Source organism: Campylobacter rectus, from assembly GCF_004803795.1.
Classification (GTDB): Bacteria; Campylobacterota; Campylobacteria; order Campylobacterales; family Campylobacteraceae; genus Campylobacter_A; species Campylobacter_A rectus.
In genome coordinates this window covers 1,380,586-1,609,236 of record NZ_CP012543.1, presented here as the reverse complement: position 1 = coordinate 1,609,236, position 228,651 = coordinate 1,380,586, and the positions used below count along the sequence as shown (strand labels likewise).

Annotated in this window: 236 protein-coding genes, 4 tRNA genes, 1 other RNA gene and 4 pseudogenes (1 of these 245 only partly in view); 158 read left to right on the top strand and 87 right to left on the bottom strand. The window is 44.1% G+C overall.

Features of this window, described 5'->3' with window-relative positions; genetic code table 11:
* From rpsP to CRECT_RS07545, 15 genes and pseudogenes are all read left to right on the top strand, one after another.
* Positions 1-106 carry the final stretch of a 30S ribosomal protein S16 gene (gene rpsP, locus CRECT_RS07610; protein WP_002951203.1) on the top strand. 125 nt of this gene lie to the left of the window's left edge, so 106 of the gene's 231 nt are visible here — the last part of the coding sequence; its start codon lies beyond the left edge, outside the window; it ends in the stop codon at positions 104-106.
* A 5-nt stretch (positions 107-111) separates the two neighbouring features.
* Complete coding sequence (locus CRECT_RS07605) at positions 112-354, top strand: KH domain-containing protein (protein WP_004319043.1); 243 nt, start codon at positions 112-114, stop codon at positions 352-354.
* Positions 347-874 (top strand): ribosome maturation factor RimM, encoded by a 528-nt coding sequence (gene rimM / locus CRECT_RS07600; protein WP_004319126.1) that lies wholly within the window; start codon positions 347-349, stop codon positions 872-874. Before CRECT_RS07605 ends, rimM begins: the two co-directional genes overlap by 8 nt.
* Positions 874-1,593: a tRNA (guanosine(37)-N1)-methyltransferase TrmD gene (gene trmD / locus CRECT_RS07595; RefSeq protein WP_004318896.1), complete on the top strand. Its 720-nt coding sequence runs from the start codon at positions 874-876 to the stop codon at positions 1,591-1,593. The genes rimM and trmD overlap by 1 nt, the downstream gene beginning before the upstream one ends.
* Complete coding sequence (rplS, locus tag CRECT_RS07590) at positions 1,574-1,930, top strand: 50S ribosomal protein L19 (protein WP_004318923.1); 357 nt, start codon at positions 1,574-1,576, stop codon at positions 1,928-1,930. Before trmD ends, rplS begins: the two co-directional genes overlap by 20 nt.
* Positions 1,931-3,166: 1,236 nt before the next feature.
* Positions 3,167-4,567: an aspartate ammonia-lyase gene (locus CRECT_RS07580; protein ID WP_004319094.1), complete on the top strand. Its 1,401-nt coding sequence runs from the start codon at positions 3,167-3,169 to the stop codon at positions 4,565-4,567.
* Positions 4,568-4,654: 87 nt separating this feature from the next.
* Positions 4,655-5,998 carry an anaerobic C4-dicarboxylate transporter gene (locus CRECT_RS07575; RefSeq protein ID WP_004319027.1) on the top strand — a complete coding sequence of 448 codons (1,344 nt, stop codon included), beginning with the start codon at positions 4,655-4,657 and terminating at the stop codon, positions 5,996-5,998.
* 62 nt (positions 5,999-6,060) lie between these two features.
* On the top strand, positions 6,061-6,744 hold the full coding sequence (gene cuyB, locus CRECT_RS07570) for a cysteate racemase (RefSeq protein ID WP_004319110.1): 684 nt from the start codon (positions 6,061-6,063) through the stop codon (positions 6,742-6,744).
* Between the two features lie 84 nt (positions 6,745-6,828).
* Positions 6,829-7,584 carry a hypothetical protein gene (locus tag CRECT_RS07565; RefSeq protein WP_004318992.1) on the top strand — a complete coding sequence of 252 codons (756 nt, stop codon included), beginning with the start codon at positions 6,829-6,831 and terminating at the stop codon, positions 7,582-7,584.
* Positions 7,585-8,499: 915 nt separating this feature from the next.
* Positions 8,500-10,872 (top strand): tetratricopeptide repeat protein, encoded by a 2,373-nt coding sequence (locus CRECT_RS07560; RefSeq protein WP_004318893.1) that lies wholly within the window; start codon positions 8,500-8,502, stop codon positions 10,870-10,872.
* 750 nt (positions 10,873-11,622) lie between these two features.
* Complete coding sequence (locus tag CRECT_RS12660) at positions 11,623-11,841, top strand: hypothetical protein (protein ID WP_227932243.1); 219 nt, start codon at positions 11,623-11,625, stop codon at positions 11,839-11,841.
* A 5-nt stretch (positions 11,842-11,846) separates the two neighbouring features.
* A complete protein-coding gene (locus CRECT_RS12655; protein ID WP_232501102.1) occupies positions 11,847-12,179 on the top strand; it encodes an MATE family efflux transporter in 333 nt (110 codons plus the stop codon).
* A gap of 257 nt (positions 12,180-12,436) precedes the next feature.
* Positions 12,437-12,907 (top strand): annotated as a pseudogene (locus CRECT_RS12650) (MATE family efflux transporter); the annotation flags it as partial.
* A 130-nt stretch (positions 12,908-13,037) separates the two neighbouring features.
* Complete coding sequence (locus tag CRECT_RS07550; RefSeq protein WP_004318900.1) at positions 13,038-13,805, top strand: hypothetical protein; 768 nt, start codon at positions 13,038-13,040, stop codon at positions 13,803-13,805.
* A 41-nt stretch (positions 13,806-13,846) separates the two neighbouring features.
* Entirely contained in the window at positions 13,847-15,835 is a 1,989-nt protein-coding gene (locus CRECT_RS07545) for a hypothetical protein (RefSeq protein ID WP_004319022.1), read from the top strand.
* Here the strand turns inward: CRECT_RS07545 and CRECT_RS07540 are convergent.
* The 4 genes from CRECT_RS07540 to alaS all read right to left on the bottom strand — a co-directional run bounded on the left by CRECT_RS07540 (position 15,825) and on the right by alaS (position 21,889).
* A complete protein-coding gene (locus CRECT_RS07540) occupies positions 15,825-17,750 on the bottom strand; it encodes a transglycosylase domain-containing protein (RefSeq protein WP_004319051.1) in 1,926 nt (641 codons plus the stop codon). The two genes, CRECT_RS07545 and CRECT_RS07540, sit on opposite strands and share 11 nt — an antisense overlap.
* Positions 17,747-18,292 carry a septum formation inhibitor Maf gene (gene maf, locus CRECT_RS07535; RefSeq protein WP_004319003.1) on the bottom strand — a complete coding sequence of 182 codons (546 nt, stop codon included), beginning with the start codon at positions 18,290-18,292 and terminating at the stop codon, positions 17,747-17,749. The genes CRECT_RS07540 and maf overlap by 4 nt, the downstream gene beginning before the upstream one ends.
* Entirely contained in the window at positions 18,292-18,786 is a 495-nt protein-coding gene (locus CRECT_RS07530; RefSeq protein ID WP_004319080.1) for a hypothetical protein, read from the bottom strand. Before CRECT_RS07530 ends, maf begins: the two co-directional genes overlap by 1 nt.
* A 553-nt stretch (positions 18,787-19,339) precedes the next feature.
* Entirely contained in the window at positions 19,340-21,889 is a 2,550-nt protein-coding gene (alaS, locus tag CRECT_RS07525) for an alanine--tRNA ligase (protein WP_004318919.1), read from the bottom strand.
* Between the two features lie 182 nt (positions 21,890-22,071).
* Here alaS and CRECT_RS07520 point away from each other — a divergent pair, with 182 nt between their 5' ends.
* From CRECT_RS07520 to CRECT_RS07510, 3 genes are read left to right on the top strand one after another with little or no spacing between them, the layout of a single operon-like run.
* Entirely contained in the window at positions 22,072-22,932 is an 861-nt protein-coding gene (locus tag CRECT_RS07520) for a Gfo/Idh/MocA family oxidoreductase (protein WP_004318892.1), read from the top strand.
* Entirely contained in the window at positions 22,929-23,861 is a 933-nt protein-coding gene (gene hemH, locus CRECT_RS07515) for a ferrochelatase (protein ID WP_039888025.1), read from the top strand. The genes CRECT_RS07520 and hemH overlap by 4 nt, the downstream gene beginning before the upstream one ends.
* A 43-nt stretch (positions 23,862-23,904) precedes the next feature.
* The gene (locus CRECT_RS07510; protein ID WP_004319045.1) at positions 23,905-24,360 is read left to right on the top strand and encodes a hypothetical protein; all 456 of its coding nucleotides are present in this window, start codon (positions 23,905-23,907) and stop codon (positions 24,358-24,360) included.
* A 425-nt stretch (positions 24,361-24,785) separates the two neighbouring features.
* On the opposite strand, the gene CRECT_RS07505 is transcribed toward CRECT_RS07510, so the two are convergent.
* Positions 24,786-25,190 carry a hypothetical protein gene (locus CRECT_RS07505; RefSeq protein ID WP_004318952.1) on the bottom strand — a complete coding sequence of 135 codons (405 nt, stop codon included), beginning with the start codon at positions 25,188-25,190 and terminating at the stop codon, positions 24,786-24,788.
* Entirely contained in the window at positions 25,190-25,369 is a 180-nt protein-coding gene (locus CRECT_RS07500) for a hypothetical protein (protein ID WP_004319075.1), read from the bottom strand. Before CRECT_RS07500 ends, CRECT_RS07505 begins: the two co-directional genes overlap by 1 nt.
* A 430-nt stretch (positions 25,370-25,799) precedes the next feature.
* Between CRECT_RS07500 and CRECT_RS07495 the strand changes: the two genes are divergently transcribed.
* Positions 25,800-25,982, top strand: coding sequence for a hypothetical protein (locus CRECT_RS07495; protein WP_157752374.1), 183 nt, complete (start codon positions 25,800-25,802; stop codon positions 25,980-25,982).
* Positions 25,983-26,303: 321 nt separating this feature from the next.
* Here the strand turns inward: CRECT_RS07495 and CRECT_RS07490 are convergent, their stop codons facing one another.
* The 4 genes from CRECT_RS07490 to CRECT_RS07475 form a co-directional block, all read right to left on the bottom strand.
* Complete coding sequence (locus CRECT_RS07490) at positions 26,304-27,038, bottom strand: amino acid ABC transporter ATP-binding protein (protein WP_004318888.1); 735 nt, start codon at positions 27,036-27,038, stop codon at positions 26,304-26,306.
* A gap of 8 nt (positions 27,039-27,046) precedes the next feature.
* Complete coding sequence (locus CRECT_RS07485) at positions 27,047-27,721, bottom strand: amino acid ABC transporter permease (RefSeq protein ID WP_004319087.1); 675 nt, start codon at positions 27,719-27,721, stop codon at positions 27,047-27,049.
* On the bottom strand, positions 27,708-28,361 hold the full coding sequence (locus tag CRECT_RS07480) for an amino acid ABC transporter permease (RefSeq protein WP_004318914.1): 654 nt from the start codon (positions 28,359-28,361) through the stop codon (positions 27,708-27,710). The genes CRECT_RS07485 and CRECT_RS07480 overlap by 14 nt, the downstream gene beginning before the upstream one ends.
* Before the next feature lie 101 nt (positions 28,362-28,462).
* Complete coding sequence (locus CRECT_RS07475; RefSeq protein WP_004319071.1) at positions 28,463-29,455, bottom strand: c-type cytochrome; 993 nt, start codon at positions 29,453-29,455, stop codon at positions 28,463-28,465.
* Positions 29,456-29,569: 114 nt separating this feature from the next.
* Here CRECT_RS07475 and CRECT_RS07470 point away from each other — a divergent pair, with 114 nt between their 5' ends.
* The 7 genes from CRECT_RS07470 to CRECT_RS07440 all read left to right on the top strand — a co-directional run bounded on the left by CRECT_RS07470 (position 29,570) and on the right by CRECT_RS07440 (position 39,322).
* Positions 29,570-30,703, top strand: coding sequence for an agmatine deiminase family protein (locus CRECT_RS07470; protein ID WP_004318918.1), 1,134 nt, complete (start codon positions 29,570-29,572; stop codon positions 30,701-30,703).
* A gap of 12 nt (positions 30,704-30,715) precedes the next feature.
* Complete coding sequence (locus CRECT_RS07465) at positions 30,716-31,654, top strand: cation diffusion facilitator family transporter (RefSeq protein WP_004319104.1); 939 nt, start codon at positions 30,716-30,718, stop codon at positions 31,652-31,654.
* Positions 31,655-31,867: 213 nt separating this feature from the next.
* Entirely contained in the window at positions 31,868-32,335 is a 468-nt protein-coding gene (locus CRECT_RS07460) for a low molecular weight protein-tyrosine-phosphatase (protein ID WP_004319034.1), read from the top strand.
* A gap of 101 nt (positions 32,336-32,436) precedes the next feature.
* On the top strand, positions 32,437-33,309 hold the full coding sequence (locus CRECT_RS07455; RefSeq protein WP_004319042.1) for a carbon-nitrogen hydrolase: 873 nt from the start codon (positions 32,437-32,439) through the stop codon (positions 33,307-33,309).
* Positions 33,310-33,725: 416 nt separating this feature from the next.
* Positions 33,726-33,920: a hypothetical protein gene (locus tag CRECT_RS07450; protein ID WP_004319039.1), complete on the top strand. Its 195-nt coding sequence runs from the start codon at positions 33,726-33,728 to the stop codon at positions 33,918-33,920.
* 1,803 nt (positions 33,921-35,723) lie between these two features.
* On the top strand, positions 35,724-36,662 hold the full coding sequence (locus CRECT_RS07445) for a TAXI family TRAP transporter solute-binding subunit (RefSeq protein ID WP_002945646.1): 939 nt from the start codon (positions 35,724-35,726) through the stop codon (positions 36,660-36,662).
* A gap of 572 nt (positions 36,663-37,234) precedes the next feature.
* The gene (locus CRECT_RS07440; protein ID WP_002945619.1) at positions 37,235-39,322 is read left to right on the top strand and encodes a TRAP transporter permease; all 2,088 of its coding nucleotides are present in this window, start codon (positions 37,235-37,237) and stop codon (positions 39,320-39,322) included.
* 806 nt (positions 39,323-40,128) lie between these two features.
* Here the strand turns inward: CRECT_RS07440 and CRECT_RS07435 are convergent.
* Genes CRECT_RS07435 through CRECT_RS07425 form a run of 3 tightly spaced genes read right to left on the bottom strand, consistent with a single transcriptional unit; the run spans position 40,129 to position 42,774 of the window.
* Entirely contained in the window at positions 40,129-40,611 is a 483-nt protein-coding gene (locus tag CRECT_RS07435; RefSeq protein ID WP_002945660.1) for a tetratricopeptide repeat protein, read from the bottom strand.
* 46 nt (positions 40,612-40,657) lie between these two features.
* A complete protein-coding gene (locus CRECT_RS07430) occupies positions 40,658-41,479 on the bottom strand; it encodes a M48 family metallopeptidase (RefSeq protein ID WP_002945647.1) in 822 nt (273 codons plus the stop codon).
* Entirely contained in the window at positions 41,455-42,774 is a 1,320-nt protein-coding gene (locus CRECT_RS07425; protein ID WP_002945651.1) for an MATE family efflux transporter, read from the bottom strand. The genes CRECT_RS07430 and CRECT_RS07425 overlap by 25 nt, the downstream gene beginning before the upstream one ends.
* A 726-nt stretch (positions 42,775-43,500) precedes the next feature.
* Here CRECT_RS07425 and CRECT_RS07420 point away from each other — a divergent pair.
* From CRECT_RS07420 to CRECT_RS07405, 4 genes are all read left to right on the top strand, one after another.
* Positions 43,501-44,814, top strand: coding sequence for a sodium-dependent transporter (locus tag CRECT_RS07420; RefSeq protein ID WP_002945639.1), 1,314 nt, complete (start codon positions 43,501-43,503; stop codon positions 44,812-44,814).
* Positions 44,815-44,823: 9 nt separating this feature from the next.
* On the top strand, positions 44,824-46,764 hold the full coding sequence (abc-f, locus tag CRECT_RS07415) for a ribosomal protection-like ABC-F family protein (protein WP_002945626.1): 1,941 nt from the start codon (positions 44,824-44,826) through the stop codon (positions 46,762-46,764).
* A complete protein-coding gene (locus CRECT_RS07410) occupies positions 46,761-47,207 on the top strand; it encodes a hypothetical protein (RefSeq protein WP_002945644.1) in 447 nt (148 codons plus the stop codon). The genes abc-f and CRECT_RS07410 overlap by 4 nt, the downstream gene beginning before the upstream one ends.
* Positions 47,208-47,683: 476 nt before the next feature.
* The gene (locus CRECT_RS07405; RefSeq protein ID WP_002945624.1) at positions 47,684-49,234 is read left to right on the top strand and encodes a DKNYY domain-containing protein; all 1,551 of its coding nucleotides are present in this window, start codon (positions 47,684-47,686) and stop codon (positions 49,232-49,234) included.
* Positions 49,235-50,400: 1,166 nt separating this feature from the next.
* Here the strand turns inward: CRECT_RS07405 and CRECT_RS07400 are convergent.
* Complete coding sequence (locus CRECT_RS07400; protein WP_039888559.1) at positions 50,401-50,757, bottom strand: hypothetical protein; 357 nt, start codon at positions 50,755-50,757, stop codon at positions 50,401-50,403.
* A gap of 162 nt (positions 50,758-50,919) precedes the next feature.
* Between CRECT_RS07400 and CRECT_RS07395 the strand changes: the two genes are divergently transcribed.
* The 4 genes from CRECT_RS07395 (at position 50,920) to CRECT_RS07380 (ending at position 56,908) form a co-directional block, all read left to right on the top strand.
* Positions 50,920-52,389, top strand: a complete 1,470-nt coding sequence (locus CRECT_RS07395) for an NAD(P)/FAD-dependent oxidoreductase (protein ID WP_002945654.1) — start codon at positions 50,920-50,922, stop codon at positions 52,387-52,389.
* A gap of 27 nt (positions 52,390-52,416) precedes the next feature.
* Positions 52,417-53,622, top strand: coding sequence for a rhodanese-like domain-containing protein (locus CRECT_RS07390; RefSeq protein WP_002945657.1), 1,206 nt, complete (start codon positions 52,417-52,419; stop codon positions 53,620-53,622).
* 189 nt (positions 53,623-53,811) lie between these two features.
* The gene (locus CRECT_RS07385) at positions 53,812-55,749 is read left to right on the top strand and encodes a BCCT family transporter (RefSeq protein ID WP_002945642.1); all 1,938 of its coding nucleotides are present in this window, start codon (positions 53,812-53,814) and stop codon (positions 55,747-55,749) included.
* Between the two features lie 400 nt (positions 55,750-56,149).
* On the top strand, positions 56,150-56,908 hold the full coding sequence (locus CRECT_RS07380) for a flagellin (protein WP_002945637.1): 759 nt from the start codon (positions 56,150-56,152) through the stop codon (positions 56,906-56,908).
* A 92-nt stretch (positions 56,909-57,000) separates the two neighbouring features.
* Here CRECT_RS07380 and CRECT_RS07375 read toward each other — a convergent pair whose 3' ends face one another.
* Positions 57,001-61,287 (bottom strand): beta strand repeat-containing protein, encoded by a 4,287-nt coding sequence (locus CRECT_RS07375; protein WP_171992703.1) that lies wholly within the window; start codon positions 61,285-61,287, stop codon positions 57,001-57,003.
* A gap of 2,024 nt (positions 61,288-63,311) precedes the next feature.
* On the opposite strand from CRECT_RS07375, the gene CRECT_RS07370 reads away from it, so the two are divergent.
* Positions 63,312-63,929 (top strand): tetratricopeptide repeat protein, encoded by a 618-nt coding sequence (locus CRECT_RS07370; RefSeq protein WP_002945245.1) that lies wholly within the window; start codon positions 63,312-63,314, stop codon positions 63,927-63,929.
* 876 nt (positions 63,930-64,805) lie between these two features.
* On the opposite strand, the gene CRECT_RS07365 is transcribed toward CRECT_RS07370, so the two are convergent.
* Positions 64,806-66,350, bottom strand: a complete 1,545-nt coding sequence (locus CRECT_RS07365; RefSeq protein WP_002945237.1) for an inorganic phosphate transporter — start codon at positions 66,348-66,350, stop codon at positions 64,806-64,808.
* A gap of 128 nt (positions 66,351-66,478) precedes the next feature.
* Here CRECT_RS07365 and CRECT_RS07360 point away from each other — a divergent pair, with 128 nt between their 5' ends.
* The gene (locus tag CRECT_RS07360; protein WP_002945259.1) at positions 66,479-66,916 is read left to right on the top strand and encodes a GatB/YqeY domain-containing protein; all 438 of its coding nucleotides are present in this window, start codon (positions 66,479-66,481) and stop codon (positions 66,914-66,916) included.
* A gap of 1,081 nt (positions 66,917-67,997) precedes the next feature.
* Here CRECT_RS07360 and CRECT_RS07355 read toward each other — a convergent pair.
* The 17 genes and pseudogenes from CRECT_RS07355 to CRECT_RS07280 all read right to left on the bottom strand — a co-directional run bounded on the left by CRECT_RS07355 (position 67,998) and on the right by CRECT_RS07280 (position 84,509).
* A pseudogene (locus tag CRECT_RS07355) lies at positions 67,998-68,800 on the bottom strand (IS1595 family transposase).
* A 482-nt stretch (positions 68,801-69,282) separates the two neighbouring features.
* Positions 69,283-70,545 carry a methyl-accepting chemotaxis protein gene (locus CRECT_RS13055; protein WP_002945234.1) on the bottom strand — a complete coding sequence of 421 codons (1,263 nt, stop codon included), beginning with the start codon at positions 70,543-70,545 and terminating at the stop codon, positions 69,283-69,285.
* Positions 70,546-70,557: 12 nt separating this feature from the next.
* Positions 70,558-71,061, bottom strand: coding sequence for a PAS domain-containing protein (locus CRECT_RS07345; protein WP_002945218.1), 504 nt, complete (start codon positions 71,059-71,061; stop codon positions 70,558-70,560).
* 20 nt (positions 71,062-71,081) lie between these two features.
* Positions 71,082-72,332: a type II secretion system F family protein gene (locus tag CRECT_RS07340; RefSeq protein WP_002945232.1), complete on the bottom strand. Its 1,251-nt coding sequence runs from the start codon at positions 72,330-72,332 to the stop codon at positions 71,082-71,084.
* Entirely contained in the window at positions 72,329-74,086 is a 1,758-nt protein-coding gene (locus tag CRECT_RS07335) for a GspE/PulE family protein (RefSeq protein WP_002945226.1), read from the bottom strand. Before CRECT_RS07335 ends, CRECT_RS07340 begins: the two co-directional genes overlap by 4 nt.
* A gap of 98 nt (positions 74,087-74,184) precedes the next feature.
* Positions 74,185-75,084, bottom strand: coding sequence for a hypothetical protein (locus CRECT_RS07330; protein WP_002945206.1), 900 nt, complete (start codon positions 75,082-75,084; stop codon positions 74,185-74,187).
* Complete coding sequence (locus CRECT_RS07325) at positions 75,077-75,898, bottom strand: ATP-binding protein (protein WP_002945219.1); 822 nt, start codon at positions 75,896-75,898, stop codon at positions 75,077-75,079. The genes CRECT_RS07330 and CRECT_RS07325 overlap by 8 nt, the downstream gene beginning before the upstream one ends.
* Positions 75,888-77,429, bottom strand: coding sequence for a pilus (MSHA type) biogenesis protein MshL (gene mshL / locus CRECT_RS07320; RefSeq protein WP_171992702.1), 1,542 nt, complete (start codon positions 77,427-77,429; stop codon positions 75,888-75,890). The genes CRECT_RS07325 and mshL overlap by 11 nt, the downstream gene beginning before the upstream one ends.
* Complete coding sequence (locus CRECT_RS07315; RefSeq protein WP_100067277.1) at positions 77,407-77,829, bottom strand: hypothetical protein; 423 nt, start codon at positions 77,827-77,829, stop codon at positions 77,407-77,409. Before CRECT_RS07315 ends, mshL begins: the two co-directional genes overlap by 23 nt.
* Entirely contained in the window at positions 77,808-78,470 is a 663-nt protein-coding gene (pilO, locus tag CRECT_RS07310; RefSeq protein WP_002945200.1) for a type 4a pilus biogenesis protein PilO, read from the bottom strand. The genes CRECT_RS07315 and pilO overlap by 22 nt, the downstream gene beginning before the upstream one ends.
* Positions 78,470-79,183, bottom strand: coding sequence for a hypothetical protein (locus CRECT_RS12640; RefSeq protein WP_227932238.1), 714 nt, complete (start codon positions 79,181-79,183; stop codon positions 78,470-78,472). The genes pilO and CRECT_RS12640 overlap by 1 nt, the downstream gene beginning before the upstream one ends.
* A 35-nt stretch (positions 79,184-79,218) precedes the next feature.
* Positions 79,219-79,983: a hypothetical protein gene (locus tag CRECT_RS12635; RefSeq protein ID WP_227932237.1), complete on the bottom strand. Its 765-nt coding sequence runs from the start codon at positions 79,981-79,983 to the stop codon at positions 79,219-79,221.
* A gap of 100 nt (positions 79,984-80,083) precedes the next feature.
* Entirely contained in the window at positions 80,084-80,965 is an 882-nt protein-coding gene (era, locus tag CRECT_RS07300; protein ID WP_002945222.1) for a GTPase Era, read from the bottom strand.
* A complete protein-coding gene (hslU, locus tag CRECT_RS07295) occupies positions 80,962-82,284 on the bottom strand; it encodes an ATP-dependent protease ATPase subunit HslU (RefSeq protein WP_002945203.1) in 1,323 nt (440 codons plus the stop codon). The genes era and hslU overlap by 4 nt, the downstream gene beginning before the upstream one ends.
* Positions 82,285-82,291: 7 nt before the next feature.
* Positions 82,292-82,825, bottom strand: a complete 534-nt coding sequence (gene hslV, locus CRECT_RS07290) for an ATP-dependent protease subunit HslV (RefSeq protein WP_002945207.1) — start codon at positions 82,823-82,825, stop codon at positions 82,292-82,294.
* Entirely contained in the window at positions 82,826-83,272 is a 447-nt protein-coding gene (gene rplI, locus CRECT_RS07285; protein ID WP_002945216.1) for a 50S ribosomal protein L9, read from the bottom strand.
* Positions 83,273-83,285: 13 nt separating this feature from the next.
* Positions 83,286-84,509 (bottom strand): argininosuccinate synthase, encoded by a 1,224-nt coding sequence (locus CRECT_RS07280; protein ID WP_002945181.1) that lies wholly within the window; start codon positions 84,507-84,509, stop codon positions 83,286-83,288.
* A gap of 166 nt (positions 84,510-84,675) precedes the next feature.
* Here CRECT_RS07280 and CRECT_RS07275 point away from each other — a divergent pair, with 166 nt between their 5' ends.
* From CRECT_RS07275 to CRECT_RS07260, 4 genes are read left to right on the top strand one after another with little or no spacing between them, the layout of a single operon-like run.
* On the top strand, positions 84,676-84,921 hold the full coding sequence (locus tag CRECT_RS07275; protein WP_039888435.1) for a S4 domain-containing protein: 246 nt from the start codon (positions 84,676-84,678) through the stop codon (positions 84,919-84,921).
* Entirely contained in the window at positions 84,918-85,319 is a 402-nt protein-coding gene (gene tsaE, locus CRECT_RS07270) for a tRNA (adenosine(37)-N6)-threonylcarbamoyltransferase complex ATPase subunit type 1 TsaE (protein WP_002945212.1), read from the top strand. Before CRECT_RS07275 ends, tsaE begins: the two co-directional genes overlap by 4 nt.
* Positions 85,312-86,040 (top strand): LPS export ABC transporter ATP-binding protein, encoded by a 729-nt coding sequence (gene lptB / locus CRECT_RS07265; protein ID WP_002945224.1) that lies wholly within the window; start codon positions 85,312-85,314, stop codon positions 86,038-86,040. The genes tsaE and lptB overlap by 8 nt, the downstream gene beginning before the upstream one ends.
* Positions 86,040-87,302: an RNA polymerase factor sigma-54 gene (locus CRECT_RS07260; RefSeq protein ID WP_002945192.1), complete on the top strand. Its 1,263-nt coding sequence runs from the start codon at positions 86,040-86,042 to the stop codon at positions 87,300-87,302. The genes lptB and CRECT_RS07260 overlap by 1 nt, the downstream gene beginning before the upstream one ends.
* Positions 87,303-87,398: 96 nt before the next feature.
* On the opposite strand, the gene CRECT_RS07255 is transcribed toward CRECT_RS07260, so the two are convergent.
* From CRECT_RS07255 to CRECT_RS07235, 5 genes are all read right to left on the bottom strand, one after another.
* Positions 87,399-87,848 carry a hypothetical protein gene (locus CRECT_RS07255; protein WP_216657914.1) on the bottom strand — a complete coding sequence of 150 codons (450 nt, stop codon included), beginning with the start codon at positions 87,846-87,848 and terminating at the stop codon, positions 87,399-87,401.
* A 267-nt stretch (positions 87,849-88,115) separates the two neighbouring features.
* On the bottom strand, positions 88,116-88,931 hold the full coding sequence (locus CRECT_RS07250; protein ID WP_002945210.1) for an adenylosuccinate lyase: 816 nt from the start codon (positions 88,929-88,931) through the stop codon (positions 88,116-88,118).
* Positions 88,932-88,966: 35 nt separating this feature from the next.
* Positions 88,967-89,689 carry an arginyltransferase gene (locus tag CRECT_RS07245; protein WP_227932235.1) on the bottom strand — a complete coding sequence of 241 codons (723 nt, stop codon included), beginning with the start codon at positions 89,687-89,689 and terminating at the stop codon, positions 88,967-88,969.
* The gene (locus tag CRECT_RS07240) at positions 89,683-89,904 is read right to left on the bottom strand and encodes a hypothetical protein (protein ID WP_002945178.1); all 222 of its coding nucleotides are present in this window, start codon (positions 89,902-89,904) and stop codon (positions 89,683-89,685) included. The genes CRECT_RS07245 and CRECT_RS07240 overlap by 7 nt, the downstream gene beginning before the upstream one ends.
* Positions 89,897-91,360 carry an acetyl-CoA carboxylase subunit A gene (locus CRECT_RS07235; RefSeq protein ID WP_002945183.1) on the bottom strand — a complete coding sequence of 488 codons (1,464 nt, stop codon included), beginning with the start codon at positions 91,358-91,360 and terminating at the stop codon, positions 89,897-89,899. The genes CRECT_RS07240 and CRECT_RS07235 overlap by 8 nt, the downstream gene beginning before the upstream one ends.
* A gap of 453 nt (positions 91,361-91,813) precedes the next feature.
* On the opposite strand from CRECT_RS07235, the gene CRECT_RS07230 reads away from it, so the two are divergent.
* A complete protein-coding gene (locus tag CRECT_RS07230) occupies positions 91,814-92,215 on the top strand; it encodes a DUF4156 domain-containing protein (RefSeq protein ID WP_002945213.1) in 402 nt (133 codons plus the stop codon).
* 13 nt (positions 92,216-92,228) lie between these two features.
* A complete protein-coding gene (locus CRECT_RS07225) occupies positions 92,229-93,044 on the top strand; it encodes an SEL1-like repeat protein (RefSeq protein ID WP_002945201.1) in 816 nt (271 codons plus the stop codon).
* 15 nt (positions 93,045-93,059) lie between these two features.
* Here the strand turns inward: CRECT_RS07225 and CRECT_RS07220 are convergent, their stop codons facing one another.
* The 5 genes from CRECT_RS07220 to rpsO all read right to left on the bottom strand — a co-directional run bounded on the left by CRECT_RS07220 (position 93,060) and on the right by rpsO (position 97,604).
* Positions 93,060-93,491, bottom strand: coding sequence for a hypothetical protein (locus tag CRECT_RS07220; RefSeq protein WP_002945227.1), 432 nt, complete (start codon positions 93,489-93,491; stop codon positions 93,060-93,062).
* A 296-nt stretch (positions 93,492-93,787) separates the two neighbouring features.
* Entirely contained in the window at positions 93,788-95,665 is a 1,878-nt protein-coding gene (gene dnaK / locus CRECT_RS07215) for a molecular chaperone DnaK (RefSeq protein WP_002945235.1), read from the bottom strand.
* 34 nt (positions 95,666-95,699) lie between these two features.
* Positions 95,700-96,227, bottom strand: a complete 528-nt coding sequence (grpE, locus tag CRECT_RS07210) for a nucleotide exchange factor GrpE (RefSeq protein ID WP_002945199.1) — start codon at positions 96,225-96,227, stop codon at positions 95,700-95,702.
* Positions 96,224-97,003: an HrcA family transcriptional regulator gene (locus CRECT_RS07205; protein WP_002945208.1), complete on the bottom strand. Its 780-nt coding sequence runs from the start codon at positions 97,001-97,003 to the stop codon at positions 96,224-96,226. The genes grpE and CRECT_RS07205 overlap by 4 nt, the downstream gene beginning before the upstream one ends.
* Positions 97,004-97,331: 328 nt before the next feature.
* A complete protein-coding gene (rpsO, locus tag CRECT_RS07200) occupies positions 97,332-97,604 on the bottom strand; it encodes a 30S ribosomal protein S15 (RefSeq protein ID WP_002952011.1) in 273 nt (90 codons plus the stop codon).
* Between the two features lie 144 nt (positions 97,605-97,748).
* Here rpsO and CRECT_RS07195 point away from each other — a divergent pair, with 144 nt between their 5' ends.
* Genes CRECT_RS07195 through CRECT_RS07165 form a run of 7 tightly spaced genes read left to right on the top strand, consistent with a single transcriptional unit; the run spans position 97,749 to position 103,306 of the window.
* Positions 97,749-98,153, top strand: coding sequence for an RrF2 family transcriptional regulator (locus CRECT_RS07195; RefSeq protein ID WP_002945214.1), 405 nt, complete (start codon positions 97,749-97,751; stop codon positions 98,151-98,153).
* A gap of 3 nt (positions 98,154-98,156) precedes the next feature.
* The gene (gene flhA / locus CRECT_RS07190) at positions 98,157-100,319 is read left to right on the top strand and encodes a flagellar biosynthesis protein FlhA (protein ID WP_171992701.1); all 2,163 of its coding nucleotides are present in this window, start codon (positions 98,157-98,159) and stop codon (positions 100,317-100,319) included.
* 8 nt (positions 100,320-100,327) lie between these two features.
* A complete protein-coding gene (locus tag CRECT_RS07185) occupies positions 100,328-101,446 on the top strand; it encodes a DHH family phosphoesterase (RefSeq protein ID WP_002945046.1) in 1,119 nt (372 codons plus the stop codon).
* Positions 101,447-101,449: 3 nt separating this feature from the next.
* Complete coding sequence (locus CRECT_RS07180) at positions 101,450-101,677, top strand: hypothetical protein (RefSeq protein WP_002945055.1); 228 nt, start codon at positions 101,450-101,452, stop codon at positions 101,675-101,677.
* Complete coding sequence (locus CRECT_RS07175) at positions 101,674-101,853, top strand: hypothetical protein (protein ID WP_002945008.1); 180 nt, start codon at positions 101,674-101,676, stop codon at positions 101,851-101,853. Before CRECT_RS07180 ends, CRECT_RS07175 begins: the two co-directional genes overlap by 4 nt.
* Positions 101,853-102,758 carry a tRNA 5-methoxyuridine(34)/uridine 5-oxyacetic acid(34) synthase CmoB gene (cmoB, locus tag CRECT_RS07170; protein WP_002945052.1) on the top strand — a complete coding sequence of 302 codons (906 nt, stop codon included), beginning with the start codon at positions 101,853-101,855 and terminating at the stop codon, positions 102,756-102,758. The genes CRECT_RS07175 and cmoB overlap by 1 nt, the downstream gene beginning before the upstream one ends.
* An 11-nt stretch (positions 102,759-102,769) precedes the next feature.
* Entirely contained in the window at positions 102,770-103,306 is a 537-nt protein-coding gene (locus tag CRECT_RS07165; RefSeq protein ID WP_002945009.1) for a hypothetical protein, read from the top strand.
* Positions 103,307-104,054: 748 nt separating this feature from the next.
* Here CRECT_RS07165 and hydF read toward each other — a convergent pair.
* The 7 genes from hydF to CRECT_RS07130 form a co-directional block, all read right to left on the bottom strand.
* Positions 104,055-105,239, bottom strand: a complete 1,185-nt coding sequence (hydF, locus tag CRECT_RS07160; protein WP_002945087.1) for a [FeFe] hydrogenase H-cluster maturation GTPase HydF — start codon at positions 105,237-105,239, stop codon at positions 104,055-104,057.
* Complete coding sequence (hydE, locus tag CRECT_RS07155) at positions 105,236-106,288, bottom strand: [FeFe] hydrogenase H-cluster radical SAM maturase HydE (protein WP_002945036.1); 1,053 nt, start codon at positions 106,286-106,288, stop codon at positions 105,236-105,238. Before hydE ends, hydF begins: the two co-directional genes overlap by 4 nt.
* A complete protein-coding gene (hydG, locus tag CRECT_RS07150) occupies positions 106,276-107,745 on the bottom strand; it encodes a [FeFe] hydrogenase H-cluster radical SAM maturase HydG (RefSeq protein WP_002945010.1) in 1,470 nt (489 codons plus the stop codon). The genes hydE and hydG overlap by 13 nt, the downstream gene beginning before the upstream one ends.
* 9 nt (positions 107,746-107,754) lie before the next feature.
* Entirely contained in the window at positions 107,755-108,432 is a 678-nt protein-coding gene (locus tag CRECT_RS07145; RefSeq protein ID WP_002945057.1) for a cytochrome b/b6 domain-containing protein, read from the bottom strand.
* Entirely contained in the window at positions 108,425-108,772 is a 348-nt protein-coding gene (locus CRECT_RS07140) for an iron hydrogenase small subunit (protein ID WP_039888390.1), read from the bottom strand. The genes CRECT_RS07145 and CRECT_RS07140 overlap by 8 nt, the downstream gene beginning before the upstream one ends.
* Before the next feature lie 11 nt (positions 108,773-108,783).
* Positions 108,784-110,136: a [Fe-Fe] hydrogenase large subunit C-terminal domain-containing protein gene (locus CRECT_RS07135; protein WP_002945014.1), complete on the bottom strand. Its 1,353-nt coding sequence runs from the start codon at positions 110,134-110,136 to the stop codon at positions 108,784-108,786.
* Between the two features lie 760 nt (positions 110,137-110,896).
* Positions 110,897-111,508, bottom strand: a complete 612-nt coding sequence (locus CRECT_RS07130; RefSeq protein ID WP_002945095.1) for an MBL fold metallo-hydrolase — start codon at positions 111,506-111,508, stop codon at positions 110,897-110,899.
* A gap of 119 nt (positions 111,509-111,627) precedes the next feature.
* Between CRECT_RS07130 and CRECT_RS07125 the strand changes: the two genes are divergently transcribed.
* The 8 genes from CRECT_RS07125 (at position 111,628) to CRECT_RS07090 (ending at position 118,154) form a co-directional block, all read left to right on the top strand.
* On the top strand, positions 111,628-112,377 hold the full coding sequence (locus tag CRECT_RS07125; protein WP_039888407.1) for an NAD+ synthase: 750 nt from the start codon (positions 111,628-111,630) through the stop codon (positions 112,375-112,377).
* A gap of 543 nt (positions 112,378-112,920) precedes the next feature.
* A complete protein-coding gene (locus CRECT_RS07120) occupies positions 112,921-114,057 on the top strand; it encodes a DegT/DnrJ/EryC1/StrS family aminotransferase (RefSeq protein ID WP_002945069.1) in 1,137 nt (378 codons plus the stop codon).
* A complete protein-coding gene (locus CRECT_RS07115) occupies positions 114,050-114,964 on the top strand; it encodes a tetraacyldisaccharide 4'-kinase (protein ID WP_002945045.1) in 915 nt (304 codons plus the stop codon). The genes CRECT_RS07120 and CRECT_RS07115 overlap by 8 nt, the downstream gene beginning before the upstream one ends.
* A gap of 27 nt (positions 114,965-114,991) precedes the next feature.
* On the top strand, positions 114,992-115,294 hold the full coding sequence (gene cutA, locus CRECT_RS07110) for a divalent-cation tolerance protein CutA (protein WP_002945059.1): 303 nt from the start codon (positions 114,992-114,994) through the stop codon (positions 115,292-115,294).
* Positions 115,291-116,751 carry a threonine synthase gene (thrC, locus tag CRECT_RS07105; RefSeq protein ID WP_002945060.1) on the top strand — a complete coding sequence of 487 codons (1,461 nt, stop codon included), beginning with the start codon at positions 115,291-115,293 and terminating at the stop codon, positions 116,749-116,751. Before cutA ends, thrC begins: the two co-directional genes overlap by 4 nt.
* The gene (kdsB, locus tag CRECT_RS07100; RefSeq protein WP_002945088.1) at positions 116,748-117,467 is read left to right on the top strand and encodes a 3-deoxy-manno-octulosonate cytidylyltransferase; all 720 of its coding nucleotides are present in this window, start codon (positions 116,748-116,750) and stop codon (positions 117,465-117,467) included. The genes thrC and kdsB overlap by 4 nt, the downstream gene beginning before the upstream one ends.
* Before the next feature lie 46 nt (positions 117,468-117,513).
* Positions 117,514-117,879: a nitrous oxide-stimulated promoter family protein gene (locus tag CRECT_RS07095; protein WP_002945083.1), complete on the top strand. Its 366-nt coding sequence runs from the start codon at positions 117,514-117,516 to the stop codon at positions 117,877-117,879.
* Positions 117,880-117,932: 53 nt separating this feature from the next.
* Complete coding sequence (locus tag CRECT_RS07090; protein WP_002945051.1) at positions 117,933-118,154, top strand: hypothetical protein; 222 nt, start codon at positions 117,933-117,935, stop codon at positions 118,152-118,154.
* Between the two features lie 561 nt (positions 118,155-118,715).
* Here the strand turns inward: CRECT_RS07090 and CRECT_RS07085 are convergent.
* Both CRECT_RS07085 and dsbD read right to left on the bottom strand, forming a co-directional pair.
* A tRNA-Gln gene (locus tag CRECT_RS07085) sits at positions 118,716-118,789 on the bottom strand.
* A gap of 344 nt (positions 118,790-119,133) precedes the next feature.
* A complete protein-coding gene (gene dsbD, locus CRECT_RS07080; protein WP_039888396.1) occupies positions 119,134-121,017 on the bottom strand; it encodes a protein-disulfide reductase DsbD in 1,884 nt (627 codons plus the stop codon).
* 173 nt (positions 121,018-121,190) lie between these two features.
* Between dsbD and CRECT_RS07075 the strand changes: the two genes are divergently transcribed.
* Together CRECT_RS07075 and ppk2 are read left to right on the top strand one after the other, a co-directional pair.
* Positions 121,191-123,200 carry a DUF4214 domain-containing protein gene (locus CRECT_RS07075; protein WP_002945013.1) on the top strand — a complete coding sequence of 670 codons (2,010 nt, stop codon included), beginning with the start codon at positions 121,191-121,193 and terminating at the stop codon, positions 123,198-123,200.
* 8 nt (positions 123,201-123,208) lie between these two features.
* The gene (ppk2, locus tag CRECT_RS07070; RefSeq protein ID WP_002945054.1) at positions 123,209-124,018 is read left to right on the top strand and encodes a polyphosphate kinase 2; all 810 of its coding nucleotides are present in this window, start codon (positions 123,209-123,211) and stop codon (positions 124,016-124,018) included.
* Positions 124,019-124,545: 527 nt separating this feature from the next.
* On the opposite strand, the gene CRECT_RS07065 is transcribed toward ppk2, so the two are convergent.
* The 3 genes from CRECT_RS07065 to CRECT_RS07055 all read right to left on the bottom strand — a co-directional run bounded on the left by CRECT_RS07065 (position 124,546) and on the right by CRECT_RS07055 (position 127,674).
* On the bottom strand, positions 124,546-125,154 hold the full coding sequence (locus CRECT_RS07065; protein WP_002945028.1) for a hypothetical protein: 609 nt from the start codon (positions 125,152-125,154) through the stop codon (positions 124,546-124,548).
* A 218-nt stretch (positions 125,155-125,372) separates the two neighbouring features.
* Complete coding sequence (locus CRECT_RS07060; RefSeq protein WP_002945061.1) at positions 125,373-125,954, bottom strand: hypothetical protein; 582 nt, start codon at positions 125,952-125,954, stop codon at positions 125,373-125,375.
* A 1-nt stretch (position 125,955) separates the two neighbouring features.
* The gene (locus CRECT_RS07055) at positions 125,956-127,674 is read right to left on the bottom strand and encodes a hypothetical protein (RefSeq protein ID WP_157752394.1); all 1,719 of its coding nucleotides are present in this window, start codon (positions 127,672-127,674) and stop codon (positions 125,956-125,958) included.
* 751 nt (positions 127,675-128,425) lie between these two features.
* Here CRECT_RS07055 and rnpB point away from each other — a divergent pair.
* Positions 128,426-128,751: RNase P RNA component class A (rnpB, locus tag CRECT_RS07050), an RNA gene on the top strand.
* A gap of 108 nt (positions 128,752-128,859) precedes the next feature.
* On the opposite strand, the gene CRECT_RS07045 is transcribed toward rnpB, so the two are convergent.
* From CRECT_RS07045 to CRECT_RS07025, 5 genes are all read right to left on the bottom strand, one after another.
* Entirely contained in the window at positions 128,860-129,069 is a 210-nt protein-coding gene (locus tag CRECT_RS07045) for a hypothetical protein (RefSeq protein WP_002945042.1), read from the bottom strand.
* Between the two features lie 904 nt (positions 129,070-129,973).
* Positions 129,974-130,207, bottom strand: coding sequence for a hypothetical protein (locus tag CRECT_RS07040; protein WP_002945039.1), 234 nt, complete (start codon positions 130,205-130,207; stop codon positions 129,974-129,976).
* On the bottom strand, positions 130,179-130,571 hold the full coding sequence (fliS, locus tag CRECT_RS07035; RefSeq protein ID WP_002945067.1) for a flagellar export chaperone FliS: 393 nt from the start codon (positions 130,569-130,571) through the stop codon (positions 130,179-130,181). The genes CRECT_RS07040 and fliS overlap by 29 nt, the downstream gene beginning before the upstream one ends.
* An 11-nt stretch (positions 130,572-130,582) precedes the next feature.
* Positions 130,583-132,316 (bottom strand): flagellar filament capping protein FliD, encoded by a 1,734-nt coding sequence (gene fliD, locus CRECT_RS07030; protein ID WP_002945084.1) that lies wholly within the window; start codon positions 132,314-132,316, stop codon positions 130,583-130,585.
* Position 132,317: 1 nt separating this feature from the next.
* Positions 132,318-132,689 carry a flagella length regulator FlaG gene (locus CRECT_RS07025; RefSeq protein WP_002945080.1) on the bottom strand — a complete coding sequence of 124 codons (372 nt, stop codon included), beginning with the start codon at positions 132,687-132,689 and terminating at the stop codon, positions 132,318-132,320.
* 143 nt (positions 132,690-132,832) lie between these two features.
* Between CRECT_RS07025 and CRECT_RS07020 the strand changes: the two genes are divergently transcribed.
* The 17 genes and pseudogenes from CRECT_RS07020 to CRECT_RS06945 all read left to right on the top strand — a co-directional run bounded on the left by CRECT_RS07020 (position 132,833) and on the right by CRECT_RS06945 (position 150,216).
* The gene (locus tag CRECT_RS07020) at positions 132,833-133,210 is read left to right on the top strand and encodes a hypothetical protein (protein ID WP_002945011.1); all 378 of its coding nucleotides are present in this window, start codon (positions 132,833-132,835) and stop codon (positions 133,208-133,210) included.
* Positions 133,207-133,773 (top strand): 16S rRNA (guanine(966)-N(2))-methyltransferase RsmD, encoded by a 567-nt coding sequence (gene rsmD / locus CRECT_RS07015; protein ID WP_002945076.1) that lies wholly within the window; start codon positions 133,207-133,209, stop codon positions 133,771-133,773. Before CRECT_RS07020 ends, rsmD begins: the two co-directional genes overlap by 4 nt.
* 70 nt (positions 133,774-133,843) lie before the next feature.
* Positions 133,844-134,896, top strand: a complete 1,053-nt coding sequence (locus CRECT_RS07010; RefSeq protein WP_002945091.1) for a flagellar basal body P-ring protein FlgI — start codon at positions 133,844-133,846, stop codon at positions 134,894-134,896.
* Positions 134,896-135,207 carry a rod-binding protein gene (locus CRECT_RS07005; protein ID WP_002945089.1) on the top strand — a complete coding sequence of 104 codons (312 nt, stop codon included), beginning with the start codon at positions 134,896-134,898 and terminating at the stop codon, positions 135,205-135,207. The genes CRECT_RS07010 and CRECT_RS07005 overlap by 1 nt, the downstream gene beginning before the upstream one ends.
* Positions 135,208-135,260: 53 nt before the next feature.
* On the top strand, positions 135,261-135,464 hold the full coding sequence (locus CRECT_RS07000; RefSeq protein WP_002945050.1) for a flagellar biosynthesis anti-sigma factor FlgM: 204 nt from the start codon (positions 135,261-135,263) through the stop codon (positions 135,462-135,464).
* Positions 135,465-135,499: 35 nt separating this feature from the next.
* The gene (gene flgN, locus CRECT_RS06995; RefSeq protein ID WP_002945048.1) at positions 135,500-135,931 is read left to right on the top strand and encodes a flagellar export chaperone FlgN; all 432 of its coding nucleotides are present in this window, start codon (positions 135,500-135,502) and stop codon (positions 135,929-135,931) included.
* Between the two features lie 3 nt (positions 135,932-135,934).
* Positions 135,935-137,788: a flagellar hook-associated protein FlgK gene (flgK, locus tag CRECT_RS06990; RefSeq protein WP_002945032.1), complete on the top strand. Its 1,854-nt coding sequence runs from the start codon at positions 135,935-135,937 to the stop codon at positions 137,786-137,788.
* Positions 137,789-137,843: 55 nt separating this feature from the next.
* Positions 137,844-138,605 (top strand): TIGR02757 family protein, encoded by a 762-nt coding sequence (locus CRECT_RS06985; RefSeq protein WP_039888401.1) that lies wholly within the window; start codon positions 137,844-137,846, stop codon positions 138,603-138,605.
* 207 nt (positions 138,606-138,812) lie between these two features.
* Positions 138,813-139,520 (top strand): annotated as a pseudogene (locus tag CRECT_RS06980) (IS1595 family transposase).
* Between the two features lie 350 nt (positions 139,521-139,870).
* Positions 139,871-140,419: a superoxide dismutase family protein gene (locus tag CRECT_RS06975; protein ID WP_002944572.1), complete on the top strand. Its 549-nt coding sequence runs from the start codon at positions 139,871-139,873 to the stop codon at positions 140,417-140,419.
* A gap of 830 nt (positions 140,420-141,249) precedes the next feature.
* Positions 141,250-142,017 carry a TSUP family transporter gene (locus CRECT_RS06970; protein ID WP_039888146.1) on the top strand — a complete coding sequence of 256 codons (768 nt, stop codon included), beginning with the start codon at positions 141,250-141,252 and terminating at the stop codon, positions 142,015-142,017.
* A gap of 147 nt (positions 142,018-142,164) precedes the next feature.
* A complete protein-coding gene (locus CRECT_RS06965) occupies positions 142,165-142,872 on the top strand; it encodes a F0F1 ATP synthase subunit A (protein WP_002944719.1) in 708 nt (235 codons plus the stop codon).
* Positions 142,873-142,999: 127 nt separating this feature from the next.
* Complete coding sequence (gatB, locus tag CRECT_RS06960; protein ID WP_002944623.1) at positions 143,000-144,421, top strand: Asp-tRNA(Asn)/Glu-tRNA(Gln) amidotransferase subunit GatB; 1,422 nt, start codon at positions 143,000-143,002, stop codon at positions 144,419-144,421.
* 568 nt (positions 144,422-144,989) lie between these two features.
* Positions 144,990-145,880, top strand: coding sequence for an NAD(P)H-dependent glycerol-3-phosphate dehydrogenase (locus tag CRECT_RS06955; RefSeq protein WP_002944715.1), 891 nt, complete (start codon positions 144,990-144,992; stop codon positions 145,878-145,880).
* Between the two features lie 995 nt (positions 145,881-146,875).
* Positions 146,876-147,070, top strand: a pseudogene (locus CRECT_RS12630) (hypothetical protein); the annotation flags it as partial.
* Positions 147,071-147,202: 132 nt separating this feature from the next.
* Entirely contained in the window at positions 147,203-148,294 is a 1,092-nt protein-coding gene (locus tag CRECT_RS06950; protein WP_002944666.1) for a glycoside hydrolase family 3 N-terminal domain-containing protein, read from the top strand.
* Between the two features lie 602 nt (positions 148,295-148,896).
* Positions 148,897-150,216, top strand: coding sequence for an amidohydrolase (locus CRECT_RS06945; protein WP_002944651.1), 1,320 nt, complete (start codon positions 148,897-148,899; stop codon positions 150,214-150,216).
* Between the two features lie 517 nt (positions 150,217-150,733).
* Here CRECT_RS06945 and CRECT_RS06940 read toward each other — a convergent pair.
* The 3 genes from CRECT_RS06940 to CRECT_RS06930 form a co-directional block, all read right to left on the bottom strand.
* Positions 150,734-151,093: a hypothetical protein gene (locus CRECT_RS06940; RefSeq protein WP_002944564.1), complete on the bottom strand. Its 360-nt coding sequence runs from the start codon at positions 151,091-151,093 to the stop codon at positions 150,734-150,736.
* A gap of 611 nt (positions 151,094-151,704) precedes the next feature.
* On the bottom strand, positions 151,705-152,622 hold the full coding sequence (locus CRECT_RS06935) for a phage late control D family protein (RefSeq protein WP_002944624.1): 918 nt from the start codon (positions 152,620-152,622) through the stop codon (positions 151,705-151,707).
* Between the two features lie 119 nt (positions 152,623-152,741).
* Entirely contained in the window at positions 152,742-152,951 is a 210-nt protein-coding gene (locus CRECT_RS06930; protein WP_002944697.1) for a hypothetical protein, read from the bottom strand.
* 293 nt (positions 152,952-153,244) lie between these two features.
* On the opposite strand from CRECT_RS06930, the gene CRECT_RS12970 reads away from it, so the two are divergent.
* Genes CRECT_RS12970 through CRECT_RS06920 form a run of 3 tightly spaced genes read left to right on the top strand, consistent with a single transcriptional unit; the run spans position 153,245 to position 154,081 of the window.
* Positions 153,245-153,367 carry a hypothetical protein gene (locus tag CRECT_RS12970; protein ID WP_002944636.1) on the top strand — a complete coding sequence of 41 codons (123 nt, stop codon included), beginning with the start codon at positions 153,245-153,247 and terminating at the stop codon, positions 153,365-153,367.
* Positions 153,355-153,882 carry a Rha family transcriptional regulator gene (locus CRECT_RS06925; protein WP_002944714.1) on the top strand — a complete coding sequence of 176 codons (528 nt, stop codon included), beginning with the start codon at positions 153,355-153,357 and terminating at the stop codon, positions 153,880-153,882. The genes CRECT_RS12970 and CRECT_RS06925 overlap by 13 nt, the downstream gene beginning before the upstream one ends.
* Before the next feature lie 10 nt (positions 153,883-153,892).
* Positions 153,893-154,081: a hypothetical protein gene (locus tag CRECT_RS06920; RefSeq protein WP_002944652.1), complete on the top strand. Its 189-nt coding sequence runs from the start codon at positions 153,893-153,895 to the stop codon at positions 154,079-154,081.
* On the opposite strand, the gene CRECT_RS06915 is transcribed toward CRECT_RS06920, so the two are convergent.
* The 3 genes from CRECT_RS06915 to CRECT_RS06905 form a co-directional block, all read right to left on the bottom strand.
* Positions 154,062-154,265 carry a tail protein X gene (locus tag CRECT_RS06915; protein ID WP_002944677.1) on the bottom strand — a complete coding sequence of 68 codons (204 nt, stop codon included), beginning with the start codon at positions 154,263-154,265 and terminating at the stop codon, positions 154,062-154,064. The genes CRECT_RS06920 and CRECT_RS06915 overlap by 20 nt on opposite strands.
* Positions 154,262-154,564 (bottom strand): hypothetical protein, encoded by a 303-nt coding sequence (locus CRECT_RS06910; RefSeq protein WP_157752381.1) that lies wholly within the window; start codon positions 154,562-154,564, stop codon positions 154,262-154,264. Before CRECT_RS06910 ends, CRECT_RS06915 begins: the two co-directional genes overlap by 4 nt.
* 272 nt (positions 154,565-154,836) lie before the next feature.
* Complete coding sequence (locus CRECT_RS06905; RefSeq protein WP_002944562.1) at positions 154,837-155,217, bottom strand: hypothetical protein; 381 nt, start codon at positions 155,215-155,217, stop codon at positions 154,837-154,839.
* A 600-nt stretch (positions 155,218-155,817) separates the two neighbouring features.
* Here CRECT_RS06905 and CRECT_RS06900 point away from each other — a divergent pair.
* Genes CRECT_RS06900 through CRECT_RS06890 form a run of 3 tightly spaced genes read left to right on the top strand, consistent with a single transcriptional unit; the run spans position 155,818 to position 158,265 of the window.
* Positions 155,818-157,518, top strand: a complete 1,701-nt coding sequence (locus tag CRECT_RS06900) for a phage terminase large subunit family protein (protein ID WP_171992700.1) — start codon at positions 155,818-155,820, stop codon at positions 157,516-157,518.
* Positions 157,515-157,781, top strand: a complete 267-nt coding sequence (locus CRECT_RS06895) for a hypothetical protein (RefSeq protein ID WP_002944571.1) — start codon at positions 157,515-157,517, stop codon at positions 157,779-157,781. The genes CRECT_RS06900 and CRECT_RS06895 overlap by 4 nt, the downstream gene beginning before the upstream one ends.
* Positions 157,782-157,818: 37 nt before the next feature.
* On the top strand, positions 157,819-158,265 hold the full coding sequence (locus CRECT_RS06890; RefSeq protein ID WP_002944574.1) for a DUF1441 family protein: 447 nt from the start codon (positions 157,819-157,821) through the stop codon (positions 158,263-158,265).
* A 2-nt stretch (positions 158,266-158,267) separates the two neighbouring features.
* Here the strand turns inward: CRECT_RS06890 and CRECT_RS06885 are convergent, their stop codons facing one another.
* Positions 158,268-158,630: a type II toxin-antitoxin system HicB family antitoxin gene (locus CRECT_RS06885; protein ID WP_002944673.1), complete on the bottom strand. Its 363-nt coding sequence runs from the start codon at positions 158,628-158,630 to the stop codon at positions 158,268-158,270.
* 1 nt (position 158,631) lies between these two features.
* A complete protein-coding gene (locus tag CRECT_RS06880; RefSeq protein WP_002944650.1) occupies positions 158,632-158,856 on the bottom strand; it encodes a type II toxin-antitoxin system HicA family toxin in 225 nt (74 codons plus the stop codon).
* 435 nt (positions 158,857-159,291) lie between these two features.
* Here CRECT_RS06880 and CRECT_RS06875 point away from each other — a divergent pair, with 435 nt between their 5' ends.
* The 21 genes from CRECT_RS06875 to CRECT_RS06775 all read left to right on the top strand — a co-directional run bounded on the left by CRECT_RS06875 (position 159,292) and on the right by CRECT_RS06775 (position 172,039).
* Entirely contained in the window at positions 159,292-160,713 is a 1,422-nt protein-coding gene (locus CRECT_RS06875) for a phage portal protein (protein ID WP_002944649.1), read from the top strand.
* A complete protein-coding gene (locus CRECT_RS06870) occupies positions 160,706-162,448 on the top strand; it encodes a phage major capsid protein (protein WP_002944548.1) in 1,743 nt (580 codons plus the stop codon). Before CRECT_RS06875 ends, CRECT_RS06870 begins: the two co-directional genes overlap by 8 nt.
* Before the next feature lie 55 nt (positions 162,449-162,503).
* Positions 162,504-162,806, top strand: coding sequence for a hypothetical protein (locus CRECT_RS06865; RefSeq protein WP_002944720.1), 303 nt, complete (start codon positions 162,504-162,506; stop codon positions 162,804-162,806).
* Complete coding sequence (locus CRECT_RS06860; protein ID WP_002944531.1) at positions 162,799-163,095, top strand: hypothetical protein; 297 nt, start codon at positions 162,799-162,801, stop codon at positions 163,093-163,095. The genes CRECT_RS06865 and CRECT_RS06860 overlap by 8 nt, the downstream gene beginning before the upstream one ends.
* Positions 163,095-163,550 carry a hypothetical protein gene (locus tag CRECT_RS06855; protein ID WP_002944552.1) on the top strand — a complete coding sequence of 152 codons (456 nt, stop codon included), beginning with the start codon at positions 163,095-163,097 and terminating at the stop codon, positions 163,548-163,550. The genes CRECT_RS06860 and CRECT_RS06855 overlap by 1 nt, the downstream gene beginning before the upstream one ends.
* The gene (locus tag CRECT_RS06850; protein ID WP_157752380.1) at positions 163,550-164,014 is read left to right on the top strand and encodes a phage baseplate assembly protein V; all 465 of its coding nucleotides are present in this window, start codon (positions 163,550-163,552) and stop codon (positions 164,012-164,014) included. Before CRECT_RS06855 ends, CRECT_RS06850 begins: the two co-directional genes overlap by 1 nt.
* Before the next feature lie 213 nt (positions 164,015-164,227).
* Positions 164,228-164,518, top strand: coding sequence for a GPW/gp25 family protein (locus CRECT_RS06845; RefSeq protein WP_002944638.1), 291 nt, complete (start codon positions 164,228-164,230; stop codon positions 164,516-164,518).
* Positions 164,515-165,558: a baseplate J/gp47 family protein gene (locus CRECT_RS06840; protein WP_002944708.1), complete on the top strand. Its 1,044-nt coding sequence runs from the start codon at positions 164,515-164,517 to the stop codon at positions 165,556-165,558. Before CRECT_RS06845 ends, CRECT_RS06840 begins: the two co-directional genes overlap by 4 nt.
* Positions 165,559-165,678: 120 nt before the next feature.
* Positions 165,679-166,269 carry a phage tail protein gene (locus CRECT_RS06835; RefSeq protein ID WP_002944590.1) on the top strand — a complete coding sequence of 197 codons (591 nt, stop codon included), beginning with the start codon at positions 165,679-165,681 and terminating at the stop codon, positions 166,267-166,269.
* A 27-nt stretch (positions 166,270-166,296) separates the two neighbouring features.
* Positions 166,297-167,127 carry a phage tail protein gene (locus CRECT_RS06830; protein ID WP_002944601.1) on the top strand — a complete coding sequence of 277 codons (831 nt, stop codon included), beginning with the start codon at positions 166,297-166,299 and terminating at the stop codon, positions 167,125-167,127.
* A 10-nt stretch (positions 167,128-167,137) separates the two neighbouring features.
* Positions 167,138-167,494, top strand: coding sequence for a hypothetical protein (locus CRECT_RS06825; protein ID WP_002944563.1), 357 nt, complete (start codon positions 167,138-167,140; stop codon positions 167,492-167,494).
* Positions 167,487-167,708 carry a hypothetical protein gene (locus CRECT_RS06820; RefSeq protein ID WP_039888133.1) on the top strand — a complete coding sequence of 74 codons (222 nt, stop codon included), beginning with the start codon at positions 167,487-167,489 and terminating at the stop codon, positions 167,706-167,708. Before CRECT_RS06825 ends, CRECT_RS06820 begins: the two co-directional genes overlap by 8 nt.
* A gap of 3 nt (positions 167,709-167,711) precedes the next feature.
* Complete coding sequence (locus CRECT_RS06815; RefSeq protein WP_002944608.1) at positions 167,712-168,248, top strand: DUF4376 domain-containing protein; 537 nt, start codon at positions 167,712-167,714, stop codon at positions 168,246-168,248.
* A gap of 4 nt (positions 168,249-168,252) precedes the next feature.
* Entirely contained in the window at positions 168,253-168,621 is a 369-nt protein-coding gene (locus tag CRECT_RS06810; protein ID WP_002944594.1) for a DUF1353 domain-containing protein, read from the top strand.
* On the top strand, positions 168,618-169,013 hold the full coding sequence (locus tag CRECT_RS06805) for a hypothetical protein (protein WP_002944578.1): 396 nt from the start codon (positions 168,618-168,620) through the stop codon (positions 169,011-169,013). Before CRECT_RS06810 ends, CRECT_RS06805 begins: the two co-directional genes overlap by 4 nt.
* Positions 168,997-169,281 carry a hypothetical protein gene (locus CRECT_RS06800; protein WP_002944602.1) on the top strand — a complete coding sequence of 95 codons (285 nt, stop codon included), beginning with the start codon at positions 168,997-168,999 and terminating at the stop codon, positions 169,279-169,281. The genes CRECT_RS06805 and CRECT_RS06800 overlap by 17 nt, the downstream gene beginning before the upstream one ends.
* A gap of 102 nt (positions 169,282-169,383) precedes the next feature.
* Positions 169,384-169,740 carry a hypothetical protein gene (locus CRECT_RS06795; RefSeq protein ID WP_050771490.1) on the top strand — a complete coding sequence of 119 codons (357 nt, stop codon included), beginning with the start codon at positions 169,384-169,386 and terminating at the stop codon, positions 169,738-169,740.
* Positions 169,737-170,147, top strand: a complete 411-nt coding sequence (locus CRECT_RS06790; protein ID WP_002944674.1) for a DUF5675 family protein — start codon at positions 169,737-169,739, stop codon at positions 170,145-170,147. Before CRECT_RS06795 ends, CRECT_RS06790 begins: the two co-directional genes overlap by 4 nt.
* Before the next feature lie 16 nt (positions 170,148-170,163).
* Entirely contained in the window at positions 170,164-171,273 is a 1,110-nt protein-coding gene (locus CRECT_RS06785; RefSeq protein ID WP_002944713.1) for a phage tail sheath protein, read from the top strand.
* A 1-nt stretch (position 171,274) separates the two neighbouring features.
* Positions 171,275-171,766: a phage major tail tube protein gene (locus CRECT_RS06780; protein ID WP_002944684.1), complete on the top strand. Its 492-nt coding sequence runs from the start codon at positions 171,275-171,277 to the stop codon at positions 171,764-171,766.
* A 9-nt stretch (positions 171,767-171,775) separates the two neighbouring features.
* Positions 171,776-172,039, top strand: coding sequence for a hypothetical protein (locus tag CRECT_RS06775; RefSeq protein ID WP_002944565.1), 264 nt, complete (start codon positions 171,776-171,778; stop codon positions 172,037-172,039).
* A gap of 118 nt (positions 172,040-172,157) precedes the next feature.
* Here the strand turns inward: CRECT_RS06775 and CRECT_RS06770 are convergent, their stop codons facing one another.
* Positions 172,158-172,331 (bottom strand): hypothetical protein, encoded by a 174-nt coding sequence (locus CRECT_RS06770; RefSeq protein ID WP_002944698.1) that lies wholly within the window; start codon positions 172,329-172,331, stop codon positions 172,158-172,160.
* 69 nt (positions 172,332-172,400) lie between these two features.
* Between CRECT_RS06770 and CRECT_RS06765 the strand changes: the two genes are divergently transcribed.
* Entirely contained in the window at positions 172,401-174,896 is a 2,496-nt protein-coding gene (locus CRECT_RS06765) for a phage tail tape measure protein (RefSeq protein ID WP_002944584.1), read from the top strand.
* 20 nt (positions 174,897-174,916) lie between these two features.
* On the opposite strand, the gene CRECT_RS06760 is transcribed toward CRECT_RS06765, so the two are convergent.
* From CRECT_RS06760 to CRECT_RS06725, 8 genes are all read right to left on the bottom strand, one after another.
* Positions 174,917-175,129, bottom strand: a complete 213-nt coding sequence (locus CRECT_RS06760) for a hypothetical protein (protein WP_002944711.1) — start codon at positions 175,127-175,129, stop codon at positions 174,917-174,919.
* Between the two features lie 60 nt (positions 175,130-175,189).
* On the bottom strand, positions 175,190-175,753 hold the full coding sequence (locus tag CRECT_RS06755) for a hypothetical protein (RefSeq protein WP_039888130.1): 564 nt from the start codon (positions 175,751-175,753) through the stop codon (positions 175,190-175,192).
* A gap of 10 nt (positions 175,754-175,763) precedes the next feature.
* Positions 175,764-176,060, bottom strand: a complete 297-nt coding sequence (locus CRECT_RS06750; RefSeq protein WP_002944585.1) for a thermonuclease family protein — start codon at positions 176,058-176,060, stop codon at positions 175,764-175,766.
* Between the two features lie 80 nt (positions 176,061-176,140).
* A complete protein-coding gene (locus CRECT_RS06745; RefSeq protein ID WP_002944577.1) occupies positions 176,141-176,608 on the bottom strand; it encodes a hypothetical protein in 468 nt (155 codons plus the stop codon).
* A complete protein-coding gene (locus tag CRECT_RS06740) occupies positions 176,608-176,808 on the bottom strand; it encodes an excalibur calcium-binding domain-containing protein (protein WP_002944627.1) in 201 nt (66 codons plus the stop codon). Before CRECT_RS06740 ends, CRECT_RS06745 begins: the two co-directional genes overlap by 1 nt.
* Positions 176,805-176,945: a hypothetical protein gene (locus CRECT_RS06735; RefSeq protein WP_002944550.1), complete on the bottom strand. Its 141-nt coding sequence runs from the start codon at positions 176,943-176,945 to the stop codon at positions 176,805-176,807. The genes CRECT_RS06740 and CRECT_RS06735 overlap by 4 nt, the downstream gene beginning before the upstream one ends.
* Positions 176,938-177,531, bottom strand: coding sequence for a helix-turn-helix domain-containing protein (locus tag CRECT_RS06730; protein ID WP_002944695.1), 594 nt, complete (start codon positions 177,529-177,531; stop codon positions 176,938-176,940). Before CRECT_RS06730 ends, CRECT_RS06735 begins: the two co-directional genes overlap by 8 nt.
* Positions 177,528-177,920 carry a helix-turn-helix domain-containing protein gene (locus tag CRECT_RS06725; RefSeq protein ID WP_171992699.1) on the bottom strand — a complete coding sequence of 131 codons (393 nt, stop codon included), beginning with the start codon at positions 177,918-177,920 and terminating at the stop codon, positions 177,528-177,530. Before CRECT_RS06725 ends, CRECT_RS06730 begins: the two co-directional genes overlap by 4 nt.
* Positions 177,921-178,026: 106 nt before the next feature.
* Here CRECT_RS06725 and CRECT_RS06720 point away from each other — a divergent pair, with 106 nt between their 5' ends.
* Together CRECT_RS06720 and CRECT_RS06715 are read left to right on the top strand one after the other, a co-directional pair.
* Positions 178,027-178,266 (top strand): hypothetical protein, encoded by a 240-nt coding sequence (locus tag CRECT_RS06720; protein WP_002944671.1) that lies wholly within the window; start codon positions 178,027-178,029, stop codon positions 178,264-178,266.
* A gap of 24 nt (positions 178,267-178,290) precedes the next feature.
* Positions 178,291-178,467: a hypothetical protein gene (locus CRECT_RS06715; protein WP_002944575.1), complete on the top strand. Its 177-nt coding sequence runs from the start codon at positions 178,291-178,293 to the stop codon at positions 178,465-178,467.
* Positions 178,468-178,809: 342 nt separating this feature from the next.
* Here the strand turns inward: CRECT_RS06715 and CRECT_RS06710 are convergent, their stop codons facing one another.
* The gene (locus CRECT_RS06710; RefSeq protein ID WP_002944560.1) at positions 178,810-179,031 is read right to left on the bottom strand and encodes a hypothetical protein; all 222 of its coding nucleotides are present in this window, start codon (positions 179,029-179,031) and stop codon (positions 178,810-178,812) included.
* An 85-nt stretch (positions 179,032-179,116) separates the two neighbouring features.
* Between CRECT_RS06710 and CRECT_RS06705 the strand changes: the two genes are divergently transcribed.
* The 20 genes from CRECT_RS06705 (at position 179,117) to CRECT_RS06610 (ending at position 188,076) form a co-directional block, all read left to right on the top strand.
* The gene (locus CRECT_RS06705; protein WP_002944710.1) at positions 179,117-179,323 is read left to right on the top strand and encodes a hypothetical protein; all 207 of its coding nucleotides are present in this window, start codon (positions 179,117-179,119) and stop codon (positions 179,321-179,323) included.
* A gap of 21 nt (positions 179,324-179,344) precedes the next feature.
* On the top strand, positions 179,345-179,578 hold the full coding sequence (locus CRECT_RS06700) for a hypothetical protein (protein WP_002944596.1): 234 nt from the start codon (positions 179,345-179,347) through the stop codon (positions 179,576-179,578).
* A gap of 3 nt (positions 179,579-179,581) precedes the next feature.
* The gene (locus CRECT_RS06695) at positions 179,582-179,770 is read left to right on the top strand and encodes a hypothetical protein (RefSeq protein WP_002944587.1); all 189 of its coding nucleotides are present in this window, start codon (positions 179,582-179,584) and stop codon (positions 179,768-179,770) included.
* Positions 179,721-179,912, top strand: a complete 192-nt coding sequence (locus CRECT_RS06690) for a hypothetical protein (RefSeq protein ID WP_002944581.1) — start codon at positions 179,721-179,723, stop codon at positions 179,910-179,912. Before CRECT_RS06695 ends, CRECT_RS06690 begins: the two co-directional genes overlap by 50 nt.
* Positions 179,906-180,124 (top strand): hypothetical protein, encoded by a 219-nt coding sequence (locus tag CRECT_RS06685; RefSeq protein ID WP_002944576.1) that lies wholly within the window; start codon positions 179,906-179,908, stop codon positions 180,122-180,124. Before CRECT_RS06690 ends, CRECT_RS06685 begins: the two co-directional genes overlap by 7 nt.
* The gene (locus CRECT_RS06680; RefSeq protein ID WP_002944703.1) at positions 180,117-180,311 is read left to right on the top strand and encodes a hypothetical protein; all 195 of its coding nucleotides are present in this window, start codon (positions 180,117-180,119) and stop codon (positions 180,309-180,311) included. Before CRECT_RS06685 ends, CRECT_RS06680 begins: the two co-directional genes overlap by 8 nt.
* Positions 180,312-181,217 (top strand): hypothetical protein, encoded by a 906-nt coding sequence (locus CRECT_RS06675; RefSeq protein WP_002944640.1) that lies wholly within the window; start codon positions 180,312-180,314, stop codon positions 181,215-181,217.
* A gap of 10 nt (positions 181,218-181,227) precedes the next feature.
* Positions 181,228-181,395, top strand: a complete 168-nt coding sequence (locus tag CRECT_RS06670; protein ID WP_002944658.1) for a hypothetical protein — start codon at positions 181,228-181,230, stop codon at positions 181,393-181,395.
* A gap of 102 nt (positions 181,396-181,497) precedes the next feature.
* Positions 181,498-181,680 (top strand): helix-turn-helix transcriptional regulator, encoded by a 183-nt coding sequence (locus CRECT_RS06665; protein ID WP_002944582.1) that lies wholly within the window; start codon positions 181,498-181,500, stop codon positions 181,678-181,680.
* Positions 181,677-182,612 carry a DNA-methyltransferase gene (locus CRECT_RS06660; protein ID WP_002944604.1) on the top strand — a complete coding sequence of 312 codons (936 nt, stop codon included), beginning with the start codon at positions 181,677-181,679 and terminating at the stop codon, positions 182,610-182,612. The genes CRECT_RS06665 and CRECT_RS06660 overlap by 4 nt, the downstream gene beginning before the upstream one ends.
* A gap of 9 nt (positions 182,613-182,621) precedes the next feature.
* Entirely contained in the window at positions 182,622-182,909 is a 288-nt protein-coding gene (locus tag CRECT_RS06655) for a hypothetical protein (RefSeq protein WP_002944573.1), read from the top strand.
* A gap of 91 nt (positions 182,910-183,000) precedes the next feature.
* Positions 183,001-184,392, top strand: a complete 1,392-nt coding sequence (locus tag CRECT_RS06650) for a DEAD/DEAH box helicase family protein (protein WP_002944543.1) — start codon at positions 183,001-183,003, stop codon at positions 184,390-184,392.
* A 30-nt stretch (positions 184,393-184,422) separates the two neighbouring features.
* Positions 184,423-184,620, top strand: coding sequence for a hypothetical protein (locus CRECT_RS06645; RefSeq protein ID WP_002944567.1), 198 nt, complete (start codon positions 184,423-184,425; stop codon positions 184,618-184,620).
* A gap of 4 nt (positions 184,621-184,624) precedes the next feature.
* Entirely contained in the window at positions 184,625-185,032 is a 408-nt protein-coding gene (locus tag CRECT_RS06640; RefSeq protein WP_002944551.1) for a YopX family phage-derived protein, read from the top strand.
* Between the two features lie 13 nt (positions 185,033-185,045).
* Complete coding sequence (locus tag CRECT_RS06635) at positions 185,046-185,819, top strand: phage antirepressor KilAC domain-containing protein (RefSeq protein ID WP_002944546.1); 774 nt, start codon at positions 185,046-185,048, stop codon at positions 185,817-185,819.
* Positions 185,820-185,859: 40 nt separating this feature from the next.
* Entirely contained in the window at positions 185,860-186,105 is a 246-nt protein-coding gene (locus CRECT_RS06630; RefSeq protein ID WP_002944589.1) for a hypothetical protein, read from the top strand.
* Entirely contained in the window at positions 186,102-186,344 is a 243-nt protein-coding gene (locus tag CRECT_RS06625; protein WP_002944606.1) for a hypothetical protein, read from the top strand. The genes CRECT_RS06630 and CRECT_RS06625 overlap by 4 nt, the downstream gene beginning before the upstream one ends.
* Positions 186,341-186,589, top strand: coding sequence for a hypothetical protein (locus tag CRECT_RS06620; RefSeq protein ID WP_002944682.1), 249 nt, complete (start codon positions 186,341-186,343; stop codon positions 186,587-186,589). Before CRECT_RS06625 ends, CRECT_RS06620 begins: the two co-directional genes overlap by 4 nt.
* A complete protein-coding gene (locus tag CRECT_RS12625; protein ID WP_002944600.1) occupies positions 186,579-187,277 on the top strand; it encodes a helix-turn-helix domain-containing protein in 699 nt (232 codons plus the stop codon). Before CRECT_RS06620 ends, CRECT_RS12625 begins: the two co-directional genes overlap by 11 nt.
* A 148-nt stretch (positions 187,278-187,425) precedes the next feature.
* Positions 187,426-188,076, top strand: coding sequence for a hypothetical protein (locus CRECT_RS06610; protein ID WP_002944664.1), 651 nt, complete (start codon positions 187,426-187,428; stop codon positions 188,074-188,076).
* Here the strand turns inward: CRECT_RS06610 and CRECT_RS06605 are convergent.
* The 4 genes from CRECT_RS06605 to CRECT_RS06590 all read right to left on the bottom strand — a co-directional run bounded on the left by CRECT_RS06605 (position 188,073) and on the right by CRECT_RS06590 (position 190,785).
* Positions 188,073-189,260, bottom strand: coding sequence for a tyrosine-type recombinase/integrase (locus CRECT_RS06605; protein ID WP_002944669.1), 1,188 nt, complete (start codon positions 189,258-189,260; stop codon positions 188,073-188,075). The genes CRECT_RS06610 and CRECT_RS06605 overlap by 4 nt on opposite strands.
* 189 nt (positions 189,261-189,449) lie before the next feature.
* A tRNA-Leu gene (locus CRECT_RS06600) sits at positions 189,450-189,536 on the bottom strand.
* A gap of 88 nt (positions 189,537-189,624) precedes the next feature.
* A complete protein-coding gene (locus CRECT_RS06595) occupies positions 189,625-189,927 on the bottom strand; it encodes an HU family DNA-binding protein (protein WP_002944598.1) in 303 nt (100 codons plus the stop codon).
* A gap of 120 nt (positions 189,928-190,047) precedes the next feature.
* The gene (locus CRECT_RS06590; protein WP_002944625.1) at positions 190,048-190,785 is read right to left on the bottom strand and encodes a YaaA family protein; all 738 of its coding nucleotides are present in this window, start codon (positions 190,783-190,785) and stop codon (positions 190,048-190,050) included.
* Between the two features lie 119 nt (positions 190,786-190,904).
* On the opposite strand from CRECT_RS06590, the gene CRECT_RS06585 reads away from it, so the two are divergent.
* From CRECT_RS06585 to CRECT_RS06570, 4 genes are all read left to right on the top strand, one after another.
* Positions 190,905-193,160 carry a flagellin N-terminal helical domain-containing protein gene (locus CRECT_RS06585; protein ID WP_039888128.1) on the top strand — a complete coding sequence of 752 codons (2,256 nt, stop codon included), beginning with the start codon at positions 190,905-190,907 and terminating at the stop codon, positions 193,158-193,160.
* Positions 193,161-193,338: 178 nt separating this feature from the next.
* Complete coding sequence (locus CRECT_RS06580) at positions 193,339-195,447, top strand: FtsK/SpoIIIE family DNA translocase (protein ID WP_171992698.1); 2,109 nt, start codon at positions 193,339-193,341, stop codon at positions 195,445-195,447.
* Between the two features lie 30 nt (positions 195,448-195,477).
* Positions 195,478-195,675, top strand: a complete 198-nt coding sequence (locus CRECT_RS06575) for a hypothetical protein (protein ID WP_002944621.1) — start codon at positions 195,478-195,480, stop codon at positions 195,673-195,675.
* Positions 195,676-195,699: 24 nt separating this feature from the next.
* Positions 195,700-196,035: a hypothetical protein gene (locus CRECT_RS06570; RefSeq protein ID WP_002944646.1), complete on the top strand. Its 336-nt coding sequence runs from the start codon at positions 195,700-195,702 to the stop codon at positions 196,033-196,035.
* Between the two features lie 829 nt (positions 196,036-196,864).
* Here the strand turns inward: CRECT_RS06570 and CRECT_RS06565 are convergent.
* The 5 genes from CRECT_RS06565 to rarD form a co-directional block, all read right to left on the bottom strand.
* Complete coding sequence (locus CRECT_RS06565) at positions 196,865-197,527, bottom strand: hypothetical protein (protein WP_002944648.1); 663 nt, start codon at positions 197,525-197,527, stop codon at positions 196,865-196,867.
* 19 nt (positions 197,528-197,546) lie between these two features.
* Positions 197,547-198,827: a dihydroorotase gene (locus CRECT_RS06560; RefSeq protein ID WP_002944709.1), complete on the bottom strand. Its 1,281-nt coding sequence runs from the start codon at positions 198,825-198,827 to the stop codon at positions 197,547-197,549.
* Positions 198,824-199,756, bottom strand: a complete 933-nt coding sequence (locus CRECT_RS06555) for an aspartate carbamoyltransferase catalytic subunit (protein ID WP_002944690.1) — start codon at positions 199,754-199,756, stop codon at positions 198,824-198,826. Before CRECT_RS06555 ends, CRECT_RS06560 begins: the two co-directional genes overlap by 4 nt.
* A 66-nt stretch (positions 199,757-199,822) precedes the next feature.
* Positions 199,823-200,281 carry a hypothetical protein gene (locus CRECT_RS06550; RefSeq protein ID WP_002944696.1) on the bottom strand — a complete coding sequence of 153 codons (459 nt, stop codon included), beginning with the start codon at positions 200,279-200,281 and terminating at the stop codon, positions 199,823-199,825.
* A gap of 30 nt (positions 200,282-200,311) precedes the next feature.
* Complete coding sequence (rarD, locus tag CRECT_RS06545; protein ID WP_002944655.1) at positions 200,312-201,202, bottom strand: EamA family transporter RarD; 891 nt, start codon at positions 201,200-201,202, stop codon at positions 200,312-200,314.
* A 163-nt stretch (positions 201,203-201,365) separates the two neighbouring features.
* Here rarD and CRECT_RS06540 point away from each other — a divergent pair, with 163 nt between their 5' ends.
* The 27 genes from CRECT_RS06540 (at position 201,366) to CRECT_RS06410 (ending at position 228,469) form a co-directional block, all read left to right on the top strand.
* Entirely contained in the window at positions 201,366-202,703 is a 1,338-nt protein-coding gene (locus CRECT_RS06540; protein WP_039888151.1) for a class II 3-deoxy-7-phosphoheptulonate synthase, read from the top strand.
* Between the two features lie 444 nt (positions 202,704-203,147).
* Positions 203,148-204,098 (top strand): NAD(P)-binding domain-containing protein, encoded by a 951-nt coding sequence (locus tag CRECT_RS06535; RefSeq protein WP_002944659.1) that lies wholly within the window; start codon positions 203,148-203,150, stop codon positions 204,096-204,098.
* Between the two features lie 2 nt (positions 204,099-204,100).
* Complete coding sequence (locus tag CRECT_RS06530; protein WP_002944555.1) at positions 204,101-206,065, top strand: coiled-coil domain-containing protein; 1,965 nt, start codon at positions 204,101-204,103, stop codon at positions 206,063-206,065.
* Complete coding sequence (locus CRECT_RS06525) at positions 206,062-206,757, top strand: tRNA1(Val) (adenine(37)-N6)-methyltransferase (RefSeq protein ID WP_002944619.1); 696 nt, start codon at positions 206,062-206,064, stop codon at positions 206,755-206,757. The genes CRECT_RS06530 and CRECT_RS06525 overlap by 4 nt, the downstream gene beginning before the upstream one ends.
* Positions 206,754-207,131 carry a YkgJ family cysteine cluster protein gene (locus CRECT_RS06520; RefSeq protein ID WP_002944533.1) on the top strand — a complete coding sequence of 126 codons (378 nt, stop codon included), beginning with the start codon at positions 206,754-206,756 and terminating at the stop codon, positions 207,129-207,131. Before CRECT_RS06525 ends, CRECT_RS06520 begins: the two co-directional genes overlap by 4 nt.
* Positions 207,107-208,372, top strand: coding sequence for a tetratricopeptide repeat protein (locus CRECT_RS06515; protein WP_002944688.1), 1,266 nt, complete (start codon positions 207,107-207,109; stop codon positions 208,370-208,372). Before CRECT_RS06520 ends, CRECT_RS06515 begins: the two co-directional genes overlap by 25 nt.
* On the top strand, positions 208,369-209,154 hold the full coding sequence (trpC, locus tag CRECT_RS06510) for an indole-3-glycerol phosphate synthase TrpC (protein ID WP_002944717.1): 786 nt from the start codon (positions 208,369-208,371) through the stop codon (positions 209,152-209,154). Before CRECT_RS06515 ends, trpC begins: the two co-directional genes overlap by 4 nt.
* Before the next feature lies 1 nt (position 209,155).
* Positions 209,156-209,653, top strand: coding sequence for an HIT family protein (locus CRECT_RS06505; RefSeq protein ID WP_002944706.1), 498 nt, complete (start codon positions 209,156-209,158; stop codon positions 209,651-209,653).
* A gap of 63 nt (positions 209,654-209,716) precedes the next feature.
* A complete protein-coding gene (locus tag CRECT_RS06500) occupies positions 209,717-210,928 on the top strand; it encodes an ankyrin repeat domain-containing protein (RefSeq protein WP_002944712.1) in 1,212 nt (403 codons plus the stop codon).
* Between the two features lie 9 nt (positions 210,929-210,937).
* A complete protein-coding gene (locus CRECT_RS06495) occupies positions 210,938-211,684 on the top strand; it encodes an SDR family NAD(P)-dependent oxidoreductase (RefSeq protein WP_171992697.1) in 747 nt (248 codons plus the stop codon).
* A gap of 1,108 nt (positions 211,685-212,792) precedes the next feature.
* The gene (locus CRECT_RS06485; protein ID WP_227932232.1) at positions 212,793-213,245 is read left to right on the top strand and encodes a hypothetical protein; all 453 of its coding nucleotides are present in this window, start codon (positions 212,793-212,795) and stop codon (positions 213,243-213,245) included.
* A gap of 290 nt (positions 213,246-213,535) precedes the next feature.
* The gene (locus tag CRECT_RS06480; protein ID WP_171992696.1) at positions 213,536-215,230 is read left to right on the top strand and encodes a Na+/H+ antiporter NhaC family protein; all 1,695 of its coding nucleotides are present in this window, start codon (positions 213,536-213,538) and stop codon (positions 215,228-215,230) included.
* Positions 215,231-215,232: 2 nt separating this feature from the next.
* Complete coding sequence (gene trmA / locus CRECT_RS06475) at positions 215,233-216,357, top strand: tRNA (uridine(54)-C5)-methyltransferase TrmA (protein ID WP_002945879.1); 1,125 nt, start codon at positions 215,233-215,235, stop codon at positions 216,355-216,357.
* A complete protein-coding gene (locus CRECT_RS06470; RefSeq protein ID WP_002945843.1) occupies positions 216,347-216,751 on the top strand; it encodes a CoA-binding protein in 405 nt (134 codons plus the stop codon). The genes trmA and CRECT_RS06470 overlap by 11 nt, the downstream gene beginning before the upstream one ends.
* A complete protein-coding gene (locus CRECT_RS06465) occupies positions 216,718-216,894 on the top strand; it encodes a hypothetical protein (protein WP_002945873.1) in 177 nt (58 codons plus the stop codon). The genes CRECT_RS06470 and CRECT_RS06465 overlap by 34 nt, the downstream gene beginning before the upstream one ends.
* Before the next feature lie 568 nt (positions 216,895-217,462).
* The gene (ilvA, locus tag CRECT_RS06460; RefSeq protein ID WP_002945862.1) at positions 217,463-218,674 is read left to right on the top strand and encodes a threonine ammonia-lyase; all 1,212 of its coding nucleotides are present in this window, start codon (positions 217,463-217,465) and stop codon (positions 218,672-218,674) included.
* 322 nt (positions 218,675-218,996) lie between these two features.
* Positions 218,997-219,683, top strand: coding sequence for a DUF4230 domain-containing protein (locus CRECT_RS06455; protein ID WP_002945844.1), 687 nt, complete (start codon positions 218,997-218,999; stop codon positions 219,681-219,683).
* Between the two features lie 191 nt (positions 219,684-219,874).
* A complete protein-coding gene (locus CRECT_RS12620; protein ID WP_232501129.1) occupies positions 219,875-220,042 on the top strand; it encodes an MOSC domain-containing protein in 168 nt (55 codons plus the stop codon).
* Between the two features lie 160 nt (positions 220,043-220,202).
* Positions 220,203-220,358: a 3-alpha domain-containing protein gene (locus tag CRECT_RS12615; protein WP_233437564.1), complete on the top strand. Its 156-nt coding sequence runs from the start codon at positions 220,203-220,205 to the stop codon at positions 220,356-220,358.
* A 75-nt stretch (positions 220,359-220,433) separates the two neighbouring features.
* A tRNA-Gln gene (locus CRECT_RS06445) sits at positions 220,434-220,508 on the top strand.
* 12 nt (positions 220,509-220,520) lie between these two features.
* Positions 220,521-220,595, top strand: a tRNA-Met gene (locus CRECT_RS06440).
* Between the two features lie 63 nt (positions 220,596-220,658).
* On the top strand, positions 220,659-221,120 hold the full coding sequence (locus CRECT_RS06435; protein WP_039888624.1) for a hypothetical protein: 462 nt from the start codon (positions 220,659-220,661) through the stop codon (positions 221,118-221,120).
* Between the two features lie 1,080 nt (positions 221,121-222,200).
* On the top strand, positions 222,201-223,223 hold the full coding sequence (locus CRECT_RS06430; protein WP_002945847.1) for a bifunctional 3,4-dihydroxy-2-butanone 4-phosphate synthase/GTP cyclohydrolase II: 1,023 nt from the start codon (positions 222,201-222,203) through the stop codon (positions 223,221-223,223).
* Positions 223,213-224,292 carry an ATP-binding protein gene (locus tag CRECT_RS06425; protein ID WP_002945868.1) on the top strand — a complete coding sequence of 360 codons (1,080 nt, stop codon included), beginning with the start codon at positions 223,213-223,215 and terminating at the stop codon, positions 224,290-224,292. The genes CRECT_RS06430 and CRECT_RS06425 overlap by 11 nt, the downstream gene beginning before the upstream one ends.
* Positions 224,293-224,390: 98 nt before the next feature.
* Entirely contained in the window at positions 224,391-225,122 is a 732-nt protein-coding gene (locus tag CRECT_RS06420; RefSeq protein WP_002945869.1) for a response regulator transcription factor, read from the top strand.
* A 99-nt stretch (positions 225,123-225,221) separates the two neighbouring features.
* Complete coding sequence (locus CRECT_RS06415) at positions 225,222-225,800, top strand: hypothetical protein (protein ID WP_002945877.1); 579 nt, start codon at positions 225,222-225,224, stop codon at positions 225,798-225,800.
* 113 nt (positions 225,801-225,913) lie between these two features.
* A complete protein-coding gene (locus tag CRECT_RS06410) occupies positions 225,914-228,469 on the top strand; it encodes a molybdopterin-dependent oxidoreductase (protein WP_002945860.1) in 2,556 nt (851 codons plus the stop codon).
* The last annotated feature ends 182 nt before the right edge of the window (positions 228,470-228,651 follow it).

The following is a 228,651-nucleotide window of genomic DNA, read 5'->3' as shown; positions in this document are numbered from 1 at the left end:
GATGGTTGAGCCTGAGGTAGTAAAATTTGACGCTGAGCGTTTGGCTTATTGGAAGGGCGTCGGTGCGAAACTTAGCGATAGGGTTGCAAAAATAACTAGCAAATAATAAAAATGGTAGAAAATTTTTTACTTGAGTATGCTAAGCTCATCGCCGATTTTCCTGAAAAAGTAAAACTCGAGCGAGTCGAGCTTGGCGAAAATTTTGCCGAACTGATAATATATGCCGATAAGGTCGATACCGGAAAGCTAATCGGTAAAGACGGCAGGATGATAAATGCGATAAAAACCGTCATAGTAGGCTACAAAGCAAAAGACGCAACTTCATACCGCGTTACGGTAAAGCCTCTTGAGTGAGCTCGTAGAAGTCGCACTGCTTGGCAAAACGGTAGGATTAAAAGGATTTGTCAGGCTTCATAACAGAGGCGACTTTCCTAATCAATTTAAAAAAAATGCTATTTTTTACGACGGAGACGGCAATGAGCTCGTCGTAAAAAACTATAATAGCGCAAACGATACTATTGTTTTTTGCGGTTTTGAAGATATAGATAGCGCAAAAACTCTTACAAATAAAACAATCTACACTACAAAAGAAGAAACTAGAAAAAACTGCAAACTAAAAAAGGGCGAATTTTTTTATTTTGATGTCATCGGCTGTGAAATTTACGAAAACAACCAAAGGCTCGGCGAAGTAGAGGATATAGACGAGGTCGGCGCAAATCATCTATTTCTGATAAAAACGGATGGAAATTTGATCGCCAAAGGGTTGGAAAAAAGTTTTTACATTCCGTATATTGATGTTTATGTAGAAAAAGTCGATGTGGAAAATAAAAAAATTTATACCAAAAACGCTATCTTGATTTTAGAAAATTCCTGATGAAATTTACTTTCGTTACGCTTTTTAAAAACCTCGTTAAACCGTATTTTGAAGATAGTATTTTAGGCCGCGCTGTAAAAGAAAAGCTCGTCTGCGTCGATTTTTTAAATCCTAGGGATTTTAGCGCAGATAAACATAAAAAGGTTGATGATTATATGGTTGGGGGCGGTGCAGGATTGCTGATGGCGTGCCAGCCTCTTGATGATACTTTTAAATTTTTACTAAAAAACGAACCGAAAGCTCATATCGTTTTTCTTGCGCCTGCAGGAAAGAAATTTAACCAAAATGACGCCAAACGCCTAGCGAAAAAAGAGCATATTTGTTTAGTTTGCGGCAGATACGAGGGGATAGATGAGCGTATAGTAGAAAAATACGCTGACGAAATTTTTTGTATCGGCGATTTTATAATGACGGGCGGAGAGCTTGCGGCGCTTTGTGTCGCCGATGCGATTTCGCGCAATATTAAGGGTGTTTTAGGAAATAATCAAAGCCTTGAAATCGAGAGTTTTGAGGGTGATTTGCTCGAAGCTCCGTCTTTTACAAAACCAAACGATTATAAAGGCCTCGGTGTGGTTTCAGCGTTTTTAAAGGGAGACCATGCTAAAATCGAAGCTTTGAAAAATAACATGGCGTTCTTAAAAACTAGGTTTTTTCGTCCGGATTTACACCGAAAATTTGAGCCGCCGACTAAGGAAAAAAATGAGAAACAAGTATATTGAGGCATTTGAACAGGCTCAAATCGCTCAAAAGTCTGTGCCTAATTTTCGTGCGGGAGATACTTTACGTATAGCCATCCGTATCAAAGAGGGCGATAAATCGAGAATTCAAAATTTCGAAGGTATCTGTATAGCAAGACGCGGAAGCGGCGTCGGCGAGACTTTTATCATTAGAAAGATCGGTGCAAATAGCGTCGGCGTAGAGAGAATTTTCCCTATTTATAGCGAGAGCCTGGAGAGCATAACAGTGCTAAGACAAGGTCGCGTTCGCCGCGCTAAGTTGTTTTATCTACGCGATAGACGCGGTAAAGCCGCTCGTATTAAAGAGCTTAAAAAATAATTTCACTTCTCGCAAAGGCCTGATTTTGGCCTTTTGCTTTCTTTCATTTTATCTAATATCAAAAAATATTTAATTAAAATCAACGGCTTTATTTAAATTTCTACTTACAATCCGGTTATTATTTTATAAACAAAAGTTTAGATACGGAAAAACCATATGGTAAAACGGCGCTTTTAACGGCGTTGCGGCAATGAAGCTTTTTGGCGATTTGCACAACAAAAAGCGCATAAATTTGACGAAAGAAGTCAAATAAATAAAATCTCGCGCTTTATAATGGCGCAGGGTTTAAATGGTAAGATAAATTTTGGTATCGGCGACTATAATGTTATCTTGAGTGCACTTGATATGGTTACGCTTGAGCCAAACGTTTTGTGCGCGCTGGCGTTTTGAAAAACGGCATTTCAAGGCTTGGTTTGAGTAAAACGATGACGTCGGTCCGTTTTTTAGAGTCCTAAAATCTTAATTTTTCTATTTTTGGGTTGTATTTTAGCAAACTTCTTATTTGCAAAACTCATATCAAAAACTATCAAATTTAATTGATAATCTTTTGTATTTACATTCAAAATAAAATAAATTTATACTTAAAAAGAATCGAACATAGGGGCGTTTTTGTTTAGTTTTTTAGGCAAATTTATCTATCCGAAATATAGCTTGGGCGCTTTAGTACTGTAGTTAGCGTCTCGCGTAGAGCGTTTTAAGACCCAAGCTAAATTTATAAAATATATCTAAATTTTAAATACGAGTAATCGTATTTGACGCAAATGAACTAAAGTTTAGAATCGAAATTTCCGCTCAAACTAAAATTTAGGCAAACATAAGTATCGATAAGGATAGTAAAAAGCCAAATTTAAAAAATTTCTAAATTTTTATAGTCGTATTAAGATTATTAAAAATTTAAGATTTAGGTTTTACAGGCTCTTAAATAAAAATTAATATAACAATTTAAGTTTAATGTTGCTTTTTAAATACAAATAATAAAACAAAAAGCAAATAGCTTAGAAATTTTCAGTATCATTCCGCTCGTTTTTTCGCCCACTTTTTAAAAATCGCACATTACCATAAAGTATTAAAAATAGCGTTATATTGGTTATTTAAAGCATATATAGAAATTATACTTGCGAGAAAAAAGAACAAAATAGTAATAAAAAAATAAATAAAAAATTAAAATTTTAATTTAAATATCAGTTTAATTGCGCTATAGTTTCACTATTCAATTTCATTATAAAGGAGACCATTATGGGAACCAGAAGAGAACACGACTTCATAGGTGAGCTAGAGATAGCTGATGATGTTTATTACGGCGTGCAGACGTTTAGGGCGCTTGATAATTTCCATATGAGCGGACGACCGCTTAAGGATTATCCGTATTTCGTAAAAGCATTTGCCCAGATCAAAAAAGCCGCAGCTCTAGCAAACAAAGAAGTAGGCGTTCTAGACGCGCAAAAAGCCGACGCAATCGCAAAAGCGTGCGACGAGCTAATCGCGGGTAAATATTTAGATCAATTCGTAGTAGATATGATCCAAGGCGGTGCCGGAACAAGCACCAATATGAACGCAAACGAGGTTATTACAAACGTCGCGCTCGAAAGCCTAGGCCACAAAAAAGGCGAGTATCAGTATCTGCATCCAAACGATCACACAAATTTGGGTCAAAGCACCAACGACACTTATCCAAGCTCGATTAAGGTCGCGGCTTACGCGAAATTAACCGACCTTTTAAAGGCTATGGAACTACTTAAAAACGAGCTGGAAGCTAAAGCAAAAGACTTCAAAGATATCATCAAAATGGGCAGAACCGAGCTTGAGGATGCCGTTCCTACTACGCTTGGCAACACTTTCCACGCATTTGCAAGCTATATCAAGAGTGATATCGAAAAAATCACCGCAGCAAGAGAGTCTATGGCTGTGCTAAATATGGGCGCGACCGCGATTGGAACGGGCATTAACTGCCATCCTGATTACAAAGCGGCCGTTCATAAAATTTTAAGCCAAATCACGGGCGTAAATTTCAAACCTGCCGATGATTTTATCGCAGCTACTCAAGACACTGCAGATTTCGTTCACGTTAGCGGCGCGCTAAAAACGGCTGCCGTTCGCCTAAGCAAGATAGCAAACGACCTAAGACTAATGAACTCAGGCCCAAGATGCGGTCTTGGCGAGATAAATTTACCTCAGATGCAGCCCGGCAGCTCTATCATGCCGGGTAAAGTAAATCCGGTCATCGCAGAGGTCGTAGGCGAAGCATGCTACGAAGTAATCGGCAACGACGTAACCATCATGCTTTGCAGCGAGAGAGGCGAATTCGAACTAAACGCGTTTGAGCCGGGCATCGCTTACGCGCTATTTAACTCGATCTTTATCCTTGAAAACGCGATGAAAACCTTAGCCGAAAAAGCGATCAGAAAACTAACCGCAAATCCTGAGGCTTGCCTAAAATCAGTGCTAGGTTCGGTCGGTATCGTAACTGCGTTTAACCCATACATCGGCTACGAAAAATCTGCAAGCATCGCTAAAGAAGCGTTGCAAACGGGTAAAGCCGTAGGCGACATCTGCTTAGAGAGAGGATATTTGAAAAAAGAGGAAATCGATAAAATTTTAGAGCCTAAAAATATGCTAAACCCTCATATGGGCAAATAAATTTGAGTTAAAGTCGAGGTGCGCCGAAGCGAATTCGGCGCATTTTAAATTTGTAAGTTAAAAAATTTAAATATAAGGAGTTTTCCTATGGATATAATGCTGATTTTACAGATTATAGTCCTACTTGGAGGTATCTACCTGGGCGTTAGGCTGGGAGGTATGGGTGTCGGCTACGCCGGCGGTCTTGGCGTAGTCGTTTTGGCGATACTCGGTATGAAAGTGGATATGAAAGATATCCCGATGGACGTTATCCTCATCATCGCGTCCGTTATTTCTGCCATCACTGCGATGCAAGTCGCGGGCGGACTTGATTATTTAGTTCAGGTCGCATCTAAAATTTTGCGTAAAAATCCAAAACAAATCAACTATCTAGCGCCTATCGTTACGTATATGCTTACGATACTAGCGGGCACGGGTCACACTGCGTTTTCTATGATTCCGGTTATCGTCGAGGTTGCTAAGACGCAAAATATCAAACCTAGCGCGCCTCTTGCGCTCTCGGTCGTTTCGTCTCAGGTGGCCATCACCGCCAGCCCGATATCTGCGGCTTTCGTTGCGATGACGGGCGTTTGCGAGCCTCTTGGCGTTAGCTATCCGATGTTACTTTTTGTCTGCATATCTACTACTTTCGTAGCTATGCTAGTTACGGCTTTTATCGTAAATAAATTTTACGATCTAGACCTCTCAAAAGACCCTATCTACCAAGACAGACTTGCTAGAGGCGCGGTCGCAGAGATAAAAGAGGTAGAGTATCAGGAGCTTAAACCTTACGCGAAAAGATCGGTCGCGATATTTGCCGTCGGCGTTTTGATTGTCGTTTGCTATGCGCTTATTATTTCAAAGAGCCTAGGCATCGTGGCAAAACCTATCCTTTCCAGAGATGCCGCGATCATCAGCTTTATGCTTACTATCGGCTTTCTTATCGCCACGCTTTGTAAGGTTGATACTAGCAAATTGCTTTCTACCAGCACTTTCCAAAGCGGTATGAATGCGTGCATCTGCGTCATCGGTATCGCATGGCTGGGCACTACTTTTGTAAACGGCCACATCGACGGTATCAAAGAGGTAGCCAAAAACGTCGTTACGCAGTATCCGTTCGTGTTAGCTATCGCGTTATATTTCTTAAGCTGCTTGCTATACTCTCAAGCCGCAACCACTCGCGTTATGATGCCTGCGGTCGCTGCTGCGCTGGGTATGACGTCTCCTGAAAACTCAGGTCAAATTTGGATCCTAGTCGCTTCATTTGCCGCCGTTTCAGGACTTTTCGTGCTTCCTACGTATCCGACCACTTTGGGCGCTATCGCTATGGACGATACGGGCACAACAAGAGTCGGTAAATTCGTATTTAACCACTCGTTCTTCGTGCCGGGCACCATAATGGTCGCTCTTTCGGTCGCGTTTGCATTCCTCATAGCTCCTGTTCTTATCTAAGGATTTCGAGCTAAATTTAGCCGAGACTTCGCTCTCGGCTTTTTAAATTTAAGGACTTTTTCATGAAACGAATCGGAATTTTAGGCGGTATGGGGCCGTTAGCCACTATCGACTTGTATGCCAAGATCGTAGAACTCACAAACGCCGCAAAAGATCAAGACAACATCCATATCGTCATCGACAACTACCCGCAGATACCTGACCGCACGGCGTATATCCTGCACGGAGGCGAGGATCCGTTTCCTTTTATGAAAGAGTCCGCGATAAGGCTCAAAAACGCGGGTTGCGAGGCTATCTGCATAGCTTGCAATACGGCTCATTATTTTGCCAAGCGCCTAACGCAGGAGTGCGGCGTAAATATCCTGCACATCGCTAAAATCGCGACTGCGTCGATAAAGTCGAATTTCCCTCACGCTAAAAAGATCGCCGTCATCGCCACTACCGGCACGACCGCGGCTAAAATTTACGAAAACGAGCTGATCGCCGCAGATCTTACGTGCGTAAAAATTCCTGAAAATTTGATGACCGACATCATGGACTGCATCTACAAGGGCGCAAAAGCAAATAAGCTAAAGGAGTACGTGGGTCTCTTTAACGACACGATCGCGGCTATCGAGGCCGACGCATATATCGCGGCTTGCACGGAGATACCGCTATTTTTGCCGTATGCGACGAAAAAAGATAAATTCGTAGATGCCACTCTCGAGCTTGCTAAAGCAGCCGTTAAATTCGGCCTGGAAAAATAACCGAATTTGCGTCTAATCGGCGCAAATTTACCCCCTCTTAAAACAAATTTTTATAAAATCCAAGCTAAATTTAAAGGATAAACGATGAAATTCGGCGAATTTAAAAATGCAAAAACTTTAAGCCTGGCAAGCCTGCTCTGCGAGCAAAATCCGCAGCTAGCGGAGCGGATAAAACAAAACGAGTTTTTATATATTTCTTGCTTTGAGGATAAAATTCTAGGCGCCAGCAATCTCATCCGCTGCGAGATCGGATCGGCTAGTTACGTGTTAGCGTTGCTTTGCAAATACTCGCTTGACGCGGCTAAATTTGACGAGCAAACGCGCGAATATTTTGAGGGGCTTGACGAAGGGTACCTAAGCGGCGAGTGTAACGTCGGCGAGGAGGAGTTTGAGCAGATCGCAGAGTTTTTAGAGGGGTGCGAAAATATCGTGATCGATAGCTCCTTTTTGGCGCATGCGGACGCGAAAAATATATTCGAGTTTTTGCAAATGCTCGGTAAAAACGTCGTTTTGGCTGACGGCGAGCAGGGCGAGTTTAAAACGGACGGCGAGCTAGCGCCGCTAAAAGAGCCCGAGAGCTTTGACGGCAGCGTCGTGTTTTTTATGGATGAGGCGGACGGCTCAAATTTAGATGGCGAGGTAAAGGAGCTAATCGGCTCGGCGTCGTTTGCCGCGGCCGCAAAGGTAAAAGACGGCGATATGGTGAGCGTGCAGGCTAAGGGCGCCGAAGCGAAGGCTAAATTTAAGCTAGAGCCGCAGATGAAGGGCACGGTTGCGCTTTGCAGGGCGAAATTTAGCGGATACGCCTTTAAGCTCGTTAAGATCTCAAAAGAGGCGTAGCGGCATACGGTTAGATTTAAATACTCGGCAAAATTTGACGGATAAAATTTGAAACGGGAGAGCCGAAAGTTAAAGCAAAATTTGATCGTATGATCAAGCCTTGCAAGCTAAAATTTAACTGCAAAAAGGCGGTTTCGCAAACATTGATATAAAATGGCGGAGCGATCGGATGCGGCAAAACAAACTCCAAGGACGGCTAAGATACTAAAAATTCAAATTTTACTATTTCGCCGAATTTCACAATCGCAAATTTAGCCCCCTCAAAAAAGGCAATGTTTTAGAAAATTGAGCGCTAAAAATCCGAAAATAAAATTATTTTCACGCAAAAGCGTTTAGCGCAAAATTTGACGGTGCGGTATTGGCGGGTTTAGCAAAGCAGCATTTAAAAAGCTTCAAAATCAAAATTCGGCTCCGGGCCGGGTCTTTTTAAACATCGTAAAATTTGGCGCGGTCAAACACGTTGCGTAAATTTGCGGCATCGGCGAATTATATTTTAAATTTGGCAAAAATTTGACGCCGTAGCCTAAATTCGGCAGAAAGCTTGCCCAAATTTAGCTGCCGCCCGCTAATTTGCCAAACAAAATAACGCCCGTGCTTTATGGCGGCTCATCCGCAAATATATTTTTTCGGCTCGGTGTAATCGGCCGCCGTAGCCAAGCTCGGTTGCAAAAGCCGTAAAAAGAGGGCCGTTTAATAAACGGCTTCGCCAACGACAAAACCGCGACTAAAAGGCCCTACGTGAAGCAAGGCTTAAAAATCACGTCCGTAAAAATAAAATCCTCTGCTTTACCGAAATTAAATTTAAGCTAAATAAAATTTTATCCAAATGCACGAAATTCGGTAAAAAAATCGCCCCAAAAGCACGCAAAATTCGCTTTTATAACGATTTTAAACGAAAAAGGGTATAATCGCCGTATGAAAAAATATCTTTTGTTTTTTTTACCTATTTTAGCGTTTTCTTTTAGCCTTAGCGTAAATTCGGGCGCAGAGGACGGCAAGACCTACAGCGTGCTAAATTTGCTGGACGAAAAGGAATTTGCGTGCAAAGAGGAGATCCTAGCCTACGACCGAAAGCTATACTACTGCGACATCCCGGGCGGTGCACTGCCAAAAGTGAGCGATAAAATTTTATCTCTCGTTGAGGTGAGGTTTCGCGAGGAGAAAGGCGGTATGAGGATATACGTCGTGCCGCGTGCAAATTCGCGCCTCATTTCATCTAGCGATCTTCTTTACGGCGAGTCCGTCGTGCCCTTTAGCAAAAACGGCGGGCTTGCCAAGCGCCACACGATCGTGATAGATCAAAATTTAAGCGAATTTAAAAAGCAAACAAACGCGGGGGTAAATTTCGCTCCGATATTTGAACGGATGATATCCCCTAGCGTCGGGCCGCTCGATCTAAACAAAGCTCCGATCGAAAATAGCGACAGCAACGATATAAATATGTATCTGGACGTGAAAAAAAGCTACGACGCCAAGCGCTACGACGACGCGATAGCTACTAGCCAAACGGCGTTAAGGCGCTATGCAAACAGCATCTTTGCCAGCGAGTTTTTGCTCTATAGACTGCGCGCTTTGGATAAAATTTTAGACTCGCAAAACAGCTTCGAGGGCTCTGACGCGGCGGATATCGCATCCGAGGGGCGCGCGTGGATGAGACGCTTTGTCTCGGACGAAAACTACCCCGAGGTGCTATATCTCGTGACCAAGGCCTACCTCAAGCAAGAGCTCGTCAGTGACGCAAACTACACGCTAGATATCCTTATAAACGAGCATCCAAACTCAAATTTTACAAAGCTGGCCATACTCGAGTTTGCCGACAGGCTCTACGTCACGGGCAGACAGGACGAGGCCGTGAGGATGTATGAGAACGTGCTCTATTCGGCGCAGACGCTCGATGTCGCCAGCCGCGCGGCTCTGAGCCTCGTGCAGGGCAGTATCGACAAAGCCAAATTCGACCGCGCCAAAGAATATATGCTAAAAATCCTAGATAGAAATCACGAGTATCTACTAAACGACACCTCGAAGCTAACAGCTCTGGCGGGGATATTTCACGAAAAAAAGATCGACGACATCGCTGCGAGAATTTATGAAATTTTACTCGCTCGTCTAAATAAAAACGACGATGATTACGAAACCGTGCTAAAAAATCTAGGCATCGCGCTAATGGGCACGCCCAATACGCAAAAAGCCTACGACTATCTAAAAAGATATCAAAGCGAGTTTGCGGACGGGCAGTACGCCGCTGTCGTGCAAAATGCGCTCGATAGGCTATTTTTCGCCAGAAACGACGAGAGTAACGCGACTAAGCTGCACGAGCGCTACGACGCCCTCATCGAAAAATACGGCAAAACGGACGTCGGAGCTAAGGCGCTAAAAGAGCAGGTTGCTCTCTATCTAAAAGAGCGTAAATTTGAGGATGTTCTGCGCTATACCCAGGCTGTGCGCGATCTAAACGATACGGACGCTAGCGCCGTCTTGGCTCAGGCCGCGCTAAATTTAACGAGTGAAGCCATCCGTCAAAACGACTGCGCTATGGCTGTAAATTTGACCGAAAACTACGGCATAGGCGAGAAAATCGGGGCTAAATTTAAGCTCTTTGACTGCTATATGCGCCTATCGCGCTTCGCCGCCGCGCACGAGCTAGCCTCGCAAAATATCCTTGCGCCCGATATGCTCGACCGCGTGGAGTGGCTCATCAAGCTAGCCTCCGTTTTGATAAAGACGCAGAAGTATAACGACGCCTTGCGCGTGGCCGACGAAGCCCTGGCTGTCGCGTCCAGGCAGGAGTACGCCGACGTCTCGCCCGTGCTTTTTTATAGATTTGAGGCGTTGATGGGGCTTGGCAAGTTCGCCGACGCCGCCGCGACGATAACGGCCGTCGAGACGCTGCGCAGAAACGACTTTAAGGTCATCGAGCTCTACGACCGTATGGCCGAGGCGACATACGGCGCGAACGATTTTTTAAACGCGTCGGTTTACGCTAAAAAGGCGATCGACCTACAAAAACGCCTACATATCGACACTTTTAGCCCGAAAATCGACTTTGAGTACATCGGCTCGCTAAGTAAGCTGGATAGACTAGGCGAGGCTCTGGACGTTGCGCGAGAACTCGTAGATACGCGCTTAGATCCGGAAAACAGACTGCGAGCACTAGCTCAGATCTCGGAAATCTACATCAAGCTAAAACGCGAAAGCGAAGCAAAGCCGTATCTGCAGGAGTGCGTCGGCTCAAATTTACAAAGCTCGTGGAAGGCCATCTGCGCCGAGCAGATGAAGCTCGTGGAGTAAATTTTGAGCTTTTGCTTTTTACGTTAAATTCGGCCAAAATTCGACTGAAAAACCCGCTCAAATTTAGCTTTAAATTTGATAAATTTTACTCGACGCAAATTTGGGCTAAATTTTGCACCGCCTGCTTTTTACTTGCCTAAATTTAACTCAAAAGCCTGGATCAAATTTGAGCTACTTTTCTAAAAAACCAGTTTAAACTTTGCCTTGCGTTCGCCTTTTAACCAGTCTAAAATTGCTATAAACTAAACTAAAATTTGATTTATTTGGCTTAAAATTTTGAGATATTCAAATTTTGCGCGGCAAAACCCGAGCCCTTTTAGTGTTTTGTGGGTTTTATGCGAGGTTTTATCTGTGGTAGATAAATTTAAGTCGTCAAAATCCGCCGCGTCAAATTTTGAAATTTAAAAAATTCGCGTCAAAAAGATGCGAGTTAAATTTGCCGTCAAATTTTAGTAAAATCTTAAAATTCAGCACCGAATTTGGACGAACAAAAACGCGGTCAAATTTCGCTGTGCTCATCCGCCGCAAACAAAAAATCCCGAAAAAAATAAAATTTGCAGGATTAGGCAATGATTTTGCAGGACCAGGCTAACGCAAATTTTAAAATTTGAATATAATTGCGTCAAAACAGTGCGGGCGCCGAAAGCAAATCTGCCCGCCGCCAAAAAGAGCCGCCGTGTCAAAATCCGCCTCAAACGAGAAGTTAGAGCCGCAGAGATTTTTCTCGAACGCCGATTTGGCAAAGCTATTTTGCTCATCGCTATTGAGCAATTTTCGGAGTATTCGGTAGGGCTTGCAGGCTCGATAATGGCCGCAAACATCGGCAAAAGCGCGGTCTCAGCAGTCTCGCTCGTAGAGTTTGTGATGGCGCTTTTTATCAGCGTTTTTGCCGAGGTCGCGACGGGCGGAGCAGTCATCGCCGGCAGTATCTGGGCTCAAAGCAAGCCGGCAACGCCCGAAACGCCGTAAATCAATTGCTTTGGTTTAGCCTCATCATCTCACTCGTCGTCACGGCGCTCATCTTGGCTGGCAAGGATTTTATATTCGGCGCGGTTTTTGGCGACATATCGCCCGAGGTCAGGCGCGACGTGGACGCGTATCTCACGATCGTCGCATTTTCGCTATCGTTTTTGGCAGCGTATTCGGCGGGTGCGGCGATATTTCGCACGATGGGCAACGCCAAGCTACCGATGTATATCATGCTCGCAATGAACGTGCTAAACGTCGTTCTTACCGCGGTCGCGATCCATACTTTTAGGCTGGGTTCACCGGCATCGCCGTCCCGACGCTGGTCGCTAGAGTCCTAGCCGCCGCGATAGTCGTCTATCTGCTGCTTGATGTTAGGCTTAAGCTACACATAAGAAAAACTCTAAAATACGACTTCGACTACGCGATGATAAAGCGAATTTTAAGCATCGGCGTGCCATACGGCTTTGAAAACGGTAGTTTTTCCTCGGGCGCATCGTGGTGCTCAGCCTCGTGACGATGTTCGCGCCGCCGCGATCGCCGCAAACGCCATGGGCAGCACGATAGCGATGTTTCAGGTGTTGCCCGGTATGGCTATGGGCATGGGCTCACCGTCGTGATATCGCGCTGCGTCGGGGCGGGCGACTTCGAGCAGGCCAAATTTTACGCCAAAAAAGTCTTGATTGCCGTCTATATCGCGCAGCTAGTCAGCACGGCTTTGGTACTCCTACTTTTGGAGCCCGTTTTGCGGCTTTATTCGCTCTCGCCTGAGGCCGCGGCGATGACGACGCAGATCGTCTGGTGGCACGGCGTCATGATGGCGCTCATCTGGCCGCTAACCTACACTTTGCCCGTGGTTTTTCGCGCCGCCGCCGCGAGGTATCCGATGTGGGTCAGCGTTTCGTATATGTTCGCGTGCCGCATCGCGCTGGCGTATTTTTTCAGTCTCGCGCTGGGGCTTGGGATGCTGGGGACTTGGTACGCGATGTTTGCGGACTTGGCGGTCAAGCCCATGCTTTTCACGCGCAGATACCTTAACGGCAAATCGACTAAATTTAAAGCGATTTGAGTAGATTATTAAAGCAAAAATATTTATGCAAATATAAAATTTACAATTTATATTTTATTTGCGGCAAATTATGCTTATATTGCCGCATTTATGATATCATATATCAAATTATAAAAACAAGGAAACTGTTTTGAAAGATAAATTAAATCACTTCATTTGGTTTCTTTGGGGGACCAAGACCAAAAAAACACTATCGTTATTAGCTATTTCATCTATCGTGCTTTGTGCTGTTTTTATCCGCACTATTCCAAATTATACTACCCAACTTGGATTTGAATTAGTTTGGTTGTCTGACTACCTCAAATACCAAAGTGGATACTGTATAAATGAAGATAGAATTTTAGATAAGGAGGAAATTTACAAAAAAGCCATAGGGCAATATTTGGATAAAAAGCTAATTTTAACTTGCAAGATAGATGAATATAGAGTTTATTATTATGGTAGCTTTTGGAGAAGTAAATATCAGATAGGATATTATGAGCTGGAAAATATAAATTTGCAAAACTGGATGCAAACTCTAGAAAAATATTATAGAGATGGTAAAACTACGGAAGAAATATTTATAAATGAATTAAAAGCAAAAAAAACAGATCCAAAAAAATACATTAAGATAAATTTAAAAGATATGAGTGCTGGGTTTGATAGGCCAATAATTTTTGGCGATTACGCTTTTGATCTGATGCTTGACTACGGTTTTGTTTTACATCAAAATTTTTTTGGAATCAATCATGGTATTCTTGAAACTGAAAATATAAATATTATGAAAGAAAGGGAAAGGGTCTATTATCTAAATAAAAAAAATAGCTCACTATATACTATTAAATTTGATAACTGTGGCAACATAGATTTTGATATGTATGAAAAATTTTTACAAGCTAGGGAGGCACAAGGTGGCTAATAAGCCTAGAAAATAAATTAACAGCATAAAAAGGATAAAACATGGCGACATATGATCTTAATCTAAATAATGATTATGCAAAGGAAGTGTTAAGCTATTATATATGGGGTCAAGATACGCAACCACCTATCAATAAAATAGCTGATAGCAGATGGATAGACAGAAAAGGGACGGTTACTCTAAAGATAGATGCTAATCAATTTTTTGATAAAGCGCGCAATATCGTTAATGCTAAGGATTTTAAGTTGTTTGAGGTATTTTTTAGTGGGAAGACGAAAAATAAGAATGAATTGGATAAGAATGATTTGAACAAATTTAAAATAATAGATATAAACAACGAATATCATCTTACACAAGAGCAGTTCGCTTTTATTTTTTATAAAGATAGTGATAAATACAATATAGCTCTTGAACCCAAAAAATACCCTGCTTCCATATATCTTTACAATAGAGGATTGTATAATCCTGACTTTGCAAAACTAGCCTTTGTTTTTGGGAGCTTAAAGGTGGGATTAGACACTAAAGATATAAAATACGTACTAGATAAAGACTTAAATCCATTGAGAGTAGAAAATGTATCTTTTGCATTTGAGAGATATGATGACTTTGATCTTACTGGGGGAAAGGGGAGCGAAGCTGTAAATCACATACTAAAACAAGTGGCTGATCCGTCTGGTATCGGTAAAAAAGTCATTCTTGACTTTGGCGATAACGCTACAATTAAGATTGGGGTAATAGATAAGGATTCTTTTGATAGCTTGCCGAGATTAGACGCTAGCGATCTTGATTGGAAAGATTTTTTAAAAGGAGCATATTTTGTAATTTTTAAGAAGTATGGACTCAAAGCGATTACAATGCTTTTATTTTTTGAAGAATATAAGCGCATAAGAGAAACGGGAGTGATTGATTTTTTAGATGAGAGTGGCAGAGTAGTAATATTTGGTAATAGTGAAGATTATGTATTTTATAAAACCAAAACTCAAAATTTTGAATTATCCAGCAATGTAGATATAGACTATAAAATTTTGGGAATAGATGTTGTCCCCGATTTTATTATTGCTTACGTAGAAGATCTTAATCATTATAAAAAGCATTTGGATAAAGGTATAGTTTATGTCGGTGGTAAAGGGTATAATGTTTATAATATTGATGAGAAAAGTGTAATTTTGGACTATAGCGGCAATGGTGAGGTAATTTTCACAGGTATAAAATTGACTGGTGGAAAATTTAATACAAATAAAAACTCATATATAGGATTGAGCAATGAAGAATATGTGCTTGAAAAACCGAATTTGGCTGTATCTAATTTAAAGATAATAACTAAAGATAAAAAAGAATTAGTAATCAGAGATTTTAATGATCGCATCAATAAATTTCTTGGGATAAAATTAAAGAAACTAAGACGGGCATCATTTAAGAAGTTGTTTTATTTTCGTTATAGTTTGATATTGCTTACATCAGAAAAGTATTGGCCTGAAAGACAATATCAACACTCGTTGGAACTTAAAATAATATACCAACATTCTCTTATTTGGTCATATTTTCAAACACAATACAATACGCAATATGAAGATGAAACAAAATATTGCGTTTATAAAGATGAGTATGTTAAGGGTGTGATATTTAACTTTCTTGACCATCATAAAAACCATATTGATAATGGTCCCGATGGTAACTTAATGAAGGAACTTCCAGAAAATATTGATCAATACTTGTCTATATTGAGAAATAATTACAAAGACGCTTCTTCCACTCCCTATATTTCTGAATCAAATGATAATCTCAGGACCGTTATGGTAATAAACGACAAAATATTTGGACGTAACTTTAAAGAGCTTGGAAGCTATAATGGGCATCCTTTTGATATTGTAGTTTCGTTTTATGACATAGACGATTTATGGACTTATGATGATGGTTTTAGTGCATTCCTTGATAAGACCAAGGAATACTATAATATGTATAAAGACAACAAAGAAGAGCTTTTTAGGGTCGAAGCTTATTTGTGCCATATTAATATTTCTAAAATATAAGCCCCTCGTCGTCTTGTTTTATGAGCGTGTCTTGCGCGTCTTGCTTCGGTACCGGCGAGATTTTCGTATATATTTCGCTCACGCCCTCGTGCGCGGTGTGAAAGACTCCTTCGGGCTCGACGAAGGTTTTGAGTTTTGGCGGATACTCCTTCATATAGCTTTCCATAAATTTCTTAAACACCGGAGCCGCCGTGCGTCCGCCGCCCTCGACTTTCCTCATCGGCGTATTATCGTCGTTGCCGTACCACACGACCACCTCGACCTCGGGCGTAAATCCGCAAAACCACGCGTCTATGTTGTTATTTGTCGTGCCGGTTTTGCCCGCGACCTGCACGCCGTTTAGCCTCGCGTTTTGCCCTGTACCCCTATCTACGACCGTCCTTAGCATATCGGTCATTATATACGCTTGCTCGGGTTGGGTCACGACCAGGCGCTCCGGCTCGAAAACCGCTTCTAAATTTTTATAGTTTATGATACGTTTGATCAGGCTTGGCTCCACGATCTCGCCGCCGTTTGGAAATATCGAGTAAAATTTAGCAAATTCTAGAGGCGAGATACCGAAACTGCCAAGCGCGATGGAGAGATTTTTGGGTATGCCGCCAAAACCCATCTCGCTAAGCTTTTTGTAGGCCGTATCGAGCCCGATCTCGTTGAGCAAATTTATCGTGGCTAGGTTGCGTGACTGACGCAGGGCTTCTCGTAGCGTGATATAGCCCTGGAAGCCGCCGCTGTAGTTTTTCGGCCGCCACTCGTACCGGCTGCCTTCGTTAAAGACCCTTGATATGTCCGCAGCCTTGCTCATCGGCGAATAACCCATATCTAGGGCGATCTGGTAGATAAAGGGCTTAAAGCTAGAGCCCGGCTGGCGGGTGCTCTGCGTGGCGCGGTTGTAGCTGCTTTTGGCGTAGTCCACGCCGCCCACCAGCGCTAGGACCTCGCCCGTCTTTGGCAAGGTGACGACGATAGCGCCGTTTAGGATGCTGGCGTTTGCGTCTTTGTTACGTTTTAGTATCTCGTTATGACCGTATTTTAGCGCTTCGGACGCCATCTGCTGCACTTTTAGATCGACGTTTGTTTCTATGACGTAGCCGCCCGTTTTGATGTCCTCAAAGCGCCTCGCAGCCTCTTTTAGCACTTCATCTACGACGTATGGGGCTTTGTTTTGCGTGAGCGTATCGTCAAAGACCACGGGTTGCTCGACTAGCGCGGCTTTATACTCGGCGTCGCTGATCCAGCCTAGCGTGTTCATCCTTGCTATTACGTTGTTTGCACGGCTTAGCGAGAGGTCTAGGTGGCGGGTGGGATCGTAGGTGCTGGGAGCCTTCGGCAGGCCGACTAGGATCGCGATCTCTTTTAGCGTGAGCTCGTCAAGCTCTTTTCTGAAATACCCCTTCGCCGCCGTCTTGATACCGTGGTAGCCGTGTCCCAGATAGACGTGATTTAGGTAGCGCTCTAAGATTTGCTCTTTGCTTAGCTCGTTTTCAAGCTTCATCGAGATGATCATCTCCTTGACCTTGCGAGTTAGCTTTTTTTCTCTGGTTAGCACCATGTTTTTAACGAGCTGTTGCGTGAGCGTGCTAGCTCCTTCGACTAGCTTGCCCGCCTTTATATCCTTAACGATAGCTCGCGTGATGGCCTCGGGATTTACGCCGCTGTGTTCGAAAAAGCTCGTATCCTCGATCGCCACCAGCGCCTCGATGACGCGCGGCGGGATGTCCTCGTACTTGACGTAGATCCTATTTTCGTCAAAGATATTTGCGATGAGTTCGCCGTTTCTATCGTAAATTTGAGTCGTTAGCTTTGGCCTAAAGTCGATGATATTTGACGCGTCAAATCTAACCTGCGAATAAAGATACACAAACGCCGCACCCAGAGAAACAAAGATAAAAAACAAAATCGAAGCTAAAATTCTCATAAAAAGGCCTTTAAAATTTTCGCATTTAGCCCCATTGCGGTGCTAGTTTCGCCGTTTTGGCTTAGGATGTATTTTTTGTTGAAATTTTCTATCGTCATAGCTCCGGCTTTGCCCTGCCAAAGATCGCCCGATAGGTAGTTTTGTAGGTCGGTTTCGTCAAATTTGGCAAATTTATACTCGGCGAAGCTTACGTTAATAAGCTCGAATTTTTCGCCCAAAAATATCATCGCGGTTACGATTCTAGCGACGTTACCGCTTTGCATTCGTAGCATTTTAAGCGCCTCTTTTTCGTCTTTTGCTTTACCTAAAATTTTACCGTCGCACACCACGACGCTATCGGCGAAAAGGACGTTTTTCGCGCCGTCGTTTGCCTTTAAAAACTGCTCTTTTTTTGCCGCGACGATCTTTTGGACGTAGACGTGCGGCGGTAAATTTTTATCTACGCCGCTCTCGTCGTAGTCAAAGAAGACCTGCTCAAATTTGACGCCGTGATCTCGTAAAACCTTAGCTCTAGTGACCGAGCTCGAAGCCAAAATAATCATCAAAACTCCCTGTAAGACACGCCAAGATACGCCGCAAATAGCGCGAATGCGATGTTTAGCGGGATGAAGTAATAAACCGTAACGATTAAGTTTTCATGAAGCTCGACGTAGTCGCTATTTTGTATGGATTTTGCGGTTTTGCTTAAGCGGTAGGTGACGTAGACGACGTTTAAAAGCAAAAATCCCCAAACCGCCCATTTCGTCGTTAAAATCGTATTTAGCATCGGGTCTGCGTTTTTGATCGCATTTTGCTTGCCAAGCATCATGCCCGTCACGCCTATGACGAGTATCGAGCCGTAGATCGCGTAGCCAAGGCGCTTTATCATAGAGATTATCATTTGGTATTTGTGCGTATCACCCTCGATATTTTTCATAAAAAATTTCGCCATAAGTAAAAAATTCGCCTGAAATCCGATAAAAACGACCACGGCAATGATATGTGCGAAAGGCAAGATATGTGCCGGGCTGGTAAAAGCTATGTTAAATTCGGGCATTCGCTCCCTTTAGTTTTAAATTTGTTTGCGCTAAATTTTCTTTGACGGCGACAAAATTCGACGTTGCGGCGCGCAAGTAAAATAAGTTCATAAATTTATATTTCCTTTAAATTTTAATCTTAGCTCGCAAAACGCAATTTTTTAAGCGCGCTTTTAGTTGTTAAATTTCATGCTTTGCGGTATCGAATTTACGCGCTAAAACCTTGCTCGAATTTGGCTTTATTGGCCGCCGCTACATTATTCATCGCCAAATTATTCGATCTTTCAAATCTTTATAAATTTGAAGAACTAAAATTGCCGCCGAATTTACGAGCTTGAAAACCGCCTTAAATTTATCAAATTTCGTTGCCGAATTTGACGAGTTAGTCTTTGCCGACTTTTGCTTTTTAAATTTGTCGGCAAAAGGCAAAAATCAACCGTCAAAAATCGCTCTGCGGCTTTAAATTTTACTCTATAAATTAGCGCAAAATCCACCGATTTTTCTTGATCCGGGAGTTTTGCGCCTCAAAGATACAAGCCAAATTTAAATCTAGCGAATTCGGGAGCAAATAAGCTATTTTTCAAGCTTGATTTTAGCAAACTCAAACGCCTGCCTCATCGCATCCTCGATCGCTAGCACGTTTTTGCCGCCGGCGGTTGCGAAATCATCCTTGCCGCCGCCGTTTCCGCCTAAAATTTGCGCCGTAAATTTGACCCATTCGCCCGCTTTTAAAGCCGCATTTTTCACACCTGCGGCCAGCGCGATTTTGCCTTCTTCATTTACTTGCACGAGCAGGATCGCGGCCTTTTCGTTCTCGTTTTTAAACTCGTCTATCGTAGCCTTTATATCGCCGCCGTCAAGCACCGCGACGCAAAGCTTGGTCTCGTTTACATTTACGCATGCCAGAGCGTGCGCGTTTTTGGCTTGCTTAGCCTTATCTTTTAGGCTTTTTATTTCGGCTTTTAGCTTTTTTACCGCGCCTATCGGCTCGGTGCTTTTTAGCTCGGTTTTCAGCTCCTCGATCTCGCTGCGCCAGGCTTTTGCGAGATTTAGCGCGGCTTTGGAGCACACGGCCTCGATCCTGCGCACGCCCGCGCTCACGCCGCCTTCTTTAGTGATGAAAAACGCGCCTATCTGGCTTAAATTGCTTACGTGCGTACCGCCGCAAAGCTCCTTGCTAACCTCGCCGAAGCTTAGCACGCGCACCTTGTCGGCGTATTTCTCGCCAAATAGCGCGATCGCGCCGCTATTTTTGGCATCCTCGATGTCCATTATCTCCGTTTTTGCCTCTATATTTTCGCTAATCGCGGCATTGACGAAATTTTCGATCTTTGTTAGCTCCTCCGCCGTCACGGCCTTTGGATGCGAGAAGTCAAACCTGAGCCTGCTTGCCTCGACGCTAGATCCGGCCTGCGCGATATGCGTGCCAAGAACGCTTCTAAGCGCAGAGTGAAGTAGGTGCGTGGCACTGTGGTGGCGCGCGATCTCGGCTCTTTGCTCGCTTACTTTTAGTTTTACGGTATCGCCGATTTTAAGCTCTTTTTTGACTGTGACATTTGATAAGCTTAACCCGAAAAACTTCTGCGTATCTAGTACGTCGGCCGCGCCCGCGACTTCGCCGCTATCGCCCGCCTGGCCGCCGCTTTGCGCGTAAAAAGGCGTCACGTCAAACATCGCCCAGCCTTGCTCGCCGGCTTTTAAAATTTGCGTTTCTTTAAAATCCTCGTCAAGCAGCGCTAAAACCTTGCTCGTGCGCTCAAGCTCCTCGTAACCGCTAAATTCATTTTCGCCGAATTTCTCTAAAAGCGCCTTAAAATCGCCCTTTGCGCTCTTATCGCCGCTGCCTTTCCAAGCAGCTTTAGCGCGCGCTTTTTGCTCGCTCATCAGCTCGTCAAATTTAGCTTCGTCGACTTTGAGCCCCTTTTCGCGTAGCATGTCGGCGGTAAGATCTAGCGGAAATCCGAAGGTATCGTAAAGCTTAAACGCAGCCTCGCCGCTAAAAATATCTTTCGTGCGCGTTAGCTCGCTCTCAAAAAGCTCGAGCCCGCTTGCGATCGTGGCTAAAAATCTCTCTTCTTCGAGCTTGATTTGCTCTTTTACCGCCGCTTTTTTCTCGTTTAGGTAGGCATAGTGGCCGCCCATTAGCTCGCAGACTTTATCGACGAGGCGGTACATAAAGGGCTCTTTTATACCTAGCAGATATCCATGCCTGATCGCTCGGCGAAGGATACGGCGAAGCACGTAGCCGCGGCCCTCTTTGTCAAATGTAGTGCCTTGAGCCAGCAAAAAAGTCACCGAGCGGATGTGATCGCTGATGACGCGGTAGCTAGCGCCGCTCTCGTAAGCGTAAGGCTTGCCGCAAAGCGCGGCTACTTCCTCGATAAGAGGCATAAAAAGCGAACTGTCGTAGTTGCTAAATTTGCCTTCCATTATCGCCGTGACGCGTTCAAGTCCCATGCCTGTGTCGATGCTAGGCTTTGGCAGCGGGGTTAGTTTGCCGTCGCTGCTGCGCTCGTATTGCATAAAAACCAGGTTCCAAATTTCAAGAAATCTATCGCCGTCGCCGCCCATATAGTCCTCAGGCGTGTTAAAGTGCTCGCCGCCTTGGTCGTAAAAGATCTCCGAGCACGGTCCGCACGGTCCCGTATCGCCCATCTGCCAGAAGTTATCGTGATCGCCGAATCTATAAATGCGCTCTTTTGCGATGTGCTGTTCCCATAGCGCAAACGCCTCGTCGTCTCTCTCGTGAACCGTGACGTATAAGCGGTCTTTGGGTAGTTTTAGCGCCTGCGTGACGAACTCCCACGCATACGCGATCGCGTCACGTTTAAAGTATTCGCCGAAGCTAAAATTTCCCAGCATCTCAAAAAACGTGTGGTGGCGCGCGGTGTAGCCGACGTTGTCTAGGTCGTTGTGCTTGCCGCCTGCGCGGATGCAGGTCTGACAGCTCGTGCGTATGGGCGGAGTAGGGCGCGGCACTTCGCCGGTGAAAATACTCTTAAACGGCACCATGCCCGCGTTTGTAAAAAGCAGCGTAGCGTCGTTTGGCACGAGCGGCGCGGATGGGATGATCTCATGACCTTTGCTTGCGAAAAAATTTAAATAAGCCTCTCTAATATCCATCGTTTTTTTCCTGATTTAAATTTTAAAATAGGGCTGATTTTAGCATAAATTTGATAAAACTTGTTTGAGGCGGGGCGGGCTTAAAGACGCGGGTAAGATTTCAAAAATCGCTCGCATTATCCGTTTAATTACTATTTTTTACTATAATTGCCTCAAAAACATTAAAATTCTGGAAAAATATTATGAAAAAACGAGTTGCTATCGTAGGTTTTGGAAATAGAGCAAGGCATTATTACAACGAGCTTCGCCGCTCGGAGCACTTTGAGTTGGCGGCGATTTTTGACGGCGTGCAAAATAACGAAATTTACGGACGGATTCCCTTTTACGACAATATAAACGACCTTTTGGACTCCGTGCAAATCGACGCTCTAATCGTTACCGACACGCATAAATATCTAAATTTGATACCCAAATGCTTAAATTTTATAAAATTTATATTGCTTGATCCTTGGCTTTGCAAATCAGGCGAGATAAGAGAGCTCAAATACTGCTTTAAATCCCAAAATATCGGTGCTTACGTGGCATTTATCGATAGGTTTAATCCCGTTATCGCCTCGGTAAAAAAGGAGCTTGCCAAAGAAAAAGAAATTTTCTCGTTAAATATCGCTCGCGGGTTTAACAAAGGCGTAAATTTGCAACTTGAAATTTTACAAAACATCGATGCGGTGAGGTTTATAACGGGTAGCGAGATAGTCTTTAGCAATAAAATTTTAACCCAAAACGAAGACAAAAGAAGCGAAACCGACACGCTTTTTCAACTCAAATTTAAAAACCAGACGTTAGCGAGCATCCACAACTCAAAACGCTTTAGGGCCGAGCGATTTACGATCGAATTTGCCGCGAGCGGGGGCGTGTATTTCGGCGATATACTAGGGCTTAAACTAAACAAATATACGGCCGATGGGCAGCAAAATTTGAAAGTTTATAGCGACCTTTCGCCCGTTAAAGCTATGCTTGGCGAGTTTTATCAAGCCTGCTGCGGCGCAAAAAACGATCTAAGCACGCTCGAAGATGCGCTCAAGGCTCAGGAGATTTGCGAATGAGGCTAATTTTATTGCTAAATATGGGCGGGCCAAATGAACTTGGCGAGGTCGAGGTTTTTTTGAAAAATATGTTTAACGATCCTTGTATTTTGGGGATAAAAAGCCCGTTTTTGCGTAAATTCGTCGCATTTATGATAACCAAATCGCGCCTAAAAACCGCGCAAAACAACTACCGCCAAATCGGCGGCAAGTCGCCTATTTGCGAGCTTACGGCAAGGCTGTGCGGTAAAATTTCGCATTTTTTAGACGAGGATACCGCCGTAGCCTTTGCGATGAACTATACGCCGCCTTTTGCCAAAGACGTTTTGGCCGAGTTTGCGGACGTTTCGGAGATCGTCGTTTTCCCGCTCTACCCGCATCACTCGGTTACGACCGTGACATCTAGTTTAAATGATTTTGAAAAAGCGCTAGCCGAGTTAAATTTAAAAGCAAAAACAAAAATCATAGATGCCTTTTTCGAGGATGAAAGATATAGCGAGATCGTTGCGGACGACATAGCAAAAAGCGCGCAAAATTTAAACGTCGGCGAGATAACGCTGATATTTTCGGCTCACTCTTTGCCTCAAAAGATCATCGATGCGGGCGATATTTACGAAGAGCACGTCAAGCGGCACGTGCAAATTTTGTCAAAGATTTTGGAAGAGCGAGGGTTAAAATTTAAGGAAATTTTGCTCGCGTATCAGTCGAGGCTGGGGCCCGTAAAATGGCTCGAACCGTCGCTAAATCAGGCTCTTGAAAATCTAAAAGATAAAAAGGCGCTCGTTTATCCAATCTCATTTTGCATCGATAACTCGGAAACCGTTTTTGAGCTGGCAAAAGAATTTAAACATATCGCAGACGGGTTAAATTTCGAGTTTTACGACGTTGTGGCTTGCCCGAACGACGGCGAAAAATTCGCTAGATTTATCGCAAACAAAGCCGTGGAATAAAATTTGCTTGCGATAAATCATCTTTGTATAAAAAGGATGTAAAATGACGATCGAAGAGCAAAAATTTATCCAAAAGATTTTAGCCGAGCTTGCGCAAAAAGCCGCGGAAAATAGCGCCAAAGCGGCAAAAGACGGCGATTTTGAAAGAGAACTTAAAGTTGCCACTAAAGCGATAGAAACCACTAAAGAGCCGGATGTAGAGGGTTTCAAAAAGAGGCTTACGGAGCTTGGCGCGGCAGGATTTTTATCGCAAATGAACGAGCAAAAAATCCAGGAAAAATTAAGAGCCAAAAAAGAGGAACTGATGGAGGCTCTGGGGCTAAATGCCGATATGAAGCAAAGCCTAAGGAGCGAGCTTGAGGCCGTATTGGACGAGCTTTTGGCTAAATACGAAAAAGAGCTGCGAGCCAGCCTGCAAAGCAACTCTTTGCTAGAAAAACAGCAGTCTTTACAAAATAAAAATTCCTCAATGCTGGGTGCGGCTTTGGGTATCGTATAAATTTGTCGCGGTTTTGGGCGGTTTGGTAGTGCGGTAAAATTCGGGAGACGCCTTATAGGTGAAATTCGTGTTTTGCTCCGGTTGCGATAGCGCCTCGGAAACCAAAATCATAATGCGATAAAATTTGTGCAAAAGCTATGGCTTTTAAAGTTAAATTTTTTGATATTTGCCAAATTCGAGTTACTTGGCATTCTCGCGCCTTAAAAACTTAGAATAACGCTTTAAGATTTGATTGCAAGGCGGCAAAAAACGAATTGAATTTTGCTTACGTTAGGGCAAATTTTGCTATGCCGGACCGCGAGCTCTTTTCTGTGTTTTAGCGACGGATGATTGAAAATTAAAAAATTTTTAAAAATCAATCCTAAAATTTATTAGTTTTCAACCGGCAAATTTATTGTTTTTATGCGGAGGTTTTTGGTCTCTACTTAAACTGCCCGAACTTTTATCAGAGAGTTGAAGCTTTTCAGCTCCAGCTCGCCGCTCTCGTTTTTGACGACCATATACCAAACCTTTGAGTCGTTTTTCCAGCTTCCGTCATCAAGCCTGGCCTCAAATTTATCCCCCTCTTTTGCTCTGAAAGTGAAAGAGGTGTCATAATACTTATGTTTGCTATCCCAATTCTTGCCGTTGCAATCGATAAATTCTCTACTGGCCTTACCATCCGCAAAGCTTAGCCTAGCCATATATGCGTGGCCGTTTTTCCTAGGGTCTATGCTCTCAAAGGTCTTGACTATGAACTGTTTGTCCTCTTTGCGGCTTTCTATGATAGCCTTTGCTTGAGACACGATCTCAAGCAATTCTTCGTTTGATAAAAGGGTTAGATTTTCCATTATTTACCCTTTATGACACGTTCAAACTCGTTAATATCGACATCCATATCAAGAGCTCTTTGATACTCGGCTCTTTCATCGGCGCCGTCTAAATTTTGAGCAAACCAGGTGAAAGTCTTTTTATCTATATCGTTTAGCCTTACGGACTCTCTGTCTTCCGGCGACAAAATAGTATCCACAAATACTTGAATTCTTTCTAGCGTAGTGTTTGACGGAAAGCTTCCGCCGCATATGCAGCGGCCATATATGCCCTTGTTACGCTAATTTGCTATGCCTGAGAGGATGGCGTTTGCCTCGCCTTTGTTGTAGTATGTCTTTTTGCATTTTATATCCTTTATTAAATTTGATACAATAAAGGCTCCCGTTTGGGAGCACCTAGCGGCGAGATGGTATCTTGGCGGATTGGTCTCGTCGCACTCTATCTTTTTTACTAATCTAGTAAATTTATGCTGTAATTATATACTATTTTCGTAAGTTTGTCAAGGGTTTTTATACTATTTTAGTAAAAAATATATATTTTCTTTACTAAAATAAGATATTTCTGCTATAATCACAAAATACGAAAGGATATATATGACAAAAAAAGAATTTGACAACACCCTCAAACAAATGGCCCTAACAAGACAAGAGTTTTGCAGGCTGACTGGGCTCGCGTATAGCACGGTAGCGAACTGGAATGACGAGAAGCTTCCTATACCATCATGGGTTGGCAGCTGGATAGAGAATTATGAAAAAGCCAAGAGCTACGAGAGTATGAGAGATCAGGTGTTTAGAATAGAAAAAATCAAATAATTTAAATGGCTTTTAAAAGGTGTTTAAAAAGAAAAATTTACGTTAGAAATCAAAGTGAAAAATTGCGGTTTATGCTCACTTTGATTTTAAGCGTAAATTCACTTTGATTTGAAAAGTGGTTTTACAGAACTTAAGCGATGATTATTTTGGCGTTTATAAATTTGTAGTTTGCGCACTTCGTCAAATTTTAATTAAGCGCTAAAAACGGCGCAGTTTTTAAGGCTAAATTTTAAAATTTCAGCGGTTAAATTTAGCCAAAAAGGCAAAATTTAACGAAGCAAAAACTTTCAAATTTGACGTAAAACGCTAAATTTAAAACCCCTAAAACGAAAATAAATTTAAAAACTTCTTCGCGCGTTCGCTTTTTGGATGCGTGAAAAACGCCTCCGGCTCGCTCTCCTCGACGATTTTGCCCTCATCCATAAAGACGATACGATTCGCCACCGAGCGAGCAAAGCCCATCTCGTGCGTTACGATTAGCATCGTCATGCCGTCTTTTGCGAGGTTTATGACGACGTCTAGCACCTCGCGCACGATCTCGGGATCCAGCGAGGCCGTTATCTCGTCAAATAGCATGATCTCGGGCCTCATGCAAAGCGCGCGTACGATAGCGATACGCTGCTTTTGCCCGCCGCTAAGCTCCTTTGGATAGGCGTATTTTTTGTGTTTTAGGCCTACTTTTTCCAGCCACGCCTCGGCCTCTTTTTCGACCTCTTCTCGGCTTCTTTTTTGTGCTTTTACAGGGCCTAGCACGATATTTTCGATGACGTTCATATGGTCAAACAGCTCGTAGTTTTGAAAAACCATGCCCACTTTTTGGCGGATTTTGATCCAGTCCTTGTAGTCTTTATCGATCTTTTCGCCGGCTATCTCTATCTGCCCGCCGTCAAAGGGCTCAAGGCCGTTTATACAGCGCAGAGTGGTGCTTTTACCACAGCCCGAGGGCCCTAGGATCACGACTACTTCGCCGTTTTTGACGCTAAGGTCGATGCCCTTTAGCACCTGCAAGTCGCCGTAAGATTTGCTTAAATTTGAGAGTTTTAAAATTTCGCTCATTTGATTCCTTATGCCCATCTGTTTTCAAGTATCTTGGATATTTTTGAGATAGGATAGCAGACGAGAAAATATAATAAAAATATAAAGCCGTATATCCAAAACGGCACGGTCGGATTTGCTGTTAGGCTCGCCGTTTCGATCGTTTGCTGTCCGACTTTTAGCAGGTCGGGCACGCCGATGAGGGCGACGATCGGGGTGGTTTTGATGATACGGCTTAGCAAATTTACGCCCGCTGGCACCAGGCGGCGCGTGGCTAGCGGGATCACGACGTAAAGATAAATTTGAGCCTTGCTAAGCGCCAGAGCCGCCGCACTCTCAAACTGATGCCTCGGTATCGAGACGATCGCTCCGCGCACGATATCCATCATCTCAAACACGCCCCACAGGCTAAAGACGATGAGCGAGGCGTTAAATTTGGAAATATCGAGCCCAAATGCCTTGCTCGCGCCGTAGTAAAACAAAAATAGCCAGACGATTTGGGGCATTATGCGTACGATTTCGAGGCAAATTTTTAGCACGAAAAAGATAAATTTGTTTTTTGAGCTCATAGCCACGCCCAAAAACGTGCCTAAAACCAGAGAGATGGCGATCGAGATGGCTGAAATCTGCACGCTCATCCACAGCCCCTCGAAAATCAGCCGCTTTAAGACCAGCGGGTCGAATAAAATACTAACTCCGTCCAACTCTCATCCTTTTTTCGAGCCAAAATAAGACCAAAGATATCGGCAAAATGATAATCAAATAGCTAACTACCAGCATAAAAAGCGCCTCGTCGGTCATGTAGTAAAGCCCGATGATATCCTTCGTCGCATAGACCAGATCGGGTAGGGCGATGATGCTGACGACCGAGGTTTCTTTGATGAGGAAGATGACGTTAGCGGCGATGGATGGGATCGAGACGCTAAAGGCCTGAGGCAAGATAACGTAGCGTAAAATTTGCCCCTGCGTGAGCGCGACGCTAAGCGCGGCCTCGATCTGCGTCTTTTTCACCGCCTCAAAGCCTAGCCTAAAGCTCTCAGCCATATAGCTGCCGCCTAGAAACGCAAGCCCCGTGACCGCACAGGTAAAGGCGCTCAAATTTAGTCCGAATTTGCTAAGTCCGTAGTAGAGAAAGAAAAGCTGTATGAGCAGCGGCGTATTTCTGGAAACTTCAATGTAGCCGTTTATGACGGGCGTCAGGACCTTGATCTTGTAAAATTTAACCAGCGTGCAAAATATGCCGATAATAAGCGAGAGCAAGATGCCGTAAAGCGAGAGCTTGACTGTGAAAATGCCCGCTTTTACGAACATCTGCGTAAATTCTTTTATAAACTCAAAATCCATAAATTTTTTAGCTTCTTTTTGATAATTTCGCGAGATTGTAACGTATTAATACTAAGATTTAAAGACAAATTTAGTATTAATACGAAATGTAAAAGTAAAATTTATTTTTTTAACATAGGCTTAAACGGGCCGTAGCGGTGAGCATTTTCGTCAAAGCCGTCGTTATAAGGTCCTACGTCCATATCCATCGGTTTTATGTCAAGATCGGGGAAATCTTTCTCTCGGTTAGGCTTAACGGGGCGTTCTTGCGAGTTCATAAAGGCGCTGACGTCGTATGCATCCTCCCAACTTAGCGTCGCATCGCCCTTTGGCATCGTGGTTTTTACAAACTGAGCGGCTTTTATGAGGCGGTACATCCCGGCGCCCGTGTTGTAGCTGTCTTTGCCCCAAATCGCCGGAAACAAATAATAATCTCCGCCGCTAGCAAATTCGGGATTTAAAACGCCTTCGCCGTTTTCGCCGTGGCACGAGGCGCATTTATCGGCGTAAATTTTCTTACCGTTTTTGGGATCGCCCGCTCGGTTTATAAATTCGGCTTTCGGAATCCCTTGACCTTTTACTTTCGCACCCACTTCGTAGCCGGTAGAGAGCCACTGCATATAGGTCATTATCGCGCGCATCTCTTTTGAGTTTGCGGGTATCGGTTTGCCCGACATCGAGCGCTGGAAGCAGCCGTTTATACGGTCTTGTAGGGTGATTAGCTGATCGGCTCTTGAGTTATACTGCGGAAATCTCGCGTAAATGCCGACAAACGGGCTTTGATTCGGTACTACGCCTCCGTTTGCGTGACAGCTCGAACAGGATAAATTATTGCCCGCGAAACGCTTTTTCTCGTCTTTTGCCTGAGGTCCCAGATGTCTCGTCGTTTCATTTACGAGCTTTGAGCCGTAGATGACGGTTTTCGCATAAGGCGAGTCGCCAAGCTTGGCTTCATCTATGATGCCGTTTTCATCGATGCCTGCGGGCAGCCTAAATTCCTGTGTTTTTACTTCATAGGGCAGGGTGTTTTTGGCTTTGTTTTTAGCTACGTCAAACGCAAAAGCGGGCGTCAATAAAAACGGAAAAGCTAAAGTTGCGAGAGCTACTTTTTTCATTAAGTCTCCTTAAAATAAGATAAAAATATATGTTTGAAATTATACGAAAATATTATTAAATTTTTTTTAGTAAAGATGTGTTAAGATTTAAAAAAATACAAATAAAGGACGAATTTGAGAGCGTTTGGGGAGTGGGAAAAACAAGAGCTGATATTTTTATCGCTGCCGCACGAAAACACCGATTGGAAGCCGTATCTGGACGAAATTTTAGACGCTTACGAGAGGCTCGTGGCAGCTATCGTACCGTTTCAAAAGGTTGTTTTGATCTGCCCTGATGAGAGGATTTTCGAGAAGAGATTTGCTAAATTTGATAACGTAGAGTTCGTAAAAATCGACACTGATGATACGTGGATACGCGACTACGGTATGATCGACGTAGAGGATTTTGCTGACGCGGATGCAGGCTCAAACGGCAAAAATTCGACGTCGGAAGGTGTGGCGTGCTGCGAGCGGGGCGGCGGCGAAAATAGCTCGCGCAGAGCTAAAATCGTCAGCTATGATTTCAAATTTAACGCTTGGGGCGGTAAATTTGAAAGCTCGAAAGATAACGCCGTAAATTTGGAGCTCGCTAAGTGTTTTAAAAGCGATTTGCGAAGTATCGATCTCGTGCTTGAGGGCGGCAGTATCGATTTTAACGGGCGCGGCACGCTACTAACGACGCAAAAGTGCCTGCTAAACGACAACCGCAACTCTCATCTAAACAAAGATCAGATCGAAGCGCGGCTTAAGGAGCTTTTCGGCCTTCGGCGCGTGATATGGCTTAAAAACGGCTTTATAAAGGGCGACGACACCGATAGCCACATCGATACTTTGGCGCGTTTTATCGCTCCGGATACGATCGCCTACGCCTCCTGCGACGATCCTGACGACGAGCATTTCGAGGAACTTGCCGCGATGAAAAAGGAGCTTGAAAATACGGGCTTTAAGCTCGTGCCGCTACCGCTTCCGAAGGCAAAATTTTACGGCGGCAAGAGGCTTGGCTGCACGTATGCGAATTTTATCTTTATAAACGGCGCCGTTATCGTTCCGACGTATGGCGACGATAACGATAAAATCGTGCTTGAGCGACTCGCGCAGAAGCTGCCTAATCATAAGATAATCGGCGTAGATTCGCTCGTTTTCGTACGTCAAAACGGCTCGCTGCACTGCTCGAGTCAAAACAAGTATAGCGGTGCGAGCGAAGCGAAGCAGGTTTCTAGCGAACGAAGTGAAGCGGAAAACAAGTATAGCGGTGCGAGCGAAGCGTAAGAGCAAAATTTAATGCAAAAAATTTTCGACTACGAGAGCGACGCGGTAAAAGCTGCAAAAAGCAAAGACAAGGGCGAAAACAGAGCCGTCATAGTCGCGGGCGCGACGGCTTTTGCGCTAGCGGTGGTTAAATTTATCGCCGGACTTGCCAGCGGCTCGGTCGCGGTGCTGGGCTCGGCCGTGGACTCGGCGCTAGACTGCGTCGTGTCGCTTTTAAACTTTTTGGCGCTTAAAAAATCGCGCGCCGCGGCAAATGCGAATTTTAACTTCGGCTACGGCAAGCTAGAAGCGGTCGCCGCGATGTTTGAGGGCATTTTCATCATCGGCGCGGCGGCTTTTATCTGCTACGAGAGCTTGCTCAAATTTAACCAAAAAAACGCCGAAATCGACCTAAATTTAGGCATTATCGTTATGCTTTTTTCGCTCGCGGTCACTGGCGGGCTGATAGCGTTTTTAGGCTCGGTCGCAAAACGCACGGCAAATCTCATCGTAAAGGCCGACGCGCTGCACTACAGGAGCGACTTTTATGCCAATCTCGCCGTTATCGCCGCACTAGTCGTCGTGAAATTTACGGGCCTAACCGCGATAGACGCGATTTTTGGACTGGTTATCAGCGGACTGATCGCGCACTCGGCGCTAAATTTGATAAAAGAGAGCCTGGGCGTGCTCCTAGACCGCGCGCTAGAGCCCGAAATAACGGCGCGCATCGAGGAGATAATAAAATCAAAAAAGGAAATTTTAAGCTACCACTATCTAACGAGCAGAAAGAGCGGCGAGAGCTGCTTTTTGAGCGTGCATTTGGTTTTTGAGCGGGGCATTTCGCTCTTTGACGCGCACGCGGTTTCAGATAGCGTAGAAAGCGAGATAAAGGCCGAGTTTAGCGAGCTTAGTTGGCAGATCACGGCACATCTGGATCCTTGCGACGATAGGCTTGGGGCTTGTCAAATTTGAGGCTAAATTCATCAATCTAAAATTTAAGCCGCAAAGGACGCGCAAATCCGTGCGCTAAAGCTGGTAAATTTGGATAGGCGCGGTGCGAGAGCGGAGAATGGCGCGTGAAAGCTAAATCTAAATTTACGCTATTTTGCCCGCAAATGCGCGCTAAATTTGCCAGCCCAAACGCCTAGCATAAACCTTGTTTTAACTAAAATTTGAAGGAAAAATATGAAAATTTTATTCGTTTGCCACGGAAATATCTGCCGCTCGACTATGGCGCAGTCGGTTATGCAAAATTTGAGCGAAAAGGCAGGTCTGGCCGGGCGCCTTAGCATCGATTCACGCGCCACGCACGAGGACGAGATAGGCGAGCCGCCGTATTACGAAACGGTGCGGGTTTTGAAGCAAAACGGCGTGCCTGTGACGCCTCATAAAGCGACCTTGATAACGCAAAAAGATTTTGATAACAGCGACCTTATCTTGATAATGGACGATGAAAATTTAAGGACTCTAAAGCGTAAATTCGGCGCTGAGGCTAAATTTGACGAAAAAGTAAAATTCCTGCTCGAATTTAGCGACTCGCCAAGAGGCAAGATAATCGCCGATCCATACTACACCCGCGATTTTGAGCGGTGCTACGAAGATGTTTCTAGCTCTTGCGCGGGGTTGCTTGAAAGGCTGAAGCAAATTTTATGAGCCGGCTGGAGCGGCAAAATTTAGCTTGCCGGCCGGCCGTTCAAGCCCTAATTTATCCCCGCTTTGATATAATTTTGAAATTTTAAATCATAAGGAAAAATATGAAAGTAGCGCTAATCCAACAAAAATTTCACGGCACCAAAGACGCGACCGTGCAAAGGACGCTCGAGCTTGTGCGCGAAGCTAGCGGCGGTGGAGCCGAGCTCGTGGTGCTTCAGGAGCTGCACCAGACGCAGTATTTTTGCCAGAGCGAGGAGACGAGGTTTTTTGATCTTGCCGAGGGCTGGGAAAACGACGTCAAATTTTGGGGCGAGGTAGCGCGGCAAAACGGCGTCGTGCTAGTCGCTTCGCTCTTTGAAAAGCGCGCGGACGGGCTGTATCACAACACCGCGTTCGTCTTCGAAAAAGACGGCAGCGTCGCGGGCAAATACCGCAAAATGCACATCCCCGACGACCCGGGCTTTTACGAGAAATTTTACTTCACTCCCGGCGACATCGGCTTTGAGCCCATAGATACGAGCGTAGGCAGGCTCGGACTTTTGGTGTGCTGGGATCAGTGGTATCCCGAGGCTGCGCGCCTCATGGCTCTGCGCGGCGCGAAGCTACTCATCTATCCGACCGCGATCGGCTGGTTCGAGAGCGACGAGGAGGAGGAAAAATCGCGTCAGCTAGAAGCCTGGGTCGCCGTGCAGCGCGGGCATGCGGTCGCAAACGGCCTGCCCGTGATCGCCGTAAATCGCGTGGGCTTTGAAAAGGACGAGAGCGGCGTGATGGACGGGATCAAATTTTGGGGCAACAGCTTTGTTTTCGGCGCGCAGGGCGAGGAGCTTTTCCGCGCCGATAGCCAGAGCGAGCTGTGCCGCATCGTCGAGATCGATATGACCAGGAGCGAGGAAGTACGCAGGATTTGGCCGTTTTTGAGAGACCGAAGGATAGATGCGTATGCAAATTTAACAAAAAGATTTATTGATTAAGGCTTGTCTTTTTGGTTTATACTTCGTTGGATCTAAATTTTACTCGGTTACTACCGACTAGGTAGCTCCCGTCGTAAATTTTAGATCCGCCTCGTCTAAAAACGCAAAAATACTTCGCCTTATTTTTTACGGCTCGTCTCGAGAGCGCTTTTTCAGTTGCGCTTCGCTCACTGCTTTGCAAGAAGCGGAGTTTGATAAAATTCAGCTCGACAGACTACATGTCTATTTTATCTGCACAACCCCAAAAATCATCTCACGATACTTTGCCTTGACTTTTTACGTTCAAATTTGAAGTAAAATTTAGATCCGCCTCGTCTAAAACCGCAAAAATACTTCGCCTTTATTTTATCTTGGCGGCTCGTCTCGCGAGTGCTTTTTCAGTTGTGCTTCGCTCACTGCTTTGCAAGAAGCGGAGTTTGATAAAATTTAGCTCGGCAGACTATCTTTGCTTCGCTTTGCTCGCAACTGCAAGCAGAGGTCTAGCCTACGCTAAATTTTATCTGCACAACCCCAAAAATCATCTCACGATACTTTGCCTTGACTTTTTGTACTCAAATTTGAAGTCAAATTTACAAATTTTACTCGCCGAGACCCGCACCCTGAAAACGTAAATTTAAAATTTGCGGCGCGACAGCAACCGCTCACGTGCAGTGGGGTTGGAGAGGGTCTGCTTTGCAGTCGCGAGTGCATAGCACGACGCAAAGGAAAAGGACGCTCTACTTTAGCTTCACTACGTTCGCTACCATCGCCCTACGGGTTTGAGACCGCTTCGCTCGTAGCTGTAAACAGAGCGTAAGTAGTTCTGCTCTGCTTCGCATTCTACTCGCAGCTTTTAGGGAAGCAGTTACGAGCCGCAGGCGAAGTAAAGCCCTTCCTCTCCCAAAGAAAAGAGAAAAGCGGACACAGAAGGGAGCTCTCCTTTGCTTAGCTTCGCCGCGTTGGCTATCGTCGCTTCGCTCTGCCAAAGCAGCTTGCAGGCAAAAAGAGACCGGCTTTGCTCGCAACCGCTTCCTAAAAAGATACGAACGCGTATTGCGCGAGGTAAAGCGGAAGTAAAATTTTGATTCGATGACTATGTGCTCTGTCTTTGCCGAAATTTTACCGCCCCCCCCTCAAAAAAATCATCTCGCGATACTTCGCCTTATCGTTTTACGCTCAAATTTAAAGTCAAATTTGGCTAAATTTGCAAATTTGAGTCGTCAAGACCCGCACCTTGAAAATGTAAATTCGTTACACTCAAATTTAACTAAAAACCTGCGACGCTTTGCGTCAGCAAAGCTATGTCGCCACCCTTAACTTTAGCTTCACTGCGTTCGCTACTGCAAGCAGAGCGTTGCGAGCGCAAAGCGCGAAGCAAAAACAAAAATACTTCGCCTTTATTTTATCTTGGCGGCTCGTCTCGCGAGCGTTTTTATAGAAACCTCGCCTGCGGCGTCGCTACGCTGGTTTTGAATGAGTTTTAAATTTTCGCCCTGCGGCAGACTATCTTTGCTTCGCTTTGCTCGCAACTGCAAGCAGAGGTCTAGCCTACGCTAAATTTTATCTGCACAACCCCAAAAAATCATCTCACGATACTTTGCCTTGACTTTTTGTACTCAAATTTGAAGTCAAATTTACAAATTTTACTCGCCGAGACCCGCACCCTGAAAACGTAAATTTAAAATTTGTGGCGCGACAGCGCTAAATTTAACCTGCGCGTAGTGCAGCAACCTCTAACGTGCAGTGGGGTTGGAGAGGGCTTCTGTGTCGCTGTTGCGCTAGCAGAGCTGCAAGCAGACGGGAGAGGGTCTGCCTTTAGCAGCTCTCAAAGAGAGTGCGTTTTAATAGTAGCAAACGAAGTGCAGCTAAGCACAAGGCGAGTGCATAGCACGATGCAAAGGAAAAGGGCGCTCTACTTTAGCTTCACTACGTTCGCTACCGTCGCTTCGCTTGAGACCGCTTTGCTCGTTACGAGACGGCAACAAGTTGCCCCTACGAAGAAAAGCGTCGTAAGGGGAGGGGATTAAAAAAAAAAGGGGGGGGGGAGCTCTTTTGCTTCGGCTTTGCCTCGCAACTGCTAGCAGAGCGCAATTTAAGCCCCCACCCCCTTTACAACAAAGTAAAAAACAACCTCAAACGGTTGTTTTTTACGCAAAGAAACTTAGCTTGCAACACCAAATTTAACCAAATCAAAATTTAGCGCCGTAAAGATGCGGGTCTCGGTGGGTAAAATTTAAAAATCGAGCCGCATAAAAAATATAATTTTCGCTTCGCTTATAAAAAATATATAAATTTTACCTTAAGAAATATTTTTCTAAGGCTAAAGTGTGTAAAATAGTCGCAAATTTTGAAAAAGCTCGCAAAAAGAGTGAAATTTATACGCAAAATGCGGATTTTGAGGGTAAAATCAGAAAAATTCTTTGAAAGGAAAATAAATGAAAACTACATCTTTGGCATTAGCCGGCTTGCTTTTCGCGTCTGCGCTGGGCGCAAAGGAGTTCGTCTCTATCGGTACGGGAGCGATGACGGGCACGTATTATCCGGTCGGCGGGGCGATATGTCGCCTCGTAAATAAAGACCCGCAGATGAAATGCTCGGTGCAATCAACCGGCGGCTCGGTCTATAACGTAAATAATGTGCTAAAAAAAGAGCTAAATTTCGGTTTCGTCCAAAGCGACGTGGTTTATGATAAATTTAACGGCGTGGGCAAATTTGAAGGCAACGGCGATCAAAACCTACGCGCCGTCGTCTCGATCTACCCTGAGCTTCTCGCTTTTGTCGTCTCAAAATCAAGCGGCATCGGCTCGATAAACGGTCTCGAGGGCAAAGCGATCAACGTCGGCAACCCGGGCAGCGGCAACGAAATGACCGCGCTTAACGTGTTTAAAGCTTACGGTTTTGACGAGAAAAAGCTAAAACATCACGGCGTGCTCACTGCCGGCGAATGCCCGCACGCGCTAAAAGATAAGAAAATCGACGGCTACTTCTATATGGTCGGCCACCCGACGGCTAACATCACCGACGCGGCAAACTCGCTACCTATCGACATCGTAAATATCGAGGGCGAGCAGGTGGATAAGATGCTGGCCGCGATGCCGTATTTTGCCAAAGGCACGATACCAAAAGGCACCTATGAGGGCGTCGATCACGACGTAAACAGCATCGGCGTGAAAGCCGTCCTGGTCACCGATAAGAGTATGAGCGACACTGCGGTGGCTGCGGTCGTAAAGGCCATTTTGGATAACTTCGACGAGTATAAGAGCCTGCATCCCGCACTCGCAGCGGTCACCAAAGAGAGCCTGATAGAGGGGCTTTCCGCGCCTTTGCACCCTGCTGCCGAGGCTGAGTTTAAAAAAGCCGGCATAATAAAATAAGCTAGCTAAGCCATGCGGGTTAAATTTGACCTGCGCGGCTTGTTTTTCGGTTAAATTTGCGCGTCAAATTTTGGTTTCGGACGTTTAAATTTGATGCGGTAAATTTAATGGCGTTTTGTTTTAAGCATTTAAAATTTGACGCTTTGTTGGCTTGTTTTCGGGCTACGAGTTTGCTTTAGCCGCATCAAACGTCAAATTTTAGATTTGGCTCATGCGCGCGTTTGCGGTTTATTTTGTTTGCATTCGTGCGAGTAAAATCGAAGCGATTTTGCTTGCCGTTTGCAAAACCCGCATCTTTACGGCGCTAAGTTAAATTTGCAGTCGTTTCGGACGGAATCAAAATCAGGCAAAATACCGTCGCCGATAAAATTACGACATAATCAAAACGGGCTAAAATTTATAAATTTAGCTTGCAAATTTGCGTCGCCGCTAGCTTAAAATTTAGCTTCAAATTTGATCTAAAAAGCAAGGCGAATTTGACGCAAAAAGGTAAAAATTTAAGCCGAATTTATATAATCGAAATCGCAAAAATTGTAGAAAGAAAAATTTAAGAGGTCAAGAAAAGAGCAAATATGGATAAAAATTTAAACGATACGCAAATAAATACCGAACTGCCGCAGGAAAAGGAGGAGTTCGTCGAGGTAAAGACGCGCGAGATAAACTCGAGCTTTTACCTTTATCTCACGAGCATCATCTGCTTTTCTTGGTCGGTTTTTCAGCTTTATATCGCGTATTTTCCGATGAACACGACGATGTCGCGCTCGGCGCACCTTGCTTTTGCTATCTGTTTGCTATTTTTGCTCTATCCGCTTAAAATTCACAAAAAAGCCCACTCCAGCCTGCCGTTTTACGACATCGCGCTTTGCGTTTTGGGTACGCTAGCCGCACTCTACCCGCTCATAGAGTTTTACGCTCTAGCGCAGCGTCCCGGAGACTACACGAGCTTTGATATAGCCGTAGCCTGCGTCGCCGTGGTCGTGCTGTTTGAGGCTGGTCGCAGGATCATCGGTCCGGCACTTCCTATCATCGCAGCTATATTTTTGGCGTATGATTATTTCGGTCAATACATGCCCGATATCATCGCGCACCAGGGCGCTAGCCTAAACAAGCTCGCAGGCCACATGTATCTTACGACCGAGGGCGTTTTTGGCGTGCCGCTGGGCGTTAGCGTGAGTTTTATCTATCTTTTCGTCTTGTTCGGTTCGCTTTTGGAGCGCGCGGGAGCGGGGCAGTATTTTATAAATTTAGCCTTTGCTTTGCTCGGTAAATTTCGCGGCGGACCGGCGAAGGCCTCCGTTATCGCCAGCGGACTTACGGGTATGGTGAGCGGTAGCTCCACGGCAAACGTCGTAACGGTGGGCACCTTTACTATCCCGCTGATGAAAAAGGCCGGCCTAACCGGCACCAAAGCCGGCGCGATCGAGGTGGCCGCGGGCGTAAACGGTCAGCTGATGCCGCCTATTATGGGCGCGGCGGCCTTTATCATCGCCGAGTTTTTGGGGCTTAGCTACACAAACGTTATGATCGCGGCCGTGATTCCCGCATTCGTGTGCTATTTGTCGCTGTTTTTCATCGTGCACCTTGAGAGCTGTAAGCTCGGGTTAAAAGGTATGGAGCAAAGCCCGGGCGTATCTAAATTTAAGATTTTCGCGAGCGGTCTGCACTATCTTATCCCGATTTTTATATTGCTTTATACTTTGCTAATCGCTAAGGAGTCTGCGATTTCCGCGGCTTTTAACGCCATTTGCGCGTTATTTTTGATCATCCTTTTTCAAGAGCCGGTTAGAAAGATAGCTCACGGCGAAGACATCGGCAAAGAGGATGTTTTGGTAGGCTTTGCGGATATATTTTGGGCGATGGTAACGGCGGCAAAAAGTATGACCACGATCGCGATAGCTACGGGTTTAGCCGGTATCATCGTGGGCTCGATCTCGCTAACGGGCGTCGGTCAAGTGCTGTCTGAAGTCGTGGAAAATTTAGCCGGCAACAACATCGTGCTCATCCTCTTTCTCACGGCGATAATGTCGCTGATACTAGGTATGGGCTTGCCCACGACGGCAAACTACATCGTCGTTAGCTCGCTGGTTGCGCCTGTGATTTTGTTTTTGGCGCACAAAAACGGCTTTCTCATTCCCGCTATCGCGGTGCATCTTTTTGTCTTTTACTTCGGTATCCTGGCCGATGACACGCCTCCTGTCGGCATCGCGGCGTATGCGGCGGCGGGTATAGCCAAAGCAAATCCCGTAATCGTGGGCGTGCAAGGCTTTTTTTATGACCTGCGCACGACGATCTTGCCGTTTTCGTTCGTGTTTAACAACAAGCTGCTTTTAGTACAAAGCGTAGATCAGGCAAATCCGAGCGACCCCAAGGGTATCGTGTGGATCACGAGTCCGCTCGAGATAGCGCTCATTTTCGGTACGGCGCTAGTGGGTATGTTTGCCTTTTCTTCGGCGCTTCAGGGCTATTTTGTTAAACGCATAAATCCGCTCGAGCGAGCTTTACTTTTGTGCGTGGTGCCGCTAACTTTGGTGCCCAATATCTGCGCCAAATATATCCCTTTTATCGCGAACGAATACGTCTCTTACGTATTTGGCGTTGGGCTTTATGCGGCGATATTTGCGTTTGGTTGGGTGCAAAATAAGACCCAAAAGCTAGCGTAGACGCTAAATTTATGCGTTTTTGATTTGCGCTGCGTTTTGTAAAAATTCGCTTCAAAACATAGGCGCTTCCGAGGGCTTTGCATATAAATTTAGCGCAGCGTTTTGCTGGTTTCGGTTTTGGTTAAATTTGGCGTCATTAGCGTCAAATTTAACGCTTTAGACTTTAATCGCATCGTTTTTTATATTACGAGCTTTTTGCTTTTTATGCGTTCTATGGGTATTTTACGCGCTTACTGCGACTATGATTTTTACTCAAATTTTTCCAAACGAACGTATGAGTCGGCTCAAAAATTTGTTTTTATATATCGATTTTAGCGTTATATGTCTTTGCGGCGTCGGGAAAATTAAATTTTAGTTTTCCTGATAATCCTTAAGTCCCGTTTTCGGTGGTTTTTTGTCGTTTTTGACGTTTTTGCAAAAAAGACTTTTGGCAAAAAGTCAAATCCTCAAAGCCGGTTTTTTACGGACTAGCTTGCCTGCCTCGCGTTTTTAAATGCGCTAAAATTTGAGATTTTATAGCCGGCTAGATGAGATTTAGGCTTTATTTTTACTCCTTTTTTGGATGCTAAATTTAGCCTTTGCTATTTGCGGTTTATAGGCGCTATTATTAAGGCGCCTAAAGTAATCTCTCAATCCTCGTAACGATAATCGCAGGCGCGTTTTTATCGGCTGAAAGTTTTGAAATTTATTATTTTATCTGATAGAATTTTTGATAGTTTAAATTTGTTTAAATCTTTAAAAGCCGTAGCGGTTCGTAAAAAATCGGGGTTAAATTTAACCGCTAAATTTAACCCGCGAAAGAAATTCTAAAGCTTATTCGATCTTTTTAGATCGCTTGCAAATTGGCATCCGAGCTCGTCGCCTATCTTGCATGCTTTTTCAAAAAGCGCATACGCTTCTTTAAATTTTTTCTTCTCCAGCAGATACGATCCCGCCGTAGCACAGGAAAAGCCGTCGCCAAGCTCGCAGCCTTTATTTAGCAGCGCGTGCGCCTTCTCTTTGTCGGTCGCCATGTATATGCCGCCGGCACCCGAGCAGGCTTCTTTTGCATCTAGCTCGCAGCCTTTTTCGTATAGCTCAAGCGCTTTTTTACCGTCCGGCACAATGTCCTTGCCCAGCTGATAAAGCGCGCCCAGTTTTGCGCAGGCTAGGCCGTTGTTTGCATCGCAGGCGGCCGCAAATTTCTCGCGAGCTACGACGAAATCCGATCTATCGTAGGCGGCTTGTCCATCCTCAAAATCGCCGCCCAAAGCAAAAACCGCGGCAATTAGCAATAGAATTTTTTTCATTATCTCCCTTTAAAGTTAAAAATATTTTATTTTAGCATATTTAAAATTATTTTTTGTTTAGCCGCTTTTCGCGCGCTTTGAAATCGGGCATCAGCTTCGCGATGAAGTCGTAGAAGCTTTTTTGATGGTGCGGGTAGATTAGGTGAGCGAGCTCGTGCAGCACGACGTATTCGACTAGATCGGGGGCCTTTTCGATCAAATTTAGGCTTAGGTTTATATAGCCTTTACGCGAGTTGCAGCTACCCCAACGCGTGGTCATTTTGCGCACGACGACGCGGTTTATTTTACGGTTTACGGTAGGAGCAAATTTGGCTATAAAATGCCCGTAAATACGCCTCGCAAAGGCTTTTTTGCAGTTTTCTAGCGCCCCTAAACCGGGCGCGTAAATTTCGCCGTCAAATTTACGTCCGTCCGAGCTATCAAATTTAGCATTATCAAGGCGCGGGTCAAATTTGCTATCGTCAAATTTACCGTCAAATTTAGCGCCGTAAAGGTACGGGTCTGGCCCGTCCGAGCTCAAATTTAAGCCGCTAAAAATCTCCGAATCGCCTGCAAAGCGTCTTAAATTTACACCCTTTAAATTTGGCTCAAATTTGATGCGGTAAACCTCGCCCAGCAGCCTAAACTCGTCCTCTCGCGGCAAATTTGCTAGCGTTTTTTCGCGAGCCGATTTTAGCCAGTCGTAGTGTTTTTGCACGAACTCTAGCGCATATTTTTGCGCAGCGTAAAAGGGTAGAGAGACCGAGATCTCGCCTGATTTAGCGACCTTTAGGCGGGTTGTTTTCACACCTTTTTTAAAATTTAGCGCGACGTCAAATTCGCCGCATTTTACGCAAACGGTTTTTACACGAGGCGTTTTTCTTGCCATTTTCTACTTCTCCAGCGCCAGGTGTTTACGAGTCCGCGTAGCCACTCGTCGGCGGTAAATCCGATCCAAACGCCGATGATCCCCATGCCCTGCACGATACCTAGATAGTATCCCAGCGGCAAGCTCACGCCCCACATAAACACCGCACCCGTCATCAGCGGAAATTTAGCATCCCCGCTCGCGCGCAGGGCGTTTACGATGACGATGTTAAACGTTCGTCCCGTCTCAAGCGCGATAGAAAGGGTAAAAAGCGGCAGCATGACGGCCTTTAGCTCCTCGGTCAAATTTAACCGCTCCATAATCTCAAATTTACCGAAATACGCCGCCAAAACGACTGCTAGAGTCGCGATAAAGCCGATACGAAGCGCGCGGAAAGTGCGCGAGTAGGCCTCGTCAAATCTCATCGCGCCGACTAGGTGGCCGACGATGACTTCGTTTGCTACGCTGATGCTGGCTCCGCAAAGAAGGATGAGAAGCGTGATCTGAAAGTAAATGGTCTGCACGTTTAGGCTAGCCTCACCCATGCTCGCTACGAAACCGAAAGCCACCATATACTGCGCCATCCAGAGCAAATTTTCGCCGGCACTTGGAAGCCCCACGGATAAAATTTTACGCAAGATTGCAAACGGCAGGCTAAATAGACGCTTAAAGAAAATTTTAACTTTCGCGTAGCGAGTCAGGATCAAAAATAGCACGATAACGCCCACCAGTCGCCCCACGACGGTCGAAACCGCGACGCCGTAGAGGCCGTAGTTCGGTAGTCCCAGCCAGCCAAAAAGCGCGATAGCGTTGCCGCAAAGGGTGATGACGTTCATAAGTAAGGAGACCAGCATGACGGCGGTGGCGAAGTTATAAACGCGAAGCACGGCAGCTAGAACCATGCCGATACCGTCAAAGGCTAGTGCGATACCGAGCATATGCAGGTAGCCAAAACTCTGGGCGCGAAGCTGCTCGGGGACGTTTAAAAGCTCTAAAATCTCAAATCCGAAAAAGTAAATAAAAACTGCGCTGCCAAGGCCGATGATCGTGTTAAACGTGATGCTGGCGTGCACGACGCGTTTGGCTAGGTTGTGATTTCGCGCGCCTAGAGCCTGCGCGACCACGACCGAGCAGCCCACGCTAAGGAAGCTAAAAATAGTCATAAAAAGATCCATGATTTGATTGCCCGCGCCCATGGCGCCGACTAGATGGACGCTGACCTTGGTCACCATATATGTGTTTATGATGAGCGTCACGAAGTGCAAAAACATATCTAAAAATATCGGAATAGTGAGCTTTTTGAGCGATAAATTCATAAATTCTCTTTTGTAACGTGGATTTTTAGATAACGCGCGATTATACCCAAATATAAATTTAAAGCGTTTTAAGTATGCAAAAGGGCGGGATTTAGGCGGCTAGCGCGAATTTGACCGCTGCAAATTCATAGGCTACAAGCAAGTTGCTATGACTTTATTTTCCCGCTGTCGCCCGTTTTTTCGCCATAAATTTTTACCGTTAGCGAGCCGACTACCGCATTTTGTTTGAAATTTATGCGGTGCGCAAATTCGCTTCATCGGCAGGGCTTGGTTTGCGAGTTTGACGGCGGTTTATCGTTTTTGGGCTCGGGCTTGTTTTATAAATTTTTGCAAGCAGAACCGCTAACGGCTCGCCTTTTGCCGATTGATCCGATTTCTCGCAAGATATGAGGCCGCCGCCGTTTTGCCGATTGATTTGCGTCTTGTTTTTCTTAAAATTTGAGCTGTATTAAGCCGTCTTTTATCTTAAAATTTACCGCTCGCAAATAAGTCGCGCTCCGCCTCCGGTCCGCCACAAATTTTACGGTTTGCAAACAGACCGCCGCCGTTTGCTTTCCAGCTAAATTTATCTGTCGTAGTTGTCGTTTCTTATGGTAACATTTCTCGCCGTCTCGTTTCGTTTTGTCTTGTTTTTGCCGTTTTTAAGCCCGGATCGCGTGCCGATATAATCTTTTTATTAGCTTAATCAAGTATAATTGAAAAAAATTTAATCTAAACGGATATCAAATGCACAAAACAAATTTCACGTCACGCTGGGCGTTTATCATCGCTTGCGTGGGTTCGGCTATCGGTATGGCCAACGTCTGGGGATTTCCTTATAAGGTCGGTACGAACGGCGGCGGCGCGTTTTTGCTCGTTTATCTGTTTTTTATCGCGATATTTTCCTACGTCGGGCTCTCGGCGGAGTATGCTATCGGCAGACGCGCCAAAACCGGTACGCTAGGCTCATACGAATACGCGTGGAAGAGCCGAAACTGGGGCACTTTCGGTAAAATTTTAGGCTGGATACCGCTAGCGGGCTCGATGTGTATCGCTATCGGTTACGCGGTCATCATCGCATATGTTTTAAAGGCGCTATTTCAGGCGATCACGGGCTCGCTGATGACCGTGGATACGAACACTTGGTTTGAGTCCTTTGCGCTTTCGTCCTATTCTGTCGTGCCGTTTCACTTTATCGTCGTTGCCGGTACGCTATTTACGCTATTTTTCGGCGCGCACAGCATCGAAAAGACAAACAAAATCATGATGCCGCTATTTTTCGTGCTATTTTTTATCCTCGCTATCAGAGTGGCGTTTTTAGACGGGGCGTTTGGCGGGTATAAATTCGTCTTTCACAGCGACTGGGGCAAGCTCGCCGACCCGATGGTGTGGGTAGCGGCGATGGGGCAGGCGTTTTTCTCGCTATCTATCACGGGCTCTGGTATGATCGTCTACGGAGCGTATCTATCAAAGGACGAGGACGTCGTCGATAGCGCGCAAAAGACGGCGATCTTTGACACGATCGCTGCGTTGACGGCGGCGCTCGTTATGATACCGGCGGTTTTTGCCTACGGCATGGATCCCGCGGCGGGACCGGGGTTACTTTTCGTAACGTTGCCTAAAATTTTACAAGATATGGTCGGCGGGCAAATTTTCGCGATTATTTTATTTACGGCTGTGATTTTCGGTGGCATAAGCTCGCTGCAAAATATGTTCGAAGCCGTCGCCGAGTCGATAATGCACAAATTCCCTAAACTAAAGCGCGGCGTCGTGCTGACCATGCTTTGCGTGATATGCTTTGGCATCGGCGTAAATATGGAAGCCATAACCAGTTGGGGGCCGTGGATGGACTTTGTCTCGATTTACATCATCCCTATCGGCGCGGTGATCGGTGCGGTGTCGTGGTTTTGGGTCATAAAAAAAGAAGAGATCATGGACGAGATCAACACGGGCGCGGCAAAAAAGCAAGGCGCGTTTTGGTACTTTACGGGCAGATATATCTACGTGCCGATGGCGCTTACGCTTTGTATCATCGCGCTTAGTATGCATATCTCGTTTTAAGGCGCGCGCGTGGCTCTAATCGACCTTATCGACGTTAGTAAAAAATTCGGTCCGAATGAAATTTTAAACAAAATAAGCCTCAGCATAAACGAGCGCGAGCGTATCGCTATCATCGGCAAAAACGGTAGCGGCAAAAGCACGCTGATGAAGCTGGTCGCGGGCGCGCTAGAGCCTGATAGCGGCAGGCGTATCGTGCAAGGCGGCGTAAAAGCCCAAATGCTCGCGCAAAATCCTAAATTTGACGATGCGGCTACCGTAAAAGATGCGCTAAATTTGGAGCTAAAAGAGATTTTCGACGCTAGGGGCGAGTATGCCGAGGTACTAGAAGCGCTCGGACGCGATCCGCATAACAAAGAGCTAAACGCGAGGCAAGACGAGCTAATCAAATTTATCGAGGCGAAGGACGGCTGGCAGATCGAGCGCAAGATCGAGTGCGTGCTGGAGGAGTTTAAGCTAAAAGAGTACGAAAACCGCGCTGTTTCTAGCCTTAGCGGAGGCGAGATACGCCGCGTGGCTCTGGGCGCACTGATACTTAAAAAGCCCGATATTTTGCTGCTTGACGAGCCTACCAATCACCTTGACGTTTATATGGTGAGATTTTTAGAAGATATGTTAAAAAGCTCGCGCCAGACGATAGTTTTTATCTCGCACGATCGCTATTTCATCGACGCGCTAGCGACTAGAAGCGTCGAGATCGAGGATGGCGCGCTGGCGTCGTTTGACGGCGGTTACGCGAACTATCTAGCTAAAAAAGAGGAAATCCTAGCCAGCCTGGCCAAATCTCACGAAACGCTGCTAAAACAGCTAAAAGCCGAGGAGGAGTGGCTGCGCCGCGGCGTCAAAGCGCGTCTAAAACGCAACGAAGGGCGCAAAGAGCGAGTGCTAGCCATGCGTGAAGAGGCTAAGAAAAATCCGGGCGTGATACGCCGCGTTAGGCTCGAGCTTGAGCGCGCGAGCAAAAACTTCAACCAAACGCAAAGCGTAAACCGCAAAAAAATGCTATTTGAGATCAAGCAACTAAGCAAAACCATCGGCGGCAAGCAGCTTTTTAGCGATTTTAACGCGCGCGTTTTGCAAGGCGAGCGTATCGCGATAGTCGGACGAAACGGCAGCGGCAAAAGCACTCTTATTAAAATTTTACTCGGGTTTGAAAAGCCTAGTAGCGGCGAAGTTAGGCGTGGCGAGGTGCGAGTGGGGTACTTTGATCAGTCGCGAAGCGCGCTGGATGACGATAAGAGCCTCATCGAGACTTTTTGCCCAAACGGCGGCGACCGCGTCATGGTGCGCGGGCGAAATATGCACGTCTACGGCTACCTTAAAAATTTCCTATTTCCTAAAGAATTCCTCGATAAACCCATCGGCGTGCTAAGCGGCGGCGAGAAAAACCGCGTGGCGCTCGCGCTACTTTTTAGCAAGGAGTACGACGTACTCGTGCTTGACGAGCCGACAAACGACCTAGATATCGCTACTATCAACATCCTTGAGGACTATCTGCAAAGCTTTGAGGGCGCCATAATCATCGTGAGCCACGACAGATACTTCGTCGATAAGATCGCGCACAAACTCTGGGCATTTGAGGGGACGGCGATCGAGGTGCTACATCAAGAATACAGCGTCTATCTCGAGCTAGAAGACGAATTAGCCGAGCTTGGTAAATTTGAGGCGAGCCTAGCTAGCGAAGTCGAGCAAGCGCAAAAACAAAAGAGCAAAACAAGCGCGAAGCTAAGCTACAAGCAAACGCAAATTTTATCCTCGCACCCCGAGAAAATCGCCGCGCTAGAAGCTAAGATAAAAGAGCTAAACGCGGGCCTTAGCGATCCTAAAATCTATCAGCAAATCGGCCTAACCGCGCTTTATAACGACCTAGAAGCGGCAAAAAGCGAGCTGGAGACGCTCGAAAACGAATACTTTGAAGTTTTAGAAATCGCCGAAAATTTGGAGCAAATTTGAAAAAATTTACCAAAATCGGCAGGGTTAGCGGGCTACATATGAGGACGATCAAGCAAAACGAGGCCGTCGCCGTGAGCTTTGAGGTAGGCGGACAGAGATTTAGCGCGACGTTTTCGCCGCAAAAATTTGATCTAGAAACGGGCGATCTAGTCAAGATAGAGTATGAAAAAGAGGGTTTTTTAAACAAAATTTTCACCTTTGAGACGCTCGCGAAACACAGCGAAAACGCAAGCAAAAGCGCGAAATTTCTAAACATTTTTGCCTTTGTTTGCTATGTTTGTATTAGTTTGCTGCTATTTAGCGGGATAGCGACCTTTCTTTTTACGAGCGGCGACAAATTCGACTTCGGCGACTTTACGACGCTTGCTATACTTTGTACGACCTGTTATCTCGCGGTGAGAGCAGCCGCGTCGAAATTTAAAATTTTGAGACAATTTGCGTAAATTTTGAGCTCAAATTTGCCTTTAAGCGTTAAAATTTAGGCTCAAAATTTAGGGTAAATTTGAAAAAATCGATCAAAAGCGGCAGGATAAAGTTTTAAATCGCAAGCCCTGGAGCCGAGCGAGGTTGCCATTGTAGGTTTTGGAGCGGGCGAAGCGAGCTTTGAAGGGGCATTTAGATAGTCAAATATGCTTCAAAACGGAGTTTTGATTTGCGTAGAGCGCGTAGTTGATAGCGTCTCGGATAAAACATCCGTCTTGAAAATATCGCTGGGGCAGAGGGCGTATGCCGCATTTTTGCGTTTTAGCTTATATTAAGCGCATTTTTCGTGCCCGGCGATAAGGAGATTTGGCGGCAAGATCGATTTTGGCGATTTTGACCGGTTTTTTGGTTTGTTTTTTGTTTCCCTCCGCGATTTCACGCTAAAAGCGGAGGCGGACGGATCTAAAAAACAGAGCTTTTAAAAATAGGCGGCACTTTGAAAAATAAAAAATTTATACTACTTTGCTTATTTGCGCTTTTTGCCGTGCTTTTTACGGTATTTTTTATGGTTTATGTCGTTAGCTACGAGGAGGAGGGCGAATTTACCCGGATAGGTAGCAGCGAATTTTACGTTACGCCGCAGGGTAAAATTTATGCGCTCATCCCAGGTGGAGGCAAATTTGAGCTAAAAGGCGTGCGGGCGGATAAATTTAGGGTTTTTGCATCCGGCGGCTATCGCGGGCGAAACGTCGGCATGGGCGAAAGCGCCGTCTACTGCGGCAATCTAGCCATGATCGGACTAGATCCCTCTCGCGCTAGGGCGATTGGCAACGGGTATTTCACGGACGGCGAGATTAGTTATTTTTGTAGCGACGCAGGCGAGAGAAACTACGAGCTAGGAGCCTTTGCCGAGGCGGTTCAAACCGCGGCATACGCGATACTAGGCGCAGATAAACCGCAAAGCTATATCTATAAAACCGGACGCGTTTCTAGCGTAAATTTAGCCCCTATTTTAGATTTCGGCTTCGCGGCAGAAAACGAGGCTTTGGGCGGCGAAAGCGGCAGGGTATATTTTGAAGGCAAGCAGCTAGAAGGCGCAGACGCTAGGGCGCTAAGATACGTGAAAGACGCGCGCGGACGAGCTAGCGATTATTACGTCACGGACGGGCGAAACGTCTATTTTAAAAGCTCGCGGCTCGCGGTAAAATTTACGACGGGGCTTTACGAGGCAGCGAATTTTGGCGGCGTGCATTATCTTTTAGAGCCCGCTAGCGGCGTAGTTTATGCCAACGAGCATGAGTTTGCGCCCGAATTTGCGCCTTATTCGCTACCCTTTGGCGCCTCCGGCGCGCACGCCTATCATCTGCTTTTTCGCGGCAAGGGTGGGATTTACTTTTGGCAGCGTCATAGCGGCGGCGAAAACGGCGAGCTAAAGCGCGCGGGAGACGATCCGTTTACGGGTGATATTTTGCCGCTTGCCGGTAGCGTTTTTATCAGCGGCGGACAGACTTATTTCGTGCAAAGCCGCGAAGTGTGGCACAGGACTAAATACCGCAGGCGGCTAGGCTCGCGTCATACCGAGCTTTTTAGGCTTGAGGCGAGCGAGCGGTGGCGCAAAATAGGTCTCGTTCGTAACGGCGTATACGGCGCGGTTTATGCAAACGGCGATAAAATTTACTATTTTGACGCGATGGGGACGGGGCAGATGATTGACGCTAGCGTTTATGAGATCGCGGATATTGCTATCGTTGAGATATTGACGCGGCCGTATGATCCGCGCGGCAAAAATCCGGACGGCGAAGAAATCCGCAAGATGATAAAAGAGGGGCGGCTCGTGCCGGCGCAAGGCGAGCTCGTTTTTGAGGCGGTTAGCAGCTACGACGAGAGGTATGCCCTTTGGGGATTTTTAGGGGTTGCGATTTTGGCGGCGATCATAGGTAAGGTTTTTGAATCTCGCAAGCGTGCGAAAACGCCGAAAAATCAAACTACGACAAAACCTCGCGGTAGGCGAAATTCGGACGATAAATTTATCGGAAAAAGCGGTTAAATTCGAGTTCGAAATCGCGAATTAAAAATAACGTCAAAAACTCGCAACGAGATAAAATAAACAAGGTAAAAATTCATAAATTTATATCCTCACGAGCCGCTACTTTTTAGAAATCTTTGCTTGCTTGCGTGTCGTCTTTTAAATGCGGCGAAATTTAAACTCAAGCCGCCAAAAAGCTCATAACTATGCGAAATTTAAGCGGTATAATTTTAAATTTATAAAAATCCGCGCGTCTTGTCTTACTTTAATAATTTCGTCAAAATTTAAACGCGCCAAATTTTTTAAAATTTTTTATCCAAGAAAAACAAAAAACGATAGAATAAAATCGCAAATTTATTAAATAAAGATAAAACATAAAAAAATTTTACTTAGCTTGTCGGTTTTTGGCGGATTTGATGAAGACGGCGCAAAGACGCAAGCAAAGCCAAATCTTGTTTGCAAAAACGGAAAATAAGGCTTTGCCGATAAAAACGGCAAGACGGCTATCAAGGCCGAGCGTGATAAAGTAAGCGAGTTTAAAAACGGGCTCGCGGCGGTAGGCGTTTAAAAATACCGAAAAATAGGCTTAATTTCAAAGGCAAGGTCGTAATACCGATAAAATCAGGGTTTAAAATGGGGCGGCTCCTGCGGCTCTAGGCGAAAAAGCGTCATAGACCGCTTGAGAGATTTTGTTTTAAGGCGGAATTTATAATAAGCGCCAAAAGACGGCAAAAGCGGCATCTACGCGAAAGACGGCAAGGAACCGATAGCCCCGAAATACTTGAATCGATCCGCAAATGCCTAAACGAGGGCAAACGACGGATCAAAATACGGTACGCCGACGAAAATAAAAAGCGTTTCTTTAAAATTTAACAGTAATCCAAACTTTTTATAAAGATACAAAATTTGACGCGGTTTTGATAGGCGGCAAAACGGACGAGATAACGCGCATTTGAGTTTGTCGTGCCTGCGGAATAAAAAAATGGATTTAAAATGTCAAATTCGGGTGTTGCGGTTTGTGAAAAAGGCGGGAAATTCGGCTTTGTCGCTTTGGTATGAAAAAAGACCGAGATAAAATTTGACAAATAGAGCTCGAGTATGGTTTTCGTGCGCAATAGAGCGAAAAACGGGGCTCTACGGCAAAATTCGAAAGCTAAAAAAGGAGCGCGATGCTCCTTAAAATTTAATTAGCAAGAAGGTACGTTTCCGCTATCTTTTGCGTAGTGGATCACGAAATCGCAAATATCGGGTTGAAATTTCTTAAACTGCTCGCCTTTTAAAAACTCCGCCGCATTCGGATACTTTTCCGAGTATTCTTTTATAAGATCGGCTCCGCCGTTTTCGCAAAGTTTTTTCCATTCCTCTATCGTGTGTTGAGCCGAAAACGCGTCTCCTTTTATGCCGGTGGCGTCTTTCATAAATTTAAGATAAAGCTTTTGCCCTCGCGCCGGATCGGCGGAAGCGAAACTCGTAGCCAAACCTAAAGCTACTATCGTCACAAGCGGCACGCGCGCAAATTTAGCGATTAAAGATTTCACAAACATATTCTCCTCCTAAAGTTAAAATGGTAACTTAATCATACACTAACGCACGTAAAATTTTTGTGACTAAGTTACTGAATAATTTTTACATCGTTGCTACAATTCACCAAATCCTTAAAATAATAATCTAGTTTAAAATTTTAAATTTTATACGAAAGGACATAAATGGACTCAAATAAGATTATCGATGAAGTTCTCTGTGAGCTTGAAAAAGACGGACACAAGATGACGCGTCGCGAAGCTATGAAGCTTATCGCGATGTCGCCGCTGGCCGCAGGCTTGTTATCGACTGCGGCGACGCCTAGCACGGCTGAGGCAGCATCATCCGCCGTGGGTAAAATAGTTATAGTCGGCGGCGGACTTTCGGGGATTGCGGTAGCGGCAAAGCTGTGTAGGAAGCTTAAAAAGCCGGATATTACGGTTATTGAGCCAAATTCCATCTCGGTTTCTTATCAGGCAGGACAGACGCTGATCGCCGCAGGCGTATATACGAAAGACGATATCATATATCAAACCAAAGACTATATGCCCGATGGCGTTACGTGGATAAAAAAATCCGCGGCAAATTTCGACCCGACCAATAATAAAATAATCTTAGACGACGGCTCGGAAATAGGCTACGACTACTTGGTGGTTGCAATGGGAGTTATGTTAAATTACGGTGCGATTGATGGGCTCGAGGGCGAGATAACGACTCTGGGAAATAGCGATTCGGTGCGTAAAAAGATCGGCAAAAACGGCGTTTATTCGTTATATTTTGCAGACGGCTCGGTAGATACTTATAACGGGATCCAAGAGATTATACAAAAGGCGAAAAATTTAAAGGGCGACAAGAAGCTTCAGTGTATCTTTACCGATGCTCATACGGCGATAAAGTGCGGCGGTGCGCCTAAAAAGGTAATGTATATCGCAAACGATCTCATCACAAAAGCGGGTGTGAGAGATAAGGTGGAAATGCTATTTTATACAAATAGCGATAAGTTATTTAGCGTGCCGGAATACGCAGAGGCTATCGAAAAGCAGTTTAAGGCGCGCGATTTTAAGTGGGAATTTAAAACCCGCCTCGTAGCCGTAGATACGGAAAATCAAACGGCTACGCTGGAGCGCACTTGGACTGAGAAAGGCGAATGGGATAAGGATTTGGAAGAGTTTGAAATGATAACAAAGAAGGAGAGATTTGTTAAAAATTTCGACTTTTTACATATAGTTCCGCCGCAAAAAGCTCCGGATGCCGTGGGTAAATCTCCGCTTGGCTCGCCGGCTAGCTGGGTGCCTGCTCATAAAGAGACTCTTCAGCATATTAAATATCCTAATGTGTTCGCCATAGGCGATTGTGCCGCCGTGCCTCTTGGCAAGACGGGCGGAAGCGCAAGAAAGCAGTATCATGTGCTAGTGGATAATCTAATAGCCGTGATGGAGAAAAAGGATAAATTACCCGCCGCTTATAACGGATATACGGTTTGTCCGTTTATTACGAGTATCGGCACGGTAATGTTTGCGGAATTTGACTGGTCCGGTAAGCCTGCGCCGTCATTCCCGTTAGATCCGACAAAAGAGCGATGGATAATGTGGTTACTTAAGGTTTATCTGATGAAGCCGATGATATTTCACGGAATGCTTCCGGGTAGAATTTAATACGAAATTTTCAAAAAAGGAGAATATATGCATTTAAAATTTGTTGGTGCGATCGCACTTGCTACGACACTGCTATTTACCGGATGCGCTACATCCGGCGTATCCGCCCCGGTGCAAGCTACGGCTACAAAGCCAAGCGACGCGGTAGCGTCTTTGATAGCTAAACATAAGCTTGAAGTGGTTGATTTTAAATACGCCAGAAGCAAGCTAGGCAGCGGTATGCGCGGAGCTACGGATGCGCTATTTATAGATGCCAGGCCGGATCGCCACTACAATGCCGGCACGATACCCTCAAGTATTCAAATTCACGACGCAGACTTTAAAGATCATATAAAAAGAATCGACAAAACTCCGAAAGACAAGGAGATTATCGTATTTTGCCAAGGTTGGGACTGTGCAAAGAGTCCAAAAGTCGCAGCAATGCTCAAGGAAATAGGATATACAAACGTAAAACTATATCAAGCGGGTTATCCCGAATGGTCCAAAAAAGACTATATAGAAATTGGCACGGCGGTCGTGAAAAACGCATTTGACGGCAATACGGCGCTTTTGATTGACGCTCGCCCTTATGCTAAATTTTTAGCCGAATCCATACCGGGCGCCATATCCGTAAACGACACCGATATTTCTACTTTAATGGGGCGTTTTCCAAACGATAAAAGTACGTCTATTATTACATTTTGTCAAGGATACGACTGCAAAAAATCTCACGCAGTAGCCCAAAAACTCGTATCTGTGGGATATACGAAAGTAGCCAACTACTCGGCCGGACTTCCGGCATGGAAAAAGGCGGGACTAAAAACCACTAAAGGCGGCGAAGAAAAAGCCGGCGGCGGAGCCGTAACCAAGCTAAGCGTACCGTTTATGGGGCCGGTTAAAAAGGGATTTGATGAGGGTTCGGTAGACGGCGAATGGTTTTTAAAAAATTATAAAAATTTACCAAAAGGCGTAACTATCGTCGATGTAAGAAGAAGTGACGAGAGAGCGGCGGGATTTGTTCCGGGATCTCTTCATATCTCGCTTGAAGAAAATGATAATAAGACGTTTTTGTCAAAACTTCCCGATACTTACGTGATATTTCACTGCTCTGCCGGCGGACGTGCGTTAGAGGCTCAGGGCAAGGCTAAAAAAGGCGGCTTTACAAAAGGCGTTTATATAGATGCGGGCGTTAAATGCCAAGGCAGCGACTGCACTTTTACTCCAAACGAACCTTTAGACCCAAGCGACTGGTAAAATTTACAAAACCGCACCGATTGGTGCGGTTTGACTAAAATATAGCCATACGGCTTTAAAATTAACTCTTTATTTTCTTACCGATTAAAATTATTTTTAAATTTTAAACTAAATGAAATGTAAAATTTGACTTATTTACTTTTTTCGGGTAGGTTGAACTATGCCTGCAAATATCAACAAAGGAAAAATGTGATAAAACTGCAAAAATCTAAATTTAACCCCAAAGTCTTTTATCCATCCGTTTTTACGATACTTTTGATAACCGCGTTTCAGGCTCTGGCGCCAAAATTTGCGACCGAGGTTTTCAAAGGTATGCAAGGCTTCATCGCCCAAAATTTCGGTTGGTTTTACGTACTGGCAGTCGCCGTCATCTTGATATGCGTTTTTATTTTAGGATTTGGTAAAACGGGCGAGATAAAGCTGGGTGCGGATCACGCTAAGCCCGAGCACAAAAATATCTCTTGGTTTTCGATGCTCTTTGCCGCTGGTATGGGTATCGGGCTCGTGTTTTTCGGCGTTAGCGAACCGCTTATGCACTATCTAAATCCGCCCACGGGCGAGGCGCAGAGCCTAGAGGCGCAAAAACTCGCGATGAATATCACCTTTTTTCACTGGGGTATGTGCGCTTGGGCGGTGTATGCCATCGTGGCGCTGATACTGGCGTTTTTTTCTTACAGGCACGGTTTGCCGTTAGCTCTACGCTCGGCGTTTTATCCGCTGGCTGGCGACAAGATTTACGGATGGTTCGGCGATGCGGTCGATACCTTTGCCGTCGTGGCGACGCTTTTTGGCGTGGCGACTTCGCTGGGATACGGCGTTTTGCAGATAAATGCGGGATTTGCGCACGTGTTCGGCCTGCCGCAGATGCACGTTACGCTACTTGTCGCGCTTTGCCTAGCCGCGACGCTATCTGCGGCTAGCGGCGTGGATCGGGGCATCAAGCTGCTTTCAAACGCCAACATCGCGCTTGCATGCTGCTTTATGCTCGCGGTGCTGTTTTTGGGCGAAACGACGCAGCTTTTAAAGGCGCTCGTGCAAAACAGCGGCGAATACGTCTCTACGCTTGTTTCAAACACCTTTAATCTATACGCCTATAAAAAAGCAAATGACGCGTGGTTGGGCGGCTGGACGCTGCTTTATTGGGCGTGGTGGCTTAGCTGGTCGCCTTTTGTCGGGCTTTTTATCGCGAAAATTTCAAAAGGCAGGACGATTAGAGAATTCGTCGTGGGCGTGCTTTTGGTGCCGACGGGATTTACTTTTGCGTGGATGAGTTTTTTTGGAAATTCGGCCATAAATTTCGTCAAAAACGGCTTTGGCGAGCTAGCCGCTACGGCAAATTCCGACTCCGCAGCCGCTCTTTTTATGTTTTTGGAAAAATTTAGCTTCTCAAGCGCGCTTAGCGTCGTTGCCGTGCTAATGATCGTGATATTTTTCGTTACTTCCGCCGACTCTGCGGCGATCGTGATGAACATGCTGTGTTCAAACGGCAGGGACGACACGCCCGTGTGGCAGAAGGTATTTTGGGGCGTTATTATCGGAATGACGGCTTGCTTTTTGATGCTAGGCGGCGGGCTGGCGTCGCTCCAGGCGCTCACGATCGCTTCGGCATTGCCGTTTACCGCCGTGCTTATGGGCGCCATTTTCGGGCTATTTCGCGCACTTAAGGTGGATGTGATAAAAAAGCAAACAAACGCCTTTAATAATATGCCGATAAGCGAAATGTCAAAGTCCTGGCAGGAGCGCTTAAGCGCGATCATCATGTTACCTAGCAAAAAAGACGGGAGTAAATTTATAAACGAAACGACGGCTAGAGCGCTAGATGAGGTAAGGGCGGAATTTGAGAAAAACGGGCTAAACGCCGAAGTGATAAAGCGGGAAAATTTTATAAATTTACGCGTGATGCTGGGAGAGGAGACGGACTTTTGCTACGGCGTGAAGCTAACTAAAAGCGAGAGTCCCGACTACACGAGAGAGCTGGAGGGTGAGGACTTGTATTACCGCGCCGAAGTGTATCTAAAAGAGGGCGGGCAGGACTACGATATACTGGGCTGGAGCGAAGCTACGATAATAAACGACATCATCGAGCAGTATCGCAAACATATGCAGTTTTTGCATATCGTTAGGTGATGCGGGTCGGCATTTGACAAATTTAAACGCGTTTTTACGGCTACTTATTACAAATTTAAGCTTGAGACGCCGGCAATCTAAGTTAAATTTGGCGGACGTAGATTAAAATTATTTGTGCGCTTGGTTTAGATATTTTATATCGGTCGTAAAAGTCAAATGCCGTATCTTCGGCTGCGCGCCTGCTTGTTTTTTTGCGGTTTAATCTAGCGAGTAAATTTGCATCGTTGGCGCCTTTTTGCCTACAAAAGCCTAAAACAAAACATCCGAGCCAAAAACGAAATCCGCTTGAAAAATTATCAAATTTACTAAAAAACCGGAGTCGCGCGCCGACATTGCCCGCCGCTAGCAAATTTTAATCGAATTTTCGCTAAAATCGTATCAAAATTTAAAAGGAACGAAAATGAAACTGGGAAATTTCTTGGCAAACTCAAGCCTAAGCAATCAATACCTGGAGCAAGCTCAAAATAACGGCGCAAAAGCCCTAAATAATATCTCCGTACAGCGCGCCTTAAGCGGCGTAGATAGCGCAAATCTCGCCATCGCCGACTCTCTTCGCTCTCAAAGCTCCACGCTCGAGCAAGGCGTCGCAAACGCAAACGACGCTATCGGCATCCTGCAGATCGCAGACTCCACGCTCGCAAATATCACGCAAAGCGCCGACCGCATCGGCGAGCTCTCGGTGAGATATAGCGGCGGCATCCTAAACGCCGACCAGCAAAAGATGATAAAAAGCGAGGCAAACGCGCTGGTGGACGCGATGAAGCAGAGCACGCAGCAGGCTAGCTTTAACGGCAAGAACGTATTTGGCGGACAGATGAGCTTCCTCACCGGCAACGGCACGGCGAGCGTGAATCTAAGCGCGCCGAATTTTAGCGGCATAGACGTGAGCGACGGCGAGAGCGTGAGCAAATTTATCGGTAGCGTAAATGCCCTGCGCGGCGAGATCGGTGCGGCGCAAAACGGCATAATCTCGGGCATAAACGCAAGCCTAACTAAAAACGTTGCGCTAAAGCAAAGCGAGTCTCAGCTGCAAAACAACGACATCGCTAAAAACGTAAGCGCCTTTAAGCAAAACGACCTGCAAGCAAACGCCGCGATCCTTGCTCAAGCGCACAACACTGCTAGCTTGCAAAGCCGGTTTAATAGGCTTTTGGGTTAAATTAACTAAAATTTGACATTCGGCCGTCGCTTTCCTTTGAGCAAACTACCTAATTTAAGCTCAGCCGAGCGACCGAGCTTAAATTTAACGCATCAAGGGACGATATCGACGTTTATGTCGTTTTTGACCTCTACGGTTACGCTTTGCGTAGTGCCTGTATATTCGGTGTAGTCGGCGCCCACGGTTCCTTTAGTAAAGTCTTTAAGGTTTAGTTTATCTCCGCTTTCGCCGTCTATTTTTAGCTTGTTGTTGCCATCGGTCATATCAAGCACGTCTTTGGCGCTTAAAGTGGTTTCTACGTCGTTTTCGGCGCCGCCTAGTTTTAGCTTTTCGATCTCCTTGACCTTGCTAAAGTCTATGTTTTCGGAGATGTTTAGCGTATCCTTGCCCTCGCCGCCTTTTATGACGGAGTTTGTTATATCTGCACCCTTTTCGACCACGATGGTATCATTACCCTCGTCGCCTCTTATCTCGGAATAATTATTAAAATTCGCTCCGGATTTTACGGTGATGGTATCGTCGCCTGTGCCTGCATGGACCATAGAGTTTGAAACCTTGGCTCCGCTATTTATATCTATGGTATCGTTGCCCTCGCCGCCTATTATGCGCGAGCCGCTTTGGATCTGCGCTCCATCGTTGATAGATATCTTATCATCTCCTTCGGCGGCGTTTATATCAGCCTTATTAAAGGTGGCTCCGCTATTTACGTTTATAGTGTCGGCATCCGCGCCCGTGTAAAGATATGTACCTTGTTTAAACTCCGCTCCGCTATTTACCGTTACCGTGTCTTCGCCGTCGCCGGTGCCTACGCCTGAGCTGTATCCCAACGTCGTAGCATTTTCAAACTTACTGTTTGAGATCGTTACCGTGTCGTTATCGCCTTCGGTAAATAGCTCCGAGTTTACAAATTTGACGCCGTCAAGCTCGACATTTTCCTCGCCGGCTCCCGTATTTACGGTCGTATTGGTGAGCGTTACGCCTGATTTTATATTGATATTATCGTTGCCGGCATTGGTTGAGACGATAGAGTCGCTTCTGTTGTTTGCAGAACCGGTCATATCGGACTCGATATTTATCGTATCGACGTCTTTTCCTGTCGTAACTCTGACGTCCTTAAAGGTCGAGTTTTCTCCTAAAGTTACCTCGTTTGCTCCGTTGCCCGCATTGATATCCACTTTGTCTAATGTAGAATTTTCAGCCGTTATCTTGTCGTTTCCTTCATCGGTATCTATTGTTGTCTTTGAGGTCGAATTTTGCCCTTTGACGGCGGAGTCTTTTATAGTTACGACATCATCGCCTTCACCAGTGCTTACGCTATTTCTACCCTCCATTAAAGAATCGCCTTGTATCTCTACCCTATCGTCTCCGCTACCGCTTTTTATATTGGTTGTTTCGACTTTACCGGCGTCTATCTGTACGTGTTTGATACCGTTATCGCCCATATCTATATTTGCGCCCTGGAAGTCCGATACTCTGCCTGCGTAGTTGCCGCTATTACCCATACCTTGGAGATTTACAGTGTCGTTGCCGTCACCCATATTTATCTCGGTCTCCGTCGCCGCAGAGTAGGAGTATCCTTGAAGCGGATTCGTAGTCTTGTGCTCAAACCTTACTACGTCGTCGCCTCCGCCGGTTTCTATTTTTGCAAAATTTAAAGACGCTCCGTTGTGTATATTGACTTCATCTCTACCTTCTCCGGTTTCTATCACTCTTTCTTCGACGGTAGCTCCGTTTTGTAGAGTGATACTATCCTTGCCACTTCCGGTCGTTATGATATTTTTCGTAGGCGTACTGTTTTCTATTTCGCCCAGTCGCACGCTTCCATCTACTTTTACTTCGTTATCTCCGTCGCCTAAATTTATAGATGTATCACCTTTTAAATTTACTTTAGGCGTCGCTGCGAATTCTAACGTATCGTTGGATATATTTACGACGTCTTTATTTTTTCCGCCGTAAATTTGCGTATCTTTGAGCTCGACTTTGCTGTTAGAATCCGTCCTTGCGATGTCTAACGTATTTTCTCCGTCGCCCAAGCGTATCTCGCTATTGGTCATCGAGGAGTCTTTGACGTCTACTTTGTCGTTACCTTCCCCCATATCTACGGATAGATTTTCGGCGGTAGAATTTGCTATATTTACCGCATCGTTTCCTTCTTCGAGCTTCATGACGGAGTCGGATATATTTTCGTTTAAATTTATGACGTCGCCTCCTTTGCCGGTTTCAAAGGTATTACCTCTTACAGTTGAGCCTTTTTCTATATTGATAGTATCGGTTCCATCTTGGGTTGAAATTTTTGAATTTTCCAAAGTAGCGCCAGCTTTTACGTTGAGCGTGTCGTTGTCAGTAAAATTCGACATCGGCATATGCGGATCATTTTCTCTTCCCAAGTGGATATTACCACCTTTGAAAGTAACTCCATCTTTTAGATCAAGAGCGTCGTCTCCGGCATTCATTTGAAGCCGAACCTTATCCATAGTTACGCCTTTGTCTATATTTATATGATCTGTTCCGTTACCGGTCATTATGCTTGAGTAATCGGCGTCTATCGAATCGCCTGTCATATTGCTATGTACGTTCACGACGGATTTGTATTCATGATTTGTTCCGCCATTGTCCAGATCGTTATTTGTAACGCTAACTCGAACGTTTTTTAAATCTCCCGATAAATCAACCGTTCCGCCGCCTTGATTTTCTATTTGCACGTTTTTTAAGGTGGAATTTGCATCCACTGTCACGTCGCTTAAGCCCGTATCGCTCGTTGAGATATAAGTATTTGTTATCGTGCCGGATTTTACATCTATTTTATCATCGCCTCTGTATCCGGTATTGATTACGCTGTTATTTAAGGTGCTGCGCGTTACTTCTACCAAGTCGTTATCACTTCCTCTATAGACCGAATAATCGCCAGCAAAAAATCTGGCCCTTTCTCCCGTTACGTCGTTAATCCTGATTATATCGTCTCCGCTTCTGGTGTTTACAACCGTATTGTTCATATTAGCTTTGTTTATATTTACGACGTCTTTTCCTACGCCTGCATCGCTAGCGTCGTTGTCGGCATATATATTCGTATCTTTTAGCGTAGAGTTTTCTTTGATGGAGATCGTATCGTCTCCGTCTTTGGTGTCCATCGTTTTGCCGTCGATGTTGCCGTCTATGACCACATTGTCGTCGTTGTCTATGATGTTGCCTACTCCGCTACCGGCACTTATCTCGCTATTGTTCGTAGTTACGTTTAGCGTTATTGCTTCTTTGTAAATTCCGAAATTTGTTATGCCCGGATCTATACCCGCACCCAAATTTGAGCTCATAACGCCTTCGTTTTGATTGCCCGCGTCTTGACCGTAGTCATCTAGGACCCTTATCCTTATTTTAAGATTATTTATGTCGTTGGCGTTTGCGAGGGTTACTTGATTGCCCGCAGTCCACGTAGCTCCGCCGTCGGTCGAGTATTCTGTAAGCGGAGAATAATCAACTCCGGTAGTGCCGCCGCTTACATTTAAATTTAACGTAACGGGTTTAGCTGCTACGGCTCCGCTTAGGGATAGATTATAGACCAAATACGTGTCGTTGCTCGTCCCGTTTAGTCCGCCTTCTCTGGCTTCGGCCTCTGCGGTTACACTTAGTGTTTTTGGCGTTGGAGTCGGCGTTGGAGTCGGCGTTGGAGTCGGCGTTGGAGTCGGCGTTGGAGTCGGCGTTGGAGTCGGCGTTGGAGTCGGCGTTGGAGTCGGCGTTGGAGTCGGCGTTGGAGTCGGCGTTGGAGTCGGCGTTGGAGTCGGCGTTGGAGTCGGCGTTGGAGTCGGCGTTGGAGTCGGCGTTGGAGTCGGCGTTGGAGTCGGCGTTGGAGTCGGCGTTGGAGTCGGTTGCTGAGAATTAGCATTCTCAGCAACGCCGCTTGCTGCGGCGCTAGCGAATACTTCGCTGCTTACAGAAACCTGATTTGATGCTAGGTCGCCGTATGAGGCGGTTACGTTTGATATATGGCCGCCATGAGTAAATACGACTTGGCTTAGACTTACGCCGTCCGAGCTAGCCGCTCCGCCATCGGTATTTCCGCCCGCTGCAGTTTCTTCCAGGCTTTGAAGCTGTGTTCCCTCAAGGAGTGCTTGCTGTAAGGCGCTAATGTCGGCCGTTACGGTTTCGTTTCCAAAGCTCTCTTGCGCCGCGATACTTTGATCTAGCACCAAGGCATCTTTGCCTATCATAGTTACGTCTCTGCCGTCGTTTTGGGTTATGACGACCTTTGACGAGGCATCTTGAGTAACTATTTTTTCTCCCAAATAGACCATATCTCCCGCTTTTAGCGACCTTTGAGCGCCGCTTTGATCTATGACCATAGCGCCGCCAACGACACTTTTTACGATACCTGCTTGAGCTTGCATGACGATCCTTTGCTTTAAATTTTTCAGGATTATATAACTTTTTTCTGCATTTGTATATTGTACCTGAGTACAGGCACAATCAATGCTATAAATTTTATGCGTGAGATGTAATTCCCTGATCTCAAGTGGCTACGTAGATCGCATATAAATCGATAAAATATATTTCGACACCAGTAATATATACCCATCAAAGCCCATTTCTGAGCCGTTTCCGGTAGTCACCATCAAATACGACAATTATAGCGAGGAAGTATATCAAACTTGAGCAAATCGGTGATACGTCCGTTTGTAAAAACGTAGATTTGGGCGCAAACGCTGTAACGCCTTTAAGACCGAATGCTGAAGCTAAAAACTGCGATTTTATAAATTTAGTTTTTTAAAAAGCGACAGGCAAAAATACTTTTAACGAAATTTGAAATCAACAAATTTGCCTGAAATTCAGCGGCAAATTTTAAATACTCATTTATATTTAAGAAATTTTTAAATCTGCTAAATTTTAATATTAAGAGATGCAAACGGTCTGCCGGTGGGCGCTGGAAATCCGACCGTCGGCAAGAAATTTGACGCTCAAAGCTTATGTATTATGGCAAATCTATTTGTAAAATACGCAGTTGCCGACTTAGAGCGGGTGTGAGACCGCGGTACAAAACCGAATTTACGTCGGCGGCGGCAAAATGAGATCGCCAAAAAGGCTTATACGCCGGTGAATTCAATATTTGGCCGCAAGATTGGCAAAAATTTCTATGTCCGGCTAACTATGGGTAACGCGTTTAACAAAAAATATTTTGAAATCATCGCCCGATAAATGCTCTACGACTATCCGCGAACATTTTCCTTGATTATTGGCGCATAACCGATCGGCAAATTTCAGGTAAATTTTACAGTCGGTCGCGCAGCAGGCTGCATTATAGGTTAAATTTGTGGCGAGATTTGCGGATAAAATTTGATAAATTTGAGCACGAAAGATCGCTCGCTCGAGTAAAAAATCGGTTTTTTGGAGTGCGATTCGAGCGTAAATTTCAGTCAAATTTGCCGACTTAACGCTCGGGATGAGGGTAAATTTGCTAAATTTAGACGCAAATTTTATTCTTTTTTCTCCTTAAATTTACCCATTTTTGCGTTTTTACGGCATTTGTTTTGCAGTCTGGCGTTTGAGGCGTAAAATTTACAGATAAATTTGCGGTGTTTTAATTAACTCGAGTGCGTTTTATCATTCTAACAGGCATAAAATTTGCCGAGTTTTAGTGCAAATTCGGCTTTCTTGGCATTTTGATGCGGGCGTAAATTTGCTATTTCCGGCAAAAGATTTGTCCGAGCCCGTAAGCTTACATTAATAAAATTCGCGCAATTTAAATTTACCGCGCTTTGCTATATTTTTTGAGTAAATTTACGCGATATTTCGTAAAATTTGCGGTAAATGGGCAAAAGTGCGCCGTTGAGGGCGGATACCGAGTTTGGCTGCGATTTTGGCTAGAAGCGTTAAGCGTCGCCGACCAGATTTACGCCCGGTTTTTAAATTTATACTTCGTTGTTACGGCGCTAAAATTTTACTACTGTCTTGGTTTTTAGCGAGTAAAATTTTTTTTCGGACGCGACGGCAGAGTTTAAAATTTAACGTTTTTGTATCCGTTAAATTTACTAGCAAATTTAACGAGCGACGGCAAGCATCAAATTTGAAGCCCTTTTAAAGCCGGAAATTTAAACCTATATTATTTTTGCCGAATTTGACTTGGTGTCTTGCGGCCTAGCGTCAAATTTAAATGCAAAATTTGACGTAAATTTGAGCTTAAAATTTAAAATTACATTCTGAAATTTTCTTTAAAAACGGCGATTTAAGATAAATTTAGCTGCTTTAATCCGCGCAAATTTGCTTTGGCACGCAAAATTCACTCTTTTTTATAGGCGGCAAATTCGTTGCAAAATCGGCACCGTTTGACCGCCGACGAGCGCTTTTTGATTTTATTTTAAGCACTATTTTGGTGAATATAAGATAAGATTAAGTCAAATTTTTTTAAGGCTGGATTTTGAAACGCGCTCTTTTTCAAGCTATCTCGCACATTGTCGTTTTTGCGCTGGCTGCGGCTTTTGCGAGCGGTTGCGTTATGCAAAAAAAGGCGACTCCCGCTCCGCCAAAGCCCGTCACGAGTGCCGAGATAAAGCACATCTGCGACGGCAAAACTCCAAAAGAATGCAATAATATGGGCGTGAAATTTGAAAACGACAAAGATCACGAGCGCGCAAAGCTCTGCTACCAAAAGGCCTGCGACGAGAACGAAGGCATCGCCTGCTCAAATTTAGGTTCGCTGCACCAAAAGCTAAAAAGTAAGGACGAGAGCGAGATTTTGGCGATATTTTTGAAATCCTGCAAGCTTGATAACAAATACGGCTGCTATAATGCGGCTAATTTCTACCGCCTCGGACGCGGCACGGAGCACGATTTCGCCGCAGCGCGCAGGCTTTATGAGAAGTCATGCCTGCAGCTAAATCACGCGCAAAGCTGCTCAAACCTTGGCGGAATGTATCAATTTTCGCTCGGCGTCAAAACTGCCGACTCCAAAACCGCGAAGAAATTTTACAAAATGGGCTGCGAGATGGGCGATGAGATCGGCTGCAGAAACCTCTCGCTCGTGGGCGACGAATAAATTTTACTATCTTGCGCAGCGACTTCGTCTTTGTTAAATTGCTTAAAATTCGTTTAAATCCGCCGCGAAACTTAGTAAAATTTATAGCCGTCCGGCTATTTTGCGGCGTAAATTTAAGCTACGAGACACCGATTTTGCCAAACGCGATTGTGATTTGAGTTAAATTTACTCCGCTGGAGTTTGAAACTTTTGATTTCGCGGACAAACAAAGTCCGTCCTTAGTTAAAATTTACTCCGTTGGAGTTTGAAACCGTATTCTTCGCATACTTGATTTTCGGGCATTATCGGTTAAAATTTACTCCGTTGGAGTTTGAGATATGTTTCGGGTCAAATTCGCGGCCGCCAGTATCGGTTAAAATTTACTTGCTTGCCGCCAAATACCTGCACCTTTACGGCGCTAAATTTCGTTTTTGAGCTTGCAAAATCAAAGGATACTTCTAAATTTAGCAGATAACGGGCAAAATTTGGCTCACTGCTGTTTGATTTTGGATATATAAAAACGGTTTTGCGTGCGGATAATTTATAATTTCTTGCTGGCGTTTGCTTGCGATGTATCGCGAAAAAAGTCGGCTAAATTCGGAAGAGTTTATTTGCGGGCTGGTAGGGCGGCAGAAAATTTTTGTTGGCGCGACGTTGGTTTTGCGGTTTTAGATTTGCGATCAAATTTGTATGCAGAGAAGCCAAGTATCCCTGAAACCGTAGCCGTACCTAGCGCAAGTGCCGGGCTTAAATTTTTGCTTACGGCGATGGATTATAGTATCGCAAAATTTAGTTTAAATTTTTAAAGTTAATTTTGATTTTTAGCGACTTAGCGTCATCAAATTTTAGTGATTAGTCGGGCCAAATTTACAAAGCTGTTGGTTGCGCGAAGCAAATTTATAAACCGAGCACCGTTTTAAGCAGCATATAAATAAGCGCCGCAGAACCGGCGGCTATCGGCAGAGTGATAACCCACGCAAGCACGATAGGTTTGACCATTTTCCAGTTGGCGTCGCGGTTTAGGATACCGATGCCAAGCACCGCGCCGATGAGGATGTGCGTCGAGGAGACGGGGATGCCGAGCTTGGTTGCCAGCAAGATGACGGTGCTGGCGGCTAGCTCGGCACTAAAGCCCGTGGTGGGCAAAATCTCAGCCAGCTTGCTGCCGATAGTGGCGATGACCTCTTTGCCAAGAAACCAAAGCCCCACGACTAACGAAATGCCAAATGTCACCATCGCGACGCCGGGCACCGGGGCGGTGGCGTTTATCGAGCCTGTTCGTAATACGTCCAAGATGGCGGCAAAAGGACCCACGGCGTTTGCGATGTCGTTGGCGCCGTGCGAGAAAGCAAAGGATGAGGCCGTAAATATCTGAAACCACGAGAAAATGCGGTTCGTGCTCTTTTCGGCATTGTCTTTTTTCATCACGTTTATCATCGCAAGCGTGGCTAGGTAGGTGACGATGCCGATGACGCAGATGATCCAGACCGTGCCGATGAAGCCGATGTCAAGATCCAGGTGAGCCAGCCCCTTAAACAGCATCATCGAGGAGATGATGATCGCGCCGATGCCGGCTACCATCGGGATGTGCTTACGCATGGCTTTTGACGTGTCGATCTCTTTTTCGCGCTCTTTCATAGCTTTGATGGCGAGTTTGTATTCGCTGCGTTCGCCGTTTTCGACATCATCCTCGTCAAGAACCGCGATCTTGCTTAGTATTCTTATTTGTTCGCTTTCGGGCTTTGTTTTGAGCTCTTGCAAATAGCGCTCTTTATAGGCTTTGCGCTCGCGTTTTAGCATCTTTAGCTCTAAGGTAAATTTGCGAGTCGGGATCAAAATTTTAGACTTTATGTAGCCGTAAATGAAGTAAGAAAGGATGCCTCCTAGCAACGGCGAGATGACCCAGCTTACGGCGATCCTGCCTATCTCACTCCAAGAGACCATAGCTAGGGCCTCGCTGCTGCTCATCGTCGTAAATCCCATCGCGAGTCCGGCGCCAACGATACCGCCGACGATCGAGTGAGTAGTGGAGATAGGCAGGCCTTTTTTAGACGCGATAAAAAGCCAGATACCCGAGCTCAAAAGCGCCGACATCATAATCAGCACGAAAAGCATCGGCTCGGTTCCCTCCTGCGGGAAGCTCACGATGCCCTCGCGGATGGTTTTGGTTACCTCTCCGCCCGCAAATATCGCGCCGCTAAGCTCGAAAACCGCAGCGATGACTAGGGCTTGCTTTATCGTGACGGTCTTTGCCCCCACGCTCGTGCCAAAGGAGTTTGCGACGTCGTTACCTCCGATATTAAACGCCATAAAGATGCCGAAAATACTAGCGATACTAAAAAGCAAAAAGTGATGAGTCGGGATATACTGATAGCCCCAAACGAAAAATCCAAACGCGGTAATAGCGAAGATCGCAAAGGCAAAAAGATTGTCGTTTCTCAAGCAAGTCCTTTTAAAATGAATGGTTAATTATAGCTATATTTTTCTTAAGCAAGCCAAATTTAGGCGGTTTTATCGGCTTTAAATTTTAGCTTCGTTATAATTTGCCCACTTAAATTTAAGGAGAAAAAATGACCATCAGAGAGAAAATTTTAGACGACATCAAGACGGCGATGAAAGAAAAAGATAACTTTCGCCGCGACACGCTAAGGCTCATAAACTCCGTCATCAAGCAAGTCGAAGTCGATGAGCGCGCCGAGATGACCGACGAAAAGGTGCTACCGATCCTGCAAACCCAGATCAAACGCCGTATGGACTCGATCGAACAGTATAAAAAGGGCGGCAGGGACGATCTGGCGCAAAACGAGCAAAAAGAGATCGACATCATAAACGGCTATTTGCCCAAACAACTAAGCGCGGACGAACTAGAAGCCGAGATAAAAGAGGTCATCGCCAGCCTTGGCGAGGGTGCAAATATCGGTGCGGTGATGAAAGCGGCAAAAGAAAAAATCGGCGCCAGAAGCGACGGCAAGAGCATAAGCGAGTGTGCAAAAAGGCTGTTGGGCTAAATTTGCTTTTAAATTTAGCTAAACTCGCTTTGAGATTTGGTTGAATTTGAGATATGCGGGCGGTTTTTAATAGGCATAGTTTTGCAAAAAGCTTGAAGATCAAGGTAAAATAAGCTACTGCACGGACGTCGGCGGTTTGTTTTCGCATCAAGCAAAGGCTTGCCGCAAGTCGGCGTCAAGATAAAGTAAGCTGTATGCTTGGAGCCGGTAAACCGCTCGTTTGCGTCGATTTATGCTTAAATTTCGTATGAAATATCCGGTCGCGATAAAGGTTAGAGCCTGTGCTGGGTTGTGTTTTAGGTTTGTATCTTTTGCGCAGCATAGAAAGTGGCTCCCGATGGTAAATTTGGCGGGATTGAAATTTAGCAAAAATTTAGCGAATTTTTGAAATCCGAAAAAACGGTTCTTGCTTGATGATTTTTGATCTGATTAAGTTTGGGATAAGTGGCTATACTAAATATTTGCTTAGATTGTCCGATCGGGGCTGTTTGGGTTAAATTTGATGAGAATTTGATAAAAGATCAGCTCGGCGCTCGGAGTAAATTTATATCGGTAACAGCCTAATTTATCTGAAATTATTTTGGAATTTAAACTAAACCAACAAGGTCGGAGCATATCCGCTTTTGTAATTTCGAGCTTTTGGCTGGCTGAAATTTATTTGACTAGAATTTGGTAAAAATTTAAGATAAGTTGAATATACTTGATTCAAATTTAAAACGAGCAAGTTAGCAGGCTCTACTTTTTGTAAAATTTTGAAGAGAGCTTGATTGTCATAAAGCTAAATTTTAATAAAATACGGCTTATGCCGCACTTATCGATAATCGTGATGATTATTTACAAACTTAAAACAAATCATAAATATTTGATTATTTTTTAGCGGTATCGCTGTTTTGGTATGGCTATTATGTGATATTTAAATTTTAAACACCGCGCCTAGAGATCGCAAAATTCTTGCTTTTTTCGCCTTGCTACCGCTGTTTTATATCTTATTTTTGAACAATTATAAAAAGCTTAAATTTATCGGGCATTGTATTTTGTGAATTTTGGTTATTGGAAATTTGCAAAATCGGCTATTTGTATTTTAAAAAGGCTCAATTAAACTTAATCGGATTTTTAGCTGCGACTCCGTCTTGCTACTTATAAGACCTCTTATCAATTTTAATAGTTTCTGATATAAGTCTTCCTGTGTAAGTTTTAGTATTATATCTAAACTCTACTTCGCTACACTCGTAGCTGCATTTTGCTTGCTACTGATAGCACTCTCTTTGAGAAAAAGTTTTCTATACCGTTTATATGGTTTTACCGTTTGTGTTTTGTAGAGTAGCAAACTAAAATTTATTTTTTGAGTGCTTTACTCTATAATGAGCTAAAGCTGCGTAATCTACTAATCCGTCATAAGCTTTCCAGCAATCAGAGTAAATCACGCTTTCATATAATTCGCTAAACTCCGATAGTATCGGTATCAACTCGCTAGCAGAGCAGTTTTTAACTATTTGAGTATAAACTCTGCCGTCTCTTTTAAGCATACCGAATACCGAAGTTTTATTTGCTGCACCTCTATCTCTTTTTCCTCTTACTCTCTTAGCTCCGAAGTAGCTTTCATCGATTTCAAAACAAGCGAAAACGGTGCTGCAAGCAGGTTTATAAAGCGAAGTTTTCTAGGCGAGTGTGCGAGCTGGAAATCTCACTGCTAAATTTACTTATTTTTAACTTCGCTACGCTCGTTACTTTTCAAGACCTCGCACTCTTTAGACATAAGAATTCTTATTTCTCCAAAAACTTTATATAGGTTACTTCTGAAATTTTAGTTAAATTTGATATCTTTGATGCTTCTATATCCTCTGCGAAATACTTTAAAATCTCTCTAAATTTAGGCTCTAAAATCTAAAAACGGACTATATGCTTGTTTTTTAAATTTGCTATGCTCGTTACTTACAAGAACATAGTTCTCATTGTAACTTACTGCTTCTTTGTGTGAGTTTAAGTTAAAGAGAGCCTTAAAAATAATATAAACGGATTTTAGGTTTGTAAAAATGGCGATTTATTTGCTGCAAAAATATACGAGATCTTGGTAATTTTAGTTTTAAACATTACATAAATAAATATGCAAAAGTATATCCTAACGGCTTTTGTATTTTTCTATAAATCAGGCAAGCTTGCTTAGATAGGCGTTATTTTTGCCGAAGAAAAAAGCGGATGGGCGAAAAATACTTTTCCGGAGATTAGAATTTCTTGGACTTCTTAGTGTGTTTTATTTAAATTTACGAATATTTTTAATAAAGAAGTAGTGAGCAAATTTAGGTCAAGAGCTATAAATATTTTTGACTTAAATTTAAGTGTTGTATTTTATAAAATTTTATAGAGCGTTACTTTACGCTTTCTTCTATGGTCGTGTCTATTATTTTAAATATTTCTTTGCTTGCTTGCTTTACTTTGGTAAATCTATCGACGAATTTCTGGATATCGTTCATATGGTAACCGCATTTTGACTCCTCTAAGTTGGCTTTTACGAGGTCGCTTATTTGTTTTGCCGGAACGCTTGCTTTTTCAAAGCTTTTCGAGTTTGCAAAATATACGGCTGCATTCTCGTACCATGCATTCAAATTTTGTGCTTGTTTTTGCATGTTTTCGTCGTCGCCTCTTTCGTTGATGACGTTTCCGTATGCGGTTTGTAAATATGTCACGCGATTGATCTTGCCGATGATGCCGATGGCTTTATTTTCGACATATTTTGAGATTTTTGCGCTTTGCATTGCGCCTTGGCTAAATACGTTTACGGCGTCTTTAAATTTAGACACGCTCACGTTTGCAACCTGTGCGATTTGCGTGATTTTGTTGGAATTTTCGTTTAGATCGTTTGTTTGCTGCTGTAAGGTTTGGATGTTTATGCCGATTTCGCTCGTAGCTTTTTGCGTATTTTCGGCTAGCTTTCGAACTTCGTCTGCAACCACGGCAAAGCCTCGCCCGTGTTCGCCTGCTCGCGCAGCTTCTATTGCGGCGTTAAGAGCTAGCAAATTCGTCTGCTCGGCGATATCTTTGATCAAATTTACGACAGATGAAATCTCTTCGGTCCTGTGGGTTAAATTTTTAATAGCTTCGGTAGACTCCGTGATAAGATGCTCAAGGTTGCTCATATTGGTGCTAAGCTCGTTAACTGCGGACATGCTTTCGTTTGCTTTCACGGAAGTATCCTGCGCCATAGTTGAAATTTCGGTTAGATTTTTAATGCTTTGGTTAAGGTCATTTTGCACCTCTAAAATACCGTCGTTTCCGTTGCCGAGCTCGCCGAATTTCTCAGACAATATACCTCTGGTTTTGCCCTTTTGCCCGGCTTTTATACCCTCGACGCCCTCGCTCATAGATATAGCGTTGCTTCTAAAAAGACCGCGAAAACCTTCGATAAAGATATTTCTATAGGTTATTCCGTTTTCGGCCGATTTTACGCAGGTACCCATCTCTCTTTGCAGGGCTTCGATTTGATCTAGCAAATCATTGATACCAAGCGCGATTTTGCCGATCTGCGAATTTGGGTCGATCTGCAAGATTCTAGGCTCTAAAAAGCCGTTTCTGGCCTGCTCGACCACATCTAAAATTTCATCGTAATTTACTTTTTCTTTTTTAAAAAACATATTTTCCTCGATTTATAGTCTTTGTAAATCATTCATTAGCTCATCATAACTTTTATTTTTTTCTCGTAAAATATTATCAAGAAGCTCCGATGAAGCATCTATACCACCGCCCTTTTCAGCTTCAAGAAGTTGCTTGTAGAGCGGGATAATGATTTCTAGAGCCTTTGGATTTGGTTTACGTCTAACCGAATAGTAGCCTATGATATTGCCGTTTTGATCAAGCGAAGCTGTGACATTTGCAAAAACCCAATAAAACGAACCGTCAAAGCTTTTGTTTTTTACATAAGCAAATACTTCCTTTTTGTTTTTTATATATTCCCATAAAATTTTAAAGACTATGCGCGGCATATCGGGATGCCTTACGATATTGTGAGGTTTGCCTATAAGCTCATCGCTTCTTGCCCCTACTATTTGCATAAAAGGAACATTGCAGTAGGTTATTTTACCTTTAGTATCGGTTTTTGACACCAAAAACGCGTCGCTACTAACCTGACGTTCTTGCGAATTATTTTGCATTTATCTTCCTACTTCAACTATTATTGTCGCCCTTGAACGGCATTTCCAAGATCCCACATAGGCATAAAAATACCAAGCGCCAAAAGTATAACCATACCTGCCATAAATAAAAGCATAATCGGCTCCACATAGCTTGAAATGTTATCGACTAAGTCGCTAAATTTAGCTTTATAATAATCTGTTATCTTTTCAAGCATAGCATCTATCGCACCGCCTTTTTCACCCGCGCTTAACATCTGTATCAGCATGCTTTCATAAAGCTGGGTATCTCTAAAGGCCTCCGTCAAGGATACGCCTCTTGAAACCGCCAGTCTAATCGTAGCGAGTTTATCGTGTATATCTTGGTTTTCTACCGTTAATGTCGCTGTCTCAAGGGCGTCAGCGATAGGAATACCGGCTCTTACAAGCTCGGTAAAAATAAGATTAAACCTGTTCATAGTCGAGTAGAATATGATTTTATTGATCAAATAGACTTTTAACATAAATTTATCAAATTTGTATTTAAAGTCATCATTTTGCTTATACATATATTTTATGGCATATATGGCAGCTATGAAACCGGCCAATATATATAAACCGTAATTGCTCAATGCGCTTTCTATGGAAAGAAGTATGACGGTAGGAACCGGTAAATTTGCTCCAAGCTGTTCAAATATTTCCCTAAACTGAGGAACGACGAAAATCATTAATATAACAAAAGCTATAGCCATAGCCGACATTACTATGATCGGATATCTCATAGCTTTTTTAAATTTTCTTTGATTTTCCCAAACTTCATGCAAAATTTCGGATAATTTATGTAGTGACTCGGACATATTACCTGTGCTTTCGCCAAGCTTAACCATAGCTATGACGACATCTCCGAGCTCGCCCTTAAATTTTGTTATAGCATCGGTAAGGCTTTGACCTTGGTTGAGGTCGTCATTTAAGGTTGCAAATATGGCCTTAAGCCTCTTGTCTTCGGTTGATTTTGATACTTCTTTGATGCTATCGTGTATGGAAATTCCCGCATTAGTCATAACGCTTAGTTGTCTAAAGGCGGCTATTAAGTTATTTATTTTGATTTTTGAGCCACCGAAAAAAGTAGATACTTTGTTCATTAGATCGGCAAATTGTTCTTCTAGCGGGACGTTTTTGGTTTCTCCAACTTTTACCACTACGCCAGCGTTTTTTGTTTTTGCTATGGCTTGTGCTTCGCTTCTATTATTCGCCTTTAAAGTCATCTTTTGGCGACGACCATTGGCCATATATTCAACTTCAAAAAATTTCATACTTTAGCCACCCTAAATATCTCATCTATTGTCGTAACTCCTCTTGCTGCTCTTATAATACCATCTTTAAACATATCTATAAAATGCTCTTCATACGCCACTTTTTTTATATCTTCTTTTGTAGTACCGTTTGCTATCATCGCTGAAATTCTGTCGCTTATCGGCAAAACCTCGCTTATCATCTCTCGTCCTACATAGCCGGTTTGAGAGCACTGATCGCAACCGACGTGTTTATAAAACTGATAATCTTGCGGTAAAAAGTCTTGAAACTGTTCTTGTAAATTTGATGGTAAAACGGTTTTTTGCTTACAATTTGGGCACAATTTGCGCACGAGTCTTTGAGCTTCTATAGCTACTAATGCGCCGCTGATTAGATAAGGTTCTATTCCCATATCGGCTATTCTGGTTACGGCGCTTATCGCGTCGTTTGTGTGGAGTGTTGAAAATACCAAGTGACCTGTAAGTGCAGCTTGAATAGCTATACGAAGCGTTTCTTGATCTCTGATCTCGCCTATCATTATAATGTCGGGATCTTGCCTCAAAATTGAGCGAAGGGCTGAGGCAAAAGTAAGCCCGACTTTTTCATTTACGTGAACCTGTTGTATCATATTTAGTTGATACTCTACCGGGTCTTCAACGGTTATGATTTTTGTCTCAACGCTTTTTATATCGTTTAATGCGGCGTAAAGAGTGGTTGTTTTACCGGAACCGGTTGGTCCCGTAACCAAAATAATACCGTAAGGGGCCTTCATCGCTTTATTAAATTTATCAAAAGTATTTGGGTGCATGCCTAAATTTTCAAGACTGATTAGCACTTTTGATTTATCCAAAATACGTAAAACTATACTTTCTCCATGAAGTATCGGCAAAGTGGAGATACGGAAATCATACTCTTTTCCTGACACTTGAGCGGAAAAGCGTCCGTCCTGAGGCTTTCTACGCTCTGCTATATCCATATTTGAAAGCAGTTTCATACGTGAAACCAAAGGAGGAAAAAGGTCCTTATCAAAAATAAATAGCTCAGCCAACATACCGTCAATCCTGCCTCTTACGACACAGTTTGTTGTTGTGGCTTCGATATGTATATCGCTTGCACGGCTTACTATCGAGGTTCTTAAAATTACTTCGATTAATTTTAATATGCCTGAGCTATTTTCGTTGGCATTTGCGCCTACTACCGTTGTTGACGATAGCTCTTTTCGGATTTCGGCAACTATGCCTTTGACGCTATCGTTTAACTCGACTTTGCTCAAATATTTATCTATTTTTGAAGGATCGGCTATAGCTGTTTTTAGTAGTTTTCTATTAAATATCGCCTGGAGTCTATCTTGTCCGGATATATCAAAAGGATTTTTAAAAGCAACATATACGGCGATCTCATCTTCTTTTATCGGTAGCGCCTCGTATGTTTTTAGCTGATTTAGCGGAACCTTTTCGCAAAGTTTATAATCTATATCGATATTGTCCAAATCGATATATTCAAATCTAAATTTAGTCGCTACGGATTTTAAAAAATCCTTTAAATTTAAGGCGAAATTTTCTATTATTTCATTGAGAGTAATGCGTTGTTTTTTGTATAGCTCGCCAAGTACATCATATATAGTGTCGTTTTGTAAATTTGGCGCTTCTTTATGAAGGACCAATTCAAAATCTTTTTTTTCTTTTAAGGCTGTTTCTATATTTATGTATTGTACTTGTGTTATAAGATTGTTTTTTAAAATATCTGTTAAAAATATTTCATAAATTTTTTCCACAAGGATATCCTTTTATGCTTTTTAAGATAATAAAATATAAAGTGAGAATATTAATTATATTCTCACAATTTTTAATGGCTATTTTAAGACGTATGGCCTTACAGAACCGTATCGTCTTCTATTTGTCTCATAAGATCTTCGACGCTTGACGAATTCGCCTTATCGTTGTATATCTTAAGAACGCTTATGGCATCATCTTTTTGCTTTAGATTGTATTTTGACTTTGCAAAAATTATCCAACTTTCTTCGTTATTGCTATCAAGTTCGTTGGCTATCAATGCCCATTTTTCACTATTTTTATAGTCTTTGATGTCATAGTATCTTCTTGCAATCAGCACAGCAATATCCGAGCTATTCGACTTATCGAATTTAGCCGTTAATTCATCTACCGAAATTTCTGAATCAGAGGATTGAATTTGAAATTTATTTAGATTTTGCAAACCACCCATATTTTTTGCAACCATAGGCTTTTCGGAATCAAAATTTATTATTTCTTCCGTCGGAATTTTTACTGCAACTTGCTTGCCGCCTATATTTTTATGCATATTAACCGACTGCGAATCTTGCGGCATATCGGTTAAATTTACCCAGCCGTGCTGTTGAATTTCGGTATTTGCATTATCTAGCGTATCTTCATTGGCTATACTGTTGTTTTGAGTATTCGAAATGTTTTCTGTTCCGCCAAAATTATCGGAATTTAGCAAAGTATTATTGCTTGGATCGATTTTTTGTTCCGGCTCAATATTTTCGGAATGTTTTATATCGTTTTTATTGCTTTCTTTTATATCGTTACTTATCGTTGTGCTACTAATATTGTTATTTAGTAACGAGTCTTTTAATAAATAAAAAGTAAGCGACGATACGGAAACCGATATAGCTAAAACAGCAGAAATAGCGTATATGTAGTTCTTTTTATCTGAAAACTTAAACTCTCTTCTCTTTTTGTCGTAGGCTCTCCATCGCCTTTCTAACTCCAATACCTCATATGTCTCAAGCATCTATAAGCTCCGATTTGATGGCTGCCATCTCTAAAATTTTTGTTACCATTTTGTCACCCCCTATGATAGTTGGTTGATTTGCGTCAAAATATTCGTAAAGTTCAAAAATATTAAACATTAGCTTATTTAACATTCTTAAATTTCCTTGACTTAACTCATTTAAAAGTTTAAACTGCTCTTCCGTAAATTTTAAAAATATATAAAAAAATTGACTGTTTTGAAGTTTATTTTCTAGATAAACTTTCATCTCCTCGGTATCGATAGAGCCCATTTCTATACTTTCCCACACTCTTGATTTAAAATAATCTCTTGATAATACATCTTTATCAATGGTCTCATGTGTGGCAAATAAAAATTTAAATAACCCGCTATCCGACATTATACGAATTTTTTCTAATAAAATTTCAGGATAAAGCTGTGACTCGTCAAGAATAACAATAATTGGTTTTTTATCTTGATTGTTGTCGATCTTAGCTTCGTATGCTTTTATAAATTGCTCGTAACTTTCAATTTTTTCTTGAGATTCTTTCTTAAAAATTCCTTCGTATAACGATTTTACAAATTCTGTCTCATTAAAAAACGGATACGGGAAAAAAATAATATCGTCGCGGTCTTTAAGATCGCTGACGATTTTTTTTAGTAAAAACGTTTTCCCGCAACCGGGTTTGCCGCAAAACAAAATCAGTTTCGCCGGCTTTTGAAGTAAATCCAAAATTTTTTTATATGCAATAATAGACTTATCTAAATTTATATAGTTATTTTCGCCAGCAACGTCAATAAATATATTTTTAAGAGTAGTGTATTTATTGCCCATATATTGACCTTGAAAAACCTAAATCTTTAAGAGATTGATTAACCGGAGTGGCATTTGATACGTCAACTATTCTTGGAGTTATTATAAATACAAGCTCTGTTGTTCTAATGTTATCTTTTGTGCTTTTGAATGCATTTCCAAACACCGGAATATCTCCCAAAAACGGCACTTTTGTATTTTCTTTACCTTTCGATTGAGCTATAAGTCCGCCTAAAACTATTGTGTCTCCGCTATTTACTTGAACAACCGTAGATAGTTTCTTTTGTATAGTATCGGGTGCGATTTCTCTTATTTTCGTGCTTTGTCTTACGTCATCTTCGTTGTATTTAAAGCTACTAAGAGACGGGTTAATGCGCAGCATGATTTTATTATCATCCGAAACTTCGGGCAAAATATTTAGTAATATTCCTATAAAAACCGAATATTGTTTATATGTTATAGTGGTTTTGCCATTTAAAGAATTGTTGTTTTGGCTTTCTTCTTGGACACGGTAATTCACGTTATCGCCTACCGAAATTAAAGCCTGCTGGTTGTTTAATGTCGTAATCTTAGGGCTTGATATTACTTTCGTTTTTCCGTTTGTCTCAAGAAAATTTAATACACCATCAAGATTAAAATTAAAACCGGACAATAGACTTAGCTCTCTATTAAAGCCTCTGCTGAAACTGTTTCCTCTATTTGACCAAGTGAGGCTTCCGCCATTGCTATTTTGTTCCGAGAAAAGCGGTATACCATTGGCAAGACCCGTTTTAAAGCCTATACTAAATTTACTCCAATCAATACCTTTTGTGTAGCTATTTGCCAGCTCAACCGATACTATGGAGACATCTATGATGACTTGTTTTTTAAGTCTTTCTTGAATATCTTTAATGTAATCTGATACTCTTCTTAGTTGCGCTGCGGTTCCCGTCACGGTAACTAAACCGGCATTTGCGTTAATAATAGGATCTGGCGCAACTATACTTTCTGTCGTATTGTTTAGAATAGCTTTGATCTCGGTATCTAATTTTTCCCAGAAATCAAATTTTTCAATAGTCCTTATTATGTTGTCAAGTTTGCCGCCGCCTTTGGTGACATCTGCTTCACCATCGTCTTCCGTTTCGCTTCCAACTTCAATAGGAGCAGAATCAACCGAAGCCTTTGTAATGGCGGTTCCTTCTCTAACCGATGTTATGTAATCAATTTTAAAAGTTTTGGTTTGAAGAGATGAAATTTTTAATATATCTTGAGAAAAAGTATAGCTCATATCTTTTTCAGACAGTAAAAGACTAAAAATTTCATTTAATGTTTTATCTTTTATGTTGATTCCAAAAAGCGGTTCGCTTATGGCGTCTTTTGCAAATTGATCTTTTGTAACAACGCTAAAATGACACATATCGGATAGTTGCGTTAAAATCTCTTGAACGGAAACTTGCTCATTGATTTTGAGGTTAAAAACTCTTTTTTCGCAAGTGTTAGCGTTTGCCGCCGTTAATGAGAATGCAGTTATGATAGATATTGTAAAAATTTTATTTAATTTTAATAACGACATTTTTATTTGCCCCTTTTGTCAAATTTAAGTCAATTTTTTCATCTTTGCTTATCAAAGTAACGCTCTTAGAACTAATATTTGCCAGTTCATATTCGCCCACATTATCCTTTGCCTGATACCATTTGCCATTGATCTTGGCTTTGTTATTAAAAATAGCTTGCAAAGCAAACGTATTGCTAAAAGAGCTATTGTTGTCATGGTTTGCGGCTTTTGTCCTTATAAAAGGATCGGATATATTTTTAAGTTCCGATTCGTCTAGACCTTTGCGCTGCTCATTGATTGCACTAAAAATCTCATCATAGTGCTCTATCTGAGTTTGAGAGTTGTCTGCTAGAGATACCGAGCAGAGCATCAATAGAAAAAATAATGCGCGAGTTTTCATTGATATTTCATCCCCCATATATAAATTCCCATGTTTCCTTTGAGCTTACCGTCGGTAGAATTTATATCTATGCCGTTGATATCCACTACCAGTTTTGATTCTTCGATAGCGTTTATATAGGCTATGATATCCTTATAATTACCGTCAACCGATACGTTAATATCAAGTATTTGCTCTATCTTTTTCGCATTTGGTTCTTTAAAGGTATTTACGATCTTTGTTATTTTTACGTTATTTTTATTTGCCAGAAACGCTAGGCTATCTAAAAAATCAGCCCAACTTTGTTCGTTGAAAATTAGATACGATAGCTCTCTTAGTTTATCATCAAAATATTGATTCGTATTTTTAGCATCTGCGAGTTTTTCTTGTTGCTGCTTTAGCCTGTTTTGTTCTTGATTTATTTTAAAATTTCTATCGTTATTTCTATCGTTATTTTGACTTACTCCATCCAAAAAGCTATTTACTTCGTCGAGGTCTTTGGTTATTTGAGCATTGCTCGCCATTGAACTGTCAAAATAGTCTTGGGCGTATTGTATAATGGCATAATATATGATTACGCCCGACAATACAAGTGCTACGAGTAGCATCATTGTAACTTCGCTTGGCTTTTTTCCGTCGAAATAGTTATCGATCTTTGTAAATGTATTATCTTTTCTCATTATTTAATCTTTATAGTAACGTTTGTTTCATACGATGGCGCTCCATAGTTCTTATCGAGCAAAATTTCTTTTGTCAATATGGAATATCTTTCCGAGTTGCTTACGTTTTGTATAAGCTCCGTTAGCTTCTTTTCATCTTTGCTAACTAGGGTAACTATCATATTTCTATCCGAGTTATTGATTTTTGCAGTCTGTATGTCTTTGTTGTTTATTAAGTTGCTAAGCTCAAATAGTACGACGCCTTTCATAGGATAGTTGACTTTCTTGTCATAGATTTCGTCGATAGTATTTTTTCTAAATTCTATCCTCTCTTTTTCTACCTCGATTAGCTTTGAGGTATCTAAAATTTGCTGCTCAATAGCCGCCAAAGCCGCTTTTATTCTAGTTCTGTCCGCATCATTGATTTCATATTCGCTCTTTTTGTCTGCGGTATCTATATCCGTTATGATTCCGGATACGTAAAGATATAGCGGATGCAATGAACCGATTAACAATCCGGTTAGTGCATACATCATAAGTTTGCCGCTATTGCGCTGAAGTAACGGAAGCGGACGCAAGAAATTTGAGAAGTTAAAATCATTTTCCTGAGTTTCTTTGTAATATTGTGCATTTATTACCATAATGCTATGGATGTTATTTACTTCTACTTCTTTTGAATTTATAGCGATATTTAGTTCAAGATTTTTGGTGGATATATTTAGTTTTTCTTGCATAAATTTTGCAAAATCGCCCATAATAGCATCGGACATTATATATATATATTTGAAATATTCGATCCGCTAAATCTACTTAGACTATTTACGATATCGCCTATATAATAAGCTATTTCGTCAAAAATTTCTGTTATTATATTTTTATTTTTATCGTCCGGCGTATCCGTTCCGTCTTTGATAATATTTAAAAAAGCACTATCGTTTAGCTTGTCTCCGCTTAAAGAGGCAAATTTCTCGTTAATATTTTTTATGGAATATCTAAGCGGCCTTGACTGCATATATTCCCCATTTTGATAGACAGCTATAAAGGCATCGTCTTCTTGCATTACCATAAAGGCATCCGTGTCTTGAGCCGCAAGTATATTTTTTTTATATAGCGCGTCAAAAGCCAGCGGCGCAGCGACTACGCAATCTATAAACGGGACTTTTTTTATTGCCAAAGCAAACAACTTGTCGATAGATAGAACATCCGAAATAAATACATTGAAAATTTTAGTTTCCGACGAGATACCCGGAACTTCGTTGTAAACGATTTTGTATTCAACCGAAGGATCTAAGCCAAACTGCTCATAAGCTTTTATGGTTATTAAATTCGACGTATCGTCTTCTTCCGTCGATATCGGAATTTCCACGCTTCCTATCGTGATATCTTTGTATTTAATGTATGATATAAAAAAGCTGTTTTTATTAGCTTTGCTTAATTCCACCGGATAAATTTTATTATTGGAAAAAGCATACGAGGTTTGTAGATATGGATCGTATGTTATTATATTTCCTACATCGCCTTTGTTTTTTGCCATAGTTTTAATTTTCCTTCAAACAAATGTCAATATATAATTGCTCAAAAATAATACAAGCCTGTAATCAACGGTGGTATTATAACATAAAAATCAAGCAAACTTAATAATTATTTAGTAAGTTATTCAGGCTTTTTATAGTTTTTTCGTCTTTGCACCAGTCTTTTTTTACGACTACTACGAGCTTTACGAGGATTTTACGCTCAGTAAAATTTGATATTAATTTTCTTGAATTTATCCCGATTCTTTTGACGGTTTGCCCGTTTTTTCCAATAATTATCGATTTATGTATCTCGCGTTCGGTGATTATCGTGGCATAAATTTCAGTGATTTCCGGTTTTTCTTTGACTTTATCTATGAGTACGTCGGTGGAGTAGGGGATCTCGTCGCTTAAGTTATCATAAAGCGCTTCGAGGATAAATTCGCGAAAAATTTCTTTTTCGTTTGTCGGCGTTAAAAACTCGGGATCGTAAAAATGCTCGTGCTCGGGCAAAAGCTTGCAAATTTCGTCCAAAAGCGGCTTTTTATAGGTCTGTTTTTTTGCGCTAAAAGGTAAAAGCGCGGCAAATTTGTCTTGGAATTTTTGATACCGAGCGATTTTTTCAAGCACTTTGGCGTTTGAGACCTCATCAACCTTGGTAAGCACCAGGATATGGGGTTTTTGAGGATTTAAATTTAAAAATTTGATGTAGTCATCCACATCATCGTGAATGGGCGCCAAAAATACGATCGCGTCGCAGTCGCCCATCGATTTTATCGCTTCGCTTATCATTAGTTTGTTTAGCGTCTTGTTGCTCTCGTGAAGTCCCGGCGTATCGGTAAAAACGATCTGATCCTCGCCGTTCATCACGATACCGCTGATCTTACGCCTCGTGGCGTTTTGCTTGTGCGAGACGATAGTGATCTTCGCACCAAGCAAACAATTTAAAAGCGAGCTTTTGCCCGCATTCGTGCGACCGATGATGCTAACAAAGCCTGATTTCATAAGATATATCTCGCCAAATCTTGATCCTTGACGACGTCCGAGAGACGCTTTTCTACGAGGGCTTTGTCTATCTCTACCGTCTCGCCGCCGTGCTCGTTAGCCTCAAAGCTGATATCCTCGATCACGCGCTCGATCACGGTGTGTAGGCGTCTAGCGCCGATATCTTCCATTTTTTCGTTAGCGTTTTGGGCTATTTTGGCGATAGCTCTGATAGCTTCATCGTTAAATTTAAGCTCCACGTTTTCGGTTTTTAAAAGCGCTTCATATTGCTTGAGTAGCGAATTTTTAGGCTGGGTTAAAATTTGATACAACGCATTTTCATCTAGGCTATCAAGCTCTACTCGCAGCGGAAAACGCCCCTGAAGCTCCGGGATTAGGTCGCTTGGCTTGCTGATGTGAAAGGCGCCCGCGGCGATAAAAAGAATGTGATCGGTCTTTATGGCACCAAATTTGGTCGTCACCGTCGAGCCCTCCACGATAGGCAGCAAGTCGCGCTGTACGCCTTCTTTGCTCGGATCTTGTCTGCCGGAGTTTCCGGAGCTCACCGCGACTTTATCGATCTCGTCGATAAAGATTATGCCTTCGTTCTCGGCTCTTCGCACGGCTTCTGTTTTGATGCTCTCCATATCTAAAATTTTATCGCTAGCTTCGTTTTTTAGCGCCTCTTTTGCGTCTTTTACCTTCATCTCTTTTTTGACGGTTTTGTTGCTTAGGCCGATGATTTTGACGAAGCTCTCTTGCATTTGCGCCATATCGGGCGGCACGTTCGCTCCCGCATCAAAGCTGTTTTGCACGACTTCTATCTCGATGCTAAGGTCGTCTAGATCGCCGTTTTCTAGCCTACTCATCATCTTTTCGTAGCTTTTTTCGTAGTCGGCTTTTTTCTCTTCGCTCGCACCCGTCGGTAGAGGTGGCAGGAGTTTTTTTATTATCTTATCTTTAACGTATTTGTCGATTTTATCGCGGTTTTTCTCGCGCTGTTCGACTTTGACCAAATTTACCGATGCAGCCGCCAGGTCGCGCACCATGCTTTCAACGTCGCGTCCGACAAAGCCTACTTCGGTGTATTTGCTAGCTTCTACTTTGATAAACGGCAAGCCCATCATCTTTGACAAGCGCCTTGCGATCTCGGTTTTGCCCACGCCAGTCGAGCCTATCATTAGGATGTTTTTTGGCATGATATCGTCTTGCATCGTTTTATCCAGTTTCATCCTGCGGTAGCGGTTTCGTAGCGCGATGGCGATGATCTTTTTGGCATCTTTTTGTCCGATGACGTAATCGTCTAAAAATTTCACTATCTCTTTTGGGGTTAAATTCATCTTTTCTCTATTCTAAAACGTAGGTTTTTATGTTCGTGTTCGTGTAAATGCAAATTTCGCCCGCGATCTTTAGGCTCTCTTTTACGAGCTCCTCTTCGTCGATCCGGGCAAATTTATCCAGCGCGCGAGCTGCGGAGAGGGCGTAGTTGCCGCCGCTTCCGATGGCGGCTATCTTGCCGTCTTCGGGCTCTACGACGTCGCCCGTTCCGCTTAAAAGGAAAATTTTCTCGCGGTCAAGCACCAGCATCATAGCTTCTAGCTTGCGCAGATATTTATCCTTGCGCCACTCTTTGCTAAACTCGATCACCGCTTTTAGCAGGTCGCCTTTTGCGTGATCGAGGTTGTTTTCAAACATATCAAAGAGATTAAACGCATCGGCGGTGCTGCCGGCAAAGCCCGCTAGGACCTTGCCGCCGTGGATTTTGCGGATTTTTACCGCATTGCCTTTTAGCACTGTGTTGCCAAAACTCACCTGTCCGTCGCCGCCGATGACCGATTTGTTCTTGCCTTTGTAGGCTAAAATGGTAGTCGCGTGAAACACTTATTCGCCCTCGACGTCTAGTTTTAGCGTGGCGCGCACTGCGTGGCCGAGTTTTACGTCCACTTCGTAGATGCCTGTCGCTTTTATCGTATGTGCGAAGTCAAACGCCTTTTTATCCACCACCAAATGATGATTTTTTTCTAAAGCTTCAGAAATTTCATCCTTTGTCACTGCGCCAAATAGCGCGCCGTTTGCTCCGAGCGGCTTTTTAACCTTGAGCGTGATTTTTTCGATCTCGGATTTTAGTTTTTCTATATTTGCGATCTCGTATTTTAGCTCCTCGGCCTTTCGTTTTTGCTCGGCTTCGTACTGGCGCAAAACATCGGGAGTCGCAGCCTTAGCAAAGCCTTTGCCGATTAGGAAGTTATTTCCGTAGCCTTCCTTTACCTCTTTGATTTCGCCGGCTTTTCCGAGCGATTTTACGTCTTTTATTAGTAGTACTTTCATTTTTATCCTTTATTTAGTTAAATTTGCGTCCGTTTTTGCGTCCGATGATAAATCTTAGCGCGTTTAGCTTGATAAATCCGTTCGCGTCTTTTTGATCAAACACGCTGTCCTCTTCAAACGTACAAAACGCTTCGCTAAAGAGATTGTCCGTCTTGCTGTCGCGTCCTAGCACGATGACGTTGCCTTTGTAGAGCTCGACTTTGACCGTGCCGTTTACGTTTTCTTGGCTCTTATCTATGAGCGCTTGTAGCATAATGCGTTCAGGCGACCACCAGTAGCCGTTATAGATGAGCTCTGCGTAGCGAGGCATTAGCTCGTCTTTTAGGTGCGCCGCGCCGCGGTCTAGCGTGATGCTCTCGATCGCGCGGTGAGCTTTTAGCATTATCGTGCCGCCCGGAGTTTCGTAGCAGCCGCGGCTTTTCATACCGACCGAGCGGTTTTCTACGAGGTCTAGTCTGCCGATACCGTGTTTTGCGCCTAGGCGGTTTAGCTCGGCTAGCAGCGCCGCCGGGCTCATTTTTTTGCCGTTTATGCTAACCGGATCGCCTTTTTCGTAGCCGATTTCTATTATCTCGCTTTCGTTTGGAGCATCTTTTGGGCTTACCGTCCAGCGCCACATATCGGCTTCCGGAGCGTGAGTAGGGTTTTCAAGCACTAAGCCTTCGTAGCTTATATGGAGCAAATTTGCGTCCATAGAGTAGGGGCTTTTGCCCGGTTTCTTTTCTATCTTGATGCCGTTTTTTTCCGCGTATTTTAGTAGCTTTTCGCGGCTGTTTAGATCCCATTCGCGCCAAGGGGCGATGATAGTTAGGTTATCTCCCAGCGCGTAGTAGCCTAGCTCAAAGCGCACTTGGTCGTTGCCTTTGCCAGTCGCTCCGTGGCTCACGCCGTCGGCGCCTACTTTGGCGGCGATTTGGGCTTGTTTTTTAGCTATCAGCGGGCGAGCTATCGAAGTGCCTAGTAGGTATTCGCCCTCGTAGACGGCGTTTGCTCTAAACATAGGAAATACGAAATCTCGCGCAAATTCTTCTTTTAAATCCTCTATAAATATATTTTCGGGTTTTATACCTAGCTCCAGCGCTTTTTGGCGTGCGGGTTCCAGCTCCTCGCCCTGGCCGATATCGGCGGTAAAGGTTACCACTTCGCATTTATACTCGTCTTGTAGCCATTTTAAAATAATGCTCGTATCAAGTCCGCCCGAATAGGCGAGAACGACTTTTTTCACATCTTTTTTCATTCTCTATCCTTTATATTGAGATGACGCGTATTTTAGCCAAATTTGATTAATTTGTTATAAATATTTCCGCTAAAATCGCGTGCACTAAACGTCAAATTTACATTAAATTTAATATGCGATGACGAGGAATTAAAAATTTAAGCCAAATTTGGCTAAAATCGCCGCCATGAGAGTAGATAAATTTTTAAATACCGTAAATATCACAAAAAGGCGCGCAGTCAGCGAAGACATGTGTAAAAGCGGCGTCGTGAGCGTAAACGGCGTCGTCGCCAAACCGGCCAAAGAGGTTAAGATCGGCGACGTGATAACGATTAAATTTTTAACGAGAGAGGCGTGCTACGAGGTGCTGGCGATCCCGGAGACCAAAAGCATCCCAAAATCAGCCCAAGCGCTATACGTAAAAGAGCTATGATAGAGCTAAATTTGGGACTTGGCGAGCTTAGCGAGGTGGTAAAAATTTTACCCCAAAGCGGCGTCGTTATCTTGCAGGGAAATTTAGCTAGCGGCAAAACGACGCTAGTTAAAGCCATCGTAAAGGCTCGCGGCATTGATACGGAGGTTACTTCGCCTACGTTTTCGGTCATGCAAAGCTACGGAGATAAAATTTATCACTACGATATCTATCAAAACGGACTTGACGCGATTTTACAAAATGGACTTTTTGAAAATTTGCTAGAGGAGGGGCTTCACCTGGTAGAGTGGGGCGACGAGCGACTGGAAAAGGCGCTGGCAAATTTGGGCGAAAAATGCGTCAAGGTAGTCATCTCGCCTAGCCAAAAAGGGCGAAAATACGAGGTTTACGGTGCATAAATTAGAAGTAAAAGATTTACAAAAAACGATCAAAAAAACAAACATCATAAAAGGCATCTCGCTGGAGGTCAAAAGCGGCGAGGTAGTGGGCCTTCTGGGGCCAAACGGCGCTGGTAAAACGACGACGTTTTATATGATCTGCGGACTCATCTCGCCAACTAGCGGCAGCGTGTTTTTAGACGGCGCGGACGTGACGAAGGTGCCGCTACACAAGCGCGCGCATATGGGGATCGGCTATCTACCGCAAGAATCAAGTATATTTAAAGATCTCTCCGTCGAGGAAAATTTACTGCTCGGCGCCGAGATCTTATATAAAGACGAAGCCGTTCGCGAGAAAAAAGTAAATGAAATGCTAAATTTGCTAAATATCGAGCCGATACGCCTGCGAAAGGGCGTGAGCCTAAGCGGTGGCGAGCGCAGACGCTGTGAGATCGCTAGAAGCCTCATCATTACGCCTAAATTTTTGCTCCTGGATGAGCCTTTTGCCGGCGTCGATCCGATCGCCGTTAGCGACATACAAAGTATCGTTCGAGATCTAAAAAAGCTCGGCATCGGCGTGCTCATCACCGACCACAACGTCCGCGAGACGCTAGCTATCTGCGACCGAGCCTACGTGATCAAGGACGGCAGCCTGCTAGCTAGCGGCAGCGCGAACGAAGTCGCGAACAACAAACTCGTGCGCACCCACTATCTGGGCGAAGAGTTTAAATTTGTAGAATAATGCTAAAGCAAACTCAAGCTCCCAAAAATAAGCTCTCGCACACGTTGCGCTCGTGGCTGCCGATACTTAGCAGCAGCGTCGAGGAGCTAAAGGAGACGCTTGAGCCGTTTTTAGCGGATAATCCGTTTGCTAGCGTGCAGCAGCGAAATTTAAGCGAGCTACCCAGCGCTGCGCCATCCAAAAAAGAGAAAAACTTTTTCAAAGAAATATCAAAAAACAGCGTAACCGACAATATCGAAAGCTTTAGTGTGGCTAAAACGGGGCTTTATGACAAGCTAATCGAGCAGATAGATAAGCCGCTGTTTCCGACCGAAAAATCCCAAAAAATCGCGATGAAAATAATCGAGTGCATAAACGAGGAGGGCTACTACGAGCCCGAAGCCTTTGACGAATTTAGCGAGGCGGAGATCGAGTCGGTGCGAAAGCGGTTTGCCTACCTCGAGCCCGCTGGCATCGGCGCAAAGGACTACAAAGAGAGCTTTTTGTTTCAGCTTGAGGAGCTAAATTTGGACGAGAAGCTCTTTGAAAGCGCTAAAAAGCTTGCGTTAAATTTCGAAAACCTCTCCCAAATGCGCAAAATCCCGCTCTATAACGAAGCTCTCGCCGTCATCAAGAGGCTAAAAAATCCACCCGCGATCGAGTATATGAGCGAGGCTGCGGCGATCATCCCCGACATCGTCATAGACACGAGCTCGGGCGGCATCGAGGTGCGTATCAATGATGACTTTTACCCCGAGATCGTCATCGACGTGGATGGGCTGGACGAAAAAGAGAGCTTCGTCGCCTCGCGCGTAAAAGAGGCAAAAGACCTCATAGACGCGCTTGATATGCGAAAAGCCACGCTGCGCAAGATCGCCCTCATGCTAGTGGAGTATCAGTATGATTACTTTTTCGGCGGCGACATCAAGCCTATGCGCCTAAAGGACATCGCCGAGGATCTGGGGCGAAACCCGTCGACCATCTCGCGCGGCATCTCAAACAAATACCTAGAGTGCTCGCGCGGGCTCGTGCCTATAAAGAGCTTTTTCTCCGCCGCGATCGACGAGGACGTCTCAAACAAGGCCATCAAGGATTTCGTGGCAAATCTCGTCCGAAACGAAAATCCCGCCAAGCCGCTTAGCGATCTAAAAATTTTGGAGTTTATAAAGAAGGAATTTAACGTCGAGGTCGTCCGCCGCACGATAACCAAATACCGCCTCGCGCTAAATATCGGCAGCTCCAGCGAGCGCAAAAAGACCTATCTGCTGCAATCAGGTAAGTAAAATCTGACGCTTGGAGCGGGGCAAATTTGCCAAGCGACGCAAATTTGAGCGTAAATTTTAAATTTAAGCGAGCTTTTGACGGCAAGGCTTGCGATTTTAAATTTGGTCGTTTCGGCTTCCTTTGCTGAAAATTTTATGCAGTAAGGTATAAAATAGTGCAATAAACATGGCTATCCCAAACATAAAGACAAGTTGAAAAAGCGATATATACTGAAATATCTCAAATTTTGTCGCAAAATCTATCGTAATATCCCATGCCATAAAAGTAACGCCATCCGTGACGATATAGCCCGTATAATACACGTATATAGAAAATATACTAAGCCCAAAAGCAAAAACCAATAGCGGCAGGCCAAAACTTTTTACCTTTTCTTGCAACTCTTTGTCTTGGCGGTAAAGTACCGTATAGCAACAAGTTGCGTAAAACACCATATCTGCGGATAAAATCAACCCTAGCACCCACATATAGCTCGCGTAAAACTCGATTTCCTGCTTAAACGGGCTCACGTCGCTAAAAATTTGGATATTCGGAAAGTATTGCTTCATAAAATTTACGAACTCGCGGCAAATCTCGTAGCGAGAAAGGATATCGCTCGGGATAATAAAAATTCCCAAGGCAAATATCAAATAGATAGCAGCAATAATGTGTATTGTGATTTTATTGTGGGTTTTGTAGTATCTATATAAAAAAATTTTCTTGCAACGTCGTCTCCGATTTAGTTAAATTCGGACGTTAAAACCAAAATTTTGCCCGCGGGGCCAAAACGCAAATTTGATTTAGCGTCAAATTTGTTCAAATTTGAAAAATCAAATTTACTCCGCTCCCGCCTCAAGCTCCTTAAAATACGGCTTCAAGCTCTCGTAGGCGTTTTGGATACGCTGAAACTGCGTTTTGCACTCGTCCAAAAGCTCGGGGCTAAGCGCGGCGTGAAAGTCGGGATGATAGGCTTTAACCAGCTCCAGGTAGCGGTTTCGCACCTCCTCGAAGCTATCGTTTTTATCACATCCAAGCACCGTGAAATGATCCTCAAAAAGGCTAGCAAGAGCAGCAAATTTGGCCTCGTTTTTCTTGGCGTAGATTTTGATGCGTTTTTTAAATTTTTCAAATTCCTCTTCGTTATAGTTAAAGATGATCGAAAATTTCATATATTCGCTTTTGTTAAACAGCTCTTCTAAGCGCGCGCAATCGCCCAAGTTTGCGATATTTAGGGCGATTTGACCCTCGGCGGATAAAATTTGCTTTGACTCAAAACCCCTAATGATGTGCGAGATGAAGGCTTCGTTTGAGCGATCGAAGCTAAATATCGCGCCGCCTCGCACGAAGGCGACATCGACGAAAACCATGGCTTTTAGCGAGTTTGGTTGGATGTAGTGGAGTTTGATGGTTTTATACTCGGCAAAGTTTAAATTTACGTTTTTTAGCTCGTATCTTTGGCAGAGTTTTTTTAGAAATTTGACGAAATATTTGCGCTGAACCTTCTCGTTTTCGTCGTAAAACGACATCACTTTGCCTTTTTGCCCCAGCGTCTTGGCGAAGTTTCGCTTTATGAGCGCTTGCAGCTCGAAAAACAGATCGACGTCCGAGGTTTCTATGCTTAGAGATTCTAGATTTTGACTTACTTTTATCAAATTTTGCCTTTATAAAACGCATTTGAAAGCATTTTTTATTCCGCTTTTTCCCACACGGGCGTTTCGTCTAACGGAACGTATTCGCACAGGTGCTCGTATGGCTTGTAGTCCGCCTTGTAGGCTAGGCTAGGGCAGTCTTTGACGTAGTAGCCTAGATATATCCAGCGCAAATTTAGCTGCCTAGCTAGTAAAATTTGCTGATAGAGCGAGTATCTGCCGATGCTAAGATCCGCAAAATCCGGGTCGTAATAGCAATAAACCGCCGAGATACCGTCGCTAAGGATATCGACGAGATCGACGCCGATGAGACGGCCGCCTACAAAATACGCAATCTCCTTGCCAAACTCCGCGTGCCCCGCGACGTAGAGCTCGTAGTAGCGGCGAAAGTCCAGCTCGTAGTACTTCCACTCGCGCTTTTGCTGCATAAATTTATGATATTTTTTGTATAGCGCCACGTGCGCGTCGTCTATGAGCGGCTTTGTGAGGATGATTTTGGTGTTTTCGTTTTTGCGTATCGTGCGGCGGGCGGATTTGTTAAATTTAAAATTTAGCGCATCGACCCTGATATTTACGCACTCGCTGCAACCCGCGCAGTTTGGCTTGGAGAAATATTTGCCAAAGCGCCTAAAGCCGCGCCTAGCCAGAGCGTCGTTTACGGCAAAGTCGCAGCCGTCTACGTAGCGATACTCCATACGCGAGTCCCTATCCTTGAGGTAGGGGCAGGGGCTAGGCAGGGTGGAAAACGGCACGACTAGCACTTTTTGATATCCGCGTCCTTGACGTAGGCTAGAAACTCGCCCTGCAAATTTTGCTCTTTGTGCGCGATAGCTTCTTCTTTGCTGAAGGTTTTTGACTCGGGCTTTAAATTTTGCTTTGCGGCATTTTTGGCGGCTGAATTTGAGCTCAAATTTGCATTTTGCTCCTTTTGCAGCTCTTTTTTTATATCCTTTAAGCTATCGAAAAAATCATTCATCCGCGTGCTCCTTTAGTTTTCTAGCGTCTTTTACTCTTTGTATCGCGGCGGCGATGGCGGCGATCACCTCTTCGTTGTCCTCGTTGTCTTTGGTTTTCATCTTTTCTAACAGAGAGGGCATCTTATTTTCGACGTAGGACGTATCGAAAAATCCTCGCCTAAAGTCGCGCTCCTTGCTGATGCTGAGCAAAAACGGGATCGTGGTTTTGACGCTGCCTTCGATCGTAAATTCATCCAGCGCGCGTTTTAGTTTATTTACGGCTAGATCGTAGCTAGGGGCGCGCACGATGAGTTTAGCTAGCAAGCTATCGTAAAACGGCGGTATCTGATAGTCTTTATATAGATGGCTATCCACGCGAACGGAAGGGCCTAGAGCGGGGTAGTAGCCGCTGATCTCGCCCGGGCTTGGGATGAAATTTTGCCACGCATCCTCGGCGGTGATACGCGCCTCGATCGCAAAGCCTTGCGTGATGACGTCGCTTTGCTCCATATCTAGGATTTCACCCGCCGCGATGCGGATCTGGCGCACGATGAGATCCACGCCCGTGATCTCCTCGGTCACACCGTGTTCGACTTGGATACGGGTGTTCATCTCCATAAAATAAAAGTTGTTATAATCATCGAGCAAAAACTCGACAGTGCCGGCGTTGGTGTAGTTTACGGCCTTTGCCGCGGCGACTGCGGTCACGCCCATACTCTTTCGCAGACTTTCGCTCATCGTCGGACTAGGCGCTATCTCGAGGATCTTTTGGTGGCGGCGCTGAATCGAGCAGTCGCGTTCGCACAGGTGGATGATGTTGCCGTATTTGTCGCCTAAAATCTGAAACTCGATGTGGCGCGGATTTACGACGTATTTTTCCATAAAAACTTCGTCGTTGTTAAAAAACGCCTTGGCTTCGCGCTTGCAGCTTTCAAGGCTGGATTCCAGCTCCTCTTCTTTCCACACCACGCGGATGCCGCGTCCGCCGCCGCCGCCGCTGGCTTTTAGGATGACGGGATAGCCGATGCGCTCGGCGTATAGTTTGATATTTTCTATCGTTTCGTTGTTTAGCTTTTCGGTGCCGGGCACGATAGGGATGCCGTTTTTATTCATCAGATAGCGGGCGATATTTTTGTTGCCCATTTTGCGGATGACGTCGGCGGTAGGCCCGATGAAAACCAGTCCCGCGTCCTCGACCTCTTTGGCGAATTCGTAGTTTTCGCTCAAAAATCCGTAGCCCGGATGTATCGCGTCCGCGCCGCAAGCCTTTGCGACCTCGACGATGCGCTTGGCGTCCAGGTAGCCCTTGATCGGGTCGATACCGATCTGGTAGGCCTCGTCGGCTATTTTGACGTGCAGGCAGTTCTGGTCGGGCTTGGTGTAGATAGCGACGTTTTTGATGTGTAGATCCTTGCAGGCGCGGATCACGCGAACGGCGATCTCTCCGCGGTTTGCGATCAAAATTTTATGTATCACTTAGCTTTCCTTTCTTTGTTTTTTAAATTTTACTTTTTTGTTTTTTGACGTTTGGCTTTTATCTTTTTTGGGCGCGCGGTTGACGCAAATTCGGCCGTTTGATTTTTGCTTAAATTTTACCGTTTTTCTGCCGATGACGGGCGTAAATTTAGTCTCCGTCGAAAGCGCAAAAAATTAACCGGCTTGTTAAAATTTTATTTTTTGATCTTAGCCGCTTAGATTTGCTCAAATTTAAGCTTCGCTATACGCGGCTCCGCTCTAGGCGACCGATTTTCGCCTGCGTCAAATTTGTCAAATTTAACGCGAATTACAATTCTCGTAACGATAGCATAAAGATTTTTTATAGACGATTAAATTTGCCAAATTCGTCTCGCAAATTTTAAAATTTAAGCCAAATTTACCTTACTTTTTTTGGAAATATAATATTCGCAAAATTTATTTCAAGGAAAGAAGATGAAAATATCAAATTTGACATTAGTTTGCGCGGTTGCGTTACTTGGCGGATGCGGCGCGCCTATGTTTTTGCCAAAGCCGCTGGACGCAAGCGCTCGCGGTATCACCGAGGTTCGCGATACGCCGTATAACTGCAAGGTTTTGGGTGAAGCCGAGGGTAGCGACGACGCGACCGGATACGCCGCAGCGACTTTGGAGCAGGTGAGAAAAGGCGCGCTAAACGACCTAAGAAACGAAGCCGTCGCCGTCGTGGGCGCGGGCAAACGCATAACTCTTTATATATTAGACGAGTGGGCGCTTTGCTACGGCGAGCGGGGCAGGCCGACCAGGTGCCCGCAAAATGCCGTTTATGTAAATAGCTACCGCGTGCGCGCGCAGATATTTGACTGCGGCGAGAAATAGGGTGGGGTGCTAGATGAATAAAATTTTAAAATTTACGCTTTGCGGCTTTGCTTGGGCGATTTTGGCGGTTGGCGCGACGTTTGCGAGCGATACCTCTGCACCTATAAACACGGCTAGCTACAACGCTCTTTTAAAAGAATACTTAAACGGCGCGGGTAGCGGCAGGGATTTTGAAGCGCATAACTTTGAAAAATACGCGAGCGACTTGCAAATTTATTGCCAAAAAGGCGTGCCGTATGCGTGCTACGATTTAGGCTATTTATATTGGTTTGGCGTAGGCGTGGTTAAGGATCAAGTAAAGGCAGAAAAACAATATTTTCGGTTTGTTGATCGCTTTGATAAAGAAAAAGGTGAGGATATTATAAAAAAAATTAACGATAAAACAAAGTATATTTTGGAATATTCTTACAAAATGAAAAATCGTAATGATGAGGAAATTTTAAATTATATAAGAGCCGAGCAACTGGCTTCTTTTACGGATTGCGTTTTTAAGAAAAATGAACTTTTTATAAGAGACGGTAACACGTATTCAAGAGATGACGATTCGTGCTTGAATGCTTTTTTGCTTCAAAGGTTGCTACCTGCCGATATGCTCTATACTTATGAGATATTTGGCGATAAAAGGATGGATAAGGATGCTCTTACGAAAATGCTTTTAAAAGCCGAAGCGCGCAAAAACGGATTTGTGGGCTCGGAGCTATTTGGACTACTAAGATATATGTATTTGCCGGCCGGGGGCTTTAAGGAAGGATTTTTTAAAGATTTATTTGGTGACGATACGCTAAATTTAAGTCAAACTCAAGAAAAAAGACAAAATTTAGAGCGTTAAGTGCTCTAAATTTTACTAAACTCTCCACATAACTTTGGCCAAAACGATGATTATAGCGCACAAAACAAGGGCGATGATATGCGAGTATTTGCCGAAGGGATCGGGCTTTTTGAGCTTATAGACGAAAAAGAGCGATATCGCCGTGATTAGGTACATTAACCCCAGCACGCCGATCTTGGTCGCGAGTAAAATTTGAAATGGGCCATCCAGCCATCCGTTCTCGCCGCCAAAATAATCCTTCGCCATATAAGCGCCGCTGATAATCAGCAACAAAAACGCCGTGCCGAAAACCTTTGCGCTACCTTTGGTGTAGGCTTTTTTGACGCGAGCGAGCGTATCCTCGTCTATGTGCTTTTTAGCAAACGGAAATATACAAACGTCGAAAAATACGTAACCGACGAAGGCGACGGCGCTCAAAATATGAACGATCAGGAAAAATAGATACATTTAAGACCTTTTTTGTTTGATTATATTTAAATCGGTCGTTTAAAGGGATGATTTTGATTAAGGATTACGCGGAAGACGAGACTAAAATTAAATTTATCGGCGAGGCGGCAAATTTGTAAAAAAGCTTTGTGAGGTAAAATTTGAATAGATTTTTAAATTTAGGATTGTATAAAATTTAAAAGAAAATTATAAAAACCGCCCGTCAAATTTAACGGGCAGGGTAAATTTAAGGGCGTGTAAAAACGCTAAAACCTTAAATTTACGTTTGAAGCCCTTGCCGAAACAAGGGCTAAATTTTACTCTACTTCGGCGTCGATGACGTCGTCGTCTTTTTTCTTGCCGCCGTTTGCTTGCTCGCCCGCAGCGCCGTCTTTTTTATACATCGCTTCGGCTAGCTTATGGCTGGCTTCGCTTAGAGTTTTGACCTTTGCGTCGATCTGCTCTTTGCTTGCGTTTTCGTCTTTTAGCGTCTCTTTTAGCTCGTCAAGCGCCTTTTGGATGCGCTCTCTGTCCTCGGCCGGGATCTTTTCGCCTAGCTCGTCGAGGCTCTTTTGCGTTTGGTGCGCAAGCGCGTCGGCCTGGTTGCGCGCCTCTACCGCGTCTTTGCGTTTTTTATCGTCCTCTTTGTGTAGCTCGGCGTCTTTGACCATGTTGTTGATCTCGTCTTCGCTTAGGCCGCTTGAGCCTGAGATCGTGATATTTTGGGCTTTGCCTGTAGCCTTGTCTTTAGCAGAGACCGTTAGGATGCCGTTGGCGTCGATGTCAAATTCAACCTCGATCTGAGGCACTCCGCGAGGAGCGGCAGGGATGCCCTCTAGGTTAAACTGACCCAAAGACTTGTTGTCGCGGGCAAATTCGCGCTCGCCTTGTAGCACGTGGATCGTGACGGCGCTTTGGTTATCCTCGGCGGTTGAAAATACTTGATTTTTCTTAACCGGGATAGTCGTGCCTTTTTCGATGATTTTCGTCATCACACCGCCTAGAGTCTCGATACCTAGGCTTAGCGGAGTGACGTCTAGGAGCAACACGTCTTTTACGTCGCCTTTGATGACGGCGCCTTGGATCGCCGCGCCGATAGCTACGACTTCGTCCGGATTTACGCTTTTATTTAACTCTTTGCCAAACGCTTTTTTGACCTCCTCTTGCACGAGAGGCACGCGCGTCGAGCCGCCCACCATGACGACTTCTTTTACTTCCGATTTGCTTAGGCCCGCGTCTTTTACGACCTCGTTTATCTTGGTGATGGTTTGAGCGACCAGATCCTCGATCATACCCTCAAATTTAGCCCTGGTTAGCGTCTTTGTGAGGTGTTTAGGGCCCGTAGCGTCGGCGGTGATGAACGGTAAATTTATCGTCGTTTCTTGTGCCGAGCTAAGCTCTTTTTTAGCTGTTTCGGCTGCCTCTTTTAGGCGCTGCATAGCCATCACGTCGGTTTTTAGATCGATGCCGGCGTCGCTTTTAAATTCGCTCGTTAGCCAGTCTATTAAGCGGTTATCGAAGTCGTCGCCGCCGAGAAACGCATTACCGCCCGTAGCCAAAACCTCGACCACGCTATCGCCGGTTTCTAGCACCGTAACGTCGAACGTACCGCCGCCTAGGTCGTAAACCATGATCTTTTCGGCCTCTTTTTTATCTAGACCGTAAGCAAGAGCCGCCGCGGTAGGCTCGTTTATGATGCGAAGCACGTTTAGCCCCGCGATCGTGCCGGCCTCTTTAGTCGCTTTTCTTTGGCTATCGTTAAAGTACGCAGGCACCGTGATGACGGCGTCTACGACCGTTTCGCCCAGATAGCTTTCCGCGTCTTCTTTTAGTTTTATGAGCACTTTTGCGGAGATTTCTTGCGGAGTGTAGACCTTGCCCGCGATCTCGATAGCGCACGCGCCGTTTCTATCCACGACGTGATACGGTAGGCGAGATTTGGCCTCCTGCGCGTTTTTCTCGTTGCTCATTAGACCCATTATTCTTTTGATAGAGTAGATGGTTTTTTCAGGGTTTGTGACGGCTTGGCGTTTTGCGCTGTCGCCTACTAAAATTTCGCCCTTATCGGTAAACGCCACGACCGAAGGAGTCGTATTTTTACCCTCTTTGTTAGGGATCACTTTCGCTTCGCCTCGCTCATACACGCTCACGCATGAATTCGTCGTTCCTAGGTCTATGCCTATTACTTTTGCCATTGTTTTTCCTTTTTATTAAATTTTTATTTCAATTTTACTTCGCTATCGACACCATCGCAGGGCGCAAAATCCTGCCGTTGATGAGGTAGCCTTTTTGTATCACTTGCACGATCTTACCTTTTTCCACGTCTTCGCTTTCTACTTGGAGCATAGCGTTGTGAAAATTCGGGTCAAAGTCTTCGTTCGCTTCGATCGCCGTGATGCCGTTTTTCTCGAAACACTTTTTAAACTGATCTATCGTTATGTAGATACCTTCTTTGATTTTCGCCGCGTATTCGTCGCCCTCTGTTTCAAAATTTACCGCCATCTCAAGCGCGTCTATTACGGGGAGCAGATCTCGCGCGAATTTCTCGTTCGCATACGTCGCGATGTCCGCTTTTTCCTTTTCGAAACGCTTTTTGATGTTTTCAAAGTCCGCATTGGCTCTATAATACTTATCCGTTAGCTCCTCAAGCTGCTTTTGAAGCTCTATGTATTTCGCATCCAAGCCCTCAAAGCTGATACTCTCGTCGAAATTTGACGGGATTTGCTGCTCAAGTTCCACGTTTTCATTCTCGTTCATGCCGCCTCCTTTAGGTTGTTTAAAAATCTTTCATAGTCATTATAAATACTGCCTGCGCAAAGCATTTTGGCCTCTTTGCCTTCAAAATTTACGCCTAGCTTCATACCTAGGTAGTTCTCGCCGAAAAATACCAAATTTGAGTCAAAAACCATCTCAAAGCTAGGGTTTAGCGCATTTTTAAAGCTCTCGCCGAAAATTTCAAGCGCAACCTTTTCGTTTTCTAAAAAGCGAATTTTAGTGCGCTTTAGCTCAGCTATCTTGTTTCTTAGCTCGTTTAGACCCACCTGCATACAGGTAAGCTCGAGTCTGTCGAGGTCTATGCCGATGAGATTGCTCAAAAATTTCTCGACTTTCGAGTTAAATTTGAGCGCGATCTCGTCCTCACTAAAGCTCAAAATCAAAAATCTATTGTTTAAATTTAAGACCTCGTTTAGCGTTTGGGCTTTGCTTTCAAAAACCATCGCGTAAATTTCAAATTTATCGCTTAGCAACTTTAGTAGGCTAGGATTTGCGATATCTAGCGTTTCGTCAAAATTTAACCTAGCTCGCCAATAATCTCTCATCGTCGCAGCCGTTGGTATCCTGCCGCCGCTAACGTGAAACTGCGTAATCGCGCCCTCGTCGGAGAGCTTTTTAAAATAAACCCTGATCGTAGAGGCCGGGATCGACATCGCCATACGCGAACCAAGCTCGCTAGAGCCGATTGGAGCGTTGTCGCTAAGATAAGCTTGAATGATAGAATCAAGTATCAGATCTCGCTTGCTCACCTTTATCATATTAGCACTCTCTCCTTTAAATTGCTAGGCGCATTATACAACATTGAGCGGATAATTGTCAAGGGTTTGAGTTAAAAAAATTTACTTAGATAACTTTAGCGTAGTTAGCTCAAAGTTTATGAAGTAAAATTTAGATAAGTTGAGCGACATGCGGGAAAATTTGAATCTATTTAATGTAAGAGTAGGGCAAATTCGGTTTGTTTTTTGTATCGTTTATTTTGTAAAAATTTAGCTTTATCGCTAAAAATTTTAAAAATTTGCCAAGTCAAATTTTGAAATGAGTAAAAAGTAAAATTTGAAAGAAAAGCCCCGAATTTGGGGCTTGGGATTATTTATCTCTGAGATTTAGCTCAGCGATAACTTTTGTGTAAGCTGCGTAATCTTTAGCTTTTAGATATTTCATCAAGCGTTTTCTGCGGCCGACTATTTTAAGTAGTCCGAGGCGAGACGAGTGATCTTTTTTATAGATTTTTAGGTGCTCGGTTAGCTCCTCGACTCTTGCGGTTAGCAATGCGATCTGAACTTCCGGAGAGCCCGTATCTTTCTCTTTTCTAGCGAATTTCGCAACAATTTCTGCTTTTTTAGCCGAATCCAAAGCCATAATGACCTCCTGATTGGTGAGATTAGAAAAGGCGATTATATCATAAAAATCAAAAAATGCGGCGCCGGTTTTAAAAAATATTGATTTAATCAAATTTGCAGATAAAATTTAATAAAATGTCAGCAAAAAATTTAAGGGGAATTTATGCTTTTGACAAAAGCAAGCGAATACGCGCTGCTTTCGCTGATTTATATAGCGCAAAAAGACGCTCCCTCCGATGTCGATACGATGTCGGGCGAGCTTGAGATATCAAAAAGCTTTTTGGCCAAAATTTTGCAAAATTTGGCCAGAGAGGGCATTTTGATTTCGTTTAAGGGCGCAAACGGCGGATTTATGCTCGCGCAAAAGCCGGGAGATATCAGCATAAAAAGAGTAATCGAAAGTGCGGAAAAACGCAAAATGGCGGTATTTGAGTGCTCGATCTCGCAAGAAGGCTGTAGCTCAAGCAAAAACAGAATGTGTCAAATTTGGCCGATGTTTAGCGCGTTACAGTCTAGAATCGATGATTTTTTAGATACGATTACGCTAGCAAATATAATGAAGAAGTAAATTTTGGCAAAACAAAAGCGCAATATTCTAACTCTGGTCGCACCCTTTTTAGAGCCTATCGTTAAATTTAGAAGCCTAACGATAGTGGGTGTGATAATGGTGATTTTAGCCGTCATCATCGTGCCGCTTCCCAGCGCGGTTTTGGATTTTTTTCTTGCGCTTTCCATCTCTATCTCGGTGCTCATCATCCTGATCTCCGTTTACGTGCCAAAGCCCACCGACCTTAGCACCTTTCCGACGCTCGTTCTCATCATCACGCTTTTTAGGCTCTCGCTAAATATCGCCACCACGCGTATGATTTTGAGCGAAGGACACAACGGTCCGGATGCAGTGAGCGAGATAATCTCAAGCTTCGGACAGTTCGTCGTGGGCGGCAACTACGTCATCGGCGTGATCGTATTTACGATCCTAGTGCTTATAAATTTCATGGTCGTCACCAAGGGTTCGACGCGCGTGAGCGAGGTGCAGGCGAGATTTACGCTCGATGCGATGCCCGGTAAGCAAATGGCGATAGACGCCGACCTAAACGCCGGCCTAATCGACGAAAAGACAGCTAGGCAGCGCCGCGAAGCTATCATCAGCGAGGCGAATTTCTACGGAGCGATGGACGGTTCGTCCAAATTTATCAAAGGCGATGCGGTCGCGGGCATCATCATCACGATCATAAACATCGTCGGCGGCTTTCTCATCGGCTCGTTTCAGTACGGTCTAGATATGGCTACCTCGGCGCAAAACTACACGATCCTAACGATCGGCGACGGCCTGGTGAGCCAGATCCCGGGCCTCATCACGTCGACGGCTACGGCGATCATCATCACTCGAGCCAGCAAGGACGATGAAAATTTCGCCGAGGGCTCGCTAACGCAGCTGCTAGGCGAATACAAAACGCTTTTAATAGTCGGCTTTATACTCTTTGTTTTTGCCCTAGTTCCAGGGCTTCCGACGCTATCTCTGGGCTTTATCTCGCTTCTGTTTTTAAGTATGGGCTACGTGATGAAAGAGGTAAAAGAGGGTAAGATAAATTTGACCTCCAAAGCCCAAAGCATGGGCTTGGCGCAAGGCGAAGAGGAGGGGCAGGCCGCACCCAAACCTCCTAAAAAAAGCGAAGAAGAGATCGCCCGCGAAGAGGAAGCTAAGATAAACGATATCTTAAAGCTTGAAATTTTAGAGCTTGATCTGGGTTACGGCCTGCTAAAGATCGCCGAGACCGATCTCATCGAGCGCATACGAGCGATGCGCCGAAATATCGCGGCTCAGCTTGGTTTTTTGATGCCAAAGATCCGCATCCGCGACAACCTCCAACTACCGCCCAACGAATACCGCTTCAAGCTAAAAGGCGTCGTGATCGGGCAGGGGGAAATTTACGCGGATAAATTCCTCGCGATGGATAGCGGGCTGGTTAGCGACAACATCGAGGGCATCCCGACTAAAGAGCCGGCGTTTGGCCTAGACGCGTTATGGATCGATGCGAGCGTGAAGGAGGATGCGATACTAAGCGGCTACACGATCGTAGATCCCGCGAGCGTCATCTCCACGCACATGAGCGAGCTGATAAAACAAAACGCCGCCGAGCTGCTAACCCGCCAAGAGACGCAAAATTTACTCGACAAGCTAAAATCGGAATACCCCGTCATCGTCGAGGATACGCTGCGCATCGCGCCTATCGGAGTCGTTCAAAAGGTGCTAAAAGCGCTGCTAAAAGACCACATCCCGATAAAAGATATGCTAAGCATCCTGGAGGCGCTAAGCGACATCGCCGAGGTTAGCAAGAACCTCGATATGATCGTCGAGCACGTCCGCACCGCGCTTGCTCGCGCCATCACTTCGCTTTACGTCGATGAGGGCGGGCGGCTAAATTTTTACGTGATGGAGCCAGCCGCACAGCAAAAGCTGATCGACGCCGTGCAGTATAAAGACGGCGCGTATCACCTGATGATAAACGTCTCGCAGACGTCGGCGATCGTGCAGGCTCTGCGCGAGGCGAGGGCGAAGCGGCCGATCTCGGAGTACGGCTCGATGATACTTTGCGTGGAGCCTAGCTTGCGTAAATTTATCGCCGATATCTGCGCGAATTTCGCCATAGATATTACGGTGCTTAGCTTTGCCGAAGTTGCGGCAAATACGCCGTTTGAGACGTTAGGCACGATAGAAATATCAAATTTGTAAGGAATAAAATGACCATCCACCACCTCTCGCACACCGATCTGGACGGATATGGCGCGCAGGTAATAACGAATCACTATTTTAAAAACGTTAAATTTTATAACTCAAACTACGGCAAGGAGATCGACGAGAAATTTGATCAAATTTTGGCTCAAATTTCGGATAAAAGCGTAGTCAAGGCGCAGTCAAATTTAAGCGGCGAGCAAAACGAGAGCTCGCAAGATGCGTCCGAAAATCGCGGCGAAACCGAAGCGATTAAAAATGACGAAAAAGCGCTTATCCTGATAACGGATCTAAATTTAACCGTGGAGCAGTGCGAAGCCTACGAGAAGGCGCTAGCAAATAAAAACGCTAAAATTTTGCTCCTCGATCACCACCAAAGCGGAGCCGAGTGTGCGAGCAAATTTAGCTGGTATTTTTTAGATAGCTCAAGGTGCGCGACTAAGATCACGCATGATTTTTTCGCTAAAATTTACGGGGTCGATGCGAGCCTAAATCACTTTAGCGACGTTGTAAATGCGGTCGATATCTGGCTAAAAGACGACGTAAATTTTGAAATGGGCAAGGTCGGACTCGGACTCGTCGCAAACGCAAAAGAGATAAATAAAACGATGTTTGAGGCTGAAAATTCGCGTTATCTTTTTTATCTAATCAAACGAGCGCGGGAGTTTTTTGACGCGGGAGACGACTACGTCGGGCTTGACGAGGCGATTTTCGGATTTAAAAAGGACTTTTTTAAAGAGGATAAAAACGATACGCTAAGCAACCTGATCTCAGCCTTCGTCGTAAAAAAACTAAGCGAGGAAAAAGAGAAATTTAGCATAAAATATAACGACCTTAACGGCATTTTGACCTACAATATCGGCAATACCTCGGTTATCGGCAATGATTTTTTAGTCGCGAACCCCGATATTGATTTTTTCATCGACGTTACGAGCAAAAAGACGCTGAGCTTTCGCGCCAACGGCAAGGCGGACGTGAGCCGGATGGCTAAAAATTTAGTCGGCGGCGGCGGACACGTGAACGCTAGCGGCGGGCTTTTTGCGGGCTTTAAGGATAGCTTTAGCTATGAAAACGTAAAAGCGCAGATAACCGACCTAATAACCAAAAAAACGATTTTACAAGGATAGAAAATGAAAGAAATAGAACCTACCGTAGACGAGCTAAGCTACGAGCTTTCGATGATGCTGGAGGCGATGCTGTATTATGCCGGCGTGAAAAAAGATAGGCTCGAGGACGCCGCCGAGACCTACATCGAGTGCATCGACGACGCGCTGGAAAACTCGGGCGCCGAGGGCGTGGACGAGGTGCTCGAAGTCGTCGAATACATGAAGAAAAAGCACGCTAAATTTTTCAAATGAAAACTCTAGCGCAAATTTTATTTTTCTCGTCTCTGGCGGCGATACTGGGCGGTTGCGTGTTTTTAAACGACCGCGGCGTGACGACGAAGTACTACAACGAGTGCAAGGAGTACTACGACGCGACGGGCACCTACCGCAAAGAGTGCCCTAAAAACATCATCGACTGGACGGAGTGATGAGCTTAGAAGCGGCTAGAGCGGCTAAGGCTAGGGAGCTGGCGGGCAAAACCTACGCGCCTTTGATGCGGGAGGTAGAGGAGCTGGCGGCTAAATTTAAGGGGCGCGAGTTTGAGCTTAAATTTGACGATATAGTCGAGATAAATGCAAATTTAACCCCCACCCGGCGCGAAGAGACGCTGCAAACGGCGCTAAATTTACGCTCGTGGCGCAAGGGACCCTTTAAGATAGACGACATCTTGATAGATAGCGAGTGGAGGAGTTTTGTTAAATTTAACCTGCTTGCTCCGCATATGGATCTAGCGGACAAGGTCGTGGGCGATATCGGTTGTAACAACGGCTACTATCTCTTTCGCATGCTACCAAAGCGTCCAAAAAAGCTGATCGGCTTTGATCCGGGCGTTATGAGCTTTTTGCAGTTTAAATTTATCGATGCGTTCGCGCGCTCGGGTATAGAGTACGAGCTGCTAGGCGTAGAGCATCTGCCGCACTACGGCGTTAAATTTGACGCGCTATTTTGTCTTGGCGTACTCTATCACAGAAGCGATCCGGTGCGTACGCTAAAAGAGCTAAAAGGCGCGCTAAATGCGGGCGGCGAGCTCTTTTTGGACACGATGTATCTTGATATGCAGGGCGATTTTGCCCTGAGTCCTAAAAATACATACTCAAAGATACCGAATATCTACTTCGTGCCGACTATAAACGCGCTTTTAAACTGGTGCGAGAGGGCGAAATTTAAAGACGCGCAAATTTTAGCCACAAAGCCCACGGACGCGCACGAGCAGCGAAAAACCGAGTGGATCTTGGGGCAGAGCTTGGGCGATTTCCTCGATCCCGCAGACCCTACGCGCACGGTCGAGGGCTATCCCGCGCCAAAACGGGTCTATCTAAAACTAAGCGTATAAAAAGGTGAAAAATGGACGAAAATATCTACGACGACAACAGTAGCGACAGCGTGGTGCTGCCCGAGGACGAAAATCCGTTTCGCAACGAGCTAAAAACCTCGCCGAATATAAAAATCAGCTTAAGCGGCGCCGTGACGCAGCTCGAGCCAAATCACGCCAAAACGCGCTTTTTTGCTACAAACGATATGGTCGCCGACGGTGAGGGGCTGATTCACAGCGGATTTGTTTTTTCGGCGGCTAGCTACGCGGCGATGGCGGCGGTCAATGAGACTTTTAGCGTCGTTATCGGCGCTAAGATACATTTTTTCGCCCCGACTAGGGTAAATGAAGCGATCGAATTCGACGCGCGCTCGCATTTTAACGAGAGCAAAAAACGCGAGGTGCGCGTAACCGGCAAAACCAAGGATATCAAGGTGTTTGAAGGCACTTTTCAGGTCGTGATTTTAGAAGATCATATCTTTAAAATTTACCAAGCGAACCTGCAAAAACAAGCCGCGCAAAGGCGAAACGAGGAAAAGCGCAAAGAAGAGGCGAAGCAAAACGCGTAAATTCACTCAAATTTTAAGCCCCCGGATCGTCAAATTTCATCTTTTTCGCTTAAATTTTACTTTTTGAGAGGCAAGGGCGGCGAAATTTAGCTTAAATTTATCGCAAATTTGAAAATAAAATTTAATTTAGTTCGGTCGTCCGATGCTAGACGGACCGCCGTGCGTGCTTTTTGTGCGCGATCTAACGCAAACTAATTTATCTTGAGGATTGATTAAATTTACTTTTTAGCGCCCGGCGCAATGCCGATTGTTATATTCGAGTCTTTGTTTTTAAAATTACAGGCTCAACAAAACTTAAGCTTTAGCAAAAGAATTTAGGCTGCGATGAGAACTATAAAAAATACATAGTTTATTTAAAAAATTCAGAGGATAAATTTCGTGAAATTTTAAAATATTTCTCGGCAGATATAGACTTTAAAAGTATCTAATAACTATAAATATAAGAATTCCAGTCGCAATAAAGCGTGAAGTCTTGAAAAGTAACGAGCGTAGCGAAGTTAAAAATAAGTAAATTTAGCGGCACCAAATTTCATCCGCGCGGCACGGAATTCTATGCCCAAATTTTGCGGCACAAAATCCACAAAACAAAATTCCGTCGATAAAATTCAGCCCATAGATTTAAAATTTTAAAATTCCAGGCCCTGAAATTTTACTCGCCGACATCTGCCCTCGAGCCTCAAGACGGCGATGAGTCGAGGCTAAAGTCATGAAGACGGACGCTGCGTAGCCGCCCCGCAATAGCCGCAGATTATTTTCGAAATATCTCGGTAACCCTATCCAGCACGCCTTGGCAAAGCGAAATGATAATGCCGTAGTTTGTGATGGGCACGACGGCTTGAGAGGCCTTTTGCATGCGGTTTTTCATCATCGTTTTGTTTATCATACAGCCTCCGCAATGAACGATTAGCGCGAATTCATCTAAATTCGCGGGATAGTCCCTGCCGTTCGTGTAGCTAAACTCAAGCTTTTTGCCGCTAAATTTGCTAAGCATTTTTGGGATCTTAACCCTTGCTATGTCGCCGTCTTTTGCGTTGTGAGTGCATGCTTCGGCGATTAAAATTTTATCGTTATCTTTTAGGCTTGTAGCCTGTTTGCAGCCTTTTATAAACTCGTTTAGATCGCCTTTTAGCCTTGACATCAGGATGGAAAAAGTGGTGATTTTCGCATCTTTTGGAGCGGTTTTTACGACCTGCAAAACGCACTGCGAGTCGCACACTATCAAATTCGGCTTAAACATCTGCGCGGTTTTTGATACGTCTGCGTCGCTTGAGACGCAAACATAGGCTTTGCCGTCTAAAATTTGCCTTATAGCTTGCACTTGAGGCAGTATGAGCCTGCCTTTGGGCGCTTCGTCGTCAATCGGCGTTATAAGTAGCACTATGTCGCCCGGATTTAAAATTCCGCTAAAAAGATCGTCGCTATCTTTTGAAATTTGCTTTGAAATTTCGGCCAGTCCTTCATAAATCAGCTCTAAGCCTAGCTTGGTTTTAGCCGAGGTTTTGATAAATTTAAAGGGATTTATCAAATTTAAAAACTCGCCCTTTGTTTCTTTCAGATCGCACTTATTTACAAGCAGCAAAAAGGGCTTATTGAGGCTTTTAAATTTATCTATGAGCTCGCTTTCAAATTTGCTAAATTCGTTATTTTCTACGACCAAAACGGCTATATCGATATTTTCTATCGTCTCGTTCGTCTTTAAAATTCTTTTTTCACCGAGCTCGCCCGCATCATCGACGCCCGCCGTATCAAAGAGCGTAGCGGCGCCCAGCCCGTGTATCTCGATACTCTTTTGCACCGTGTCGGTCGTAGTGCCCGCCACATCGGATACTATGGAGGCGCTTTGGTTGCTTAGCATGTTCATAATGCTCGATTTACCGACATTTCGCCTACCGAATATCCCTACGGCTATGCGCATCGATTTTGGAGTGCTCACAGCCCCCGCCTTTGATTAAAACGCACGCTGTTGCCGTTGGTAAGCGAAATTTTATCGCCTATTAAAGAGAGCATTTCATCAAACTTATCGTAAATTTCGGCTGCGCTCTCTTTTAGACAAAATTTATTCGGATAGAGCTTGTATAGATCGCGATATCTGCTTTGCGTGATGGAGGGCATGATGACGTTTGCGCCGCTTCGTAGAGCCATCTTGCGCCCTTCGTTTGGATCAAGCGTCTCGATAGCGGTCGTGGCGGGGATATTTATCTTAGGCAAAAGCAGCCTTGTTAAAGCGTTTGCTTTTAAGACCAGCTTTATCCCGCCCGCCTTCGAATGCTCAAGCGGGGTGTTCGTAGCCGGTATAAAGGGCCCTATGCCGATCATATCAAAGTCGTATTTTTTTAAAAACATCAGATCTCGCGCTAGGATTTTAGCGCTACTTCCCGGAAGTCCTACGAGTAGGCCGCTTCCTGTTTCGTAGCCTAAATTTCGCAAATTTTCTAGGCACTTTATGCGGTTTTTTAGGCTCATATTTGGATGAAGGGCTTTGTAAAGAGCCCTATCGGCGGTCTCTATGCGAAGCAAGTATCTATCCGCGCCCGCTTTTTTATAGGCGCGGTACTGCTCAAAGCTCTTTTCGCCGAAGCTAAGCGTGATCTGCACGTCAAATTTCTTTATCTCGCGTATGATTTCGCAAATTTCATCGTCTTTAAAAGCGCCGCTTTCGCCCGATTGCATGACGACGGTTTTGTATCCGCTCATAGCCGCCTCTTTGGCGCGGGACACTATCTCCTCGGCGCTCATTTTGTAGCGTTTTATGTCTTTGTTTTTGCTTCTAAGCCCGCAGTAAAAGCACTCCTTGGCGCAGATATTTGAGATCTCTATAAGAGCTTTTAGATGCACCTCTTGTTTTACGAATTTTTGTCTAACTCTGTTTGCCGCCTCAAAGAGATACTCGCAGTCCTCGTCATCTGCTATGATCTTTTCAAGCCCGTAAAGCGAAGTGATATGGTTTTTTTCAAGCTCATTTATAAATTTTATAGATGGCAATCCCTTGTGCCCTTTTCCATATCGCTTATCAAATTTCTAACCTTTTGCGCAACGCTAGGTAAATTTTCCTCAAGCTCGCTAAGATACTTTGGTATGATCACGTTTTCGCCGAGCTCTCTGGCCTCGGTCGAGCCGTAGTCGAGCAGGTATTCTTTAAGCGTCAAGATCGCATTGGGTAAGCAAAGATACTTGATCTTGGCGTTTTTGGCGTAAGGCATAAAGTGATCGCCCGTGCGACCCTCGCGGTAGCAGGATGTGCAAAAGCTTGGAATTTTATCTTTTTTCATGACATTTAGCACGAACTCATCGATACAGCGGTGATCGCCGATTTTAAATTGTTGATTATCCAGCTCGTCTTCGCTATTTTTCTTCGAGTAGCCGCCTATGCCTATGTTTGTGCCTGCGTCCATTTGAGAAATTCCGCATTTTTTTATCGCCTCGTCTCTTATGGACGGCTCCTCTCTGGCCGTTAGGATAGTGCCCGTAAACGGACACATAAGGCGAATTATCGCGATAGCCCTCAAAAACTCCTCATCGCTTAGCGCGTAAGGCATATCGTTTGCGCCGGCCGAAGTCTTTTTTATACGAGGAAAGGAGATGGTGTGCGGGCCTATGCCGAAGTATTTTTCTAAGCTCATAGCATGATACAGCAGCCCTAGAATTTCAAATTTATAATCATAAAGTCCTAAAAGTGCGCCTATGGCCACATCGTCAATCCCCGCCTTAAGGGCTCTATGAAGCGCGAAAACGCGCCAATCGTAAATGCCTTTTAGCGTATTTTGGGGGTGATATTTGGCGTAGGTTTTTCTGTGATAAGTCTCTTGAAATACTTGAAAAGTGCCTATGCCTTCGGCCTTGACGACCTTATACTCATCTTCAAAAAGCGGTGCGGCGTTTATATTGACCCTGCGAATGTTTAGGTTATTTTTTCTAACGCCGTAAATTTCTCTCACCGTCTTTGCGATGTAGTTATAATCGCTTTTCGGATGCTCGCCGTAAACCGCTATAAGGCGCTTTTGCCCCATATCGAGCAGGCTTTCTATCTCGTTTTTTAGCTCGTCGTTTTTTAAAATTTTCTTTTTTGTGGCGGTATTTTCTGCGGCAAATCCGCAGTATTTGCAGTTATTAACGCACGGGCTTGATATGTAAAGAGGCGAGAAAAGCACCATTCTGTTGCCGTAAACTTCCTCTTTGACCTCCGTCGCAGCGTCAAAAATTTCATCCCAAATTTCATCATGCGAGTTGTTTAAAAGCACGGCCGTTTCGTAAGGAGTTAGCATAGTGCCTTTTACGGCGTTTTCTTTAGCTTTTTTTATAACGGCTCTAACTTCGTCCTTGCCGGCATTTTTGGTTCGAGATAGAATTTCTTCTATCTCGTTTTCGTCTATGAAGTCTTCGTATTCGTGTTTGCCAACCCACTTTAAAATTTTATTATACCTATCGTCTGTCCATGACATAATTTACCTTTAGTGAGCCGCTTTGGTGGCGTCTACGGCCATTAGGTCTTCTTCGACCCATTTTGGAGCATGGTGATGAGCGTCCTCTAAAGGCACATCGCCGGGACCGAATCTAAACATCGCCTTTAGATCCTCGGAGTTGATAACGGCTAGCGGCATATGCACGCAAAACGCGAGCAGACTCGTAAGTATAGAGCCCCAAACGTGAAACAAAAATATCCATTTCGTAAAAATTTTACCCATCGCGGCAGGATAAGCGTAAAGTAGCCAGCCCGATACGATAAGCCCGAATATCATAAACATAAATATCAGATAAGCGGCCTTTTGACCGGCGTTAAATCTTCCTTGAGGAGCGACCTCTTCGGGGCCGAATTTGATGCCGAAAAGTCTTCTTGGGTAGCCGCCGAAATTTTTAAACCAAGCGAACGTATCGCGGTCCCAGATAAGCAAATTTCTTATCATCAAAGAAAAACGATCGAAATTTAATAGCATAAAACCGAAAAAGTTTATAGTAAAAACAATGCCTATGCCTATATGCCAATCCATAAGCATCTCGGCCATATCTTCATTAACCATCCTAAAATATATCAACACTCCCGTAAATATTAGAGCGATCCAAGTGATCAAATTTACGTTATGAAAGACCTTTTCCGAGAGCGGGAATTTTAAAACTCTATTTTCATGCATGGCTAGCTCCTTTTAAGATCAAATTTTTTCGATCGAAGTAGGCGCTTGTATGAAGCAGTTTTTCCGCTACTTCGCCCATAGGCTCCGTATTTAAATCGGCATAACATTGAGCGCAACTAGGGTTTTGGTGGGAGCCGATTAGTTTTTTGTCTTGACAGCGCTTATCGTCTTTGTATAAGCCCTCTTGGCGCATCGCGATATAAGATTTACGTCTTTTGATGATATCCGTTATCGCATAGCCGCTAATCGCAATAATCGAGGTCAAAACGCCGCTAACCTTTAAAAAATCCCTTCTTGAAAAAATTTTTCCTACAGGTTTTTCTATAAATTGATATCTCATTTCTTATCCTTTTAAGCTTTTAACGGAAGCGGCAGTAGCGAATGAAGCCACGATGTTCCCATAGCATGCACGGGCTGTCCGCCGCCGTTTACGCATCCGCCCGGGCAGTTCATCACCTCTATGAAGTGATATCTGTTGCTATCTTTAGTAATATGTTTTAAGATGGTGTTTAAATTTCTTGAAGCACCGTTTACTACGGCTACTTTTAGTTCGAGCGTCTTGCCGTCGTAGTCTTTTAGAGGGATCGGTATTACGGCTTCCGTTAGATCCTTATCGTAGCCTCTTACGGGAGTTAGGTCGGGATCTTTTAGCTCTTGTCCCGAGAGTAGAAAATAAGCCGTTCTAAGCGCCGCCTCCATAACGCCGCCGCTATTTCCGAATATAGTACCTCCGCCGGTATAAACATTCATTGTTTTTTCAGGGTATTCATCCGACATCTCAAGAGGATTTATGCCTTTTTTACGCAAAATTTCAGCTATATCGCGAGCCGTAAGCGTTGCATCTATATCGGGAAAGCTTTTTGTATCGGCGGGTATTTCACCTCTTTCTTTCAGATACTCGTATGCGGAGTTAAATTCCGGTCTGCTTGCCTCGTAGATTTTTGCAGTACAGGGAGTAACCGTAGCTACGTAAATATCGCGCGGATCTTTATCCCAAACGAATTTAGCCGCCCAGGTTTTAGCAAGAGGCCCGCCCATTTGTATCGGAGATTTTGCGCCCGAGATATGAGGTATCAGCTCCGGATGGAAAATTTCGGCATTTCTTACCCATGCCGGACAGCAGCTCGTAAAATGCGGGAAAGGATGGTGCGAAACGTGCTCTAAATCATGACTACGTTCGCCGAGTAGCCAATATTTTATCTTTTTAATTAGCTCGGTTCCTTCCTCCAATATCGTCTGATCGGCCGCAAAATTTACGTCGTACATATTAAAGCCGGCTTTTTCGAAGGCGTTATACATCTTATTTACGGTTAGTTCTCCGGGTTTTCCACCGAATTCTTCAGCCAAAGAAACCCTAACCGCAGGCGAAGGGTGAGCTACGACAAAGGTCTTTTCGTCGTCAAGCTTTTGCATAACCTCATCGACAAAGCTCATTTGCTCTATGACGGCAAACGGGCAGTTTATGAGGCACTGTCCACAGGCTACGCATAAATTTTGATCTATTTTGTGAGCAACTCCGAGAGAGCCGTCTATGGCATCTGTAGGGCAAAAGGAGCGACAGGTATCGCATCCGACACAGCTATCTTGATCTATTCTTATAATACCGCGTAATTCGCCTTTTCTATAAGTACCTTCAAAATCAGCTTCCCCGCCCCTTGAATTAGGCGCCGGAGGGAAAGTTTTGATCTTATAGACACTAAGCATACAAACCTCCTGATATTGTTTTATTTGAACTAATATTAAATTAATATTCACTATAATACTAACTTAATTTTTGTGATTGCGGTATTGTATAGATAATTTTATTAAAAGTTGGTAAAATATAAAAATTAATATAAAAATATTCTACCGCAAAATACAAAGATAGACGGAACTTGATACATATATAGTTCGTTTAAGATTTTCTGAGGCGAGATTTAGCGGTGCCGGTCGGAGCGTGTTTATTTTGGGCGTTTTGGGAGGCAATGCTTTTTACCGGCGTTTGACGGTTTTACATCCTAGCGACTTAATTTGAGTTTTATTTTGCCGTTTTTATTGCTACCTGTCGTTTGCTACGCATTTTTGAGTAGCGTTTTGAAAGATAACCCGCACGAATTTGATGTTAAAATTTGAGTTTTTCTAACTTTTTTCGTAAAATTTAGCTTGAGGTTACCGCGCTAAATTTGAGGTTAAATTTGGCAAGATTTTAAACTAGCTTCAAAATTTACGAAAATTTATCGCTGTTTTTAACAAAATACTATTTTACCGAGCGCGTTTGTTTATAGGCTTTTTAAATAGTCGAAATGTCGGTTTAAGCAATAAAAACTAAATTTACTCTGATGGAGTTTGAAACGAGGAGGAAAAGCAGGAAACCGTCAAAGAGGTTTTAGTTAAATTTTACTCTCTGTTTAGCCTCAAATTTACGCCGTTTTTTGAAAATTTCTTAAAAGGCCAAAACACAAATTTGTCTAGCTAAAACCCCATTTTACTCGCCGAGCCGTTCTATCCAAAAGTCCAAATTTTCCTGCTCGGCTTTTAGCGTCGTTTTATCGCCGTGACCCGGATATAGCGTGAAGTCCCCTTGCATTTTTTTGCATTTTAGCAAGCTTTGACGCATATCCTCGGCGTTTGAAAACAAAAAATCATAGCGCCCGATCGAGCCGTTAAATAAAAAATCGCCGCTAAAAATCGCCTCATCCACGCGCACCATACAGCATCCGGGCGTATGTCCCGGAAAGTGCATAAACTCGATCTCAAAGTCTTCGATAGTAAATTTTACATCCTCAAATTTTGCCCCGCCTACGCAGATCGCGTCGCTCATCGTTTGCTGACCGATATCCCAAATATCGCTTTGCAGCATGAAATTATCGTTATTATGGATATACACGGGGATATTAAAAAAATTTTTTAAGCTAACGTCGTCAAAAATGTGATCAAAGTGTCCGTGGGTGTTTAAAATAGTGAGCGGCGCGTGTGAATTTTTTATAACGAAATCAAACGAATTCTGACCCGGATCAATGATAATCTCGCGCCCGTTTTTGGATATGACGTAGCAATTGGTTTGATAATCGCCGCATGGTTTTGAGATGATTTTCACGTCCGTCCTTTTGTGAAATTTAACTAAAATCGATTGTATATTTTTTAAGCTTAAAAGTTAAATTTATGGAAAAATTGTATAATAGGTTTGGGAATTTAAATTTATCGGTGATAATCATTATGAAAAACTATTCGCAAATCTGCCTGAAGCTAACCGAGTTTTTGGCGAGCTACCTTGAAAAAAGCGGCGCGAAAGGCTTTGTTTTAGGCGTTAGCGGCGGCATAGACTCTGCTGTAGTGGCCGCGCTTTGCAAGTGCACGGGCTTTGATACGCATGCGCTTTTGATGCCCGCAAAACACTCAAGCGAGCGAAATTTAAGCGACGCGCTTAAGCTTTGCAGCGATCTGAAAATAACGCATAAAATCATCGAAATTCAGCCGATTTTGGAGAGCTTTGTCGCGCAAATCGGCGAGCCGCTACCAAATTTGCGGATGGGAAATCTAAGCGCAAGGGCGAGGATGTGCTTGCTTTACGACTATTCGGCGAGGGTAAATGCGCTAGTCGTGGGCACGAGCAACAAAAGCGAACGGATGCTGGGTTACGGCACGATCTACGGCGACATGGCATGCGCGCTAAATCCGATCGGCGAGCTCTTTAAGACTGAAATTTACGAGCTGGCGCGCGAGCTTGGCATCGATGAAAAAATCATCGCAAAAGCCCCGTCCGCCGACCTTTGGGAGGGGCAAAGCGACGAGGCCGACATAGGCTATAGCTACGAGCGGCTGGATGAAATTTTACGTTTGGCGCAGAGCAAAAGCGAGGACGAGCTGGCGCGTAAATTTGACCCGAAGCTCGTCGCGACTGTGTTTTTAAAAATGAGAGCGAATAAATTTAAACTCTCGTTGCCGCCGGTTGCGAGCTTGGAATAGAAATAAAATTTGAGCTAAATTTACGTTTCGGTGGTAAATTTAGCTGAGGTTTTGGCGGTCAAAAACGGCGAAATTTGACGCTTTTGTATAAAATTTGACGGTAACTTGAACGGATAAAAGCAGCCTGGACGACGGATTTGCGGGTCAAATTTGATTATAGCCGCGCGATCGGCGCTAAAGATTGCTTGGCTTTAAGATAGGGTAAATTTAACGGCAAAGTTGCGACGATTTTGCTCAAAGCTACAAAACGCGAGCGGCTGGAGAAAAGTCGCCAAGAGCGCTAAAATATCGGTGCAAGCATCGAAACATCGTGCAAAATGCCGTCGCATCGGCTAAAAATTATCGTCCAAACGTCAAATTTGCCCAAGGCGGCAAAACGCACGCGATTAGCGACAGCGTAAGATAAACAAAAAATCGCCGTTAGGATCGGCGAGCGGCAATTATAGCGTCAAAATCACCGTAAATTCGGCGCCAAGAAAATAAAGCTAAAATAAAAACAAAATTTAAATAAAGATAAAATAAAATAAAAAATACGGAGGCAAAATGGAAGAAATAGCTTTTTTTAAACCATCCATCGACGAGGCCGAGACCGCGCTCATCAAAGAGGCTCTAAAAGAACACGGTTCGGTGATCGTGGATAGGCTGGAGTCCGAGCTTAGGGAGTATTTTGGCGTAAAGCACGCTGTAACGACCAATAACAACAGCGCCGCTCACCATTTGGCGCTTTGTTCGATGGACCTAAAGCGCGGCGACAAGATCATCTGCTCGGTAAATTCGACCCCGAGCGTGGCGCAAGCGATCAGGCATTTTGACGCCGAGCCGATATTTGTGGATATCAACGAAGACGACTTTAATATGAACCCTCAGTCGCTGCGAGATACGCTAAAGGCGCACAATCACAAGAAGCTAAAAGGCATCTTCGTAAATCACATCGCGGGGCAGGCTGCGGATATGGACGAGATTTATGCTATCGCGCAGGAGTACGACATCAAGGTGCTAGACGATGCGGGCAAGTCTATCGGTCTGTCTTATAACGACGTGAAAATCGGCTCTGACGGGCGCTCGCTGATATCTTGCTTTAATATATATTCGCAGCTGACCAACCCGATCGCGACGGCAGGCTTTATGCTCACAAACGACGATGCGGTAGCCGAGCGCGCGAAACTACTGCGAAATCACGCAATCATAAAAGGCGGCATAGATAAGGACGGCAACCTAGGCTACATCTACGACGTTATCGATATCGGCGTGAAGTATGATCTAACCGGACTTTGCGCAGCGTATGCAGTGGCGCAGTTTGAAAAAACGGATAAATTTATCGCACGTCGCCAAGAGATAGCCGCCGCCTACGACAAAGAGCTCGCAGACTGTCCGCACGTCTCGCTCCCGATCAAAAAGCGCGATCACGTCTATATCCAGTACATTATCAAGATCGACAAAAACCGCGACGGATTTGCCAAAGAGCTGCTAGAGCGCGGCATTCACACTGCGCTTCACTACAAGCCGATGCATCTTTTAAGCTACTATAAAAGTAAATACGGGCTTAAGGTAAATTCTTTCCCGAATGCGCTAAAAACCTATCAGCAGGTGCTTTCGCTGCCCGTTTACAACGCGCTTAGCGACGAAGAGGTCGCGCATATCTGCGAGAGCGTGCGAGAAGTAGCCAAAACGCGTGTTTAAAAGGAAAATTTACGCCTTCGCGCAGGAGTATTTTTACGCTCCGAATTTGTGGCAAAAGTGCCTAGCTCTCGCGCTTTTGCCCTTGAGCCTGCTTTACTGTGCGGGCGTGATTTTAAAGCTCAAATTTAGTAAAGCTTTAGATTTTGGCATCCCGATTATCAGCATAGGAAATTTAACTCTAGGCGGTAGCGGAAAAACGCCGCTCGGTATCGCGATTTTAAACGAATTTGAGGGCGGTTGCGCCATTTTGCGAGGCTACGGTAGAGCTTCAAAAGGGCTCGTCAAGGTCGCGATCTCGGGTGAAATTTTGGTGGGCGTCACGGCTAGCGGCGACGAGGCGATGGAATACGCAAAAAGCGTGAAAAACGCAAACGTCATCGTGAGCGAAAACCGCGACATCGCGATAAAAGAAGCCCTGAATTTAGGCGCAAAGTATGTGCTGCTCGATGATGGCTTCGGCAAATTTCACATCAAAAAATTTAACGTCCTGATCCACCCATCCGCAAAGCCGTATTTTGATTTCGTCCTGCCTAGCGGCGCGTATCGCTACCCGAGCAAATTTTACGCCAAAGCCGACTACGTCGTAAAAGAGGGCGAGGATTTTACGCGCACAAGTGAAATCATAAATCAAACTCCAAAGATGGTTTTAGTGACCGCTATCGCAAATCCGCAGCGCTTGGAGCCCTACTTTAGTCTTTGCGTAGGGCGCGAGATATACCCCGATCACTACGCGTTTTCGCGGGACGAGCTAGCGGGGATCCTAGCTCGCTACGGCGCGACCTCGCTTTTGGTTACGCGAAAAGATGCCGTCAAGATGGAGGAGTTTGGCCTGCCGCTCTCCGTCATCGCGCTAAAAACGACGCTGGCAGATAAATTTAAACGAATTATCAAAGAGAAAATTCTATAATCCGCTAAAAATTTTAGGACGCTTTAAATGAAATTTATATTAACTTCTTGCGCCGACAAGGCCGCAGCCAAAACTCTGGCTAAAAAGCTCGTTAAAGCTAAATTTGCCGCTTGCGTAAGCGTTTTTAAGGCAAATAGCGTTTATTTTTGGGACGGCGAGATAAAAGATGAAAAAGAGCGGGTTTTGCTCATAAAAACCGCGGTTAAATTTAAAAAAATCGCTAAATTTATCGAGAAACATCACAACTACGAGCTGCCTGAGATTGTGGCTTTTAAGGCTGATAAAGCTAGCAAAAAATATAAAAAATGGATAAAAAAGGAAAGTAAATGAAGCTATTTCAAACTAGAGCGAATGCGGGCGAGAGCCTAAAAAGCGTAGAATTTAGCCAGGCGCTACTGAGCCCCAGCTCTGCTTACGGCGGACTTTACGCGCCGATGGAGCTGCCTAGGCTGGATGATAAATTTTTTGCCAAGGCGGTAAATTTAAACTACGCGCAAATCGCTCTAAAAATCATAGAGAAATTTGGATTTGACGCTGATGCGGCGATGTTTGAGAGGGCGGTGAAGCGATACGAGAGATTTGACGATCCGCAAAATCCCGTGCAAGTGCGAAAAATCGGTGAAAATCTCTACGTAAACGAGCTTTATCATGGTCCTACGCGCGCTTTTAAGGATATGGCGCTTCAACCTTTTGGCGCGCTACTTAGCGAACTAGCCGCAAAAAGAGGCGAAAAGTACCTCATAATGTGCGCGACTAGCGGCGACACGGGGCCTGCGACGCTAGAGACTTTTGCAGACGCGCCAGGCGTCAAGGTTGTCTGCCTCTATCCAAAAGACGGCACTAGCGAGGTGCAGCGCCTACAAATGATAAACGCAGATGCTACAAACCTCAAAGTAATCGGCATCGAGGGTAACTTCGACGACGCGCAGCGCGCGCTAAAAAGCCTGCTGGCTAGCGAGAAATTTAAAGAGCGTCTAAGCGCTGCTGGACTTTCGCTCTCAGCGGCAAATTCGGTAAATTTCGGCCGAATTTTATTTCAGATTATCTATCACCTTTACGCCCACGTATATCTGTTAAAAACGGGCGCGCTAAAAGGCGAATTTGACATCGTCGTGCCTAGCGGTAACTTCGGCAACGCCCTAGGCGCATACTACGCTAAAAAAATGGGCGCAAAAATCGGTAAAATCAAAATCGTCTCAAACGCAAACAACATCCTTACCGAGTTTTTCACGCAGGGGCGATACGATCTGCGCGGCAAAAGCCTGGTTAAAACGATCAGTCCCGCGATGGATATCCTTGTTTCTTCAAACGTCGAGAGACTGCTTTTTGATAAATTGGGCGCCGTGCGAACCAAAGAGCTGATGGATAATCTTGCGAGCGATGGCTTTTACGAGCTTTCAAACAGCGAGCTGGGCGCGCTAAAAGAGGACTTTGATGCTGATTTTTGTAGCGACGAGGAGTGTGAGAAATTTATCAAAGAGTGGGCGGCAAAGGGCGTCGCCATCGATCCACATACGGCTACTTGCTTTAAATCGGCGGCAAATTTAACGCGCCCGGCCGTGATAACGTCGACCGCGCACTGGGTCAAATTTGCTCCAAGCATGTTTAAGGCACTAAAAAACGAAACGCTAAAAGACGAAAAAAGCGGGCTTGAGGCCTTGGCGGCCGAGTTTAACGACGAAGTGCCCGGCGCGATAAGATCGCTATTTACAAAAGCCGCCGTGCATAACGAAATCGCCGCAAAAAGCGATATAGAAGCTAAAATTTTATCCTGGATCGAGCGATGATTATCATCCCCGCAAGGCTAGCTTCGACGCGAATGCCTAATAAAATTTTACGCGAAATAAACGGCGTGCCGATGTTTGTCGCTACGGCGCGCAGGGTGAGCACGGCTGATGAGGTCGCCATCGCCGCAGACGACGAGGGCGTGGTGCAAATCGCGCAAAAATTCGGCTTTAAAGCCGTGATGACGAGCCGGGCGCATCAAAGCGGAACCGACCGCATCAACGAAGCGGCGGGAATACTCGGCGTCAAAGATAGCGAGATCATCATAAACGTGCAGGCCGATGAGCCCTTTATCGAGCCTGAAAATATCGTCAAATTTAGAGAATTTTGCGAGAAAAATGCGGCGCGGGCATTTATGTTTTCATGTTTTAAAATCGTCGGCAGCGAGCTAGCGGACGATAAAAACCTAGTCAAGGTCGTGACCGACGACGCTGGCTACGCGCTTTATTTCTCGCGCTCGCGCATCCCGTTTGACCGTGCACCGTTTGACGCATACAAGGCGCATCTGGGCATCTACGGCTATAGCGCGGCAAATTTAAAAAGATTTTGCTCGTTTGCGCCATCGACTCTTGAAAATACCGAAAAGCTCGAGCAACTGCGCGCTCTATCAAACGGCGAGAAAATCCTCATGCTCGAAGTGCAAAGCGACAGCATCGGTATCGACTGCGAGGATGATCTGCAAAGGGCGCAGGCGAAATTCGGAATTGAGGTAAATTAACGCCTCTAGCGCCGAAATTTGGTAAATTTGCCCAAAGGAAAAATGTATGACGAATGAGAAATTTACCGAACAGGTCACGACTTTGGCAAAATTTTTGCAGACTTACTGCGCCGATAAGCACGCGCTAGCGCCGAAGCGCGAGATAAATTTGGAGCTAACCTATAAGGGCAAAAATTTAAATGATAGCGTCCGAACGCAGCTTTGCGCCGAGTGCGAGCAGCTGTTTTTCTACGCTCACGAGCAGCTTTTAGCCTGTTCGCACGATATCAAACCGAGCTGCCGTAAGTGCCCGCATCCGTGCTACGAAAAGCCCAGATGGACGCAGATGGCAAAGATAATGAAGTATAGCGGCGTGAAGTTCGGGCTTGTAAAACTAAAAAAGATATTTACCTTTTCAAAAACGGCGGAGTAGAGTCGGCAAGAGGCTTAAAATTCGGTATTTTTAGCTAAAATTTAAGGTCAAATTTGACATATCTCGAAAATTTGGCGAACAAACAAACTTCAAATTTAAACAATGACTTTAAAAGCTTAAATTTGGCAAACTCTAATGCGGGCAAATTTGCGAGGGATTACGACAAAGAGCCGGTAATCATCAAGGATTATAAACAAAATTTAAGCCTGTTTTCAGCCGTCTTAATCCTTGCGCTTGTTATCGTCGTTATCTTAATCTCTTTGTTTTTTCTCTGATGAGTTTAGACGGGATTTTATTTAACTCCATTATTACTATCATAGTTTTAAAGCCTATTTTAAAGAAGCGCTAAGCGTGCCTAAAACGGCTATTTCCGCTTTGAAAACGGCGCCATAAAACAGCAAATCGGAGACAAAATTGCAAAAGAAATCAAGCTTGCCCAGATTGCGGACTGAAGAAAAACGTTTGACACCACCGACGATTTGTATCAGATCGAGGCTAACAAATACATCGTTTTCATCGGCCTAGTTTTCGTGCTTTTGGCGCTTAAAAACTATTGTGATGTGATGGGCATAAATATTTTCGAGATTTTTATATTTTTTATATTTTATCGGGCTTATTTTGCAGACTATTTTTCATTTTAGATTGGGCGGGCTAAAATTCTGCACTGTTTATAATATGCTTGCTATTTTTTCCAAAAAAGACGGCGTCATAATAAATCTTTTAGTCCCGACAAACGACGATTACAAAGAGCTAAAAGGGTATTTTTTGTGCAAAAAAGGTGTTAACGCAAGCAAACAATTTAAGTTGATAAAATTTAAATGAAAACTACTAAGGAGTGGTTACCCTGAAAGGATTCGAACCTCTGTTAGCTGATCCAGAGTCAGCAGTTCTACCACTAAACTACAGGGTAACGATAGGCGAAATTATAGCGAGCGAAATTTAAATCAGCTTTAATTATCTCAAATTTGCACATAAAACCGCAAAAAATCATCAAAGCGCGATAAAATGAGCCTGCAATCGTCGCTGGCAGCACTGCAAAAATATTCGCGAGTAAAGGCGGAATTTCTTGCGGTCAAAATTTGAAAGCAAATTTAACCGCGTTAAAAACGCTTCCGAATTTGATACGATAAAATCGCCGCGTAAATTTGACCGGATTTAAATTTGCAAAATTTAAACGCCAAATTTGACCGCAGAACAAAAACTCGGCCAAATTTACTTCCAAATTTTCCTACAAGCACCGCGTTTTCGTAAATTTCACAGCCCGAATTTTTCAAGATGGGCTAAAAATTTTTCGGGCGGATAAAAGCCGATGAGTCGCGCGTTTTTTAGCTCGTCTTGCGCATCGCTACCGGCGCGAAAAAATAGGATCGCGGGCGGCCCGATGAGCCCGAACTTTTTCATTATTTGCGCATTATCGCTACTATTTTTCGTCACGTCCGCGCGTAAAAGAGTAAAATTTTCGAGTTTTTTTAGCACGGTTTCGTCTTTAAAAGTGATCTCGTCAAGTTCGTTGCAGCTAGCGCACCAAGTCGCGTAAAAATCGATCAGCACGGGTTTGGATGAGCTTTTTACCGCATTTTCCAGCTCGGCTAAATTTGACACGGTGATAAAATTAGGTTCGTTTTTGCTCAAATTTACGCCTGCACCGCCTGCGTTTTTAAAGCCTTCGAGCGGATTTAGCGCCGATTTTGCGCCCGAAAACGAGCCCACGATCAGCAAAACAGAGTAGATAAAGGCTAGTAGCGCCGTGCCTTTTAGCAGCTTTTTGCCGTCCGAGCGCTCTGCGTTTGTCGCATCAAAAGCTCCGAAAAATACGCTAGCAAACACGCCGATAACGCCGTAGAGCAGTAGCTCCGCTCTGGCGCCCATCACGCGTGCGCTAAGCCAAACCGCCATTATCAGCATGATAAAACCGAAAAGCGTCTTGATTTTATCCATCCAAGCGCCCGGTCGCGGCAAAATTTTGCCCGAGCTTGCGCCGATAAGCAGTAGCGGCACACCCATACCAAGTCCCATCGTAAATAGCGCAAGCCCGCCAAATAGCGCGTTTCCGCTCTGCGCGATATAAAGTAGCACGCCCGCAAGCGGTGCGGCGACGCAGGGGCTGGCGATAAGCGCGGATAAAAATCCCATGACGAAAACGCCGACTACGCCGCCTTTGCTTTGGGCTTTTTTGCTAAGCGCGTTTTGCAGGGCGAGCGGCATCTGAAGCTCGTAAAGTCCAAACATAGAAAGCGCAAGCGCGACGAAAACGATGCTAAAGCCGATCAGCACGGCCGGAGTTTGCAGTGCGGTTTGCACGCCCGAGCCAAAAACGCTAGCCGCTACGCCGGCGACCGCGTAGGCGCACGCCATCGCAAAAACATAGATGAGAGAGAGGAAAAATCCACTCGCGGCGCGCGGTTTTTTGCTTTTGTTATTTTTGGCGTGCGGGTTACTACCATCAAATTTGACCGAGTTTTCGTCCGCTGTGCTTAAATTTACGGCGCCGTTTCTGCCGCCGTGCGCACTACTGGCTTGCTTTGAGACGATGATCGATGAGAGGATCGGTATCATCGGAAATATGCAAGGCGTGAGCGAGAGTAGCAATCCGTAGCCGAAAAACGTGACGAGCGAGAGGAGGAAATTTGCGCTACTAAGGCTTGCGGCGATGGAGTCTTGTTCGGAAAGCGGCGCTTGAGAGCTTGCAAACTCGTCGGGCTCGGCGGCCTCTATGATTTGCGTGACGGAGTAGCCGCTAAGCCCCTTTTTGACGCTAAAATTTAGCGTTTGCGGCTGGTAGCAGATGCCGTCTTTGGCGCAGCCTTGGTATTCGAGCTTTAGGGCGAAATTTTCGTCGCCGCTAAGCTCTTTTAGCAAATTTATCGGCACAAAAAGGCTAAATTTGCCCGTATAAACCTCGCGCTCGTCCTCGATCTCGCTTTTGGGGAAGTTTAGGTGCGAGTTTAAATTTCGCTCGCCCAGGCTTGCTGCGAGGCTGTCTTTATAGACGTGGATATTTGGCGCGGGAGCAAATCTAAACTCGACGTTTTGCTCGTCTGCGTGAGCCGTTAGATTGAAGGCCTCTTTGACCGATAACGGTTCGCAAAAGGCAAAATTTATCAAAAGAAATAAGATAGCGATTGGTCTTAAAAACATAAAAATCCTTGAAAATATTTTTTTTAATTCTACAAAAAAAGTATAAAGCTAGTATAAAACTTAAGTAAATTGCGAATTTGTCACGCACTTGATCTGCTATTTTATAAAAATAAATCAAAAAATCAACCGAATTTATATATAATAATGTCGAATATAAACAAAAAGGACAAAATATGGCTTTAACGAGTAAGGATATAAACGCTCTATATATCACGCTTTTTAACAGGATCGCCGAGGGAGACGGACAGCAGTATTGGCTAAACGCGGCTAATAAAAATTCTCTGGAGATCAAAGACGTAGCCGCCGCTATGCTGGCTACGGAGCCCTCAAAGGAGTATTTTAGCGGCAAAGAGAGCAATGAGGATTTTATAAATCACATTTATACGAATTTGTTTTCAAAAGATAAGAGTAAAGACCCCGAGGGCGTGGCGTTTTGGACTAAAAGCTTAAATAACGGTAATTCCAAAGAAGTCGTAGTAAGCGAACTTTTAAAGGCTGCCGAGCACGGAAACTACGATGATGCCGACGCGATAAGGGCGCAAAATTTATACCTCAATAAACTAAAAGTCGCCGACGTGGGCGCCAAGATCATACAAAAACTGCCAGAAAAAAGCACGTTAGCGCAGAAATTAGCCGCATTTGGAAATATTTTAAAAGAGATAACCGACAAGAGCACGGCTACCGAGGTGGCGACGATTTTAAAAACGCAGGCTTTGATAAACGGCGTAAAAACCGTCGGAAACAAAGAATTTGCCAAAATCATTGCCGCTGCATTTGAGGGAGCAACGCAAGAGCAAATCGAGCGAGTGATAGAAAATCTGGAAAAAAACGGAAATTTTATGTATCGTCAGATAACGGACAAAGACGGCTTTATGAAGCTTTTTGATAGTAGCGACGTGGGCGTGAAAGCCCAGGGCGTAGATTATGTCGTTTATAAGGGTATCGACGGTAAATACTACAAAGACGAGGGCGGACAAAAGGTTGTCGCGGACATAAGCCTCGCAAAGCTTAAAATTTCAAGCGTCAAGCTACCTACGAATGAAATTTATACGTTTAAAACTCCCGTTACCAAGACCGAAGAGACGCTAAAGGCATATACCGTGCAAGGGATCTTAAAAGAGAGAAAAGAGGGCGACGTGCTCACGGTAGATAAAAGCTCGATGCTGTTTGGCGCCGATAAAAATATCTCCGAGCTGCTAACGGATATAAAAACGCTCGTAACGGCGTATTATTCGGGTAAAATTTACGAGTTTAGCCTGCCTGAAAACGTAAATTTTAGAGTCCTCGATACGCCCGCGAATTTGCAGCAAAAGGGCGTGGCTGAGGTGCTCTCTTTGCTCGCAGAGCGCGTAAAAAGCGTCGATGTAAATCAAGAAAATAGCCTGTTTGAGCTTAATATTTTGCAGTTTAAGAACCTAAAAGGCAAATTTACTAGCCCTAGCGACGAGACTCTGGCGATCGCTAAATTCGGTATGTTTAAAGATATACTCGCGCTAAAAGAGAATGTTTTATTGAAAGATAGCGTTGCAAATTTTAAAACCGCGTTAGGAAACTCAAGCGATTTAAACGCTTTAAAATCCGCAAACAGCATCGACGTTACCGATGAACAAGGCGTTTTGGAACTAACCTTGGTTCAGTATTCGCTTTTGAGAGATAAATTTATCGACGCAAACGATACCTTGCTCGTATCGGACGTGACCGGAGCCGTAGCCGCAAGTAAAGCTAAAGATATATTTACCTTATCGGCGAATGTTTCAAATTTGACGATTTCGGATTTTTCAAACGAAGATAAGATAAATTTTAAAAATTTAGGCGTCAAAGAGAAAATAAGCGCCCAAAATTTAGGCCTCGCCGCAAATGCCGGTAGAGAGATAAAAAACGGCGATATTTATAGCGTCAAAATGGACGAAAATATATCGGGCAAAGATTACGGCGGGAAAGATTTCGCAGAGCTTATCGCCGCAAACAAAACGGCTTTTAAAAATACTACTTCAAATCAAGAAGGCACGAAAGCCGTAGTAGCCGTGCAAGGCAAGGACGTAACTCAGCTTTATAAGATCGTAGCGGACGGTAACGGCACGCTAGAAAGCAGCGAGATCTCGCTGATAGGAGCGATAACCGCCGAAAAAGACGGCGCAAGCGTCGGCGCCGTGCTAAACGAGCAAAATATCTTAATAGACTAGGAAAAGATATGTCAAAAGATAAAAAAAATAGCGACGAGCTAGACTACGAACGCGAGCTTAGAAGGCTGCAAATCGAGCTTTTAAAATTTCAAAATCACGTAAAAGAGCAAGGCCTGCGCGTACTCATCATCGTCGAGGGACGCGACGCGGCGGGCAAGGGCGGCTCGATAAAGCGCCTAACCGAGCATCTAAATCCGCGCGGATGCCGTATAGTCGCACTTGAAAAGCCAAGCGACGTCGAGCGCTCGCAGTGGTACTTTCAGCGTTACGTCGCGCATTTGCCAAGCGCGGGCGAGATCGTGATCTTTGACCGCTCGTGGTACAACCGCGCGGGCGTCGAGCCGGTGATGGGCTTTTGCACGCAAGAAGAGCACAAGGAGTTTTTGCGTGAAGTGCCTAAATTTGAGGAGATGATCAAAAACTCGGGCATCATTTTCTTTAAATTTTACCTCTCGGTCTCGAAAGAGGAGCAAAAAAAGCGTTTCAAAGAGCGCCTCACCGACCCGCTCAAGCAGTTTAAGATTTCGCCCGTAGATGAAAAAAGCCAGGAGCTCTGGGATCAATACACCATCGCCAAATACTCGATGCTGCTAGCCTCAAACACGCCGTTTTGTCCGTGGACGATCATCGTTTCAGATAGCAAAAAACAGGCTCGCATCAACCTTTTTAGACACATCCTAGCAAACGTCGAATACCCGAAAAAAATAGACGCCAAAAACTTTGAGTGCGACGAAGGCGTCGTAAGGAGCGGCGAGGATGAGATACGCCAGATGGAGGCAAATCTCAAAAATGAAAAGCTATCCAAGATGAACGGATAGGGCGGTTTTGGCGTAAATTCGGCTTTTGCGATTAGAAATTCGGCGTTTTTAGAGTAGAGTGGGTTTAAATTTGTCAATTTACTTTAAGGGCGGGTGAAATTTGACTTTGAGCTCGAAGTTTTTGCCCTCTTGAGCGATACGCAATAATTTATGGGTCTTTAGTCAAATTCGCACACTTTTTATTGTTTTATTTTTTGCATTTGCGGTAGCGTTTGCGTGGTTTTGTCTTAAAGTTATGCTTACGCGAGCGTTTTTTGACTTTTAGACTTTTGAATTTACGTCAAGCGCGCTACGTTTTGCTTTAAATTTATGATTGCGGCATTGCGTTGCTTTGAGCGGTTTTGGATACTGTAAAATTCGGTAAATTTAGCTAAATTTATGCTCGGTGCCGAAGGAAATTCGCTTTAAAAATTTAGCTAAATTTGCCCGATTGAGAAAATTTAGCTCAAACCCTCAAATTTATACACGGACAGACTTGCGCCTTTTTGATATTACCAGTCAAAAAATCGGTAATTTTAGCGAGCTAATTAGCCCGCATCGTTTTCTTGGACATTCTCTTGCACTTTGATCGTCTTTATGCTACTCCAAGCAGAGAAGTAAAATATCTGCGTTATTATGAATATTAGCACTGTTACGCCAAAACCGCCCTTTATCGCATCGGTTATCCAAAATGAGTTTAAAAGCGTGTAAAACGTCGCAGATAGCGCGACAATGCAAATAATATAGCTGTATATACACCATTTAAAGAGCTTTTCGCCGGTTATCTCGGCAAGCTTAAAAAACATTGCCATCCATGTCCAGGCCAAAAATATTATAGTTAGAATCGCTATAGCGACTGCCGTGCCTAGCGGTATATTTGAGCTATCTAGAGCGGGAAGGGTTATGATGTTTGCAAAAATGACGCCGGCGATAAACAGCTTATAGCAAGTCATCAAGGATGATGATTTGGCGATATTGGCCACCTTTGAGACGGCAAAATACATAAGTATTAGCCAGATTAAGCGAAATACGATACCTCTGGCCGGCCATTCGCTAATCGGCATAAATAAACTGGCGATAAAAAATATATTTGCAAGATATGCAAAACCTTTTATATACTCTAATTTTTTATTTGAAATTTCATTCTCATTTTCCATTTGTCTCCTTTTTGCTTATTGATATATTGGGCAAAATTACTGATTATGTTGGGTTTAACAGGTTAAATTTGCACCTGAATTATAGCTTGTATTCGCCAAAATTATGCTTACCTAACGGCTTAAATTTAAATCATAACGGTTAATGTTCGTTTAAATTTAACTCTAAAACTATGGTTTAAATTTGTTAAATTTTAAAGTCAAATTTAGCCTGCACGCATTTAAATCTCCTCTATATCATCCACGCCGTACCATGCGCCAACGAGCAGAGCTTGAGCCGTCGCCGTTATCGCTGCGTCCGCGTAGTAAAGCACGGAGCCCGGGTTTGCTTTTAGAAAAAGTACCGTGAGGCTAGATGCGACAGAAACTATGAGCATGATGGAGTGAAATTTAAACAGCGGATTTTGCGTGATGCGCGATAGTCTAAAGTTTAAAATCGTCCAAAAAAACAGCGTGACGATAAGCAAAACAAGAAACAAAAGCGTAAACATAGAATCGTAAAGTATCCCAGCTAGCAGAGCCGCCGCCGCAGCGATACCTAGCGTCCAATACGCGTGAAACGGCCGTATGAGGTTGGTCTCGCACATAGGCTGGAGCTTTTTAAGCGCCTTGTAAAGATAAACGAGCGCGAGTATGCTTAGCGCCGTCCAGCTGTGCTTTTCTTGAAGTTTCGGGAAAAAATCCGCAACGTAAAGCACCAAAACCGTAAAGGACATAAAGCAAGCCGAAAGCATCCCCTCTTGCTTTGCTTTTTCGATGATTTGGGCTTTGTCTTCGGTTAAATTTTGTTCGTTTTCTCGCATCTTACGCCCCCAGATACTCTTCTATCCTAGTCCAAGCGTATAGATAAAACGCCGTCGGCAGCACGTAGAGTATCGCGATACTTAGCGCTACGGCCATTATGGAAAAGAGCGTTGTGAAATAGCCCGTAAATAGCATGATTTGCAGTGTCAAAACGACTACGAGATCGATGATAGTGAAAAATACGTAAGTTTTAAAAAGCTTATTTTGCGTGACTGAGGCGAGCTCGAAATTCAGTTTAAACCAAAGCACGATGAGATAAATAACGATAGCTAGCATAAACAGTCCCGCCAGCCCCGCACCCGCCGTGACGGGCTGATCCTCTGCGCCGCGTATCAGGATATATGCGACGGCTACCGCTACAAATACGATGCACGCTACGATCGTCCTTTTGTAGATCGCAAAAGCTCTAGTATCGTAAATTTCCTCCAACTTTTTAAGCGCAAACCACATATAAATAGCCGATATTAGCGAAAATGCGACATTTATCAGATCGCCTGCGAGGCTAATAAACCGCTCCTCCGCCTCGGTGTGCGGCTGCGTAAACGCCGTATAAACCTTGATCAAAAAGCCCACGGCAAAAATCGCCAGCAAAAACCAGCACGATATGATGCCTTGCTTTTTGGCCGCTTGCAGCGTCTCTTGCTTGTAAATATCCTCTTGCATATTTCTCCTTTTGGCTAAATTTTCTTCGTTTATTTCGCTTTTCGGGGCATCAAATTTGAGCTCGGCAACCCGCTCGTTTGCGCTTTGCTCGTCTAAATTTCGTCTATTTAGGTTTTGCTCGTTTGCGCTTCGGCTTAAATTCGAATTTAAGCTGCCGATAACGGTTTCGCTTAGATTTTGCAGTGTTGTATCGTTTGTGTTTATGTCTTGCTCGTTTAAAATTTGATCGTTCGCATAATTATTAGGGCTCGAATTTTGCCGGCTTTCGGCTCGTTCGCTTATGTCTTGAGCATCCGAATTTTGCCGCATCGACACGGTTTCATTTATGCCGAGCTCATCAAATTTGCGATCGTTTGCACTTTGATTATCGGCGTTTTGGCTGTTTAAATTTCGCAAGCCCGCATTTTGCCCGTTTAAAATTTGCATACTTAAATTTTGCTTATCCGCGCTCCGTTTGGTTAAATTTATCTCTATTTCGTCTTGCTCGTTTGAGAAATTTTCCACATTGATCCACGCCGCAAACAAGACGCCCGAGGTCGCTAGATCAAAGAGCGCGTTTATGAGAGGCTCAAATTTGACGATAGGAGCGATGAGGGCGGGCGAGAGGACCTCTAGCATGCCGTAGATGAAGTTTGCGCCCAGGCTAGCGGCAAGCATCCACGCGTAAATGCTAAAAAGCGCGCAGCCCGAGACCTTTGCGAGTTTGAGATTTATGATGACCCACGCGATAGAGACGGCAAATACGGCAAGCGGGATGATGACGTCAAAGATGAGACTGAGGAAATTTTTATCAAAAACATAGAGCGCGATAGTGCAGAGGATCACCGCTAAAAAGCCGTTGTAGGCGTATTTAAAGATAGTAAAGACGTTTGAGCTTGACAGCTCCTGCGCACGGATGAGCGCATAGTGGAAAAACGTCAGCGCAAACAGCCACGCTAGCGTGCGAACGATCCAAAACAGGCTCTGATCGCTAGCTAAAAAACTCGCGCTCGCACACAGGATGCAAACTGCGCCGAGGATGCCTTGCGTTCTTGCTTTATTGAAATTTCTATCCATCTTTGCTCCTTTTTGCCACTTTATTTCGGCTGTCGCGGGCCTTTTGATCGCATAGCTTGCCGCTTTTGGCGGCACTCTGTTTAATTTTATAAAATTTAATCCTTGCAAATTTATGTCAAATTTAACTACCGATAAAAGAAAAAAATATACATTAATTTGTTTTAAACGGCTATTAAATTTGAGCATCGCGGGGAAATTTATTTTGTTTCGGATTTGCGTAGCTTGTTTTTAGTTTGGGATAACATAAATTTAAAAGAAACGGATCTTTAAATTTACGGTTAAATTTGATTTTACGGCAATTCGGTTTCAAATTTAGCAAAAAAGAGATAATGAAAACGAGATAGCGCCTGCCAAGCTCATAATAAAATATCCGTATGCCGTATAGAACAATGATAAAAAACTATGTTTGATAGGATGATGGGTATGGGGTTTGACTACGGCGGTATCTTAAAAGATGAATACGAATTCTATCGCTCTTGGCTAATCTAGGCTCTTGCAAGCGCTTTGGGGTCGGAGCCCGGCGACTTGTTTTGGCTATGTAATAAAAACGAGACCACTTTAATAAAACGCAATCAAAAAAGATGGTACTAAAAGTTACTCGGAGTTTTGGCTGAGTATAAAATTTGACGCAAAAGCTGCAAAAATTTAAGGGCATCGGCTTTTGCAAAGCGGCCAAATTTTGAAGATCGCATCAAACGTGGCAAGCGCTTTAAAAGCTATCCTTAAACCCGAAAAAGCTATAATCGCGCCCAAGGTATGGCAAGTGATTGCTTTTGCGCAGGCAAAAGAGGAAAGTCCGAGCTGCAATAAGACGGAGTTCCATCTAACGGATGGCTGGGGCGACCCAAGGGACAGTGTAACAGAAAGCAGACTGCCGCTTCGGCGGTAAAGGTGAAACGGCGGGGTAAGAGCCCACCGGCGCGGCGTGCAAGCGCGGCGGCTATATAAACCCAACTCGCAGCAAGAAGGGACGGTTTTGAGTCTTATGTCAAACCCTTCGCTAGAGCCAAATTGTAAAATTTGGAGTAGATAAATAATCACTCACGACAGAACTCGGCTTATCGCCATGCCTTTTTCTATTGTTTTACGAGCTTTGCTTATTTTCTCATATTTTTTGCTTCGCGCGGTCTGTTTTGCGCTTGTGCTTTTTGGCGGCTTGCGAAATTTCATCAAATTTATTTAGATTTAGCTAGCCTGGGCGTCAAATTTGTTTTTAAATTTGTGGTTTTTGGCATCGCGCTTTGCGTTAATGCGCGGGTTTGGTCGCGATAAACCGCTACGTTTATGACGCATTTTTGCGGGGCTTGAGCTAAATTTGTAAATTTTTAATTTTCTATGGCTTAAATTTGGCTGAGGTTTTGCGACGAGCGAGTGAGCGGCGGCTAAATTTATCAAACTTAAACTCGCTCATTGCCGAATTTTATCTGCCTGTCCATAAAATTTATATGGTTTTAAATCTCAAAATTTATCGGCATTATCATTAATGCGGTCGCCGACAAAAATCGGCTGAAGCAACCGCGCGGGCAGAGTTTTCGCTAAACGCCGTTTGGTATTTAAATTTGGCTCAATTAAACTTAATCGGATTCTCTCTTATCATCTTTAGTAAAATATGATAGAAAGTTTTTGTATCTTTACTGTTATTATATCTAAACTCTACTTCGCTACGCTCGTAGCCTTTCAGGAGGCAGTAGCAACGCAAGTCGCAGTTAAAAATTCGATTAAGTTTAATTGAGCCATAAATTTTTCGCAAAAATAGACCGATATTTAAATTTACGTCATAGCGAGCGATATGAGCCGCGATCGCCGATAGTTTTAAACCGACAAATATTCCAAATTTCTAAAATTCGCAGACGCCGGACGCTGGTAGCTTGGTTAAATTTAGCCCGCCCTTAGCCGTTTGGCTCGTCTATGTTTTAAATTTTTCAAATAGCTAGGCAACCTTAACCGGCCCGCGACGTCTAAATCAACTTTGTTCAAATTTGACGCGCAAGATAGCTTGCGTCGTGATCGTAAAAAGCAACCTTGCTGTCATCTAGATAAATAAGCCAAAGATCGCATGCCCGTATCCGCAAAGATATAAAAACTTGCGCAGTATCTTGCTCTCGCTTTTAAAACCAAGCTCGCCTCATCGTTAGATTTGAGCTCGCGCACCTTTGGCGCTCTAAAATCATACGCGATTTACGTGCCGAAGCTGTTTTTAAAGCATCCTTTGCGTCGTTTTTCGTCGGATTTTGTCTTTGCGGGAAAATTTAGAAGAGAAATTTGAGATAAAAAGCGCCGTAAATTCGGTCAAATTTACTTACGACGCTATGTATTTTTTTACGTTTTTTAGCTTTTCTAGCTCTTTGCCCAGTTCGGCTCTGTTTTTCTGTATCAAATTTAGCGCTGCGCCGAGGAGCTCCTTAGCCTGCAAGGCATCCTCTAGGCTGTCAAATTTGCCGGGCACCTCGCCCGCCAGCGCCGCGATAGCCTCCGTGTCATCATTAGCGACGGCTATCTTAAACTCATCCAGCCACATCGGCTTGCCCCGCATTTGTCGTCTCTTTCCACGCTTCAAGCAGCTGTTTGGTTACGCTCACGACCTCGTTTAGGCTCTGCTCGTCGTTGTTTAGATTTGCTATTGACAGGAGCTGGATCTGTCTCGTATAAAGCCCGCTAAGATAGTGCGCGATGCTACCTTGGTTGTAGTCTAACGAGTTTAGAAGCTCGACAAAGATGGCGTTCGTGCGGTTTATAAAATATACTTTTTTCTCCACGTCGTTATCTTGCATCGCTTTTCTAGCTCTAAAAATAAATCTCAAAACGCCCTCGTAAAGCATCTCGATGAGCTTGGTAGGCGACTCGATGCCGCCTACCGCGTTTTGCGAATACGCCGTGTGCGCAGTGTTATAATGCATAAATTTACCTTTTATTTCTTGTTGTATTCTGCTTCGATCATCGATTTTAGCGACGAAAATTCGCTATTTAGCTTACTGATGATCTTGTCGTAAGCCAAAAATCGCTCTTCCATCGTGGCGTATTTCGCATCTAACGTCTTTTGCGTCTTTTCTTTTTCTTTGTCCAGTGTCTTTTTTTCCTCGGTTAGGCTTTGGGCGTATTTTGTAAGAGAGCCGTTTTTTGAGTTGATCAGCCCGTCCACCGCCTTTTTAGTCGATGCAAAGATACCGTTGACGGTCGTGTTTTTCGGCGTTACGGTCGATTCGCTAAAGCCTACCGCATTTAGCGCCGCAGCCGAGCCTTTTATGTTTATCGCCGTGCCGTTTGTGGTTTTTAGCATGATGCCGTCTTCGTTTGCGGTTAGCGTCGCTTGCACGCCGGGTATCCCGGCGTCGTTTATGGCTTTTAGTAGCGCTAGAGCGTTTTGCTTTGACGAATTTGACGCCGGAGTAGCGGCTAAATTTATCTTTTTACCGTTTATCACGAGATCCTCGCCGCCGATGCTAAGAGCTCCGCCGTCTACCGGTTTTGAGCTAAGAACCTGAGCCGTACCGTAAGTAGTGCCGCCGGCAAATATCTTTTGCACGCTCTGCAAATCCTCATCTAGTTTTTTGCCGAGTTTTGAGCTGTCTAGCTCCAGCAAGCCTTCTTTGTTTAGGCTTAGGCCGTAGTCGGCTAAATTTGCTGTCTTTGTTACGTTATCTTTCGTATAGGTTTGGTTGCCGAATAAAATTTTATTTAGCGTCGATTTTATCGTATTTATCTCGCCGACACCTTGAAACGTCCCCGATTTTTTCGTATCCGAATCATAGTCTGTGGCGACTTTTAGGTTATTTACGAGGTTGTTATACGCCGTCACCATACTTTTCATACTCTCTTTTATCGCGCTAGTGTCCTCTTTGACACTAAAAGTCGTCTTGCCCGTATCCTTTAGCTTTATCGTCATTCCTAAATTTAGATCTTTTATCTCGTTGCCGCTTCGCTTTATCGTGATGCCGTTATAGACAAATTCAGCATCTTGCGCGGTCGAGATTTTATTGTTTGCGATATTTGCGCTGTCCCAGCCTAATTTTTGCAGAACATCGTCCGCGCCGTTTAGAGCGTTGCCGTCATTGTCGACGTTTGTTATCTCGATTTTATTATCCGCGCCCGTTTCTTTTGACTGAAGGATGAGCTGATATGGATCTTCGCCGCCTACCTTCATCGCTCTTGCCGAGACGGCGCCGTTTGTGACTTCGTTGATCTTATCGGCTAGCTCTTCGAGCGTAGTTGAGCTTTTGACTTCGATTTTATATGTTTGGTTTCCTACTTTTATGCCAAAAGTTCCGTTTTTGCCGATAAACGAGCTTGAGGTGCCAAATTTCGTGCTTTGATAAACGTCTTTTTTGGCTAGCTGCTTCACGTCTATATCGATATTTTGTACCGCTACGCCGGGGCTTACGCTTATATCGGCGCTCTTGCCGTCCGAGCTGGTTGTTCTTTTTTGATACGAGCTATCGTCCGCTAGCGCAGAAACCGAGGAACGAAAGGTGCCTATCAGCGTTTTTAGAGCCGTCAAATCCTTTTGCTTTGTCGCGTTTGCAGCGATTTTATTTGTTACGGGTTTTATCTGACCCGCTTCGTCGGCGGCTTTTAGTTTATTTATAACGTCTTGCGTTAAGACTTGGCTGCCAAAGCCGAGCGAAGAAACTTTACCTAACGCCATTTTAGCTCTCCTTGTCAAATAGCATACCGACCGCTTCTCTAAAATATTCGCTTAGTTTCATTGCCTGTTCGGTCGGGATTTTGCGGATCACTTCGCCCGTTTTCATCTCTAATACGTTTACGAACATCGCCTCGATCTTGTCGTTGTAACCAAATCGTATGCTGGTGCCTAGGTCTTCCATCTGTCTATTTAGCTTTTCGGTGGCTTCTTTTATTTTTTCATTTAGCGTTTCGTTGTTTTGCTCGGTTAGATTGCGCGTGGTATCTTGCTGGATCTGCGTCCTTTCGACCTCCCTGGTTTGCGTGGAGCTTTGTGCGTGCGAGCTTGTGGCTACGTTTGCCATAGGCTGACTCGCTACTTTGAAAATTTCCATATTTTCTCCTTTAAATATTTGCTAGCTTCTATATCGTCAAATTTGCAAATTTTTTTAGCCCTGTTGGGGAAATTTTTGCTTAATTTTAATTTTCGCATAAATTTGTTAAAATCCGGCCTAAATCAAGGCAGAAAGGAGAATTCGTGAAAATTTCTTTTGAATGCGACTGCGTTTTGCTCGAAGAGTCGTTAAAGCTATTTTTGAGGGATTTTATCTCGCCTAGAAAAGATTGCGATTTTATCGTGGCTGATAGAAAAATAGAAACTAAAAAGCCCGTTTTCGTGATCGCCGAGCACTCGCCTCATCTGCAAATCCCTTTTAGCAAAGAGGCTCTTATCTCCGCGCTTGAGGAGTTTTACTCGGCGATTCAGTTTTCAGAACCTGCCGCGCCTTCTCATACGAGCGCGTTTGCATTTGCCGCAGCTGTGCAGCAAAACGGCTCAAATTTGGAGCTTGAGGTTTCAAATTTGATAGATAAATTTAAAGAAGAGCTGCTCGCACTTTTAAGGAAAGCTCGTTGAAAAATCTCTACGCTACGATTTCAAGCGGTAAATTTAAAGGTAAAAAGCTGCTTTTGCCCTCGCTTCAAACCACAAGAAGCACCAAAAGCATCGTCAAAGGCTCGTTTTTTGATTCGTTTCGCTACGAGCTAGCGGGTAAAGTTTTTATCGAGGCTTTCGGCGGTAGCGCGCTGATGGCCGCAGAGGCGCTAAGTAACGGCGCGACAAAGGCCTACGCGGTAGAAATCGATAAAAACGCCTACAAAATCGCGCTACAAAACGCTAAACTTATCGGCGACGAACTGGAAATCGTAAGCGGCGATACCTTTGATACTACTCCGGCCATCGTCGCGAGACAAAATTTACCCGTTATTTTGTATCTTGATCCGCCTTTTGATATCAGGGACGGCTTTGCGGACGTTTATGAAAAGTGCGTAAATTTGGCGCGAAATTTACCCAAAGATAAAATTTATCTAATCGCTTTCGAGCATGCCAGTCACTTAAATTTGCCGGAAAATATCGGCGCCTTTTCGCTTTTAAAATCTAAAAAATTCGGAAACACCTCGCTTAGCTACTATTCTTAAAAATTTTTGCGTCAAATTTGGAATGCTAATTGCTTTTTTAGTCCTTGAAAATACAAATTTAAGGACGAAAATGAAACTAGCGGCATGCTTGCTGAGCCTTGCCATATCGGCTTTTGCGGCGCAGATAAAGGACATCGCAAACGTCGTTGGCGTAAGGGAAAATCAGCTGATCGGATACGGTCTCGTCGTCGGTTTAAACGGCTCTGGCGACGGCAGTAGTTCGGAGTTTACGATCCAGTCTCTTTCAAATATGCTTCAAAGCGTGAACGTAAAAATCAAGCCCGACGACATCAAATCAAAAAACACCGCCGCGGTAATGGTCATCGCAAAACTGCCGCCGTTTGCGAGGCAAGGCGATAAGCTTGACGTCGTGATATCTTCTATCGGCGATGCAAAGAGCCTTCAGGGCGGAACGCTTTTGATGACTCCGCTTAAGGGCGTGGACGGCGACATTTACGCTCTAGCGCAAGGATCGCTAACCATAGGCGGTAAAAGCGCGGCTAGAGGCAATAGTGGCAATCACGTAACCGCGGGCACGATCCCAAGCGGCGCGATCGTGGAGCGCGAGATCGCATACGATATCTACAATCAAGAAGAGATATTTTTAAGCCTAAAAGAGTCGAATTTCGACACCGCTTCAAACATCCAAAAAGCGGTAAATTTAGACGTAGGTGGCGATAGCGCGGTAGCCGTGGACTCGCGGACGATCAGGATCGCTAAGCCAAACGGCGCAAATATGGTCGATTTTGTGGCTAGAGTGTTAAATTTAGACGTGGATTATAAAGCGCTGGATAAGATCGTAATCGACGAGCGCACCGGCACGATAGTAAGCGGCATAAATATCACCGTCGATCCCGTCGTCATCACGCACGGCGATATCACGATAAAGATAGAGCCGGGCTCCTACGAAAACATAGCGGCAAATCAGCAAACCATCGACTTGCGAGACGGGGCCGCGATCGATCCGCTAGCTAATATGCTAAAAATCAGCGGCGAAAAAACGACGGCGGCCAGCGTCGCAAGGGCGCTAAGCAAGATGGGCGCGACGCCTAGCGACATCATAGCGATAATGGAAAATCTAAAACGCGTGGGCGCCATACACGTAAATTTGGAGATAATATAATGTTAAACGTAGATACTTCGGCGGCTTTAAACTCCTATAACAAATTTGCCACGAGCTCTATCGAGAACAGGTGCGCGGATAAGCTTCAGAGCGAGCAAGACGCGCTTTTAAAAGAACAAACCGACGCTTTTGAGGCGTTTTTAGTTAAAAGCGTGCTAGATATCGCGCTAAAGGATGAAAATCCGCTATTTGGCAAAGACGCGGGAGACGAGATATATCACTCGATGTATAACGATACGATGAGCAAGGCTCTGAGCGGAAATTTGGGCTTTAGCGAACTTTTATTCAATTATTTGAAAGAAAGGGCTTAAGAAAAATCAAAATTTGCCGATTTAGCTTCTAACAAATCTAAAAAGGCTTGAAAATGATAGGAACTCTCGGAGCTAAAATGGGCATGAGCCCGCAGCAAATCACTCGCTCAAACGACGTAAAAAAGAGCGAAAATATGGAAAAAACACAAGGCAAAGAAGAAAGCAAGGTCGCAAAGATAGCCGAGCAGATCGCGAACGGGACGTATAAGCTAGATATGTCCAAGACTGCAAAAGCCGTTGCCGATACGCTTTTATAAGATTTTTTGTCCTTGCGTAAAAAGAAAGGACAAAAATGCTTAAAAGATATTTGGATGAGGCGATGGGCGTGCTAGACGAGCTTATCGCTCAAACTACGGAAGATATAGAGAATATAAAACTAGCCGATCACAGCAAGGTCGATGATAGCGTCAGACGCAAAAACGAGCTGGTTAAAAAATTCGAATCTGTAAAATCGCTACTGGATAAAGAGCTTTTGCGAGTCTCAAAGGAAAACGGCGGGGCAAATTTAAGCTCTATCCTTGACGATGAGGTAAAATCATCTCTCGCTCTTATGCGCTCAAAGCTTGAAGAGCTCTACTTAAAAAACAAAGAATACGCAAAATACGTCGTCGGAGTGAAAGAATTTTTCGATAGCTTATTAAAAAATATGTTTAAAGGCGAGCAAGACGGCGGCTACGACAAAAACGGCCTAAGGCCGGAGAGTTTATTTAAAACGAGGGTTTAAAAAATGGCTAATATCTTTTCATCTTTGCATATCGGTATGACCGGTCTTGACGCGGCGCAGACGCAGATCACTACGACCGGGCACAATATAACAAATGCCGACAACGAGCACTACACCAGGCAGCGCGTCGTGCAGTCTGCCAGAGAGGCCTTTCACGATATTCCGGGCGACATAGGTACGGGCACTCAGGTAGATACGGTCGTGCGCGTGCATGACGAATTTACTTTCGCCAGGCTTCGCACTTCAAATATAAATTTAGAATCTACCGAATACAAAAAGAAAATTTTAGAGGAAATTTCACAGCGTTTTCCCGACCTCAAAAGCGTGGGCATAGGTAGGGATTTGCAAAATTATTTCAATGCGTGGAACAACTTAGCCTCAAACCCGACCGAGGGCTCGCAGAAGATAAATTTGTTAAATACCGCATCAACTTTGGCTAAAAGCATAAATAAAGCTCACGATATGCTGACGAAAATTCAAAAAGATGTTGATTCGCAGATAGAAGTTACCGTAAATGAGATAAATAAATACGCCAAGCAAATCGCACAGATAAACAAAGAGATCGTTCGCGTCGAGTCCGTTGGAAATACAAGGGCCAACGATCTACGCGATAAACGCGATCAGCTCGAGCTTGCGATGTCAAAGCTGGTAGGGATGAGCGTATTTAAGGGCGAGCTGCAAGGCAGCAACGTCGATCCTACCGTGACCGATATGGGCACCAAACATCAGATAAATATCTCGGGATTTAATATCGTAGACGGCGTGACCTACCACCCGCTAAAGATAGATAAAATGAACGGCAATAGCGATTTTAAGGGTGTTTATTTCGAGAGAGACGACGGCAAAAAAGTCGATCTAAACGGACGAATCTCGGGCGGTAAATTGGGTGCCGCTTTGGATCTGCGCGGACGCAAGATGGATGATAGCGGCGAATTTCAAGACGGAACGATACAAAAATATATCGACAATCTAAACACCTTCGCCAAAGGCATCATAAATGAAACCAATAATATCTACGCAAAATCAGCCGTAGAAAACGCCGTAACCGACGAGATAAAAGGCCTGAGCGACTCCAGGACGCTGATGAATTTTAATAACGACATCAAGCACGGCAGCTTTGACGTCGTGGTCTATAACAACCAAGGCCAAGAGGTCGCTCGCAAAACGATCAACATAAACGCCTCGACCTCGATAAACGACAACACTCGCGGCAACTCCATCGTGCGCGACTTTAACTCCGATACCGACGACAACGGCGATAACAACTCGCTAAACGACGTGGATGATTATTTCCAGGCGAATTACCAATACGACGCGGCGACGGGCAGGGGTACTTTTGGCGTCATACCGAAAAAAAATGCGGGCGAATACAGCGTAGCTTTCGTCGATAAAGGCACGAATTTTCCGGGTATCATCGGGCTAAATAGAGTTTTTGAGGGTGGCGAAGCGAAAGATATGAGTGTCAAAAGCGAGCTAATGGAAAATCCGCATAAGCTAAAGGCCTACTCAAACCCGACTCCCGGCAATAACGAAGTCGCAAACGATATGGTGCAGATGCAGTATAAAAAAATCATATTTTACTCCGACAAGCACGCGGATAAAGAGGAGAGCGTCGAGGGATACTACCGCTATATCACGACCGATCTAGCCAGCGAGACACAGTCAAATAACGACCTAAACGACGCAAACGCCGCTATCCACAAGGTAGCGATGTCGGAGCATCAATCCGTTAGCGGGGTAAATTTAAACGAAGAGCTAACAAATCTCATACGCTTTCAAAGCAGCTACGGCGCGGCGGCCAAGATCATCACGACCGTAGAAAAGATGCTTGATACCTTGCTTATGCTAAAACAATAAATTTAAATTTCTTTTAGCCTTTCTGGTTTAAAATTTGAACCAAAAAAGGCTAAAAATGAATATAAAAACTCTCCTAGATCAAAACGTAATCTCCAAAAATACGCAGGCGGATCTGTTTTCCGCCGCCGATCCGTTGCAAGTAGCGAGCAAATTTAAAACGCCTGAGATCTCCCTTGTTTGCGCGCTTTTTGCCTACGGCAACGCAAAGCTCATCGTAAATTTTCTAAATTCGCTCGATTTTTCGCTACTAGATAAAAGCGAGGAGCAAATCGCCTCAAATTTGACGCGACACAAATACCGCTTTCAAAGCTGCGAGGACGTGAGGCAGATTTTTATCACCGTTTCGCGCCTGAAAAAGCACGGCGATATCGAAAGCGCGGTGAGATCGGGCTTTGAGAAAAGCGGCTCGATGATAGACGGTATAAACGAGCTTATTAAATTTATATATTCGCTTAACTCCTATCGCTCGGAAGGGTATGAGTTTTTCTTCGGCAAACCCTACGAAAAAGCGCCGCAAAGCCCGTATAAACGCTATAATATGTTCCTTCGCTGGATGGTGCGAGATAGCGATATCGACCTTGGGCTCTTTAAAAGCCTGCCAAAAAGCAAGCTCCTGATGCCTCTTGACGTGCACACACACCGAGTGTCGCTAAATTTGGGCTTAATCTCTCGCAAAAGTTATGATTTTAAGGCCGTGCGCGAGCTAACGGACAAGCTTTGCGAATTTGACCCCGCCGATCCGATCAAATACGACTTCGCGCTCTACCGCATCGGCCAAAGCGGCGAACTGACCGAGATTTTAAATAAAATAAAATGAATTTTGCGCTTTTGGGTCATCAAGTGCGGTTGAATTTGACGGTATAAGCGGGGAATTGTGCAAATTCGCTCGCGGACGTTTTTTGGGCGAAACGGCGATAAAATTTTAGGCTCTCTTTAACTTAAGCTCATACAAAGGGGCAGTAAGTTACGATGAGAACTATGTTCTTGAAAAGTAACGAGCGTAGCGAAGTTAAAAAACAAATATATAGTCCGTTCCCGAATTTCAGAGAAGAAATTTAGAGAAATTCTCAAGTACTTTACAGAAGACATAGAAGCATCAAAGATATCGAATTTAACTAAAATTTCAGAAGTAACGCTATGTAAAATATTTAGAGAAATAAGAATTCTAATGTCTAAAGAGTGTGAAAAGATAAGTAAATTTAGCGGTGAGATTTCCAGCTCGCAAGCTCGCCTAGAAGCTTCGCTTTGAGATTGATGAAAGCTACTTCGGAGCTAAGAGAGTAAGGGGGAAAAGAGGTAGAGTGCAGCAAATAAAACACCGGTATTCGGTATGCTTAAAAGAGACGGCAAAGTTTATACTCAAATAGTTAAAAACTGCTCTGCTAATGAGCTATTGCCGATACTGAAGGAATTTAGCGAGCTTGATAGTTCTACTATCTATTCTGATTGTTGGAAAGCTTATGATGGTTTAGTTGATTACGGAGTCAAAGCACACTACAGAGTAAAACACTCCAAAAATGAATTCGCTAATGGGAAAAACCATATAAATGGCATTGAGAATTTCTAGGGATACGCTAAACATAGACTAGCTAAATTTAAAGGCATTAAGAAAGGGAATTTCTTACTTCATCTTAAAGAGTGTGAATTTAGATATAATACTAAAACTACACAGGAAAACTTATATCAGAAACTGTTAAAATTGATAAGAGAGAATCCGCTTAAGTTTAATTGAGCCAAATTTTATATGGAAAATTTTACGCTCAAGCGAAATTCGACGAACGGAAAATTTGACGAGATCGGCTATTTTGCGCGTGAGAAACGATTAAATTTGGCAAATGAAGCGGGGTAAAATCGGCAAACGGATGTTGGGCGGGAGGCGGCCAAATTTAACGAAATTTTGCGCCGAATTTGAGATTAAATTTAACAGCGAGCGCGGGTTTTGCTAAATTTTGAAAGCGCGACTTCTAAAACGAGCTTAAATTTTAAATGCCGTTGTAGGTCAAATTTAAATGAAAATTTAAAAGCTAGAATTAATCAAATTTAGGCTATAGTTACGCCACAATTACATTTTAAGGAGAAAAAATGAAAAAAATCGTTTTGGCCGGTGCGGCCATAGGCTGCCTACTCGCTACCGGCGCGCTTGCGCACGAGGAGCAAAACTTCGACCCGAAAGCGGGCAAACACCTAGTGATCCCTATGGAGCAACTAAGCGAAAAAGGCAATATGTCCGTAGGCGAGGTCGTAGCGATCGAAACTAGCTACGGCGTGGCGTTTTTCCCAAATCTCAAAGGTCTTGAGGGCGGCGTACATGGATTTCACGTGCATCAAAACGCGGACTGTGGCGCGACTGAGAAGGGTCTAGGTATGAAAGCGGGCGGCCACTGGGATCCGACCGATACGAAAAAACACTCTTTTGCATGGGACGACAACGGTCATAAGGGCGATCTGCCGGCGCTTTTCGTCGATAAAGACGGCAACGCGGCCTATCCTGTGCTTGCTCCAAAAATCAAGAAGATTGACGAGCTAAAAGGCCACTCGCTAATGGTTCACGTCGGCGGCGATAATCACAGCGACCATCCGAAACCTCTTGGCGGCGGCGGCGCTAGAATGGTCTGCGGCGTTATAAAATAATTCCGAATTTGCCGACTTTGCCGCGCTTGGCGGTCGGCAATTTTTTTATTTATATTCAGTTTCTCGCTTGGTCGAATTTGACGGCATAAAGTCTCATTTTCGTATTTATTAAATTTATTTAGTAGTTTGTTTTTTTCGTTAAATTTGATGGCTTAAATTTGCTAAATTTTACTCCTAAAGTATTTTAAACATTAAATTTGTATTTTTAGTGAGCTAAATTTAAAACCGAAATTACGCTTTGCCTACGGTTTTACTAACTTGCTCGTCGCAAACGTAAAAACAAAATTCAGTAAAGATTGCAGATTTTAGCTCCTTGCCGTTTAGCGTTTTTGCTTGTGCTATCAAAACAAAATCACAAAATTCGCTCCCGCAAATTTCAAAATTTTATGATATTTTTTGCTAGAGTCGGCGCGAAATGGCGGGCATTCTCAACCAAAAAGAGCTTTTGGGGTATCCTAACGCAAAAATTCGGTACCGACAAAAATCAAAAATAAAGGCTCTTGAAAATCGTAGCAAAACGTAAAATTTGCCGCCGTCAAGCAAAACCCGAATTTTTATCGTCCGAGTTGGCGAAATTTGCAGCAAAACGCCGACTATACCAAATCAAAACGTCAAGCGAAACCGTAAGTTAAAATGCGCTTTAAAAACCGAGGCGTCCTCAAATTTGACCTTTTACGGTAAATTTTAACCTAAAACTGCGGCGCTATCGGCACAAATCCGAACAGATTTGACCTTTTGCAACAAATTTTAACCGCAGTAAAACAAAAGGCTGAATTTTATAAATTTTTTAAATTTTTCGTAGTATGATTTTGTTTTTTGAAGGGACGAAAATGGACTTTGACTTCGGCATTACGGCGTATTTTATATTTTTCGCGGCGGCCTTTGCGGCGGGTTTTGTAGATGCGATCGCGGGCGGCGGCGGGCTGATCGCGCTGCCGACGATCATGGCGATGGGCGTGCCGCCTCACGTGGCGCTAGCTACGAACAAACTTCAAGGCACTTTCGGTAGCTTCACGGCGGCGCTAAATTTTGCCCGAAAAGGGATGATAAATTTTCGCGAAGTGTTTATCGGTATCGTTTTTACCTTTATCGGCGCGTGCGTCGGCACGGTGCTTATATTGTTTTTGAGCGCCGAATTTTTGCGCGTTATTATCCCGTTTTGTTTGATAGCGATTTTCATCTATACGCTTTTGATGCCAAAAGTCGGCGACGAAGATAGAGCCGCCCGTATGAACGCGCGAGCCTTTTACGTGATATTCGGGCTTATTTTGGGCTTTTACGACGGATTTTTCGGGCCTGGAGCGGGCAGTTTTTGGACGTTTGCGATGGTTGCGCTCATCGGGCTAAATATGAAAAAAGCCGTCGCGCATACGAAAATCCTAAATTTTACCAGCAACATCGTCTCTCTTGCCGTTTTTATCGCGGACGGGCATATGCTTTGGACGGTCGGATTTTTGATGGGCGCGGGGCAGGTTTTGGGCGCGTATTTCGGTTCGAATATGGTTATGAAAAAGGACGTTAAATTTGTTAGAGTCGTATTTTTAGCCGTTGTGGGCGCGACGATACTAAAGCTCGTTTATGATAGATTTTTCGCGTGAGCGGTAGTTTTAAAAAACGGCAACAAAATTTGAGCAAAATTTTGCAAAAAAGCTAAAATTCGGGCGAAATTTGAGGTAAGCTTAAAAAACTTTTAACGTTTATTTGGATAAAATTGCCGTTAAATTTCATAAATCTAAGGTTAATCCATGCAAGAAAATTTGTTTTTGTTTACAGGTTGGATCGCTTCTTTGTTTACCGACAACGAGCACGTTATCCACGCGGTAAATTACGCGGGACATCTCGTTTTGGTCGCGGTTATCGTGCTCATCGCGGCAAAATTTGCAACTAAAAATTTGCAGCTCGTGCCTCGCGGAACGCAAAATATCCTCGAAGCGTATCTGGAGGGCGTCGTATCCATGGGCAAGGACGTGCTAGGTAGCGAAGCGCTATCTAGAAAGTATCTGCCGTTAGTCGCCACTATCGGTTTGATCGTATTTGTAAGTAATATGATAGGTATAATACCCGGATTTGAGGCTCCGACTTCGAGCTTAAATTTGACCCTTACTCTAGCGCTCGTAGTTTTCGTGTTTTATCACTACGAAGGTATCCGAGCAAACGGCGTTATCAAGTATTTTGCTCACTTTATGGGGCCTAATAAATGGCTGGCTCCGATAATGTTTATCGTCGAGATCGTTTCGCATCTATCTCGCGTCGTATCGCTTTCTTTCCGACTTTTCGGTAACATCAAGGGCGATGATTTGTTCCTTTTGGTCGTGCTTGCTCTTGCGTATTACGCTGCGCTTCCGGCGTTTGTTTTGCTTACGTTTATGGCGTGCTTGCAGACATTTATCTTTATGATTCTTACTTACGTGTATCTTGCTGGTGCGATTTTGATCAGCCACGACGAGCACTGAAATTTTAAATTTACGCGTCCGCTAGCTAAAATACGCTAAAAATCGGCGGGCGCAACCCCTTCTTTTTATCTAACTTAAATAAAAATCCTGCTAAAATAAGCCCTAAATTTTAAATAAAAGGCAAATTATGTTTGAAGTCGTTATCGGGCTTGAGGTTCACACTCAGCTTAATACAAAAACTAAAATTTTCTGCTCTTGCTCCACGAGCTTCGGCGATGAGGCGAATACGCACGTTTGTCCGACCTGCCTAGCGCTACCGGGATCTTTGCCGGTGCTAAACAAAGAAGCCGTGAGAAAGGCGATAAGCTTCGGCGCGGCGGTAAATGCGACCATAAATAAACGTTCGGTTTTTAACCGTAAAAACTACTTTTATCCGGACCTTCCAAAAGCCTATCAAATTTCGCAGTTTGAGATACCGATAGTAGAAAAAGGCGAGCTTTTTATCGACGTAAACGGCGAGAAAAAGCGCATAGGTATCACTCGCGCACACCTTGAAGAGGATGCGGGTAAAAACATCCACGAGAGCGGACAAAGCCTAGTCGATCTAAACCGCGCGGGCACGCCGCTGCTTGAGATCGTGAGCGAGCCTGATCTGCGCAGCTCCGACGAGGCGGTCGCGTATCTAAAAAAACTGCACTCGATTTTGCGATTTTTAAACATCAGCGACGCCAATATGCAAGAAGGAAGCTTTCGCTGCGACGCTAACGTCAGCATCCGCCCAAAAGGCGACAGCAAGCTCTACACGCGCGTCGAGATTAAAAATTTAAACTCGTTTAGATTTATCCAAAAAGCGATCGACTACGAGGTCGAGCGTCAAAGCGCGGCGTGGGAAGACGGCAAATACGATGAAGAAGTTTATCAAGAAACCCGCCTTTTTGATACCGTAAATTTAGTCACGCGCTCGATGCGAGGCAAGGAAGATAGCGCCGAGTATAGATATTTCCCCGATCCTGATCTGCTACCCGTCGAGATCCCTGAGGAGATGTATAACGAAGCGATCAAGATCCCCGAGCTTGCCGAACAAAAGGTCGCTAGATACGGACGTGAGCTTGGCGTCAAAGAGGACGACGCGCTGATTTTAACGAGCAGCGTGGAGACGGCGAAGTATTTCGAGGAGCTCGTAGAGGCTAAAATATCGCCGAAACTGGCCGTTACGTGGCTCATCGTCGAGCTTTTGGGTCGCCTAAAAAACGGCGCTACGATAGAGACATCGCCCGTAAATTCGGCTAAGATGATAGAGCTCTTACGCCGCATCGAAGACGGCACGATAAGCGCGAAAGCGGCAAAAGAGGTGCTTGACTATCTTATGGAAAACGAGGGTAGCGTAGATGCCGTCATCGAAAAATTGGGATTAAAGCAGGTCAGCGACGACTCGGCCATCATAGCGATAATAGATCAAATTTTAAGCGCGAACGCCGACAAGGTCGCCGAGTATAAAAGCGGCAAGGACAAGCTTTTCGGATTCTTCGTCGGACAAACGATGAAAGAGGGCAAAGGCGCGTTTAATCCTGCAAAAGTAAATGAGCTTTTGAAGGCTAAGCTGGGGTAAATTTGGGTTTATATCGTCGTTTCGGCGCTTAAATTTTGCTTTTTCAGGCGCGACTGTTTTGCGCTAAATTTGACTTAAGCAAGTTTTCGGAGTTAAATTTTTCGCTCGTTTTCGGTTAAATTTATGGGTTTTGCAGGGCAGGAAAGGCCAGATTTGACAAAAACGGGTCGAATTTGTCTCTCAAATTTATCGTCTCACGGTTTAAAACCCCAAATACGGCGCCGTAAAGCCGCCTAAATCGGTAAAAACACAAATATTAAGTGCGCTTTATTTTGCAAAAAGTCGGCATCGGCAAAATTCTAACTTTTAAACCGAGCTTAAATTTAATGAGCTTTGCGAGACCGCGAGCGGCGTGAATAAATAGAGTAAATTTAGCATTTCAGCAGTTAAATTTGCTTTGCGATCGCTTTAAATTTTGACTTTCTTGGACGTCGGTAGCAATAAATTTAAAACGCTTTTGGCGCATCGGAGATCAAATTTTGCAAAAAGGTAGCGCTAAATTTCATTAAAAGCGAAGTAAGCCGAGCAAATTTAGCTACAATAAAGTAAATCACAAAAAAGAGAAAAAATGAAAATAGCCATCATCGGAGCGGGAAAGTGGGGCAGCGCGCTTTTTCACGCGCTTTCGCAAAAAAACGACTGCGTCATCAGCTCGCGCAGGCAGCTTGAAGGCGCGCATTTCGTGGGCCTAGAGGAGGCGCTAAAGCGCGATCTGCTCGTCGTCGCCATACCTTCTCAGTCCGTTAGCGGCTGGCTAAAAGAGCATTTTAAAAACTTCGAACAGAAAATTTTAGTCGCCTCAAAGGGCATCGAAACCTCGAGTCTACGTTTTTTAGACGAGATTTACGAACAGCACGTAGATACGGCAAATTTGGCCTTTTTGTCGGGTCCTAGCTTTGCTAAAGAGATACAAAACGACCTTCCCTGTGCGCTCGTGATAAACTCCAAAAACGAAACCCTTGCGTGCGAGATCTCGAGGCTTTTCCCGCAAAATATCAAAGCCTACGCCAGCAGCGACGTTATCGGAGCGGAGATCGCGGGTGCCTATAAAAACGTCATCGCTATCGCGGGCGGTATCTGCGACGGGCTCGGGCTTGGCAACAGCGCTCGCGCCAGCCTCATCTCGCGCGGACTTGTCGAGATGGCGAGATTTGGCGAGTATTTCGGCGCGCAACAGCAGACGTTTTTGGGGCTTAGCGGGGCGGGCGATCTTTTTCTCACGGCTTCATCGGTGCTCTCGCGCAACTACCGCGTGGGTTTGGGGCTTGCTAAAAACGAGAGCCTTAACAAAATCCTAAACGATCTAGGCGAGGTCGCCGAGGGCGTGGATACGGCGTATGCGATAGAAAAGATCGCCGCCGGCAAGGGCATCTATACGCCGATAGTAAATGAAGTTGCGTCGATGCTGCGCGGCAAAGACGTGCAAGAAAGCCTAAAAGATCTGCTGAGTAAGAAGTAAATTTTAACCCCAAGCGCGTTTCGCATGGCTTGCAACGGCTGAAAAGTAGGGTAAAATTTAACCCGCAAAAACGGCAGCTTTGTTTTAATGCGTCGAGGCGTTGGTAAAATTTGTTTATTTTTTGAGGTTTCAAAAATCATAAAATTTCGGCGATAAAATTAAACTACTTAAAAATTTAACTGTAATCTTGGATAAAATCGCAAAAAACAATGAAAACAAAATGTAAATTCGTCGATTGCCTGCAAGTCATTGTCTTTATTCTGATTTTTGCGTCGGTTCAAGAATCTTAACCGGCAAAGTAAAAAGCAAAACGAGAAAATGCCCCACGCCGACTGCGCAAAACGCCGATAGAAAAAAAAATCACTAAAATATCTCAAATTTACTTTCAAGCATTACTGCAAAATCTTTCGCAAACAGCGTAACGCCGTCCGCGACGAGGCAACCCGTAAATAGACCATCGTAGCGAAGTATCCGAAGCTAAGTTTGAATATTATCCGGCGCGAATTCATCTTTTTAGCGGCATTTTGAGTCCTCTCGTCTGTTTTTAAAATAAAACTTTGGCAAACGAGAAAATGCCGTCTCAGCCGCCTAAAGTATCCCAAAAATCCATATGTAGCTCGCGTAAAACTTGATTTCTTGCTTAAACGGGCTAGTATCGCCAAAAATTTGGATATTTGGGGAATAAAGCTTTAAAAATTTACGAATTCTCGGCAAATTTCGCAGCGAGAAAGGATATCGCTCGGCACGAAAAAATCCCAAGAGCAATACCAAGCAAATCGCAAAAGTAACGCTCATCGCAATCTTATCGTGAGTTTTGTAATATCTATACAAAAAGCCACTTTGTAAAATAATCCTATAATTTATATTAAAGATTATAGCCGGATAATCGTTAAATTTTAGGCCCTCTTTAACTTAAGCTCACGCAAAGGAGCAGTAAGTTACGATGAGAAATATGTTCTTAAAAAGTAACGAGCGTAGCGAAGTAGAGCAGACGAGGATATGCTAAACATAGATTATCTAAATTTAAAAGTATCTTCTCGAGTGTAGCGACCTCAGGGAAGCTAAGCGAGGAGAATTTCTTACTTCATCTTAAGGAATGCGAATTTAGACATAATAACAGTAAAGATACAAAAACTTTCTATCATATTTTACTAAAGATGATAAGAGAGAATCCGATTAAGTTTAATTGAGCCAATTTTATCTAGTTTGTAGCAAATTTTATAATTGTTGCCTTGCTGCATCCGCCCGCGCAAAAACCGCGCCAAGAGTCCTTAAATTTATCTAAAATAGTGTAAAATCCGCAAAAACAAAAAAGGAAAAATATGAAAAAATTTATCGCCGCGCTTTTTTCGGCTCTGTTTTTGGCGGGTTTGCCGACCGTGCTAAACGCCGCTCCAGCCGCAAATCAAGCGAAAGAAAAGCCCACTCTTCGCAAAATGATATCTCAAATGATAATGATCGGCTTTAACGGCTCTGATCCTAAAACAGCCAAAGAAGCCGTCTCGGAGGCCAAATATCAGCGTTTTGGCGGCGTGATGTTGCTCGGTAAAAATATCTCGGACAAAAAAAAGCTTACGGCGCTAACGAGCGCATTTAAAGAGGCTCAAAAAGGTATTTTTATCGCTATCGACGAGGAAGGCGGGCAGATCACGAGATTTAAGGATAAGAGCGGATTTGAGACCTTTATCTCGGCGCAAAAAGCGGCAAAAACGCTCGATCTGGCCGCTGCGGGCGAGCTCTACGCTAAGATGGCGCAGCAGCTAAAAGATGTCGGCATAAACGTAAATTTCGCTCCCGTAGCCGACGTGCTAAATCCAAAATCCACGATCATCGGCTCGCGCGGCAGGGCGTTTAGCGCCGATATAGACGAGGTTTCGCTGTATGCGAGCGAGTTTATGAAGGCCTCGCAGGCTCGCGGCGTGATAGCGGCGATGAAGCACTTCCCGGGCCACGGTAACGTCGAGGCCGACAGCCACACCGCCAAGGTCGTGATCGAAAATTTTGATTACACCGAGCTTAAGCCGTATTTTGACGCTATTCGCAAAAACGAAGCCAAGATGATAATGGTCGGACACATCTATCTCGCCCAGCGCGACGCCTTGCTGCCCGCCTCGCTTTCGCCGGCGCTCATCGACAGTTTGCTGCGCGGTGAGCTCAAATTTGACGGCGTCGTCATCAGCGACGACATGCTAATGGGCGGATTAAAGGACTTCACGCTGCAGCAAAAAGTGATAAATTTTATCAACGCCGGCGGCGACGTGATGCTTTTTAGCGACTACAAGATAGGCGGGCGCAGGACTGCGGAGCTCATCACGCAGCTGGTCGTGGATGCGGTGGGCGCCAAACAGATATCAAAAGGGCGCATCGAGGAGTCCTACGCGCGAATAATGAAACTAAAGGGTAGCTTAAAATAGACTAACTACGGGGCAAATTTGGGCCTTTTGTGCAGATTTGCTTGCGATCGGCTCGTCTATACGGTAAATAAAATTTTTGCTTTTTAAAGAAAAATCGGAGCTAAATTCGGCTTTGTTTTGACGGCGAGCTCTTTTGTGACTATAAATTTCTTGCCGACGTGAAGTTTGAAGTTGGATTTGCGATTGCGAAATGCAGTGATTAGGGCAAAATTTGATTTATTTTTGACGTGAGTTTGGCTTTTGTTTTTGCGGTTTTTTGTAAATTCGGCAGTCAAATTTGATGCGAATTTTAAATTTAAACTCAAATTATACTCTAAATTTTATCTTAAAAATCGCTCCGCTAAAATACGAATTTACCTCGTTTAATCAAAATTTACCTCGCATTACCCGCACTGCTTTGACGCAAACAGAGGTTTAAAAAACCGACTGAAGTGTCTTGGCAAGAAATCAAATTTAATCAAATTTACGCCAAACAAGTCGGCTCTCAAAAATCAGAGTCAAATTTATCATTATTCGGCTCAAATTTAAGCTTTTAAAATTAATCTTGATGTATAATTTATCTTTAAGAAAAATAATAAAAATTCCAAATTTAAGGAGCGAAAATGGACGAGGTAGCAGCAAAAGTCGAAGCGCTAAAAGACGAAATGGTGAAAAATAGGCGGTTTTTTCACTCGCATCCCGAGACCGGATTTTTCACGTTTTTTACGACGGCAAAGATCGCTAGCGAGCTAAAAAAGCTCGGCTACAGCCTAAAAATGGGACGCGAGATAATGAAGCCGGAAGCCAGAGCGGGTCTTGGTAGCAAAAAAGATAAAGAAAAATATCTCGAGCGAGCAAAAAGCCTGCTAAGCGCCGACGAGCGCGAGTTTTTACCTGTGATGGAGGATGGACTAACGGGCGTGGTGGCCGAGCTTGATACGGGTAGACCGGGCAAGACGCTTGCGTTTAGATTCGACATCGACGGCGTGGACGTGACCGAGAGCAAGGATGAGGCGCACAGGCCGTTTAAAGAGGGCTTTAGAGCCGATATAGACGGCATCACGCACGCCTGTGGGCATGACGGACACATCACGATCGGCCTAGCTATGGCTAAGCTCATCGCGCAAAATTCGGATGATTTTAAAGGTAAATTTAGATTTATATTTCAAACCGCCGAGGAGGGCACGAGAGGCGCCGTGCCGATGGAGCAAGCAGGCGTGCTAGATGGCGTGGACTACTTGCTAGGCGGTCACATCGGCTTTCAGGCAAAAACTAACGGCGGCATCATCTGTGGTACGAACAAGCTTCTTGCGACGTCAAAATTCGACGTAAATTTCACGGGTAGATCGGCTCACGCGGCGGGCGCTCCGCAAGAAGGCGCAAACGCTCTGCTAGCTGCAGCTCAGGTGGCTCTAGCCATGCACGGTATCACGCGACATGCCGACGGCGTCACGCGCATAAACGTGGGCGTTTTGCGAGCGGGCGAGGGACGAAACGTCATCGCGCCAAACGGCTACATCGCCTGCGAAACGCGCGGCGAAACGACCGAGCTAAATGAATTTATGTTTCAAAAATGCATGGATATCGTCGCGGGCGTCGCGCAGATGTACGGCGTGCAGTATGATGTGAAGCTAACCGGCGGCACGAGCGGGGGTGATAGCAGCGAGGAGATCACCGATATCTACGAGCGCGCCGCGCGCCAGTCGCCTTTTATCAAGGACGAACTCATCGTGCGGGATCTAAATTTCGGCGCTTGCGAGGACTTCGCGCACTTTATGCACGCCGTGCAAAAAGCGGGCGGCAAGAGCGGCTATCTGATGATCGGCACCAAGCTTGCCGCAGGGCATCACAACGGCGCGTTTGACTTTGACGAGAGTGCGCTGCTGTCGGGTACAGACGTGTTTTTGCGCTCAGCGTACGCGATAAACGGCAAGGACGCGTGAGGGTAAATTTGAGCTGAATTTGACGAATTTGCGTCGCTCGGGGTGGCCTTGGGTGACGCAAAAGCGTGTAGCGACGTTAATTTTATCGGTCTGTTTTTTAAATTTGGCAAATTTGAATTGCTCGAATAGGTCGGATCGGATGTCGTTTGTGGCCAAGCGGCCCGTTTAAAGTCGAAACTTCGGTGGATTTTACGGTTATGTAGCTTGGCGTAAATTTTGCTTGCTTAGGTTTTTGGTTAATAAATTTTCGCCGCCTGAAACAATATGGTCGAGTAATATCTGGGCCGAGCGGATGGAGCTTGCTGCCTCGAGATTTTACTCGTTTGGGATTAATTTGCGTCCGCTCGGACGGTCTGGTTTGGGCCGTTTTGGGCTATGGTAGCTTGGGAGGATACGGCGGTTTGGACGGAATTTGTCGATAAAATTTAGCGGTTTGGACGATTATTTTAAGATCGAGTAAGCGGGCGCACGCGGAGCTAAATTTATGTCAAATTTGACTTCGGTAAATTTGAGCCGACTAAAACGGATGGCTTGAGCAAACTTGGCATACGACAGGAGTCGAGGCGGTTTTTAGCGGTTTGGGCCAGTTGGTTTGGCGCGGATACGGTGGCTCCGGCTTAGGCGGTACTTGGCGAACAAGCTGGAGATGCTCGGCATAAATTTCGCTCGCTCTGACCTTAAAATTCGGTAAATTTGCAAATCGGCTTTCGGTTAAATTTACGGGAGCCGATTTTGTATTTGGGTGTTTGATTTTACTCGGAGATGCGGTTTTAAATTTGACAAACCGATACTCGGGAGCTAAATTTACCGTAAAATTTGGCTTTGATTTGGGATTTTTATCGGCGTTTAAATATACGAGGCTTGTATTTTGCCGCAATGATTTCTTGCGACGAGTTAAGCGTCAAAGAGTGGCGTAAGTTGTGTTGTTATTTTGGAAAAAATCGCTAGATTTTAGGACCGTAAATGAAGGTTTCATAGGGCAAGTAGGATAAATCTTTTTTGATTTATAGAGTTTCTAAAAATATAGAATGCAAGAAAATTCGCCTGATAAAATTTTCCGTCTCTTTGTTATAGCCCGATTGTTTTCTTTCTATTATTCGTTTGTTTTCGACTCGTAGGTCGATTTGCGAAAAAAGATATGCGTTTTTGTATGAAACTTTTTTCTTTAATTATAAGAGTTTTGCAAGAATTATGTCGAAAAAATGGTTAAAATTTAGCAAAAATATTTAATCTTAGCTAAGCGAAGTTATAATTTATTTTTACTTGATACAACGTCTATTCGGAGATTCGCTAGGGTTTCTAATTGCGATTGTTTTTGGGATCATTTTGTATAATGGTGCCCGAGGTCGGATTAATATGTAAGTATAAAAGCGCCAAAAATACGCATTTATATTCTTAAGGTTTGCTTTACTCCGTTTTAACTCCGTAAAAAAATTTGGTCTAATTTTGATAAAATCGTGTATCGAACCGTAACAAAAATCGTTAAATTTAAAAAAATTCTATGTCGCTGATCCATGATTTGTTTACGGTGTGCGTGATCTTTTTTATGATGACTCGTTTTATTTCACTCTCTATTTGTAAATTTAAGTATCCGCCGGCGAAAAACGGCACGCCCATACATCTTACATTGCCCTTAAAAACGCTATTTTGTTTGCCTTGTAGATAGCTTTTTGCGATTTTGAGCGCCTCAGCCTCGTTATCTGCTGAAAAAATCTGCCTTTTTAGCACCGGCGCTCCACTGCCGGCTATAGTTACTTTATCTTGCCCCGCCTTAGTATCTCGCCACGTAACCTCGCATGAGGCGTAATTGGGGATTTCGGTTTGCTCAAAATTTAGCTCCAAATACTCATCCTCGTTAAGGCTATATTCCACGCGATCCGCAACTTTGTCTCTGTCGATAAAAATCATCGTTTTGTTTTTGATACTAAAGGTTAAATCTAGGTCATTTGCTATCTTTTCGCAAAACGCGGCGTCGCTCATGTCGTGCTGCTCAAGCTCTACGACTTCGTTTGAACGATCAAAATTTATCTTAGTGTTTAGTCCGTGCTCTTTGGCGATATTTTCGATGATTTGCTTATAACTGAGCTTGATGTGCGATCTGCTTTTGCGATCTTTTAATGAGCTCATAAAATTGGCCGAAATAGCCTCTATATCGTAAATTCTTTTATATTTTGTCTTAATGGTGGCAATAATGAAGTGCCCTAAAAAGAAGCCATCGATATAAATCTCGATACTGTCTTTAAAGCGCGGCGCTGGACTGCCGTATCCTAGCGTAATGTTGAGCTTGTCGGTGTCTTTGCCTTCATTGTCGGTTATGCTGATGTTGATCCAGTCCATAGCTGAGGTTTTATCGACGCCGTTATAAAAAATTTGCACTTTGGGGCTTAAATAAACGGAGCTTGGCATAAAATATCCTTTGTTTTTGTGTATTTTAGGATATTTGAGAGATTAAAGCATACAAGCGCGGATTTACTGAGCCGAATTTTCGGCTCAGTGAGTAATTTATAACATATGGATAGAACTGTTTATTTTCTGTATTTTTCGATGAGGTTTAAAAGCTCGTCGAGGGTTTTGCCTTTTTCGTAATTTTCCAGCCAGCTATCGACCCATCCAGGTATAGCATTCGTTTGCTTCCAATTTGTTACGCCGGTATAGCTCATTTTAACCATTTCAGAAAATTCTTTTTTACTTAAATTTATTGCTTTTAGTTTATTTTCAAATTCATCATAATTCATTTAATACCTTTACAAATAAAATATTTGTTATTTTATATAAAAATAACTAAAATATTTATAAAGCTATTGACAATACAACTAAAATATGTTATAATTCACTCATAAAACAAATAAATCATTTGTTTTAAATCCAAACGAAAGGAGGAAAAGATGAAAAAGCTAAGGTTGATCGCGACAATCTTGCAAATCGCCTTTTACGTAACGGCGATAGTCAAACTCTTTACGAGCTAGACCGGCCCCCGCGATGGGGTTTTCATCTTTTCCGAGTTAGATTATATCATAAAGGAGCGGAAATGAGCATCGAGTTTATATTGATAGCCGTTTTGGCGGCTTGGGTAGGCGTGGACGAGCGGCGAATAACTCGCCTAGAAAAAGAGGTCGAAGATCTAAGAAAGGACGAAAAATGCAAACGATGATAATAAATAACTGCGAGGTGGAGCTTTTGGCCGTCAGGAGTAAAATTTTCACGACTTCGCTTCAGATAGCCGAGGTTTTCGAGAAAAGGCACGATAATGTTTTGGCTAAAATCAGCGAGCTTCCGTCTGATGAATTTACTCGCCTTAATTTTAAGGTGAGTGAGTATGTCGATAGCACGGGGCGCAAACTGCCGATGTATAAGATCACTAAAGACGGCTTTGCTTTGCTCGTAATGGGATTTACGGGCGAGAGGGCGTATAAGTGGAAAATCGAATACATCAAGGCCTTTAATCTTATGCAAGAGGAGCTTCTAAAGAGGTCGCGCCGCAAAAGCGAGAGCGGGCAAAGAGCGAAAATAGCGGCCAAAAACCGCAAAATCGCCCTGTTAAAGCGTCAAATGGCGGGTAAAAGCTATGTGAGCGAGCCGCAAAAAGAAAAGATAATAAACGCGCTAAATCTCGTCAAGCAAGCCAATGCCGCGATGATAGACGCGATAGCAGAATACGTGAAATAAAGGCGCAAAGATGCGAGAGAGCCCGCAAGTAGTAGCTATCGGAAGCGACAACATCGCGATATACGGAAGCAACAACGTGATAAACGTCTATATCGTGAAAAGCGAAAAAGAGGCTAAGAAACTCGCGGGCAAAAACGAAACGCTGATATACGCTAAACCAAGAAGCGGGAGCAAACGCGCTAATCCCATAGATACGTAACCTTTACTGCGGCTTTGACTTCTATATCAGGCAAATTTACGACATCGCCGCCCGATAGTTTTTCTTTGCCCAAAAGATGCTCGTTGGCTCTTAAAAACTGCGAGTAAACGTTATCGTTTAGGCTATTGTAGTGTTTGTAACAGATCATGTCTAACGTGTCGCCGTCTTTGGCTAGGTATTTCATTTTGATAACTCCTGATTAAAGATTTCTTGGGCTTTATTGAGGATAACGTCTATATCCTTTTGCGTAAAATCGACTATAGCGGCGTTCATGTGCGTTATGGTGGTATAAGGTCTGGGTGCGCTATACTTGACGCCGTTTTTTGTTTTATAGCTTGAGACGATGCCTTCTTTTGATGCGGTTTTTGTGATGAAGCCCGGTATTTTATAGGGTTTATGCGAAATAAAAAAATCTTTTTTATTTGTTTTATTTTTCTGAATTTTATAGTGCTTGAGTGTTATGACTATCCCGTGTCTCGGCATTATTCTTGCGCTACCGTTGCTACCCGATTCGTATTTCAAATCTCTAATGGATATTTTTTCGTTGAACGTTTTTATTTTTATTTTTAAATCGTTTAGTCTTGCTCGATACGGCTTTAGCCTTTTAGATAGTAGTTTTTTGTCTATATTTAGGCGTTTACATAGGTGGCTATGTTGCTCTTTCTTTGCACGCGTTAAAGTTCTATTCATGGCGTTAATAACGTCGCGTTCTAGTCGTAAAAGGACTTGATGATTGCGATTAGAGCTCATTGCGCCTAGTTTGCCCTTCCTATCAAATATCCCGAAATTTGCAGCTTTTTTGTGTAGTAGGTTACGCCGTTTAGCTGAGTTTTAACGAAATTTGCGACGGTTTGGGTGAGCTTGGTGATAAAGATCCTCCTATCGTCGGCGAGATCAAAAGTCGAAATGTCAAGCGGCTTACCGAGCTTAACGAGCTCCTCAAAGCCGGCAAACTCCGCCATATCCTCAAGTAATATCACGGCCTCAAAACTGACCTCGTCCTCGTATCCGCCCAGGTGGGTATAAACGGGCTTTGTGATGGTGTTTTGCTTGTCAAAGTTTATGCTAGTGGTTTTTGATATGCTTAAAATATTGTGCTTTACTTCAAAAATATAACGATCGATGACGATTAACATTTATTACCTTTTTTGTGTGGAGTGTATCAAATCAGGCGGCTAAATTTATACACGTGGCAGCGCGCGAGGTAGCTTAATTTCCGATAAATTCCCGATATACACTCGCTTAAAGTCCGCTTAACTCGCGGGTTATTGATTTGCTTAAAGTCCGCTTAACTATACGGATACAAAAAACGCCTATAACGGCGACGTGGGCGATGCGTGAGCGGTTTATTTTAAAACGTTAGCGTGCAATCCAACTAAAAACGTAACGTGCAAGCCTCTCTTAATAGCGGTGCAAATAAGCTCAAATAAACTTAGGTTCTTCTGGGGGAATATTTCTACTGCGGGGGCTCACGCGCGAAAAGTTGAGAGATATAATGAAACTTAAGGGGGTTCGTTTTCGTTTTTAAGGGCTTTTTGTTAGTAAATTTAAATAAAAAAAGAGATAAAAACTTAAAAAGTATAATTTCATATAAAAAAATTATAAAAACATTGTTAAAAGCCGTATTTTAGGGGCTTTTAATTTGAATTTTTATCTAAAAAATGCTAAAATAAAGACATTAACAGAGCCACTGACTACAAACCAACTTTTATAAAATCATAAAATCAAAAAACGTAATGGGTAAAATTATAGATATTTTCGCAAATGCGATTTTTATCAAACCGAGGTTAAATTTAACGCAGTGGGCTGAGAAGTTTAGAATTCTGAGTCGTGAGAGCTCAAGCAACTACGGAAGGTTTAAAGCATTTTCGTATCAAGTTGAGCCGATGAATGAAATCTCAAACCCTAAGCGCCGCAAAATAGTTCTGCTTTGGGGATCGCAAGTCGGCAAAAGCGAAACGATTAATAATGCTATCGGTTATTTTATTCATCAAGAGCCTAGCACTATTTTATTTTTACTCCCAAACGATACGGACGCCAAGGATTATTCAAAACGCCGTTTAGCTCCGATGTTTAGAGATTGCAATGTTTTAAACGATCTCATAACCTCAAACGATGCAAACGATACGATCCTAATCAAAAACTTTAAAGGCGGCAACCTTGCGCTGGTGGGCTCAAATAGCCCAAGCAAACTAGCAAGTAAGCCGATAAAAATTTTGCTAGTGGATGAGGCCGATCGATGCGAGCCTACCAAAGAGGGCGATAGTATCGAGCTAGCCGAAAAGCGCACAAAAACGTTTTTTGACCGCAAAATCATTATAAGCTCGACGCCGACGGTCAAGGGTAGCTCAACGATAGAGGGCGAATATGAGCTTAGCGATCAGCGAAAATTTTATATCAAATGCCCGGAGTGCGGTTTTGCTCAAACGATGAAGTTTGAGTTTTTAGCGTGGGATAAAGATGAGAGCGACGCGCCGATCTTTGAGAGCGCGCGCTATCAGTGCTGCGAATGCGGCGCGCTTTTGACCGAGCAGCAAAAAAACGAGGCAGTAAAGGGCGGCGAGTGGATCGCCGGCAATCCGCGCTCGGACGTCGCAGGGTTTTTCCTAAACGCGCTTTATAGCCCATTTTACACGATGGAGGACGTCGTAAAGGATTGGTATCGTTCAAAAGACAATCACCTTAAACTCCAAACCTTTATCAATACCATTAAATGCGAGAGCTTCGAGCCGCCGGCGATCAAGATTGACGAAAACGAATTTTTAAATAGAATTGAGAGCTATAACGATCAAAGCCTACCGGCTGAGGTTAAATTTATAACCGCCGGCGTGGATATTCAAGATAATCGCACTGAGATAAACTTCATCGGCTGGGGCAGGGGACTAGAGGCATATTGTATCGAGCACGTTCAAATTTGGGGCAATACCGACCAGGATAAAGTTTGGGCGGATACGTATAAATATCTTTGTAAGAAATTTAAAAAAGAAGACGGCAGAAGTCTTGTTATCTCGCTTGCTCTAATCGATAGCGGATTTAATACCGAGCGAGTTTATCGCCTAGTCAGTTTAAATAAAAACTTCATCGCCACAAAAGGCCTGAGCGAGCAAAGCGGTAAAGCTGCTTTTTTAAACAAGATAAAAATCATCCAAAGGGGCGTAAAATTTATGCCGATTGGAACGTATGCAGGCAAAAGCGAGCTCTACCGATTGCTACGCATTGACGAGCCGGGTGCGGGTTATTTCCATTTTAGCGAGAGCTACAAAGAGGAGTTTTTTAAGCAGCTTACGTCTGAAAAAATAGAAAAAACCAAAGACAAAAACGGATATTTAAAACTGCGATGGGTAAAAACCAGGGATCGAAACGAGGCGCTAGACATTACGCTTTTGGCTTATGCCGGCGCAAAAATGCTAAATTTGGCGTTAAAGGGCAAGAGATGATAAAAATCCATGACAATCTAAAAATCAAAAAAACGCGATACGATTTTACGATCAGCATCGACAACGCATCTACTTTTGAGCTACTTTGCGAAGCTTATGAGATGAAAAAGAGTGACATGATAGATCTCATTATAGAGAATTTTGCCAAAGGCAACCTCAAACTAAAGCATCATATCCAAAACATCGCCGAGCAAAAACGCGCGCTAAAAGCAAAATGTGAAAGCGAACTATCGCTTTTTACAAAATCAGAAGATGCATGCTAATGACATCTATGTCGCTACCATGCGCTAAGGAGTTAAAATGGACGTGACGACTAAAGAGCTAAGCGATATTTTATCTCTCACGCAGCGCCGCATCCAAGACTTAGAAAACGAGGGTGTGATAACCAAGATCGGGCGCAATAAATGGGATCTAAAAGAGTGCGTCCAAAGCTATATCGAGTATAAAATAGCAAACGCTACGAGCACCTACGGGCTAACCGAAGCTAGAGCGCAGAAGGAATTTGCCGACGCTGAGATAAAAAAGCTAATTTTGGCCGAAAAAAAGGGCGAAGTAGTGCCAATTTTTAAGCTCGAAAAGGATCTGAGCGATATAGCCTCGACGCTATCAAATAGGCTTTATAATCTCCCTAATAAAATAAAAATGCGCGTAAATTTAAGCGACGAGACGCAAAACGCGCTAAACTACGAGATAGAAGAAACGCTAAAAGAGCTTAAAGAATCTAAAATTTACAAGCAATACGCTTAAATTTAAACCAACCTCGCTAGCTTTAAATTTGCCGCATCGGTTAGAAATTTAGAGCGATTGGAGCTTACTTTGTCGATCGCCTCAAGCAGGGATTTAGGCAAATTTACGTTTACGCGCACGCGTTTTTCTTCGCTAGCTGGCTCGGGTATTGTCGCGCCGCTTTCGAGTAAAGCTTCCAAAGTAGCCCTAAACGCCGCGTCAAGCTCATCCAAGGCCTCGTTTTTGCTCTCTCCGTCACCGTAAAAAAATGCTACGCCGTTAAATTCAGGCATAAACGCGCCCCATCCCCCGCCTTCGCTTTGTGGGATTTTTTTTAACTCTATTTTATACGGTAAATTTAAGTAATAATCTAGATCTTTTTTCATTTTACTCTCCTTTAGTAGCTTTCAAAACCGCTTTTACGTAGAAAATTTTCATAGGCTTGTGATAAGGTAGCGTTATCAGTAGCTTACCGTTTGAAAAGCTATGATGAGATCCTTTGATACTTTTTAGCTCAAATCCGTTATCTCGCAAAAGCTTTTCTAGGACTTCAAATCTTACGTTAGTCGGGTTATTTTCAAGCTCTTTTAATAATTTATTTTTTTTGCTCATTTTTTAAACCTTATATTGTGTATTATACACAAGTATTATTAAAAATCCCTTGTATAAACCAAAAAGCCACTTTGATAATATGACGCTTATGCAAAATCAGCAACGCGACCCGAGCAGAGCGAGGGGGATTTCTAGCGCGTAGCGAAGCGTAGCTGGAAAACGCCCTGCCGCATCTCGGCTCGGCTTTGCAACCAACAAGGAGCACGCCATAAAACCGAGAGAGAAAATCGTAAAAATAAACGAAGCAATCGACGCGGTCATATTAAATTTAAGCAACGGCGTCGAAATCAAAGAATACGAAATCGACAACGTAAGAATAGTAAAACGCTCGCCTCTCGAGCTAATAGACGAGTTAAGGCGCATAAAGTCGCTTTTAATAAAAGATATGAGAGCAAGCAAAACAAACGTTAAATACGTTTTTAGTGGTAAATATTGATGAAATTTTTTAACCTTTTTTCTAAAAAGCAACCCAAAGGCAAGAGCGGATTTTTTAAGCCCAAGGCTAAGGTGCAGATGTTTAGATACCCTAGCATCGAAGCCCCCGAGATCAACCAAGGCGAGCTTAGCCGGCTAGTTAGAAATATCGAACCCGATCGCGCGAATAAAATTTTACGCCATCAAGCGCGCAGCATAAGCACTGCCGTAAGTCTTGCTAGCGGTTTTTTCGACATGATAGATAGCGAGGTTTTGGGCGAGCAGGGATTTATCCTCGACATCGCAACCAAAAATAAAGATCTAAACACCAAAATTCAAAACGCGTTTTGGAGATGGCAGGAAAACTGCTGCGTTTACGGCGTTTATGATTTTGAGGACTACGAAGAGCTAACGCTAAACGCGCTTTACAGAGACGGCGAGGCATTTATCAGGCTCGTGCGGGGCGAAACGCTCAAAATGGAGCTAATAAGCGCCGAGAGTATCGACAGCGACTACACCGACGAGAGTAAATTTATATTTTACGGCATAGAAAAACAGAGCAAATTTAGCCTTACGCCGGTGAGGTATTTCGTAAAAAGAGACCATAACGAGCGCATCGGCATCGAAGCAAAAGACGTAATCCACATAAGAAAACCGATGATCGCCGAGCAAACGCGCGGCAACTCAAAGCTAGCCACGGCGATTTTTGACATACACCAAAAAGATAAATTTAAAAAAGCCGAGTTAAACCGCGCGCGCCTTGCTAGCGAAATGACGGGATTTTATACGCAAAAAGACGAGGGCGGCATAGGCGGGATCGCTCCGGAGTTTGACGAAGAAACGGGCGAGCTAACGAACGAAAGCGCCAAAATAGACCTGCCCGAAAACGTGGAAACTGGCACGATGAGGTATTTGGACGCGGGCATCGAGCCTAAATTTATCGATCCGCACAACCCGACCAATATCGAGTTTTTCCTAAAAAGCACCAACCAAGAAGTGGCGCGATCGCTAGGCATCAGCTACGCCACGCTTACGGGCGATTTGCGCGAGGTAAATTACAGCTCGATCCGTCAAGGCACGACGAGCGAGCGAAGGGGCTTTAAACGCGTGCAAAATTTCCTCCGCCGCAAAATGCACAACGCCATCTTTAAAGAGTGGCTAAAAATAGAGCTTTTGATGAACAGAATATCGCCCAAAGAATACGGCGAAATTTTAGATCATTTTAGCTTTAAACCTCAAGGATGGGAATATATCGATCCAAATAAAGAAGTGAGCGCTAATGCCAAAGCGATCGAGTGCGGATTTAAAACGCGCATCGAGGTTTTGAGAGAAAAAGGGATCGAATACGACACATATCTCGACGAGCTGGAAAAGGAGAAGCAAATCGTGCAAAAACTGCAAGAAATAGAAAAAATCAGGAAAGGAAATAGCGGCCGTGAATGAGAATATTTTAAAAGACGCACGCAATTTTAGCGTAAATTTAGGCAAAAATGCGGCGTTTGACGACGAAGCAAAAACCATTAGCTTTATCGCGCTCTCAAAAAACAATCTACATAAAAGAGTTAGTTTTTGGGGCGACGAATATTATCTAAGCGTGGATACTAGCAGGGTTAAATTTAACGCAAAAACGCTTTATTTAGACCATGACCCCACGTTTGCAAATGCAATTGGCGCGATAATCGATACTAAATTTGAAAACGGAGATTTTAAGGCCAAGGTTAAATTTAGCGATGAGGTGGCTAGCTCAAAAGAAGCTTACGCGAAATATAAAGCCGGGCTTAGCGATAGCGTGAGCGTTGGATTTGGAAATTACAAAATAAAAGAAATGGACAAAATAGAAGGGGTGGAACATTACCAAATTTATGAGGGCGAGATAACGGAGCTCTCGGCCGTTTGGCAAGGAGCTGACCCTAACGCAAAAATATCAAAATTTAATCAACCAAAAGGAGAGAAAATGCCAATGAACGAACAAGCAGCGCCGCAAGAGGGCGCAAAACTAGCCGCAACGCCAAGCGCTGGCGAGCTTGCGAAACTAAACGAGCAAGTAAGATCAAGCGAAGAGACTAGGGCAAACATTATTGAGCTAGCCCATATTTTAGGCCGCGAAAAAGAGGCGCTCGCTGCGATAAGCGCAGGTAAGAGTTACGCCGAATTCAGCAAAGAAATGGCTGAACTAAACGCTAAAAGCGAGATAAAAACCGTAAATATCCTCTCAAAAAGAGATAATAGCGCGTGCTTTAGCCTCGCAAACGTCATCAAATCAGCCGTAGATAGAAATGTCGATTTGTCGCGTGAGATGGAATACAGAGGCAAAGAGATCGGGCGTTTTGCATTGCCGGACGAGTTTATAGCAAATTTCGCCGACGGAGTAACAAGCACGACGACGGCAGCCGACGCGGTAAATAGAGAATATCGCGGCGATTTGCTCATCGAGCAACTAAAGCAAGACAGCAAACTACTAAATTTTTGCACGTGGCTACCGAATTTAAGCGCAAATTTGACTATCCCGCGCGATACGTCTAGCATTACCGCCGACTTCGTCGAGGAGGGCAAAAGACGCGCCGCCGAAAATCTAACCTTTGATAGCATCGCTTTAAGCCCGCATACACTAAACGCAAATATCGTCATCACTAGAACGATGCTAAATATGAGCGCATTCGAGCTTGAAAGCTTTGCGTTTAAAAAACTAAAAGATGCGATCCGCAAAAAGATAGAGCAGACGCTACTTTACGGCAACGGAGTCGTAAAAGGGCTATTTGCCACAAGCGGAGTGCCAACCGTGACCGGATATATGACTGCTCCTACTTTGGAGCTTACCTTGGCCTTTGGCGATAAGCTAGACGCAGCCGGGCTTGATACCGAGCACTCGAAGTTTTTTATCAACGGAACGGACATTAGCAAGCTACGAAGCACCAAGCGCGGCAATAGTAACGAGCGCATGCTGATCGACGTCGGAGACAATGATCTTCAAGGATACGCCTACTACAAAAACAACAACTTAAAAGCCGGCGACGTGATCTTTGGAAACTTTGAGGATATTTGGATCGGAGCGTTTGGATCGCTTGAAATCCTGCCGCTAATGCAAGAGGGCGGAAACGTCTTGCTCCAGGCATTTTACGACATCGACGCAAAGCTAGCGCGCGAGAAGAGCTTTGCCATCTCAAAAACATCTGCTTAAATTTAGTGTAAAGGCGGGCTCGGCTCGCCTGCAAAGTAAAAAAGAAAGGTAAAAAATGAGCAAATATATAGTTTTATACGCCACGTTAATCGGCGTTGATTTTTGCGAAGAGGGCGACATTATCGAGCTACCGGATGGAACGGATAGAAATTTTATCGCACGCATGCAAACCATCGGAGCGATCGCGCCTTACGATGGCAAAGAGGAAAAGAAAAGCACAGACGACAGCGAAAAAGAAGCTAAAAAATCAGCGTCCAACAAAGGCAAAGAGGCCAAAAAAGACGACAAAAAGCCGCCTGAGGGCGACAAAGATGCTAACGCCAGAGGACTTGACGAAAACGGCAATATAAATGATTGATCTAGATATGGTGAGAAACGACGTCAAGGGCATCTTAAATCAAAGCTTTGGCATAAATTTGAAATGCATGAGAACGGACAAGCTCATCAAATGCCATTTTAACGCAAACTCTAAGGTGATTTACGAAAACGGGGCGGTAGGCACGGAGATAACCGCCCTAATCACGCTTGAAGATGCGAAAAATCTAAGATTAAAAGACGAGATTGAGATACTAGGCGCTAGATACGAGATCACGAAAAGCGTGCTCGAAAGTCAAGTGCTAAAAAGACTATTTTTGAGAGAAATTTGATGTCAAAAAAATATTTTATAGAAGAGCTACAAGTTCCAATCCAAAGCAACACGCCTCCGCCACCTCAAAATATCCGGGCGCAAATCTTGGATGCCTTAAAAAAGCATTTGGATGCCCTAAATTTTAACGTTGAGGTTTTTGAAATTTACGTATTTGACAAAGACAATCTGCCGTTAATCATCATAAAAGACACCGACGACGCAGTGGAAGCGGTGAGCTTTGAGCGGATCAAGCACGAGCTAAGCGTGAGCATAAATTTGATCGCTTCATCTTATAGCAAAAACGACGAGCTGCTTTTAAAAGTGCTAGATAGACTAAAGAGTTTTGAAGGTAAATTTAATTTTATGGAGCTTAACGCCGTCAATCGCTCAAATATTGAGGTTTTGGATAAGGACTACGTTATGACCGAGCTAAGGCTAAGTTTCGTTTATCATACGCAGCTTTGGAGCGTTTGATGCAATATATCGGCACGATCTGCGAAGTGAGCGAAAATAAAAGCCTGGTAAGGGTCGAATACCTAGGCACGAAAACAAAGCTCATCCCCTACGTCCAAAATGCGAACTCATTTAAACGCACGTTTTCGCCGCCGCGAGTAGGGGAGCAGGCAATCGTCCATCAACTAAGAGACGGCGGGCTTAAATACGCCGTGGGTGCGATCTTCAATCAGGGATGCCGCGAGCCTGAAGGAAGCTCCCAAACTAAAGAGATAACGCAATATGAGGATGGCACGATAATAAGCTACGACACGTCAAGCTCTACTCTTGAAATTTTATCTCCAAAACTCATCAATATAATCGCCGATCGCATTACGATAAAGGCCGACGTGACATTAAACGGAAATTTGAACGTTAAAGGCAACATTCACGCTACCGGAACGATCATCGACGACGGCGGAAATACGCCAAATCACTCGCATTAATCCTTTAAATTTTGTTTCGCGAGTAGCGAAACGCATATCTTTAGGTGGGTCGAGGGAGCGTTTACGCTCCTCGTCGCAGCGCGGATTTTTATTCGCGCGAGAAGTAAGAAATCCCCTTGTATAAATTCTAGCCCAATTTTTATATTATGTCCTCGTTAAAGCCGTAAGGCGGCGTTTTGTCCTTTTCGCCGCCTTATTTTTCTAGGATGAACGATGTATCAAATAAGCGAATTTGAAAGTATCAGGCGCATTTGCAAAACTTCAAAACTAACCAAAACCCTGCGCCCGACGTTTGGACTAGATAGATATATCGACAAAAAAATGACGCTAAGCGAGCTTTTGGCTCTAAAGCGCGATTTAAAATCTCAAATTTTAACTTTTGAGCCGCGCGTAGAAAACCTTAAAATAGAGCTCACGCCGCGAGCGGATAATATTTTGGACATCAGGATCGGTTATACGGCTAAGGGCGAATTTGAAGAAAACGAAGTGAGGCTAAGCTTATGAAACCTTTAAGAGTGCCGCAATTTATCAAGCCTCTCGACATCGAAAAAGAGCGCGCTAGCATAGTTGAGGAATTTAAGCAAAAGAGCGGCAAGCTTGATTATATTCCGCTCGTGGGCGACGATTATATGACGCTCATCGATATATTTTTATATCGGCTTAATAATTTTTTTGAGCTCATTAATGTCAAAGTGGCGAATAACTATCTAAATTTTAGCACCGGCGAGTATCTTGATGAGCTGGTGGCGCTAATCGGAATCAAACGAAACGAGGAAGTAAGGCCGATCGCCGAGCTTGAAATTAGCGTAAATTCGGCTACTTTTCTGCCCAAAGGTAGCAAATTTACTGACGGAAAGGGGCATTTTGCATTTTTGCTCGAGGATGCAAACATCGCAGACGAAGCAACGGTTAAGATTGAAGCGGGCGGGTATTTTAAGGAAAACTACGAAACGACGACACTAGAGATCCCGAATATCTACATCAAAACAATTAAGATGACAAAACCATTTAGCGGTTTTAAGGCGCGCGAAAACGATGACGAGCTGAGAAATAGATTTTTACTTGCCTTGCATCGTTTTAGCACCGCGGGAAGCCAAAAAAGCTATCTTTTTTATATTTTAAGTATCGAGGGCATCACAAAGGCTAACGTTTATCATTTGAGTCCTGGCGTCGTGCAGATAGTGTATTTTTCAAGATATGAAAAAAATATCGCCGAAGCGAAAATATCCGAAGCGCTTAAGGACAGGGTGCCGCTTACCGACAATGTCCTGATGAAAGAGGCAACGCAGATCAAATTTGACCTTGTGATCGAAGTGCGACTAAAACAAGATTATATGTTTGCAGAGGTGCTAAAAAATGCCGACGAAAAGCTGAGGGAATATTTTGCGAACATAGGCATCGGCTTTACTCCGCATTTTTCACAGCTCATCGAGATAGCATTTGATGAAAATACTCGCGCAGTAGAAATCAAAACGCCGATCCCAAACTCAAATCGCGATAGTCTCATAATACTAAATAGTCTGCAAATTTTAAAGGCAGATTAAAAAAATGATAATAACCCAGAATTTACGACGCCGCCGAGAGCGGCGGTGTGCTTCAGGTGGGTCGAGGGAGTGTTTATACTCCTCGCCGCAGCGCGGATTTTATTCGCGCGAGGAGTTAAGATGATTGACTTAAGAACCTACAACGATACTTTATTTCGCGTCGATGAGGTTATGGGCGAAAAAATGCGTAAATGGCTTAAATTCGACAAACGCTTTTTTTATGAACAAGACGATTTTAATCGCGCTTTTTTGGCGCAGACTTTTGACGTCGAGCCATCGTCTCAGAGCCTAGAGGAAACAAAAGAGCTTTTAAACGAACCTTTAAAAACTTATTTTTTCGAAGGAACGTTTTTTACTCTTCAAAAAGCGCTAAAGTCGTTTTACGAAGATATAACGTTAAAACAGTGGCAAGACTACGGCGGCAAGCCTTACCATTTTAAGCTTAAGATGACGGCCGGCAAAGAAAACCTAAGCAAAGAAAAATTTAGAAAACTCGACGATTTGATAGAGAACTATAAAAACGTCCGATCCACCTTGGGCGGTTTTGAAATCAATTTAAAAATAGAAGCGGATGAAATTTATAAAGGTGCGGCGGTAGATGGCGAATTTGTCCGTATCATGCCTGAAGTTATAACAAATTTAAAAACTAACGTAGGAGTGTATTATGGAGTCATCACGCACGAACTCGAGACTTTGGAGGTCGGAATATGAATAAAAATAACCGAAAAAGGAGCGACGATGTCATTTAAAACGTTACTTACTAATAAAGGCGCCGAGCTTATCGTTTTGTCTAAAGCTAACAAGCGCCCTATCAAGCTTACTCATTTAGCCGTAGGAGACGGTGAAGGCGAGCCGAGCAGAGATCAAACGTCGTTAAAAAACGAGAAATTTCGCGTCGGCGTATCTGCGATCTTGCAAGATCCGAAAAATGCCAACTATCTGATAGTGGAAGCCGTTATACCGCCTAGCGAAGGTGGCTTTTACGTAAAAGAGGCTGGAATTTTTACGGATGAAAACGATCTTTTCGCCGTGGCCTCTATGCCTCATACGTATAAGCCCAATTTAGACGAGGGGAGCGCCAAAGAGCTTAAAATTCGCTTCGTGATCGAGGTAAGCAGTAGCGAGCATATCACGCTTACGGTCAATAACGACATCTCAAGCGTGAGTCGCGAATTTGTGGTATTCGAGCTTAGCAAGAAAGCCGACAAGATAGACACTTACACCAAAACGCAGTGCAATGAAAAATTTGCGGGTAAATACGTAGAAACCGATAAAGCCGATAAGAAAGATACCTACACGAAAAAAGAAGTCGATGCTCTGATCCCCCAAATACCCAATCAGATCGACGCCTACACGAAAACAAAAACAAACGAGCTTTTAGAACTAAAAGCGGACAAAAATAAAACGTATAACAAGCAAGAAGTAGATGAGATGCTCGCCAAAAAATACGATAAAAGCAGAGTTTATAACAAAAACGAAATAGACGAGATGCTAAGAGGACTTGGCGGCGGAAATAGTTTAAATTTAACTAACGATAGCGCATTTTTAGACGCTTTGATTTTCGGATAAAGGAGAGGATATGAAGATTAAAAGAGTAAAAGACCGGGTATTGGGAGCCAATCAAAAACACGTAATGCTTAGCGGAGTAGAGGGCAAAACGTTAATGATTACGCGGGTTGAATTTTATAACTTAGTTAGAGCCAACGAATTAAAAAAAGGCGAGTACCATAGAGACGACGTGGGGCTTGCTATATTTAAAAAATCTCCTCAAAATGTTGTCCTGCCTTTGGGCGAGCATGCTATCGGCGGAGCCGCTACGCCTTTATATTTAGCTAGTGACGAGGAGCTTATCTTGTTTGCGTCCGGAAGCAACTACAGCGACTCCGGGAAAAAATTAAACTACATAATAACTTACGAGGAGATAGACAATGCGTAAAATCATAAGAAATCCAAGCTGCGACGTATGTCCTAGCGGGTATATTTGGATAGTTTGGGTAGCTCAATCGACATCTACGTCGCCAGCAGCGCCGGTCGTTAAGTTGATTTATCCGGCCGGCACGGATAAAAAAAGTATAGAAGATGAAATAAACCAGAATATCTCAACAAATGGAAAAATCATCCGTATCACTGAAGTAAGCGTTCAAGGATAAAAAATGCAATATAAAGAGATAAAAAATAAAACCATATATTATGAAGACGGAGATAAACTAAAAGCGCTTAGCACAAACCCACAAACCAATCAACCTTTTGTCAGCGACGATGAGGCATGGTTTTTTGCCGAGATCACAAGCGAGCTCAATCCGTCGATTTTAAACGAGTCCGGTAGTTTTGAGGCAAGCATCGAAGGTCGCAAGAAACACCTAAAAGGAGTTTTAGCAGCTAAATTTAACGAAGCGGTGTCTAAAAGTAAAGTTTATGTGCAAGACATAGGCGAAGTCGATGCGGGCGTGCAATACCTCATAAACGTAATAACGCTGATGGATTTGTGCGGAAAAGGCGGAACGATAGCTTTTAGGATGTTTGACAATACGAGTAAAAATTTAGACCTAGCCCAACTAAAGGCCGTTAAAACGGCGATACAAACCAAAGGCATAAATTTATACTCCAAAAAATGGCAGCTTGAAAAAATGATCGAGGACGCCAAAGACGAAACCGAGCTAAATGCCGTAAATATAGATTTCGGAGAGTAGCGCAATGAGCTTAAACGTTACGCCGCTTTGCGAAAACAGATATGAGCTTACGCGGGACTTTGAAATTTTAGGCATAACGATACCAAAAGGCTATAAAACCAACGGGGCGAATATCCCGAGGATTTTTTATATCTTTTATCCGCCCTTTATTCCAAAATACTTAAAGGCTATCGTTTTACACGACTATCTTTGCGACCTTAGCGACCAGACTATACCAAACGATAAATTTAAAAGCAAAAGCGAAGGGTTTAAATTCGCCGATCTTAAACTAAAAGAGGCTCTGAGAGAGTGCGGAGCCGGCGCTTTTACTCAAAATTTATTCTATATCTGCGTTCGCATCTATCATAAGCTAAAGTATGGGGGAGAAAAATGATAAAAACCATTTTATCCGCCGTCGCGAGTTTTGCGGGCGGTAATAAAATATGGCTTGCGATAGTTTGCGCACTAGTCGGAATCATAATAGGATCGTGCGTTTTTTTTAAAATTTCAAATGACGCCATGATCGAAAAAATAAGCGATCTAAACATAAAGCTCGCCTCCGAAAAAATAAGTCGCGACATAGAAAAGTCGAATTTAAAAGCTTGCGGCGACAAACTCGAAGCTCAAAATGCCAAATTTAAAGAACTCGAAACTAAAATGCCCGACGCCGCATCGGTCAAAGAAAAAATAGTTACCAGATTTAAGCGGATAAAAGAGCCGTTAAACAATGAATGCCAAAGTAAGCTGAGGTATTATGAGGAGTTGATAAATGAGATGTCTAAATAAACCCGTTAAATTTTTCTTAACTATGATTGCGATTTTCTTATTTGCGGGATGTGCTAGTAAAGAGCCGCAAATCGTAACTAAAATAGAATATCAAGATGTTCTAGTTCCGATACGTTGTATAAATAAAATGCCAAATAAGCCAAAATACGATTATGAGGATATACAAACCGCACGCGAGTTGATGGAATACTATAAAACTTGTGAGGAGCTTTTGAAGGGCTGCGCATCGCAAGGTAACGAAAAGAGCAAGGGAGCAAGCAATGAGTGAGCTAGTAATTCGAAAAATCATGGGCTTTAGGGTAAGTAAGAAAAGATTGCTAGAGATAGCCTTATCGATCTTGCTAGCCTTGATCTTTGGGGCAGCGATAGGATGAGCTTCCTTTGGAAAGAATACCTCTATCTGCTTTGGGTATTGGTAGTAGGCGCGATTGGGGGCGTCTTGGGGCTGTTAGATGATGACGGAAAGCCCAGGAGGCATCGCACTAGATTGGCTTTTGCTGTCGCTACTCTTACGGCGATGTTTCTTTGCTGGACTACGTTTGCTATCGCAAAACTCGTTATACACGAAGTTGAGGGGTCGCTAGCACTTGGCGGCATTGTCGCGTTTATGGGTGCTGAATGGGCTAGGCGAAAAATCAACAAAGCCACAGATAAAAAGATAGACGCCATGGTCTCAAAAGATTACTGCGGCGATGAAATGAGCGACTATGAAAGGAATTTAAAATGAAGCTACAAATCACGAGATTTAAAAATATCAAAGACGGCACGCTCGGCAAATTTGAGCTGCTTTTTAACGGCAAGATCTTTTTAGAGGGCTACACCCTAGAGCCTGCGGGGCCCGATACTACCGCACGCGGCAAAGATAGGCGCATGCCTGAGGGCATTTATGACGTGTTTTGGCATCATTCGGCCAGATTTAACCGTGTTTTGCCGGTGCTTTACAACGAAAAAGTGCCTAAAGACCGTTATATAGAGATCCATTCGGGCAATTACCCCAAACACACCGAGGGATGCATACTTTTGGGATCTACGTTTAGCGATGAGGGCGTTTTTAATAGTCTTAGCACTCTAAAAAGTTTTTTGGCTCTAACGTTAAACAAAGAGCTCCAAGTGGAAATAATCAATAAATTTTAGAAAGTGAGGTAAAAAAATGCCAAGTAAATACGGCGTCAATGTCGAGCTTTATAACGGCTCGCTAAACCCATACGAGATCAACAATCGCCGCCCGATCGCAATAGTCGGCGACGACAGCAAACTAACCGCTGGGCTTTACGTTTATAGCACCGTCGAGGATGCACTCAAAGCAGTAGAAGGCGGCACGATTAAAAACGCGCTTGAAGACCTAAAGGCATGCGGAATTCATACGCAAGTAGTATTAAGCTCGTTTAAGCAAAGCACAAATAGCGACGCGAGCGCAAAAAAGCAGGAGAATTTAACATCTTGCCTAAATGCTATCGACGCGCTCAAAAAAGCCGAAAACGTAGTAATGGCAAAGCCTAAATTTATCGCCGCGCCTGAATACAACGACGCAGGCGTTTATGAAAAACTTAAGCAGCTAGGCGAGTATCTAAGAGCCGTTTATGCTATCGAAGTCGATGCGACAAATGAGCAAACCGCAAAGGCCGCAGTTCAAACGTTAGCCACAAAAACGGCGATTATAACGTTTCAAAAAGTAAAAAGAGTAGATAAGGTCATTCGCCCGCTTAGCATGTTTTTAATCGCTCTTTACGCCAAAGTCATGAGCGAGACGGAATACGGCTTCTCGCAAACGTATTCAAATAGGGTAATTCCGGGCATTACCGCGATCGTGGATAACGTCGAGTTTATCCAAGGCGTGGACTGCGAAGCCGATAGGCTAAGAAGCGAGGGCATCACAATAGCTTACGTTGATGACGGTATCAGGGCATGGGGCGGCGAAACGCGCGACGAGGATTTTACCAGTATGCACACCTACGTTATATTTTACACGGCGATCGAGACGATTTTTCAGGCTCAAAAGCGCGCGATCGATAAGAGGATGCGCGACGTGCTCAAAAACGTAGTCGATAGCCTTGAGGCATTTTATCGCCGTTTGGTGGCAAACAATGTCGCAGTAGGTTTTGAAGTGACCGTGCCGGCTGAGCTGAATACCAACGAAACGATCAGCGAGGGCAAAATTTACATCAAACACAGAGTGCAGGAGATGCCGCTAATCAAAAATATCACGAATAGAATTTACCGAGTTACGGACTATTCGCAAGTTTTAATCGAGGAGCTATAAAATGAAAGCGCAAGCAATAACCGGCGGAAATTTCTTTATTGACGGGATCGGGCTTTTTGGCGAGCTTGTAGATTTTGAGCCGCCTAAATTTGAACACGAGACGATAGAGGCCGCATCGGAGATCGGCAAATACGAGCTAGTTTTGCCGACTCTCAAACCGCTATCGGCAAAATTCACGGTTAATAACGTCAGCGAGACTTATTTCGGGCTTTTAAACACAAAGACCAAGCAAAAAGTTTATATCAAAGCCAATCACAGCGGAAGCGAGGGCAAACACGTGGCTATCGTGGCGACGTTTGAGGGCAACGTCAAAGTGCTGGAAGCGCCTAAATTTGAGATGAACAAAGAGGCTAATATGAGCATCGAGATGAGCTGCTTCGTCGTAAAATACGAGGTCGAAAAAAAGACCACGCTATCATACGACGTAGAAAATAAAATTTATGCCGTAAACGGCGAGGATCTTTATGAGACCATCAGGAAAAACATATCTTAAGGAGTAAAAATGGCACTTAAAAAAATAGAAATACCAAGAACTGAATTTGTCTTTGGTGACGGTCAAACGGTGGAGCTCAAAGCCCCGACGCTAGCGCTCATCCAAAGCGTCCAAAACAAGACAAAAGACGAGATCGAGCAGGCAAAGTTGATGCTAATCGAAATGAGCGACGGCGAGATGGATAAAGAGTTTTTAAACTCCTTGCCGATGAACGAATGGAGCGTGCTATCAAAAAGAGTTAGCGCGTTTATGGGCATCGACGTAAAAAACTAACCGAGGGGATTGCTCTAATAGGGCACTCCCTGCACTTTACCCTAAAAGACATCATGAGCTTAGAATTTAACGAGTTCGTGGATTATTATGAGATAGCCTTGAAGCTTGCAAAAGAGTTTTAGGACTCTAAAACCCTAGCTTCAAATTTTCTCTCTTTTCTAAAATACTTAAAATAAACGTAAATACAAAATAGCGGGATAGAGATATACCAAAAAGCGACGACTAAGACATAGAAAACCGCAAACCCTATCAGCCCTATGCATATCACTAAAGCAAGCAGTAAATCATCCATCTTTAGCGCCTCCGTTGTATAAATTTGTATCTCAATTTTAATAATATAAAGATAAAAAAAGGCTGAAAAATGGCGAAAAATGCGACTCTGACCTTCGGGATGGACTTAAGCGACTTCGATAAGGCGATGAAGGCTATAAACAAGCAAGCCACGAGCCTAAGCGATCAGATAAACAAGGCTACCCAGGGCGCTATGCAGGCTTATAAAAACGGTCTAAACGATCTTAAGGCAAATCCGTTTCAAAGCGCGAAATTTCACACGGATTTGGCAAATCTCAAAGAAAACATCAAAAAAGCCGTGACGCATAAGCTAAATTTAGACATCGAGGATGCTAAGAAAAACCTCGAAGGCCTAAAAACTCAGGCACTAGCCGCCGTGGGTAGTATCATGGCGATCTCAAAACCAATAAGCGCGGCGATAGATTTTGAAAGCTCGATGGCCGACGTCAAAAAAGTAGTTGATTTTAACGGTGCGGATGACGTTAAGCAATTTGCGGACGGCATTATGAAGATGAGCCGCGAGATCCCCTTAAGCGTCAATGAGCTAGCTCAAATCACGGCAAGCGGCGGGCAGCTGGGCATCGCTAAAGAAAATTTAATGGACTTTACGACTACCGCGGCTAAGATGGGCGTTGCCTTTGATATGAGCGCAAAAGAAGCGGGCGATAATATGGCCACGATGATGAATATATTTGGCATGGACGTTAAGCGCGTGGGCGAGCTGGGCGACACGATAAATCACATCTCAAACAACTCCGCGGCCACCGCAAACAAAATAGTTAATGCTCTAGGGCGTATCGCGGGTAATGCTAAAGACTTCGGACTTAGCGCAGACGCCGCGAGCGGACTTGCGAGCAGCTTTATAGCCTTAGGCAAAGCTCCCGAAGTAGCCGCGACCGCGATCAACTCTATGCTAACCACGCTAAACAATGCCGACAACGCGAGCGACTCGGTTAAGGCCGCATTTGAGCAGATCGGCATCGACGGCAAAGAGCTAAAACAAGCGATCATCAAAAACCCTCAAAAAGCTTTAACCGACTTTTTGCACGCTCTCTCAAAAATCCCAAAAGAGAGCAAAACGGGCGTTTTAACGGCCATTTTCGGTAAAAACTTCGGCGACGACATCTCGCTAGTAACGGGCGCGATAGAAAACTACGACAAGGCGATGAGGTTAAGTGCGGATAAGGCAAAAGCCGGATCGATGGATAGAGAATTTAAGTCGCGAAGCGAAACGACGGCGAATAACATCCAGCTGATGAAAAGCGCCTTTAACGAGATTGCGATAAATGTTGGTAATGCGTTTTTGCCAGCTTTAAATTTAGTCCTAGACGGGATAAAAAAGATCAGTTACGCCGTTTCGGGTTTTGCCGGCGCATTTCCGAATTTGATAAAATACTCTTTCGGCGCCGTTATCGCCTTAACAGCCGTCAGAACTGCGCTTATCGCAAAACAAGCCGTGTTAAGCATTACTACGCTTATGCTCGGAAACTATCGTAAGGTATTGCAGCTTTTGCCGTTTGAGTGCTTGCAGCTGGGTGCGTCGCTAAAAGATTGCGGTATCGCGGCGAGATTTAAAGCAATGTGGCTAAACGCGGCTACGAGAGCATCTACTCTTTGGGGGGCTAGCACCGCAGCCGCTAGCTCAAAATCAGCTCTTTTCGTCGGTGCTCTCAAAAATATCGGGATAGCCTTTAGGGCGCTTAGCGCAGCATTTTTAAGTAACCCTATCGGGCTTGCTTTGACGGCGCTCGCTGCCGCCGCTTTTATGGCTTATAAATATTGGGATGAGTTAAAGGCGTTTTTTAGCGGGTTTTTTGATGGTATCATGACCGGGCTAGAGCCGCTAATAGATAGCTTTAGTAGGGCGTGGGATGCGATAAAGTCCGCCTTTACTCCGATTGTCGATCTCTTTGGATCGCTCTTTGGCGTTACAAAAGCTAGCGAGGGCGAGCTAGGGGCGTTAAAAGATACGGGTGCTAGCTTTGGCCAGACTCTAGGCACAGTGCTTAGCGTGCTTTTGTATCCTTTTGAGGCGCTAGCAAACATCATAACCGCCGTCGGCCTAATAATCGACATCGTCAAAATCAAGGGCACGCAGTGGATAGAAGCTTTTGGCGAGGAGCTTAATTGGTGGCGCGATCTTTTCGGCAATATAGGCGAGTGGATATTGCAGAAATTTGATGCAGTCGTAGATGGGATAAAAGGCTTTTTTGCGGGCTTTTTTGATTGGCTAGCGGAGAAATTTGCCTTTGTAACAGATAGTATAAAAGCGGTCACGGACTTTGCGGGATCTGCCACGCAAGGCGCGAAGGATATATTAGGCATCGGCGACGGCAAAGAAACTAACTGGTATAATCCTTTTAGCTGGTTTAACGACGAAGCGCCGCAAACGACGGCGGGGTCTGTGGATAAAATCGCGCAGGATCGCCGCGAGATGAGGTCGCAAACAAGTCAAAATCAAATAACCGATAATAAAAAGATCGACATAAATTTATATGGCTCGCAAGCTACTCCGCAAGCCGTGGCGCAGGCCGTGAGCGATAACGGGTATAGTTTTGGGGATTAGACTACGTCTATACTTTAATATTATTCTTTGTATCTATAGCTGATTTTTACTCCGCCGTCTATAACGCTAGACTCGGCAGGGTTTATGGCATATTCTTCCATTTCTTTGTTGCATTTATTACACTGTATTTTTATAAAACCTTTGTCGTTTTCTCCGGCGACAAAACGAATCTCATTAATTTCAATAGTGTTTCCGCATTCGCACTTTGTTGATGTCAAAGAATTCTCAACCATTTTTATCCCTTTAAAAAGATTTTATATTTTTAAGTATTTTACAAAAAATATTTAAAAATGCTATATAGTTATTTTTACCTTATCTACAATTTTATTAAACATTTTATTAATTTTATATAGTGACCTAAAAATATCCTCGGTGTATTCTTTTGCCTTATCAGTCGTAGCCCACTCTTCGGGGTCTGGGCGTTCAGAAAAACCAATTCCTGGACTAGTTTTTTTTGTTGGCTTATAATATTTTTGATAATTTTCTAATTCTTCTATTTTTTTTAGTAATTGTTTTGTTTCTTTTAATATATCTGGTAGGCGTCTTAGCGTTTGATCATATTTATCGAAAATACTTTTTATTGATACTAAAAAACTACTTCTTGCAAGCAAGGAAATAATATCTTCATTATTTTTCAGTCGTTTATTACGAAGATCATCAAATGTTACTGTATCTTTAAACCATCTGTTGTAAAAACCACAAAAATTATCCATGATATTTTTTGTTTCTTGATATACTGACAGATGTTTATCATTTTTTTTATTTTGTCTATTGTCAATAAATGTCCAGATACTTATCCCTATCGCAATAATTGGCAGCCCATATTTGATAAAATAATCTAAATAGGTTAAAAACATTTTCAGAAATTTACCCCTTAAGTTTCGCGTATCTCTTCGAATACTTTAAATAAGCTCTCGCGTAGCCGTCTTTTACCATTTTGCCGTTGATGTCCGTGCCGTCCAAATAGACGATCCCGATTACTCGCTTATATTTGTCGTGTCCGTGCGTTTCGATTTTGACCTCTTTGCCGGCTATTAGCTCGCTGAGGTATTTTTTGGACTTCTTGCCGCCGCTATCCTTCATCTCGGGCGCGTCGATGTCGTAGAGCCTGATTTTGACCCGCTCGCCGCCCTTTGGCAATATCCAAATCGTATCGCCGTCCACGATTTTATTACCTTGCCTTCAAGCCCGAAAAGCAAACAAAACGAAATAAGCAAAAGCGATAAGATTTTCAAATTTAAGCCTTATTTTGCCTCTTCAAATAGATACTTTTTTATCATCTCGTTGGCCTTTTCCATGAGTATTAATGTATCTTTATAAGAGTCCTCTTCAAACGCATTTGCTTCCGTATCATTGCCATTTGCTTCAAGTGCCCTATATGTTGGATCTGCACTATAATCTAGTGACAGCAATATGTCATCTAATATTTTATCGATTGCCTCGTTTTCAAAAACGTAGCCGTTTTGGGCTTTGTATTTCGATACGTCTTTTCTTATTTCTTCCCATCTTTTCTCGCCGTATATCTCCCCGTCGTGAAGCTCTCCTAAATTTAAAGGGGCATATTTTTGGAATATTGCATTAAATTCCCTTGCAGCCGAAATTCTCAAATCAAAAAGCATCTCTATTTTTTTAAGTTTGCTTTTTGTTGGCTCAATTTTAGATATGAAGTAGCCGCTTATAAATGCCGCTAAAATCGATGCTAAAGATTCCATTATTTTTTACCCTTCCCACAAACGTTCTCGCACGGCACGCCGTCGCCGTCTCGGTCAAAATCCCCGCGCCCGCAAGTTCTGAGGTAATAATAAGCCTCTTTGCAGCTTTTCATCTCTTTACAATACTTCTTTGAGCAGTCAAATTTATCCGCTCCCGTCGCAAAAAATGCCGCAAGGCACAAAATCAAAAAATACCTCATACGATACTCTTTACCACTTTACCTACGATTTTAAAATGCTCCTGGGTTTCGCTCAGGCTGATCTCGTAGCTTTGAAAATTTGGATTAACCGAAACGATTTTAAGCATGCCGCACGGCGTGAGTTGGAGATTATACATTTTCCGATAGTCCTTTTATCTCTTTTAGCCTTTTGATAAAGCCGTTTAATAAGTTTTGGTTTCCGTATTTTTTAAAAAGTTCTTTAAACTCTTGAAATTCAGGCGTATTTAGCCTATTGTTTTCAAAACTGCCTATTTGATTGTTATTGCCGCTTACGGCTATGTTATTTTGTCCGACGGCTACCGCCGTATCGCTATCGTCTAACACGTCCTCTTCAAAAATATGACCGTCCTGACTAATAAACGGCACTGCGATATAAACTACTTTTATAGGCTTTTTTATATAAGAGTATTTATACTCTTTTTCCCACCCCATAAGCTGGGCATCTTTTAATACTTCGCCCGGCTCAAAGAAAAATCCAAGCTCTATAAAGTCAAAACTGCTATCAAAGGTGTCGGCCACGTAATACATCCACTTGCGCGGGACTTTATTTGAGTTTATCCAGTTTTCTATCGTAGTCGTCTTGATTTTTAGTTTTTGCGCTAGCCCGTTTTTTCCTTTGACTTTGGCTACTACGCACATACGGCAAACTATATCGGTTGCGGAGCTTTTTAAATTTCTTAGCGATGACGGCTTGCGTCTCATGTTACTTGCCTTTTTGAAATCTCTTTAATACTTTTTAGCTTTTCTATAATCGGGTCAAGCAAAAAATCCAAGTCCTCATTGCCATATTTTTTATAAAGTTCTAAGAATTCATCTACTTTGGGAGAGTATTTTTGCCTGTTGCCTATAGTATTATTGTGGCCGCTTACGGCTATGTTATTTTGTCCGACGGCTACCGCTCCCGTTAATTTGTCCATACTCACCCCTAGTTTTTTTGAAATTTCTAGTAATTTCTTATAGTCAATCCCGTCTCCGTCAAGTTCGTATCGTTGATAAGTCCTGAGTGATATGCCGAGTTTGTCTGCCGTTTCTTTTTGCGTTAAGCCTATTTTATCCCTAACTTCTTTTAAATTTATGACATTTTCTTTCATAATATGCCTTTTATTGACGTATTTAAGCTAAATTTAATTGACATATGACAAAAAATGTCATATAATTCAGAAATAAATTAAGCAATTATACCAAAAAGGACAAAAAATGAAACTTCAAAACGCGGTTAAGCTCTTAAAAGAGTTCGGAGAGGTTAAGGAGCACGAATGCGGCGCGAGCGTCGAGATCGGGGCTAAAACTTACGGCGCGCTAACAAATTGCGGCGAGGATGCGGTTTTGTGTCTATTTGAGGAAACTAAAGACGAGCGCGGCGGGATATATTTTAGCTTGGTTAGCTCGCTTAAGCAGATGCGCGAACGCTTGCAAGAACTACAAAGGGCGGCCTAAGCTGCCCTCCAAGAAGGATAAAAGATGAAAAAAATACTATCAAAACAAATCAAAGCCGCGGGAATAAAGGGCTTTACTTGGGAAGCTTGGAAAATTTGGCACGATTACGACGTAATAGACGGCAAATTTACCGATCTTAGGATCTCGCTAATTTTGCGACGCTTTTTCTTTACGCCCAAGAAGCTCGATGCTACGCGATAACGAAGTGAGATGTCTATCGTCTAGCTCAAGAAAGGCGCCGCATGCGGGGCACTTAAGGCCTTTTGCGGTTTTTAGCTCCTCAAACGGCAGGGATAGTTCATTTTGACACTTAGGGCAAGAGGTAGAGCAAATAAGATCTCTATCAACTGAAATTTTATGCATAAACGTCCTTTATGTCGGGATTTAAAAACAAGTAATTATACCAAAAAGGATAAAAGATGAAACGAGACAAATTTATAAACGACATTTTGGGGATAGAGACAGCTCAAAAAGTGAACGAGAGCGGCTACGTAATCATCTCAAAACAGCGATACAAGAGACTTACGGCGGTATATGCTAGTTTTAAAAAATTGCTTCCCACTCGCTTAAGTCGCAAGGCTCGTCGTGATCCTCGTCATCCCAAAGGTCAAGGCCCGTGTAGCCGTGATAAACGTCGTCTGCGGCTAATGACGCGCTGGCATACGTTCCGTAAAGCTCGTCATTTACGAAGAGCCCAAAATGTCCGTAGCTAAGCGACGCGATAAAAAAGCTTGTTTCGTCGTTGATCTCGTAGCGGTATTTCATTGTTTAAGCTCCTTTTGGGTTGTTGATTTTGCACTCAAATTTTACCAAAAGGGGCTTAAAGAGCGAAACTTGGAAAGGATAAAAGATGAAAAAAGATGAGTTTTTACTAGAGGCGTATTTAAACGCCGCAGTCAATAAAGAGATGGCCGACGAGTGCTTACGACGCAAGACGATATACCAAAAGTTAATCAAGCTAATAAACAGCGATTTGGGCGAGGAGTTTTTGAATGGTTGCGAGGATTTTAATGACGCAATGCAGAAATTTGAGCTCAAATACGGCTTTTTGATTTGAAATTTTAAAGGAGGCGAGTTAATGAAAACTCTAGCGCAGTTAATTTACGAAAAAACAAGATGGACGCTAAAGGATTATTGCGAAATGCGCGGAATAGGCTCGATGATGGGGCTTCGGTGCGGATACGTGAGTAAGGCAAACGCAAAGATACTAGAGAGCGACGGGATCGAGTGGCGCGCGGCTAAAAACGTCCGAGTGGGCGACGGCACGTGCGCTGGATATGTCTTTTTGAACAAAAACAAGAAAGCGAGTTAAAAAATGCTAAATAAAAAAGCGGTTGATTTTGCGATATTTCAAGCAAAAATGGCGATGGCGGGGTTTGAAACAAAACTAACTCCAAAGGGCGAGATCCGCGGGGTTAAACGCGGCGCAAAGCTGGGCAAGACGGAGGCAAAAAGTGCGAATAATCCAAATTTTAAGACAAATTCTCTCGCATCGCTCGTTTGAGCCGTGCCGGGCAAAAGATAGGAAATTTAAAGGAGCGAGCGGCGCGATCTTTAGCGGGTCGCACTACTACGTAAATGCGGACGGGTTTATCGCGTGCAGGCTAGGCGGCACGATCGTGGATATAAAGGAAAAAACATGCTAATTCAAAATTTAAAGAGATTTTTTGAAGTCAAGGCGGGGATCGAGAGAATAGACGAGCAGATAAAAGAGCTCAAAGAGGACAAAAAAAGCTACCTCGAAACTCTCGAAAACCTAAAGCGCGAGCCAAACACGGACGACTTGTCGGACGTCCAAATTTCGCACGAGCTTAACGCGTCCGACCGGGTCAGGAAAAAAGAGGCGACCGATGAGTAAAAATTTGAGCGATGCGATAAAAAACGCCAAAGACGAGATCAAAGAACTAATCGCCTCATTTTTTGAGGAGATTGAAGAGGATCTGGGCGAGCTTGCCGAGCTTTTGGAACAAAACGAAACCGAGCAGGCGGACGACCTAATCACTGAAATCAAACAAAAAATGGATAATTGGCTCGCGGTGCAGTAGATGAAGCCCAAAACGCCTAAATTTAGCGCAGAGGACATTGTCGATTGCGGGATAGATAGCATCCGTTTTGTGATGCCAAAGGCCACGCTAAACGGCTTTTTAAAAAAGCTTGAGCTTTTGGGAAGGCTGCGGCTAATAAGCCGGAATAAAACGGTTAAGGATTATGCGGAGTATAAGCTAAAGGGCGCAAATAAGCCGCTTTTTGATGCGGACGAAAAGCACCCGTGCAAAATCCGCTACATCAGCTTTAAGCGCGGCACAAAAAGCTTAAGTAACACGATGCTGGTGGTCGAAAACTCAAGCGAGTTGAACGATCTTTGCAAGAAGCGTAAAAAGCCCTTTGGCTATTACGTTTGCGTTGTCTTTGCGGGGCTATTTCAGCCTAGCAGGGATATTTTTAAAGAGACTTACCGAATTTTGGGCAAGTTTTTACGGCGTTTTAAGCCTTACAGCTGGGATGTCGCGGTGGATTTTAAAGACCCTTGCGACGTGAATTCTAAAGCCAAAGGCAAATTTAAAGAGTCCGTAAAAGAGTGCGCCGATGACGTGATCAGTTTTAAAACTAGCATTTACGCCAATCGCGGACTAAAAAGCGGGAAGTTTTACGCGGTGGATAAGGTTTGTTTATATGACAAATTCGAAAAGCAAACGAACTACCACAAACAAAAAATAGACGAAAAATTTAAGGACTGGAAGCGCCTTGAAGTTACGTTTAGGCTCAAGGGTAAATTTATGGATTTTATCGAAAATGAAAACTTTAAGGAGTGCGTTGAGGTGATGGACGAGATTGCGGATAAGCTCACGGGGGAGTTTCCTTTTGGCGTCTATCTTGGCAAATTAAACGAGCAAATCGCATATTTTAAAGATATGCGCAAGCGATTAAATTTAAGCAAAACTATTTTTTAAAGGGTAAAAAGTGGGAAAATTTAACGTAGATGAGCATATAAAGGCGCTTAAGGTTTGTAAATACTTCACGATCGAAGGTATAGAAAATTTAATCAAAAGGTATCCGAACGAGGAGCATATAAAAATCGCCATGCAGATCAAGGCGAAAAACGAAAAGCCGATCGAGGGCGCAAAATGAAAAATAGGGAACCCGCGCAGCAGGGCTTTAGAGGGGTCGAGGGGATAAAATCCCTCGTCGTAAAGGCGGGCTTGGCTCGCCTGCGAAGTTAAAGGAGTGAAAATGCATCAAAATCAAATAAATTTTATCAGCTACGCGCAGGCGGCAAAAATGCTAGGCGTTGCGGTGATAACGATCAAGAAGTGGGCGCAAAAAGGCCTTATTAAGCGCTACGCCGTAACCGGTCGCAGCGTGTTTGTCGATAAAGATGAGATTTTAGAGATGATTAGAGGTAAAGAAGCATGAACGTGATAGATCAAGTCGTGGCGCGTGATTACGCCATTTATAACGGCGACAGCTGCGAGGTTGTTAAAGCCTTAAACGATGAGAGTGTAGGATATATCATTTACTCGCCGCCGTTTGATAGCCTTTACACTTATTCAAATTCCGATCGAGATATGGGCAACTCAGAAAAGGGCGAATTTATGGAGCACTTTGCGTTTTTAGCAAAGGAGCTATTTCGTATCCTAAAAAGTGGGCGGCTCATGAGTTTTCACTGCATGAATTTACCGACTTCAAAGGTTAGAGACGGATTTATCGGAATTCGCGACTTTAGAGGCGAGCTGATACGCCTTTTTGAGAGCGTGGGCTTTATATTTCACTCCGAGGTTTGCATCTGGAAAGATCCCGTAATCGCTCAGCAACGCACCAAGGCGCTCGGACTGCTTCATAAGCAACTCGTAAAAGATAGCGCAATGAGCCGTCAAGGGATACCCGACTATCTAGTCACGATGAGAAAGCCGGGCATAAACGCCGAGCCGATCGAGGGCGGGCTAAAATACTACTGCGGCGACGGTGCGCCGATCGCATCCAAATTTGACGAAGAAAAAGGCAATCTAAACCGCGGCAGTATCGAAGTATGGCAAAGATACGCGAGCCCGGTTTGGATGGACATTAATCCAAGCAATACGCTAAGCCTAAAAGGTAGCCGCGACGACGAGGACGAGAAGCATATTTGTCCGCTCCAGCTCGACGTTATAGAACGCGCGCTTCAGCTATGGAGCAATGAGGGCGACGTCGTATTTACTCCGTTTTTGGGTATCGGTAGCGAGGTTTATCAATCCCTAAAAATGAACCGCAAAGGGATAGGCATCGAGCTAAAGAACTCTTATTTTAACGTTGCGGCGAAAAACTGCGAGCTAGCCATGCGAGAGCGCGCCCAGGGATCGCTTTTTTAAAGGCTTACGGTGGATAAGGCAAAAGAAATTCAAGACTTCTACGCGAGTAAAGTTAAAAATGCGTGCAGACCCGAGATTAGAAGATACGGCGCGCTTCAAATGGCATTTTTCAAAGCAAAGAGATCAGGCGAAGACATAAGCGTCCTAAAGCAAGAGCTAGAAAACGCGAGGCGCGAAGCGATGAGAAAAGCGATCGGATGTTTGGACGAGCATGAGCATTTTGAGATTATCGCCACGTTAAGCGATAACGGCAAAATCCGCTCAATGCCCGATTTTTTCAAGAATTGTATTATCTAACGTTCTTTTAGCGCGGCGAATAAATCGCCGCTAAAGAACCAAATACTAAAGACTAAGGTTGCTACTCGCAACCTAGAGATAAGGAAAATTTATGCAATATGAAGACTTTTTAAAGACGAAACAAAAACGCGCAAGCTTTAAAAGCATCGAAATATCGCGAGACGAGCTAAACGGCGCGCTGTTTGATTATCAAAAGGATCTCGTTTATCTTGCGCTTAAAAAGGGGCATTTTGCGATATTTGCGATGACGGGCAGCGGCAAAACCGCGATGCAAGGCGAGTGGGCTTATCAAATTTGGCTAAAAGAGCGCGCGCCCGTGCTCATCGTGACGCCTCTTGCCGTCGCTTTTCAGAGTATCGAGGAGATAAAGCGCATCCTAGGATATGACGTTAAATTTTGCGAAAGCGCGGACGACGTGATAAACGGGCTAAACATTACCAATTACGAAAAGTTGGATAAATTTGACCCGGACGCGTTTGTCGCGCTAGTCCTGGACGAGAGCTCAAGGCTCAAAAGTTATACGTCGGCCACGCGAAATTTAATCATCGAAAATTACAAACACACGCCTTATAAGCTCGCTTGCTCGGCCACTCCAAGCCCGAACGACTACACGGAGCTAGGTAATCACACGGAGTTTTTAAACGTGATGAGCTTATCCGAAATGCTCTCGATGTATTTTGTGCACGACGGCGGCGATACGTCCGAATGGATACTAAAAGGCCACGCAGTTAAGCCGTTTTGGAAATTTATCAGCTCGTGGGCGGTGTTTTTCACAAAGCCCTCCGATCTGGGGTATAGTGCCGAAGAGGACGCTAAATTTAAGCTGCCGCCGCTAAAAATGCAGCACGTCGAAGTTGAAAGCCAAAGTAAGGATTCGCTTTTTGCGATAGCCGCGCAAACCTTGCAAGAGCGCAGGCAAGCCAAAAAAGATAGCCTAGAGCAAAGATGCGAAAAAGTGGCCGAGATCTGCAATACATCAAACGAGAATTTTTTGATTTGGTGCGAGCTAAACGACGAGGGCGCGATGCTCAAAAAGCTAGTAGCCGATAGCGTGGAGATCAAGGGAAGCGATAGCGACGAGTTTAAGGCGCGCGCGATGAGCGATTTTGCAAACGGTAAAATAAAGTGCCTCATAACAAAACCCAAGATCGCCGGCTTTGGCATGAACTGGCAAAAGCACTGCGCAAACGTGATCTACGCCTCGCTATCGGATAGCTTTGAGGGATTTTTCCAAAGCTTGCGCCGCGTCTATCGCTACGGCCAAACGCGTGAAGTAACTTGCTATATCATTACGAGCGAAGCCGAGGCAAACGTGCTAGCAAATATCCGCCGCAAAGAGGCGGAATTTTACAAAATGATCGAGGGGTGCTTGGAGCAAACGCGCGAGCTGGTGCTAAGCGAGATCAAGCGCGTAAGCCGAGAAAAAAGCGAGTATAACCCGAGCGTAGCGATGAGCTTGCCGGAGTTTTTAAAAGCCGTTTGATCTCCTGAACAAACATTTTAAGGAGCGACTATGGAAGAACTAGAAGCGAAACTAAAGGCGGCACAAGAGGAGATCACGATGCTAAGGCGCAAAAAAGTAGTTTTGCCCTCCCGCACAGCCCAATTACTGGGCGAGATTAAAAGGATGGCTCAAAAAGGACTAGACGCCAAAACAATGACTACAAAAGACGAAAAACTAAGAGGGATAATCAAGAAGATTAAGGATTAATGATATGAGAGAGATTAAATTTAGAGCGTGGCATATTAAAGAAAGAAAGATGTATTTTTTAGAGGCGATAGATATGTGCTTTGAATTGGTTACGGTAACGAAAAAGAATTCGGACGAACAAGATTATGCCGCATATTTTAGATTTTCTGAAATCGAGCTAATGCAATACGCCGGCGTAAAGGATCAAAATAATGCGGAAATTTACGAGGGCGACATCGTCAAATTTGACCCGCAGTCTCCTTGCGGCGATGAATTTTATAATCCGCGAGACGGCGAGATAGGCGAGGTGATTTTTGATTTCGGAAATTTCATCGTTAGACCGGTTGATAAAAAGCGGGAGGATTTGCGATTTTCTCTCAGTGAGCTCGGCGATTGGGTAGTCGTCGGCAATATTTACGAAAATAAAATTTAACAGAGGCCAAAAAATGAACCTAGAAATTTTTAAAAACGATAACTTTGAGATCAGGGTCGCAGTCGGTGAGGCGGGCGATCCGCTGTTTTGTTTAGCTGATGTTTGTAAAATTTTAGATCTTACCAATGCAAGCGTTGTTAAAAATGCGATCACTTCGGAGTTTGACGATGGCCTAAGTTTGACTTACCCCATCTTTGACAGCCTGGGCAGGGAGCAAAACGCGACTTTTATTACCGAGCCGCAGCTTTATTTCGTGCTCATGCGAAGCGACAAGCCAAACGCGAGGAGCTTTAGAAAATGGGTCAATATCGAGGTTTTGCCGTCTATCCGCAAGCACGGCGGCTATCTCACTCAAAAAAAGATCGATGAGGTGCTAAGCGATCCCGATACGATCATAAAACTAGCCCTTGATCTAAAAGCCCAAAGAGCTAAAACTCAGGAACTAGAGCGCGAAAAGGCGGCAAATTTGCCTTATATCACCTTCGCAAAAGCAGTCGAAGCAAGCGCGACGAGCATCAATATCGGCGACTACGCAAAAGCCCTATGCGACGACAAGCGCATAAGAGTAGGGCAAAAACGGCTTTTTAGCTGGCTGCGAGATAGTGGCTACTTGCAAAAAGACAATAAGCCTTATCAGAAATACGTCGATAACGGATACTTTGAGCTCGTGATGAACGTGATAGCCACCACAAAAGGCAATCTGCAAACCTTTACGACGAAAATCACGAGTAAGGGGCAAGTGGCACTCGCGCCAAAAATAGAGCAATTTTTCTCAAAGAGCGCGTAAAATTTAGTCGAAATTTAGTAAAATAATATAAAGGTAGAAAATGAAGAAAAACATAAAAGAGGTTAAAGGCATCGAATTTGTATGCAAAAAATGCGAGACATCGCTTAGCCTAAATTTCTCCACACTTGAGAACTTTGTTTATACTTGTCCTAATTGCAGCGAAATTTGGGTAAGTCAAGTAAGTCTAATCGACGGGCTTAATGCCTTAAAAAGAGGGATTGAGATTTTTTCAATGCAAGAAATGCGCGTAAATTTGATCTGCGACGATGAAAAGGGTGAGCGATGAAAAAGAATATAAAAGACATTAAAGAACTTGAATTTAAGTGCGATAATTGCGGGACTAGAGTTATATTCGACTTTGAAAATAGAAAAAAGACAATAACGCGATGCCCTAACTGCGATTTTACGTTTTTTAGGGGCGATAGCGACGTATTAAGCGCGCTTGATGATGTATTTTTTAGGCTAAAAGACACTAAGGGGTTACAAGTGAGCTTTATTTGCGAGGATGAAAAGGCTGAAAAATGAAAAAGAACGTAAAAGAGATCATAGAGCTCGAAACAAAATGCAAAAAATGCGCTTCTAAATTTATCTTTAAGATAGACGACGAAAAAAGAGCCTTTAGGAGTTGCCCTGTTTGCGGTGCTCATCTTTTTAGCGGAGCAGACGATCCCGTCATTATGTTAAACGATGTTTTAAAGATATTTAAAAGAGCTAATGACGCCGAATTTAGCTTTATTTGCGACGATGAAAAGGGAAAAAATGACAAGTGAAAATTTTATAAAAATATGTAAAAAATACGCAAAAGAAAATAATAAATGGTTGCATCCCACTAATTTAGAGGCGATATTGCCGTTTTATCAGAGGTTTAAAAAATACTGCATCGAAAACCTGCGCAACGAGGACGACGAGGATAGCGTCTTTGATTGGCTTGAAGACAACATGCACAGCCCTGATCTTATGATAGAAAATCCTAATGCGATTGATAAAGGCAATGACCCGACGGACGGATCTAAAATTTTAATCCTAGGGCAACTTAAACACGAGATAAATCCGGTCACGCCGATAAAGCGAGGTAATGAAAAAGAGCTTATCAAAGAAATAAACGCCAAAATCAAAGAGATAGTCGGATACGATACCTTTTTTCATCAGGGCGGTAATCATATAGAATTTAAGGATAAAAAGCAAAACGATTTATATGTGATTGAGTGGCATTTTGATCCAAATTATAAAGAGCAAAATATAGTTAAGCGCGTATGTACCGAGTTGGACATCACGCAAAGAGAGCTGGCGGAGAAAATAGGAATGAGTGAGGGTGGGCTGCGATCGGCCTTGTCGCTAGGTAGAATAACGCCACAAGTTGAAAAGGCGTGCGAGATGATTTTAACAATTCACGAGCTACAAAAGGAGCTAGAGAACTATAAGACCCTACAAAATACGTTAAAGTCGATGATTGTTTAATGCCTAATATTTCTAGGCATTAAATATTTTAAAACTAAACATTTATTTTATTTTGTTGTTGTAAAACAAAATAAAAGCTCTTGACTTATATTTTATAAACTGATATAATTCCTGCATAAATATATTAAATCAAAACAAAGGGAATTAAATGCAGTCGTTATTTCAAATGCCCCAAGTTGAAATTTTAAATTTCCGAACATTTACTTCTGAGTATGTGGCTCAACGCTACGACGTCACATTAAAAACAATTCAGGCGCATAAAATTGAGCACGCGGACGAAATCGTCGAGGGCATTCATTTTATCGTCGGCAAAAACGACCGCAACCGCCCTATCACAAAATGGACTCTCCGCGGCATTATCAAACTGGGCATGTTTATCTGCTCAAAAGAAGCGAAAAACTTCAGGCTTTGGGCTGAGATGGAGCTAGAAAAAACGATATTAGGCGAGCTTGAGAGCGCAAAAGAGGCAAGGGCGCGAAATCTCACGCTGGCGGATAAGGTGATCTCGCTCGAAGCCGCCGCCAAGCTCGAAGCCAAACGCGTCGCGCGAGAGATAAGCAGCTACAAATCCCAACTATCACACAAAGACGCGTTTATAGCCGAGCTTACGCATAAGCTAGAAAGTAGAGACAAAAAGATAAACGAGCTCGCTACTCGTATAGTCCTTTTTGACGACCATACATATAACCCTGCGTTTAAAGAGCTTGAGAGCCTAAAAGACGATATGACGAATATGCACTACAAGCTAACCCAGGCAATAATCGGCGTCAAAGAAAAGCTAATCGCGAGAAAAGATTAAAGCGCGTCTAAATAGTCCGCCCACCACTGCATCATTGCGCGCATTTGGGCTAAATTTTGGGCACGGTTGTAAGCGGCGCGGATCTTGTCCGTGCCTTTGTGCGCGAGGCATTTTTCTATAATGTCGAAATTTAGCCCGTGAGCGTCGATGTTTTCATTGCAAACGGTGCTAAACATCGCACGAAAACCGTGCGACACAATCTCGTCTTTGCTAAAACCCATACGGCGAAGCGCGACGTTTAAGGTATTTTCGCTCATATACCGGGCTGAGCCGTAAAGCGAGCCAAAAAGATAAATTTGATCTAGATTGTAGCCTTTGTATTCTTTTAGCAGTTCTAAGGCTTGACGCGATAAGGGCAGGGTAAAAGCCTCTCGCATTTTCATATCGCCCGCGGGGATGCTTATGACGCCCTCGTCAAAATCGATATATTCCCATTTTGCGCTTCTGATGTTAAAGGGGCGTAGCGCGGTGAGAACTGCAAATTTAAGGGCGTATTTGGTGCGGATGTCGCCGCTGTATTCGTCTATGCTTTGCCAAAGAGCCTTAATATCGGCGTTTTTGGTAAGCGTCGCGTAGTTTTTCTCTTTTACTTTTTTAAACGTGAAGCGGTAGTTAATGCTCGCGATCACGTTATTTGGCGCGATATAATAGGCTGATTGCCAAATTTGATTTAAAAGCGAGTAGAGCCGTTTCATCATCTCAAGGCTACCTTTGGCCTCTATCTTTTTTAAAATTTCGATGACGTCGGTTACGGTGATGTCCGTGATGCTTCTATTTTCAAAAAACGGATAGGCATACATCTCAAGTAGTCTTTTATCTCTGTTTAGGGTATTTGGCTCTACGCTAGCGGCTTTTATTTCGAGCCATCTTTGTGCGAGTTTTTTAAAATTCGCCTGCTCGTTTATCTCGCTCTCGTGCTTGACGTCGATGCCGTCTCTTACCTTTTGCTCCAGCTTAAACCTCTCCTCGCGCGCCATTGCCAAACTAAACTCGGGAAAATCGCCCAAATTTAGCCTTTTGATTTTATTATCGGCCGGGCTTTTGTATTCGAGAGCAAAATATTTACGACCGCTAGGATCTACGAAAATATATAATCCTCTGCCGTCGCATTTCTTATAAATTTTATCCTTTGGCTTTAATCCTCTGATCTCTCTATCTGTGAGCGGTATGGGTATCTTTGGCATTTTTTACGGAGTCCTTTTTGTGCTTTTTTGTTTTACTCCGTAATTATTCCGTAAAAAATGGATATTTGCAAATATATTTTTATATCCTTTGGTATTTTTAAATATACGCAAAAATATCTTTAAAATCCGTCTATAACGGGGCTTTTTTATGTTTTTGGACGTTTTGGGAAGTTTTAAGATGGGGTATAATGGTGCCCGAGGTCGGACTCGAACCGACACAAGGTTGCCCTTACCAGATTTTGAGTCTGGCGCGTCTACCGGTTTCACCACTCGGGCTAAAAAGAATTGTGATTTTATCTATAAAGATATAAAAAAGAGATTAAAAAAGCATGAAAGCTCAAATTCGAGCTTTCATGAAAGGAGATTATTTCTTTTTACATTTTTTGCCTGCACCGGCTACTACGGCTTCTTTTAGTTTTTTGCCTACTTTAAATTTAACAGCTTTGCTAGCAGGAACGTCGATAACTTTTTTAGTTCCGGGTACTCTTGCTTTTCTAGCAGCTCTGTCGGCTGTGCCGAATGTACCAAAACCTATAAAGCTAACGCTATCTCCTGCGACTAATGCGCTTTCGATTACTTCTAACGCCGCATCAACGACTTTTAGAGAATCTTTTTTAGAAAGACCAGCCTTTTCGGCAACAGCTTGAATAAAATCAGCTTTTTTCATAGAACCATCCTTAATAAGAAGTGATATGCGGGCATTTTACAACGTTTTTATAAAAAAAACAATAGTTTTTAGCTAAAAATTTAACGAATTTCACGCAAATTTGACAAAAAACGGCGAATTTTAGACGATTTGCACCAAAAACTCGCTTTTCAGTCCCGTTTTTTTGACGTCTATGAGGCGCAAATTTTCTATATCCGTTTTGCAAAGTTCGTCAAAATTTTTAACTCCGTTTTGCGCGACCCGCCTCAAAACTATCCCGCGATAAGCTTTGGCATAGTGGCTGACGACTTTGCCGTTTTTTAGAAATTTAAAGGTCGCAAACGGCTTTCGTATGCGGTAAAATTTCTCGTAAAACTCGGCTCTAAGGTCTAAAATGTCGTCATTTCCCAGCCACTCGTCTATCTCGCCGCTAAAATTTTGCTTATAAAATTCCTCCAAATTTAGCCCGTTTATGCGCTCGCCTTGCTTTAGTTTGTATTCGGGCAGCGCATTCGCCGCCGTCACGGGGCCGAATAAATTTGAAAAAATCAGCGTATTTTTATCTATAAATTCCTGCGCCGCGCTATCAAGGCTACGGTAGTCAAGGTGCTTGTATGCTACTCCGTCATAGCGCAGGATGGCTTTTACCGCGCCTTTTTTAAAGAGGCTTTCGCGCAGGCTCGGCTCATCGGTTAAATTTTTCACGCCGAAAAGTTTTGAAATTTGCTCCAATCCGGCCGTTTGTAAGAATTCGTCGTAAATTTTTAAAATTTCGCACCGCTTTTCATATAAATTCGGAAAAATAAAGCCGTCCTTATCTATAAATTTGTTTGGACTCACGGCGGTTTTGGCTTCGCTAGGCGAAAAGAGGATTTTCATTTACGCTCCTTAAATTTGACGGAATCATATCTAAAACTAAATAAAATTTGAAATTTGACGATATAGCGAGTGGAACTTTATTTGCTTGTAAGAGCTTGATTAAATTTAAGGAAAATGCGATGAGAATGACGAATCAGCTGATGAAATTTATGAACAACTACGACTATCAGACCAATATGAAGGCGCTTTACAAGCTAAATACGCAAATTTCAAGCGGTCTAAAAATCCAAAATTCTTTCGAGGACAGTAGCGTTTATAACGACGGTATGAGGCTTGATTATGAGGTGGCGACGCTTGAGCAGGTGCAAACGGCGACGTCGAAAGCGCAGCACTTTTCAAAAAATACCGACAAGGCTTTGAGCGAGTTTAAACAACAACTCGAGCGCTTTAAAACCAAGCTCGTCCAGGGTGCCAATGAAATCCACTCGCAAACCTCGCGCGAAGCTATCGCAAACGACCTTCAGGGCATCAAAAACCATCTCGTAAATATCGCAAACACTTCGATCAACGGTCAGTTTTTATTTGCAGGAAGCGCGATAAATACTAAGCCCATAAACGGCGAAACAAACGAATACTATGGCAACGCGCAGTCGATGAAGGCCGTGGGCGGAGCGCAGGTAAATTTAACCTACAATCAAAACGGACATGAGCTGTTCCTCGGCAAAGACGGCGACTACGCTAAAAAAATCACCTCTAACACGATGCTAAAAGCGCAAAATTTAGACGATAAAAACAAGACCGTTTATATCGATAGCGAACACAAAATGCGCGATCTAATCGGCTTTAAATACGTAAAAGACGAAAAAACTCTGAGCAATCAAGATTTCACGGGCACGGGCGTGAAGCGGTTTCAGGATACGACTTTTTTCTTGCAGGGTAAAAAGCCAAACGGTACGAGCTTTACGAGTAAATTTAAGATGACCTCGGACGCCTCGATAAACGATCTGCTCGAAAAAATCGGCACCGAATACGGCAATACTCCGAACAACAAAGTCGTCGACGTCACGATAAACAACCAAGGTCAAATCAACGTAAAAGACCTAAGCAAAGGCAATCAGGTTATTGATTTTCATATGATAGCGGCGACGAAAAAAGTGGCAAACGCCGGCGCTTTGACTGCGGCAAACGTCAATGCGGCCTCAAATGCGTTTAACGGCGTTACCAATCTCACGGGCGGTAATCCTGCAAATTCGCTCGAGGCTATGGTGCGGGCAAATCCCGACGATTATGAAATCACGGAATTTGTTAAAAGCAAATACGAAGACCTAGGCGGCGCTATTACGAACGCCTATGATTACGATAAGATAAATTTTAAGCAAGAGGGCAGGCATCTGCTGGGCACCGTGTCGCAGGTGGAGCGCGGTAGCGGTAAATTTGCCGACGATAACACGACGCTAAGCCAAGTGGTCGGCGCCGATCCAAATCTTCCAAATAGCCTTTACGACGGTGAAAGAGATAAATATAATATAAACGGCCAAGAGCTAAAGATGCAAATCAAGTCAAAAGGCGGCGGAGATTATAAAGTAGATATAAAATTCGGCGCAGGCGCTCCTCCGACTACGTCGGGAAATGCAACGATAAAAATCACTAGACCAGACGGAACGACCTATGAAACAAAAGTTTGGGATAGCTTTTATAACGACACTACAAATCCGCCGACGACCGAGGGCAGGGATACGAAGTCAAAAGATATGACTTTTAGGCAGCTAAACGACATCATCGGTATGGTCGCTAGCGATAGCGTCCCCGCGGGTGCGGGCGGTAATACTCCGGCTGATTATATGGCCTACAAGCAAGCTATCGCAAATTCGCAAGGCAGCGTCGAGGCGCATATGGACCATAGAGGCCGCATAAAGGTAACCGACAAGCAAAACGCCGTCACGCCGATGAAAGTCGGCATCTATGACGGTAAAAATGTCGATAAATTCGACGGCGACAGCACGACGATGCAGGGCAAAGGCTCGCTGTGGAGCTTTTCTGCAAACAACGGCGTCGAGATAGATAGCCCGAGCGTGGATATTTTTGAGGACCTGGATAGGATGATAGAGGCCGTTAGGAGCGGTCAGTACCGCGCCGATAGCGAGGGCGAGCATCCGCGCAACTCCGGCATCCAAGGCGCGATCGAGAGGATAGACCATATCGCCGATCACGTGAGCAAAATCCACACCAAGGTAGGCGCTCAAAGCGCGGCTTTAACGGACACCAACACCCGCGCCAGCGTCATGGAGGTAAATGTAAAAACCGTCAAAGCCGACATCACAAACGCCGACTACGGCGAGACCTATATGAACCTCATGCAAAAAATGATGTCGTATCAGGCGATGTTGCAGTCCGTGGCGAAGATAAATCAGCTCTCGTTATTAAACTATATGTAAAAACTCGCTATAATCTACCGTTTTATTAAAGTTTCGTTATCAAAGCGGGCGGAGCGAAAATGGGGTCAAATTTGATAAATTCGGCTCTAAAATTCGCTCTTCCGCAAATTTAAATTTACCAAATTTAAAAGGACGCGCCATTTTAAGAGAATCGGTTTTAGTCGTAGTCGTTTGTTTTTTGATATTTTTCGGGATCGCTACCATCGCGCCTGCGGCAAATTTCGTCGGGAGCTTCGGCAACGCAATCGGGCTTTGGAACTTCAAGCTTTTCGGCTTTATCGCTTATGTTTATCCATTCGTTTTCATATTTTTCGCGTATTATATTTACAAATACTTTAACGGCTTTAACGCCGAATTTGCCCAGACGACGCTTGGAGCGGCGCTACTGTTTTTGGCGTTTTTGATGTTTCAATCAGGCGCGGACGCTAGCTACGGCGGACTAGTCGCAAACAGCATAAATGATGCGCTAAAAGACGTCGCAGGCGTGATAGGTATGTGGGTCTTTATAGTGATGCTTTTTGTGCTGAGCTTTGGCCTCATTGCACAGGATAATATCCTAGCTATCCTAAAAAAGGCCTTCGTCGAGCCGACGGCCAAGGATGAAAATTTTGAAAACGGCGATAAATTTGAGCAAAAATCACAAAAAAAACAAAGACAAAACAAAAAGTCTAAAGCCAAAAGCGAGTCAAATTTGAGCGAGGAAAACGGCGAAAAGTCGGGCGGCGAAGATGAGCAGGATGGCGAATACGAAGCACAGGATGAAGGCGAGTTAAATTTAGAGGAGACGAGCACGGTCACGATAAACGGCGTCGAGATCCTAAATGAAGTCGCCGAAAACAAAAAACTACTCGAACAAATGGAGAAAGGCAAGGTCGAAAAGCCTAAGGATTTTGCGTTGCCGCCGCTTAAATTTCTAAACGATCCGCCAAAGCGCTCGCATAGCGTAAACGAAGCCGAGATCGATCAAAAGATCTCCGATCTGCTCGATAAACTGCGCAAATTTAAAATAGACGGCGACGTCGTGCGAACATATACGGGTCCGATCGTTACGACGTTTGAGTTTCGTCAGGCGCCGCATATCAAGGTGAGTAAAATTTTAACCCTGCAAGACGACCTCGCGATGGCTCTGCGCGCTCAGACTATACGCATCCAGGCGCCGATACCGGGCAAAGACGTCGTAGGTATCGAGGTTCCGAACAAAAATATCGAGACTGTATATCTAAAAGAAATTTTAGATAGCGAAGTTTTTAAAAACTCGAGCAGTCCGCTAACTATTGCGCTAGGCAAGGATATCGTCGGCGCACCCTTTGTCACTGATCTAAAAAAGCTGCCTCACCTGCTAATCGCGGGCACGACTGGATCCGGCAAGAGCGTTGGCATAAACGCGATGCTGCTAAGCTTGCTATATCGCAACAGCCCGCAGACGCTGCGCCTGATGATGATAGATCCAAAGATGCTTGAGTTTAGCATCTATAACGACATCCCGCACCTGCTAACTCCGGTCATCACGCAGGCTAAGCAGGCCATCACCGCGCTATCAAACATGGTCGCCGAGATGGAGCGCCGCTACAAGATTATGAGCCACACGCGCACGAAAAACATCGAAAGCTACAACGAAAAAATGAAAGAAGAAGGCGGCGAGCAGTTCCCGTATATCGTCGTGATCATCGACGAGCTAGCCGATCTGATGATGACTAGCGGTAAGGACGTGGAGCTATATATCGGGCGTCTAGCTCAGATGGCCAGGGCTAGCGGCATACATCTCATCGTCGCGACCCAGCGCCCGAGTGTGGATGTCGTGACGGGACTAATCAAGGCAAATTTACCTAGCCGCATCAGCTACCGCGTCGGTCAGCGCATCGATAGTAAGGTGATCCTGGATCAAATGGGCGCGGAGAGCTTGCTAGGGCGCGGCGATATGCTGTTTACGCCTCCGGGAAGCCCCGGCGTCATCAGGCTGCATGCGCCGTTTGCTAGCGAAAAAGAGATCGACACGATCGTAAATTTCTTAAAAGCGCAGCAAGAGGTGGTCTATGACGATAGATTTTTAGTCGAGGAGGGCGCTAGCGGCGGTGGGGGCGCAGGCTCCGGTGCCGTAGCATGTGAGCTGGACGAGCTCTACGAAGAGGCCAAAGAGATCGTGCTAAGCGAGCAAAAAACCTCGATCAGCTACCTGCAACGCCGCCTAAAAATCGGCTATAACCGCGCCGCCACGATCATCGAACAGATGGAGCAAATGGGCGTGTTAAGTCCGATGAATGCTAAAGGACAAAGGGATATTTTGTAAATTTGTCCGTAGATACAGGAGCCCGAAAACATGCGAAAAGTCGTCAAAATCTTAACTATATCTTTTGCGGCTATCTTGTGCATAGTCGCGTCCATTACGGCATTTGCGTATTTTAGTATATATTCGGTCGTCGCCGACAAATTTAACGCCAAAGACTTGGCAAACCCCAAAGTCACGTTATACTTTATACACGCGGCCGTTCTTAGCACTTGGGCGGAGTGTCAGTGAGAGCTAGGGGCGTCTTACGATAGTTTGACGTTAAAGCCCGTTTTGCATTTGAGGGATTATCTTTTTGAGCGGGGCGAAAGCCTCACGGCAGAAGATAACGCCGAAGACGCCTTTTGGTGGGTGCAAAATTATGCGGAATTTTATGAGTTTTTAAGAGACGAACCAAACAATAAATACACCATAGAAAATTTGGATTTTCGAAAAAAAGAAGAGGTAGTTAATCGGCTGTATATATACATCCTAAAGCTCGGAGCGCACGATATACGAGGTATTACTCAAACAAAATACAACAATAAACTAAGTATCGCCTCAAATATCGTCGCAGCACATCTAAGAAGTGTGATCGAACTGTATCAATAAAAAACCGTCCAAGAAAGAAACGAAATGTATTACGCGACGCCGTTTTGGGTAACAAGATGGCGGCAGCGTACGATGCCTACAAAAGTGTGCTAGAGGGCGTAAAAATTTAAAAGATATAAAATTTAACAAAGCCTATTACGAATACTATTTCTACGATATGCTCGAATACCTTATGATATCCAAAATAATAGATAAAAGTTTGCCCGCGACCGATCTGTGTTCTTGTCGCTTTACAGGTGATTACGTCGCTATTTTTAGAAGCATGCTGGGCTGGTCTGAAGATAAAAATATCAAAAAAGCGCTGTCGAGCAAGATTATGTAAATTTATTTTTAAACGCCGCCTTATCCAAAAAACCAAATTTAATCTCATCCCGCATCATTAGCATGATAGATAAAAACTGCCACAAATACGATGTAAAAGATTTGATATCATTGAAGTAAATTCAGTAAATTTCGGCGACGATTTATAAATTCACCCGTTATAAATTTATGGTTAAATTTAACGCACGCTTTAAAATTCAAGCCAGCAAAAATTATCGCCGAAAAGCAAAATCATTTATAAACGTCAAGGTTCAAATTTAGCTCGTCGATTAGCGCAGCAGCTACGAGATTTCGTCTTTTATAGTCTGCACGTCCCGTTTTCTCTCAAATTTACTCCGATTAAGTCAAAATTTGTGCTAAATTTGAGCGGTTTACGTCCAAATTTAGACGCTTGTAAATTTAATTTAAAAAATCTTTCGGTTTATTTACTATCTTGTTATCTATAAATTTTGCAACTAACCTTAAAAACAAAATGAGCAAAGATGGTCCATTTCGTTTTAATCTTGCGTTATTGTTTGAAGTCATTGATTATTTTAAAAAAACGTTTCAGATCATTTTGTATATTTTCTTTGCGATATGCACGAGATATATACATCGGATGATAAAAAGTTTTTTCTATATCGTTTTCATAAAATTTTTTTATTTTTGGCGGCATTGACTCAAAAATATTTTGAGGAAATTTTCTTATATGGTCATCTTGATGATACAAAACATCATGAGAAAATCCTATATAAGTCGGTTTATCCGCTATAAAATCTGCAATATCGAGAGTAATAATATATGGATTGTCGTCTTTGGGCATACTAGCAAGAGTTTCGCCTAAGTTCGGATTGGCTATATTAAAAACATTGAAGAGTTGAACGACGCCGTTTAATTGTAGCGGGTTATCGGTAATATAACTGCCATTAAAAATTTTTTCAATTACCTGCATAGTCGTGTCTACGCTAAATTTATACCAATTTAAATCATTAAATTTTCGCCCTTTAAACGAATTAAAAAAGGTTTTTATTGAGTCTTTTGAAATTTCATCAATGTTTCCAACCGGCTTAGAGCTCCCCGGGTTTGCTAAAATAATATTTCCAATATGTGCAAAACTATCTCCAAACTGTAGAATAGTATTTAATCTATACTTAAGTCTGTTGAATTCAAAATACTGTGCGTATACTTTCATTTTTAATCAATTTCCTTAATCACGCCACGACGTTTGGAAACTCAAACACCGTTTTTCCGCTTTTTATCGTGATTACTGCTGCACCTTTTAGCATTTTGCCTAGCAGCGGGGAGTTTTGGGATTTTGATTTATTTAGGTTTTTGTCGTAGAGATACTCGAAATTCGGATCGATTATCGCGATGTCGGCGAGGTAGCCCTCCGCGATCACGCCTTTGTCTTTTAGTTTTAAAATTTTAGCCGCGTTATAAGACGTCAGAGCCGCCATTTTCTCGTAGCTTATCACACCCTCGCGGACTAAATTTAGCGTGAGCGGCACAAGGGTTTGTAGGCCAAGGATACCGAAAGGCGCCTTGTCGAATTCTAAAAATTTCTCGTCATTATGGTGCGGGGCGTGGTCAGTGACGATGACGTCGATAAGGCCGCTTTTTAGGGCTTCTCTGATCGCGTCCACGTCTGATCTGGTGCGAAGCGGCGGCGACATTTTAAAGTTCGTATCGTAGCCTAGTAGCTCATCCTCGGTGTAGGTAAAGTGGTGCGGCGTCGCCTCGCAGGTCACGTTTATGCCGGCTGCGCGCGCCTGAGCGATGAGTTTTAGCGACCACTCGGAGCTAACGTGCGCGATGTGGATGTGGCCGCCCGTGAGCTTGGCTAGCAGTAGATCGCGCGAGACCATGATTTCTTCTTGCTCGCGCGGCATGCCTTTGATGCCTAGTATCGCCGAGACGCGCCCCTCGTTCATGTGACCGCCGCGGCACAGCGAGCAGTCCTGGGAGTGGTTGATGACGAAGCTGCCGAAGTGCTTTGAGTATTCAAGCGCATATCTCATCACGTCGCTGCTAGCTACGGGCAGGCCGTCGTCGCTAAACGCCACTGCGCCCGCCTCGGTCATATCGCCCATCTCTACGCACTTTTTGCCGTCCATCTTGCTAGTTATCGCGCCGATAGGAAGCAGGTCGATGAGGCCGCGAGCTTTTGCCTTAGCTACCATATCGCGCGTGACGACGGCGTTGTCGTTTACGGGATTTGTATTTGCCATCGGGCAGCAGGTGGTTACGCCGCCCGCGACCGCGGTTTCAGAGCCCGTGTTTATGTCGTCTTTGTACTCAAGGCCGGGATCGCGAAAATGCACGTGCATATCAATGAGGCCCGGCATCACTAGCTTGCCGCTAGCGTCTATTATTTTATCAGCCGCAGGTTCGTCAGTGGTGATTAGAGCTATCTTGTCGCCGTCTATAAGGACGTTTGCTTTTTGCGAACCGTCGTGGTTTACTATCGTGCCGTTTTTTATGAGAGTTTTCATTTTGCGCCTTTGTTTTTGATGAGAGTATCTAGGATCGCCATCCTGACGGCGACGCCGTTTTCGACCTGATTTAGCACGTGCGAGTAACGCGGATCGTCGGCTACGTCGGAGTTTATCTCGACGCCGCGGTTTATCGGGCCTGGGTGCAGGATCATAACGCCCTCTTTGGCGTATTGCATTTTACTAGCGGTTAGGCCGAAAAATTTGGAGTATTCGCGCACGGACGGAAATGCGATCTCGTCGTCCTGGCGCTCGAGCTGGATACGCAGCATGATGATGACGTCCGAACCTTCGACGGCCTCGCGCATATCGGAGCAAATTTGACAGCTAAAAGCCTCCATGCCCGTTAAAAACATCGGCGGGCCAAAGAGCTTAACCTTGGCTCCGAGCGTTTTTAGGACGTAGATATCAGAGCGAGCTACGCGGCTGTGAAAGATATCGCCGATGATAGCGACCGTGAGATTTTCTAGGCTGCCGCGATTTTCCAGTATGGTAAAAAGATCAAGCAGCGCTTGGCTAGGGTGTTCGTTTAGGCCGTCGCCGGCGTTTACGACGTGAGCGTCCGTGTTCTCGGCTATAAATTTAGCCGCGCCCGAGCTGTAATGGCGCACGACTACGATGTCCGTTTTCATCGCGACGATGTTGCGGACGGTGTCGATGAGCGTTTCGCCCTTTTTAGTGCTGGAGCTTGAGGCGGTGAAATTTATAGCGTCGGCTCCGAGGCGCTTAGCCGCGATCTCAAAGCTCGTTCGCGTCCTAGTCGAGTTTTCAAAAAAGGCGTTTACGGTCGTTTTGCCGTAGAGCGATTTGGCTTTTTTGGTCTCGGAGTTGTTTAGCGCTTTAAACTTCTTGGCTAAATTTAGGAAATGGTAAATTTCGTCTTTGGTTAAATTTGCAGCGGTTACGAGGTCTTTTTTGGTATAGCTCATCCGTTTTTTCCTTAGAAAGATAGAGTTAAATCAAAAAAGCGATATTACCCCGTTTTTACTTAAGGTTTAATTTTGCAGCTTGCTAAACTCCGCGCCCAGACGCTCTCTAATCTCGTCGCCCGCGCGCTCGCCGTCTTTAAAGTTTTCCGTGACGAGATCGTCTAGGCGGCTAAGCACCTCAAAGAGCTCGCTTTCCCATTTGTCGGGGTTTCTAGCGGTGTTCATCGTCTCGATAAACGTCAGTTTCTTGCTCATCTCGCTTAGGCTTTCTAAAAATTTTTCTTTTAGATCCTCGTTTTTTAGGGCGTCGTCGTAGAGCGCTTTCATCTTTAGCTCTCTTAGCTCGCCGTTAATGATCTCGCAAAAGTCTTTGTACTTTTGCACCGAAATTTGACGCGCGGCCTCGGGGGAGCTGTTTGCTAGAGTGCCGTTCTCGTCGATCTTTTTCGTTATTTTTTGTATCTGCGCGTAGAGCACGAGCGCGGCTATGACGCAGATGACGGCGTAAAATGCGATAGATGACATCGTTTTTCCTTTTTTGATTTAAATTTGCGGTTATACTGAAATTTTGCTTTTTTTACTATAAATCGCGCTAAAGCTAACCACCGCCAGCGCGCTCCAGATGAGTAAAAACGACAGCGCCTTGAGCGCGCTAACCGGCTCGCCGTAGTAAAAAACGGCAAGCAAGAGCTGCATCGAGGGCGAGATATACTGCAAGTAGCCGATCGTGCTCAAATTTAGCCTCGTGGTAGCCGAGTTAAAAAGCAAAAGCGGCACGACGGTCGCAGGGCCGCAAAGCGCGATAAAAAGCCCAAACCACGAAAAGCTAAAGTGATTTTGCCCGCTAGCCGCGACGAAAAATAGCGCCGCTAGCGCAATAGGAGCGATGAGCGCAGTCTCGGCAAAAAGCCCCTCAAAAGAGGGCACGCCAAGGCGCTTTCTGATAAGCGAATAAAATCCAAACGTGATGGGTAGAATGATAGAGATCACGGGCAGGCCGCCTGCGTCGTAAATTTGCACTCCGATAGCGACAAAAACGACGCCGAGTGCAAATTTGCCCGCACGCGTCAATTTTTCTTTTAGGATAATCACGCCAAGGAGCATATTGACAAGAGGATTTATGAAATATCCTAGGCTTGCCTCCACGATTTTGCCGATATTTACGGCGTAGATGTAGATCCACCAGTTTGCGCCGATGAGAAGCCCGGTGACAAATAGCCAAAACGCGGTTTTTTTATCGCCTAAAATTTTCTTTGCGGCGCCTAGTTTGCGGCTAAATTTGAGTAGCAAAAACAAAAGAAGCACCGACCAAACGATGCGGTGCGCGACGATCTCGTTGGCCGAAAGCGCGTTAAGCTGCTTAAAGTAAATAGGAAAAACGCCCCAAGTGATAAAGGCCGCTAAGGCGCAGATGAAACCGATTTTGGCTTGATTTTTATCTTGCATTTTTTTACTTTTTTGGCGTAATTATATTTTTTTGTCGTTAATAAAAGCTTATGCGGCGAAAAAGGGCGCGACAAGGGTAAATTTGGGGCCAAATTTTGAAATTTTATCTGTAATAAAAGTTCTTTTGGCTAAAATCGACGTTATTTTTAAAAAAGGTTTAAAGATGTGGAGTAGAGATTCGTGGAGAAAATTTAATATCCTGCAGCAGCCAAGCTACCCCGATGAGACCGAACTAAAAAAGGCCGAGGAGAAGCTAAAGACGCTACCGCCGCTAGTTTTCGCCGGCGAGGCTAGAAATTTAAAGCAAGATTTGGCCAAAGTTTGCGAGGGCGAGGCGTTTTTGCTGCAGGGGGGCGACTGCGCGGAGAGTTTTTCGAATTTTAACGCCGTAAATATCCGCGATATGTTTAAGGTGATGCTGCAAATGGCGATCGTTTTAACCTTCGCCGGACGCTGCCCCGTCGTAAAAGTAGGGCGCGTGGCGGGTCAGTTTGCAAAACCGCGAAGCTCGGACTACGAGGAGCAAGGCGGCGTAAAGCTACCCAGCTACCGCGGCGACATCATAAACGGCTTTGAATTTAACGCCAAGGCTCGCGTGCCCGATCCAAACCGTATGATCGAGGCGTATTATCAGAGCGCATCCACGATGAACCTGCTTCGCGCCTTTTCTCGCGGCGGTCTAGCCGATCTTCACGAGGTAAATCGCTGGAACCTGGGCTTTATCAAAAAGCCGGATCTTGACGCCAAATACGGCGAGCTAGCCAGGCGGCTAAGCCAAACTCTAGCCTTTATGGAGGCTTGCGGTATGAACGCCTCAAACACGCCCGCAGTCTCCGAAACCAAAGTCTACACCTCGCACGAGGCGCTTTTACTACCGTATGAAGAAGCTCTCACTAGAGAGGATAGCCTCACCGGCGACTGGTACGACTGCTCGGCGCATATGCTCTGGATCGGCGAGCGCACGCGCGGCATAAACGACGCTCACGTGCATTTTCTAAGCGGCGTGCACAACCCCTTAGGCGTCAAGATCGGACCAAATGCCACCGCACAAGACGTCATCGCGCTTGCAAATGCGCTAAATCCGCAAAACGAAGCGGGCAGACTAAACGTGATCATCAGAATGGGCGCGGATAAAATCGGCGAGCGGCTACCCAAAATCCTACGCGAGATAAAGCGCGAAGGCCTAAATATCGTCTATAGCATCGATCCGATGCACGGCAACACGATAAAAGCCGCAAACGGATACAAGACGCGCGAATTTGACAAAATCCTAGCCGAAGTGCAGAGCTTTTTCGATATCCATAGAGCCGAAGGCACGTATGCGGGCGGCGTGCACCTGGAGATGACGGGGCAGGACGTGACCGAGTGCACGGGCGGGTCGTTTAAGCTAAGCCAGGAAGATCTCGCGCAAAGATACGAGACGCAGTGCGATCCGCGTCTAAATGCCGATCAGGCTTTGGAGCTAGCGTTTTTAATCGCGGAGCTTATAAAGAAAATTTAGCTCTAGCGGGCGTTAAATTTGATGAATTTTGCGTCTTTAAATTTGATAAATTCGGTAAATCGGGCGGAAATTTTAAAATTTGCCGCGTGATAGGGCGAGAAAATTTATAACGTTGATTTTGTCAAATTTGACGGCCGATTTTGTTTTTTGGCAAAATTTAACGAGCCGAATTTTATTAAATTTATACCTTTTTATGCCGGCCGAATTTTTAAATTAGGCGCATTAAATCCGTCAAATTTCGCACGGCTTAAATTCGGCGCTTAAATTTACTAAATTTGATCCGCTTTAAATTTACTTTTATCTGTTTTTATCCCTAAAATTTGACGGCTTTTCGTTTAGCCTTTGCCGCTTTTAAATTAAATTTACCCCAAATTTCGCGAATTTCTTAAAATTTAATACAATTTTCGCTACATTAATGAAAAATTATCAAATCGGAGAGAATCAATGAGCGATATTTACGACATTATCGTGATAGGCGGCGGCCCTTGCGGTATCGCGACCGTCGTAGAGGCCAGAGCAAACGGGCTAAAGAAAGTTTTGCTCCTTGAAAAAGGCGATAATCACAGCCAAACCATAAGAAAATTTTACAAAGACAATAAGCGCGTAGATAAGGAGTATAAAGGCCAAGACAGCACTATCCACGGCATCGTATCCTTTGAAGACGGCACGAAAGAGAGCACGCTTGATTATTTCGATAAGCTGCTGGATGAGGAAAAGATCGAGGCGGCGTTTAACTCCGAGGTCGAAAGCGTCAAGAAAAAGGACGGCTTGTTCTTCGTGCACACTTCAAAGGGTGATTATAAGGCTAAAAACGTGATGATAAGCATCGGCAAAATGGGGCGCCCGAACAAACCGGACTATAAAATCCCGCCTTCGCTAAATAACGTCGTAAATTTTAATCTAAACTCCTGTTCCAGCGGCGAAAAAGTGCTTGTAGTGGGCGGCGGAAACTCGGCCGTGGAGTACGCCATCGAGCTATGCCAATACAACAAAACGACGCTAGCGTATCGTAAGGATAAATTTAGCCGCGTAAACGACGTAAACGTAACGGCGCTGTGGGAACTGGAAAAGGCAAATAAGCTAAAAGTGCGACTAAATCACGATATCACCGAGATAGAAAATGAATCGGGGCGCGTTAGGGTGCACTTTTCAAACGGGAAAATCAGAGTCTATGACAGGATCGTCTATGCTATCGGCGGCTCGACTCCGGTTGATTTTTTACAAAAATGCGGAGTAAGGCTTGACGCGGATAAAGACCCTGTCGTAAACGAGCACTATGAAAGTAGCGTAGAGGGGCTATATATCGGCGGCGACATCGTGCTAAAAAACGGCGGCTCGATCGTGCTCGCGCTAAATCACGCGCATAATGTAGTCCAAGATATCAAGGAAAAGTAGAGTTGAGAATATTAAATTTAGTTTTATTTTTTATTTGCGGTTGTTTGCTGACGCTGGGCGGATATTATCTGTATTTCGAGTTTGCAAAACCTTCCGAAAAGCCTAGAGAACTCGCCGTGCAGATAATGAACGTCGAGGAGATACCAAAATCCGAGCCAACAAAGGTTTCGGATAATACGAATTTGACCCCGCAAAACCAAATTTTGCCGCAGGAAAAATACGCTAAAAATTTGGACGCAAACGATACGGACGCGCCTATTTTCGGGGGTGAAGCCGAGCTAAAAGAGCAAATCCGCGTCCTGCGCGCTCAAAACAAATTACTCTACGACGATAACGTCGATCTAGTCGGTAAAAATCTCGAAATTTCAAGTCTTTTAAACGCGCTAAAAACAGAACTGGAAACTAGACGAAAGCAGGCTGCAAACGCTAACGACAGGCAAAACGCGATCGACGAGCTAAACAAAAAGCTGGCCAAAGCGCAGGAAGAAAATGAAAAAAACAGAAATTTGGAGCAAAATTTAACCTCTTTGCGCGCCGAATTTGAGAGTTTAAAAGTCGAGCTTGAAAAAAAACAGGGCGAATTTGATAAATCTAACGCCAAAAATCAAAACAAAAATACAAACACTCTAAAGCGTCTGGAGGCCCAAAACGTCGAGCTAAAAAACAAGGCGCAGGCCGACAAGGCGAAATTTGAAAGCGAGCTAAAAACGGCGACCGAGGAGGCCGCGAAACTAAAGAGCGAAAACGATAGGCTCGCAAATGAGCTTGGACTAAAAGATAGCGAGATAAAAAGGATCGCGAGCGAATATAACGCCCAGATGTTAAATGCTCAAAAATCGACCAAAAGCAGGATCGAAGCTCTGGAAAAGGAACAAAACGCAAGTGTAAAGAAGATAAGCGAGCTGGAGGATAGTCTAAAAAACGCAAATAAAAAACTGCAAGCAAAAGATAAATTTAAGACCGCAAATGCCGAACTAAATGCGACCGTTTCGAAGCTGCAAGCAAAGCTGGATAAGCAAAAAGAGAGCTTTGAAAGTCAAACGGCAAAGACGCTGGCCGTGCATAAGAATGAAGCCGATAAGCTAAAAAATCTGCTTGAAAACGAGCGCCAAGAGGCTGAGCGAAACGTAACCGAACTAAAGGGTAAAATTTATGAGTTGGAGGATCAAATCTCGCAAAAAGATAGCTCCTTACAAAGCGCGGAGGCTAAGGTCGCCGAGCTTAGCGAGTCGCTAAATATCCAAAAAGAGCTGCTTGCAGACGAGATCGCTGCTAGCAAGAAAAATATCCAAAACTATAAAATTTTAAACAATAAAATCACGGCTTTGGTTGAAGGCAACATCAAAGCCGCCAAGGAAAATAAAGAACAAATAGACGCTTTAAATAAGCTTTTGGCGCAAAAGGACGAGGAGCTCTCGGCTCTAAAAAAACAGACGCAAAAAGACCCGGAAAATACAAATGAATTAGCAAAAATCGGCACGCAAAAAAATCTTGCAAAGGGCGAAATAGCCCATATTATGGCCAAAAACGAAGAGCTAATGAGTGAAAATGAAAATCTAAAAAAGATAATCCAGCTAAATTTTAGAGCCGAAGTGCCTAAAAAAGTCGTTTTCATAGCTTCGGTCGAGTGCGCGGATATGAGCGCGGGCTCTGACAGGCCGACGCAGGTTTGCAAAAACAAAGTAAGCGATTTTTTGCAAAGTTATAATTCAAATTATTATTTTGAAATCACGCCGATCGTGAGCCGCGGCAACTTTATCGCCACCTCAAAAGCGGCCAAAGCTATCCCGCAGGACGAGCTAGAAAAGATCGACTCATACGCGAATTTCGGTATCGGAAAAGAGCGCGCCAAGGTCGCAGGCGAGATGATAAAAGACGAATTCGGCGACTTTTCGCGGATATCGTATAGCAACGACATCGTCACGTCTGAAGACAAGCAAGGATTTATCATCAAGGTTTATAGATGATAATCACCCAGCCCAAAAACGGCTATCGCTACAACAGCGATACGATGTTTTTGTATGATTTTATCCGTGAGGGCGGAGCGCGCGGCGAAGTGCTGGACGTGGGCTGTGGCAGCGGGGTTTTGGGACTGCTTTTAAAGCGCGATTTTCCTAAAATTTCGCTTAGTTTGCTTGATATTTTAGAAGCTAACGTAAATTTAGCCGCCGCAAATGCTAGCCAAAACGGACTTGAAGCCGAGTTTATAACGGCTGATTTTGCTAAATTTAAGAGTGAAAAAAGATTTGATCTCATCGTCTCAAACCCGCCCTTTTACCACGACGGCGTAAAAAAAAGCGAAAACGAGCATCTGCGCACCTCTAGATATAGCGAAAATTTGCCCCTTAGCGCGCTTGTTAGGACGGCAAATTCGCTTTTAAAACCGCGCGGAGTTTTTAGTTTTTGCTACGATGCCAAGCGCCTAGCTGAAATTTTGCTTTGTTTGAGCGAGTTTAAATTTACGCTTACTAGGCTTTGTTTTGTGTATCCAAAAACGGACGGCACGGCAAATTTGGCGCTCATCGAGGCTAAAAAAAGCTCAAAATCCTTGGCTCAAATTTTGCCTCCGATTTTCGTTTTTGAAGGCGGAGTTTATAGTAAAAAAGCGGTTGAGATTTTCGCAACCGCAAATACGCAAAGCAAGGACGCGCTAGAGTGAATTTGCTAAGACGAAGCGGCTTTGGTTATGAATTTGACGCTAGCAAGTGCGAGCGGTGCGGCGGCAAGTGCTGCACGGGAGAAAGCGGCTACATATGGATAAGCTCGGCGGAAATTTCATCGCTGGCGGAGCATTTAAAAATGGGCGAGGGTGAGTTTAGATCGAGGTTTTTAGATAAATTCGGTTATAAATTTAGCCTCAAAGAAAAGCCCTATGAGGGCGGATTTGCGTGCGTATTTTTTGACGAAACGGCAAAAAACTGCTCGGTTTACGACTTTCGCCCGAGTCAGTGCCGCACCTTTCCGTTTTGGGACTATTTTAAGGATAAAATCAATGAATTGGAGAAAGAATGCGCGGGAATAAGGCGATTTTAAAATTTATCTTGGCGGCTTTGCTTGTTTGTTTTGCTACCGCCAAAGACGACTTTGACGAGAATTTATACGTTATCAAGGCGCTGATGGCGGTCGAAAACGCTAGGCACGACGAGGCGACCGAGCTTTACGAGCGGCTTTACGAAAAGACCAAAAACACCGACTATCTAAAAGAGGCGCTAAGACTCGCGTTTTTTTCTAAAAACGTAAATTTTAAAAGCATTTTAGCGCTCAGTCAAAAGGTGCTAAAAGACGACGTAGACGTGCTTCGCATACAGGGCGCAAATTTGATGAGCGAAAATAAACTGGATGAAGCCGCAAAGGTGATGAAGGAGCTCATAAAAAAAGAGGACATCTCTAAAAACCACGTTATGCTCTCTGCCGTTTATTCGATGCAAAACGACAACAAAGCTGCTCTGGGCGAGCTCGAGCGTGCATACGAGCTAGATAGGAGCGTGGAAAATCTGCTACGCATAGTCGATCTTTTATACAATAAAATGAACGACAAAAAAGAGGCGATCAGGCACCTGGAGAGCTCGCGGCGTATCGACGGCTGCGAGGTCGAGACCTGCACGGCGCTAGTGGATATCTACGCCAGGGATGGCCGCTACTCCGATATGATAGCTGTTTATGAGGGGCTTTTTGAAGCGACGAAAGAGAAGGTTTATCTCGAAAAAGCGCTTGGCGTCTACGTCTATCAAAAAAACTACGATGCGGCGATTAAGTTTTTACAAAAATACTCTTACAACGACGACGCACTGATGGATCTTTACGCCGCGACGGGGGATTTCGGTAAAGCGTATAAAAAGGCGCAAGAGGCCTTTGATAAGAGCTTTAATCTCGAATATCAAGCCAAAATGGCGATATATCAATACGAAAGAGACACTGACAAACAAACTAAAAAGATAGCCAAAAATAGCCTCAAGCAAGTAATTCGTAACTTTGAAAAATCGGCCGTAAAACTCGATAAAGCGCTATATCTAAACTACTACGGCTACCTACTCATCGATCACGATATAGACGTGAAAAAGGGAATAGATCTGGTAAATAGAGCTCTCGAGCTGGAGCCGGGATCCGTGTTTTATCTAGACTCGCTGGCATGGGGATACTATAAGCTGGGCGAGTGCAAAAAGGCCGATGAGATAATACAAAAAGTCTTGCATGACGAGGAATTTATAAATTCGCCCGAGGGCAAAGAGCATATAAACGCTATCAAAGAGTGCCTAAAGAAGAACAAAAAATGATACTGGATCAAATAATCGAGCGAACGAAAGAGGACTTGGCACTGCGAAAATCGCAAACGCCTTTTGAAAAGCTGCAAGAGCTTGCGGCGAAAAATCCGCGCGAGATAAAAGACGCGGTAAAAGCGCTAAAAAGCAGCGCAGACGAGCCGTATCGCATCATCGCCGAGGTCAAAAAAGCAAGCCCTAGCAAGGGGCTGATAAAGCAAAATTTCGCTCCCGCAGAGATAGCCAAAGAGTATGAAAAAGGCGGCGCAAACGCTATCTCGGTTCTAACCGAGCCGCATTTTTTTAAAGGAAATTTGGAGTATCTAGCCGCTATCAGACGGGCAAGCTCGCTGCCGCTACTTCGTAAAGATTTCATCATAGACGAGTATCAAATTTTAGAAGCGCTCGTTTACGGGGCTGATTTTATCCTGCTTATCGCAAAGGCTCTTAGTGCCGGCGAGTTAAAGCGGCTGCTTGATTACGCGCATTCGTTGGGGCTTGAGGCCTTGGTCGAGACGCACGACGAAGAGGACGTGGAAAAGTCAAATTTCGCGCGCGCAAAGATAGTCGGAGTAAATCACCGAAATTTAAGCACGTTTGAGATGGATATGAGCCTTTGCGAGAAGCTGTTTTCTAAAATCAAAAACGCAAGCGTCATCGTCGCTGAAAGCGGCATCTACGAACATTCGCAGCTAAAAGAGCTTCACGCTCAAGGAGCCGACGCGTTTTTGATAGGCGAGCATTTTATGAGGCAAGAGGACTTGGCAAAGGCCGTAAAAACCGTAAAGGAGGGCTAGGATGGAGCACATTTGCGCGCCGTGGAGGAGCGAATATTTCGGTAAAAAGGAGCAGGGCTGCGTCTTTTGTAACGTCGTAAATCACCCCGAAAAAGACGCGCAGACGGGCGTTTTGTTTCGCGCAAAGCGGTGTTTTGGGATTATGAATCTCTACCCGTATACGCCCGGGCACTTTATGGTGATACCTTACGCGCACGCCGATAATATCGAAAATCTAGAAGAGCAAACTTGGTCGGAGATGAGCGCTTACGTGCGCGAGGGCGTGAAAATTTTAAAACGCGAACTAAACGCGGCGGGCGTAAATATCGGGATGAATCTGGGCAAAGCAGGCGGTGCGGGTATCGCAGAGCACGTGCACTATCATCTCGTGCCGCGCTGGAGCGGCGATACGAATTTTATCACATCCATCGCCGAGGTGCGCGTAAACGGCGTGCCCTTTACTCCGCTTTACGAGAAGCTAAAAGCCGCGTTTGCGGACGTTTGCTTTAACGAGCGGTAAATTTATCTTTACTAAATTATTTTTTGGTAGAATTATCAAAATTAAAAGATATTGAGGCATACGATGAGATTTATTTTGCCGATACTTTTGTCGTTTTCTTTTGTTTTCGCGGGCTTTAACTGCGATGACGCTTTGGCTGATAAGCAACGATTTTTCTCTCAAAATTTAACATTTTCGGGAGAATTTGAGCCAAACTGCAAGGACTCTATCTTGGGGCTAAAAGAGGCTCAAATTTTACTCTCGGCGGCTCAAAAGATCCGCGCCGAAAGCCTTGCTTGCGTCGGAAATTTAGCGACTAAAAATTTAAACGAGTTTAAATTTAAGATCCTAAAAGCCTCCTATGCGCCCGAAATTTACGCCAAAGAACTAGAGAGCCCCGACGAATACGAAAAATTCGTATCGCAAAACAGAGCCAGGCTTCGCTACTGGGGACATCAAAGCTTAAGTAATTTTACGGTTTTTAAGGACTTTAACAAAGACTACAACGCCGTCTTGGGGCCGCTGGTAAGCTACTACAAATCAAATTTTAAAATAGACGAAGGCAGCGCGATTTACTACGCTTCAAAGGTTGCAAACGAGTTTTTAAAATTTGCAGCTGCGACTCTGCAAAACGGCGATATGGACGAGTTTGCGAGAAAGGTAAGCAGCCCGACTTTTACCAAATACGGCATCAACGAGGCGATATATTCGGGCGCCGTTTCGCAAAATTCGCTGCAAAACGCCTTTAACGCGGCGCTTCTTTACGAAAAAAACGAGGACGTGATAAAAGAGTTTTTGCGCGTGGGCGTAAATTTAAACTACGGCTTTGAGAGTTCGCTATTTTTTGCGCTTAAAAATTTAAATAACGTGAAGCTCCTGGTGGCTAGCGGCGCGGACGTAAATTACGAAAATTTACTCGGCGTCACTCCGCTTTTTAAGGCCGTGCAGCTAAACGACATAAATTTAGTCAAATTTCTGTTAGAAAACGGAGCACTGGTAAATAAAAGACTAATAGATATAAACACAAAGCTTGCTTACAGCTCGAATCTGAGCGTTCAGCTGCCGAACTTCGTGAAGCTCTGCGATTTTGACGGGGCGTCAAAAAGCGTGCTGATGAGTGCGGCCGGAGCGGCGGACGTGGAGATATTGCAGCTTTTGGTAGATAACGGCGCGGACGTGCAGGCTATCGATGATATGGGGCTAAACGCCCTAGACTACGCGATCATCGGCAAAAAAGAGATCAACGCGCAGTATCTAAGAGTGCTGGGACTTGAGTCAAATTTGATCACCGAATAAGGAGAAAATATGAAAGGAACGGCTTTTATCACGGGGGCTACGTCGGGTTTTGGCGAGGCGATAGCTAGGGCGCTAAGCCGCGAAGGCTACAAGATCGTAGCGCTCGCTCGCCGTAAAGAAAGGCTCGAGGCCTTAGCTAAGCAGTTAGGAAATACTCATATCGTCGTCGCAGATATCCGCGATAAAAAGGCGGTTTTTGACGGCGTGGCAAATTTACCGCAGGAGTTTCGCGATATCGAAGTGCTCGTAAATAACGCAGGCCTAGCGCTCGGACTCGAAGGCGTGGCGGAGACTAGCATCGAGGACTTTGAGACGATGGTCGATACCAACATCAAAGGCTTTTTATACTCGACCAAGGCCGTTTTGCCCCTTATGATCGCGCGAAAGAGCGGCTATATCTTTAATCTAGGCTCAACCGCGGGCGCATGGCCGTATCCTGGCAGCCACGTTTACGGCGCGAGCAAGGCGTTTGTAAAGCAGTTTAGTAGAAATCTGCGCAACGACATCCGCGGCACCGGTATCCGCGTGACCGAGATAGCTCCGGGCATCTGCAAGACCGAGTTTAGCGAGGTTCGCTTCGGCGGCGATAAGGCTAAGGCCGACGCGGTTTACGAGGGCGTAGAGTATATCACGGCCGAGGATATCGCGCAGATCGTGCTAAACTGCCTAAATATGCCTCACCGCGTCAATATCAACGTCGTCGAGGCGATGGCGACGCAGCAGACTTGGGCGGGGCTTTTTATCGAGAAAAAGTAGGCTTTTAGCGTTAAATTTGCAGGAAAGGCGGCTGGATTTCGCGTAAAATTTAGTAGCTTTGCCGCGTAAATTTGAGTTAAATTTGCCGCCGGGCTTCACGGCGCGCGGTTTTTATCTATTTTTGGATCGTCGTTTAAATTTTACTTTTTGCGGCATTTGACCCGTGTAAATTTGAAGTCGAATTTCTAAAGCAGATCGTGCTAAACTGCCTAAATATGCCTCACCGCGTCAATATCAACGTCGTCGAAGCGATGGCGACGCAGCAGACTTGGGCCGGGCTTTTTATCGAGAAAAAGTAGGCGCTTTGTTTTTAAATTTACGGGTTTTGTCGGCCGGATTTTGAGTTAAATTCGGCCGCTTTTCCGCGTAAATTTGAGTTTAAATTTGAAGTTTGACCGTTTAAATTCGGGTTTAAAATTCGGCACGCGATTTTTATCTGTTTTTGGAGCGTCGTTTAAATTTTACTTTTTGCGGCATTTGATCCTTGTAAATTTGAAGCCGAATTTTTAAATTTGCGCTCTTGACTGGAAATGGCAAAACGTGCTGAAATTTATTTAAATTTGACGTTGAGCTCGAGCGCCGAGACTGCGCCGAATTTAACGTCAAATTTGGCATTCTTAAAATTTCTTCGCCGTTTTTGCAAGCAAGGTAAAAACGCCAAAAAATAGCCTGTAAATTTCTCAAACAGTAAAAACTTAGATATAAGACGGCTATTTTTGGCTTTTGAGCATAAATAGCCGAAATTTCGGCAAAATTTCGTTTTGTTTTATATCCTTGGGCGGGGCGCGCCGAATTTGGATGAAAAATCTTTTATCTTAGCGCAAAATATCGCTTCAAATATCTACGAACGCGCAAAAGACGCTCTTTGTTTTTATGAGACGAACCGGAGGCTATAGGAGCAAATACGGCCTTTCGAGCGAAGAGATATCGTTCATTTCGCACCCGGTTTGCGAGCTGCTGATTGAGTGCTTGCAGCACACGTTTTACGCGGGCACATAGCGGATGATGAGATTTACGCAGGTCGGGTCTGGTAGCAAACCGTGTGGCACTGCGGTGATTTTTGGCGGTGAAAAGCCGCCGCGAGCGGAGAATAAATTTGGAGAAGCGAATGCAAAAAGATTGCGATGAAAATGCAAAATTGCTTTATAAACTGGATAAAAGAAAATCGATTTTAGTATTAATCGATTTGATAGGTTTTGGTCTTTTGTTTCTAATGATAATTTCATCGGCGATAGCTTATTTGACGGGTATATTTCTAGCGCTTGGCTTTTTAGTTTCTTTATTATTTATCGTGCCTATGTTTGAAATTATTTTGTTTAATTATATTGAAATTTATAAGGATAGGATTATTATAAATAGATTTATACTCGGTGATGCGCTGATTAAAAACACCGATATTTTTTCCTGCTCGGTATTTGACCGTCCGTTTATCCCCAAAAAAATAACAATCGGTAAAAAAGCGAAGCAAGTGCGGCGGTTAAAAACATTTACGATAATGAGCTTAGATTCTAAACAAGTCGCTGATATCAAAAAGCATATAGATAGTATTATTGTATATTAAATACCAAATTCGGTTAGCAAATCAAAGTTAAAATTCCCCGTAAAATCCGTATAAAAAATCTAAATTACGAGCAAATTTAAAATTTGCCGCCGAGCACCGCTTCGATCGAATTTTCCCCAAAAGCCCTATTTTTAACATAAAATTTTAATAAAGAGCCAAAATTTTTGACTTTTAAGCGAATTTAAAACAAAAATTTAAGCCGCATTTAGCTAAATTTACGCTTTAAATACCGACCCAAGGCACGGGCGGGAAATTTGATTAAACCGACGAAAAACAAAAAGGAGTTTTTGATGAAAAAGATTTTATTTTTGTCGCTACTACCGATCTTGGCGCTGGCCGTAGATCCCGAAGTAGCGAAAAAAAATGCCGAGATTTTCGGCTTTTGGACGCTTATACCGCCCGTGGTGGCGATAGTTTTGGCGTTTATCACCAAAGACGTCGTTTTGTCGCTATTTATCGGCGTTTTTAGCGGGACGTTTCTCATAAACGTCATCGACTCAAATATCTTTATGACATTTATAAAAGGCTTTACCGACATCGTAAAAAGGATCGTGGGCTCGCTGGCCGATAGCTGGAACGCAGGCATCGTGCTTCAGGTGCTTTGTATCGGCGGCGTGGTCGCGCTCATCACCAAAATGGGCGGAACCAAGGCCGTCGCTTTGTGGCTTAGCAAAAAGGCCAAAACGGGTGTCTCGGCTCAAATTTCAACCTGGGTGATGGGGCTTTTCGTCTTTTTCGACGACTACGCAAACTCGCTCATCGTAGGCCCTATTATGCGCCCGATAACGGACAAATTTAAGGTCTCTCGCGAAAAGCTAGCCTTTATCATCGATGCTACCGCCGCTCCGATCGCTGGTCTAGCCGTCATCTCGACCTGGGTCGGGCTTGAGATCTCGCTCATAAAGCAAGGCTACGAGCTTATCGGCGTGACGAACGTAAATGCCTTTAGTATCTTCGTAGAGACGATTCCTTATAGATTTTACAATCTTTTTATGCTGTTTTTTATCGTTTGCACCGCTTTTATGGGGCGCGAATTTGCGGGCATGCTAAAAGCCGAGCGTAGAGCCAGGGCGGGCGAGCTACACCCAAGAAGGGGCGGAGCGCTCATAGAAAATATCGAAGACAAGACGCTGGAGCCTAAAGAAAACATCAAACTGCAAAGCTCAAACGCCGTCGTGCCGCTTTTGGTGCTAATCATCGGCGCGTTCGTTAGCTTTTACTTTAGCGGGCTGGGTTCGCTCGAAGGCGAGGCTCTGCAGAGCGCAAAGGCTCATCCTCTCACTTTCTACACCTTCCAAGCGACTTTCGGCGCGGCGGACGCGTCGGTGGCGCTGTTTCAGTCGGCGCTTTTGGCTACCGTGGTGGCGATATTTATGGCCGTTTATAGAAAAATTTTAACCGTGCGCGAGGCGATAGAGACCTGGGGTAAGGGCTGGAAGACGATGATAACCACGATTATTATCCTGCTTCTTGCGTGGTCTTTGAGCTCTGTTATCAAAGAGCTCGGTACCTCTCGCTATTTGGTTGATATGCTTTCTCATTCTACGCCTAAAATAGTCCTTCCCGCGACTATTTTTATGTTGGGTTCTTTTATCAGCTTTTCTACCGGCACCAGCTACGGTACGATGGGCATTTTGATGCCTCTTGCGATACCGCTGGCTAACGCCGTGGGTATGTACAGCGGACTGGAGGGCGACGCACTGCACGCGTATATGATAGTAAGTATCTCAGCGGTTTTAACCGGCGCGATATTCGGCGATCACTGCTCGCCGATCTCGGATACTACGATACTCTCGTCTATGGGAGCAGGGTGTAACCACATCGATCACGTCCAGACTCAGATGCCTTACGCTCTTGCCGTTTGCGCGGTCAGCATTTTTGTAGGATATTTTCCGACCGCACTTGGCTTAAGCATATGGATGGTACTTCCTTTGGGGCTTTTGGTGACGGCTTTGGTCGTTAGATTTATCGGGCAAAAGGTCTAAATTTGCCGGATTTTTTCTGCAAATTTGTAGGAGAGTGCGGTAGTTGCACTCTTGATGCGCCTTACGAAGAGCAGGTTGAGTTTAAAAAGGGGTTTATAAGGCGCGAATTTGAGCCCTTTTATAGCGGCGAATTCGAGTTTTTCGCATCTCAGAAGGCCGGTTACCGCACTAGAGCGGAGTTTGGGATATGGCGCGAGGGCGAGGAGCTTAGCTACACGATGCACGGCGCTAAAGCCAAGAGGGTTTTTATAGACGAATGCCCCAAAGTAGCCGCCCCTATCGCAAATTTGATGCCGCGCTTGCTGGGGGCGCTTGTGAAAAATCAAATTTTAAAAGAAAAGCTTTTTGGCGCCGAGTTTATCTCGTGCGCGAGCGGGATACTGGCGACGCTGCTCTATCACAAGCACCTAGGCAAGGCCGAGCAAGGCGAGATAGAAAGCTTGGCGCGCGAGTTTGTGGGCCACCGCGTGACGATCGCCGCAAGGGCAAAAGGGCAAAAGCTGCTAAGCGGCGAGCTAAATTTACAGGATCGCCTAAATATCGGCGATAAAATTTACAAATTTACGTTCGGCGACGGAGCTTTTATCCAGCCAAACACCGCCGTAAACGAAAAGATGATCGCATGGGCGAAAGGCTGCGTAGAGCGCGGCGCGGATCTGCTTGAGCTTTACTGCGGACACGGCAACTTTACCGTTGCGATGGCGGAAAAATTTAAGCGCGTTTTGGCGACCGAGATATCCAAAAGCTCGATCGCAAATGCGCTCAAAAACTGCGAGCTAAACGGCGTAAATAACATCAAATTTTTGCGAATGAGCGCCGAGGAGCTCATAAGCGCCTTTGGGCGCGAGCGCGAGTTTAACCGTTTAAGAGAGCTTGATATCTTTAGTTACGATTTCTCGCACGTTTTGGTCGATCCGCCGCGCGCCGGACTTGATGCGAGCGTGATAAATTTCATCAAAAACTACGAAAATATCGTCTATATCTCCTGTTCGCCGCAGAGCCTAAAGCGAGATATGGCGCAGCTTGACGCAACGCACGAGGCGGTCAAATTTGCCGTGTTTGATCAGTTTGCAAATACTGCTCACATCGAGTGCGGCGTGCTTTTAAGGAGTAAAAATGCAAAGTAACGACAATAACATCGGGCAAATTTTATCCGCTGCTAAAAATATCGCGGTCGTGGGCCTTAGCCCTGATGAGAGCAAGCCAAGTAACGAGGTGGCGAAATTTCTTATCGAGCGCGGCTTTAACGTGTTTCCTATTTATCCGAAATTTGATGAAATTTTAGGGCGCAAGGTTTATAGAAATTTGACCCAGATAGACGAAGATATCGACATCGCCGTGATGTTTAGAAAGGGCGAGTTTGCGAGCGAGCTAGTAAAGGATGCCATCAAAAAAGGCGTGAAAACGCTGTGGCTGCAGCTTGGCATAACAAACGACGCGGCAGGAGCGATCGCGCGCAAAAACGGGATAAATTTCGTGCAGGATAAATGCATAAAAATCGAGCTAAAAGGCTTGATTTAGCAGATAGCGCGGTGAAATTTGACGGCGGCGAATGCAACTTGTTTCGTACGTTAAATTTAGGCGAGCTCATTGATTTTAAAAATGACAGATATCGCAAATTTGGCGTGTATATAGTTGCGATCCAAAATGCAAAGGGATTTTGAGCGCGGAGGATTGCGCGGTGAGTTTGTGAGTGCGGGAAAGAGCTTAAATTTAGCTCGTATCCGGCGCCCGAACCGAACCGCTTTGCTTGGCGACAAAGGCGTAATCTTGTAGCCAAGGCCGGCTCACGGACGCGACGACAAAGCGGTATCTCGCCTGAATGCAATCAAGTAAAATTTGTCGTTTTAAAATGGTTTAAATGCGGCATTTTGGCCAAACGGCAAAAAGCATAACGCCGAATTTGCACAAACTCGGAAGCATCCGGAAGTAGCCGTCTCATCAAGCAAGCGACGAAAACCGTCTCGCCAAACAAGCGACGAAAAAAAGTAAGAGTATGAAACGTCAAATTCGTGCGGGCTTAAAAGCGTAATGAGCATATGCCGCGCGATAAAATAAATTTCGCGCAAGCCTCGAGCGATAAAATCAAAAATACGCAGTAAAAACGGCGATTTGCGGTAAAAACAAAAATATAAGTAAAAATAAAGAAATCGTAAGTAAAAATACGGTAAATAAATGCGCGAGCAAAAGCGCCGAAAAGTAAAATTTAAACAAAAAAACGAAAGGCGAAAAATGATCTCTTTAAACAAAATAATCCAAGCCAAGCGCACGATAAGCGGCTTCGTGTATAAGACGCCGTTTGCATATAGCGCAAAACTAAGCCTCGCAAGCGGCGCGCTCATCTATCTAAAAGAAGAAAATCTCCAGCGTACGGGCGCGTATAAGATCCGCGGCGCGTATAATAAAATCGCAAATTTAAGCTCGGACGAGCGTAAAAAAGGCGTCGTCGCCGCAAGCGCGGGCAATCACGCCCAAGGCGTGGCTATCTCGGCGCGCGAGTTTAGGACGCCCGCTACTATCGTGATGCCCGAGTCCACGCCGCTTTTAAAGGTGCTTGGCACCAAAGATCTAGGTGCCGAGGTTATCTTAAAGGGCGATAACTTCGACGAGGCCTACGCATACGCCGTCGAGTACGCCAAGGAGCATGCGATGAGCTTTATCCACCCGTTTGACGACGAGTACGTGATGGCCGGGCAGGGCACAGTGGGGCTTGAGATGCTTGATGATCTGGCCGAGCTTGAGACTATCATCGTGCCGGTTGGCGGCGGCGGGCTAATAAGCGGCATATCAAGCTGCGTAAAGCAGGTAAATCCAGACATCCGCGTGGTCGCCGTGAGCGCAAAGGGCGCGCCTGCTATGTTTAACAGCTTTAGTGCCAAAAAAAGCATAAACTCAAAAACCGTGCGCACGATCGCCGACGGTATCGCGGTTCGCGACGCGAGCGAGACGACGCTGGCAAATATCCTTGAGTGCGTGGATGAGTTCGTGCAGGTCGATGACGAGGAGATCGCAAATGCGATTTTGTTTCTGCTCGAGACGCAAAAGATCGTGGTCGAGGGCGCGGGCGCGGTCGGCGTCGCCAGTATCCTGCACAACAAGGTCAAATTTAAAGCCGGCGAGAGTATCGGCATCGTGCTAAGCGGCGGAAACATCGACGTGCAGATGCTAAACGTCATCATCGAAAAAGGTCTCATCAAATCCCACCGCAAGATGGCGCTGCAAATCACGCTGATAGATAAGCCGGGCGCGCTTATGAGTCTAACCGACAGCCTAAAGATCGCAAATGCCAATATCGTGAAAATCGACTACGACCGCTTCTCCACGAGCCTGGAGTACGGCGACGCTAATATCACGATCACGCTCGAAACCAAAGGCGAGGATCACCAAGAGCTCATCAAAAAAGTGCTCAGAGAGCATGATTTTAAATTTATTCAGGTATTTTAAGCTGTTTAAATTTGAGCCCAAATTCGCTCGTTAAATTTGGGGCGAATTTGAGCTTTTAGCGTAGTGGTTTAGCGTAAATTTTCGCCGAATTTACTAAATTATTCGGTCAAATTTGAGCCGAATTTAACCCGTATCTTAAAGGTGCGGGTTTTGCCAAACTGCACCGAATTTAACGCAACAGCCGCTGCAATTATTCTTTGATCCAAACGCCAGCTAAATTTAAATTTACAATCCGAATTTTTACCGATACGAAGCGGTCCAAAGCTCAAATTTAACGATTTTTTTAACGAATTTCGCTAAAATCGCCTTTAAAGGAGTGAAGATGATAGATGTTACGAGCCTTATTTTAGCGATTTTGCTAGCGATTTGCGTATTTACGATTTTTAGATTTAACAAAGCCTTAAAAACCGCGCAAAAGCCCGCGACGACGCAGATTAGCACCGAGATCTCGCAGTTAAAATCCATCGGCGAGCTATCCGTTTTTCAGGTCTATAGCAAAGAGATCGTGACTAAAACCGACCATGCTTTCGGCAACTTCGGCAAGGAGTATCTGCGCTGGCTGGTGAGCGAGAAAAAGCTCTCGATGATATTTGAGTTTGAGATAAACTTCATCTACGACCTAACGAGCCCGCGTCTGGAGATCGTAAACGTCGCGAGCGAGGAGTATCTCATCAAGATGCCGCCTTGCAAATACAAATTTTCGATCGCGAATATGAAATTTTACGACGAGAAAAACGGAAAATTTATCCCGTTTTTGCTGCCTGATTCGCTAAACGGATTTTTCGGTAGCAGCTTTAGCGAGGAGGATAAAAACAGGCTCATCGAGGAGGCGCGCACCGAGGTCGAAAAGATGTCCGTTCGCCTGATAAATCAGCTCCAGTCCAAGATCCACAAATCCGCGCGCGACACGCTGGAGGCGATCGCAAAGAGCTTCGGGGCTAGGGCGGTAAGGTTTGAGTTTAACGACGAGGGCGAGCAGGTCAGGCTAAATCTGCAAAACGTGGCGTGAGGGCAAAACGGCATTCGTAAAAGCACTCTTGATAGGCGAGACAAGTAGCTCGGCAGCTACGAACGAGCTGGACAAGGCGCGGCGCGGCGATATTTAAGAGTGCGCAGACGGGCGAAATCTACGCGAACGAGCTTGGCTTTGAGGACGACGAGGTAGCCGACGCTAAGCGTCACGGCGGCGTAAATAAAGCCGTGTTTGCAAATTCGTTAGAAAACTATCCCGCTTTGGAAGCTTACTTGGGGCTTAAAAATTTGCCGCTGGGCGCGATGGGCGAAAATTTGACCGTTAGCGGACTAGATGAAAACAGCGTAAACGCGGGCGACGTGCATAAAATCGGCTCTGGTAACCCAACCCGCTAAACTATGCTTTAAGCTCGCAAAGCGCCGGGGAAATGCAAATTTAGCCAAGGAAATTTTTGCCACCGGACTAACCGGCCGGTGCTACAAGGCGCTTGAAAACGGGTCGTGCAAGGCCGGTTGCGAGATAGAGATCCTGCAAAAAAACGAAAACGCTCTAAGCGTGATGCGGATAAATAAACTGTTTTTTAATCCGAGTGAAAATTTGGATTTGTTGCCCAAATTTAGGACGCTGGAAACGCTATCCGTTAGTTGGCAAAACGATATAAACAGGCGCTTAAACGGCTTATACGGCACGGCTTTTATAGAAAAACGTTGAAAAAACGGCGAAAAATTACCAAAAAGCTTGACAAATAAGGCAAAAATATATATAATCAGCTTTCTTTTAACGGGCTGGGGTATCGCCAAGCGGTAAGGCAATTGGTTTTGGTCCAATCATTCAGAGGTTCGAATCCTCTTACCCCATCCACTCAAATTTCATCGCGGAGTAGAGCAGTGGTAGCTCGTCGGGCTCATAACCCGAAGGTCGGCGGTTCAAATCCGTCCTCCGCAACCAAATCTAAATTTTTATCCTTTTTCCGCTTTGAAAAATCAAATTTTATATTAAAGAAAATTATTTATGAGCTTAGACGTATCGAAAATTTTAATCGTTTTGTTGCTGATTGCAATTATTTTGCTGGCTTTAAAGCTACTTAAAAAGCAAAAAATCAAGCAAACTAGATACAAAAGCGATAGCGGCGACACTGTAAAAAGCCGCGCCGAGCTCATTGTGGCAAATTGGTTGTTTTACCGCGGTATCGAGTTTATCTACGAGAAAAAAACGCCGACCAAAGAGCGCGTCGTTAGCGATTTTTATCTGACGCAAAGCGAAATTTATATCGAATTTTGGGGGCTTGAGACGCCGCAATATCTAAAAAGAAAAAGTAAAAAAATCAAAATTTATAAGAAAAACCGCCTAAAACTCATTCAGATGAACGACGACAGTTTGCGCGATCTAAATGCATTTTTTACCAAAGAATTTGCAAGGCTCGGAGCGAAATATCAAATCAAGCCGAGACCGCACAATTCGTCAAATTTTTGATATGTAGTTTCTGTTATAAATTTGCCGATAGATGCGTTATTTGACGTAAGCGTAAAGCGGCGGTCAAATTTAATGTAATTTACAAATCATTTTACCGAAATAAAGAGAAGGCGGTCGCAAGCGAGTTTGGCGCTCTCAGACGATAAATTTTGCAAAAAAGCGGCCGCAAGAAGCAGCGTTTGTCAAAAAAGAGTAAATAAACAGTCGCTTAAAACGCTGCTACGGTGTCTGTCGGAAACGGCCCGTCAAAATGCGAGAAAAATATGCGGGCGAAGAGTTTAGATGCGGATTTGCGTAAATGTCGGCAATAGCGCGACAAATAAATGGGCGTCGGCACTAAAATTTAACAAAATTTGCATCAAACAAGCGCATAAAACTAAAATTTAATAAGCCGATTCGACTCGTTCGGCTACCGTCTAAAATGCGCTGCTTTCGTAAAAATCCCTAAAATTTAGCGCCATACGTTTTTGTTAAAATAGATTTTACATATAAGGGCTGTTTAAAATTTGACTGGATTTAAACTAAACGGAATGCAAATGCGATAGCAAAACGGCCGTATCAAACGCTAGTTTAAATTCGCTGCCGTTATGCAAACGGCATAAATTTCACGCGCCAGGCGCAGCTGTGCCGTGTTTGCTCGTCTGAAGACATCCTTAAATTTAAGATTTTGCGGCGGCAAAACTCCGTTTGCCTTATCAAATGCCCGGTCTCAAGCCGTGCCGGCCCTTTAAATTAAAGCAAAGGTTGTAGCTAAGTCGCGTATCGCCGCTTTCGGCGCGGTCGGCATCAAATTTAGCCAAAGACTTTACGGCAAATTTCGGCAAATTTTACACCGCGTTTTCAAGGTGCGGACGCTCTCAAAAAAGCCGTCGAATTTTACAAATTTGTAAAAAATTTATGCAAATATTAAACAAAAATTTTACAAGCCGATTTTCGCGCTCAAATTTGACCGAAAAATCGTATTTGTCGTATTTAAGTAGCCTCAAAATACCCGCGCAAATTTGACTGAGTGTCGTGTAAAAGGCTAAATTTAAAGCTAAAAATGTATAATCACTGCAAAATTTTAAACAAGGAATAACAATGGATAGGGTAGAACAAGCCATAAACGATATCAGAAACGGTAAAATGGTCGTTATGGTCGACGACGAGGATCGCGAAAACGAGGGCGATCTGGTTTTTGCTGCGGCTTTTAGCGACACGCAAAAGGTAAATTTCGCCATCACTCACGCAAAAGGCGTGCTGTGCCTCGCGCTAAACGAGGAGATCGCAAAGAGGCTTGAGCTAAATTTGATGGTGGATAAAAACACATCCTGCCACGAGACGGCATTTACCGTCACGATCGACGCCAAGAGCACGACTACGGGCGTGAGCGCGTATGAGCGAGACGTCACGATCCGCCTAGCCGCCGATCCGCTCTCAAAACCGGAGGATTTCGTGCGCCCGGGGCATATCTTCCCGCTCATCGCCAAAAAAGGCGGCGTGTTAAGCCGCACGGGGCATACCGAGGGTTCGGTCGATCTTTGCAAATATGCGGGCATTACCGAGGCGGCGGTTATTTGCGAGATCGTAAAAGAGGACGGCAATATGGCTCGCAGGCCCGATCTGGAGGCGTTTTGCAAGAAATTCGGACTAAATATGATCTCCGTTTCGGAACTGGTAGAGTACCGACTCAAACACGAAAGTTTGATAAGCATAAATAGCAATAACCCTTCCAAGATCGCAGGTTTTGATGCGGTAAGATACGAGATAACCGATCATAAGAAAAATCGCCACTACGCTTACGTTTTTGGCGAAATTGCAAAAAAATCTAATGTTAAATTCCATAAAATCATGCGAGATATCGAGCTTTTAAGCTCTAAAAAATTTGAAGATCTTATGGGCTCCATAAGATATTTGAGCCGAAACGGAGGCGTTTTGGTAGTTATGCAAGACGACGAAAGCTGCGAGAATGCTATCAAAAATTACGGCATAGGAGCTCAAATTTTGCATAAACTGGGCATTGAAGAGATTGAGCTTCTTAGCTCTCATACGCATAAAGAATTCGTAGCCTTAAAAGGTTTTGGGCTTGATATCGTAGCTTATAAGAGCGATTATGGCATTTAGCGAGGTCGAAAGAGCCTTTGCAAAAACGCCGAATTTAGGCTTCTTGCTCGTAAATAAATATGGGATCGTTAAATTTATCAATAAAAAATTCGAGCACGTTTTCGCCCTTGAAAGAAAGAAATATTGCGGCGCCAAACTAAACGCTTTGATCGGCGAGGTTGCCGAACTTAAAACGCTTAAAAGCTTTGGGTATTTAAAAAATTTATCACGCAATACTTCCGATTTCGTGATACGAAAAGATGCAAAATATCTAAGGCTGAATATCTCCAATATACTTGAAAGCGGGCGGGATTTTGACGGATTTATCGTGACGCTAAGCGATATAACTCATGAAAAAGAGCTTGAATATAAGGAAATGGAGCATGAGCGTATGCTTATCGCGCATGCCAAAATGGCAACGATGGGAGAGATGATAAACTCCATATCTCACCAGCAGCGTCAGCCTCTTAGCTCTATCCTGCTCTCGCTCGATAATATCCAAGAGTGCGTGGAGACGGGCGAATTTAAAAGTATCAAGGAGCATATAGCTTTGTGCAAAAGCAGCGTAAAGCTGATGGATGAAACCATAGGCGCTTTTAGGAATTTTTACAGAAACGATACCAAATTAAGCACGGTCGATCTAAAAAATATCATAAAAGAGCTTGTTTTGATAACTAAGCCCCAAATGAATGCTCACGGGATTTTGCTTGAATTTAAATGCGAAGAAGGCGATTTTATCATTAATACGGTCGCTTCTTACGTCAAACAGATTTTGATCAGTCTTTTAGCGAATGCAAAAGACGAGCTTATCGATTTGGCGCACCGCGATATGGAATTCGAGCCTAAAATTCGCATAGAGCTGCAAAACTGCAAAGACGAGGTTTGTATCGATGTCAGCGATAACGGAAGAGGGGTTAGGAGTGACAAGGATAAAATTTTCGAACCGTTTTTTACTACCAAAAAAAATACGGGCACGGGAATGGGCCTATATGTAGCGCGAATTTTGGCCGTAGAGCGGCTCAAAGGAAGGCTTGTGCTTAAAAATGCTAAAAATCCGACGCAATTCTCATTGTTTTTAAAGATACTTTAAGATAAAAATATTAAATTTATAAAGTTGAAATGAAGCATTAATGATAACGTAACGATATCGTAAGCGATCGGCAAATGCAAAAAGAAAGAGCTTAGAACATGTATGACAAGATCAAAAATATTTTAAAAAACGTAAATTTGCTCATAGTCGAAGACGACGAAAACTTAAGAAGCGTGATAAAAAGCTCCATTGAAGGTTACGTAAAAAAGGTTTTTGACTGCAAAAACGCTCAAGAGGCTATGGAGTGCTTTACCTCAAACGATATAAATTTGGTCGTTTCGGATATTAATATGCCCCGAATAAACGGCTTGCAGATGGCGTCTATGATACGGCAGTCCGACGCAAACGTACCTATTATTTTTCTTACCGCTTACGACAGCGACGAAAATATCTTTGAAGCTATCGAGCTTGGAAGTTTCGGCGTGTTAAAAAAGCCGTTTGACAAGCGCGAGCTGATAATGCAAATGAGTTTTGCGGTTAATAAATTTAAGAACGATTTTGCCGATATCGACCTAAAAAACGGTTTTAGATTCAATGCTTTGAGTAAAGAACTTACCTGTAACGGCGCTCAAATAAACTTAACAAAAAAAGAACAAAATTTGCTTCATCTTTTTTTAAGAAACAACGGTAAAATGGTCAGCTTTGAAATGATAGAAAACCACGTGTGGTGCGGTGAAAGCTGCACGCCCGACGCGATACGCAGTTTTGTTTATAAACTACGTAAAAAACTCTATCCCGAACTGATAGAAAACTGCCAAGGAAGCGGCTATAGACTAAATTTATCCAACGATCCTTCTGTGAGAACGGTTACTAGTATCCAATATATCTAAAACTTAAATTTATAAATTAATCTTTTATATTTATAAAAAATCATATTTAAATCATACTTTTTATCTATAATTTCTCTACAACCACGACAAAGGAGAAATATGAAAAAAGTATTATTGTCAGCAACGATAGCCTGTTCGCTGTTTGCATCGGGGGATGTTTATAGCGATGTTGTTAAGCCGCTATTTTTAGATGCGACTTCGAATAAGTCCATAGGCAGACTACTTCCGACTAATGCCGTTAAAATAACCGAGGAGGGTTCCGATAGAGTAAAAGTAGTAATTTGCGGGTATAAAAATCCTGCCGTAGATAACGTGATTTATTATAGTGATTCACAGCGCGTCATAGCGGCGGCTTTTGCTAAGACCGCAAAGATTGATTATAAGATGATTGAAAAGGGCAAAGACGGCAAATGGGACAAAGTAGAAGTTGTCGCTTACACTCCTAAGGGTGAATTTGTAAATGAAGTTTCTTCTATGTTTGCAAGAGCCGATCAGATGTATAAAGATAACTGTGGCATCTGCCACACAGCTCATGCGACCGACCACTACAAAGCAAACCAATGGCCAAATCTTGTAAAATCAATGCTTAGCAGAACCGCTATAGATAAAAAAGATGAGTGGCTCATCACTCAGTATTTACAAAAACACTCTTCGGATGTGAGCGCAGGAGCGAAGTAAGACGCGAACTGCTTCGCGTCTGTGCCTAAGCGAATAGCCTTGAGTATATCGCAAAGCGATACGAAGGCTGGAGACGGATTAAGGATACAAAGATATTTTTATAAGGAGAAAAAATGAACAGACAAAGACGAGATGTTTTAAAATTCGGCGCACTTTTAGCAGGAGCTCCGCTAATTTCAAAGGTTGCAGCTACGAATTTGCTTGCAGATGAGTTAAATTCAGGCCTTGTCAAAAACGGTACGGTAAATACCGCAGCTCACTGGGGTATGCTAAAAGTAGAGGTTAAAGACGGAAAGATTGTCGGCTCAAACCCTATCCAAAAGACAAGCGATATACCAAATCCGCTTCAAAATTTTACCGCCGATATGGTATATAAAAGTCGTATAAGATATCCGATGGTGCGCAAAAGCTATCTGATGGATCCAAACAATCCAAAACCTGAACTTAGAGGTAAAGACGAGTGGGTTAGGGTAAGATATGAAGACGCGATCAAGCTTGTGGCCAGAGAGCTTAAAAAGACGAGAAAAGAAAAAGGAATTCAAAGCGTATTTGCAGGAAGCTACGGCTGGAAATCAAGTGGAAACGTGCATAATTCTAGAATTTTGCTTCATAGATTTATGAATTTAAGCGGCGGATTTGTAGGACACCTTGGCGATTATTCCACAGGAGCAAGCCAAGTCATCATGCCTCACGTTATGGGAAGTATTGAGGTTTATGAGCAGCAAACCAGCTGGCCGCTTATACTTGAGCACTCAAAAGTAGTCGTTATCTGGGGAGCAAACCCCCTAAACACGCTTAGGATAGCTTGGACGAGTACTGATGAGCAAGGCTTTAAGTACCTTGAAGAGCTTAAAAAATCAGGCAAAAAAGTAATAATCATCGATCCTATTAAGAGCGAGACGGCTCAATATTTTGATAAGGCTCAGTGGGTAACTCCGCTTCCAAATACCGATACTGCGATGATGCTTGGTATGATGCACTACTTATACACAAGCGATAAATACGATAAAGAGTTTATCTCGACTTATACGGTCGGCTTTGATAAATTCCTTCCTTATCTGCTAGGTAAGACGGACGGAGTGGCAAAAGATTTGGATTGGGCGAGCAAAATTTGCGGACTTAAAGCGTCTCTTATCAAAGAGCTTGCAGATACCTTTATGAATAACCGCACTATGCTAATGAGCGGTTGGGGTATGCAAAGAGCTCACCACGGCGAGCAACCTCACTGGGCTATGGTAACTCTAGCTGCGATGCTAGGACAAATCGGACTTCCGGGCGGCGGCTTTGGCTTAAGCTATCATTACTCAAACGGCGGCGCTCCTACTTGCAAGGGAGGAGTAATCGGCGGTATGAATAGCGCAAGTTTAGGATTTTTCAACGAAGAAGGTGAATTTATCGGTACAAATACGGGAAGCTTTGATAAAAATGGTCGCTTCATAGCTAAACCTGTAGCGGCAAGCGGCACTGGTCAAAGTTGGCTTTCAAAAGCAACCGAGTATGTATTCCCATTAGCTAGGATAGCCGATGCATTGCTAAATCCTGGTAAAGTTATAGATCACAACGGTAAGAAGATAACATATCCCGATATAGACTTTATCTACTGGGTCGGCGGCAATCCGTTCTGCCACCATCAAGATACAAACACTCTTGTAAAAGCTTGGCAAAAACCTCGCACCATCGTCGTAAATGAGCCTTACTGGACACCGACAGCAAAGATGGCTGATATCGTGTTCCCAACCACAACGGCTTATGAGAGAAACGATATCACGATGACGGGCGATTATTCAAATATGAACATCGTCCCTATGAAACAAGTGGTTGAAAAATTTGAAGAGTCAAGAGACGACTATCAAATTTTTAGCGATCTTTGCAAGGCTTACGCTAAAAATCTAGTCGTAGCATATACCGATAACGGCAAAGACGAATTTGACTGGATCAAAGAGTATTATGACGCAGCTTATAATCAAGTAATCTCAGTACCTGATCTAGTAACCGATATGAAACCGTTTAATGAATTCTGGGCGGCAAATGAACCTGTTACATTTGCTTCTACTCCGGAGAGTGATCAATGGATAAGACACGGCGAATTTAGAGAAGATCCTATCTTAAACGCACTGGGAACACCGTCAGGTCTTATAGAAATTTACTCAGAAACTATCGAAAAGATGGGCTATGACGACTGCAAAGCTCACCCTATGTGGTTTGAGCCTATCGAGTGGCTGGGTATGAAAGACAAGCCTGCTAAATTCCATATGATAAGCGCTCACCCTGCGGATAGACTTCACTCTCAGCTAAGCAATACTAGCATCCGCGACAATTACGCAGTGGCAAATCGTGAACCGATCTGGATAAACGAAAAAGACGCTAAAGAGCTTGGCATAAAAGACGGTGATTTGGTAAGAGTGTTTAACGCCAGAGGAGAGGCGTTAGCCGGTGCGGTCGTAACTAAAAACATATCAAGAAACGTCGTAAGACTTTGCGAGGGCGCTTGGTACGATCCTGATATGAACGGACTTTGCAAAAACGGCTCTGCAAACGCACTAACCATAGATATACCAACCAGCAAGCTTGCAAACGGCAATATAGCTCATACGGCTCTGGTAAATATCGAGAAATTTACAGGCGAAGCACCTAAACTAACTGCATTTAGCGATCCGAAATTTGTTTAAATTTGAGCCGCAAAGTAAAATTCGTAGTTTTAAATTTGACGGAGGCTTTGTATAAATTTTGTTAAGTCTCCGTTTCAATTTGGCCTGAATTTGCAAAAATTCGGGCTAAATTTTACCGCCTTTTGCCGGGTAAATTTTAAATTTCTCGCTTTATATCTCAGATAAACTTAAACCCGATTTTA

Excerpts from the sequence above, each read along its gene's own strand:
- CRECT_RS07545 (WP_004319022.1), top strand. The coding sequence starts at position 13,847 with ATGGCGACATATGATCTTAATCTAAATAATGATTATGCAAAGGAAGTG.
- CRECT_RS07185 (WP_002945046.1), top strand. The coding sequence starts at position 100,328 with ATGACCATCCACCACCTCTCGCACACCGATCTGGACGGATATGGCGCG.
- CRECT_RS07165 (WP_002945009.1), top strand. The coding sequence starts at position 102,770 with ATGGACGAAAATATCTACGACGACAACAGTAGCGACAGCGTGGTGCTG.
- CRECT_RS07260 (WP_002945192.1), top strand. The coding sequence starts at position 86,040 with ATGCTAAAGCAAACTCAAGCTCCCAAAAATAAGCTCTCGCACACGTTG.
- CRECT_RS06950 (WP_002944666.1), top strand. The coding sequence starts at position 147,203 with ATGAAAAAATTTATCGCCGCGCTTTTTTCGGCTCTGTTTTTGGCGGGT.
- CRECT_RS06430 (WP_002945847.1), top strand. The coding sequence starts at position 222,201 with ATGGATAGGGTAGAACAAGCCATAAACGATATCAGAAACGGTAAAATG.
- CRECT_RS07465 (WP_004319104.1), top strand. The coding sequence starts at position 30,716 with ATGCAAAAAATTTTCGACTACGAGAGCGACGCGGTAAAAGCTGCAAAA.
- maf (WP_004319003.1), bottom strand. The coding sequence starts at position 18,292 with ATGATTATTTTGGCTTCGAGCTCGGTCACTAGAGCTAAGGTTTTACGA.
- CRECT_RS06985 (WP_039888401.1), top strand. The coding sequence starts at position 137,844 with ATGAATATAAAAACTCTCCTAGATCAAAACGTAATCTCCAAAAATACG.
- grpE (WP_002945199.1), bottom strand. The coding sequence starts at position 96,227 with ATGAACGAGAATGAAAACGTGGAACTTGAGCAGCAAATCCCGTCAAAT.
- CRECT_RS07180 (WP_002945055.1), top strand. The coding sequence starts at position 101,450 with ATGAAAGAAATAGAACCTACCGTAGACGAGCTAAGCTACGAGCTTTCG.
- CRECT_RS06830 (WP_002944601.1), top strand. The coding sequence starts at position 166,297 with ATGTCATTTAAAACGTTACTTACTAATAAAGGCGCCGAGCTTATCGTT.
- CRECT_RS07400 (WP_039888559.1), bottom strand. The coding sequence starts at position 50,757 with ATGTTTGTGAAATCTTTAATCGCTAAATTTGCGCGCGTGCCGCTTGTG.
- CRECT_RS07375 (WP_171992703.1), bottom strand. The coding sequence starts at position 61,287 with ATGCAAGCTCAAGCAGGTATCGTAAAAAGTGTCGTTGGCGGCGCTATG.
- CRECT_RS06610 (WP_002944664.1), top strand. The coding sequence starts at position 187,426 with ATGCAGTCGTTATTTCAAATGCCCCAAGTTGAAATTTTAAATTTCCGA.
- CRECT_RS06675 (WP_002944640.1), top strand. The coding sequence starts at position 180,312 with ATGAAGCCCAAAACGCCTAAATTTAGCGCAGAGGACATTGTCGATTGC.
- CRECT_RS07460 (WP_004319034.1), top strand. The coding sequence starts at position 31,868 with ATGAAAATTTTATTCGTTTGCCACGGAAATATCTGCCGCTCGACTATG.
- CRECT_RS06860 (WP_002944531.1), top strand. The coding sequence starts at position 162,799 with ATGATTGATCTAGATATGGTGAGAAACGACGTCAAGGGCATCTTAAAT.
- CRECT_RS07480 (WP_004318914.1), bottom strand. The coding sequence starts at position 28,361 with ATGGATTTTGAGTTTATAAAAGAATTTACGCAGATGTTCGTAAAAGCG.
- CRECT_RS06495 (WP_171992697.1), top strand. The coding sequence starts at position 210,938 with ATGAAAGGAACGGCTTTTATCACGGGGGCTACGTCGGGTTTTGGCGAG.
- CRECT_RS06800 (WP_002944602.1), top strand. The coding sequence starts at position 168,997 with ATGAGATGTCTAAATAAACCCGTTAAATTTTTCTTAACTATGATTGCG.
- CRECT_RS06840 (WP_002944708.1), top strand. The coding sequence starts at position 164,515 with ATGAAACCTTTAAGAGTGCCGCAATTTATCAAGCCTCTCGACATCGAA.
- CRECT_RS06785 (WP_002944713.1), top strand. The coding sequence starts at position 170,164 with ATGCCAAGTAAATACGGCGTCAATGTCGAGCTTTATAACGGCTCGCTA.
- CRECT_RS07440 (WP_002945619.1), top strand. The coding sequence starts at position 37,235 with ATGGATAAAAATTTAAACGATACGCAAATAAATACCGAACTGCCGCAG.
- CRECT_RS06485 (WP_227932232.1), top strand. The coding sequence starts at position 212,793 with ATGCAAAAAGATTGCGATGAAAATGCAAAATTGCTTTATAAACTGGAT.
- CRECT_RS06905 (WP_002944562.1), bottom strand. The coding sequence starts at position 155,217 with ATGTTAATCGTCATCGATCGTTATATTTTTGAAGTAAAGCACAATATT.
- CRECT_RS06605 (WP_002944669.1), bottom strand. The coding sequence starts at position 189,260 with ATGCCAAAGATACCCATACCGCTCACAGATAGAGAGATCAGAGGATTA.
- CRECT_RS07205 (WP_002945208.1), bottom strand. The coding sequence starts at position 97,003 with ATGATAAAGGTGAGCAAGCGAGATCTGATACTTGATTCTATCATTCAA.
- CRECT_RS06550 (WP_002944696.1), bottom strand. The coding sequence starts at position 200,281 with ATGTCATCTATCGCATTTTACGCCGTCATCTGCGTCATAGCCGCGCTC.
- CRECT_RS06730 (WP_002944695.1), bottom strand. The coding sequence starts at position 177,531 with ATGAGACGCAAGCCGTCATCGCTAAGAAATTTAAAAAGCTCCGCAACC.
- CRECT_RS06515 (WP_002944688.1), top strand. The coding sequence starts at position 207,107 with ATGCGCGGGAATAAGGCGATTTTAAAATTTATCTTGGCGGCTTTGCTT.
- hemH (WP_039888025.1), top strand. The coding sequence starts at position 22,929 with ATGAGGCTAATTTTATTGCTAAATATGGGCGGGCCAAATGAACTTGGC.
- CRECT_RS06755 (WP_039888130.1), bottom strand. The coding sequence starts at position 175,753 with ATGTTTTTAACCTATTTAGATTATTTTATCAAATATGGGCTGCCAATT.
- hslU (WP_002945203.1), bottom strand. The coding sequence starts at position 82,284 with ATGAATTTAACCCCAAAAGAGATAGTGAAATTTTTAGACGATTACGTC.
- CRECT_RS06900 (WP_171992700.1), top strand. The coding sequence starts at position 155,818 with ATGGGTAAAATTATAGATATTTTCGCAAATGCGATTTTTATCAAACCG.
- gatB (WP_002944623.1), top strand. The coding sequence starts at position 143,000 with ATGTTTGAAGTCGTTATCGGGCTTGAGGTTCACACTCAGCTTAATACA.
- CRECT_RS07255 (WP_216657914.1), bottom strand. The coding sequence starts at position 87,848 with ATGAAGCAATACTTTCCGAATATCCAAATTTTTAGCGACGTGAGCCCG.
- pilO (WP_002945200.1), bottom strand. The coding sequence starts at position 78,470 with ATGAGAAAAGATAATACATTTACAAAGATCGATAACTATTTCGACGGA.
- CRECT_RS07420 (WP_002945639.1), top strand. The coding sequence starts at position 43,501 with ATGCACAAAACAAATTTCACGTCACGCTGGGCGTTTATCATCGCTTGC.
- fliS (WP_002945067.1), bottom strand. The coding sequence starts at position 130,571 with ATGCATTATAACACTGCGCACACGGCGTATTCGCAAAACGCGGTAGGC.
- CRECT_RS07145 (WP_002945057.1), bottom strand. The coding sequence starts at position 108,432 with ATGCATGAAAATAGAGTTTTAAAATTCCCGCTCTCGGAAAAGGTCTTT.
- kdsB (WP_002945088.1), top strand. The coding sequence starts at position 116,748 with ATGATTATCATCCCCGCAAGGCTAGCTTCGACGCGAATGCCTAATAAA.
- CRECT_RS06745 (WP_002944577.1), bottom strand. The coding sequence starts at position 176,608 with ATGGAATCTTTAGCATCGATTTTAGCGGCATTTATAAGCGGCTACTTC.
- CRECT_RS06895 (WP_002944571.1), top strand. The coding sequence starts at position 157,515 with ATGATAAAAATCCATGACAATCTAAAAATCAAAAAAACGCGATACGAT.
- CRECT_RS06470 (WP_002945843.1), top strand. The coding sequence starts at position 216,347 with ATGCAAAGTAACGACAATAACATCGGGCAAATTTTATCCGCTGCTAAA.
- alaS (WP_004318919.1), bottom strand. The coding sequence starts at position 21,889 with ATGGATATTAGAGAGGCTTATTTAAATTTTTTCGCAAGCAAAGGTCAT.
- CRECT_RS07575 (WP_004319027.1), top strand. The coding sequence starts at position 4,655 with ATGGATATAATGCTGATTTTACAGATTATAGTCCTACTTGGAGGTATC.
- CRECT_RS07175 (WP_002945008.1), top strand. The coding sequence starts at position 101,674 with ATGAAAACTCTAGCGCAAATTTTATTTTTCTCGTCTCTGGCGGCGATA.
- CRECT_RS06910 (WP_157752381.1), bottom strand. The coding sequence starts at position 154,564 with ATGCCGAGACACGGGATAGTCATAACACTCAAGCACTATAAAATTCAG.
- CRECT_RS06935 (WP_002944624.1), bottom strand. The coding sequence starts at position 152,622 with ATGCCAAGCTCCGTTTATTTAAGCCCCAAAGTGCAAATTTTTTATAAC.
- CRECT_RS07445 (WP_002945646.1), top strand. The coding sequence starts at position 35,724 with ATGAAAACTACATCTTTGGCATTAGCCGGCTTGCTTTTCGCGTCTGCG.
- CRECT_RS06715 (WP_002944575.1), top strand. The coding sequence starts at position 178,291 with ATGAAAAAAATACTATCAAAACAAATCAAAGCCGCGGGAATAAAGGGC.
- CRECT_RS07325 (WP_002945219.1), bottom strand. The coding sequence starts at position 75,898 with ATGGGCAATAAATACACTACTCTTAAAAATATATTTATTGACGTTGCT.
- CRECT_RS06695 (WP_002944587.1), top strand. The coding sequence starts at position 179,582 with ATGCTAAATAAAAAAGCGGTTGATTTTGCGATATTTCAAGCAAAAATG.
- cutA (WP_002945059.1), top strand. The coding sequence starts at position 114,992 with ATGAAATTTATATTAACTTCTTGCGCCGACAAGGCCGCAGCCAAAACT.
- CRECT_RS06835 (WP_002944590.1), top strand. The coding sequence starts at position 165,679 with ATGATTGACTTAAGAACCTACAACGATACTTTATTTCGCGTCGATGAG.
- CRECT_RS07540 (WP_004319051.1), bottom strand. The coding sequence starts at position 17,750 with ATGAGAATTTTAGCTTCGATTTTGTTTTTTATCTTTGTTTCTCTGGGT.
- CRECT_RS07330 (WP_002945206.1), bottom strand. The coding sequence starts at position 75,084 with ATGCTTGAGACATATGAGGTATTGGAGTTAGAAAGGCGATGGAGAGCC.
- CRECT_RS06560 (WP_002944709.1), bottom strand. The coding sequence starts at position 198,827 with ATGAAAACTCTCATAAAAAACGGCACGATAGTAAACCACGACGGTTCG.
- CRECT_RS06765 (WP_002944584.1), top strand. The coding sequence starts at position 172,401 with ATGGCGAAAAATGCGACTCTGACCTTCGGGATGGACTTAAGCGACTTC.
- CRECT_RS07425 (WP_002945651.1), bottom strand. The coding sequence starts at position 42,774 with ATGAATTTATCGCTCAAAAAGCTCACTATTCCGATATTTTTAGATATG.
- CRECT_RS07125 (WP_039888407.1), top strand. The coding sequence starts at position 111,628 with ATGAAAAACTATTCGCAAATCTGCCTGAAGCTAACCGAGTTTTTGGCG.
- CRECT_RS06635 (WP_002944546.1), top strand. The coding sequence starts at position 185,046 with ATGAACCTAGAAATTTTTAAAAACGATAACTTTGAGATCAGGGTCGCA.
- cuyB (WP_004319110.1), top strand. The coding sequence starts at position 6,061 with ATGAAACGAATCGGAATTTTAGGCGGTATGGGGCCGTTAGCCACTATC.
- CRECT_RS07240 (WP_002945178.1), bottom strand. The coding sequence starts at position 89,904 with ATGAATGATTTTTTCGATAGCTTAAAGGATATAAAAAAAGAGCTGCAA.
- CRECT_RS06640 (WP_002944551.1), top strand. The coding sequence starts at position 184,625 with ATGAGAGAGATTAAATTTAGAGCGTGGCATATTAAAGAAAGAAAGATG.
- cmoB (WP_002945052.1), top strand. The coding sequence starts at position 101,853 with ATGAGCTTAGAAGCGGCTAGAGCGGCTAAGGCTAGGGAGCTGGCGGGC.
- rarD (WP_002944655.1), bottom strand. The coding sequence starts at position 201,202 with ATGCAAGATAAAAATCAAGCCAAAATCGGTTTCATCTGCGCCTTAGCG.
- CRECT_RS06645 (WP_002944567.1), top strand. The coding sequence starts at position 184,423 with ATGGAAGAACTAGAAGCGAAACTAAAGGCGGCACAAGAGGAGATCACG.
- CRECT_RS07055 (WP_157752394.1), bottom strand. The coding sequence starts at position 127,674 with ATGGATAGAAATTTCAATAAAGCAAGAACGCAAGGCATCCTCGGCGCA.
- CRECT_RS06975 (WP_002944572.1), top strand. The coding sequence starts at position 139,871 with ATGAAAAAAATCGTTTTGGCCGGTGCGGCCATAGGCTGCCTACTCGCT.
- CRECT_RS07505 (WP_004318952.1), bottom strand. The coding sequence starts at position 25,190 with ATGGAAAATCTAACCCTTTTATCAAACGAAGAATTGCTTGAGATCGTG.
- CRECT_RS06455 (WP_002945844.1), top strand. The coding sequence starts at position 218,997 with ATGATAGATGTTACGAGCCTTATTTTAGCGATTTTGCTAGCGATTTGC.
- CRECT_RS06920 (WP_002944652.1), top strand. The coding sequence starts at position 153,893 with ATGCGAGAGAGCCCGCAAGTAGTAGCTATCGGAAGCGACAACATCGCG.
- CRECT_RS06720 (WP_002944671.1), top strand. The coding sequence starts at position 178,027 with ATGAAACTTCAAAACGCGGTTAAGCTCTTAAAAGAGTTCGGAGAGGTT.
- CRECT_RS06465 (WP_002945873.1), top strand. The coding sequence starts at position 216,718 with ATGCATAAAAATCGAGCTAAAAGGCTTGATTTAGCAGATAGCGCGGTG.
- CRECT_RS06855 (WP_002944552.1), top strand. The coding sequence starts at position 163,095 with ATGTCAAAAAAATATTTTATAGAAGAGCTACAAGTTCCAATCCAAAGC.
- CRECT_RS07230 (WP_002945213.1), top strand. The coding sequence starts at position 91,814 with ATGAAAATATCAAATTTGACATTAGTTTGCGCGGTTGCGTTACTTGGC.
- CRECT_RS07560 (WP_004318893.1), top strand. The coding sequence starts at position 8,500 with ATGAAAAAATATCTTTTGTTTTTTTTACCTATTTTAGCGTTTTCTTTT.
- CRECT_RS06945 (WP_002944651.1), top strand. The coding sequence starts at position 148,897 with ATGGACGAGGTAGCAGCAAAAGTCGAAGCGCTAAAAGACGAAATGGTG.
- CRECT_RS06875 (WP_002944649.1), top strand. The coding sequence starts at position 159,292 with ATGAAATTTTTTAACCTTTTTTCTAAAAAGCAACCCAAAGGCAAGAGC.
- CRECT_RS07490 (WP_004318888.1), bottom strand. The coding sequence starts at position 27,038 with ATGAGCGAAATTTTAAAACTCTCAAATTTAAGCAAATCTTACGGCGAC.
- CRECT_RS06650 (WP_002944543.1), top strand. The coding sequence starts at position 183,001 with ATGCAATATGAAGACTTTTTAAAGACGAAACAAAAACGCGCAAGCTTT.
- CRECT_RS07520 (WP_004318892.1), top strand. The coding sequence starts at position 22,072 with ATGAAAAAACGAGTTGCTATCGTAGGTTTTGGAAATAGAGCAAGGCAT.
- flgN (WP_002945048.1), top strand. The coding sequence starts at position 135,500 with ATGCTTAAAAGATATTTGGATGAGGCGATGGGCGTGCTAGACGAGCTT.
- CRECT_RS13055 (WP_002945234.1), bottom strand. The coding sequence starts at position 70,545 with ATGTTTTTTAAAAAAGAAAAAGTAAATTACGATGAAATTTTAGATGTG.
- CRECT_RS06805 (WP_002944578.1), top strand. The coding sequence starts at position 168,618 with ATGATAAAAACCATTTTATCCGCCGTCGCGAGTTTTGCGGGCGGTAAT.
- CRECT_RS06850 (WP_157752380.1), top strand. The coding sequence starts at position 163,550 with ATGCAATATATCGGCACGATCTGCGAAGTGAGCGAAAATAAAAGCCTG.
- CRECT_RS07005 (WP_002945089.1), top strand. The coding sequence starts at position 134,896 with ATGTTAAACGTAGATACTTCGGCGGCTTTAAACTCCTATAACAAATTT.
- CRECT_RS06780 (WP_002944684.1), top strand. The coding sequence starts at position 171,275 with ATGAAAGCGCAAGCAATAACCGGCGGAAATTTCTTTATTGACGGGATC.
- CRECT_RS07340 (WP_002945232.1), bottom strand. The coding sequence starts at position 72,332 with ATGAAATTTTTTGAAGTTGAATATATGGCCAATGGTCGTCGCCAAAAG.
- CRECT_RS06660 (WP_002944604.1), top strand. The coding sequence starts at position 181,677 with ATGAACGTGATAGATCAAGTCGTGGCGCGTGATTACGCCATTTATAAC.
- CRECT_RS07360 (WP_002945259.1), top strand. The coding sequence starts at position 66,479 with ATGACCATCAGAGAGAAAATTTTAGACGACATCAAGACGGCGATGAAA.
- CRECT_RS06415 (WP_002945877.1), top strand. The coding sequence starts at position 225,222 with ATGAAAAAAGTATTATTGTCAGCAACGATAGCCTGTTCGCTGTTTGCA.
- CRECT_RS07275 (WP_039888435.1), top strand. The coding sequence starts at position 84,676 with ATGAGAGTAGATAAATTTTTAAATACCGTAAATATCACAAAAAGGCGC.
- CRECT_RS06685 (WP_002944576.1), top strand. The coding sequence starts at position 179,906 with ATGCTAATTCAAAATTTAAAGAGATTTTTTGAAGTCAAGGCGGGGATC.
- CRECT_RS06825 (WP_002944563.1), top strand. The coding sequence starts at position 167,138 with ATGAAGATTAAAAGAGTAAAAGACCGGGTATTGGGAGCCAATCAAAAA.
- CRECT_RS06565 (WP_002944648.1), bottom strand. The coding sequence starts at position 197,527 with ATGAAAGTATACGCACAGTATTTTGAATTCAACAGACTTAAGTATAGA.
- CRECT_RS12640 (WP_227932238.1), bottom strand. The coding sequence starts at position 79,183 with ATGCAAGAAAAACTAAATATATCCACCAAAAATCTTGAACTAAATATC.
- CRECT_RS07140 (WP_039888390.1), bottom strand. The coding sequence starts at position 108,772 with ATGAGATATCAATTTATAGAAAAACCTGTAGGAAAAATTTTTTCAAGA.
- CRECT_RS07120 (WP_002945069.1), top strand. The coding sequence starts at position 112,921 with ATGGAAGAAATAGCTTTTTTTAAACCATCCATCGACGAGGCCGAGACC.
- CRECT_RS07395 (WP_002945654.1), top strand. The coding sequence starts at position 50,920 with ATGGACTCAAATAAGATTATCGATGAAGTTCTCTGTGAGCTTGAAAAA.
- era (WP_002945222.1), bottom strand. The coding sequence starts at position 80,965 with ATGAAATCAGGCTTTGTTAGCATCATCGGTCGCACGAATGCGGGCAAA.
- CRECT_RS06505 (WP_002944706.1), top strand. The coding sequence starts at position 209,156 with ATGGAGCACATTTGCGCGCCGTGGAGGAGCGAATATTTCGGTAAAAAG.
- CRECT_RS06535 (WP_002944659.1), top strand. The coding sequence starts at position 203,148 with ATGAGCGATATTTACGACATTATCGTGATAGGCGGCGGCCCTTGCGGT.
- flgK (WP_002945032.1), top strand. The coding sequence starts at position 135,935 with ATGGCTAATATCTTTTCATCTTTGCATATCGGTATGACCGGTCTTGAC.
- CRECT_RS06790 (WP_002944674.1), top strand. The coding sequence starts at position 169,737 with ATGAAGCTACAAATCACGAGATTTAAAAATATCAAAGACGGCACGCTC.
- CRECT_RS07455 (WP_004319042.1), top strand. The coding sequence starts at position 32,437 with ATGAAAGTAGCGCTAATCCAACAAAAATTTCACGGCACCAAAGACGCG.
- CRECT_RS07390 (WP_002945657.1), top strand. The coding sequence starts at position 52,417 with ATGCATTTAAAATTTGTTGGTGCGATCGCACTTGCTACGACACTGCTA.
- CRECT_RS07225 (WP_002945201.1), top strand. The coding sequence starts at position 92,229 with ATGAATAAAATTTTAAAATTTACGCTTTGCGGCTTTGCTTGGGCGATT.
- CRECT_RS06420 (WP_002945869.1), top strand. The coding sequence starts at position 224,391 with ATGTATGACAAGATCAAAAATATTTTAAAAAACGTAAATTTGCTCATA.
- CRECT_RS06500 (WP_002944712.1), top strand. The coding sequence starts at position 209,717 with ATGAGATTTATTTTGCCGATACTTTTGTCGTTTTCTTTTGTTTTCGCG.
- CRECT_RS06425 (WP_002945868.1), top strand. The coding sequence starts at position 223,213 with ATGGCATTTAGCGAGGTCGAAAGAGCCTTTGCAAAAACGCCGAATTTA.
- CRECT_RS07605 (WP_004319043.1), top strand. The coding sequence starts at position 112 with ATGGTAGAAAATTTTTTACTTGAGTATGCTAAGCTCATCGCCGATTTT.
- fliD (WP_002945084.1), bottom strand. The coding sequence starts at position 132,316 with ATGGCGTTAGGTAAAGTTTCTTCGCTCGGCTTTGGCAGCCAAGTCTTA.
- CRECT_RS06540 (WP_039888151.1), top strand. The coding sequence starts at position 201,366 with ATGTGGAGTAGAGATTCGTGGAGAAAATTTAATATCCTGCAGCAGCCA.
- CRECT_RS07435 (WP_002945660.1), bottom strand. The coding sequence starts at position 40,611 with ATGAAAAAAATTCTATTGCTAATTGCCGCGGTTTTTGCTTTGGGCGGC.
- CRECT_RS07580 (WP_004319094.1), top strand. The coding sequence starts at position 3,167 with ATGGGAACCAGAAGAGAACACGACTTCATAGGTGAGCTAGAGATAGCT.
- CRECT_RS07010 (WP_002945091.1), top strand. The coding sequence starts at position 133,844 with ATGAAACTAGCGGCATGCTTGCTGAGCCTTGCCATATCGGCTTTTGCG.
- CRECT_RS07475 (WP_004319071.1), bottom strand. The coding sequence starts at position 29,455 with ATGAAAAAAGTAGCTCTCGCAACTTTAGCTTTTCCGTTTTTATTGACG.
- CRECT_RS06630 (WP_002944589.1), top strand. The coding sequence starts at position 185,860 with ATGAAGAAAAACATAAAAGAGGTTAAAGGCATCGAATTTGTATGCAAA.
- CRECT_RS06890 (WP_002944574.1), top strand. The coding sequence starts at position 157,819 with ATGGACGTGACGACTAAAGAGCTAAGCGATATTTTATCTCTCACGCAG.
- CRECT_RS06810 (WP_002944594.1), top strand. The coding sequence starts at position 168,253 with ATGAGCTTAAACGTTACGCCGCTTTGCGAAAACAGATATGAGCTTACG.
- CRECT_RS07025 (WP_002945080.1), bottom strand. The coding sequence starts at position 132,689 with ATGGAAATTTTCAAAGTAGCGAGTCAGCCTATGGCAAACGTAGCCACA.
- CRECT_RS07060 (WP_002945061.1), bottom strand. The coding sequence starts at position 125,954 with ATGCGAGAAAACGAACAAAATTTAACCGAAGACAAAGCCCAAATCATC.
- CRECT_RS07565 (WP_004318992.1), top strand. The coding sequence starts at position 6,829 with ATGAAATTCGGCGAATTTAAAAATGCAAAAACTTTAAGCCTGGCAAGC.
- CRECT_RS06725 (WP_171992699.1), bottom strand. The coding sequence starts at position 177,920 with ATGAAAGAAAATGTCATAAATTTAAAAGAAGTTAGGGATAAAATAGGC.
- mshL (WP_171992702.1), bottom strand. The coding sequence starts at position 77,429 with ATGTCGTTATTAAAATTAAATAAAATTTTTACAATATCTATCATAACT.
- CRECT_RS07345 (WP_002945218.1), bottom strand. The coding sequence starts at position 71,061 with ATGCAAAATAATTCGCAAGAACGTCAGGTTAGTAGCGACGCGTTTTTG.
- ilvA (WP_002945862.1), top strand. The coding sequence starts at position 217,463 with ATGATCTCTTTAAACAAAATAATCCAAGCCAAGCGCACGATAAGCGGC.
- CRECT_RS06665 (WP_002944582.1), top strand. The coding sequence starts at position 181,498 with ATGCATCAAAATCAAATAAATTTTATCAGCTACGCGCAGGCGGCAAAA.
- CRECT_RS07220 (WP_002945227.1), bottom strand. The coding sequence starts at position 93,491 with ATGTATCTATTTTTCCTGATCGTTCATATTTTGAGCGCCGTCGCCTTC.
- CRECT_RS06410 (WP_002945860.1), top strand. The coding sequence starts at position 225,914 with ATGAACAGACAAAGACGAGATGTTTTAAAATTCGGCGCACTTTTAGCA.
- hydG (WP_002945010.1), bottom strand. The coding sequence starts at position 107,745 with ATGTCATGGACAGACGATAGGTATAATAAAATTTTAAAGTGGGTTGGC.
- CRECT_RS06740 (WP_002944627.1), bottom strand. The coding sequence starts at position 176,808 with ATGAGGTATTTTTTGATTTTGTGCCTTGCGGCATTTTTTGCGACGGGA.
- rplS (WP_004318923.1), top strand. The coding sequence starts at position 1,574 with ATGAGAAACAAGTATATTGAGGCATTTGAACAGGCTCAAATCGCTCAA.
- CRECT_RS06845 (WP_002944638.1), top strand. The coding sequence starts at position 164,228 with ATGTATCAAATAAGCGAATTTGAAAGTATCAGGCGCATTTGCAAAACT.
- CRECT_RS06525 (WP_002944619.1), top strand. The coding sequence starts at position 206,062 with ATGATAATCACCCAGCCCAAAAACGGCTATCGCTACAACAGCGATACG.
- CRECT_RS07495 (WP_157752374.1), top strand. The coding sequence starts at position 25,800 with ATGGCCCTAACAAGACAAGAGTTTTGCAGGCTGACTGGGCTCGCGTAT.
- CRECT_RS06620 (WP_002944682.1), top strand. The coding sequence starts at position 186,341 with ATGAAAAAGAACGTAAAAGAGATCATAGAGCTCGAAACAAAATGCAAA.
- CRECT_RS07095 (WP_002945083.1), top strand. The coding sequence starts at position 117,514 with ATGACGAATGAGAAATTTACCGAACAGGTCACGACTTTGGCAAAATTT.
- CRECT_RS07000 (WP_002945050.1), top strand. The coding sequence starts at position 135,261 with ATGATAGGAACTCTCGGAGCTAAAATGGGCATGAGCCCGCAGCAAATC.
- CRECT_RS06915 (WP_002944677.1), bottom strand. The coding sequence starts at position 154,265 with ATGAAATACCTAGCCAAAGACGGCGACACGTTAGACATGATCTGTTAC.
- CRECT_RS06705 (WP_002944710.1), top strand. The coding sequence starts at position 179,117 with ATGAAAAAAGATGAGTTTTTACTAGAGGCGTATTTAAACGCCGCAGTC.
- CRECT_RS07510 (WP_004319045.1), top strand. The coding sequence starts at position 23,905 with ATGACGATCGAAGAGCAAAAATTTATCCAAAAGATTTTAGCCGAGCTT.
- thrC (WP_002945060.1), top strand. The coding sequence starts at position 115,291 with ATGAAGCTATTTCAAACTAGAGCGAATGCGGGCGAGAGCCTAAAAAGC.
- CRECT_RS06575 (WP_002944621.1), top strand. The coding sequence starts at position 195,478 with ATGCGAAAAGTCGTCAAAATCTTAACTATATCTTTTGCGGCTATCTTG.
- tsaE (WP_002945212.1), top strand. The coding sequence starts at position 84,918 with ATGATAGAGCTAAATTTGGGACTTGGCGAGCTTAGCGAGGTGGTAAAA.
- CRECT_RS07430 (WP_002945647.1), bottom strand. The coding sequence starts at position 41,479 with ATGGCAAGAAAAACGCCTCGTGTAAAAACCGTTTGCGTAAAATGCGGC.
- CRECT_RS06795 (WP_050771490.1), top strand. The coding sequence starts at position 169,384 with ATGAGCTTCCTTTGGAAAGAATACCTCTATCTGCTTTGGGTATTGGTA.
- CRECT_RS06435 (WP_039888624.1), top strand. The coding sequence starts at position 220,659 with ATGAGCTTAGACGTATCGAAAATTTTAATCGTTTTGTTGCTGATTGCA.
- CRECT_RS06625 (WP_002944606.1), top strand. The coding sequence starts at position 186,102 with ATGAAAAAGAATATAAAAGACATTAAAGAACTTGAATTTAAGTGCGAT.
- CRECT_RS06965 (WP_002944719.1), top strand. The coding sequence starts at position 142,165 with ATGCAAGAAAATTTGTTTTTGTTTACAGGTTGGATCGCTTCTTTGTTT.
- trpC (WP_002944717.1), top strand. The coding sequence starts at position 208,369 with ATGATACTGGATCAAATAATCGAGCGAACGAAAGAGGACTTGGCACTG.
- CRECT_RS07530 (WP_004319080.1), bottom strand. The coding sequence starts at position 18,786 with ATGCCCGAATTTAACATAGCTTTTACCAGCCCGGCACATATCTTGCCT.
- CRECT_RS12970 (WP_002944636.1), top strand. The coding sequence starts at position 153,245 with ATGAGCATCGAGTTTATATTGATAGCCGTTTTGGCGGCTTGGGTAGGC.
- CRECT_RS06555 (WP_002944690.1), bottom strand. The coding sequence starts at position 199,756 with ATGAGCTATACCAAAAAAGACCTCGTAACCGCTGCAAATTTAACCAAA.
- CRECT_RS06820 (WP_039888133.1), top strand. The coding sequence starts at position 167,487 with ATGCGTAAAATCATAAGAAATCCAAGCTGCGACGTATGTCCTAGCGGG.
- CRECT_RS06955 (WP_002944715.1), top strand. The coding sequence starts at position 144,990 with ATGAAAATAGCCATCATCGGAGCGGGAAAGTGGGGCAGCGCGCTTTTT.
- dnaK (WP_002945235.1), bottom strand. The coding sequence starts at position 95,665 with ATGGCAAAAGTAATAGGCATAGACCTAGGAACGACGAATTCATGCGTG.
- CRECT_RS12635 (WP_227932237.1), bottom strand. The coding sequence starts at position 79,983 with ATGGCAAAAAACAAAGGCGATGTAGGAAATATAATAACATACGATCCA.
- CRECT_RS07065 (WP_002945028.1), bottom strand. The coding sequence starts at position 125,154 with ATGGAAAATGAGAATGAAATTTCAAATAAAAAATTAGAGTATATAAAA.
- dsbD (WP_039888396.1), bottom strand. The coding sequence starts at position 121,017 with ATGTTTTTAAGACCAATCGCTATCTTATTTCTTTTGATAAATTTTGCC.
- CRECT_RS06595 (WP_002944598.1), bottom strand. The coding sequence starts at position 189,927 with ATGAAAAAAGCTGATTTTATTCAAGCTGTTGCCGAAAAGGCTGGTCTT.
- trmD (WP_004318896.1), top strand. The coding sequence starts at position 874 with ATGAAATTTACTTTCGTTACGCTTTTTAAAAACCTCGTTAAACCGTAT.
- CRECT_RS07195 (WP_002945214.1), top strand. The coding sequence starts at position 97,749 with ATGCTTTTGACAAAAGCAAGCGAATACGCGCTGCTTTCGCTGATTTAT.
- CRECT_RS07380 (WP_002945637.1), top strand. The coding sequence starts at position 56,150 with ATGAAACTGGGAAATTTCTTGGCAAACTCAAGCCTAAGCAATCAATAC.
- CRECT_RS07040 (WP_002945039.1), bottom strand. The coding sequence starts at position 130,207 with ATGCGGGGCAAGCCGATGTGGCTGGATGAGTTTAAGATAGCCGTCGCT.
- CRECT_RS07280 (WP_002945181.1), bottom strand. The coding sequence starts at position 84,509 with ATGAAAAAAGATGTGAAAAAAGTCGTTCTCGCCTATTCGGGCGGACTT.
- CRECT_RS06865 (WP_002944720.1), top strand. The coding sequence starts at position 162,504 with ATGAGCAAATATATAGTTTTATACGCCACGTTAATCGGCGTTGATTTT.
- CRECT_RS06925 (WP_002944714.1), top strand. The coding sequence starts at position 153,355 with ATGCAAACGATGATAATAAATAACTGCGAGGTGGAGCTTTTGGCCGTC.
- CRECT_RS06930 (WP_002944697.1), bottom strand. The coding sequence starts at position 152,951 with ATGAATTATGATGAATTTGAAAATAAACTAAAAGCAATAAATTTAAGT.
- rpsO (WP_002952011.1), bottom strand. The coding sequence starts at position 97,604 with ATGGCTTTGGATTCGGCTAAAAAAGCAGAAATTGTTGCGAAATTCGCT.
- CRECT_RS06815 (WP_002944608.1), top strand. The coding sequence starts at position 167,712 with ATGCAATATAAAGAGATAAAAAATAAAACCATATATTATGAAGACGGA.
- CRECT_RS06880 (WP_002944650.1), bottom strand. The coding sequence starts at position 158,856 with ATGAGCAAAAAAAATAAATTATTAAAAGAGCTTGAAAATAACCCGACT.
- CRECT_RS06735 (WP_002944550.1), bottom strand. The coding sequence starts at position 176,945 with ATGTATAATCTCCAACTCACGCCGTGCGGCATGCTTAAAATCGTTTCG.
- CRECT_RS06710 (WP_002944560.1), bottom strand. The coding sequence starts at position 179,031 with ATGAAATACCGCTACGAGATCAACGACGAAACAAGCTTTTTTATCGCG.
- CRECT_RS06970 (WP_039888146.1), top strand. The coding sequence starts at position 141,250 with ATGGACTTTGACTTCGGCATTACGGCGTATTTTATATTTTTCGCGGCG.
- CRECT_RS06885 (WP_002944673.1), bottom strand. The coding sequence starts at position 158,630 with ATGAAAAAAGATCTAGATTATTACTTAAATTTACCGTATAAAATAGAG.
- CRECT_RS07075 (WP_002945013.1), top strand. The coding sequence starts at position 121,191 with ATGGCTTTAACGAGTAAGGATATAAACGCTCTATATATCACGCTTTTT.
- CRECT_RS06700 (WP_002944596.1), top strand. The coding sequence starts at position 179,345 with ATGAAAACTCTAGCGCAGTTAATTTACGAAAAAACAAGATGGACGCTA.
- CRECT_RS12625 (WP_002944600.1), top strand. The coding sequence starts at position 186,579 with ATGACAAGTGAAAATTTTATAAAAATATGTAAAAAATACGCAAAAGAA.
- CRECT_RS06585 (WP_039888128.1), top strand. The coding sequence starts at position 190,905 with ATGAGAATGACGAATCAGCTGATGAAATTTATGAACAACTACGACTAT.
- CRECT_RS06770 (WP_002944698.1), bottom strand. The coding sequence starts at position 172,331 with ATGGATGATTTACTGCTTGCTTTAGTGATATGCATAGGGCTGATAGGG.
- CRECT_RS06480 (WP_171992696.1), top strand. The coding sequence starts at position 213,536 with ATGAAAAAGATTTTATTTTTGTCGCTACTACCGATCTTGGCGCTGGCC.
- CRECT_RS06590 (WP_002944625.1), bottom strand. The coding sequence starts at position 190,785 with ATGAAAATCCTCTTTTCGCCTAGCGAAGCCAAAACCGCCGTGAGTCCA.
- CRECT_RS06680 (WP_002944703.1), top strand. The coding sequence starts at position 180,117 with ATGAGTAAAAATTTGAGCGATGCGATAAAAAACGCCAAAGACGAGATC.
- ppk2 (WP_002945054.1), top strand. The coding sequence starts at position 123,209 with ATGTCAAAAGATAAAAAAAATAGCGACGAGCTAGACTACGAACGCGAG.
- CRECT_RS06760 (WP_002944711.1), bottom strand. The coding sequence starts at position 175,129 with ATGGTTGAGAATTCTTTGACATCAACAAAGTGCGAATGCGGAAACACT.
- CRECT_RS06775 (WP_002944565.1), top strand. The coding sequence starts at position 171,776 with ATGGCACTTAAAAAAATAGAAATACCAAGAACTGAATTTGTCTTTGGT.
- CRECT_RS07315 (WP_100067277.1), bottom strand. The coding sequence starts at position 77,829 with ATGGGGGATGAAATATCAATGAAAACTCGCGCATTATTTTTTCTATTG.
- CRECT_RS07135 (WP_002945014.1), bottom strand. The coding sequence starts at position 110,136 with ATGCTTAGTGTCTATAAGATCAAAACTTTCCCTCCGGCGCCTAATTCA.
- rplI (WP_002945216.1), bottom strand. The coding sequence starts at position 83,272 with ATGAAAGTACTACTAATAAAAGACGTAAAATCGCTCGGAAAAGCCGGC.